General features: G+C 69.4%; 170 protein-coding genes, 3 tRNA genes and 2 pseudogenes. 102 read left to right on the top strand and 73 right to left on the bottom strand.

Translation table 11 applies throughout. The features are described from left to right. The first annotated feature begins 299 nt into the window (after positions 1-299). The 8 genes from E3O23_RS11325 to E3O23_RS11290 all read left to right on the top strand — a co-directional run bounded on the left by E3O23_RS11325 (position 300) and on the right by E3O23_RS11290 (position 9367). On the top strand, positions 300-2036 hold the full coding sequence (locus E3O23_RS11325; protein ID WP_134491061.1) for an MDR family MFS transporter: 1737 nt from the start codon (positions 300-302) through the stop codon (positions 2034-2036). 41 nt (positions 2037-2077) lie between these two features. Further along, positions 2078-2788 carry an NAD(P)H-binding protein gene (locus tag E3O23_RS11320; protein WP_134491059.1) on the top strand — a complete coding sequence of 237 codons (711 nt, stop codon included), beginning with the start codon at positions 2078-2080 and terminating at the stop codon, positions 2786-2788. Positions 2789-2984: 196 nt separating this feature from the next. After that, positions 2985-4262: an ABC transporter substrate-binding protein gene (locus E3O23_RS11315; RefSeq protein ID WP_134491057.1), complete on the top strand. Its 1278-nt coding sequence runs from the start codon at positions 2985-2987 to the stop codon at positions 4260-4262. 126 nt (positions 4263-4388) lie between these two features. Further along, positions 4389-5363, top strand: a complete 975-nt coding sequence (locus E3O23_RS11310) for a carbohydrate ABC transporter permease (protein ID WP_134491055.1) — start codon at positions 4389-4391, stop codon at positions 5361-5363. Continuing rightward, on the top strand, positions 5360-6205 hold the full coding sequence (locus E3O23_RS11305) for a carbohydrate ABC transporter permease (protein ID WP_134491053.1): 846 nt from the start codon (positions 5360-5362) through the stop codon (positions 6203-6205). The genes E3O23_RS11310 and E3O23_RS11305 overlap by 4 nt, the downstream gene beginning before the upstream one ends. 38 nt (positions 6206-6243) lie before the next feature. Continuing rightward, positions 6244-7659: a GH1 family beta-glucosidase gene (locus E3O23_RS11300; protein ID WP_198415178.1), complete on the top strand. Its 1416-nt coding sequence runs from the start codon at positions 6244-6246 to the stop codon at positions 7657-7659. 55 nt (positions 7660-7714) lie between these two features. Then, complete coding sequence (locus tag E3O23_RS11295) at positions 7715-8740, top strand: LacI family DNA-binding transcriptional regulator (protein WP_134491049.1); 1026 nt, start codon at positions 7715-7717, stop codon at positions 8738-8740. A gap of 213 nt (positions 8741-8953) precedes the next feature. Then, complete coding sequence (locus E3O23_RS11290; protein ID WP_134491047.1) at positions 8954-9367, top strand: DUF7715 family protein; 414 nt, start codon at positions 8954-8956, stop codon at positions 9365-9367. A gap of 72 nt (positions 9368-9439) precedes the next feature. Here E3O23_RS11290 and E3O23_RS11285 read toward each other — a convergent pair whose 3' ends face one another. Both E3O23_RS11285 and E3O23_RS11280 read right to left on the bottom strand, forming a co-directional pair. After that, a complete protein-coding gene (locus E3O23_RS11285) occupies positions 9440-10366 on the bottom strand; it encodes an LLM class F420-dependent oxidoreductase (protein ID WP_134491045.1) in 927 nt (308 codons plus the stop codon). Then, positions 10363-11322 (bottom strand): DNA-methyltransferase, encoded by a 960-nt coding sequence (locus tag E3O23_RS11280; protein WP_134491043.1) that lies wholly within the window; start codon positions 11320-11322, stop codon positions 10363-10365. Before E3O23_RS11280 ends, E3O23_RS11285 begins: the two co-directional genes overlap by 4 nt. A 34-nt stretch (positions 11323-11356) precedes the next feature. Between E3O23_RS11280 and E3O23_RS11275 the strand changes: the two genes are divergently transcribed. Then, positions 11357-11671, top strand: a complete 315-nt coding sequence (locus E3O23_RS11275; RefSeq protein ID WP_241983444.1) for a GNAT family N-acetyltransferase — start codon at positions 11357-11359, stop codon at positions 11669-11671. A 38-nt stretch (positions 11672-11709) separates the two neighbouring features. On the opposite strand, the gene E3O23_RS11270 is transcribed toward E3O23_RS11275, so the two are convergent. The 4 genes from E3O23_RS11270 to E3O23_RS11255 form a co-directional block, all read right to left on the bottom strand. Then, entirely contained in the window at positions 11710-11982 is a 273-nt protein-coding gene (locus E3O23_RS11270; RefSeq protein ID WP_134491041.1) for a hypothetical protein, read from the bottom strand. A gap of 108 nt (positions 11983-12090) precedes the next feature. Next, positions 12091-12762, bottom strand: coding sequence for a VOC family protein (locus E3O23_RS11265; protein WP_134491039.1), 672 nt, complete (start codon positions 12760-12762; stop codon positions 12091-12093). 142 nt (positions 12763-12904) lie between these two features. Beyond that, positions 12905-13954, bottom strand: coding sequence for a lipoate-protein ligase LplAB (locus E3O23_RS11260; RefSeq protein ID WP_134491037.1), 1050 nt, complete (start codon positions 13952-13954; stop codon positions 12905-12907). Between the two features lie 9 nt (positions 13955-13963). Beyond that, positions 13964-14833, bottom strand: coding sequence for an alpha/beta fold hydrolase (locus E3O23_RS11255; RefSeq protein ID WP_134491035.1), 870 nt, complete (start codon positions 14831-14833; stop codon positions 13964-13966). 71 nt (positions 14834-14904) lie between these two features. Here E3O23_RS11255 and E3O23_RS11250 point away from each other — a divergent pair, with 71 nt between their 5' ends. Together E3O23_RS11250 and E3O23_RS11245 are read left to right on the top strand one after the other, a co-directional pair. Next, a complete protein-coding gene (locus E3O23_RS11250; protein WP_134491033.1) occupies positions 14905-15369 on the top strand; it encodes a MarR family winged helix-turn-helix transcriptional regulator in 465 nt (154 codons plus the stop codon). Between the two features lie 5 nt (positions 15370-15374). Then, complete coding sequence (locus E3O23_RS11245) at positions 15375-16688, top strand: MFS transporter (protein ID WP_198415177.1); 1314 nt, start codon at positions 15375-15377, stop codon at positions 16686-16688. 76 nt (positions 16689-16764) lie between these two features. Here the strand turns inward: E3O23_RS11245 and E3O23_RS11240 are convergent, their stop codons facing one another. Further along, on the bottom strand, positions 16765-17778 hold the full coding sequence (locus E3O23_RS11240) for a LacI family DNA-binding transcriptional regulator (protein ID WP_198415176.1): 1014 nt from the start codon (positions 17776-17778) through the stop codon (positions 16765-16767). Positions 17779-18004: 226 nt separating this feature from the next. Here E3O23_RS11240 and E3O23_RS11235 point away from each other — a divergent pair, with 226 nt between their 5' ends. From E3O23_RS11235 to E3O23_RS11170, 14 genes are all read left to right on the top strand, one after another. Continuing rightward, a complete protein-coding gene (locus E3O23_RS11235; RefSeq protein ID WP_134491029.1) occupies positions 18005-19543 on the top strand; it encodes a sugar ABC transporter ATP-binding protein in 1539 nt (512 codons plus the stop codon). Next, a complete protein-coding gene (locus tag E3O23_RS11230) occupies positions 19540-20586 on the top strand; it encodes an ABC transporter permease (protein WP_174776637.1) in 1047 nt (348 codons plus the stop codon). The genes E3O23_RS11235 and E3O23_RS11230 overlap by 4 nt, the downstream gene beginning before the upstream one ends. Further along, entirely contained in the window at positions 20579-21691 is a 1113-nt protein-coding gene (locus E3O23_RS11225; protein ID WP_134491025.1) for an ABC transporter permease, read from the top strand. The genes E3O23_RS11230 and E3O23_RS11225 overlap by 8 nt, the downstream gene beginning before the upstream one ends. Before the next feature lie 2 nt (positions 21692-21693). Next, positions 21694-22764 carry a rhamnose ABC transporter substrate-binding protein gene (gene rhaS / locus E3O23_RS11220; RefSeq protein ID WP_134491023.1) on the top strand — a complete coding sequence of 357 codons (1071 nt, stop codon included), beginning with the start codon at positions 21694-21696 and terminating at the stop codon, positions 22762-22764. A gap of 108 nt (positions 22765-22872) precedes the next feature. Beyond that, positions 22873-24333, top strand: a complete 1461-nt coding sequence (locus tag E3O23_RS11215) for an L-fucose/L-arabinose isomerase family protein (protein ID WP_134491021.1) — start codon at positions 22873-22875, stop codon at positions 24331-24333. Further along, entirely contained in the window at positions 24330-24719 is a 390-nt protein-coding gene (locus E3O23_RS11210; protein ID WP_134491019.1) for an L-rhamnose mutarotase, read from the top strand. The genes E3O23_RS11215 and E3O23_RS11210 overlap by 4 nt, the downstream gene beginning before the upstream one ends. A 7-nt stretch (positions 24720-24726) precedes the next feature. Continuing rightward, complete coding sequence (gene rhaI / locus E3O23_RS11205) at positions 24727-25893, top strand: L-rhamnose isomerase (RefSeq protein ID WP_134491094.1); 1167 nt, start codon at positions 24727-24729, stop codon at positions 25891-25893. A 2-nt stretch (positions 25894-25895) separates the two neighbouring features. Beyond that, positions 25896-27947: a bifunctional aldolase/short-chain dehydrogenase gene (locus E3O23_RS11200; RefSeq protein WP_174776639.1), complete on the top strand. Its 2052-nt coding sequence runs from the start codon at positions 25896-25898 to the stop codon at positions 27945-27947. A gap of 106 nt (positions 27948-28053) precedes the next feature. Further along, positions 28054-29517, top strand: coding sequence for a rhamnulokinase (locus E3O23_RS11195; protein WP_255453301.1), 1464 nt, complete (start codon positions 28054-28056; stop codon positions 29515-29517). A gap of 100 nt (positions 29518-29617) precedes the next feature. Beyond that, the gene (locus E3O23_RS11190; protein WP_134491015.1) at positions 29618-31600 is read left to right on the top strand and encodes an APC family permease; all 1983 of its coding nucleotides are present in this window, start codon (positions 29618-29620) and stop codon (positions 31598-31600) included. A gap of 118 nt (positions 31601-31718) precedes the next feature. Next, positions 31719-32288, top strand: coding sequence for a DJ-1/PfpI family protein (locus tag E3O23_RS11185; RefSeq protein ID WP_134491014.1), 570 nt, complete (start codon positions 31719-31721; stop codon positions 32286-32288). 70 nt (positions 32289-32358) lie between these two features. Beyond that, the gene (locus tag E3O23_RS11180; protein ID WP_134491012.1) at positions 32359-33288 is read left to right on the top strand and encodes a 2-hydroxyacid dehydrogenase; all 930 of its coding nucleotides are present in this window, start codon (positions 32359-32361) and stop codon (positions 33286-33288) included. 155 nt (positions 33289-33443) lie between these two features. Beyond that, complete coding sequence (locus E3O23_RS11175; protein WP_134491010.1) at positions 33444-34148, top strand: FadR/GntR family transcriptional regulator; 705 nt, start codon at positions 33444-33446, stop codon at positions 34146-34148. 27 nt (positions 34149-34175) lie between these two features. Next, entirely contained in the window at positions 34176-35441 is a 1266-nt protein-coding gene (locus tag E3O23_RS11170; protein ID WP_134491008.1) for an alpha-hydroxy acid oxidase, read from the top strand. Between the two features lie 26 nt (positions 35442-35467). On the opposite strand, the gene E3O23_RS11165 is transcribed toward E3O23_RS11170, so the two are convergent. From E3O23_RS11165 to ddaH (E3O23_RS11145), 5 genes are all read right to left on the bottom strand, one after another. Beyond that, positions 35468-36430, bottom strand: a complete 963-nt coding sequence (locus tag E3O23_RS11165) for an acetylxylan esterase (RefSeq protein ID WP_134491006.1) — start codon at positions 36428-36430, stop codon at positions 35468-35470. A 169-nt stretch (positions 36431-36599) separates the two neighbouring features. After that, complete coding sequence (locus E3O23_RS11160; RefSeq protein ID WP_134491004.1) at positions 36600-37496, bottom strand: LLM class flavin-dependent oxidoreductase; 897 nt, start codon at positions 37494-37496, stop codon at positions 36600-36602. Between the two features lie 157 nt (positions 37497-37653). Next, positions 37654-38910 (bottom strand): ornithine--oxo-acid transaminase, encoded by a 1257-nt coding sequence (rocD, locus tag E3O23_RS11155; protein WP_134491090.1) that lies wholly within the window; start codon positions 38908-38910, stop codon positions 37654-37656. Positions 38911-38921: 11 nt separating this feature from the next. After that, on the bottom strand, positions 38922-39767 hold the full coding sequence (gene ddaH / locus E3O23_RS11150; RefSeq protein WP_134491003.1) for a dimethylargininase: 846 nt from the start codon (positions 39765-39767) through the stop codon (positions 38922-38924). 224 nt (positions 39768-39991) lie between these two features. Further along, positions 39992-40876: a dimethylargininase gene (gene ddaH / locus E3O23_RS11145; protein WP_420897662.1), complete on the bottom strand. Its 885-nt coding sequence runs from the start codon at positions 40874-40876 to the stop codon at positions 39992-39994. Between the two features lie 123 nt (positions 40877-40999). Here ddaH (E3O23_RS11145) and E3O23_RS11140 point away from each other — a divergent pair, with 123 nt between their 5' ends. Beyond that, on the top strand, positions 41000-41437 hold the full coding sequence (locus E3O23_RS11140) for an Lrp/AsnC family transcriptional regulator (protein ID WP_092323241.1): 438 nt from the start codon (positions 41000-41002) through the stop codon (positions 41435-41437). 10 nt (positions 41438-41447) lie between these two features. Here the strand turns inward: E3O23_RS11140 and E3O23_RS11135 are convergent, their stop codons facing one another. Further along, entirely contained in the window at positions 41448-42221 is a 774-nt protein-coding gene (locus E3O23_RS11135; protein ID WP_134491001.1) for an ABC transporter permease, read from the bottom strand. A 118-nt stretch (positions 42222-42339) separates the two neighbouring features. Here E3O23_RS11135 and E3O23_RS11130 point away from each other — a divergent pair, with 118 nt between their 5' ends. Then, the gene (locus E3O23_RS11130) at positions 42340-42705 is read left to right on the top strand and encodes a GntR family transcriptional regulator (protein WP_338145307.1); all 366 of its coding nucleotides are present in this window, start codon (positions 42340-42342) and stop codon (positions 42703-42705) included. 20 nt (positions 42706-42725) lie between these two features. On the opposite strand, the gene E3O23_RS11125 is transcribed toward E3O23_RS11130, so the two are convergent. Then, positions 42726-46301: a proline dehydrogenase family protein gene (locus tag E3O23_RS11125; RefSeq protein WP_134491084.1), complete on the bottom strand. Its 3576-nt coding sequence runs from the start codon at positions 46299-46301 to the stop codon at positions 42726-42728. A gap of 141 nt (positions 46302-46442) precedes the next feature. Between E3O23_RS11125 and E3O23_RS11120 the strand changes: the two genes are divergently transcribed. The 3 genes from E3O23_RS11120 to E3O23_RS11110 all read left to right on the top strand — a co-directional run bounded on the left by E3O23_RS11120 (position 46443) and on the right by E3O23_RS11110 (position 49640). Further along, positions 46443-47375, top strand: coding sequence for a LysR substrate-binding domain-containing protein (locus tag E3O23_RS11120; RefSeq protein ID WP_134490999.1), 933 nt, complete (start codon positions 46443-46445; stop codon positions 47373-47375). 52 nt (positions 47376-47427) lie between these two features. Further along, positions 47428-49023 carry a phytoene desaturase family protein gene (locus E3O23_RS11115; RefSeq protein WP_134490997.1) on the top strand — a complete coding sequence of 532 codons (1596 nt, stop codon included), beginning with the start codon at positions 47428-47430 and terminating at the stop codon, positions 49021-49023. Between the two features lie 110 nt (positions 49024-49133). Next, entirely contained in the window at positions 49134-49640 is a 507-nt protein-coding gene (locus E3O23_RS11110; RefSeq protein ID WP_134490995.1) for an SRPBCC domain-containing protein, read from the top strand. A gap of 91 nt (positions 49641-49731) precedes the next feature. On the opposite strand, the gene E3O23_RS11105 is transcribed toward E3O23_RS11110, so the two are convergent. The 4 genes and pseudogenes from E3O23_RS11105 to E3O23_RS11090 all read right to left on the bottom strand — a co-directional run bounded on the left by E3O23_RS11105 (position 49732) and on the right by E3O23_RS11090 (position 53471). Then, on the bottom strand, positions 49732-50292 hold the full coding sequence (locus E3O23_RS11105) for an acyl-CoA thioesterase (RefSeq protein WP_134490993.1): 561 nt from the start codon (positions 50290-50292) through the stop codon (positions 49732-49734). Positions 50293-50459: 167 nt separating this feature from the next. Continuing rightward, positions 50460-51623, bottom strand: coding sequence for a bifunctional 2-methylcitrate synthase/citrate synthase (locus E3O23_RS11100; protein ID WP_134490991.1), 1164 nt, complete (start codon positions 51621-51623; stop codon positions 50460-50462). A 9-nt stretch (positions 51624-51632) separates the two neighbouring features. Beyond that, positions 51633-51921, bottom strand: a pseudogene (locus tag E3O23_RS11095) (methylisocitrate lyase); the annotation flags it as partial. A gap of 14 nt (positions 51922-51935) precedes the next feature. Continuing rightward, positions 51936-53471, bottom strand: coding sequence for an MmgE/PrpD family protein (locus tag E3O23_RS11090; RefSeq protein WP_134490989.1), 1536 nt, complete (start codon positions 53469-53471; stop codon positions 51936-51938). 72 nt (positions 53472-53543) lie between these two features. Here E3O23_RS11090 and E3O23_RS11085 point away from each other — a divergent pair, with 72 nt between their 5' ends. Continuing rightward, positions 53544-54182 (top strand): LysE family translocator, encoded by a 639-nt coding sequence (locus tag E3O23_RS11085; protein ID WP_134490987.1) that lies wholly within the window; start codon positions 53544-53546, stop codon positions 54180-54182. 39 nt (positions 54183-54221) lie between these two features. Here E3O23_RS11085 and E3O23_RS11080 read toward each other — a convergent pair whose 3' ends face one another. Both E3O23_RS11080 and E3O23_RS11075 read right to left on the bottom strand, forming a co-directional pair. After that, a complete protein-coding gene (locus E3O23_RS11080; RefSeq protein WP_241983443.1) occupies positions 54222-55229 on the bottom strand; it encodes an alpha/beta hydrolase in 1008 nt (335 codons plus the stop codon). Positions 55230-55304: 75 nt separating this feature from the next. Continuing rightward, a complete protein-coding gene (locus E3O23_RS11075) occupies positions 55305-55811 on the bottom strand; it encodes a YbhB/YbcL family Raf kinase inhibitor-like protein (RefSeq protein ID WP_134490986.1) in 507 nt (168 codons plus the stop codon). Positions 55812-55888: 77 nt separating this feature from the next. Between E3O23_RS11075 and trhO the strand changes: the two genes are divergently transcribed. From trhO to E3O23_RS11050, 5 genes are all read left to right on the top strand, one after another. Further along, positions 55889-56824, top strand: a complete 936-nt coding sequence (trhO, locus tag E3O23_RS11070; protein ID WP_134490984.1) for an oxygen-dependent tRNA uridine(34) hydroxylase TrhO — start codon at positions 55889-55891, stop codon at positions 56822-56824. 91 nt (positions 56825-56915) lie between these two features. Then, a complete protein-coding gene (locus E3O23_RS11065) occupies positions 56916-57731 on the top strand; it encodes an aminotransferase class V-fold PLP-dependent enzyme (RefSeq protein WP_241983442.1) in 816 nt (271 codons plus the stop codon). Between the two features lie 64 nt (positions 57732-57795). After that, positions 57796-58698 carry an ATP-binding cassette domain-containing protein gene (locus E3O23_RS11060; RefSeq protein ID WP_134490980.1) on the top strand — a complete coding sequence of 301 codons (903 nt, stop codon included), beginning with the start codon at positions 57796-57798 and terminating at the stop codon, positions 58696-58698. Next, on the top strand, positions 58695-59537 hold the full coding sequence (locus E3O23_RS11055; RefSeq protein ID WP_134490978.1) for an ABC transporter permease: 843 nt from the start codon (positions 58695-58697) through the stop codon (positions 59535-59537). The genes E3O23_RS11060 and E3O23_RS11055 overlap by 4 nt, the downstream gene beginning before the upstream one ends. Before the next feature lie 102 nt (positions 59538-59639). Beyond that, a complete protein-coding gene (locus E3O23_RS11050) occupies positions 59640-60029 on the top strand; it encodes a DUF1304 domain-containing protein (RefSeq protein ID WP_134490976.1) in 390 nt (129 codons plus the stop codon). 141 nt (positions 60030-60170) lie between these two features. Here E3O23_RS11050 and E3O23_RS11045 read toward each other — a convergent pair whose 3' ends face one another. The 12 genes from E3O23_RS11045 to hemE all read right to left on the bottom strand — a co-directional run bounded on the left by E3O23_RS11045 (position 60171) and on the right by hemE (position 70685). Then, entirely contained in the window at positions 60171-60515 is a 345-nt protein-coding gene (locus E3O23_RS11045) for a hypothetical protein (RefSeq protein ID WP_134490974.1), read from the bottom strand. 94 nt (positions 60516-60609) lie between these two features. After that, positions 60610-61947, bottom strand: a complete 1338-nt coding sequence (gene hemL, locus E3O23_RS11040; RefSeq protein WP_134490972.1) for a glutamate-1-semialdehyde 2,1-aminomutase — start codon at positions 61945-61947, stop codon at positions 60610-60612. Then, positions 61944-62930, bottom strand: coding sequence for a porphobilinogen synthase (gene hemB / locus E3O23_RS11035; protein WP_420897664.1), 987 nt, complete (start codon positions 62928-62930; stop codon positions 61944-61946). The genes hemL and hemB overlap by 4 nt, the downstream gene beginning before the upstream one ends. 129 nt (positions 62931-63059) lie before the next feature. Next, a complete protein-coding gene (locus tag E3O23_RS11030) occupies positions 63060-63854 on the bottom strand; it encodes a uroporphyrinogen-III synthase (protein WP_134490968.1) in 795 nt (264 codons plus the stop codon). Continuing rightward, on the bottom strand, positions 63851-64807 hold the full coding sequence (hemC, locus tag E3O23_RS11025; protein ID WP_134490966.1) for a hydroxymethylbilane synthase: 957 nt from the start codon (positions 64805-64807) through the stop codon (positions 63851-63853). The genes E3O23_RS11030 and hemC overlap by 4 nt, the downstream gene beginning before the upstream one ends. Beyond that, entirely contained in the window at positions 64804-65952 is a 1149-nt protein-coding gene (locus E3O23_RS11020; protein WP_174776636.1) for a ferrochelatase, read from the bottom strand. The genes hemC and E3O23_RS11020 overlap by 4 nt, the downstream gene beginning before the upstream one ends. Continuing rightward, a complete protein-coding gene (gene hemQ / locus E3O23_RS18275; protein ID WP_134490962.1) occupies positions 65952-66710 on the bottom strand; it encodes a hydrogen peroxide-dependent heme synthase in 759 nt (252 codons plus the stop codon). Before hemQ ends, E3O23_RS11020 begins: the two co-directional genes overlap by 1 nt. Positions 66711-66753: 43 nt before the next feature. Further along, complete coding sequence (locus tag E3O23_RS11010) at positions 66754-67035, bottom strand: DUF3618 domain-containing protein (RefSeq protein ID WP_241983441.1); 282 nt, start codon at positions 67033-67035, stop codon at positions 66754-66756. Then, positions 67025-67441, bottom strand: coding sequence for a phage holin family protein (locus tag E3O23_RS11005; protein ID WP_134490960.1), 417 nt, complete (start codon positions 67439-67441; stop codon positions 67025-67027). The genes E3O23_RS11010 and E3O23_RS11005 overlap by 11 nt, the downstream gene beginning before the upstream one ends. Positions 67442-67467: 26 nt before the next feature. Then, a complete protein-coding gene (locus E3O23_RS11000; RefSeq protein WP_174776635.1) occupies positions 67468-67935 on the bottom strand; it encodes a YtxH domain-containing protein in 468 nt (155 codons plus the stop codon). A 92-nt stretch (positions 67936-68027) separates the two neighbouring features. After that, entirely contained in the window at positions 68028-69497 is a 1470-nt protein-coding gene (gene hemG / locus E3O23_RS10995; RefSeq protein WP_241983440.1) for a protoporphyrinogen oxidase, read from the bottom strand. A 36-nt stretch (positions 69498-69533) separates the two neighbouring features. Continuing rightward, a complete protein-coding gene (hemE, locus tag E3O23_RS10990; RefSeq protein ID WP_134490956.1) occupies positions 69534-70685 on the bottom strand; it encodes a uroporphyrinogen decarboxylase in 1152 nt (383 codons plus the stop codon). 52 nt (positions 70686-70737) lie between these two features. Here hemE and E3O23_RS10985 point away from each other — a divergent pair, with 52 nt between their 5' ends. From E3O23_RS10985 to E3O23_RS10975, 3 genes are all read left to right on the top strand, one after another. Then, the gene (locus tag E3O23_RS10985) at positions 70738-72189 is read left to right on the top strand and encodes a glutamyl-tRNA reductase (protein ID WP_134490954.1); all 1452 of its coding nucleotides are present in this window, start codon (positions 70738-70740) and stop codon (positions 72187-72189) included. Then, the gene (locus E3O23_RS10980) at positions 72186-72782 is read left to right on the top strand and encodes a GNAT family N-acetyltransferase (RefSeq protein ID WP_134490952.1); all 597 of its coding nucleotides are present in this window, start codon (positions 72186-72188) and stop codon (positions 72780-72782) included. The genes E3O23_RS10985 and E3O23_RS10980 overlap by 4 nt, the downstream gene beginning before the upstream one ends. A gap of 115 nt (positions 72783-72897) precedes the next feature. Further along, positions 72898-73953 (top strand): zinc-dependent alcohol dehydrogenase family protein, encoded by a 1056-nt coding sequence (locus E3O23_RS10975; RefSeq protein ID WP_134490950.1) that lies wholly within the window; start codon positions 72898-72900, stop codon positions 73951-73953. A 140-nt stretch (positions 73954-74093) separates the two neighbouring features. Here the strand turns inward: E3O23_RS10975 and E3O23_RS10970 are convergent, their stop codons facing one another. Next, complete coding sequence (locus tag E3O23_RS10970; protein WP_134490948.1) at positions 74094-75479, bottom strand: glycine--tRNA ligase; 1386 nt, start codon at positions 75477-75479, stop codon at positions 74094-74096. A 131-nt stretch (positions 75480-75610) separates the two neighbouring features. Between E3O23_RS10970 and E3O23_RS10965 the strand changes: the two genes are divergently transcribed. The 4 genes from E3O23_RS10965 (at position 75611) to E3O23_RS10950 (ending at position 79894) form a co-directional block, all read left to right on the top strand. Continuing rightward, on the top strand, positions 75611-77911 hold the full coding sequence (locus E3O23_RS10965; protein WP_134490946.1) for a carbon starvation CstA family protein: 2301 nt from the start codon (positions 75611-75613) through the stop codon (positions 77909-77911). Beyond that, a complete protein-coding gene (locus E3O23_RS10960; RefSeq protein WP_134490944.1) occupies positions 77908-78138 on the top strand; it encodes a YbdD/YjiX family protein in 231 nt (76 codons plus the stop codon). Before E3O23_RS10965 ends, E3O23_RS10960 begins: the two co-directional genes overlap by 4 nt. Before the next feature lie 180 nt (positions 78139-78318). Further along, a complete protein-coding gene (locus E3O23_RS10955; protein WP_134490943.1) occupies positions 78319-78837 on the top strand; it encodes a pyridoxine/pyridoxamine 5'-phosphate oxidase in 519 nt (172 codons plus the stop codon). 25 nt (positions 78838-78862) lie between these two features. After that, positions 78863-79894, top strand: coding sequence for an NAD-dependent epimerase/dehydratase family protein (locus E3O23_RS10950; RefSeq protein WP_134490941.1), 1032 nt, complete (start codon positions 78863-78865; stop codon positions 79892-79894). A 30-nt stretch (positions 79895-79924) separates the two neighbouring features. On the opposite strand, the gene E3O23_RS10945 is transcribed toward E3O23_RS10950, so the two are convergent. The 6 genes from E3O23_RS10945 to E3O23_RS10920 form a co-directional block, all read right to left on the bottom strand. Continuing rightward, positions 79925-80266: a DUF5655 domain-containing protein gene (locus tag E3O23_RS10945; RefSeq protein WP_134490939.1), complete on the bottom strand. Its 342-nt coding sequence runs from the start codon at positions 80264-80266 to the stop codon at positions 79925-79927. 109 nt (positions 80267-80375) lie between these two features. Further along, positions 80376-81284: a serine hydrolase gene (locus E3O23_RS10940; protein ID WP_134490937.1), complete on the bottom strand. Its 909-nt coding sequence runs from the start codon at positions 81282-81284 to the stop codon at positions 80376-80378. Between the two features lie 102 nt (positions 81285-81386). Then, entirely contained in the window at positions 81387-83351 is a 1965-nt protein-coding gene (locus E3O23_RS10935) for a M13 family metallopeptidase (RefSeq protein ID WP_134490935.1), read from the bottom strand. Positions 83352-83489: 138 nt separating this feature from the next. Beyond that, positions 83490-85106 (bottom strand): ABC transporter permease, encoded by a 1617-nt coding sequence (locus E3O23_RS10930; RefSeq protein WP_134490933.1) that lies wholly within the window; start codon positions 85104-85106, stop codon positions 83490-83492. Next, complete coding sequence (locus E3O23_RS10925) at positions 85103-86080, bottom strand: ABC transporter ATP-binding protein (protein WP_134490931.1); 978 nt, start codon at positions 86078-86080, stop codon at positions 85103-85105. Before E3O23_RS10925 ends, E3O23_RS10930 begins: the two co-directional genes overlap by 4 nt. Positions 86081-86159: 79 nt before the next feature. Then, the gene (locus tag E3O23_RS10920; RefSeq protein WP_134490929.1) at positions 86160-87626 is read right to left on the bottom strand and encodes a DUF222 domain-containing protein; all 1467 of its coding nucleotides are present in this window, start codon (positions 87624-87626) and stop codon (positions 86160-86162) included. A gap of 123 nt (positions 87627-87749) precedes the next feature. Here E3O23_RS10920 and E3O23_RS10915 point away from each other — a divergent pair, with 123 nt between their 5' ends. After that, positions 87750-89087 (top strand): MATE family efflux transporter, encoded by a 1338-nt coding sequence (locus tag E3O23_RS10915; protein ID WP_255453303.1) that lies wholly within the window; start codon positions 87750-87752, stop codon positions 89085-89087. Between the two features lie 124 nt (positions 89088-89211). Here the strand turns inward: E3O23_RS10915 and E3O23_RS10910 are convergent, their stop codons facing one another. Then, entirely contained in the window at positions 89212-89895 is a 684-nt protein-coding gene (locus E3O23_RS10910) for an SDR family NAD(P)-dependent oxidoreductase (RefSeq protein WP_134490927.1), read from the bottom strand. Positions 89896-89910: 15 nt separating this feature from the next. On the opposite strand from E3O23_RS10910, the gene E3O23_RS10905 reads away from it, so the two are divergent. From E3O23_RS10905 to E3O23_RS10885, 5 genes are all read left to right on the top strand, one after another. After that, on the top strand, positions 89911-90375 hold the full coding sequence (locus tag E3O23_RS10905) for a GAP family protein (RefSeq protein WP_241983438.1): 465 nt from the start codon (positions 89911-89913) through the stop codon (positions 90373-90375). 116 nt (positions 90376-90491) lie between these two features. After that, entirely contained in the window at positions 90492-91781 is a 1290-nt protein-coding gene (locus E3O23_RS10900; RefSeq protein WP_241983437.1) for an MFS transporter, read from the top strand. Positions 91782-91800: 19 nt separating this feature from the next. Next, positions 91801-92496 (top strand): endonuclease NucS, encoded by a 696-nt coding sequence (gene nucS, locus E3O23_RS10895; RefSeq protein ID WP_134490925.1) that lies wholly within the window; start codon positions 91801-91803, stop codon positions 92494-92496. Between the two features lie 102 nt (positions 92497-92598). Beyond that, the gene (locus tag E3O23_RS10890) at positions 92599-93267 is read left to right on the top strand and encodes an HAD hydrolase-like protein (protein WP_241983436.1); all 669 of its coding nucleotides are present in this window, start codon (positions 92599-92601) and stop codon (positions 93265-93267) included. Positions 93268-93396: 129 nt separating this feature from the next. Continuing rightward, positions 93397-94068, top strand: coding sequence for a class I SAM-dependent methyltransferase (locus tag E3O23_RS10885; RefSeq protein WP_134490923.1), 672 nt, complete (start codon positions 93397-93399; stop codon positions 94066-94068). Between the two features lie 118 nt (positions 94069-94186). On the opposite strand, the gene E3O23_RS10880 is transcribed toward E3O23_RS10885, so the two are convergent. Together E3O23_RS10880 and E3O23_RS10875 are read right to left on the bottom strand one after the other, a co-directional pair. Then, positions 94187-96268 carry a hypothetical protein gene (locus E3O23_RS10880; RefSeq protein ID WP_134490921.1) on the bottom strand — a complete coding sequence of 694 codons (2082 nt, stop codon included), beginning with the start codon at positions 96266-96268 and terminating at the stop codon, positions 94187-94189. A 280-nt stretch (positions 96269-96548) separates the two neighbouring features. Continuing rightward, positions 96549-97286, bottom strand: coding sequence for a FadR/GntR family transcriptional regulator (locus tag E3O23_RS10875; RefSeq protein WP_134490919.1), 738 nt, complete (start codon positions 97284-97286; stop codon positions 96549-96551). Between the two features lie 218 nt (positions 97287-97504). Here E3O23_RS10875 and E3O23_RS10870 point away from each other — a divergent pair, with 218 nt between their 5' ends. From E3O23_RS10870 to E3O23_RS10860, 3 genes are all read left to right on the top strand, one after another. Beyond that, positions 97505-98902 carry a GntP family permease gene (locus tag E3O23_RS10870; protein ID WP_134490917.1) on the top strand — a complete coding sequence of 466 codons (1398 nt, stop codon included), beginning with the start codon at positions 97505-97507 and terminating at the stop codon, positions 98900-98902. A gap of 1 nt (position 98903) precedes the next feature. Next, positions 98904-99509 carry a gluconokinase gene (locus E3O23_RS10865; RefSeq protein ID WP_134490915.1) on the top strand — a complete coding sequence of 202 codons (606 nt, stop codon included), beginning with the start codon at positions 98904-98906 and terminating at the stop codon, positions 99507-99509. Positions 99510-99620: 111 nt separating this feature from the next. Beyond that, positions 99621-101246 carry a peptide chain release factor 3 gene (locus E3O23_RS10860; protein WP_134490913.1) on the top strand — a complete coding sequence of 542 codons (1626 nt, stop codon included), beginning with the start codon at positions 99621-99623 and terminating at the stop codon, positions 101244-101246. 147 nt (positions 101247-101393) lie between these two features. Here the strand turns inward: E3O23_RS10860 and E3O23_RS10855 are convergent, their stop codons facing one another. Both E3O23_RS10855 and E3O23_RS10850 read right to left on the bottom strand, forming a co-directional pair. After that, entirely contained in the window at positions 101394-103094 is a 1701-nt protein-coding gene (locus E3O23_RS10855; RefSeq protein ID WP_420897661.1) for a ribonuclease J, read from the bottom strand. A gap of 132 nt (positions 103095-103226) precedes the next feature. Then, complete coding sequence (locus E3O23_RS10850; protein ID WP_241983435.1) at positions 103227-103640, bottom strand: MerR family transcriptional regulator; 414 nt, start codon at positions 103638-103640, stop codon at positions 103227-103229. Between the two features lie 154 nt (positions 103641-103794). Here E3O23_RS10850 and E3O23_RS10845 point away from each other — a divergent pair, with 154 nt between their 5' ends. Next, on the top strand, positions 103795-105078 hold the full coding sequence (locus E3O23_RS10845) for an ATP-binding protein (protein ID WP_134490909.1): 1284 nt from the start codon (positions 103795-103797) through the stop codon (positions 105076-105078). A gap of 63 nt (positions 105079-105141) precedes the next feature. Next, complete coding sequence (locus tag E3O23_RS10840; protein ID WP_166790490.1) at positions 105142-107757, top strand: excinuclease ABC subunit UvrA; 2616 nt, start codon at positions 105142-105144, stop codon at positions 107755-107757. A 10-nt stretch (positions 107758-107767) separates the two neighbouring features. Here the strand turns inward: E3O23_RS10840 and E3O23_RS10835 are convergent, their stop codons facing one another. Together E3O23_RS10835 and E3O23_RS10830 are read right to left on the bottom strand one after the other, a co-directional pair. Beyond that, on the bottom strand, positions 107768-108490 hold the full coding sequence (locus E3O23_RS10835; protein WP_134490905.1) for a M23 family metallopeptidase: 723 nt from the start codon (positions 108488-108490) through the stop codon (positions 107768-107770). Positions 108491-108821: 331 nt separating this feature from the next. Beyond that, positions 108822-109769 carry an ornithine cyclodeaminase family protein gene (locus tag E3O23_RS10830; protein WP_134490903.1) on the bottom strand — a complete coding sequence of 316 codons (948 nt, stop codon included), beginning with the start codon at positions 109767-109769 and terminating at the stop codon, positions 108822-108824. Between the two features lie 106 nt (positions 109770-109875). Here E3O23_RS10830 and E3O23_RS10825 point away from each other — a divergent pair, with 106 nt between their 5' ends. From E3O23_RS10825 to E3O23_RS10815, 3 genes are all read left to right on the top strand, one after another. Further along, positions 109876-111585, top strand: a complete 1710-nt coding sequence (locus E3O23_RS10825) for a PAS domain-containing sensor histidine kinase (protein WP_198415175.1) — start codon at positions 109876-109878, stop codon at positions 111583-111585. After that, the gene (locus E3O23_RS10820) at positions 111576-112376 is read left to right on the top strand and encodes a response regulator (protein ID WP_134490899.1); all 801 of its coding nucleotides are present in this window, start codon (positions 111576-111578) and stop codon (positions 112374-112376) included. The genes E3O23_RS10825 and E3O23_RS10820 overlap by 10 nt, the downstream gene beginning before the upstream one ends. A 105-nt stretch (positions 112377-112481) precedes the next feature. Then, entirely contained in the window at positions 112482-113690 is a 1209-nt protein-coding gene (locus E3O23_RS10815) for an EAL domain-containing response regulator (protein ID WP_134491068.1), read from the top strand. On the opposite strand, the gene E3O23_RS10810 is transcribed toward E3O23_RS10815, so the two are convergent. After that, positions 113687-114013 (bottom strand): DUF7882 family protein, encoded by a 327-nt coding sequence (locus E3O23_RS10810; protein WP_134490897.1) that lies wholly within the window; start codon positions 114011-114013, stop codon positions 113687-113689. The two genes, E3O23_RS10815 and E3O23_RS10810, sit on opposite strands and share 4 nt — an antisense overlap. A 94-nt stretch (positions 114014-114107) precedes the next feature. Beyond that, positions 114108-114470 (bottom strand): hypothetical protein, encoded by a 363-nt coding sequence (locus E3O23_RS10805; protein WP_134490895.1) that lies wholly within the window; start codon positions 114468-114470, stop codon positions 114108-114110. Positions 114471-114612: 142 nt separating this feature from the next. Here E3O23_RS10805 and E3O23_RS10800 point away from each other — a divergent pair, with 142 nt between their 5' ends. Further along, a complete protein-coding gene (locus tag E3O23_RS10800; RefSeq protein ID WP_134490893.1) occupies positions 114613-114999 on the top strand; it encodes a hypothetical protein in 387 nt (128 codons plus the stop codon). Between the two features lie 6 nt (positions 115000-115005). On the opposite strand, the gene E3O23_RS10795 is transcribed toward E3O23_RS10800, so the two are convergent. Next, positions 115006-115578 (bottom strand): TetR/AcrR family transcriptional regulator, encoded by a 573-nt coding sequence (locus E3O23_RS10795; protein WP_134490891.1) that lies wholly within the window; start codon positions 115576-115578, stop codon positions 115006-115008. Positions 115579-115705: 127 nt separating this feature from the next. On the opposite strand from E3O23_RS10795, the gene E3O23_RS10790 reads away from it, so the two are divergent. The 5 genes from E3O23_RS10790 (at position 115706) to E3O23_RS10770 (ending at position 120277) form a co-directional block, all read left to right on the top strand. Further along, positions 115706-117352 (top strand): MFS transporter, encoded by a 1647-nt coding sequence (locus E3O23_RS10790; protein ID WP_338145306.1) that lies wholly within the window; start codon positions 115706-115708, stop codon positions 117350-117352. A gap of 151 nt (positions 117353-117503) precedes the next feature. Then, entirely contained in the window at positions 117504-118508 is a 1005-nt protein-coding gene (gene fgd / locus E3O23_RS10785; protein WP_241983434.1) for a glucose-6-phosphate dehydrogenase (coenzyme-F420), read from the top strand. A 16-nt stretch (positions 118509-118524) separates the two neighbouring features. Beyond that, a complete protein-coding gene (gene panD, locus E3O23_RS10780; protein WP_134491066.1) occupies positions 118525-118938 on the top strand; it encodes an aspartate 1-decarboxylase in 414 nt (137 codons plus the stop codon). Positions 118939-118943: 5 nt separating this feature from the next. After that, positions 118944-119870, top strand: a complete 927-nt coding sequence (locus tag E3O23_RS10775; protein WP_134490886.1) for a 5'-nucleotidase — start codon at positions 118944-118946, stop codon at positions 119868-119870. 80 nt (positions 119871-119950) lie between these two features. Next, the gene (locus E3O23_RS10770) at positions 119951-120277 is read left to right on the top strand and encodes a MerR family transcriptional regulator (protein WP_241983433.1); all 327 of its coding nucleotides are present in this window, start codon (positions 119951-119953) and stop codon (positions 120275-120277) included. 215 nt (positions 120278-120492) lie between these two features. Here the strand turns inward: E3O23_RS10770 and E3O23_RS10765 are convergent. Then, positions 120493-120576: transfer RNA gene (locus E3O23_RS10765), tRNA-Leu, on the bottom strand. Between the two features lie 446 nt (positions 120577-121022). On the opposite strand from E3O23_RS10765, the gene E3O23_RS10760 reads away from it, so the two are divergent. The 7 genes from E3O23_RS10760 to pknB are packed head-to-tail and all read left to right on the top strand — an operon-like array spanning position 121023 to position 129806. Next, entirely contained in the window at positions 121023-121730 is a 708-nt protein-coding gene (locus E3O23_RS10760; RefSeq protein ID WP_134490884.1) for an FhaA domain-containing protein, read from the top strand. Then, complete coding sequence (locus E3O23_RS10755) at positions 121727-122275, top strand: FHA domain-containing protein FhaB/FipA (RefSeq protein ID WP_134490882.1); 549 nt, start codon at positions 121727-121729, stop codon at positions 122273-122275. The genes E3O23_RS10760 and E3O23_RS10755 overlap by 4 nt, the downstream gene beginning before the upstream one ends. Positions 122276-122279: 4 nt before the next feature. Continuing rightward, positions 122280-123509 carry a Stp1/IreP family PP2C-type Ser/Thr phosphatase gene (locus E3O23_RS10750; RefSeq protein ID WP_134490880.1) on the top strand — a complete coding sequence of 410 codons (1230 nt, stop codon included), beginning with the start codon at positions 122280-122282 and terminating at the stop codon, positions 123507-123509. Next, a complete protein-coding gene (locus E3O23_RS10745) occupies positions 123493-124905 on the top strand; it encodes an FtsW/RodA/SpoVE family cell cycle protein (protein WP_134490878.1) in 1413 nt (470 codons plus the stop codon). The genes E3O23_RS10750 and E3O23_RS10745 overlap by 17 nt, the downstream gene beginning before the upstream one ends. Further along, positions 124905-126359, top strand: a complete 1455-nt coding sequence (locus E3O23_RS10740; RefSeq protein WP_134490876.1) for a peptidoglycan D,D-transpeptidase FtsI family protein — start codon at positions 124905-124907, stop codon at positions 126357-126359. Before E3O23_RS10745 ends, E3O23_RS10740 begins: the two co-directional genes overlap by 1 nt. After that, a complete protein-coding gene (locus E3O23_RS10735; protein WP_134490874.1) occupies positions 126356-128050 on the top strand; it encodes a serine/threonine-protein kinase in 1695 nt (564 codons plus the stop codon). Before E3O23_RS10740 ends, E3O23_RS10735 begins: the two co-directional genes overlap by 4 nt. A 58-nt stretch (positions 128051-128108) precedes the next feature. Continuing rightward, positions 128109-129806 (top strand): Stk1 family PASTA domain-containing Ser/Thr kinase, encoded by a 1698-nt coding sequence (pknB, locus tag E3O23_RS10730; RefSeq protein WP_134490872.1) that lies wholly within the window; start codon positions 128109-128111, stop codon positions 129804-129806. A 109-nt stretch (positions 129807-129915) separates the two neighbouring features. Here the strand turns inward: pknB and E3O23_RS10725 are convergent, their stop codons facing one another. Further along, positions 129916-130554: an anthranilate synthase component II gene (locus E3O23_RS10725; protein WP_134490870.1), complete on the bottom strand. Its 639-nt coding sequence runs from the start codon at positions 130552-130554 to the stop codon at positions 129916-129918. Between the two features lie 168 nt (positions 130555-130722). Between E3O23_RS10725 and E3O23_RS10720 the strand changes: the two genes are divergently transcribed. Next, positions 130723-130965: a cell division protein CrgA gene (locus tag E3O23_RS10720; protein ID WP_134490868.1), complete on the top strand. Its 243-nt coding sequence runs from the start codon at positions 130723-130725 to the stop codon at positions 130963-130965. An 82-nt stretch (positions 130966-131047) separates the two neighbouring features. On the opposite strand, the gene E3O23_RS10715 is transcribed toward E3O23_RS10720, so the two are convergent. Beyond that, positions 131048-131887 carry a rhomboid family intramembrane serine protease gene (locus E3O23_RS10715; protein ID WP_134490866.1) on the bottom strand — a complete coding sequence of 280 codons (840 nt, stop codon included), beginning with the start codon at positions 131885-131887 and terminating at the stop codon, positions 131048-131050. Positions 131888-131899: 12 nt separating this feature from the next. After that, entirely contained in the window at positions 131900-132439 is a 540-nt protein-coding gene (locus E3O23_RS10710) for a peptidylprolyl isomerase (RefSeq protein ID WP_134490864.1), read from the bottom strand. A gap of 122 nt (positions 132440-132561) precedes the next feature. Here E3O23_RS10710 and E3O23_RS10705 point away from each other — a divergent pair, with 122 nt between their 5' ends. Then, positions 132562-133086 carry a hypothetical protein gene (locus E3O23_RS10705; protein WP_134490862.1) on the top strand — a complete coding sequence of 175 codons (525 nt, stop codon included), beginning with the start codon at positions 132562-132564 and terminating at the stop codon, positions 133084-133086. 132 nt (positions 133087-133218) lie between these two features. On the opposite strand, the gene E3O23_RS10700 is transcribed toward E3O23_RS10705, so the two are convergent. From E3O23_RS10700 to dnaA, 10 genes are all read right to left on the bottom strand, one after another. Continuing rightward, positions 133219-133291: transfer RNA gene (locus E3O23_RS10700), tRNA-Ala, on the bottom strand. Between the two features lie 37 nt (positions 133292-133328). Further along, a tRNA-Ile gene (locus E3O23_RS10695) sits at positions 133329-133402 on the bottom strand. 96 nt (positions 133403-133498) lie between these two features. Then, positions 133499-133903, bottom strand: coding sequence for a DUF3566 domain-containing protein (locus tag E3O23_RS10690; RefSeq protein WP_134490860.1), 405 nt, complete (start codon positions 133901-133903; stop codon positions 133499-133501). Next, complete coding sequence (gene gyrA, locus E3O23_RS10685; RefSeq protein WP_241983448.1) at positions 133896-136406, bottom strand: DNA gyrase subunit A; 2511 nt, start codon at positions 136404-136406, stop codon at positions 133896-133898. The genes E3O23_RS10690 and gyrA overlap by 8 nt, the downstream gene beginning before the upstream one ends. A 67-nt stretch (positions 136407-136473) precedes the next feature. Further along, entirely contained in the window at positions 136474-138450 is a 1977-nt protein-coding gene (gene gyrB / locus E3O23_RS10680; protein WP_134490856.1) for a DNA topoisomerase (ATP-hydrolyzing) subunit B, read from the bottom strand. A gap of 122 nt (positions 138451-138572) precedes the next feature. Then, entirely contained in the window at positions 138573-139061 is a 489-nt protein-coding gene (locus E3O23_RS10675) for a DciA family protein (RefSeq protein ID WP_134490854.1), read from the bottom strand. An 8-nt stretch (positions 139062-139069) separates the two neighbouring features. Next, a complete protein-coding gene (gene recF, locus E3O23_RS10670) occupies positions 139070-140245 on the bottom strand; it encodes a DNA replication/repair protein RecF (RefSeq protein WP_134490852.1) in 1176 nt (391 codons plus the stop codon). Between the two features lie 6 nt (positions 140246-140251). Further along, positions 140252-141139 carry a phosphogluconate dehydrogenase (NAD(+)-dependent, decarboxylating) gene (gnd, locus tag E3O23_RS10665; RefSeq protein ID WP_134490850.1) on the bottom strand — a complete coding sequence of 296 codons (888 nt, stop codon included), beginning with the start codon at positions 141137-141139 and terminating at the stop codon, positions 140252-140254. A 29-nt stretch (positions 141140-141168) separates the two neighbouring features. Continuing rightward, complete coding sequence (gene dnaN / locus E3O23_RS10660) at positions 141169-142317, bottom strand: DNA polymerase III subunit beta (RefSeq protein WP_134490848.1); 1149 nt, start codon at positions 142315-142317, stop codon at positions 141169-141171. Between the two features lie 358 nt (positions 142318-142675). Continuing rightward, a complete protein-coding gene (gene dnaA / locus E3O23_RS10655; RefSeq protein WP_420897663.1) occupies positions 142676-144028 on the bottom strand; it encodes a chromosomal replication initiator protein DnaA in 1353 nt (450 codons plus the stop codon). A 547-nt stretch (positions 144029-144575) separates the two neighbouring features. On the opposite strand from dnaA, the gene rpmH reads away from it, so the two are divergent. From rpmH to E3O23_RS10615, 8 genes are all read left to right on the top strand, one after another. Continuing rightward, entirely contained in the window at positions 144576-144713 is a 138-nt protein-coding gene (rpmH, locus tag E3O23_RS10650) for a 50S ribosomal protein L34 (protein WP_010204566.1), read from the top strand. A 7-nt stretch (positions 144714-144720) separates the two neighbouring features. After that, positions 144721-145077 carry a ribonuclease P protein component gene (gene rnpA / locus E3O23_RS10645; RefSeq protein WP_134490844.1) on the top strand — a complete coding sequence of 119 codons (357 nt, stop codon included), beginning with the start codon at positions 144721-144723 and terminating at the stop codon, positions 145075-145077. Continuing rightward, positions 145074-145385 carry a membrane protein insertion efficiency factor YidD gene (gene yidD, locus E3O23_RS10640; protein WP_134490842.1) on the top strand — a complete coding sequence of 104 codons (312 nt, stop codon included), beginning with the start codon at positions 145074-145076 and terminating at the stop codon, positions 145383-145385. Before rnpA ends, yidD begins: the two co-directional genes overlap by 4 nt. An 8-nt stretch (positions 145386-145393) precedes the next feature. Continuing rightward, the gene (gene yidC, locus E3O23_RS10635; RefSeq protein ID WP_134490840.1) at positions 145394-146368 is read left to right on the top strand and encodes a membrane protein insertase YidC; all 975 of its coding nucleotides are present in this window, start codon (positions 145394-145396) and stop codon (positions 146366-146368) included. A gap of 13 nt (positions 146369-146381) precedes the next feature. After that, positions 146382-146963, top strand: coding sequence for a Jag family protein (locus tag E3O23_RS10630; protein WP_134490838.1), 582 nt, complete (start codon positions 146382-146384; stop codon positions 146961-146963). 14 nt (positions 146964-146977) lie between these two features. Further along, positions 146978-147607, top strand: a complete 630-nt coding sequence (gene rsmG, locus E3O23_RS10625) for a 16S rRNA (guanine(527)-N(7))-methyltransferase RsmG (RefSeq protein WP_134490836.1) — start codon at positions 146978-146980, stop codon at positions 147605-147607. 89 nt (positions 147608-147696) lie between these two features. Continuing rightward, entirely contained in the window at positions 147697-148626 is a 930-nt protein-coding gene (locus tag E3O23_RS10620) for a ParA family protein (RefSeq protein WP_134490834.1), read from the top strand. Beyond that, a complete protein-coding gene (locus E3O23_RS10615; RefSeq protein WP_166790489.1) occupies positions 148626-149603 on the top strand; it encodes a ParB/RepB/Spo0J family partition protein in 978 nt (325 codons plus the stop codon). The genes E3O23_RS10620 and E3O23_RS10615 overlap by 1 nt, the downstream gene beginning before the upstream one ends. A gap of 2353 nt (positions 149604-151956) precedes the next feature. Here the strand turns inward: E3O23_RS10615 and E3O23_RS10605 are convergent. The 6 genes from E3O23_RS10605 to E3O23_RS10580 all read right to left on the bottom strand — a co-directional run bounded on the left by E3O23_RS10605 (position 151957) and on the right by E3O23_RS10580 (position 159882). Further along, positions 151957-152913 (bottom strand): D-alanine--D-alanine ligase family protein, encoded by a 957-nt coding sequence (locus E3O23_RS10605; RefSeq protein WP_134490830.1) that lies wholly within the window; start codon positions 152911-152913, stop codon positions 151957-151959. Positions 152914-152952: 39 nt separating this feature from the next. After that, positions 152953-154272, bottom strand: a complete 1320-nt coding sequence (locus E3O23_RS10600) for an aminotransferase-like domain-containing protein (protein WP_134490828.1) — start codon at positions 154270-154272, stop codon at positions 152953-152955. Positions 154273-154423: 151 nt separating this feature from the next. Beyond that, entirely contained in the window at positions 154424-154747 is a 324-nt protein-coding gene (gene trxA, locus E3O23_RS10595; protein WP_134490826.1) for a thioredoxin, read from the bottom strand. 10 nt (positions 154748-154757) lie between these two features. After that, positions 154758-155732, bottom strand: a complete 975-nt coding sequence (trxB, locus tag E3O23_RS10590; RefSeq protein ID WP_134490824.1) for a thioredoxin-disulfide reductase — start codon at positions 155730-155732, stop codon at positions 154758-154760. A 159-nt stretch (positions 155733-155891) separates the two neighbouring features. Next, positions 155892-157523: a murein biosynthesis integral membrane protein MurJ gene (murJ, locus tag E3O23_RS10585; RefSeq protein WP_241983432.1), complete on the bottom strand. Its 1632-nt coding sequence runs from the start codon at positions 157521-157523 to the stop codon at positions 155892-155894. Beyond that, positions 157516-159882: a DUF6049 family protein gene (locus E3O23_RS10580; RefSeq protein WP_134490820.1), complete on the bottom strand. Its 2367-nt coding sequence runs from the start codon at positions 159880-159882 to the stop codon at positions 157516-157518. The genes murJ and E3O23_RS10580 overlap by 8 nt, the downstream gene beginning before the upstream one ends. Positions 159883-159964: 82 nt before the next feature. Here E3O23_RS10580 and E3O23_RS10575 point away from each other — a divergent pair, with 82 nt between their 5' ends. From E3O23_RS10575 to E3O23_RS10525, 11 genes and pseudogenes are all read left to right on the top strand, one after another. Then, positions 159965-161395 (top strand): CCA tRNA nucleotidyltransferase, encoded by a 1431-nt coding sequence (locus tag E3O23_RS10575; RefSeq protein ID WP_134490818.1) that lies wholly within the window; start codon positions 159965-159967, stop codon positions 161393-161395. After that, positions 161385-162281 (top strand): carbohydrate ABC transporter permease, encoded by an 897-nt coding sequence (locus E3O23_RS10570; protein WP_134490816.1) that lies wholly within the window; start codon positions 161385-161387, stop codon positions 162279-162281. Before E3O23_RS10575 ends, E3O23_RS10570 begins: the two co-directional genes overlap by 11 nt. A 6-nt stretch (positions 162282-162287) precedes the next feature. Beyond that, the gene (locus E3O23_RS10565) at positions 162288-163109 is read left to right on the top strand and encodes a carbohydrate ABC transporter permease (protein WP_134490814.1); all 822 of its coding nucleotides are present in this window, start codon (positions 162288-162290) and stop codon (positions 163107-163109) included. A gap of 46 nt (positions 163110-163155) precedes the next feature. Further along, positions 163156-164490 carry an ABC transporter substrate-binding protein gene (locus tag E3O23_RS10560; protein ID WP_134490812.1) on the top strand — a complete coding sequence of 445 codons (1335 nt, stop codon included), beginning with the start codon at positions 163156-163158 and terminating at the stop codon, positions 164488-164490. Positions 164491-164676: 186 nt separating this feature from the next. Continuing rightward, positions 164677-165675, top strand: a complete 999-nt coding sequence (locus E3O23_RS10555; RefSeq protein ID WP_134490810.1) for a hypothetical protein — start codon at positions 164677-164679, stop codon at positions 165673-165675. 296 nt (positions 165676-165971) lie between these two features. Then, positions 165972-166340, top strand: a pseudogene (gene rpsF, locus E3O23_RS18525) (30S ribosomal protein S6); the annotation flags it as partial. A gap of 231 nt (positions 166341-166571) precedes the next feature. Then, a complete protein-coding gene (locus E3O23_RS10545; protein WP_092322711.1) occupies positions 166572-167075 on the top strand; it encodes a single-stranded DNA-binding protein in 504 nt (167 codons plus the stop codon). Between the two features lie 53 nt (positions 167076-167128). Then, positions 167129-167392 (top strand): 30S ribosomal protein S18, encoded by a 264-nt coding sequence (gene rpsR / locus E3O23_RS10540; RefSeq protein WP_035835236.1) that lies wholly within the window; start codon positions 167129-167131, stop codon positions 167390-167392. 9 nt (positions 167393-167401) lie between these two features. Next, the gene (gene rplI / locus E3O23_RS10535; protein ID WP_134490806.1) at positions 167402-167851 is read left to right on the top strand and encodes a 50S ribosomal protein L9; all 450 of its coding nucleotides are present in this window, start codon (positions 167402-167404) and stop codon (positions 167849-167851) included. 463 nt (positions 167852-168314) lie between these two features. After that, a complete protein-coding gene (dnaB, locus tag E3O23_RS10530; RefSeq protein WP_134490804.1) occupies positions 168315-169700 on the top strand; it encodes a replicative DNA helicase in 1386 nt (461 codons plus the stop codon). 77 nt (positions 169701-169777) lie between these two features. Continuing rightward, positions 169778-171151 (top strand): flavin monoamine oxidase family protein, encoded by a 1374-nt coding sequence (locus tag E3O23_RS10525; RefSeq protein ID WP_134490802.1) that lies wholly within the window; start codon positions 169778-169780, stop codon positions 171149-171151. Here the strand turns inward: E3O23_RS10525 and E3O23_RS10520 are convergent. Continuing rightward, positions 171114-171791 (bottom strand): hypothetical protein, encoded by a 678-nt coding sequence (locus E3O23_RS10520; protein WP_134490800.1) that lies wholly within the window; start codon positions 171789-171791, stop codon positions 171114-171116. The two genes, E3O23_RS10525 and E3O23_RS10520, sit on opposite strands and share 38 nt — an antisense overlap. A gap of 139 nt (positions 171792-171930) precedes the next feature. On the opposite strand from E3O23_RS10520, the gene E3O23_RS10515 reads away from it, so the two are divergent. From E3O23_RS10515 to E3O23_RS10495, 5 genes are all read left to right on the top strand, one after another. Then, on the top strand, positions 171931-173076 hold the full coding sequence (locus E3O23_RS10515; protein WP_134490798.1) for a Re/Si-specific NAD(P)(+) transhydrogenase subunit alpha: 1146 nt from the start codon (positions 171931-171933) through the stop codon (positions 173074-173076). Next, positions 173076-173384, top strand: coding sequence for an NAD(P) transhydrogenase subunit alpha part 2 (locus E3O23_RS10510; protein ID WP_134490796.1), 309 nt, complete (start codon positions 173076-173078; stop codon positions 173382-173384). Before E3O23_RS10515 ends, E3O23_RS10510 begins: the two co-directional genes overlap by 1 nt. Continuing rightward, the gene (locus E3O23_RS10505) at positions 173381-174754 is read left to right on the top strand and encodes an NAD(P)(+) transhydrogenase (Re/Si-specific) subunit beta (protein WP_134490794.1); all 1374 of its coding nucleotides are present in this window, start codon (positions 173381-173383) and stop codon (positions 174752-174754) included. The genes E3O23_RS10510 and E3O23_RS10505 overlap by 4 nt, the downstream gene beginning before the upstream one ends. A gap of 175 nt (positions 174755-174929) precedes the next feature. Next, positions 174930-175562, top strand: a complete 633-nt coding sequence (locus tag E3O23_RS10500; RefSeq protein ID WP_241983431.1) for a DUF308 domain-containing protein — start codon at positions 174930-174932, stop codon at positions 175560-175562. Beyond that, positions 175559-175813 (top strand): hypothetical protein, encoded by a 255-nt coding sequence (locus tag E3O23_RS10495; protein WP_134490792.1) that lies wholly within the window; start codon positions 175559-175561, stop codon positions 175811-175813. The genes E3O23_RS10500 and E3O23_RS10495 overlap by 4 nt, the downstream gene beginning before the upstream one ends. A gap of 139 nt (positions 175814-175952) precedes the next feature. Here the strand turns inward: E3O23_RS10495 and purB are convergent, their stop codons facing one another. Together purB and E3O23_RS10485 are read right to left on the bottom strand one after the other, a co-directional pair. After that, the gene (gene purB / locus E3O23_RS10490) at positions 175953-177335 is read right to left on the bottom strand and encodes an adenylosuccinate lyase (RefSeq protein WP_134490790.1); all 1383 of its coding nucleotides are present in this window, start codon (positions 177333-177335) and stop codon (positions 175953-175955) included. After that, positions 177332-177859 (bottom strand): low molecular weight protein-tyrosine-phosphatase, encoded by a 528-nt coding sequence (locus tag E3O23_RS10485; RefSeq protein ID WP_134490788.1) that lies wholly within the window; start codon positions 177857-177859, stop codon positions 177332-177334. The genes purB and E3O23_RS10485 overlap by 4 nt, the downstream gene beginning before the upstream one ends. A 126-nt stretch (positions 177860-177985) precedes the next feature. Between E3O23_RS10485 and E3O23_RS10480 the strand changes: the two genes are divergently transcribed. Both E3O23_RS10480 and E3O23_RS18155 read left to right on the top strand, forming a co-directional pair. Then, the gene (locus tag E3O23_RS10480) at positions 177986-178285 is read left to right on the top strand and encodes a hypothetical protein (RefSeq protein ID WP_134490786.1); all 300 of its coding nucleotides are present in this window, start codon (positions 177986-177988) and stop codon (positions 178283-178285) included. After that, positions 178282-179862, top strand: coding sequence for a hypothetical protein (locus tag E3O23_RS18155; protein WP_166790488.1), 1581 nt, complete (start codon positions 178282-178284; stop codon positions 179860-179862). Before E3O23_RS10480 ends, E3O23_RS18155 begins: the two co-directional genes overlap by 4 nt. On the opposite strand, the gene E3O23_RS10470 is transcribed toward E3O23_RS18155, so the two are convergent. After that, positions 179846-180238 carry a phage holin family protein gene (locus tag E3O23_RS10470; RefSeq protein WP_134490784.1) on the bottom strand — a complete coding sequence of 131 codons (393 nt, stop codon included), beginning with the start codon at positions 180236-180238 and terminating at the stop codon, positions 179846-179848. The genes E3O23_RS18155 and E3O23_RS10470 overlap by 17 nt on opposite strands. 73 nt (positions 180239-180311) lie before the next feature. Between E3O23_RS10470 and E3O23_RS10465 the strand changes: the two genes are divergently transcribed. The 4 genes from E3O23_RS10465 to E3O23_RS10450 all read left to right on the top strand — a co-directional run. Next, positions 180312-181418, top strand: coding sequence for a histidinol-phosphate transaminase (locus tag E3O23_RS10465; RefSeq protein WP_134490782.1), 1107 nt, complete (start codon positions 180312-180314; stop codon positions 181416-181418). Between the two features lie 4 nt (positions 181419-181422). Further along, a complete protein-coding gene (locus E3O23_RS10460; RefSeq protein WP_241983430.1) occupies positions 181423-182553 on the top strand; it encodes a thiamine pyrophosphate-dependent dehydrogenase E1 component subunit alpha in 1131 nt (376 codons plus the stop codon). A 68-nt stretch (positions 182554-182621) separates the two neighbouring features. After that, positions 182622-183581, top strand: coding sequence for an alpha-ketoacid dehydrogenase subunit beta (locus E3O23_RS10455; protein WP_241983445.1), 960 nt, complete (start codon positions 182622-182624; stop codon positions 183579-183581). 29 nt (positions 183582-183610) lie between these two features. Next, positions 183611-183912: biotin/lipoyl-containing protein (locus tag E3O23_RS10450; RefSeq protein WP_338145305.1), on the top strand; the 302-nt coding region annotated here is incomplete at its 3' end.

The raw sequence follows: 183912 nt of genomic DNA, 5'->3' as shown, positions 1-183912 counted from the left end.
GGGCGGGGGCGTGCGGGCGGCGGGGCCGAATCCGGAGATGGCGCCGCCGACCAGGGCGGCCGCCGCCAGGGCGATCGCGGCAGGCACGAGCACGGCGGCGCGGCGGACGCGCCGTCGCCCTCCCGGGCTTCGGCCGGGCAGGCGATCTTCAGGCACGTGGTTGAGCCTACCCGCGGCCGTGGACCCGCAGCGGTCCCCCGGCCCTCCCGGGCATTGAACCGCGCTCCGGGATGCGTGTAACTTTGCACACGATGCAAACTCCCCCGACTCCCGCCGCTGCCGCGCCCGCAGCCCCGCCGATGAGCCACCGACAGATCCTCTTCGTGATCTTCGGGCTCATGGCGGGCATGTTCCTGTCCGCGCTCGACCAGACCATCGTCGGCACGTCGATGCGCACGATCGCCGACGACCTGGACGGGATGGCGCTGCAGGCCTGGGTGACCACCGCGTACCTGATCGTCTCCTGCATCAGCACGCCGATCTACGGGAAGCTGAGTGACATCTTCGGTCGCCGCCCGCTGTTCCTCATCGCCATCTCGATCTTCCTGATCGGTTCGCTGCTGGCCGGCATGGCGAACTCGATGTACGAACTGGCCATCTTCCGGGCCATCCAGGGCCTCGGCGCCGGCGGCCTGATGGCGCTTCCGCTCACGATCATGGGCGACATGCTCGCGCCGCGCGAACGCGCGAAGTACCAGGGCTACTTCCTGGCCGTGTTCGGCATCTCCAGCGTGATCGGGCCGCTCATCGGCGGCGTGCTCGCCGGAAGCGAGACGATCCTGGGGATCACCGGCTGGCGCTGGGTCTTCCTGATCAACATCCCGATCGGCCTGGTGGCCCTGGCCATCGTGCTGAGATTCCTGCACATCCCACACTTCACGCGGCCGGTCCGCATCGACTGGTGGGGGGCGGTCACCGTCATCCTCGCCGTGGCCCCGCTGCTGCTCGTCGCCGAACAGGGACGGATCTGGGGCTGGACCTCGCCCCTGGCGATCACCTGCTACGCCATCGGCGCGCTCGGCATCATTGGTTTCCTGCTGGCCGAACGGATGATGGGCGACGACGCGCTCATCCCACTGAAGCTCTTCCGCTCGCCGACCTTCTCGATGGCGACGGTGCTCGGCGTGCTCGTCGGCTTCGGCATGTTCGGCGCCATGATGACCGTGCCGCTCTACCTGCAGCTGGTCGACGGCGCCAACCCCACCGAGAGCGGCTTCCTCATGCTGCCGATGATCGGCGGGCTGATGATCTCCTCGATCGTCAGCGGGCAGCTGATCGCGCGCACCGGCCGGTACAAGATCTTCCCCACCATCGGCACCGCGTTCATGTCCGCCGGCTTCCTGGTCTTCACCTTCGCCACCGCCGACAAGCCTGTCTGGTTCATGATGGTCGGGATGCTGCTGGTGGGCCTCGGGCTCGGCCAGCTGATGCAGACCCTGACGATCGCCAGCCAGAACTCGGTCGGCCCGCGCGACATCGGCGTCGCAACCTCGGCGTCGACATTCTTCCGGCAGATCGGCGGGACGCTGGGCACCGCCGTGCTCTTCTCGGTGCTCTTCACCCGCATCCCGGACACCCTGCGCGCCGCCTTCAGCGACCCGGGCATCGCCGCGGGCGTCAAGGCGGCCGCGACCGACCCGGCCGTGCGCGCGGACCCGGCCAACGCCGGCATCCTGAACCTGCTGAAGGACCCCTCCTCGCTCGGCAGCGCGCTCGACGGGGACAGTTCCTTCCTCAACTCCGCCGACCCGCGGCTGGCCGAGCCGTTCCTCGTGGGGTTCAACAACGCGACCGTGACGGTGTTCTGGGTGAGCCTGGTCGTCGTGCTGATCGCGTTCGTGCTGAGCTTCTTCCTCCAGGCGCCGCCGTTGCGCACGTCGTCGCCACTGCAGGAGGCGGCCGACGAGCACGCGGCGCGACTGGCCGAGGACGTGGGCCGGCAGGCCCAGCGCGCGGCCGACACCATGGGCGCCATGGTCGAACCGGGCATCGACGTCGACGAGTTCGAACGCCCCGAACAGCGCCCCTCCCGCTGACCGGCGGGAATGAACGGCGGGCGCGCCGGGTTATCGCCCAGATGCGCATAGTCATTGCAGGTGGACACGGAAAGATCGCCAGGGAGCTGACCCGGATGCTGGCAGCGGACGGGAATGAGGTCGTCGGATTGATCCGGAGCGAGGCGCACGGCGCCGATCTCATGGTCGACGGCGCGACCCCGGTGGTGCTCGACCTCGAGCACGCCCCGGCCGCGGACGTGGCCCGGGCGCTGGCCGGCGCGGATGTCGCGGTGTTCGCCGCCGGGGCGGGCGCCGGCAGCGGAGACGCCCGGAAGGAGAGCGTCGACCTCGGCGCATCCGTGCTGCTGGCCGACGCGGCCGAGGCCGCGGGCGTGCCGCGTCTCATCCAGATCTCGTCGACCGGGGTCGACCAGGTGCGCGGCGGCGCGTCGCCGGACTCGGTGCCCGCCGACTTCGTCGCCTACCTCCGGGCCAAGCTCGCCGCCGAGGAGGACCTCATCGCCCGGCCGCTGGCCTGGACCATCGTTCGCCCGGGCGGCCTGATCGACGACGCCGCTACCGGGGCCGTGCGGCTCGAGCTCACCGGGCCGCGGCACACCGCAGCCGGACACACCGAAGCCGGACAGCCCGAGCAGCGCGGGACGGTCCCCCGCGCCGACGTCGCCGCCGTGCTTGCCGAGCTCATCCGCACCGGCGCCGGCAATCACCGGGTGCTGCACCTGATCTCCGGCACGGTGCCCGTGGCCGACGCCGTGGCGGCCCTGGGCTGACCCCGCCGGCACCCGCCCCGCGTGGGCCAACCGGGATTGTTGGAAAACTCGTGAGAGCGCTCTCTTGACAATAGGCGCGGGAGTCGCCTAACCTGACTCTCACGCTCGTGAGAGCGCTCTCACGGTTTCCCGAGGGCTCTTCGAGGATCACCCGCATCCCATCCCGCACCACACCCACGCACACAAAGGAGTGACCGTGAAGCGTTTCCCGCGCACCACAGTTGCCGCCGCCATCGCCGGCGCAGCATCCATCGCCCTCATCGCCACCGGCTGTTCGGCCGGCACCGACCCAGGCAAGACGTACGACGGAAAGGTCACCCTGACCGTCGCCACGTTCAACGAGTTCGGCTACGACGACCTCTTCGGCCAGTACGAGGACGCCAACCCGAACGTCACCATCAAGCACAAGAAGGCCGCAACCTCCAACGAGGCGCGCGACAACCTCACCACTCGCCTCGCGGCCGGCAGCGGACTCAGCGACATCGAGGCCATCGAAGTCGACTGGCTGCCCGAGCTGCTGCAGTACTCCGACCAGTTCGTCGACCTGGCCTCGGCCGACGTCGCCGGCCGCTGGCTGGACTGGAAGGAAAAGGCCGCAACGGATGCCGACGGTCGCCTGATCGGCTACGGCACCGACATCGGCCCGGAGAGCGTTTGCTACCGCTCCGACCTGTTCGCCGCAGCCGGGCTGCCCACCGACCGTGCCGAGGTCGCCAAGATGCTCGGCACCAGCTGGGAGAGCTACTACGCCGCCGGCGCGAAGTTCGACGCCGCCGGCACTGACGTGCCCTGGTTCGACTCGGCCGGAGCCACCTGGCAGGGCGTCGTCAACCAGATGCCGAACGCCTACGAGAAGGCGGACGGCACCATCATCGCCACCAAGAACCCGGAGGTGAAGGAGGCGTACACCAGCGTGCTCGAGGCCAGCGGCTCGCTCTCCGCTCACCTCTCGCAGTGGAGCGACGACTGGACCGCCAGCTTCCAGAACGACGGCTTCGCGACCATGCTCTGCCCGGGCTGGATGCTCGGCGTGATCTCCGGCAATGCAGAGGGAGTCACCGGCTGGGACGTCGCCGACACCTTCCCCGGCGGCGGCGGCAACTGGGGCGGCTCGTACCTGACAGTTCCCAACCAGTCGAAGCACCAGGAAGAGGCCCAGAAGCTGGCCGCCTGGCTCACCGCCCCGGAGCAGCAGCTCCAGGCGTTCGCGTCGAAGGGCACCTTCCCGAGCCAGCGCGCGGCGCTGGAAAGCGATGAGCTGCTGGGCGCGACGAACGAGTTCTTCAACAACGCGCCGACCGGGCAGATCCTGGCCAACCGCGCCGCTGCGGTCGAGGTGACCCCGTTCAAGGGTGCGCACTACTTCGCGATCAATGACGCGATGCAGCAGGCCCTCACCCGCGTCGAAGACGGCCTGATGACTCCCGACAAGTCGTGGGAGCAGTTTGTCGCCGACGTCAAGGCGCTCGGCTAGAACCGCCGCTTGCTGGTCGGGCCTGTCGGGTTTCCCGGCAGGCCCGACCACCGGGTCTGGACAGGCTCGACCACCGGGTCCCTCGCCAGGCTCGACCACCGCTGAAACAAGACTCAAGGACCGCTCATGACCGTCGCGATCAAGGCCGATGCCCGCAGCATCCGTCGCATTGCCATCAGCCACCGGCTCAGCCGCTGGGATGTGCGCCTTTCCCCCTACCTCTACATCTCGCCGTTCTTCGTGCTCTTCGGGCTCGTGGGCCTCTTCCCCCTGCTGTACACGGCCTGGGTCTCCGTGCACGACTGGAACCTGATCGGCGGCCAGGGTGACTTCGTCGGAGTCGATAACTACGTCACCGTGCTCAGCCAGCCGTACTTCTGGACCTCGCTGCGCAACACGTTCAGCATCTTCCTGCTCTCCAGCGTTCCCCAGGTGCTCCTCGCGATCGGCATCGCCGCCTTCCTCGACTACAACCTGCGGGCCAAAACCCTGTGGCGCATGGGCGTGCTGCTGCCCTATGTCGTTGCGCCCGTGGCCGTGGCCCTCATCTTCAGCAACATGTTCGGCGACCGGTTCGGGCTGATCAACGAGATCCTCGGCGGCCTCGGCATCGACCCGATCCGCTGGCACGTCGACATCATCCCCAGCCATCTCGCGATCGCCACGATGGTCAACTTCCGCTGGACCGGCTACAACGCGCTGATCTTCCTGGCCGCCATGCAGGCCGTCCCGCGCGACTACTACGAGGCGGCGATCATCGACGGTGCCAATCGGCTGCGCACCTTCTGGTCGATCACCATCCCGCTGCTGCGTCCCGTGATCATCTTCGTGATCATCACGTCCACTATCGGCGGGCTGCAGATCTTCGACGAGCCGCGGATGTTCGACACGGCCGGCCAGGGCGGCGCCAACCGCCAGTGGCAGACCCTCACCCTGTACATCTACGAGCTCGGCTGGGGCCAGCGCAACTTCGGCCGGGCATCGGCCGTGGCCTGGCTCCTCTTCCTGATCATCCTCGTGATCGCCGTGCTCAACTTCGTGATCACCCGCCGGATTGCCGGCTCCACTGAGCGGCGTATCCGCACGAAAGGCACCCGATGAGCAGGAAAAATCAGATCGGCGGCCACGACCGCCGGCCGGGACTCTGGGTCTACGGCATCCTGATCGCGGTGCTCCTGGGCTCGGCGTTCCCGATCTGGTGGTCGTTCCTGATCGGCAGCCAGGACGCCGCGGCGATCAACAAGAACGGCATGATGTGGGTCCCGGGGGGCAACTTCATTGCCAACGCGGCGACGGTGATCGACAGCATCCCGTTCTGGACGGCGTTGCTGAACAGCATCATCGTCTCGACCAGCGTGGCCATCAGCGTCGTCGCGTTTTCGACCCTCGCCGGCTACGCGTTCGCCAAGCTGAAGTTCCGCGGCCGCGAGGGCCTGCTCATCTTCGTGATCGCCACGATGGCCGTGCCGACCCAGCTGGGCATCGTGCCGCTGTTCATCGTGATGTCCCGCCTCGGCTGGACCGGCAGCCTCTGGGCCGTCATCGCGCCGGGCATGGTGACCGCTTTCGGCGTGTTCTGGATGACCCAATACCTGCGCGACGCGCTTCCCGACGAGCTGATCGAGGCCGTGCGCATGGACGGGGCGTCGATGATCCGAAGCTTCTGGCACGTCGGCCTGCCCGCCGCACGACCGGCCGCCGCGATGCTGGCCCTGTTCACCTTCATCGGCACCTGGACCAACTTCTTCTGGCCCTTCATCGTGCTCGACCCCGGCAACCCGACCCTCCCGGTGGCGCTGCAGCAGCTCCAGGCGGCGTTCTATGTCGACTACTCGCTCGTGCTCGCCGGCGTCGTGCTGTCGATCATCCCGCTGATCCTGGTGTTCGTCTTCCTCGGCAGGCAACTGGTTGCCGGAATCATGCAGGGCGCGGTCAAGGGATGACCGTGCGGGAACACTCGACAGTGACTAAGAATGAGGACATGACTACTACAGACGCCCGCGCCTTCCCGGCAGGATTCCTCTTCGGCGCGGCCACGGCCGCCTACCAGATCGAGGGCGCGACCCACGAGGACGGTCGCACCGATTCGATCTGGGACGCCTTCAGCCGCGTTCCGGGGGCCGTGATCAACGGCGAAAGCGGCGAGACCGCGTGCGATCACTACCACCGCTACCAGGGCGACGTGGCGCTGATGAAGGACCTGGGACTGCAGACCTACCGGTTCTCCACGTCGTGGTCGCGCGTGCAGCCCGACGGCGGCCCGGTCAACCCGAAGGGACTCGACTTCTACTCGCGCCTGGTCGACGAGCTGCTCGCCGCTGGCATCAAACCGTGGCTGACCCTTCACCACTGGGACCTGCCCCAGGCGCTCGAGGAGAAGGGCGGCTGGGCCGCCCGCGACACGTCGTTCCTCTTCCGCGACTACGCCCTGAACGTGCACGAGGCCCTCGGCGACCGCGTCGGCGTGTGGACGACGCTCAACGAGCCGTGGTGCTCGTCGTTCCTCAGCTACACGGCCGGCGTTCACGCGCCCGGCCGGCAGAGCAAGCCGGCCGGGCTCGCCGCCGGCCACCACCTCCTGCTCGGCCACGGCCTCGCCGTCGAGGCGCTGCGCGAACGCGACCCGAAGCTCGAGCTCGGCATCACGCTCAACCTGACCGTCGCCAAGCCGGTCGACCCGACCAGCCCCGGCGACCTCGATGCCGCCCGGCGCATCGACGGCCAGTTCAACCGGTTCTTCCTCGACCCGATCTTCCGCGGCGCCTACCCGGCCGACCTGCTCGCCGATGTCGCCGGGCTCGGCCTCGCCGAGGTCATCCGCGACGGGGACCTCGCCCGGATCAGCCAGCCGATCGACGCCCTGGGCGTGAATTACTACCACGGCGAGCTGGTCAGCGACCGGCCGGCGGAGCATCCGCTGCTCGCCCAGGCCCCGACCGGCCGGGCGACGAGTTCGCCCTTCCCCGCGGCCGACGGCGTGTTCAACCACCCGCAGGGGCTGCCGCTGACCGCGATGGAGTGGGAGGTGCAGCCGGACGGCCTGCGCGAGCTGCTGCTGCGCGTGGACCGTGAGTACACCCGGCCGGCCGGCACGAAGATCTACGTGACCGAGAACGGTGCCGCCTACGACGACACCGTCGACGCGGACGGGCGGGTGCGCGATGTCGAGCGCACCGAGTTCCTCCGGTCGCACCTGTCGGCCATCCTCGACGCCATCGATGAGGGCGTCCCGGTGCACGGCTACTTCTACTGGTCGCTGCTGGACAACTTCGAGTGGGCGTGGGGCTACGAGAAGCGTTTCGGGATCGTACGCGTCGACTACGAGACGCAGGAGCGGACCGTCAAGGACAGCGGACTGGCCTACGCGAAAATCATCCGGGACCGGGCGCTCTCCTGAGACCGGGGCCACCGGCAGGGGTCGGGCACCCGGTGTGCGCAAATAGACTGGCGCCATGACAACCGCAGTGCGCCAGGCGCGTCCGGCGCAGCCGACCCTGGAGATGGTGGCCGCGGAGGCCGGCGTCTCCCGGGCGACCGTGAGCCGGGTCGTGAACGGCTCGACCAGGGTGAGCCCGGAGATCGTCGCCGCCGTGAATGCTGCGATCGACCGGCTGCACTACGTGCCCAACCGGGCCGCCCGCTCGCTCGCCAACCGCCAGACCCAGGCCGTGGCCCTCGTCGTGCCCGAGGACATGACCCGGTTCTTCGGGGATCCCTACTTCGCGGCCGTCGTGCAGGGCATCACCCGCCGGCTGGAGGAAAGCGACTACACGCTCAACCTGCTCGTCGCCTCGAGCGACCCCCGGCACAAGACCATGCGCTACCTGCGGTCGGGCAGCGCCGACGGGGCCCTGATCGTGTCCCACCACACGGGCGACGAATTCGTGGCCGAACTCGAGTCGACCATGCCGGCCGTCTTCGGCGGGCGTCCGAGCGCCGCGGACACCACGGCCTATTTCGTCGACGTCGACAACGCGGCCGGCGCCGAGACGGGCACCCAGCACCTGTTGGACCTCGGCCGCCGCCGCATCGGCTCGATCACCGGGCCGGTCGACATGCCGGCCGGCATCGACCGGCTCGCCGGGTTCCTGCGCACGCTCGAACGCGCCGGCCTGGCCACGGATGCGATCGAGCACGCCGACTTCACGGCCGCCGGGGCCGCGGCGGCCACCCGACGGCTGCTCGAGCGCTGCCCCGACGTCGACGCCCTCTTCGTGGCGAGCGACCTCATGGCGACCGGGGTGCTCGACGTGCTGCGCGAGCAGGGACGGGCCGTGCCGCGGGACGTGGCGATCGTGGGATTCGACGACAGCCCGGCAGCGACATCCGCCGCCGTGCCGCTGACGACCGTGAGCCAGCCGTCCGAGGAGATGGGCTTCGCCATGGCCGACATGCTGCTGCGGCTGCTGAGCGGGGACACGGGCGTTCCGCACCGCACCATCATGCCGACGTACCTCGTGGTGCGCGACTCCGCGTAGGCCGGGCACCGGGCGCTGGCCCGTGGCGGGTCTCGACACCCTTCCTCCGGGAGCATGGCCGCGAAAACCGGACCGAAGGCCTGAAGCCGGCGAGTCCGTCCGGTCGTCGATGACGCGCCGACGATCCGTCCTGCTTTGGGTGCGAGGGCGCCGGGGAATGTCCGACGGTGGGGATAGAACAGTCGCATGATTCCCAACCAAGGAGGAAGCGACATGAACGTTCTCGTGGCGACTTCCCTGTCCCAGGGCACTCGAGAAGACGACTATCACTGGTGCGTCGAAGGTGAGTTGGTGACGATCCAGGAACCCTGCGACTGCGACAGCGTCCACCCGGAGTGCGGTTGCGGCTGCTCCCGTGGATTCGCCGGCCTGAGCTCCCGGCGCGCGACGACAACTGCGCGGATCGCTGAGATTCCCGGCTTCACGGTCGGCGACTACGTCGCTGCACTCGCATCCGGGCTCTCCGCCCAGGGCTGGGACCCCGCGGATGCCGAGGGGCTCGCGCGGGATCAACTGGCCCTCATCGCGGGATGGCCGACGGGTGCGATCCTCGAGCGGTCCTACGACAGGATCAGCATTCGGCGACGTCCATCGGCACCGGGCCCCGACGGGCTCGGCCACCGGTGATCGAGCTGGGGTCTCGACACGCTCGACCACCGACGGTCAAGCTCGACCACCGATTGGTGCGGCCAGTCGGGCTCAGTCGAGCTGGGGCACGACCTCGCGGGCGATGAAGTCCAGGTGGTCGAGGTCGGACAGGTCCATGATCTGCAGGTAGACGCACTCCACGCCGTCCGCGGCGAGGGCGCCCAGCCGGTCGACGATCTCGGAGGCGGTGCCGGCCACGCCGTGCTCGCGCAGTTCGGCCGGCTCGCGGCCGACCGCGGCGGCCCGGCGGCAGAACTCGGCCTCGTCCCGCCCCGCGACGGCGATCAGGGCCGCCGAGTAGACGAGCTCGTGCGGGTTGCGGCCGATGGCCTCACAGGCCGCGCGGACGCCGGCGAACTTGCCCGGGACATCCGCGAACTCGGGGAACGGCAGGTTGAACTCGGTGGCGAAGCGGGCGGCGAGGGCCGGGGTGCGCCTGGCCCCGCCGCCGCCGACGATCACCGGGACGCGCGCCTGCGCGGGCTTGGGCAAAGCGGGGGAATCGACGAGCGTGTAGTGCTCACCGGCGAAGCTGTAGCTCTCGCCGACCGGGGTCCCCCACAGGCCTGTGACGATCTCGAGCTGCTCCTCGAGCATGCCGAAACGCTTGCGCGGGAACGGGATGCCGTAGGCGAGGTGCTCCTTCTCGAACCAGCCGGTGCCGAGGCCGAGCTCGACCCGCCCGCCCGACATCTGGTCGACCTGGGCCACCTGGATCGCGAGGATCCCCGGCGGACGGTAGGTCACCGACGAGACCAGGGTGCCGAGGCGGATGCGCTTCGTCTCGCGGGCGAGGCCGGCCAGGGTAGTCCAGGCGTCGGTGGGGCCGGGGAGGCCCGAGGCGTGGTCGCCCATCGCGAGGTAGTGGTCGGAGCGGAAGAACGCGTCGAAGCCGAGCGACTCCGTGGCCTGCGCGACGGCGAGGATGTCGTCGTAGCTGCCGCCCTGCTGCGGTTCGGTGAAGATGCGCAGTCTCATCGTGTCGCCTCCGGGGTCGGGGCAAGCGCGGCGTCCGCGGCCGGGGCACGCTCTGCCCCCGGGGGCTCGACGAACTCGACGTCTGGCAGCGGCGCGAACCGGGTGCGCATGACCGCGATCGACTCGGGGTTCTGGTCCACGAGTACGAACCGCCGGCCGAGCGATGCCGCCACCGCGCCGGTGGTGCCGCTGCCGGCGAAGAAGTCGAGCACCCAGTCGCCCTCGCGGCTGGAGGCCTGGATCATCCGGCGCAGGATGCCGATCGGCTTCTGCGTGGGGTACCCGGTCTTCTCCTTGCCCGTGGGCGACACGATCGTGTGCCACCAGACATCCGTCGGCAGCTTGCCGCGGGCGACCTTCTCGGGCGTGACCAGTCCGGGCGCCATATACGGTTCGCGGTCGACCGTGGTCGAGTCGAAATAGTACCGGGCCGGGTTCTTCACGTAGACGAGGATCGTGTCGTGCTTGGTCGGCCAGCGGTTCTTCGACTTCGCGCCGTAGTCGTAGGCCCAGATCAGCTCGTTGAGGAAGCAGTCCCGGCCGAAAAGCGCGTCGAGCAGCACCTTGGCGTAGTGCGCCTCCCGGTAGTCCAGGTGCAGGTAGAGCGTGCCGTCGTCGGCGAGCAGGCGCCAGGCCTCGATCAGCCGCGGCTCCAGGAAGGCCCAGTAGTCCTCGAACTGGTCGTCGTAGCCGAGCAGGTCACCCTTGATCCGCTCGTACAGCTGGCCCTTGAAGCCGGTGATGGTGCCGGCCGCCCGAGCGCCCAGGGCCTCGCCGGCCGGCGTTGCCGCCAGCCGCACGGATGTCGTCGTGCGCCGGTTCTGCACGCGGCCCGTGTTGAACGGCGGGTCGAGGTAGATGAGCGTGAATGACTCGTCCGGCAGCCCGGGGAGCACCTCGAGGTTGTCGGCGTGGATGACGCGGCTGGGAGACGTCTGTGACCACGCGATAGGCATTCCCTCATTCTGCCAGTCGGCATAGTGTGTCGGGATGACTGCGGCAGCCACTGGACCACTGGAGACCGAGCTCCGGCACGAACCGGACCTTGCCCGCTACACGCTCTGGCAGGACGGCCGGACCGTCGGGCTGGCCGACTACCGGGTCACGCCCAGCGAGGTGCGCTTCATCCACACCGAGGTTGACCCGGCCCACCGCCGGCAGGGTATCGCCGGCCGGCTGATCGAATTCGCCCTCGACGATGTGCACGCCAGGACGGACCTGCGCGTCGTGGCGGAATGCTCATATGTCGAGAAGTGGATCGACGACCACGCGGAGTACCAGGACCTGCTGACCCGCGGGACCTGACCCGGCAGGCGGCTGGTCGGCCGGCTACTCCAACTCGGCTACTTCAACTCGATGGTGATGCGACCGTCGTAGACCTTGTCGGCGGCCGGATCCCCGGCGACAGGCGCGGGGGCCGGGAGGACGCTCTGGCGGTCCAGTTCGATGGCGGCCTCGTGCCGCGCGGGCGCGAAGATCTCGTCGCCGATGCCGAGGATGCTTCCGCCGCCGCCGGGGCGCTTGTTCTTGTTGGAGAGGTCGATCCAGCCGAGACGGTTGGCCAGGTATCCGAGCAGCACAAAGCCGGCCAGGCCGATCGGAAACCACCACGTCATTGCCCCAGTGTACCGAGAGGCCGGGTGAGGGCTCGCCGGGACGGCGGGACGGCATCCGGCCAGGGCGTGTCCCCCAACCTTCGTGCGCTCCCCGGCAGCGTGCGCTTGTCAGTCGTAGGTGTCGGTCCAGGACGCGATGTCCACGCCGTGGTTGTCGGGCGACGCGAGCGACCACCAGGCGGGAGCGTGCGAATCGTCGGCGAGTCTCCCCCCGGCGGCGAGTGCGGCATCCACCCGGGCCCGGGCCTGGTCGGCCGGTACGAAGACATCGAAGTGCGTCCGGCCTCTCGCCGGAGAGTCGCCGGTGATCGGGTTGAAGGCGAGCTGCGGCCCGCAGCGCAGCGGATCGACGGCATCCGTGTCGCCGAACGCCTCGTAACCCAGTGCGGCCGTGAAGAACGATCGTACGTCGGCCCGGGAGTGCTGGGCGACGTAGATGCCGATCGACTGCGCGAGCGATGGATCGGGCACCAGTAGCAGCTCGGCGGCTGCCCGGGACACGGCCGCCGCGAACTCCGCGGCGGCCGCGGGGATGCCATCCGGGCTGCGGTACGAGATGCGCACGACGACTCCCTCGGGACGCACGTCGACGTCGGGCAGAATGCCGAATCGCTCCGCGGCGGCGACGACCGGGGCGATGAGGTCTGCCGCGTGGGAGAGGGAGGTCGCGGTGAAGACGGCCTGCGGGCCTGTCCCTGTCACACGCCAGTCGGAGACGCCCCGCGCCCGGTGGAACTCGGCCGCGGAGATCCAGTCTGATCCGCTGGTTGACTCGCCCATGGGGAACTCCTTCGAGAGCTGTCAGGGTCCCAAGCCGCTGACGAGCGGGACCCGCGCGGACTCCACGGTACTCGGAGGTCGCGGGGCGCCACAAGGATCCACCAACGCGACGCTGAGATCACAACGTCAGTGGGAACAACACCTAGGGAACGCGGGCGATCCATTCGTCGGTGCCGAACTTGGTCACGACGAGTTCGGCCGCCTTGGCGTACTCCTCCTCGGTGATGTCACCGGAACGCGCACCGTAGAGCTCGATGAAGGTGTCCTTCATCCGTTCAATGATCTCGTCGCGGCCGAGGCCGGTCTGGCTGCGCAGCGGATCGACCCGCTTGGCCGCGCTGGTGATGCCCTTGTCGCTCAGCTTCTCCCGGCCGATGCGCAGCACCTGCACCATCTTCTCGCCGTCCATGTCGTAGCTCATGGTGACGTGGTGCAGCACGGCGCCGCTGCCGAGCCGCTTCTGCGCGGCCCCGCCGATCTTGCCCTTCGGGCTCGTGATGTCGTTGAGCGGCTGGTAGTAGGCGTCGATGCCGAGCGACTTGAGGGCTGTCAGCACCCAGTCGTCGAGGTAGGCGTAGGAGTCCGCGAAGGTCATCCCCTGGACCAGCTCGACAGGGGCGTAGATCGAGTAGGTGATGACCGACCCCGCCTCCATGAACATCGCGCCGCCGCCGGTGATCCGGCGCACGACGGTGAAGCCGTGCAGGGCCGCGTTGCCGGGATCGACCTCGTTCTTCAGCGACTGGAAGCTGCCGATCACCACGGCCGGCTCGTTCCACTCCCAGATGCGGAGCGTGGGCTTCCGGCGTCCTTCGCCCACCTCGATCGCAAGCACCTCGTCCAGCGCCATCTGCATCACCGGCGCAACGGGCTTGGAGTGGATGATCTGCCAGTCGTAGTCGCGCCAGGCGCTGGCCTGGGCGAGGGACCGGCGGATCGCGACCGCCACGGATTCCGGGGAGAAGCCGAGCAGCGTCGCGTGCGCGGGCAGGGCCCCCCGCACCGCCGAGGCGATCGTGGCGGCGTCGCTGCCGGCCGACAGGCCGTTCACCGCGGCGTTGATGTCCTCGAGGGCGTCGTCCGGGTCGAGGAAAAAGTCTCCGGCCAGCCGGAAGTCGGCGATCTTGTCGTCCACGACCTCGAGATCGACGACCACGAGCTTGCCGCCTGGAACCTTGTATTCACCGTGCATGGGGCAAGCCTAATCGCCCGGCCGCCCGGCATCCGTTTCCGGTGGGAAGTGCTCGCCGAGCCAGGCGACGAGGTCGGCGATGACCTCGTCCCGGTTGGTTTCGTTGAAGACCTCGTGCCGGGCGCCGGGATAGACGACCAGTCGGACGTCGAGCAGCCCCGAGCGCCGCGTATATGCCTTGACGAGCATGCGCGCGCTGCGTTCGCCGCCGACGGTGTCGTCGCCGCCCACCTGGATGAGCAGAGGGAGGTCCGCCGGCAGCCCGGGGGCCGGGCGGCCGAAGATCCGGGAGGCCTCGCGCAATCCGAAGAGCCGGGCCAGCGGGGTCGTGGTGGTGAGCGGGTCGGCGATGAAGGCGTCGGCCACCCCGGGGTCGCGGCTGAGCCACTCGACCCCCGTCGTGCCGAGATGCTTGTGCTTCCGGTTGAGGTCGCCGCCGTCGAGGTAGCCGGGCCAGCGATACGCGGTGCCGCTGAGCACGATCGCGTCGTAGTCGGCCGGGTACTGGTTGAGGATCATCTGCACCATGAAGGACCCCCAGCTGTGCCCGAGCAGCACCAGCGGCAGCCCCGGCTGCTCGGTGCGGATGATCCCGCTCAGCTGGTGCACGCCGGCGACGGCCGCGCGCATCCCACCCGGACCCAGCCGGCCGATCTTCGACAGGTCGCCGCCGTGCTGGCCTAGGCCGGTCTGGCCGTGGCCGCGGTGATCGTCCGCGTAGACCGTGTAGCCGGCGGCGTTGAGCGCCCGGGCGAGGTCGGCGTAGCGGCCGGCGTGCTCGCCCACCCCGTGCGCGAGCTGGACCACGGCCCGCGCGTTCGGCACGGGCCAGGCGTAGTAGGTGATCTCGACGCCGTAGGCATCCGTGAAGGTGGGCACGGTGTCATTCTGGCAGCAGACGGCATCACGCAGGAATACTTAGCAACGCTAATTGGTTATGCTCGACAATCATGGAATCTGCCACCCCTGCCCCCGCCCCGTCACCCGGCCGGCGCAGCAGCGTGGCCGAACTCAGCCACGACTTCCGGATCGCCAACGGCCGGCTGGCCCGGCGCCTCCGCCAGGAGAAGGCCGACAACGAGCTGAGCGGCGGCCAGTTCTCCGCCCTCGGCAGCCTCTTCCTCGACGGGCCGCTCACCCTCGGCGAGCTGAGCGATCTCGAACACGTCACACCGCCCTCGATGAACCGCACCGTCAACTGCCTCGTCGAGGCGGGACTCGTGCAGCGGGCCGGCGCCGATGACGACGGCCGCAAGGTCATGCTCAGCGCGACCGAGCAGGGCCAGGCCCTCATGCGCGAGACCCGGATGCGCCGGGACGCCTGGCTCGCCAAGCGGGTCAGTGGCCTCACCCCCGAACAACGCCGAGTGCTTGCCGAGGCGACGCTGATCATGCGGGGACTGGCCGACAGTTGAGCGCGATGTTCCGCTCGCTGAGCGGCGTGAATTACCGGATCTGGTTCGCCGGCGCCCTGGTGTCGAACATCGGCACCTGGATGCAGCGCACCGCGCAGGACTGGATCGTGCTCACCGAGCTGACCGATCACAACGCCACGGCGGTCGGCATCGTCATGGCGCTCCAGTTCGGGCCGCAACTGCTCCTGATGCCCTGGTCGGGCCTGATCGCCGACCGCTTCAACCGGCGCAGGCTGCTCATCGGCACCCAGACCCTGATGGGCATCCTCGCCCTCGGCCTCGGCATCATCACCGTGACCGGGGTCGTGGAGCTCTGGCACGTCTACCTCTTCGCCCTGGCCCTTGGGGTCGTCGCGGCGATCGACGCCCCGGCACGGCAGACGTTCGTCTCCGAGCTCGTCACCGACGACAACCTGTCGAACGCGGTCGCGCTGAACTCCGCGTCGTTCAACGGCGCCCGGCTGATCGGCCCGGCGGCCGCGGGCATCCTCACCGTCGCCGTGGGTGCCGGCTGGGTCTTCCTGATCAACGCCCTGACGTTCGCCGTGACCGTGGTCGCCATGCTGCTGCTGCGACAGGCCAACCTGCGCGCGCAACCGAAGGCGTCCCGGGCGCGAGGCCAGCTGGTCGCCGGCTTCCGCTATGTCTGGCTCCGGCCCGACATCGTGGTGGTCCTGATCACGGTGTTCCTGGTCGGCACGTTCGGCTTCAACTTCGCGATCTTCACCGCGACGATGGCGACCGTCGAATTCGGGATGGGCGCCGGGGAGTTCGGCCTGCTCAGCTCGATCATGGCCATCGGGTCGGTGGCCGGGGCGCTCCTGTCCGCGCGCCGCAGCCGGCCCAGGCTGCGGCTGGTGGTCATCGGCGCCGCGGCCTTCGGCATCGCCTGCGGGATCGCGGCCGTGATGCCCAACTACGCCACCTTCGCGATCGCGCTCGCCTTCATCGGGCTGTCGTCCCTCACCCTGATGACGACCGCGAATGCCTACGTGCAGACCACGACCGCGCCGGCCATGCGCGGCCGGGTGATGGCGCTCTACATGGCCATCTTCGCCGGGGGCACCCCGCTCGGCGCTCCCCTGGTCGGCTGGGTCGCCGACCAGTACGGCCCGCGCTGGGCGCTCGGGGTCGCCGCCCTGTCCGGGATCCTGGCCGCCGCCGCCGTGCTGTTCTGGATGGTCAAGTACCGCCGGCTGCGGGTGCGCTTCCGCCCCCGGAGCACGCCGCGACTGCTCGTGCGGCACGACGGGGACGGCCGCGACCGCGAGACCGCAACCCGCGAGATCGCCATCGTCGAGGCGACCTCCCCCCGCTAAGCCCCCAACATCCCGCGAAACCGCAGTTGTGCGCCTTAAAACGCGCTCAGAACGCGCACAACTGCGGTTTCGCGGTCTAGCGGGGCATGGTCGACGCGCGCACGACCAGTTCGGGCTGGAACACGATCTGCTCGTGCTCGAACCCCTCGCCGGCCGCGGCCTCGCGCAGCAGCAGGTCGACCGCGGTGTAGCCGATCAGGGCGCTGGGCTGCCGGATCGACGACAGCGGCACGACCGCCGCCGCGGCGAAGGCGATGTCGTCGTAGCCGATGAGCGCGATGTCACCGGGCACCCGCACGTCGCCGAACATGTTGAGCGCCTGGAGCACCCCCATCGCGAGCAGGTCGTTCGCCGCGAAGACCGCGTCCGGACGCTCGCTCTCCGGCCGGGCGAGAATGCGCTCCCCGGCCTCACGCCCCGCGAGCACGGTCAGGGATTCGGTCTCGATGACCTCGAGCGAGACGCCCGGATGCTCCGCCACGGCCTTCCGCGCTCCCTCCAGCCGGTCGGTCACCTGGCGGATGCCGGCCGGGCCGCCGACGAAGGCGAGGCGGACGCGCCCGATCGAGGCGAGGTGGTCGGCGGCGAGGTAGCCGCCGGCGACGTCGTCGACGGCGACGGAGGAGAAGCGGCGGTCTTCGGCCTGACGGTCGACGAGGACGGTGGGCGTTCCCCGCTCGCGCAGGCGCGTGAGCCGGTCGCCCAGGTCGCCGAGCGGCGAGATCAGCACGCCGTGAACGCGTTGCTCCTCGAACAGGTCGAGATAGGCGTTTTCACGGTCGATGGTCTCGTCGCTGTTGCCGAGGAGGATGGCGAGGCCCTCCTCGGCGGCGCGGTCCTCGGCCCCCCTGGCGACATCCGTGAAGAACGGGTTGGCCACGTCGAGAACGACGAGGCCGATGCTCCGGCTGCGGCCGGCGCGGAGCTGGCGGGCCGCGTCATTGCGGACGAAACCCAGGTGGGCGATCGCCGCCTGCACCCGGGCGACCGTGTCCGGAGAGACCTTTCCCGGGCGATTGAGCACATTGGACACCGTCCCGACCGAGACCCCGGCCTCGGCCGCGACCTCGCGCACACTGATCGATGACACCGGTCTCCCTCTCGCACACCGCCCCGTGCTCGCAGTTTATGTCAGCGACGAATGAAACGAATCATTCCCGGACGCCGCGGGTTTGTCTCGATTGCGTCTCGGCTGGCCGGGCCGCCGGGATTCGGTGTTGACGCGCTCGGCGCGCTCGTTGTATATTCGCAACACACAAACTTTGAAACGATTCATTCCCCCCAGTCTCATTCCCTCAACGTGGAGGCGGCAGCTCATGCACCCAGCCCCGGACCTGACAGGCGGCGCACTCGAACCTGCGCCGATCCTGTCCCTGCACGGCGCGGTCAAGGCCTTCGGTGCCGTTGTCGCCCTGGCCGAAGGCACGATCGAGATCCGGCCCGGCGAGATCCACGCCCTGGTGGGCGAGAACGGTGCCGGGAAGTCGACCCTCGTGAAGGTGCTGGCCGGGCTCTACCACCCCGACGCGGGTGACTTCCGGGTGGAGGGCGAGGCCGTCGCGTTCCGCAGCGTCGCCGACAGCAAGGCCGCCGGCATCTCCGTGATCTACCAGGAGCCCACGCTCTTCCCCGACCTGACCGTCGCGGAGAACATCTTCATCGGCCGCCAGCCCAAGGGCCGCCTGGGCCTCATCAGCCGCGCCACGATGCGCAAGCAGGCCCGGGCGCTCTTCGCGCAGCTCGGCGTGCGGATCGACCCCGACCGGGTCGCCGAGGGCCTGTCGATCGCCGACCAGCAGATCATCGAGATCGCGAAGGCCATCTCCCTCGACGCCAGGGTGCTGGTCATGGACGAACCGACCGCCGCGCTCTCCGGCGTCGAGGTCGAACGGCTCTTCCAGGTCGCGCGCGGCCTGCGGGAGAAGGGTGCGGGCATCCTCTTCATCTCACACCGTTTCGACGAGGTCTTCGCACTCTGCGACCGGATCACGGTCATGCGCGACGGCCGCTACATCGCGACCCACCAGACCAGCGCGGTCACCGTGCCGCAGATCGTGCGCGAAATGGTCGGTCGCGACATCGCCCAGCTCTTCCCGAAGGAGGTCGCCGCGATCGGCGCCCCGGTCCTGCAGGTGAAGGACCTCGGCCGAGCCGGCGTCTTCTCCGATATCAGCTTCGAGGTCCGGGCGGGCGAAATCGTCGCGCTGGCGGGCCTCGTCGGCGCCGGCCGCACCGAGGTGGCCCGCGCGGTCTTCGGCATCGACCCCTACGACCGCGGCAGCGTCGAGTTCCTCGGCAAGAAACTCAGGTCGCACAACCCGCAGGCCGCCATCGACGTCGGAATGGGCTTCGTGCCCGAGGATCGCCGCAAGCAGGGCCTCGTGATGGAGCTCTCCGTCGAACGCAACGCCGCACTCACGCTGCGCAACCGCCTCGCCCGCTTCGGGCTGATCAACGCCCGGGCCGAACGCCGCGTCGCGGCCGAGTGGACCAGCCGGCTGCAGGTGAAGACGGGCTCCCCCGAGTTCAAGGTCTCCACCCTCTCCGGCGGCAACCAGCAGAAGGTCGTGCTCGCGAAGTGGCTGGCCACCGAGCCGAAATTCCTCATCGTCGACGAGCCCACCCGCGGGATTGACGTGGGCACCAAGAGCGAGGTCCACCGGCTGCTGTCCGACCTCGCCGGCCGGGGAATCGCGATCCTGATGATCTCGAGCGAGCTGCCCGAGGTGCTCGGCATGGCCGATCGCGTGCTCGTGATGCACGAAGGCCGAATCACCGCTGAGCTCGACCGGGCGGATGCGACGCCCGAGTCGATCATGCACGCAGCGACCGCATCATTGGAGCGCACACCGTGACCACCACACCCACATCCACGCCGGCCGCCCCGGAACGCGAAGCCGGCGGAGGCGCACGCCTGCTGGGCTCCCTGCTCCGGCTCCGGGAAGTCCCGGTGACGCTCGCCCTGATCGTGCTCGTCGTCGTCACCTACCTGGCCAACCCCCTCTTCCTGGGCGCCCAGGGGGTCAAGGACCTGCTCCTGAACGCGACGATCGTCATCATCCTCGCCGTCGGGCAGGCGCTCGTGATCATCACGCGCAACGTCGACCTGTCGGTCGGCTCGATCCTCGGCCTCGTCGCCTTCAGCACCGGCACGCTGTTCGCCACCTTCCCCGGCATCCCGATCATCGTCGTCTTCCTCGCCGGAATGGCGCTCGGCGCCCTGCTCGGCGCGGTCAACGGCCTGCTCGTGACCGTCGCGAAGGTCCCCGCCCTCGTGATCACCCTCGGTACCCTGTACATCTACCGGGGCCTGAACAACGCCTGGGCCGGCGGCAAGCAGTACTTCGCCGGCGACCGACCGGATGCCTTCGGCTCGCTCTCGGTCGACACGGTTCTCGGCTTTCCGCTGATCACCCTGATCGCGATCGTCGTCGTCGTGGTGGTGGCCGTGTACATGGTCGGCACCCGGCCCGGCCGCGACCTCTACGCGATCGGCTCCGACCCCGCGGCCGCGGAACTGTTCGGCATCCCGGTCAGCCGCCGCGTGTTCCTGGCGTTCCTCACCAACGGCGTCCTGGCCGGCCTGGCCGGGGTGCTCTACGCCAGCCGCTTCAACTCGGTCGGCGCGACCACCGGATCCGGCCTCGAACTGGACGTCGTCGCCGCGGCCGTGGTCGGTGGCGTCGCCATCTTCGGAGGCAGCGGCTCCGTCGTGGGCGCGGCCATCGGGGCGGTCCTGCTCACCACCATCACCAGCGCCCTGACCGCCCTGCGGGTCGACAAGTTCTGGCAACAGGCGATCGTGGGCGCGCTCATCCTGGCGGCCATCATCATCGACCGCATCGCCGGCCTGCGTACGGCAAAGAAGCTCCGAGTAAGTGAGGCACGCGATGTCTAACACCGTCACCACCACCCCCGCCCTCGACACCAGCAAGACGCTGGCGGCAGAGCCCCGCGGCCGCACCGGCGCCGCCCGCCTGCTGCTCGGCCGGGACGCCGTGATGATCTACGCGCTCCTCGCCTTCGTGCTCTACGGGATGATCGCCATCCCGCGGTTCGCCTCACCGGTCACGGTCGGCTTCCTGCTCCTGGATGTCATCCCGGTGCTGCTGATCGCCCTGCCGATGACCCTCATCATCATCACGGGCGAGATCGACCTCTCGGTCGCGAGCATCGCGGGACTCACCAGCGCCCTGATGGGCGTGCTCTGGGCGGCCGGACTCGACATCGGCACCGTCCTGGCGATCAGCCTCCTGGCCGGTGTCGCCGCCGGCGCGTTCAACGGCTTCCTGGTGGCGGTGGTCGGGCTCCCCTCCCTCGCCGTGACGATCGGCACCCTGGCGCTCTTCCGCGGCCTCGCCCTTGTCGTCATCGGCGACAACGCCGTGGCCAACTTCCCGCCCGAGCTGACGGCGTTCTTCACCTCGAAGCTCGGCGGCACGGGCATCCCGACGGTGATGATCGGCGTCGTCCTCGTCGCCCTCTTCTTCGGCGTCCTGCTGCACTTCACCCCCTTCGGCCGCGGACTCTACGCCCTCGGCTTCAGCAAGGAGGCGGCGACGTTCGTCGGTATCAAGGTCGCCCGCGCCAAGTTCTGGCTCTACGTCGGGTCCGGATCCGTGTCCGCCCTCGCCGGAATCTACTGGACCCTGCGCTACTCGAGCGCCCGCAGCGACAACGCCAGCGGGCTCGAACTCACCGTGATCGCGGCGGTGCTGCTCGGCGGAGTCTCGATCTTCGGCGGCAAGGGATCCATCCCCGGCGTGATCGCGGGCGTCCTCCTGATCGGAACGATCAACTTCGCGCTTCGGCTCGGCCGGGTCTCCGACGTCGTGCTCATCATCGTGACCGGAACGCTGCTGATCGCATCCGTCGTCGCACCCAGCGTCTTCGAGGCGATCAAGCGATGGCAACACAATCGCCGGCTCCGACGCAGTCTTCCCCAGGTACCCGCCTCGGGAGAAACCAACGCCACCGCACCAGGCGTCCAGGAAAGGAAATGACAATGGAGTTCATCAGCAATCGCGCCCGGAAGGGCAGGGGCGCCAGGCGCGTCTCCGTCCTCGCCGCGGCGGCAACCGCCTTCGCCCTCGTCGCGACGGGCTGCGCAACCGGCAGCACGGGCGACAGCACCGACGGGGCCGCCGCCGACGGCGACCTCAGCATCACCTTCATCCCCAAACAGCTCAACAACCCGTACACCGACGTCGTTCTCGGCGGCGGAAAGGACGGTGCGAAGCAGGCCGGATTCGCGTCGACGCAGGTCGTCGGGCCGCTCGAGGCCAGCGCCTCCAGCCAGGTCTCCTTCATCAACGCGGAGACCCAGGCCGGGACGAACGTCATCGTGATCGCGGCGAACGACCCGGATGCCGTCGGGCCGGCCCTCCAGGAGGCGCGAGACGCTGGCGCCAAGATCGTCGCCTTCGACTCGGACACCAACCCCAAGTACCGGGACGTGTTCATCAGCCAGGTCGTGGCCAAGGATGTCGCCCTGATCCAGACCAAGCTGATCTCCGAGCAGATCGGCGGCAAGGGCGAGATCGCGATCCTGTCGGCCACCGCCAACGCGACCAACCAGAACGAGTGGATCAAGTTCATGGAGGAGGAGCTGGCCTCCAACCCGGACTACAAGGACATCAAGCTCGTCGCCAAGGTCTACGGCGACGATGATGACACGAAGTCGTTCCAGGAGGCCCAGGGCCTGCTCCAGGCCTACCCGAACCTCAAGGGCATCATCTCGCCCACGACCGTCGGTATCGCCGCGACCGCTCGCTACCTCTCCACCTCGGACTACAAGGGCAAGGTCATGCTGACCGGGCTCGGCCTGCCGAACGAAATGCGCCCGTTCGTCAAGGACGGCACCGTCACCGCGTTCGCTCTCTGGGACCCGGCACAGCTCGGCTACGTCGCCGCCTACGCCGGCAAGGCGCTCGTCGACGGCGACATCACCGGCAAGGAGGGTGACACCTTCACCGCCGGGGACATGGGTGAGCGCACCGTCGGCAAGGACGGCATCGTGATCGTCGGCCCGCCGACAACGTTCGACAAGAACAACATCGACGAGTACGACTTCTAACTCGCCGTGACCCCGGTGGTGGGGCGGATGTTCAGGCATCCGCCCCACCACCCCTTCCCCACCGCCTTTGCCCCACCGCTCCACGCCCCGGATCACCAGGAGACACCCATGACCGAGAGCCCCCGCCGCCCAGCCGGCGAACTGCTCGTGCCCAAGCGGCGCACACCGACCCGGATCGGGCTCGTCTCCGGCGGCCTTGGCGCGTACTGGCCGCAGTTCCCCGGCCTTCTCCCCCAACTGCGGGAATCCGCGCGTTACGTGACGGGCCGGTTCACCGAGCTGGGCGTCGATGTGGTCGACGTCGGTTTCATCTCCGACGCCCAGGAGGCCGGCGTCGCCGCCGAGAAGCTGCGGGTCGCCGATTGCGACCTGATCGTGGTCTTCCTCGCGACCTACCTGACCTCCTCGATGGTGCTGCCCATCGCCCGGAAGTCGAAGACACCGGTCCTGGTGATCGACCTCCAGCCGACCGAGGCGATGGACCACGCGAACTTCGACACCGGGCAGTGGCTCGCCTACTGCGGCCAGTGCCCCGTTCCGGAGGTCGCCAACGTGTTCCGGCGGGCCGGCATCCCGTTCCGCTCCGTCTCCGGCTACCTGCGCCAGGAGAGCGCGTGGGACCGGATCCGCCAGTGGGTGCACGCCGCGGGCGTTCGCGCGACGCTCCGCACCGCCCGGCACGGCCTGATGGGCCACCTCTACCCGGGGATGCTCGACGTCTCGACCGACCTGACCCGCGTCGAGGCCACCTTCGGATCGCACGTGGAGGTGCTCGAGTTCGACGACCTGCGCGAACGGGTGAACGAGGTGACGGATGCCCAGGTGGCCGACCGCATGGACCTCGCGCGGCAACTCTTCCGGCTCGACGAGTCCGTGAATGAGGACGACTTCGCGTGGGGCGCGAAGGTCTCCGTCGGGCTGGACCGGCTCGTCGAGGACTTCGACCTCGACTCGGTCGCTTACTACCACCGCGGCCTGGCCGGCGAGCAGCACGAGCGCCTCGGTGCCGGCATGATCCTCGGCGCGTCCATTCTCACCGCCCGCGGCATCCCGATGGCCGGCGAATACGAGCTGCGCACCTCCATCGCCATGCTGGCCGGCCACGCCATCGGCGCCGGCGGCTCGTTCACCGAGATCCAGGCGCTGAACTTCTTCGACGGTGTCGTGGAGATGGGCCATGACGGCCCCGCGCACCTCGCCGTCAGCGCGACCGACCCGCTGCTGCGGGGGCTCGGGGTCTACCACGGCAAGCGCGGCTGGGGGGTCTCGGTCGAGTTCGACGTGCGACCGGGACCGGTCACCACGTTCGGCGTCGGCCAGGACCCGGACGGCAGCTTCGTCTTCATCACCTCGGAGGGCGAGGTCACACCCGGCCCGCTCCTCGCGATCGGCAACACCACCTCCCGGGTGGACTTCGGCGGCGACCCGGGCGTCTGGGTCGACGAATGGAGCCAGACCGGCATCGGCCACCACTGGGCACTGTGCCTCGGCCACCGCGCCTCCGACCTCAAGGCGGCCGCGAACCTGCTCGGCATCGAGCACCGCCACGTGACCCTCGGGGGGCGATGAGCGTGCAACGTGTGTGCTTCCAGTTGCAGGTCAAGCCCGCCCGGATCGAGGAGTACGCCGGGCGCCATGCGGCGGTCTGGCCGGACATGCTGCGTGCGCTGAAGGAAACCGGCTGGAAAAACTACTCGCTCTTCCTGCGCGAGGACGGCCTGCTCATCGGGTACTTCGAGACGGAGTCCCTCGAGGCGGCCCGGCAGGGCATGGCGGCCACCGAGGTCAACGCCCGCTGGCAGGCCGAGATGGGCGAGTTCTTCGAAGACCTCGATGTCGGCCCCGACGAGGGATTCCTGCGGCTGCGCGAGGTCTTCAACCTCGAGGATCAGCTCGCCGCGCTTGACGAGATTGAAACGATTCATTTAGACTCAGACGACCCCACAGAGAAGTGACATGACGATGACGACATTCGAATCCATCAGCGACCAGCTCGAGGCACAAGCCATTGAGCTGCCGTCCTGGGCCTTCGGCAATTCGGGCACCCGGTTCAAGGTGTTCACGACGCCAGGCACCCCGCGCACCATCGAAGAGAAGATCTCCGACGCGGCCAGGGTCCACGAGCTCACCGGGCTTGCGCCATCCGTCGCCCTGCATATCCCCTGGGACAAGGTCGACGACTACGCCGCCCTCGGCCGCTACGCGGGCGACCTCGGGCTCTCCCTCGGCACCGTGAACTCGAACACGTTCCAGGACGACGCCTACAAGTTCGGCAGCCTCACCCACACCGACGCCGCGGTCAGGCAGAAGGCCATCGACCACCACTTCGAGTGCCTCGAGATCATGAACGAGACCGGCTCCAACGACCTGAAGATCTGGCTGGCCGACGGCACCAACTACCCCGGCCAGGGCGACATCCGCGGCCGCCAGGACCGCCTGGCCGACTCTCTCGCGGCGATCTACGGCCGCCTCGGCGACAACCAGCGCCTGGTGCTCGAGTACAAGTTCTTCGAGCCCGCTTTCTACCACACGGATGTCCCCGACTGGGGAACCTCGTACGCCCAGGTCGCCGCGCTCGGCGACCAGGCCCTCGTCTGCCTCGACACCGGCCACCACGCCCCGGGCACGAACATCGAGTTCATCGTCGCCCAGCTGCTGCGCCTCGGAAAGCTCGGCTCGTTCGACTTCAACTCGCGCTTCTACGCCGACGACGACCTCATCGTGGGCGCGGCCGACCCGTTCCAGCTCTTCCGCATCCTCTACGAGGTCATCCGCGGCGGCGGCTTCGGACCGGACTCGCCGGTCGCGTTCATGCTCGACCAGTGCCACAACGTCGAGGAGAAGATCCCCGGGCAGATCCGCTCGGTGCTGAACGTGCAGGAGATGACGACCCGAGCGCTGCTCGTCGACCGCGACGCCCTCACCGCGGCGCAGGACGCCGGCGACGTGCTCGGCGCCAACGGCATCCTGATGGACGCCTTCTACACGGATGTCCGCGCCGACCTGGCCGCCTGGCGCGAGTCCTGCGGGCTCCCGGCCGACCCGATGGCCGCGTTCGCGGCATCCGGTTACCAGCAGAAAATCGCCGACGAACGCGTCGGCGGCCGGCAGGCAGGATGGGGCGCATGACCATGACCAACACGACGGCAGCCGAACTGATCGCCCGGTCGAACCGGCTCGGCGCGAACCCGAAGAACACGAACTACGCCGGAGGCAACACCTCCGCCAAGGGAACCGAAATCGACCCCGTCACGGGCGAGAGCGTCGAACTGCTCTGGGTCAAGGGCTCCGGCGGCGACCTCGGCACGCTCACCGAGCAGGGGCTCGCCGTTCTCCGCCTCGACCGGGTGCGCTCGCTCGTCAACGTCTACCCGGGGCCGGACCGCGAGGACGAGATGGTCGCCGCGTTCGACTACACGCTGCACGGCAAGGGCGGGGCCGCGCCGTCGATCGACACGCCCATGCACGGGCTCGTCGACGCGGCCCACGTCGACCACCTGCACCCCGACTCCGGCATCGCGATCGCGACGTCCGCGGACGGCGACACCCTGACGGCGACGATCTTCGGCGACAAGGTCGCCTGGGTTCCGTGGCGCCGTCCCGGCTTCCAGCTGGGCCTGGACATCGCGGCGATCAAGGACGCGAACCCGCGGGCGATCGGCTGCATCCTCGGCGGGCACGGCATCACCGCCTGGGGGGACACCAGCGACGAGGCCGAGGCCAACTCGCTCTGGATCATCGACACGGCCGCCGCGTACATCGCCGCCAATTCGAAGGCCGAGCCGTTCGGCCGGCTGCTGGACGGTTTCGGCCCGCTCTCCGCGGAGGAGCGCCGGGCGAAGGCGGCCGCGCTCGCCCCGACGATCCGCGGGCTCGTGTCCACCGACGCCCCGAAGGTCGGACACTTCACGGATGCGCCGGAGGTGCTGGACTTCCTCTCCCGCGCCGAGCACCCGCGCCTGGCCGCCCTCGGCACCAGCTGCCCGGACCACTTCCTCCGCACCAAGGTCACGCCGCTGCTGCTCGACCTGCCGGCCGGAGCCTCGACGACGGATGCGATCGCTCGCCTGCAGGAGCTGCACGAGCAATACCGGGCCGACTACCAGGCGTATTACGACCGGAACGCGGTCTCGACGGGCTCGACCACCGAGTGGCCCGCGATCCGCGGCGCCGACCCGCTGATCGTGCTGGTCCCTGGCGTGGGCATGTTCAGCTACGGCGCCAACAAGCAGACCGCGCGGGTCGCCGGCGAGTTCTTCCTCAACGCCATCAACGTCATGCGCGGCGCCGAGGGGCTCTCCACCTACGCGCCGATCGACGAGGCCGAGAAGTTCAAGATCGAGTACTGGGCACTCGAGGAGGCCAAGCTGCAACGGATGCCGGCGCCCAAGCCGCTCGCCACCCGGGTCGCGCTCGTCACCGGGGCCGCCTCCGGCATCGGCAAGGCCATCGCCACGCGCCTCGCGGCGGAGGGCGCCTGCGTCGTCATCGCCGACCTCGACCTCGCCACGGCGCAGGCCGCGGCGGCCGGGATCGGCACCGAGGATGTCGCCATCGGCGTGCAGGCGAACGTGACCGACGAGGCGCAGGTGCAGGCATCCGTCGACGCCGCCGTGCTCGCCTTCGGCGGCCTCGACCTGGTCGTGAACAACGCCGGGCTGTCGCTGTCGAAGTCGCTGCTCGAGACCACGGTCGCCGACTGGGACCTGCAGCACAACGTGATGGCCAAGGGCTCGTTCCTGGTCTCCCGGGCAGCGGCCCGGGTGCTCATCGACCAGAAGCTCGGCGGCGACATCATCTACATCTCGAGCAAGAACTCGATCTTCGCCGGCCCGAACAACATCGCCTACTCCGCGACCAAGGCCGACCAGGCCCACCAGGTGCGCCTGCTCGCGGCCGAACTCGGCGAGCACGGCGTCAAGGTCAACGGCATCAACCCGGACGGCGTCGTACGCGGCTCGGGCATCTTCGCCGGCGGCTGGGGCGCCAAACGAGCCGCCGTCTACGGAGTGCCGGAGGAGGAACTCGGCAAGTACTACGCGCAGCGCACCCTGCTCAAGCGCGAGGTGCTGCCGGAGAACGTGGCCAACGCCGTGTTCGTGCTCTGCTCCAGCGACCTCAGCCACACCACCGGCCTGCACATCCCCGTCGACGCCGGCGTCGCCGCCGCCTTCCTGCGATGAGCGCCCGTTCGCGGCCCAACTGTGGCCCGTTCGGACAACTGTGGCCCGTGTGCCGGGCACAGTTGTCCGATGCGGCCACAGTTGTCGGCTGGGCGGGGGTGCACGCGTGGTGACCTCGGCCGGCACGGTCGCCGCGATCGACCTGGGAGCGTCCAGCGGGCGCGTGATGCTCGGCCACGTCGGGCACAACGAGCTGAGCATCCGCCCGGTCGCGCGCTTTCCCAACAACCCGGTGCGCACCATCGACGGGCTGCACTGGAACATCCTCGAGCTCTACCGGAACGTGCTCGGCGGCCTGCGCGCGGCGGTGCGGGAAGACCCCACCGTGGCCAGTGCCGCGGTCGATTCCTGGGCCGTCGACTATGCGTTGATGCGCGGCGAGCGGATGCTCGGCAACCCGTACCATTACCGGGACGAGCGCGCCGCGGCCGGGGTGGCCGCGACGCATGCCCTGGTCGGGCAGGACGAACTCTACTCCGGCAGCGGGCTGCAGTTCCTCCCCTTCAACACCCTCTACCAGCTGGCCGCCGACCGCCTGGCCGGCAGCCTCGCCGCGGCCGATTCCCTGCTGCTCATACCGGACCTGGTCAGCTTCTGGCTCACCGGCACGATGGTCGCTGAGCGCACGAATGCGTCGACGACGGGGCTGCTCCGGGTCCGGGCAGGCTCGACCACCGGGACAAGCGCGACCACCGCCGGGGGCGACTGGGATGACGCCCTGATCGCCCGGCTCGGCTTGCCCAAGGGGCTCTTCCCTTCCCTCATCGATGCCGGCGGGCGGATCGGGTCCCTGCTGCCCGGCGTCGCGGCCGAGATCGGAGCCGGACGCCGCTTCGACGTCGTGGCGGTAGGGTCGCACGACACGGCATCCGCCGTTGCCGCCGTGCCGATGGCCTCGGACACCGCCGCGTACATCTCCTCCGGGACCTGGTCGCTCGTCGGCGTCGAACTGGCCTCTCCCGTGCTCAGCGAGGCCAGCCGCGCGGCCAACTTCACCAATGAAGGCGGCGTCGACGGGCGCGTGCGGTACCTCCGAAACGTCATGGGGCTCTGGCTGCTCAGCGAATCGATGCGCGCCTGGGAGCAGGCCGGGGCCTCACCGAACCTGGCGGCGCTCCTCGCCGAGGCGGCGAGGGTGACCGGACCGGTCCCCGTCTTCGACGTCGACGATCCGGGTTTCCTCGCCCCGGGCGACATGCCGGCCCGCATCGCGGACCACTGCGCTCGGCACGGCCTGCGGCCGCCCGGCACGCCCGCCGAGCTGGTGCGCAGCATCGTGGAAAGCCTCGCCGCCGCCTATGCGCGCACCCTGGCGACGGCTGCCGAGCTCTCCGGCACACGGATCAGCGCCGTGCACATCGTCGGCGGCGGGTCACAGAACGAGCTGCTCTGCCAGCTCACCGCGGACCGCACCGGCCTGCCCGTGCTGGCGGGACCGGTCGAGGCGACGGCCATCGGCAACGTGCTAGTGCAGGCACGCAGCCAGGGCCTCGCGACCGGCAGCCTCGAGGGCCTGCGCGCCCTGGTCGCCCGGGCCTTCCCGCCGCGAAGGTACGAGCCGAGAACCTAGGCGGTCGCCTGGCCGCCAACACCGCTATTACTGCCCGCGGATGGGTCGACCAATGGGCGTGTTCCGCCTGACGGTGCGCAACCATTCGATTGGGGTCATCGTGAGTTCAGCAGCCGGACCGGTCATCCCGGAGAGCGTTCCCCGGCCGATACGCGCGCCGGAGCCGTCCGGCCGCCTCGGCCGCTGGATGATGCAGAATCGGGTGCAACCGGTCGGCCCGGAAAGCCCCGAGCACACGGCGACACACACTTGGTGGAAGGTGATGTGCCTCACCGGCGTGGACTACTTCTCGACCCTGTCGTACCTGCCCGGCATCGCTCTCCTCGCGGCCGGCGCCCTGTCGCCCCTCGCTACGCTGCTGATCGTGGCCCTCACCCTCCTCGGGATGCTGCCGATGTACCGTCGGGTCGCCCAGGAAAGCCCGCACGGCCAGGGTTCAGTGGCCATGCTGGAACGCCTGCTCCCGTTCTGGCGAGGCAAGTTCTTCGTGCTGGTCCTGCTCGGGTTCGTCGCCACGTCGTGGATCATCACCATCACCCTGTCGTCGGCGGATGCCACGGTGCACTTGCTCGAGAACCCCTATGCTCCCGCGTTCCTCGAGGGGCAAGCCGTCACACTCACGATCGTGCTGCTGCTCATCCTCGGCGGGGTCTTCCTGCTCGGGTTCACCGAGGCCGTCACGGTTGCCATCCCGCTGGTGGCGGTCTACCTGCTCCTCAACGCGATCGTCATCGGTGTCGGCATGTACGACGTGCTCACGGAACCCGGTGCCCTGGCCGGCTGGACGGATGCCCTGCTGGCACGCGGCGGCAGCTTCGGCGACCTCATCGGCCCGGCGATCATCGCGTTCCCGCTGCTGGTGCTGGGGCTGTCGGGGTTCGAAACCGGGGTGAGCATGATGCCGCTGATCTCCTCGAAGGGGAAGACGGCGGAGGAGCAGCTGGTCTCGCGCATCCGCAACACGCGCAAGCTCCTGACGGCGGCCGCCGTCATCATGAGCGTGTACCTCCTGCTGAGCAGCCTGGTCACAACAATCCTCATCCCGGCCGAGGCGTTCCAGGAGGGCGGCGACGCCAGCGGGCGCGCCCTCGCCCACCTCGCGCATGAGCGCATCGGGAACACATTCGGCACGGTCTATGACGTCAGCAGCATCCTCATCCTGTGGTTCGCCGGCGCATCCGCGATGGCCGGTCTGATCAACATCGTTCCCCGGTACCTCCCCGCCTACGGCATGGCGCCGGAGTGGAGCCGGGCCGTGCGGCCCGTCGTGCTCGTCTACACGGGCGTCAGCATCCTGATCACGATCGGGTTCAGCGCCGACGTCAACGCCCAGGCCGGCGCCTATGCCACCGGGATCCTGGTGATGATGGTCTCCGGCGCGGCCGCCGTGACTATTTCGGCTGCCCGGCGTCGGCAACGGCGATCCGTCCTGGGCTTCGGTGCGCTCACGCTCATTCTTGTTTACGCGCTGGCCGCGAACATCTTCGAGAAGCCGGACGGGATCACGATCTCGGCATTCTTCATCGCCGGAATCATCGTGGTCTCCCTGGTGTCCCGGGTGTCCCGGACGACGGAGCTCCGGGTTGAAAGCGTCGAGTTCGACGAGGCCGCCCGCCGTTTCGTCGCGGATTCCATCGCATTCGATGGCGCGCTCAACCTCGTGGCAAACAAGCGGGCCACGGGCGACCGGGCGGAGTACGCCGAGAAGGAAATTGAACAGCGGGGGATGAACCCGGTGCCGGGCGCCGCCGATATCCTTTTCCTGGAGATCGAGGTCATCGACCCCTCCGGATTCAGTGACGTCCTGCACGTCCGCGGCGAGGAGGTCGACGGGTATCGGATACTCCGGGCACAGAGCCCGGCGGCGCCGAACGCCATCGCGGCGATCCTGCTCGCCCTCCGGGACGCCACGGGGCTGCGGCCCCACGCCTACTTCGAGTGGTCGGAGGGCAACCCGCTCGGGCATCTCCTGCGCTATCTGCTGCTCGGCCAGGGCGACACCGCCCCGGTCGTGCGCGAGATCCTGCGGCAGAGCGAAGCGGATCCGGCGCGCCGGCCGGGGATCCACGTGGGCGGCGGCTGACCTATTCGAGCTGGGCCGAGATCTGCCAGGCGCCGCGGCGCACGGCCCGCTCGAGGTCGCAGGCACGGCGGGCATGGTGGAGGCACACACCCACGCCAGGGCTACAGAGAGGTATGACATGGCCAGGATCCTGATCCTCACCGGAGACGCCGCCGAAACACTCGAGGTCTTCTACCCGTACCAGCGCCTGCGCGAGGCGGGCTACGAGGTGCACATCGCCGCGCCGGAGAAGAAGAAGCTGCAGTTCGTCGTGCACGACTTCGTCGACGGCTTCGACACGTACACCGAGAAGCTCGGCCACACCTGGGACGCCGACATCGCCTTCAAGGACGTCAACCCGGCGGACTACGTCGCGATCGTCGTTCCCGGCGGCCGCGCCCCGGAGTACATCCGCAACGACGAGGATGCCAAGCGGATCGTGCGCTACTTCTTCGAGAAGAACGCCCCCGTCGCCGCGCTCTGCCACGGACCCCTGCTGCTCGCGGCCGCCGGCGTGCTGAAGGGCCGGACGACCTCGGCGTATCCCGCGCTCCAGGTCGACGTCGAGCTCGGCGGCGGCATTTTCGAGGGCGGCGCCGGCGTCGTCGACGGCAACCTCGTCTCCGGGCGCGCCTGGCCGGACCACCCGGAGTGGATGCGCGAGTTCATGAAGCTGCTCGAAACCGCGCAGGTTCCGGTCCCGGCCTGACCGAGGGCGGACCCGTCGCCTGCGGCGCCGGGTCACCGCGGCCGGCCCCGGTCGCCTCTAGGCTCGGAAGATGTCTTCTCCGCGATTGCGTGTCAGTGTGCCGGAAACGAAACTGCGGGAGGCCCTGGGTGACCTGCCCGACGGGGTCGAACTCCTCGACTGGGACCTCGCCGGCCCTCCGCCGGCCGCCGCCATCGACATCGTGGTGACGCCCTACATGGGCCGGTCGGCCGGCCTGGCGCGGCTGGCCGGCGTGACGACGCGTCTCGTGCAGAGCCAGTCGATCGGCTACGACGAGGTCGAGCGGGCGCTGCCGGCCGGGCATGTGTTCGCCAACGCCGCCACCGTGCACGAGACGTCGACCGCGGAACTCGCCCTGGCGCTCATCCTGGCCTCCCAGCGCGGCATCCCGGACTTCGTGCGCGCCGCCGCCGAGGGCCGCTGGGCGCCCGCCCAGCACGCGAGCCTGGCCGACCGCACGGTGCTGCTCGTCGGGTTCGGCGGCGTCGGCCGGGCGATCGAGGCCCGGCTGCTCCCGTTCGAGAGCACCGTCGTGCGAGTGGCGCGCACCGCCCGCAGCGACCAGCGCGGGCCCATCCACGGCTTCGAGTCTCTGCCGGAGCTGCTCCCCCAGGCCGACATCGTGGTCGTCGGCGTGCCGCTCGACCCGTCGACGAGGCACCTCGTCGACGACGGATTCCTCGGCCGGATGCGCGACGGGAGCCTGCTCGTGAACATCGCCCGCGGCCCGGTGGCCGACACCGATGCCCTGCTCGCGCACGCCGGCAGCGGGCGCCTCCGCCTCGCGCTGGACGTGACGGATCCGGAGCCGCTGCCGCCGGGGCATCCGCTCTTCGCCCTGCCGAACGTGCTCATCTCGCCGCACGTCGGGGGCGCCTCGACGGCGATGCTCCCGCGGATGGCCCGCCTGGTCCGCGACCAGATCGACCGGATGCTGCGCGGCGAGGCCCCCGCCAACGTCGTGCTGCGCACCGACTGATCACGGGTTGAGTCGCGGACAAAGGACCTTCAATCCCGCCACGAAGGTACTTTCTCCGCGACTCAGCCGGGGTGGGGCTCGACCCTGCCGCGTGGTCCGTGTAGTGTGGTCAGACCACACATCGTGAGGATCGCCCCAGGTCGAGGAGGACCGCCGTGCCCGCCGAAGACCGCCGCGCCTGGGAGAGCGTCCTCGCCCACATCGAGGCCGACCTGCTCGGCGGCCGCCTGCGCCCCGGCGACCGCCTGCCCGGCGAGCGCGCCCTGGCCGTCGAACTCGGCGTGGGCAGGTCCAGCGTGCGCGAGGCCATCCGCGTGCTCGAGGTGCTCGGACTGATCCGCACCGCGACCGGCTCCGGCCCGTCCGCCGGCGCGATCATCGTCGCCCTTCCCGGCGGCGGCATGTCGGCGCTGATGCGGCTGCAGGTCGCCGCGCAGGGCTTCCCCGTCGCCGACGTCGTGAAGACCCGCCTCGTGCTCGAGGCCTCGGTCGTGACCGAGCTGGCCGAGGCGACGGACCGCCCGGACCTCGCCGGGCCGGAGGAGCTCCTCGACGTGATGGAGGCCCGCGAGCTGACCGAGGCGGAGTTCCTCGCCCTCGACGCGCAGTTCCACCTCGCGCTGGCCGAGGCCTCCGGCAACCAGGTCGTCACCGCCATGATGGCCGGCCTCCGGACCGCGATCGAAGGCTACGCTCGCGCCGGCGTGCCCGCCCTCGTCTCGTGGCCGGCCACCTCCGCCCGCCTCATGCTCGAGCACCGCGGCATCCTCGCGACCATCACCGCCGCGGACGCGGAAGCCGCCAGGCGGGCCGTGCAGTCCCACATCTCCGGCTACTACGCCGAAACCCACCTCGCCTAACCCCGCCCCACAGGAAGAAGACACTCCATGGTTCAACGACGCATCCCGAAGATCAAAGACCTCGCCCCGCTGATGAAGTTCAAGACGCCGGAGCTGAACGCGAAGAAGCGCCGGCTGGAGAGCGCGCTGACCATCTACGACCTGCGCGACATCGCCAAGAGGCGCACCCCCCGGGCCGCGTTCGATTACACGGACGGCGCCGCGGAGGCCGAGCTTTCGCTGGGCCGGGCCCGCCAGGCCTTCGAGGACATCGAATTCAACCCGTCGATCCTGCGCGACGTGTCGACGGTGAACACCGGCTGGGACGTGCTCGGCGCGCCCGTCGCCCAGCCCTTCGGGATCGCCCCGACCGGCTTCACCCGGATGATGCAGACCGAGGGCGAGATCGCGGGCGCCCACGTGGCGGCGAGGGCCGGCATCCCGTTCTCGCTGTCGACGATGGGGACGACCTCGATCGAAGACGTCAAGGCCGCGAACCCCGACGGACGCAACTGGTTCCAGCTGTACATGTGGAAGGACCGCGAGCGCTCGATGGCGCTCGTCGACCGGGCGGCGAAGGCGGGCTTCGACACCCTCCTCGTGACCGTGGACGTGCCGGTGGCCGGGGCGCGCCTGCGCGACAAGCGCAACGGCTTCTCGATCCCGCCGGCGCTGACGGCCGGTACCGTGCTGAACGCCCTGCCCCGCCCGGAGTGGTGGATCAACTTCCTCACCACCGAACCGCTCGCCTTCGCCAGCCTGGACCGCTGGAGCGGAACGGTCGCCGACCTGCTCGACACCATGTTCGACCCGACCGTGACGTTCGAGGACCTCGCCTGGATCAAGGCGCAGTGGCCCGGCAAGATCGTGGTCAAGGGCGTGCAGACCGTCGCGGACGCGAAGCGGCTCGTCGACCTCGGCGTGGACGGCATCATCCTCTCCAACCACGGCGGACGCCAGCTCGACCGCGCCCCGATCCCGTTCCACCTGTTGCCGCAGGTGGTGCGCGAGGTCGGCCGGCACACCGAGGTCCACCTCGACACCGGGATCATGAGCGGAGCGGACATCGTGGCATCGGTCGCCCTCGGCGCCCGCTTCACGCTGATCGGCCGCGCGTACCTCTACGGCCTGATGGCCGGCGGCGAGGCCGGCGTCGACCGGGCGGTCGAGATCCTCTCCGAGCAGGTGTCGCGCACCATGCGCCTGCTCGGCGTGAACTCCCTCGAGGAGCTCGAGCCCGGGCACGTGACGCAGCTGACCCGGCTCAGCCGGATCGCGGCCGAGGCGCCCGCCCCGGCATCCGTGGTTCTCTAGGCGGCGTCGCCGGGGACGGTCCGAGGTCAGGCGAGGTGGGTGCGGAAGGCGCGCAGCGCGAGCGCGTCGTCTTCCCAGCTGCCGCCCTCGTGCCCGTTGTACGGCCAGACCGTGATCGTCTTCGGGCCGGCGTAGTTGTTGTACGCGCCGAAGATCGTCGACGGCGGGCAGATCGAGTCCATCAGGGCGGCGGTGATCGCCAGCGGCGCCGTGGCACGCCTGGCGAAGTTCACGCCGTCGAAGTAGGCGAGCGTGGCGTGCACCTGGTCCACCCGGTGGCGGTGCGTGGCGAGGTACTGCCCGACCTCCTTGTACGGCAGCTCGTCGGTGATCACGGATGCCCGCGGGAAGTCGCAGAGGAACGGCACCCGGGCGACGACCGCGGCGAGGTCGGGGACGAGGCCCGCCACGGCCAGCGCGATCCCGCCGCCCTGGCTGATCCCCACGACCCCGACGCGAGCGGAGTCGACCACGGCCAGCGACCGGGCGGCGGCGACGGCGCGCACGGCATCGGCGAACACCCGCCGGTAGTAGTAGGTCTCGCGCGACTCGACCCCGCGGGTGAGGAAACCGGGCACCTGCGGGCCGCTCCCCGACTCGTCGGCGGTGTCGCCGGTGCTGCCGCCCCAGCCCTGGCCGCGGGTGTCCATGTCGAAGTGCGCGAACCCGGCGGATGCCCAGAGCAGGTTCTCGAAGGCCTGGCCGCGGCCCCGGCCGTAGCCGTGGAACTGGACGATGGTCGGCAGCGGCCCCTCCGACCCGCGGGGGACCCGCAGCCACGCCTTGATCTGCTCTCCGCCAAAGCCGGGGAAGCTGACGTCGAAGACGTCGAGGGTGGCCAGGCCGGCGTCGACGGGCGTCGCGGTGACGACGAGCTCGTGCCGGCGGGTCTCGGCGAGGGTATCCGCCCAGAACGCGTCGAAATCCGCGGGGTCGTGCTGCGTGCTGCGGTAGGTGCGAAGCTCGGCTTCCGGCAGGTCGATGAACATGCCTGTCAGCCTAGAAGAATTGGCCCGGGCGGTCGATCGCCCCGTCATCCGCCGACGCGGGCGTTGGCCGCCCCAGAATCGCCGAATGTGCCCAGTGACGCCGGTGCAACGGGTCGACTCGGCAGATTCGGCGACTCTCGACGCCGAGGGCCCGGCGTCGGGGCCGGGATCAGCCGCGGGCGGCGGCCACGAGCTCGCGCACGGCCGGCGCCACCTCCTCGGCGAAGCGCTGGATGGTCGCGGCGTCGTCGGCCGCCAGGATGTACCCGCTCATCCCGTGCTCGAGGGTGAGCGACGCGAGGTCCTCGGCCCAGCGGCCGGGCGGCCCGTGCAGCAGGCCCTCCGCCGTCGGAGCGAACCTGCCGCCGAGGTTGAGCAGCCGCCGAACCGCACGCGGGTCCCTCCCCGCGCCGGCCGCGCCCTCATCGATCCGCGCATTCAGGGCGCCCAGCTCGGCCGGGCCGCCCGGCAGGAAGCCGAGGGAGGCGACCCAGCCGTCGGCGGCGCGTCCGGTGAGCCCGAGCATCCGGGGCTTGTAGGCGCCGAGCCAGATCCCGATGTCGTGGAGCGGCGCGGGGCCGCGCTTCGCCCCGTCGACGGAATACCAGTCGCCGCGCACGCGCACTCCGCCGGGCCGATCGCTTGCCCAGACCTCCCGGATGACCGTGATCGCTTCCTCGAGGGCGCTCACCGCCTGCCCCGGCGTGAGCCTGCGGCCGCCGTTCGCCGCGATCGCGTCCCAGAACGCCCCGGCGCCGAGCGACAGTTCGACCCGGCCTCCGCTGAGGAGGTCGAGGCTCGCCGCGCTCCTCGCGATCACCGTCGGCTGGCGGAGCGGCAGGTTCAGCACGTTCGGCGCCAGGCGCACCCGCTCGGTGCGGGCGGCGACCCAGGCCAGCAGGGTCCAGGCGTCGAGGAACCGCGGCTGGTAGGGATGGTCCTGGTACGTGACGAGGTCGAGGCCGCACCGCTCGGCCAGCCGGGCGAGCTCGACGACCTCGCCCGCCCGGGCCGCCAGCGGAGTGACGAACGTTCCGAACAGCAGGTCGTGGCCGTAGTCGGTCATGGGCGCCACTCCCTCCGCCACCTCATCGTGCTCCGACTGTGCCACGTTCGCCCGAATCGCACGCAAAACACCGCCGACCTTGCCCCGTCCGGTCGAGTTGCCCTGGTGCGCGGGGCAAACTCGACCGCAACGGTCAAGGTCGGCGCATGCGGTGCGGCTAGCCTGCGGCCGAGAACTCCTCGAGCGCGCCGGCCAACTGCCCGACCAGCCAGTCGATGTCTTCGGCCGAGACGACGAGGGGCGGCGCGAGACGGATGGTCGAGCCGTGCGTGTCCTTCGCCAGGACCCCGCGGGCCAGGAGCGCCTCGCTGACCGCACGCCCGGAAGCGAGCTCCGGGTCGATGTCGATGCCGGCCCAGAGGCCCGCGCCGCGCACAGCGAGGACGCCGTGTCCGATCAGCTTCGTCAGCCCGGCGTGCAGGTGCTCGCCGAGGTCGCGGGCGCGCTGCTGGTATTCGCCGGTCTCCAGCATCCTGACGACCGCGAGGCCGACGGCCGCCGCCAGCGGGTTCCCGCCGAAGGTCGAGCCGTGCTCGCCGGGCTTCAGCACGCCGAGGATGTCGCTGTCGCCGACGACCGCGGACACCGGGACGATGCCGCCGCCGAGGGCCTTGCCGAGCAGGTACAGGTCGGGCACGACGCCGACCAGGTCGCAGGCGAACGTCGAACCGGTGCGGCCGAGGCCGGACTGGATCTCGTCGGCGATGAACAGCACGTTGTTCCGGCTGGTGATCTCGCGGACGGTCGGCAGGTAGTCGGCCGGCGGCACGATGATGCCGGCCTCGCCCTGGATCGGCTCGATCAGCACGGCGACGGTGTTCGCGTCGATCATGGCCTCGAGGGCCTCCACGTCGCCGTAGGGAACGGTGCGGAAACCGGGCGTGAACGGGCCGAAGTCGGCCCTGGCCGACTCGTCATCCGAGAAGCTGATGATCGTGGTCGTGCGGCCGTGGAAGTTGCCGCCGGCGACGATGATGTTCGCCTGCAGGGGCGCGACGCCCTTCACCCGGTAGCCCCAGGCCCTGGCCACCTTGACGGCGGACTCCACCGCCTCGGCCCCGGTGTTCATCGGCAGGACCATGTCCTTGCCCGAGAGCTTCGCCAGCGCGGTGACGAACGGGCCGAGCTGGTCGTTGTGGAACGCGCGGCTGGTGAGCGTGATCCGTCCGAGCTGCGCGCGGGCGGCATCCAGCAGCACCGGGTTGGAGTGGCCGAAGTTCACGGCCGAGTAGGCGGCGAGGCAGTCGAGGTAGCGTCGGCCGTCGATGTCGGTCACCCAGGCACCCTCACCGGATGCCACGACAACGGGCAGCGGGTGATAGTTGTGGGCGGCGTGCTCGTTTTCGAGCGCGATGGCCTGGGCCTGGCGGGGCGTGGTGGTCAGGCTCGGCGCGGCGTGGGTGGTGTGGGTCATTGTTTCCTCGCTCATCGTCGGAGTTCCAGGGTGCAGCACTTGACGCCGCCGCCGCCGAGCAGGAGCTCGGACAGGTCGACCCCGATCGGGTTGTAGCCGCGGGCGCGCAGCTCGCGTTCGAAGTCTTTCGCCCGCGAGGCGATGACCACGTTGTAGCCGTCGGAGTAGGAGTTGAGGCCGAGGATGGCGGCGTCCGCTTCGGTCGCGATGATGGCATCCGGGTAGCGCTCGCGCAGGATCGCCAGGCTGGCCTCGTCGAAGGCGCTGGGCAGGTAGGCGATGTTGGTGTCGTCGAGCACGGCGATCGCGGTGTCGAGGTGGTAGAAGTTCGGGTTGACCAAAGTCAGCGTGATCACCGTGCGGCCATAGATCGCGGCGATCTCCTCGTGGCTGTTGGACGCGCTGCGGAAGCCGGTGCCGGCCAGGATGACGTCGCCGACGAGCAGGAAGTCGCCCTCGCCCTCGTTGACCTCGGCGGGCTCGCGCACGTCGAAGCCGTTGGCGCGGAACCAGTCCATGTACGCCGGGCCCTCCGGCTGGCGCTGCGGGTAGGTGAAGCGGGCGCCGTAGGCGATGTTGTCGATGACGAAGCCGCCGTTGGCCGCGTAGACCATGTCGGGCAGGCCGTCGATCGGGTCGATCAGGTGCACGTCGTAGCCGAGGCCGACGTAGGTGTCGTAGAGGGTCTGCCACTGGGCGACGGCGAGGGACGTGTCGGTCGGCAGGGCCGGGTCCATCCAGGGGTTGATCCGGTAGACGACGGTGAAGTAGTCCGGCTTGCACATCAGGACGGTGCGCTTGAGGGCCGTGCGCGCGGGTGCCTCCGGCGACGCGAGTTCTTCGAGGTTGGTCGACATGGGAACTCCTTGCTCTGCGCTCCGGCCCGGTACCGGGGTCGGAGCGTGGGGTGGATGGCGGACCAGGTCGCTCACGAGAGCCCGGCGCGATCGCTGCACGACCCCGCGCGGGACGCCGGTTCCAGTCTCACACAGCCGGAATCAATGTTTCGCGCTTATTCGCGCACGAAATCAGCGTGCTGTGCCGCCCGGACGCACGTTTCGAAGCGCCCGCGCGGCACGGCTCAGCGGCGGAGTTCCTGGGACACGCACTTCACGCCTCCGCCGCTTTTGAGGAGCTCGGACAGGTCGACCGGAACCGGGGTGTACCCGGCCCCGGCCAGCGCCGCGATGTAGTCGTGCGCGTCCTGGGCGACGACCACGTTGCGTCCGTCGGACACCGAGTTGAGCGCGAGGATCGCGGCCTCCTGCTCGGAGACGATGATCGAATCGGGGAAGCGTTGGGCGAGCAGGGCCTGTCCGGCCTCGTCGAAGGCGCTCGGCAGGTAGGCGATCCGGGCGGGCCCCCCGGTCGCCGCGGAGTCCAGCACGGTGAGGGCGACGTCGAGGTGGTAGAAGCGCTCGTCGACGAGGCGCAGGCTGAGCACCTCGCGGCCGAAGACGCGCGCGAGCTCGGTGTGGCTGTCCGCGGTTGAACGGAAGCCGTGGCCGGCCAGGATCACGCCGCCGGCGAAGGCGAAGTCGCCCTCGCCCTCATTGACGGATGCCGGCTCGTGCGTCTCGAAACCGTGCGCCGCGAACCAGGCGCGGAAGGAGTCCGCCTCCGGCCGGCGCTCCGGGTAGGCGAAGCTCGCCAGGTAGGCCCGGCCGTCGACGGTGAAACCGCCGTTGGCCGCGAAGACCATGTCGACCAGCCCCGGGACCGGCGCGAGGAACTCGACCTCGTGCCCGAGGCCGCGGTACACGTCGCGGAGCGCGTCCCACTGCCGCACGGCGAGGGCCGTGTCGGTCGGCTCGTCGGGGTGCATGAACGGGTTGATGGCGTAGCTGACGGTGAAGTATTCCGGGCGGCACATCAGGTAGCTGCGCCGGGTTGCCGTGCGCGTGGGCGCCGCCGCGGGCCGGGCGGCTGTCGTTGGCGGAATGGTGTGCAACAGCGTTCTCGCCAACGGATCTCCTTTGTCGTGGTGGCATCAGTTTTCCACGCAGCTATCCGGTGATTCCCGCAATCGGGCGCGGGATTGCTGCGTAATCTGTGAGGCCCGCGCAACGATTTCGCCTAGACTCGCGGGATGGACAACCTCGACCGCAGCATCCTCGATCTTCTTCGCCAGAATGCGCGCACGGGGTACGGCGACATCGGCTCCGTTGTCGGGTTGTCCGCCTCCGCGGTCAAGCGCCGGGTGGACCGGCTCGTGGCCGACGGGGTGATCCGCGGCTTCACGATCCAGGTCGATCCGGCCATCGACGGGATGAGCACGGAGGCCTACGTCGAGCTGTTCTGCCGCGGGACCGTGGCACCCGACGAGCTGCTCCGGATCCTCTCCGGCGTGCCGGAGGTCGTGGACGCCGGCACCGTCACGGGCAGCGCCGACGCGATGGTGCACATCCGCGCCCGCGACATTTCGGGGCTCGAGGCGGCGCTCGAGAAGGTGCGCCTGGCCCCGAACGTCGACCACACCCGCAGTTCGATCGTGCTCTCCCGCCTGATCCACCGCGCGGCCGAGTAGCCGGGCAGCGTCAGGCGGACGCCGGAACCGGCTTCGTCCGCACCGGTGCGAGCAGGTGCACCAGGGCGACCGCGGCGATCGACCCGGCGCACAGGATGCCGGCGAGTACCACGATCTGGAACCGCCCGGCCTCCAGCGGCGACGCCCCGCCGAAGATGGCGCCGACGAACGCGCCGGGCAGGGTGACCAGGCCCGTGGTGCGGGTCTGGTCCGTCGACGGGATGATGGCGAAGTGGATCGCCCGCCTGGCCGGCTCGCGGGTGGACTGTCGGGGCGTCGCGCCGAGGGCGAGCCAGCCCTCGACCTCGTCCCAGCGCTCGGCGACCGCCTCGGTGAAGCGCTTGCCCGCGAGGGTCGCGATGGACATGGCATTGCCGATGACGATGCCGCCGATGGCCAGCACGTACCGGGGCGAGAACTCGATCGCGCCGGTGACGAAGACGATGCCGAGCGTCACCGCGACGCCCAGGCCCATCGCGCCGGCGACCCAGGCCAGGTTCCGGCCGGTCCGGCCGATCCGCCCGGTGACCGTTGCGACCGCGGCGCCGAACATCACGACCAGGCCGACGCCGACCCAGAGCGGGTCGGCGATGATGCCGGTGAGGACCAGGCTGATGGCCGCCAGCTGCAGCGCACCGCGCAGCACCGCCGCCGCGGGCGCGAACGGCCGCGGTGTGCGGTAGCCCCGGAGCACGAGGGCGGTGACCGCCACGAGAAGCCCGATGCCGATGAAGCTGGGGAGCAGTCCCGCCAATTCGGCGGAGAGGTCGTCCGGCCAGGTCATGCCCCGAGACTACCGGCGGCCGCGGCCGTTGTGCCGGCGGCAGCCGTGAATCGGCAGCGGTTGCGCCGCGCACTCCGAGTTGCCACACTTGCGAGCAGCAGCCCAGAGAGAGCAACCCGTGCCACTGTCATTCCTCACGATCGACCCGACGTCGCCCACCCCGCCGTTCGAGCAACTGCGCGTGCAGCTCATCGACGCCGTGCGCAGCGGCGAGCTCGCCGCCGGCACCCGGCTGCCGCCGGTTCGAACCCTGGCCGCGGAGCTCGGCCTCGCGACGAACACGGTCGCCCGCACCTACCGCGCCCTCGAACGCGACGAGGTGATCGAAACGCGCGGCCGGAACGGGTCGTTCGTCGCCGCGACGGGTGACGCCACCCACCGCCAGGCGCAGCTCGCCGCCATCGCCTACGCCGACCGTGTCACCGGGCTCGGCGTCGACCCCGCGGAGGCGCTGGCGCTCGTGACGGCCGCCCTCGGGCGTTAGCGCGGCCGCGGCGATCGCGGTTAGATGACGCCGTCGGAGAGCGTGCTCGGGTTGCCGAAGCGGTGTGCGGTGATCGAGATCGCCTGCTCGCGGAGGAACGGCAGCAGTTCCACGCGCCCGGCCTGGGTCACCGGGTGGGCGTAGACGGCGATGTCGGGGCTGCCGCCGAGCGCCAGGGCGAGGGCGGATGCCTCCGCCACGGCTCCGCTGAGCCGGTCCCCGCCGATCAGGCGGACCCGGCTCGTGCTGATGCCGCCGGCGGCCGCGCGCTCCAGCCACTCCGCGTCGCTTTCGACCGTCACCGGGATCTCGCGGGCGTCGAGGACGACGCGCACGCCCGACGGCACGGGGACGGCACTGGAGACGACGAACGGTGAGTTCGACAGGACCGCGGCGCTGATCACGCGCAGCAGGTCCGACAGGGTGCCGCTGTCGGCGAGGCGCACGGTGACGGGCAGCGGCAGGTAGCGGAAGACATTGCGCTCGAGGACCAGGCCGGAGGCATCCTTCACGGTGTTGAACTCTTCGCGCCAGGCCAGGGCGTCGCTGAGCGCCGACCGGCGAAGCACGTCGAAGTCGGCGTAGTCGAGCACCGGCTGCGAGGCCTCGATCAGGTCGGTCACGCGCTCCTCGAGGCCGCGCAGGTGCAGCGTCGAGCTGTTCTTGCCGGGATCGGTGACCCAGCCGCCCAGCCCGAACAGGTAGTTCGGTCCGCCGGCCTTGGTGCCGGCGCCCACCGCGGAGCGCTTCCAGCCGCCGAACGGCTGGCGCTGCACGATTGCCCCGGTGATGCCGCGGTTCACGTAGAGGTTTCCGGCCTCGATGGTGTCGAGCCATTCGGCCAGTTCGTCGGCGTCGAGCGAGTGCAGTCCGGAGGTGAGGCCGTAATCGACCGCGTTCTGGAAGCGGATGGCCTCCTCCAGGTTCCGGGCGTGCATGACGCCGAGCACCGGGCCGAAGAACTCGGTGAGGTGGAAGTAGGAGCCGGGGACGACCCCGGTGCGGATGCCGGGCGTCCACAGCCGGCCGGAGTCATCCAGCTGCCTGGGCTCGACGAGCCACTTCTCCTCCGCGCCGAGGGTGGTGAGGGCGTGCAGGAGCTTGCCCTCGGCCGGCTCGACGATCGGGCCCATCTGGGTCACCGGGTCGGAGGGCATGCCCACGCGCAGCGAGGTCGCGGCATCCACCAGCTGGTTGATGAACCGCTCGCTCCGCGCCACAGAGCCGACGAGGATGACCAGGCTGGCGGCCGAGCACTTCTGGCCCGCGTGGCCGAACGCGCTCTTGATCACGTCGGCGGCGGCGAGGTCGAGGTCGGCCGACGGGGTGACGATGATGGCGTTCTTGCCGCTCGTCTCGGCGAGCAGCGGCAGGTCGCTGCGGAACGACCGGAACAGCTGCGCGGTCTCGTAGGCGCCGGTCAGGATGACCCGGTCGACGGCGGGGTGTGCGATGAGCTGCGTGCCGAGGGCGCGGTCGGCCAGGTCGACGAGCGCGAGGACGTCGCGCGGCACGCCGGCTTCCCAGAGCGCCTCGACCATGACGGCGCCGCTGCGCTGCGCGAGCCTGGCCGGCTTGATGATGACACCGGATCCCGCGGCGAGCGCGGACAGCACCCCGCCGGCCGAGATGGCGACCGGGAAGTTCCACGGCGGGGTGACCACGGTGAGCTTCGAGGGCACGAAGATGGCGCCCTGGACGCGGTCGAGGTCCTTGGCCCGCTCCGCGTAGTAGTGGGCGAAGTCGATCGCCTCGCTGACCTCCGGGTCGGCTTCCGCGATGGTCTTGCCGGTTTCGGCGGCCATCACCTCGATCAGGCGGTCGCGGTTCGCCTCGAGCGCGACACCGGCGCGGTGCAGGACCTCGGCCCGTTCGGCGCCGGTCTTCTGGCCCCAGGCGTCGCCGGCCAGGGCGACCGAGTCGATGATGCCGTCGAGCACGCCCGCGTCGTCGATCCGCGCGGCGGCGATGGTGTCGACACCGAGCCGGGATGCTTCGACCCTGGCCAGGATCCGGCGCCCCCAGGCGCGGTTGGCCGGCAGCGCCGGGTCGGTGTCGGCCGCGTTGTGGAAGCCGGACTGAAGGCCGGCCGAGCCGCGGGTGAGGCCGAGCACGGCCGCGGTCAGCTGCGCGTCGGGCTCCGCGCCGGGCTCGGCGGGCTCCGCGGCGGCAACCGCGGGGACGGCGGGCTCGAGCGGGACGGCCGCCGAGCGGTCCTGGGTGCGGTTCGGCCCGGGGACGACGGCGTCCAGCGCCTGGAGGGAGGCCAGGAATCGCTCCTTCTCGCGCGCGAACAGGGCCGGGGTGCTGGTCAGCTCGAACACGGCCGACATGAAGTTGTCCTGGCTCGCGTTCTCTTCGAGGCGGCGGATCAGGTAGCTGATGGCCACGTCGAACTCGGCCGGGTTGACCACGGGCGTGTAGAGCAGCAGGCGGCCGACGTCCTTCTTGACCGCTTCGGCCTGGCTGGTCGCCATGCCGAGCAGCATCTCGAACTCGATCCTGTCCTGCACACCGCGGCGGGTGGAGAGGATGTGGGCGTACGCGAGGTCGAACAGGTTGTGGCCGGCGACGCCGATCTTCACGGCATCCGTGTTCTCGGGCGTCAGAGCCCAGTTGAGCACGCGCTTGTAGTTCGTGTCGGTGTCCTGCTTGGTCGGCAGCGTCGCGACGGGCCAGTCGTGCACGACAGCGTCGACGTGTTCCATCGCCAGGTTGGCGCCCTTGACGACGCGCACCTTGATCGGCGCCCCGCCGGCGGCGCGGCGGGCCTTCGCCCACTCGGTGAGCCCCTGCAGCGCGCCGAGCGCGTCGGGCAGATAGGCCTGGAGCACGATGCCGGCCTCGAGGGTGAGCAGCTGCGGCTGGTCGAGGATGCGCTCGAAGACCGCGATGGTGAGGTCGAGGTCGCGGTACTCCTCCATGTCCAGGTTGATGAACTTGGGGGTGGGCGACACGGTGGCCAGCTCGTACAGCGGGGTGAGGCGTTCGACGACGCGTTCGACGGCCTCGTCGAATGACCACATCGACAGCTGGCTGGCGATCGAGGACACCTTGATCGAGACGTAGTCGACGTCGGGACGCTCGAGCAGCGTGCGGGTGCCCTCGAGCCGGCGCAGTGCCTCCTTCTCGCCGAGCACGGACTCCCCGAGCAGGTTGATGTTGAGGCGGTTGCCGGACTCCGTGAGGTGCGCGATTGCCGGGCCGAGCTTCTCGGGGGTCGCGTCGATGACGAGGTGGCCCACCATCTCGCGCAGCACCCTGCGGGCGGCGGGGACGACGACCCAGGGCAGCACCGGGCCGAGGATGCCGCCGACGCCGATCGCTCCGCGCATGTACCAGGGCAGGAAGGCGGGGGCCTTCTTCGCCACCCGCTGCAGGCTGTAGCCGGCGACCATCTTGTCCTCGGGGCGCATCACACCGTCGACGAACCCAACGGTGAAATCGAGCCCGTTGGGGTCCTTCAGCACCCCGGCGAGGCGCTCGGCGGACACGTCCGCGGGGATCGTGGCGCTCTCGGCAAGCCACTTCTGCACGAGCGCGACAACCTCGACGCTGAGGTCCTTCTCGACATTCGGGATGAGGGGGTTGGTCATGGTCACGACGTTAGTCTTTCGTTTCGTTATGCCGCACAGAAGAGGTATCCAGTCTCAGTGTGCGGCCCAAAGTCAATAGGCAAAAGCGAATCTTTATGCAGCCTATTCGTTAGTATTACTGATGAATACGGAGGTGGTCCCGTGCTGGATGTCCGGAGGCTCCGCTTGCTGCGCGAGCTGAAGATCCGCGGCACCCTCGCCGGGGTCGCCGAGGCCCTCGCCTACAGCCCGTCGGCGGTGTCGCAGCAGCTCGCCCTGCTCGAGAAGGAGGCCGGCGCGAAGCTCCTGCAGAAGGTCGGCCGCCGGGTGCAGCTGACGCCGCAGGCCGAGATCCTGGTCGAGCACACGACGCACCTGCTCGAGCGCCTCGAGCTGGCCGAGGCCGACATGACCGCGTCGCTGACCACGGTCTCCGGCACCGTGCGGGTGGCCGTGTTCCAGTCGGCCGCGCACGCCGTCATCCCGCAGGCCCTCACGCTCCTCGCCGACGAGTTCCCGGAGCTGCGGGTGGAGATCACCGAGCGCGAGCCGGAGCTGGGCCTGTTCGAGGTGTCGGCCCGCGATTTCGACCTCGTCATCGCCGAGCAGTACCCCGGCCACACGAGGGCGCACTGGCCCGACCTCGACCGGGTGAACCTGGCCTCGGATGCCCTCCGGCTCGCCGTGCCACGCCGCCGCACCGGGCGGGCCTCGGCGCCGACCCTCCGGGACGCGGCCGCGCTGCCGTGGGTGATGGAACCGGAGGGCACGGCCTCCCGCCAGTGGGCGACGCAACTGTGCCGCTCGGCCGGCTTCGAGCCCGACGTGCGGTTCGAGACGGCCGACCTGGTCGCGCACATCCGGCTGATCGAATCCGGTAACGCCGTGGGCATCCTGCCCGACCTCGTCTGGGCCGGCGGCAAACCCTCGGTGCGCCTGCGCGAGTTGCCGGGGAGGCCGCACCGCACGGTCTTCACGGCCGCCCGGCGCTCGAGCGCCAGCCGGCCCGGCGTGCTCGCCGTGCGCGACGCGCTGGCCCGCGCCGTCGACTTCCCCCGCGAAACCGCAGTTGTGCGCTTTATTCCGACGTTTTAGCGCGCACAACTGCGGTTTCGCGGGGGTGGGGAGCACGGTTTAGGCTCGAGCCATGATCGAACCCACACACGATGTCGTGATTGTCGGAGGCGGGCACAACGGCCTGACCGCCGCCGCCTACCTGGCCCTGGCCGGCAAGTCCGTGCTGCTGCTCGAGCGCGATGATCACCTGGGCGGGGCGGCCATCTCGGCCGAGGCCTTCGCCGGGATCGATGCCCGCCTCTCCCGCTACTCCTACCTGGTCAGCCTGCTGCCGGAGCGCATCATCAGCGAACTCGGCCTCTCGATCGGGCTCGCCCGGCGCCGCTACTCGTCGTACACCCCCGACCCGTCCGACACGACCGGCGGCCTGCTCGTGGACCGCGGCGATGACGCCGCCACCCGCGCCTCCTTCGACCGGGTCGGCGCGGCCGGGGACTTCGACGCCTGGAACGCGTTCTACCGGGGCACCGAGCACGTCGCGCAGGCCCTCTTCCCGACCGTGTGCGAGCCGCTGCCGACCCGCTCGGAGGCGCGGCGCCTCGTCGGCGACGACGCGCTCTGGGACGCCCTGATCGAGCAGCCCCTCGGCCGGGTGATCACCGACCGCTTCGGCAGCGACCTCGTGCGCGGCGTCGTCGCCACGGACGGCCTGATCGGCATCTTCACGGCGCTGGATGACGCATCCCTCGACGCCAACCGCTGCTTCCTCTACCACGTGATCGGCAACGAAACCGGCGACTGGGACGTGCCGACCGGCGGCATGGGCGCCGTCTCCGGCGAGCTCGAGAAGGCCGCCCGCGCGGCCGGGGCCCGGATCGAAACCGGCGCGCGCGCGACCTCGGTCACGCCGGGCGGCGAGGTGCGCTACGAACAGGACGGCCGGGACATCGTCGTCGCCGGCCGGTACGTGCTGGCCAATGTCGCGCCCTGGGTGCTCCAGGGCCTGCTCGCGGATGCGACCGGCGCCGGCACGGCATCCGGCGCCGCTTCCGGCCGGGCCGTCGCCAAGCCGGAGGGCGCCCAGGTCAAGGTGAACCTCTTGCTCACGCGGCTGCCGAAGCTCCGCGACGCGACCGTCTCGCCCGAGGCCGCGTTCGGCGGAACGTTCCACATCAACGAGACCTACGACCAGCTCGAGCTGGCCTACGAGCAGGCGGCCGGCGGCGACATCCCCGACCTGCTGCCCTGCGAGATCTACTGCCACTCGCTCACCGACCCGAGCATCCTGGCGCCGGACCTCGTCGCCGCGGGCGTGCAGACGCTCACCGTGTTCGGCCTGCACGCCCCCAGCCGCTGGCTGACCGAGGAGAACAACGACGCCCTGCGCGAGCGGCTCCAGTCCGCCGTGCTGGCCTCGCTCAACTCGGTCCTCGCCGAGCCGATCGAGTCGCTGCTGCTCACGGATGCCGCGGGCAACCCCTGCGTGGAGACGAAGACCGCGCTGGACCTCGAGCACGCGCTGAACATGCCCGGTGGGAACATCTTCCACGGCCCGCTCGACTGGCCCTTCCTGGAGGACGACGCCCCCCGGGGCACCCCGGCCGAGCGCTGGGGCGTGGCGACGGAGCATCCGCGCATCCTGGTCTGCGGGGCCGGCGCCCGGCGCGGCGGCGGCGTCAGCGGGATCGGCGGGCACAACGCGGCCATGGCCGTCCTCGAGGGCTGAGGCGGGCCGGCCCTTTGACATCCGGGGCCCGCGGGCCGGGCCTCTGGCATCCGGAAGGCGGAAGGCATAGCCTCATAACAGGTACCCGATCACTCACCGCGGAGGTCGCCATGTCAGCAAAACCCACCGGTCGCCTCGCCCACCGCAAGGACGGGCTCTACCTGATGCTCGACCGGCTGTTCTCCGCGCCGGCCGTCGACGTCTGGGCCAGCCTCACCCGGCCCGACGAACTCGAAACCTGGATCGGCACGTACACCGGCTCACCGCGCACCGGCGCCGTCAAGTTCCGGATGACCGCCGAAGACGACGCCGAGTGGGAGTTCGTGAGCATCCTCGAGTGCACTCCCCCGTACCGCTTCGAGGGCGACTTCGGCGAGGGCGAAAACGAATGGCGTGCCCTGGTGCACCTGAGCGAGGCCGACGGGATGACGACCCTGACCTTCGGCCAGCGCCTGAACAGTGCCGCCGAGGCGGCCACGGTCGGCCCAGGCTGGGACTACTACCTCGACCGTCTGGTGGCGGCCCGCACCGGTCAGGCCCTGCCCGAGCGCGAGCACTACATCCCGGCCCACGCGAAGTACTACAAGGAACTCGTGGTTCCGAGAAAGTCGGCCTGACTCCCCGGCAACCGCGGTTGAGTTGCGGACAAAGTACCTTCATCTCGCCCGGGAAGGTACTTTGTCCGCACCTCAACCATCAGGCGCGGCGCTAGGGCCAGACGCTGGGCGCGGCCGCGCGGGTGGGCGGCATCGCCACGTCCGCGCTCCAGTCCAGCAGCCACTGCGGGACCGCGTTCGCGGGCGGGGCGCCGACCGCCGCGACCAGCTCGTCGATCCCCACGACGCCGCCGGTGCGCTTGAGGAAGCGGCCCCGGATGTAGCCCTGCGCGTAGATCTCGGGCGTCCCGTCGGCATCCGGGCGCACGAAGCGCTGCTCGAGGTAGACGGCCTTCGCGTCGTAGCCGAGGATGCGCGACTCCACCGTGAACTTCTGCCCGAGCGTCAGCGACTTCCGGAAGCTCATCGTCTCGGACACGACGACCGGATACCAGCCGCGCGCGACGAAGATCGCCCAGATGCCCGTGCGGTGCAGCATGTCGAAGCGCGCGATGTCCATGATCGACAGGTACACGCCGTTGTTCATGTGCCCGAGGATGTCCTGGTCGGTCGGCAGCGTGATGAACCGGGTACGGGCGACGTCGTAGTGGCCGAGGCGTCGGCCGAAGCGCGAGCGGACGGAGTGCAGGAGGGTGCGCAGCAGCATATGCATCCTCGCAGGCTAGCGGGACGCGCCGGATGCCCCCGCCCCGGTTGTGCGAGCCCCACAAGCATCCCGCCCGGCGCGAGGCCTCCCGTGCACGACGCCGACAGTCCAGGGGCCACGACCCGTGGCCCGACGGTCGACGGCCCACCGGGCCGTCGACTCCGGCGTGCTCGTTACGCGGGAACCTCGCGCTGCTCGACGCCGTTGTAGACCGACAGCGGACGGATGAGCGCGTTCGCGGCGCGCTGCTCCATGATGTGCGCGGTCCAGCCCACGATGCGGCTGGCGACGAAGAGCGGGGTAAAGGTCTCGGTGTCGAAACCCATCACGTGGTACGCCGGGCCGGTCGGGTAGTCGAGGTTGGGCTTGATGTCCTTACGCTTTGCCATGGCCTCCTCGAGCGCCGTGTACAGCTCGAGCAGGTCGCGGCGGTCGTAGTGCTCGAGCATCGCCTCCATGGCGCGGCGCATGGTCGGCACCCGGGAGTCGCCGTTCTTGTAGACGCGGTGCCCGAAGCCCATGATCTTGCTCTTGTTCGCGAGGGCGCGTTCGAGCCAGTCGTCGACCTTGTCGGCCGTGCCGATCTCGCCGAAGGTGTGCATGACGGCCTCGTTCGCACCGCCGTGCAGGGAGCCCTTGAGGGCGCCGATCGCGCCGGTCACCGCGGAATACAGGTCGGACAGGGTGGAGGTGATGACCCGGGCGGTGAACGTCGAGGCGTTGAAGGAGTGCTCGGCGTAGAGGATCATCGACACGTCGAAGGCCTCGACGACGACGAGTTCCTGCACCTCGCCGTGGGTCATGTGCAGGAAGTTGGCCGAGTAGCCGAGGTCGTCCCGGGGTTCGACGAGGTCGAGCCCGTGGCGGCGGCGCTGGTCGTAGGCGACGATGGCGGGCAGCTGCGCGAACAGCCGGATCGCCTTGGCCAGGTCGGCCTCCGGCGAGGAATCGTTCGCCTGGGGGTCGCGGGCGCCGATGACGCTGACGGCCGTGCGGACGACATCCATCGGGTGCGCCGTCATCGGCAGTTCGTCGATGACACGGTGCACGGCCGGGTCGAGGTGACGCAGGGACCGTTCGAGTTCCTCGAACTCGGCCAGCTGCGACTCGGTCGGGAGCTCGCCGTGCCAGAGCAGGTAGGCGACCTCTTCGAAGCTGCGGCGGTCCGCCAGTTCCTGCACCGGGTAGCCGCGGTAGAGCAGGGAGTTCGTGTCGGAGTTGACCTGCGAGATCGCGGTGTAGTCGACCGGCACCCCGGCCAGCCCCTTGTAGATCACGGGCGTGGCCGCCTGGGCGCCGACAAGCGTCGGGGCCACGGCCTGCTGTGTTTCGGTCATGTTGGTCCCCTAGCGCTTGATCTGGAAGTTGAAGCCGTTGGTGTCGAACCGGTTATAGGACTCGTAGTCGAGAAGTTCGTAGAGATCGGCGCGGTGCCGCATCTCGCCGAGCACGGGTTCCAGGGTGCCCTGGCCGATCAGCACGTCAAGCCCGCGGACGGCTGATCCCATCCCCAGGCGCAACAGCGAAACCGGCCAGATCACCATGTTAATACCGATGTCCGCGAGCTGGTCCACCGTGAACAGTTCGCTCTTTGCCGAACTCGGTCATGTTCGCCAGGATCGGCACGTCGACGGCGGCGTGGAGCATGGTTAGAAGAAGCCCTTCGGCATCGGCGCGGTCGCGAGCAGCCCGGGCCTGGCGACGATGGTCAGCTGGCCGATGTCGTGGGCGGACAGCTCGGGCAGGCGCTGGGCCAGGTCGAGGAAACGGTCGATCTCGTCGGCCTCGAGCACGTCGGCGGCGAGGGTGCGGAACTTGTTCACGTACTCGTCGCGGCCGAACGGACGGGCGCCCAGCGGATGCGCATCCGCCACGGCGATCTCGTCGCTGATGACCTCGCCGGTGCTGAGGGTGATCACGACCCGGCCGCCGAAGGCCTTCTCCGCCACGTCGAGGGAGTGGTACCGGCGGGTCCACTCGGGGTCTTCGACCGTGCTGACGCGGTGCCAGAGGGCGAGCGTGTCCGCGCGGCCGGCGCGTTCCGGCGAGTAGGAGTCGACGTGGTGCCAGCTGCCGTCCTGCAGGGCGACGGTGAAGATGTACGGGATCGAGTGGTCGAGCGTCTCCCGGCTGGCCGTCGGGTCGTACTTCTGCGGGTCGTTCGCGCCGGAGCCGATCACGAAGTGGGTGTGGTGGCTGGTGTGGATGACCACGGAGGCGATGGCGCCGGGGCTGAGGATCTCCGGGTGCTGGTTGTGCAGCTTGCGGGCCAGGTCGATCCAGGCCTGGGCCTGGTACTCCGCCGAGTGCTCCTTCGTGTAGCTGTCGAGGATGGCGCGCTTGGCCTCGCCGCGCTCGGGCAGCGGAACCTGGTAGCCGGCGGTCGGCCCGTCGAGCAGCCAGGCGATCACGCCGTCCTCGCCCTCGTAGATCGGGGTGGGGCTGGTCTCGCCGCGCATGGCGCGGTCGACGGCCTCGACCGCCATCTTGCCGGCGAAGGCCGGGGCGTGCGCCTTCCAGCTGGAGATCTCGCCCTTCCGCGACTGGCGGGTGGCGGTGGTCGTGTGCAGCGCCTGGCCGACGGCCTGGAAGATCGTCTCGGCGTCGAGGCCGAGGAGCGAACCGATGCCGGCGGCCGCGGACGGGCCGAGGTGGGCGACATGGTCGATCTTGTGCTCGTGCAGGCTGATCGCCTTGACCAGGTCGATCTGGATCTCGTAGCCCGTGGCGATCCCGCGGACGAGGTCGAGTCCGCTCAGCCCCCGCAACGTGGCAAGGTGCTGGGCCGCGGCGGTGATCGGCGGGATGTTGTCGCCCGGGTGCGAGTACTCGGCCGCGAGGAAGGTGTCGTGGTAGTCGAGCTCGCGCACGGCCACGCCGTTGGCCCAGGCCGCCCACTCCGGGGAGACCCGGATGGCGGCATCCGGGCCGAAGACGTTGGCGCCGTCGCCGCCGGTGGAACGCGGGTGGGAGAGCGCCTGGGACCGTGCGGAGACGACCGGGCGGCGGGTGAGCGACGCGGCGGCCACCGACGCGTTGTCGATCACCCGGTTGATCACCATCTCGGCGACCTCCGGGGTCACCTCCACCGGGTCGGTCGCGACCTCGGCGATCTTCCAGGCGAGCTGGTCGCGGCGGGCCAGGTTCTCGTCGCTTCTGTGGACGCGCACATCATGGAGCTTCACAGGGAAAATCTACCGGCTGCGGCTGGGAGTTGCTGAAGCGTCCGGCGGCGGCACCTGGATTACCATCGGAACATGGTCCCCCTGCCCAACCTGCTGACGTTCATCCTGGCGTCGATCGCGCTGATCGCGCTGCCGGGCCCGACCGTGCTCTTCGTCATCGGCCGCTCGCTCGCCCTCGGCCGGGTGGGCGGCTTCCTCAGCGTGCTCGGGAACGCGATCGGCATGGCCCCGGTGATCGCGGCGGTCGCACTCGGGCTGGGCGCGCTCGTCACGAACTCGATCGTGCTGTTCACGATCATCAAGTTCGTGGGGGCGGGGTACATCGTCTTCCTCGGCATCCAGGCGATCCGGCACCGGCGCGCGGCCGCCACCGACATCGGCGTGAGCCTGCGGGCCAAGTCCCGCTGGCGCCTGGTCAGCGAGGGGTTCGTCGTTGGGCTGAGCAACCCCAAGTCGATCGTCTTCTTCGTGGCGGTGCTGCCGCAGTTCGTCGACTACCGGGCGGGCGCGGTGCCGCTGCAGATGGCCACGCTCGGCCTGGTCTTCCTCGTGCTGGCCCTGCTCGGCGACAGCGTCTGGGCCCTCGCCGCCGGGTCGGCACGGGACTGGTTCGCCCGCTCGCCCAGGCGGATGGAGCAGCTCGCGGCGGGCGGCGGCGTCATGATGATCGGCCTCGGCGGCGTGCTGGCAGCCACGGGCGCCAAGGCGTAACCGACGCCACGCGCGGGCGGCGGCACCGGCCGCCCCGCATCAGACCGCGGCGGCGGCCGTCACGGGCAGGGCGGCGACCTTGCGCACGAACGCCCCCAGCTGGCGGTAGACCTCCTGCGACTCGGGATGCTTGGCATCCTGCTGCCAGGTGTGGTGGGTGTTGGCCCGCTTGCGGTCGTAGATCAGCGTGTCGACCTGGATCGACCGGCGGCGGAGGGCCGCGATGAAGTTGAGGTTCGCCCGGTAGAAGTAGTCGCGTTCCGAGGTGGTCACGAACACCGGCGGGAAGCCGCTGTCGAGCCATTCGATCGGCGACATGAACCGAGCGGCGGCGCGCAGGGCGAGGCCGCGGCCGCGCTCGGGCAGCAGCATCTTGAGAAAGTTCAGGCTCAGCACGAAGCCGCGTTCGAACATCACCGAGATGTCGGCGATGCTGCAGTGCTGCACGAGGCCGCGGAGATTCTCCGGGGCGACGTGCGGCTCGATCCCGTAGTAGGCGGCCAGTTCCGGCTCGTTGACGGATGCCGCCAGGAGCGCGGCGATGTGCCCGCCGGCGGAGTCGCCGCCGAGAACGATCCTTGTCGGGTCGCCGCCGAAGTCGGTGATGTTCTGCGCCACCCAGTCGAGGACCGAGTTGCCGTCCTCGAGCATGTGCTTGAGCTGGAAGCGCGTGGCCATCCGGTAGTTCGCGTTGACGACGATCATGCCGTCCGCGGCCTGGCTGGCGGCGTACTTGGTGAGCGGCGCCTTGTCGCCGGAGGTCCAGCCTCCGCCGTGGAAGTAGATGTAGACGGGGAGGGGACGTTCCGCGTCGTGCGGCACCATGACGTCGAGGCGGTGCTCGCGAATGCCGTCGCCGTCGTAGTCGATGTCGAAGGTGTAGTCGACGCTGTCGATCGGTTCCTCGTTGAACTTGTGCAGTTCGCCGGGGAGGATGCGGTGCATGATCGCCCGCCACATCCAGACCGGGACGCGGCTCAGCGCCGTTTCCTTGTGGCGCTTGGGCTTGACGGGGGCAACGGGGGTGCGAGGGACGGCGACGGTCATGCGGCGGAGCTGTGGGTCTGGATCACGGATTCACTGTAAAGGTCGCATCCGTGAACAAGCTGAGAGCACCTCAGGTTAGGCTGCTCCCCCGTGCACGCCGATCGCCTCGAGCACCGCGTGCGCGAGCGTGTGCGTTGGCAGGGCCGCCGCCAGGTCGGCCGGCGTCGCGTCCGGGTCGAGGCCCAGGTCGGCGACGTCGACGGCGTGCACGGCGAAACGGTAGCGGTGCGGTCCGGTGCCTGCGGGCGGCCCGGCGCCGAAGAACGCCCGCTGCCCGGCGTCGTTGGGCAGCGTGACCGCCCCGCCCGGCAGCCGACCGCCCGCGGCGCCGGCGTCGGCGCCCAGCGCCGTGACGGCTGCCGGCAGGTTCGCCACGGCCCAGTGCCAGAATCCAGGAGGGGCGGCATCCGGGTCGAAGACGGTCACGGCGAAGCTCTTCGTGCCCGGCGGGAAGCCCGACCAGGACAGCTGGGGCGACACGTTGGCGCCCCCGGCCCGGTGGTTGTACTGGGCGGCGCCGAGCGGGCCGTGGGGCGCCAGGTCCGTACTCGACAGGGTGAACGGCGGGTCTGTCGTGGTCATGCGGGCAGCCTAAGCCCGAGTCGCCGATCCGCGAAGGGCACGCCGGGTTCGCAGGCGGCGGCGCGTAAAATGGCCTGGTGGCCATCCCGAAAATTCTTTTGTACTACGTTTTCACCCCGCTGGCCGACCCCGAAGCCGTTCGCCTCTGGCAGCGCGACCTCTGCGAGTCGCTCGGCATCCGCGGCCGCATCCTGATCTCCCACGACGGGCTCAACGGCACCGTGGGCGGCGACCTCAAGGCCCTCAAGCGCTACGTGCGGAAGACCCGCGACTACCCGGCCTTCAAGCAGATCGACTTCAAGTGGAGCGAGGGCACGGCGCTGGACGCCGACGGGCGGAGCCTCGACTTCCCCCGCCTGGTCGTCAAGGTGCGCGACGAGATCGTCAGCTTCGGGGCTCCGGGCGAGCTGACGGTGGACGCCGGCGGCGTGGTCGGCGGCGGCAGGAAGCTCGCCCCGGCCGAACTGCACCGGTTGGTCGCCGAACGCGGCGATGACGTGGTCTTCTTCGACGGGCGCAACGCCTTCGAGGCCGAGATCGGCCGGTTCGCCGGCGCGGTGGTTCCGGATGTCTCCAACACGCGCGAGTTCGTAGCCGAACTCGACAGCGGCAAGTACGACCACCTCAAGGGCAAACCCGTCGTGACCTACTGCACCGGCGGCATCCGTTGCGAGGTGCTCAGCGGGCTGATGGCCTCGCGCGGCTTCGGCGAGGTCTACCAGCTGGAGGGCGGCATCGTGCGGTACGGCGAAGCGTTCGGCGACGACGGACTCTGGAACGGCTCGCTCTACGTGTTCGACCAGAGGATGTCGGTCGACTTCAGCGACCACACGAGCGTGATCGGCCACTGCGCGGTCTGCGGCGAGCCGACGAAGAACATGCTCAACTGCCGCGACCTCTCCTGCCGGGAGCAGCTCGTCGTCTGCCCGGGCTGCGTCGCCGAGGCCGCGCCGGCCTGCGCCGCGCACGCTGCCAGCCCGGCGGCTCCCGCATCAGCCCCCTCCCGCGGTTGAGCTGCGGAGAAAGTACCTTCGTTTTCGTCGGGAAGGTACTTTGTCCGCACCTCAACGGGCGGGGCGAGGTCCTGGGCGGGCGGGGGCGCTCGTGCGCTGGGTGGACTTCGAGCCGGAAACCGGGGAGCTTCCGGCCGCCGCGGTGGCGGCGGCGCTCACCCAGCGCACGCGCCTGGTCGCCGTCACCGCCGCCTCCAACCTGATCGGCACGCGGCCGCCGATCGCGGAGATCGCCGCGGTCGTGCACGCGGCGGGGGCGCTGCTCTACGTGGACGGCGTTCATTTCACGGCGCACGCCTCGGTAGACCTGGGCGCCCTCGGCGCGGACTTCTTCGTCTGCTCGCCGTACAAGTTCCTCGGCCCGCACTGCGGCGTCCTCGCCGCGGCGCCGGGGCTGCTGGAGAGCATCCACCCCGACAAGCTGCTGCCGTCGAGCAACCAGGTGCCCGAGCGGTTCGAGCTGGGAACGTTGCCCTACGAGCTGATGGCCGGCGCGACAGCCGCCGTCGACTTCCTGGCCGGGCGGGGCGCCGGACCGACGGGCGCGGGGACCCGGCGCGAGCGACTCGTCGCGTCGTCCATAGCCCTGGAGGAATATGAGGACGGGCTGCGGGCCGAGCTGGAACGAGGGCTCGCCGCACTGCCCGGCGCGACCGTGCACTCGCGGGCAGCCGACCGCACGCCGACCCTGCTCGTCACCTTCGCCGACCGGGCAGCCGCGGACGCGTCGCGGTTCCTCGGCGGCCGCGGCATCCTCGCTCCCGCCGGATCGTTCTACGCCCTCGAGGCCTCCCGCCACCTCGGTCTCCGCGACGCCGGGGGCCTGCGGATCGGGCTCGCCCCGTACAACACGGCCGGCGAGGTGTCCCGGCTGCTCGACTCCCTCGGGGAGTTCACGCGCGCCTAGCCACGCCTTCCCGGTGATTGCGGGCATCCGGCCCTAATCTGGGAGGCAGCGGAGGAGGACCCGGATGCCAGTCGGTGCTGTGATCGAGTTCAGCAACATTACGAAGACGTTCGGGCCCGTCAAGGCCGTGGACGATCTGTCGTTCAGCGTGCAGCCGGGGCGGGTCACGGGCTTCCTCGGCCCCAACGGGGCGGGCAAGACCACGAGCCTCCGCATCCTGCTCGGTCTGGTCGCCGCCACGCACGGCACGGCGACCTTCGGCGGCATCCGTTACCGCGACCTGCCGAAGCCCCTGGAGACGGTGGGCGCCGCGCTCGAGGCGGCCAGCTTCCACCCGGGACGCACCGCGCGGAACCACCTCGGCGTCTACGCGATCGCCGCGGGCCTCCCCGCGGCGCGGGTGATGGCCGTCCTGGAGAAGGTCGGCCTCGCCGAGTTCGCCGACCGCCGCGTGGGCGGATTCTCCCTCGGCATGCGCCAGCGCCTCGGGCTCGCGTTCACCCTGCTCGGCGATCCCGGCGTGCTCGTGCTCGACGAACCGATCAACGGCCTCGACCCGGAGGGCATCAAGTGGATCCGCGGCTTCCTCCGCGACATGGCCGCCGAGGGGCGCACGGTCCTGGTCAGCTCGCACCTGCTCTCCGAGGTGCAGCAGAGCGTCGACGATGTCATCATCATCGCCAGGGGCTCGCTCGTGCACCGGGGGCCGCTGTCCAGCCTGGACGAGCACGCCACGCCGCACATCGTCGTCGACGCGCCGGACCGGGACGCCCTCGCGGCCGCGCTCCGCGCCGCGGACGTGCCGTTCACGATCGGGCGCAGCGGCCTGGTCGCCGCCTCGGGCGACCCGGCCCTGATCGGCCACATCGCGTTCTCGGCCGGGGTCGAGCTCAGCGCGCTTCACCGGCAGAAGTCGGGGCTCGAAGAGTCCTTCCTCGCCCTCGTCAACGGAGCGGACTCGCAATGACCACCTTCATCCGGACCGTCGCGTCCGAATTCGCCAAGCTGCTCAGCACGCGCATGTGGTGGATCCTCGCGCTCGTGCTCTTCGGCTACATCGGCCTGCTCGCCGGCGGCCTCGCGGCGTTGTTCGCCGGCATCCAGAGCGGCGCCATCGACCCGAGCGCCGGCGGTGCCGGCGGCCAGGGAGCCCCGCCGCTCGGCAGCATCCCGCCGCTGATCTACAGCTTCGCCTCCTCGGTCGGTTACGTGTTCCCCGTGCTGCTCGGCGCCCTCGCCACGACCGGCGAGTTCCGCCACCAGACGCTCACGCCCACCTTCCTCGCCACACCGCGCCGTGCGGGCGTGCTCGGCGCGAAGACCCTGACGCTGTTCGTGGTCGGCGTTGGCCTGGGCGTGGTCGCGCTGCTGGCATCCGTCGGCATCGGCGCCCTGGTGATGGGCGCCTTCGGGGTCGACACCCTGCTCGGCGACGGCGAAACCTGGACCCTGATCGGGCGCACCCTGCTCACCATGGGGCTGTGGGCGATCATCGGCGTCGGGCTCGGCGCCCTCGTGCCCAGCCAGGTCGCCTCGATCGTGATCGTGCTCGCGTTCACCCAGTTCGTCGAGCCCCTGCTGCGGCTCGCCTCGTCGTTCCTCGACTGGACCGCGCAGATCGCCCAGTTCCTGCCCGGGGCCGCCTCCGACGCCCTCGTCGGCGCCAGCATCTTCACCGGGATGGGCCAGGCCGGCCTGTCGGCCGTCGCCCTCGAGTGGTGGCAGGGAGGGCTGGTTCTCCTGGCCTACGCGGCCGCGGCCACCATCGGCGGGTACTTCGTCAGCTGGAACCGGGACGTCACCTAGGCGGTTGCGAGCACTGAGTTGCGGACAAACCACCTTCGTTTCGCTGGGGAAGGTACTTTGTCCGCAGCTCAACCGCGGGCGCGACGGGATTAGGCTGCCGTCATGGTCATCGCCGCCGCAGTCTTCGTCGCCCTCGCCGCCGCGTTACACGTCTTCATCTTCGTGATGGAGAGCATCTGGTGGACCCGCCCGGCGATCTGGCGCCGCTTCGGCCTCACCAGCCAGGCCGACGCGAACACCACCCGGCCCCTCGCGTACAACCAGGGCTTCTACAACCTGTTCCTCGGCGTTGGCGCGGCGCTCGGCCTGTTCCTGTACTTCACCGACCAGACGGATGCCGGGGCCGCCCTCGTGCTCTTCTGCACCGGTTCGATGGTGCTCGCGGCGATCGCGCTGCTGAGCACGGGCGGAGGGTACCTGCGGGCCGCGGCGATCCAGGGCACGCTGCCGCTCGTCGGCTTCGGGTTGTTCCTGCTGGGCTCGGTCGCGTAGGGGGGGTCAGCCATCGCCGAACTGTGAGTTCGGCACCTTCGTGGGCGCGCGAACGTGCGCAACTCACGGTTCGGCGCACGCAGGCTCGACCATCGGGGGCTCGGCCGCGGGACGCGGGGCGGGCGGCGGGGGTGGGCGGGGCTAGAGCTTGAGCGAGGCGATCAGGTCGACGGCGTGGCCGGTGGAGAGCACGACGCGGGCGAATTCCTCGTCCACGAGGTCGATCACGACGGCCTGGCGCTTGCCCTTGATCGCGAGGAAGTCCTTGCCGCCGTGGAACTTCCACGTGCCGACCGCGAGGACGAGGGGCACCTCCACCCCCGGGGCACGGATTCCGCGGATCCAGATCCACGGGTCATCCGTGATCGCTACCGAGCGGATGTTGTCCCGTTGCACGACGATGTCGTCGCGCCGGAGGGCGAGCGTCCTCTCCGCCGGGGTCAGGTGGATCTCCAGCCGGTCAGGATGCACGCGCAGGGAAGCCATGCCCCCCAGTCTGCCCGGTCGCCGGACGTTTCCGCGTGTGGAAAGCTCACAAAGCCGTAACGCCCGACCAGGGCGGGGCTCGCCGCCCGCGTCGTCAGGCCGCCGGGCGCGCCGCGGCCGCGGCCTTCGCTGCGGCGGGGAGCGCGTCGAGAATTCGCCCGACGGCCGTGTCGTCGTGCGCGGCCGAGACGAACCAGGCCTCGAACACCGACGGCGGCAGCGAAACGCCGGAGTCCAGCATCGAGTGGAAGAAGGGGGCGTAGCGGAACGCCTCCTGGCGTTGCACCTCGGCGTAGGTGCGCGGCGCCGTTCTCACCGCCTCCGCCCCGAAGACGAAGCTGAAGAGGTTGCCGGCCCGCTGCACGCGGTGGGCGACGCCCTCGGCCGCGAAGGCCGCCGAGACGGCGTCGGAGAGGGTCGCGGAGACCGCGTCGAGCCGCGCATACACGGCCGCGTCGGCCGCTTTGAGGGTCGCGATCCCGGCGGCAACGGCCACCGGGTTCCCGGACAGGGTGCCCGCCTGGTAGACCGGGCCGGCCGGGGCGAGGTGGTCCATCACGTCGCCGCGCCCGCCGAGGGCCGCGACCGGCAGCCCGCCGCCGATGACCTTGCCGTAGGTGAACAGGTCGGGGGCGTAGCGATCCTCCGCGTCGGAAGCGAGGCCCGCGTTCTCGAGGCCCCAGTACCCGGCCGGGCCGACCCGGAAGCCGGTCAGCACCTCGTCGAGGATGAGCAGCGCGCCCTGCCCGTGCACGAGCGCGGCCAGTTCGGCGTTGAAGCCGGGGTCGGGGGCGACGACACCCATGTTCGCGGCGGCGGCCTCGGTGATCACCGCGGCGATCCGGTCGGGGTGCTTGGCGAAGGCGGCGCGCACGGCGCCGATGTCGTTGTAGGGCAGCACGAGGGTCTGCGCGGCGGTGGCCGCCGTCACACCGGCGGAGCCGGGCAGGGCGAGGGTGGCCAGGCCCGAGCCGGCCTCGGCCAGCAGCCCGTCGGAGTGGCCGTGGTAGTGGCCGGCGAACTTGATCAGCAGGTCGCGATTGGTGAAGCCCCGGGCCAGGCGGATTGCGGTCATCGTGGCTTCGGTCCCGGTGGAGACCAGACGCAGCTTCTCGACCGCGCTGACGCGGCCCTTGACCAGCTCGGCGAGCTCCGTTTCGGCCGGGGTGGAGGCGCCGAAGGAGAGGCCGAGCGCCGCGGCATCCTGCACCGCCTTGACGACGTCCGGATGCGCGTGGCCAAGGATCGCCGGACCCCACGAGCAGACGAGGTCGACGTAGTCGCGCCCGTCGGAGTCGGTGACGTACGGCCCGGAGGCCTTGACCAGGAAGAGCGGGGTGCCGCCGACGGAGCGGAAGGCGCGCACGGGCGAGTTGACGCCACCGGGGATGGAGCGCTGGGCGCGGGCGAACAGCTCGTCGTTGTGGGTCATCGGGCGTCTCTCTCGTTGAGCCAGGTCGCCAGTTCGACGGCCCAGTAGGTGAGCACGGCGTCCGCGCCGGCCCGTCGGATGCTGAGGATCGACTCTGCGACCGCGCGCTTGCGGTCGATCCAGCCGTTGGCCGCGGCGGCCTCGATCATGGCGTATTCGCCGGAGACCTGGTACGCCCACACGGGAACGCTGCTCATCGCGGCGACGTCGGCGAGCACGTCGAGGTAGCTGCCGGCGGGCTTGACCATGACGATGTCGGCGCCCTCATCGATGTCGAGCTGCGCCTCGCGCACGCCCTCGCGGCGGTTGGCCGGGTCGAGCTGGTAGCTGCGGCGGTCGCCCTCGAGCGTGGACTCGACGGCGTCGCGGAAGGGGCCGTAGAAGGCTGACGCGTACTTGGCCGAGTAGGCGAGCACCACGGTGTCGACGAAGCCGGACCGGTCCAGGGCGTCGCGGACCGCGGCGACCTGGCCGTCCATCATGCCGCTCAGGCCGAGAAGCTTCGAGCCGGAGGCGGCCTGGACGAGGGCCATCTCGCGGTAGCGCTCGAGGGTGGTGTCGTTGTCGACGCTGCCATCGACGGAGAGCACCCCGCAGTGGCCGTGGTCGGTGAATTCGTCGAGGCACAGGTCGGTCTGCACGACGAGCGCGTCGCCGACCTCGGCAACCAGGGCGCGGGTGCCGACATTGAGGATGCCGTCGGGGTCGGTCGCCCCCGAGCCGATCGCGTCGCGCTTCTCGGGCACGCCGAACAGCATGACTCCGCCGATGCCGGCGGCCGCGGCATCCGCTGCCGCGCGCCGGGCGCTGTCGATGCTGTGCTGCACGACTCCGGGCATCGACCGGATTGGCAGCGGCTCGGTTGTGCCCTCCCGGATGAACATCGGGAGCACGAGGTCGGCGGGGTGGAGTCGGGTTTCGCTGGCCAGGCGACGCAGTGCGGGGGTGGAGCGCAGGCGTCGCGGGCGAATGACGGGAGTGATCACCCCTCAACCCTACGTCGCCCCATCCGCCGAACTGTGAGTTTGGCACCTTCGCGGGCGCCGGGAAGGTGCCAAACTCACAGTTCGGCGAGGTGGGCTTGGGGGCGGCGCGGGGCGGGGCGGGCGGGGTTAGTGGGAGAGGGCGGCCTGGACGAGCGCCTCGATGAGGGACTCGGTGCTGCGCTCCCGGGCGACGACGTCGACCCGGAGGCCCACCGCCGCGGCATCCTTCGCGGTGCGCGGGCCGATGCAGGCGACCAGGGTTGCCTCCGGGACCGGGCCGAGCTGCTCCTGGACCTGCTGGGCCACGCTTCCGGATGTCACGAGCAGCGCCCGCACCCGGCCGGCCGCCACATCCTCCCGGACGCGTTCATCGACCGGCACCCCGATCGTGCGGTAGGCCACCACCGATTCGACGTCGTGGCCGACGCGGCGGAGCCCCTCGCTGAGCAGCGGCTTGGCGATTTCGGAGCGCAGGGTGAGCACGCGCAGCGGGATGACGCCGTTGGTGGCCGCCTCCCACTCCTCGAGCAGGCCGCGGGCCGAGTTGTCCTCGGACGGGACGATGTCCACCCGGTAGCCGGCGGCGACGAGCGCGGCAGCCGTCGTCTCGCCGACGGCCGCGATCCTCGTGCCGGCGGCGACGACCGCACGGTGGGAGGTGAGCACGTCGACCGTCGTGGCGCTCGTGACGGTCATCCAGTCGAAGCCGCCGGCGGCGAGCCGGGCCAGGGCCGCGTCGAGGGCCGGCGCGTCGTCGGTCGGGGCGAAGTTGATCATCGGCGCGACGATCGGCTGGGCGCCCTGGGCGCGCAGCTTGGCCGCGACCTGGTCGCCCCACGGGCCGCCCCGGGGGACGAGGACTCGCCAGCCCACGAGGGGCTTGGTCTCGATCGGCCGGGTCGGGTGGTGGCTGGTGGTCATGAGGTCACCTTCAGCGGAGCGAAGTCGGCCGCGCCGCCGGCCAGCAGTTCGCGCGCGGCCCGTTCGGCCACGTCTTCCGCGGCCTCGACGAGGTGCCGGGCAGAGTGGGACTCCGGGGTCGCCGCGTGGGAACTGGTGACCTTGCGGGTGCCGTCGGGGCTGTAGACGGTGGCGGTGAGGAAGAGCAGCCCGTCGTCGACCACGGCCGTCGCGCCGATCGGCGCGGCGCAGCCGGCCTCGAGGTGGGCGAGCACGAGCCGTTCGGCGGTCGTCGTTGCCTGGGTCCCGCCGTGGTTGATCGCGGCGAGGGCTTCGGCGAGCCGGCGGTCGGCCTGGTCCTGCCGGACCTCGATGGCGAGCGCACCCTGGCCGGGGGCGGTCGGCCACGCCGACAGTTCGAGGAGCTCGGGGGCGAGCGCGTCGAGGCGGCCCAGCCGGCCGAGGCCCGCGGCGGCGAGCACGACGGCGTCGAGGTCACCCTGGGCGACCCGGGCAAGCCGGGTGTCGACGTTGCCGCGGATGTCCACGACCTCGAGGTCGGGCCGTAGCGAGCGAAGCTGCGCGGCGCGGCGCGGCGAGCCGGTGCCGACCCTGGCGCCCTCCGGCAGGGTGGCGAGGGTGAGGCCGTCGCGGGCGCAGAGCGCGTCACGGGCATCCGCGCGTTTCGGCGTCGCGCCGATGACGAGGCCCGGGTGCGCGCCGGTGGGCAGGTCCTTCAGCGAGTGCACGATGAGGTCGCAGTCGCCGGCGAGCAGCGACTCCCGGAGGGCGCTGGCGAACACGCCGGTGCCCCCAAGGCTGGACAGGGACTCGCGGCTGGTGTCACCATGCGTGGTGATCGGGATGATCTCCACCGGGACCCCGGCCAGGGCCCCGATCCGGTTGGCGACCGCGGTGGTCTGGGCGAGGGCGAGGGCGCTGCCGCGCGTTCCGACGCGGATCACGGCGCTCACGGTGCCATCCCCGCGACGGCGGGCTTGAAGCCGAGCCGCACGTTCTCGCAGCAGCCCGGGCGGCACACGTCGTACCACGGGCCCAGCTCGGTCAGCGCGGGGCGCTCGGCCTCCGGGGTGTCGTTCAGCCGCTCGAGCACGAGGTCGACCAGCCCGCTGACGAAGGCGGGGTCGACGCCGGGCGTGGGCACGCGCACCGAAAACAGCCCGTGTTCCGCGGCGGACTCGGTGGCCTCGTTGTCGAGGTCCCACATGACCTCCATGTGGTCGCTGACGAAACCGAGCGGCACGATGACCACGGCACGGATGCCCCGGGCCGGCAGCAGGGCGATGGCGTCGTTGATGTCGGGCTCGAGCCACGGCATGCTCGGCGGGCCGCTGCGGGACTGGTAGACGAGTTGCCAGGGGGTCTCGACAGGCCCGGTCGCCGGTGCAGGCCCGGTCGCCGAGGCGGGCGTCGGCGCCGCGGTGCCGGCCATGATGGCGTGCGCGACGGCCAGGTGCTGTGCCGCGTAGGCGCCACCCTCGCCGAAGCCGCGCTCGGCCGGACCGCTCCTGGCGGCATCCGTCATCGGGATCGAGTGGGTGGAGAACAGCACCTCCACCTCGGTGACGAGGTTGATGCCGGGGACGGCCGCCGCGACATCCGCGAGGCCCTTGCGGACGCCCGTGATGAACGGAGTGACGAATCCGGGGTGGTCGAAGAACTGGCGCACCTTGTCGATCTGCACCTTGCCCTCGAGCCCGGTCGCGGACAGCGCCTCCGCGAAGTCCTCGCGGTACTGGCGGCAGCCGGAGTAGGAGCTGTAGGCGCTGGTGGCGATCGCCAGCAGGCGGCTGTGGCCGTTGGCGTGCGCCTCGGCGATCACGTCGCGCAGGTACGGGTCCCAGTTGCGGTTGCCCCAGAGCACCGGCAGGTCGACCCCGCGGCGCGCGAACTCGGCCTCGAGCGCGGCCTTGAGCACGCGGTTCTGGTTGTTGATCGGGCTGATCCCGCCGAAGTGCCGGTAGTGCTTTGCCACCTCTTCGAGGCGTTCCTCGGGGATGCCGCGGCCACGGGTGACATTGCGCAGGAACGGGATGACGTCGTCCTGGCCCTCCGGCCCGCCGAACCCGGCGAGCAAAATGGCGTCGTAAGCGGTCACTACTGCAGCACCTCGACGAGTTCGGCGGTGGTGATCCGGCGGCCGGTGTAGAACGGGACTTCCTCGCGGACGTGACGGCGCGCCTCGGTGTTGCGCAGCTCCCGCATCAGGTCGACCAGCTCGGTCAGCTCGTCGGACTCGATCGGCAGCAGCCACTCGTAGTCACCGAGCGCGAAGGCGGACACGGTGTTGGCGATCGCGCCGCGGAAGGCCGCGCCCTTGCGGCCGTGGTCGGCGAGCATCTTGCTGCGCTCGGCCTCCGGCAGGAGGTACCACTCGTAGCTGCGCACGAACGGGTAGACGGTCATCCAGCCCTTGGGCTCGACGCCGCGCAGGAAACCGGGCACGTGGCTCTTGTTGAACTCGGCGTCGCGGTGCACGCCCATGGCATTCCAGGTGGGAAGCAGGCTCTTGAGCAGACGGGTGCGACGCAGTTCCCGGTGCGCCCACTGCAGGGTCTCGGCCTCGGGCGCGTGTGTCCAGATCATCACGTCGGCGTCGGCGCGCAGGCCGGACACGTCGTAGAAGCCGCGCACGGTCACGCCCTCGGCCTCGACCAGCGCGATCACGTCGTCGAGCTCGTTCACGGCATGCGGAACATCGCGGCCGTCGAGGTCGTCAGGGTTGCCCGGATCCTTCCGCAGCACCGCGAACAGGGTGAACCCCTGCGGCGAAGCCTCGGGGGCGTCGCTCTCGGTGTGGGTGGGGGTGGCGGGCTGGGTCGTGTCTACTGCCTCTCCGGCAGCCGGGTGAGTCATAACTACTAGTCTCTACCGCTTTGCGGCCAGAGCCAAAAGCAGGTCAGCGCTGGAGCACCCGCCTGGCCCCGAGCCAGACCACCGTTCCGGCCACGGCGGCGGCGACAGCGGCAATGCCGAGCAGCGCCGCCGGGTTGTCGTCGCCCAATTTGCGGAGGCGCTCGGTCAGCTCCTGCCGGGCGTGGTGCAGCCGCTTGGGAACGTTGGCCTTGTACTCGAGCGCGTCCAGCGTCGACGCCAGCTCGACGCGAGCACGCGCGGCCTCGGCGCGCAACTCGGTCATGCCGCGGGCCGGGGCCGGGATGGTCTTCGGCTCAGTGCTCATAGTCGCCAAGTCCCTTCAGTGCGTCAACGTCGGCTCGGATGCTCGCGGTCACGCCCTCCGGATTGCTCGCGGTGCCCGCCTTGACCCGGTTCACGCCGATCAGGACAAGGATCGCGGCGACCAGCAGGAGGGCAACGAAGACGATCAGGGCGGCCAGCCAGAGGGGCAGGACGAGGGCGAGGGCGATCACCGCGAGCGCGACCAGCAGGCCGGTCGCGAAGAACGCGAAGACGCCCGCCACGGCGAAGAGCCCGACGCCGATGCCGACGTTTTTGGCCTTGCCGGCCATCTCGGCCTTGAAGGCCGCGAGTTCCGCCTTGACCAGGTTGCTGACCTGGCCGGGCAGCTCCCCGATCAGGGTGAACACTGACTGCTTCGTCTTCGGGTTGAATCCACTGGTGTTCATGGAACTCCCTCCCTCGCCTGCGGCGGCTAGTTGGCGGTCGGTTCGGACGAGTCGGTAGCGGCCGCTGCCGGCTTCGCAGCCGACTCGGCCGGCTTGGCGGTCGACTTCGCCGGGCGGGACTTGGCGCTCGTTGTGGCGCTGCCCTTGGCAACCTTGACCGCGGCGGCGGTGCGGGCCGCGGAGGCCGACTCGGCCGGGGCCGGCCTGGCGGACGTGTCCTGGACCTTGGTCTGGACCTTGCCCTGGACCTTGTCCTGGACCTTGCCCTGGACGGACGCGAACGCCTTCTTGCCGGCTTCGAACAGCACGGCCGGCACATCGCCGACGGCCTCGAGGGCGAAATCGCGCACCTCGGTGACCCGACGCTGGACCGGCGGCGCGTTCCACAGCTCCTTCGCCGACGCGGTGATCTGCTCGTAGCGCTTGCGCCCAGCGCGCGCGCCCAGCACGTATCCGACCAGTCCACCGGTGATGAACAGAAGCTTTCCCCGCATTGTCACTCCATTCGTCGACTTGCACGTGTGCACCAGCGTATCCCGCTTGTCCAGCCCGGCGAGCGTGGCGTGCGAAGGAGATCAATGCCCGGTCAGAGGCCGAGCGCGGCGTGCCGGACGCGGGTCGACGCGGCGAGGGCATCCGGGATGACGGAGGCCAGGCCCGTTCCGGCCAGCCAGGCGCCGGTGATGTCGATCCCCGGGATCGCGTCGAGCGTCTCGCGAACCCGGCGCACGCGGTCGGCGGCGCCGATCGTCGCGGGCGAGAGGGTGTCACCCCAGAGGGTTCGGGCGAACCCCCGCACGGCTCCGGGATCCAGGTCGACGCCGAGGAGCGCCGAGGCGTCGCGCAGGGCGAGGGCCTGGAAGTCGTCGTCGGACAGCCGGGCGACGGGGCTGTCCTGCCCGGCCCGGCCGTAGGACAGCCGCAGCACGTGCCGTCCGGGGCCGGCGGCCTCGGCGACCCAGGCCCACTTCGCGCTCACGTGGGTCAGCGCCTTCGCCGTGACGCCGGGGGTGCCGACCGCGACGAGCACGCCCGTGCCGCGCGGGTGCGCATCGAGGGCCGGCGCGTCGATGACGATCGTGGCGAGTTCGACGGCCGTCGCCTCCGGCCAGTCCAGCGAGGCGAGCGCCGCGGCTTCCGGCGTCACCCCGGCCAGCAGGCGGAGGGCCTGTGCGCCCGGGGTCGCGATGATCACGAAGCGGCCTTCCATCGTCGATCCGGGCTCGGCGGTTCCGGGCTCGGCGGCCACGGTCACTCGCCAGCTCGGCTCCTGGTCGCTGCCGGTGCGTTCGAGCGCGGTGACCGGCGAACCGGTCAGCACCTCCACGCCGTAGAGGTCGAGGTCGGCGCGCAGCGCGTCGACGAGCCGTGACATCCCGCCGCGAAGCCCGCCGATGGCAGAGCCGGCCGGCGCCGCGGAGCGCATGGCGGTCACGGCCCCGGAGAGCGAGCCGGTGGTGGTGAGCGCCGCGTTCAGGCCGGGGGCGACCACGTCGATCTCGAGGTCCGCGGCGGATGCCGAATAGACCCCGCCCGCCACGGGCTCGACGAGCCGTTCGAGCACCCGGCGGCCCATCCGTTTCCGCACGAGGTCGCCGAGGCTGTGCTCGCGGCCGATCTTCAGCACGGGCATGAGCCGGTCGAGATAGGCGCGCCAGGCGCCGCCCCAGCCGATCACGCGGCGCACGTCGTCGGCCAGCGGGGAGCCCGGAATGCCGAGCACGCCGGCCTGGGGCAGCGGCACGCTCACCGACGCCGCGGCAGACCCGGTAGCCGACCCGATCGCGGGCAGGTGGAGCCACGCGCCCGCGGGGTTCGGCGCGATGACCTCGCCGGCCAGGCCCAGCCCGTCGATGAACTCGGCCACCGTGTTCCGCCGCACGGCGAAGCTTTCGGCACCGCTGTCGAGGGTCAGGCCGGCGAGCTCGTGGGCGGCGACGGCGCCGCCAGGGGCATCCGCGGCTTCGAGCACGGTGACGCGGAGCCCGACGTGCGCGGCGGCCCGGGCAGCGACCAGTCCGGCCACTCCCCCGCCGATGACCAGGACGTCCCTCATGCCGGTGCCTTCCGCGTCAGTCATGTCGGGCGGGCGTTACGCCGCGCCGTGCTCGTGCACGAAGTCGACGATCCGGGTCAGCACGTCCGGGTCGGTTTCCGGCGGGACGCCGTGGCCGAGGTTGAGCACGTGCGCGGGCGCCAGTCGGCCGCGCTCGAGCACGTCGAGCACGTGCGCCTCGAGCACCGGCCACGGCGCGGCGAGGAGGGCGGGGTCGATGTTGCCCTGGATCGGCACGACGCCGCCGAGCCGGCGGTTGGCCTCGTCGAGCGGGATCCGGTAGTCGACGCCGACGACGTCAGCGCCGATCGTGTGCATCTCCTTGAGCAGCTCGCCGGTGCCCACCCCGAAGTGCACGACGGGAACGTTGCGCCGGATCTCGGTCGGGTCGGCGGCCTCGTCCTCGGTGCGTTCGAGGTAGGTGAGGTCGCGAACGTGCGAGATCGCCAGGGCGGAGGCCGGGGCGACGTAGCGGGCGTAGTCCTCGAGGGAGAGCGCGCCGGCCCAGGAGTCGAACAACTGCGCGGCGCTGGCGCCGGCGAGCACCTGGGCACGGAGGAACCGGCCGGTCACCTCGGCCGTCCAGGCCATTAGTGCCGCCCAGGCCTCGGGGTCGGCGTGCATGAGCGTCCGGGCGTGGATGTGGTCCTTCGACGGTCCGCCCTCGACGAGGTACGCGGCGAGGGTGAAGGGCGCCCCGGCGAATCCGATCAGCGGGGTGTCGCCGAGCCGGGCGACCGTGCGGGCGACCGCCTCGGAGATCGGCGCGAGGGCGTCGTCGAGGATGGCCGGGTCGAGGGCGGTGAGGGCCGCGACATCCTTCGCGGTGCGCGTCGCCGTGCCGAGGACCGGGCCCTTGCCGGCCACGATCTCGACGTCGACGCCGACGAGCTTGAGCGGCACGACGATGTCGCTGAAGAAGATGCCCGCGTCGACGCCGTGCCGGCGCACCGGCTGCAGCGTGATTTCGCTGGCCAGCTCCGGGTCGAGGCAGACGTCCAGCATCCGGGTGCCGACGCGGAGTTCGCGGTATTCGGGCAGCGAACGGCCCGCCTGGCGCATGAACCAGACCGGGGTCACGTCGGGCCGGGTGCCCTGGTAGGCGCGGATGAGGCGGGAGCCGGCGGTCAGGCCGGAGGCGAGGGGGTGCTGCGCGTCGAGGTTCACACCCGCAATTCTGTCAAACATCCATCAACGTCACGATTCGGGGCGTTCGGCGGCGCGACGTAGAATCGAGGATGTGCTGATTTGTCTGTCCGCGAGTCACAAGAACTCCAGCTTCGATGTGCTGGAGAAATTGTCCGTCGGCGCCAGCGCCTCCGCGGACCGGATGCTCGAGCGCCACACCGCCCTCAGTGGCGCCGTTATCGTCGCCACCTGCAACCGCTTCGAGGCATACCTCGACCTCGATGAGCCGTTCGGCGTCTCGCCGCTGCCGGCGGTTTCCGCCGCCATCGAGGCGATCAGCGCCAGCACCGGCGTCGCCGCGGACACCCTGCGCGACACCCTCGACCTCGTGCACGGCAACGGGGTCGCCGAGCACCTGTTCGCCGTGACGAGCGGCCTCGAATCCGTCGTCGTCGGCGAGGGGGAGATCGCCGGCCAGGTGCGTCGCGCCCTCGAACAGGCCCGTGCGCACGGCACCACCAGCGGCGAGCTGGAGCGGCTGTTCCAGCGCGCCTCGCAGACCTCGCGCGGGGTCAAGAACCGCACCGGCATCGGCGCGGCCGGGCGCTCGCTCGTGCGCCTCGCCCTCGAACTGGCCGAAAGCCGCGTGAGCGACTGGGCCGAGACCCGGGTGCTCCTGGTCGGAACCGGCCGCTACGCCGGCGCCTCGCTGGCCGCCCTGCGCGATCTCGGGGCCGAGAACGTGCGGGTCTACTCGCCGTCCGGCCGCGCCGACAAGTTCGCCAGGTCGCACGACATCGAGGCGGTCCCCGAACTCGGCTTCGCCCGCGAGGCCGCCGGGTCCGATCTCATCCTCACCTGCACGACCGTCGGCCACCACGTGATCGACGCAGCCCTCCTCGCGGCTGGCCGCGCGCTCGTCGCCGAACAGCGGATCGTGCCGGACGGCGTCACGCTCCTCGCCGGCCCGGCGGATGCCGCGGCTGTTGCGGCTGTTGCGGCTGTTGACGTTGCGGGCGCGCTTGCTCCGGCTGCCGCCGCCGAGCCGGCCGAACCGCTCGAGGCGCCGCGCCAGCTCATCATCGACCTCGGGCTGCCCCGCAACGTCGACCCTGACGTCAGCCTCGTGCCCGGCGTCGAACTCCTCGACCTCGAGACCATCCGCATCCACGCCCCGCTCGAGGAGTTGAACTCGACCAGCGAGGCGCGGCAGCTCGTGACCAAGGCGGCGCGGAAGTTCACGGCCGTGACCGAGGAGCAGAGCCTCGCGCCGGCCGTCGTGGCCCTGCGCAGCTACGTCTTCGACCTGCTCGACGCCGAAATCGAGCGGGCCCGCGGCCGCGGCGACGCGAGCGAGCAGACCGAGGCGGCGCTGCGGCACCTCGCCGGAGTGCTGCTGCACACGCCGATGGTGCGTTCGCGTTCGCTCGCCCGCGCCGGGGAGCAGGAGTCGTTCCTGGCCGGCCTCGACGCGCTCTTCGGCATCCAGGTCTCCCTGCCGGCCGCGGGCACGGCGCAGGCGGCCCCCGACGCCGCGCGCGACTCCGGCACCGCGGCCTCGTGACCCGGCCCGTCGGCCTAACTCTCCCGGTCGACGCGCGTCCGATCCGCACCGACCGCTTGCTGCTGCGACCGCTGACCGAGGCCGACGCGGACGACGTCTACTCGTACCAGTCCCTGCCCGAGGCGGTGCGGTACCTGCCGTGGCCGCTGCGCGACCGGGAGGAATCCCGCGAGCACACCCTGAAACGGGCCGGTTTCACTCGGCTGGCCGCCGACAAGGACGCGATCATCCTCGCGGCGGAGCTGCTCGGCCCGGACGGGGAGCCGGGCCCGGTGATCGGGGACCTGAGCATTTTCCTGCAGAGCGCAGTGAACGCGCAGGTGTCGATCGGCTGGGTGTTCCATCCGGTTCGGCACGGCCGGGGATACGCCACCGAGGCGGCCAGGGCGGTGCTGGAGTTCGCCTTCACTGACGTGGGCGCCCACCGGGTCTTCGCCGAGGTCGACCCCCGGAACATGGCATCCGTGGCCCTCTGCCTGCGCCTGGGCATGCGGCTCGAGGCGCTTTTCCTCGAGAACGAGATCTTCAAGGGCGAGTGGAGCGACCTCTCCGTGTACGCGATCCTCGAGCGCGAGTGGGGCGCCGGGCGCTAGCCGCGCCTGCCTGTCGGCGAGACTCCCCTTTTCTGCCGAGAGTACCCGTTGCACCGGCGACCCTCGGCAGAAACGGCGATTGTCGGCACGGCGGAACCTCTGCGAGGCTGGGCGGATGCGAGCGGTCTATTTCGAAGAGTTCGGCGCCCTGCCCGAGGTGCGCGAGCTGCCGGACCCCGTGGCGAGCGCGGCGGGCGTCGTCGTGCGGGTCGAGGCGACGGGCGTCTGCCGGAGCGACTGGCACGGCTGGATGGGTCACGACCCCGACATCCGTCTGCCGCATGTGCCCGGGCACGAACTGGTCGGGGTGATCGACTCGGTCGGCCCCGACGTTCGCCGCTTCGCGGTGGGCCAGAGGGTGACCGTGCCGTTCGTCTGCGCCTGCGGCGCGTGCCCGGAGTGCGCGGGCGGCAACGGCCAGGTCTGCCGCAACCAGACCCAGCCGGGGTTCACCCACTGGGGCTCGCACGCCGAACTGGTCGCGCTGCACAACGCCGACGTCAACCTGATCGCCCTGCCCGACAACCTCGACGCGGGCGCCGCCGCCCTGCTCGGCTGCCGGTTCGCGACCTCCTACCGCGGACTGGTTCACCAGGCGCGGCTGGTCGCCGGCGAAACCCTGGTGGTGCTGGGCTGCGGCGGGGTGGGGCTCTCCGCCGTCATGATCGGTCGGGCGCTGGGCGCCCGGGTGGTCGCTGTCGACATCAGCGACGCCGCCCTCGAAGCCGCGGCACGGGTCGGCGCCGAACACACGGTCAACTCCGCCGGGCTGGCCGAGTCCGAGGTGCTGGCGCGGATCCGCGAGTTCGCCCCGGATGGTGCGGAGGTCACGCTCGAGGCGCTCGGCCGGGAGAGCACCGTGGCCGTGGCCATCCGCTCGCTGGCCATCCGCGGGCGGCACGTGCAGATCGGGCTCCTGCCGGAGGACCCCAAGGTTCCGCTCGGCGTGGTCATCGCGCGGGAACTGACCGTGCTCGGCAGCCACGGGATGCCCGCCCACGACTACTCCGAGCTGCTCGCGCTGGTCACCTCCGGCCGGCTGCGCCCGCAGGACCTGATCAGCCACCGGATCACCCTCGAGGATGCTCCCGCCGCCCTCGCCGCGATGTCCGCGCCGGCGCCGGCCGCGGGCGTCACTCTCATCGAGGTTGCCCGCCCCGCCCGTTCGTAACTCCTCCAGTTCGCAACCGTCGCCCGGTCGCGCCGCGCAATCACGCGGAAGCGCAACGTCCCCGGCGCGAACTGGAGGAGTTATGCGCACCGCGCGCGGGGCATCCGCCCGCCGTTGCGCCGTCGAGGGTCGAGCGGGTGTCAGGCGCCGCGGAGGCGCTCGGCGAGGTAGGCGTCGAGCTTGTCGAGCGGGATGCGCTCCTGGGCCATGGTGTCGCGGTCACGTACGGTGACGGCCTGGTCGTCGAGCGAGTCGAAGTCGACCGTGACGCAGTACGGCGTGCCAATCTCGTCCTGGCGGCGGTAGCGCCGCCCGATCGCGCCGGCGTCGTCGAAGTCCACGTTCCAGGACTCGCGCAGCCGCGCCGCGAGCGCCTTGGCCATCGGCGACAGGGCCTCGTTGCGCGACAGCGGCAGCACGGCCACCTTGACCGGCGCCAGGCGCGGGTCGAGCTTGAGCACGGTGCGCTTGTCGACGCCGCCCTTCGCATTGGGCACTTCCTCCTCGTGGTAGGCGTCCACGAGGAACGCCATCAGCGAGCGCGTCAGCCCGGCGGCCGGCTCGATCACGTAGGGAACCCAGCGCTCGTTCTTCGTCTGGTCGAAGTACGAGAGGTCCTTGCCGGATGCGGCCGCGTGCGTCTTCAGGTCGAAGTCGGTGCGGTTCGCCACGCCCTCGAGCTCGCCGAACTCGCTGCCGCTGAAACCGAAACGGTACTCGATGTCGACGGTGCGCTTGGAGTAGTGCGAGAGCTTGTCCTGGGGGTGTTCGAAGAGGCGCAGGTTCTCCGGGTTGATGCCGAGGCCGGTGTACCAGGCCATCCGCGCGTCGATCCAGTACTGGTGCCATTCCTCATCCGTGCCGGGCTCGACGAAGAATTCCATCTCCATCTGCTCGAACTCGCGGGTGCGGAAGATGAAGTTTCCCGGGGTGATCTCGTTGCGGAAGCTCTTGCCGGTCTGGCCGATGCCGAACGGCGGCTTCATCCGCGACGCCTGCAGCACGTTGGCGAAGTTCACGAAGATGCCCTGCGCGGTCTCCGGGCGCAGGTAGTGCAGGCCCGACTCGTCGTCGACCGGGCCGAGGTAGGTCTTGAGCAGGCCGGAGAAGGCGCGCGGCTCGGTCCAGGCGTTGCGGTTCCCGCAGTTCGGGCAGGGGATACCGTCGAGCCCGCCCTCCGCGGCGCGGCCCTTACGCTCCTCGAACTCTTCCTCGAGGTGGTCGGCGCGGAAGCGCTTGTGGCAGCTGGTGCACTCGACCAGCGGGTCGCTGAAGACCTCGACGTGGCCGGAGGCCTCCCAGACCTGCTTGGGCAGGATGACGGATGAATCGAGCCCGACGACATCCTCGCGGCCGGTGACCATCGTGCGCCACCACTGCCTCTTGATGTTCTCCTTGAGCTCCACGCCGAGCGGCCCGTAGTCCCAGGCGGACCGTGACCCGCCGTAGATTTCACCGGCCTGGAAGACGAACCCGCGGTGGCGGGCGAGGGCGATGACGGAATCGAGACGGGAGAGTGCGGCCACGGTGGCTCCAATGGTCGAGGGGGAGGAAGAGGGAACGCCCCATTTTAGGCGCTCGACCGGCGCCACATTCCCCTGCTGCTAGCGTTGGCGAGGAAGTCCGCCGCCAGCCGCGGGTTCTCGAGGGAGAGAAAATGAGCACGACATCCGGCAGCCAGAAGGATGCCACCGGGGATTCCACGGGCCTGGACCTGATTCCGGATCGACTGCCCGTGGCCGTGGCCGAGGAGGTCCTCGAGGCCGAGCGCCGCAACTGGACTCCGGCGAAAATCGCGCTCTGGGCAGGGATTTCCCTGGTCGGCGCGGTGAGCTGGGTCATGCTGGCGGTGGTTCGCGGCGAGACCGTCAACGCCGCCTGGTTCGTCTTCGCTGCCGTCGCCACCTACCTGATCGCCTACCGGTTCTACTCCCGGTTCATCGAGAAGCACCTGCTGCGGCCCGACGACCGCCGGGCGACTCCGGCCGAGTACAAGGCCGACGGCAAGGACTACGCCGTCACCGACCGCCGGGTGCTCTTCGGGCACCACTTCGCCGCCATCGCCGGCGCCGGCCCACTCGTCGGCCCGGTCCTGGCCGCCCAGATGGGCTACCTGCCCGGCACGATCTGGATCATCGTCGGCGTCATCCTCGCCGGTGCGGTCCAGGACTACCTGATCCTGTTCTTCTCGATGCGCCGCGGCGGCCGCTCGCTCGGCCAGATGGCCAGGGACGAGCTCGGCGTCATCGGCGGCACCGCCGCCCTCGTCGCGACCCTCGTGATCATGGTCATCATCGTGGCTATCCTCGCCCTCGTCGTCGTCAACGCGCTGGCGGAGAGCCCGTGGGGCGTCTTCTCGGTCTCGATGACCATCCCGATCGCCCTGCTGATGGGCGTCTACCTGCGCTTCTTCCGGCCGGGCAAGGTGACCGAGGTCTCGATCATCGGCTTCGTGCTGCTGATCGCCGCCATCATCGGCGGCGGGATGATCGCCGGCACCGAGTGGGGCGCCGCGTTCTTCCACCTCGACAAGGTCACGATCGCGTGGGGCATCATCATCTACGGCTTCATCGCCGCGATCCTGCCGGTCTGGCTGTTGCTCGCCCCACGGGACTACCTCTCCACCTTCATGAAGATCGGCACGATCCTCATGCTCGCCGTCGCGATCGTGATCGTGCGGCCGGAAATCACCGTCCCCGCGGTCAGCGAGTTCGCGGCGACCGGCGGCCCCGTGGTCAGCGGCTCGCTCTTCCCGTTCCTCTTCGTCACGATCGCCTGCGGCGCGCTGTCCGGATTCCACGCGCTGATCGCCTCGGGCACCACGCCCAAGCTCGTCCAGAAGGAGCGCCAGACGCGGTTCATCGGCTACGGCGGCATGCTGATGGAGTCCTTCGTCGCGATCATGGCGCTCGTCGCCGCGCTGTCGATCGACCGCGGGATCTACTTCGCCATGAACTCCCCCGTCGCCCTCACCGGCGGCACCGTCGAGGGCGCGGTCGCCTTCGTCAACAGCCTCGGCCTGACCGGGGTCAACCTGACCCCCGACATGCTCACGCAGACCGCGCAGAACGTCGGCGAGGAATCCATCGTCTCCCGCACCGGCGGAGCGCCGACGCTCTCCGTCGGGCTCGCCCACATCATGCAACAGGTGGCCGGCGGCACCGGGATGATGGCGTTCTGGTACCACTTCGCCATCATGTTCGAGGCGCTGTTCATCCTCACCGCCGTCGACGCCGGCACCCGGGTCGCCCGGTTCATGCTGCAGGACAGCCTGGGCAACTTCTTCCCGAAGTTCAAGGACACCTCGTGGCGCACGGGCGCCTGGCTCGCCACGGCGGTCATGGTCGGGGCGTGGGGCGCGGTGCTACTGATGGGCGTGACCGACCCGCTCGGCGGGATCAACACGCTCTTCCCGCTCTTCGGCATCGCCAACCAGCTGCTGGCCGCGATCGCGCTGGCGGTCTGCATGGCCATCGTCGCCAAGCGCGGCAACTTCCGCTACCTGTGGATCGTGGCCCTGCCGCTCGCGTTCGCGGCCGTCGTGACCATCTACGCGTCCTTCCTGAAGATCTTCTCGACCGTGCCGGCGGTGGGCTACTTCGCGCAGAACAGGGCGTTCTCTGAGGCCCTCGCGGCCGGGGAAACCAGCTTCGGCGCCGCGCCGACGGTGCAGGCGATGGAGGCCGTCGTGCGCAACACGATGGTGCAGGGGCTGCTCTCGATCCTCTTCGTCACCCTGGCCATCATCGTCATCGTCACCGCGATCGTCGCCACCTGGAAGGCATACCGCTCGGGCTCGAACACGACCGACGAGGATGCGGCCGTGCAGTCCCGGATCTTCGGCCCGGCCGCGTTCGTGCCGACCAGGGCCGAGAAGGAGCTCGAGGTCCAGTGGGACGCCCAGGCCGCGGAGCTGAAGGCGGCACTCCCGCCCAAGCCCGCCCGGTCCGGCCGATGAGGGCCGTCCTCGCCGCGGTGCGCAGCGGCGCCAGGGGAATCGCCTGGTTCGTCCGCGGCGTACTCGGCGAGGACGCCTACGACAAGTACGTCGCGCACCACGCGGCGACCCACGGCGGAGCGGAGGCCGGAGCCTGCGGCATCGGCGAGCCCGTGATGACCGAGCGCGAGTTCTGGCGCGACCAGACCGACCGGCAGCAGAAGAACCCGCAGAACCGCTGCTGCTGAGGTCGTCCCCGCCGTGCGCGGCCGGGAGGCCGGGAGGCCGGCTCAGGAGAATCCGTGATCTGGCCGACTGCCGCCGCTGGAGGACGGGGCGCGCGTTTGCCCGGTCCCGGTTTCTCCTGAGTTAGCCGCGGGCGAGTGCGGCCAGGCCGTGACGCCCGAACCGGGCAATAGGCTCGGGGCATGAGCGAGTCCTTCCGCCGCATGCTGCGCGCCCTGCCGGATTTCCCCGAGGGACTTCCCGCCTTCGACCCGGCGACGGCGCCGGCCGACCCGGCCGACCTGTTCACGCGATGGCTGGACGAGGCCCTGGCTGCCGGCGTGCGGCAGCCGCACGCCTTCAGCCTGGCCACCGCGGGCGCCGACGGAACCCTGTCCTCCCGGATGCTCATCCTGAAGAACATCGACGAGCACGGCTGGCACTTCGCCACGGCGACCACCTCGCGGAAGGGCCGGGAACTGGCCGTCAACCCGCGGGCCGCGATGAACTTCTACTGGTCGGAGCTCGGCCGGCAGGTGCGCGTGAGCGGGACCGTGGCCCTGCTGTCGGCGGAGGCATCCGCCGCCGACTGGGCCGATCGACCCGCGGCCGACGAGTCGGCCAACCCGAGCTGGCAGCTGTATGCCCTGCGGCCGGCGGAGATCGAGTTCTGGCAGGCCTCCGCCGACCGGAACCATATCCGGCACCGCTACAGCCTCTGACCGCTATAGCCCTTATGGTGGCCGGATGGCGAAGACGGCACTCATCATCGGCGGCACCGGGCAGATCGGCCTGGCGGCCGCGTCCCGGCTGGCTTCGGCGGGCTGGGCGGTGACCGTCGCCCACCGCGGGCAGCACACGCCCGCGCTGCCGGCGGATGCCCGGAGCATCCGGTTCGACCGCGCCGACACGGCCGCGCTGCACGCCGCCGCCCGCGGCCACGACCTCGTGCTCGACACGGTCGCCTACGACACCGTGCACGCCGACCAGCTTGCCGGGCTGGCCGGCCACGTCGGCTCGCTCGTCGTGATCTCCACCGGCTCGGTCTACCTCGGCCGGAACGGCTCCTACCTCGACGTGGCGACGGACGAGGTCTTCCCGGACTTCCCGGTGCCGCTGACCGAGGCCGACCCGGCCGTCGACAACGCCGAGCAGACCTACTCGCCGCTGAAGGCCGCGATGGAGCGCCGTCTCCTGGCCGCCGCCGACCTGCCGGTGAGCATCCTCCGGCCGGGCGCGATCCACGGGCCGAACAGCCCGGCCCTGCGCGAGTGGTTCTTCATCAAACGGGTGCTCGACGGCCGGCGCCGGGCGGTGCTCGCCTACGACGGCGCCAGCCGGTTCGGCACCTCGGCCACCGCGAACATCGCCGAGCTCGTTTTCCGGTGCGCCGAGCGGCCGGGTCGACGCGTGCTCAATGCCGTCGACGACGAGGCGCTCACCGTGGCCGGGATCGGCCGGGCGGTGTTCGATGCGATGGGGCATGAGGCCGAGATCCTCACGTTCACCGGGCCGCCCCTGGGCGAGCTCGGGTCGAGCCCCTGGGGCATCCCGAACCCGATCGTGCTCAGCATGGCCGCCGCCCGCGAGCAGCTCGGCTACGCGCCGGCCGTGAGCTACGCCGAGGGCCTGGCCGACGACATCCGCTGGGTGACGGATGCCGTCGCTTCGGCCGAGCGCCGCGGCGGGTCCTGGCAGCAGCTCTTCCCGTCCATCGTGAATCGCTACGGCGCAAACGGTTGGTTCCCCTACGCCGCCGAGGACTCGTTCGCCGGCTGAATCAGCCGGCTGAACGAACCGGCTGGGCCGCTATTCGGTCAGCGCGTACGCCGTGCGCAGCCAGCCGGCGAGCTCGGCGTCGACCTCGGCCGTCGTGCGGATCACGATCTCGTTGAGCCAGCGATTGCGGGAGACCTGCTCCGACTTGCGGATGCGCTCGCTCACGATCGGTTCGGACGTCACGAGGTTCAGCAGTACGGCGCCCGACCGCGGATGGATGCCGAGGAACGCGCGGCCGTTCGTCACGTGCAGGGAGCCCTGCTTCTCCTCGATCTCGTGGCCGCCGAGCTGGGCCAGGGCACCCTGGAGGATCTCGAAGATCTCGCGGGCCGCGTCATCCGCCTGGATTCGTTCGATCGCCGTCGCTGCCATGCCCCCATGATCCACCTCACCCCCGCGAAAACGCAGTTGTGCGCGCTAAAACGCCCTCAGAAGGCGCACAACTGCGGTTTCGCGGGAGGTGGCGGGAGGCGCGAGAGGGTCAGTGCACGTATTCGAGGAGGTCGAGGCCGATCGCCCGCATGCCGTCGAGCACGGATAGCCGGGAGGAGAGCTTCGTGTCGGCGAACGACATCGACACCGCGTAGGTCACGCCGGCCCGCGGGCCGCGGAGGATGCCGGCCTCGCTGCGGACGCCGGCATCCGTGCCCGTCTTGTTGACGAGCAGGATGCCGTGGTCGCCGTCCCGGTGCGCGAGCGGGTCGAGCCCGAACGCGCTGGCCACCATCGACAGGTCGGTGTTCAGCGAGAGCCAGCCGATGACGCGTTCGCTGGCCTCGGCGTCGACGATCTCGCCGCGGGCGAGCGCGGTGAGCAGCCAGGTGAGTTCCTTCGCGCTGCCGACCGAGAGCTGCGGGGCATCGTCCGGGCCACGCTGGTCGCGGACGAGGTCGAGCAGGGCCGTGCGGGAGAGGCCGAGCTGCTCGGTGCGTGCGCGCACCGCGTCGAGCCCGACGGCGCGGATGAGCACGTTCGTGGCCAGGTTGTCGCTCGCGGCGCCGACCAGGGCGGCGAGGTCGGCGACCGGCAGCGAGGGCGCCTGCAGGTGCTGCCAGATGCCGGGGCCGCTCACCGCGTCGGCGGCGGTGCGGTCGAGGATCGTGTAGACGCCGAAGTCGGCGTCCCGGAGGCGCGCGGCCACCTCGATCAGGAGGAGGATCTTGCCGATGCCCGCCGTCGGCATTTCGACGTGGTCGTCGACCGAGAAGAGCACCCGGCCGGTCGTCAGGTCGGTCGCGCGGGCGGACACCTGCACGCCGTCCATCGCCAGCTCGCCGAGGGCCTGGAAGCCGCGGCCGAAGTTCTCGTGCGTCTCCGGGCCCTTGTGCTTGCCCTTGCGCTCGGCGGAATGCCTGGAGCGTCGCTCTGCATCCTGGGTCGGCTTGGACAATTCGCGCGCGGCTTTCTCTCGGTGCGGGTAAGAATACCCCGCGATTACCCTACGTCACAGCCGGGCGGCCGGCCTCACCAGGTCGTGACGCCAGCCCGGGCCTCACCAGATCGTGACGCGCTTCCCGGGGTCGAGCCAGAGGGCATCCGTTTCGGTGACCCCGAAGGTCGTGTAGAACTCGTCGATGTTGCTGACGATCTGGTTGCAGCGGAACTCGTTGGGCGAGTGCGGGTCGATCGCCAGCAGGCGGATGACTTCCTCGTCGCGACCCTTCATCTGCCAGGCCTGCGCCCAGGAGAGGAAGAAGCGCTCGGCGCCGGTCATGCCGTCGATCACCGGCGGCTCCTGGCCGTCCAGCGACAGGAGGTAGGCCTTCCAGGCGATCGACAGGCCGCCGAGGTCGCCGATGTTCTCGCCGATGGTGAGCGCGCCGTTGACGTGGTGCTCGGGGACCTGCTTCGGGGCGAGGGCGTTGAACTGCTCGATCAGCGACTTGGTGCGCTCCTGGAACGCGGCCTTGTCCTGCTCGGTCCACCAGTCGATCAGCAGCCCGTCGCCGTCGTACTTCGACCCCTGGTCGTCGAAGCCATGGCCGATCTCGTGCCCGATGACCGCGCCGATTGCCCCGTAGTTGGCGGCGGAATCGCGGGCCTCGTCGAAGAACGGGAACTGCAGGATGGCGGCCGGGAAGACGATCTCGTTGAAACCCGGGTTGTAGTACGCGTTGATCGTCTGCGGCGTCATGAACCACTCGTCGCGGTCGAGCGGGTTGCCGATCTTGCCGAGCTCCCGGTGGAACTCGAACTCGCTCGCCGCACGGACGTTCGCGATGAGGTCGCCGGCGTCGATCGACAGGGTCGAATAGTCGCGCCACTTCACCGGGTAGCCGATCTTGGGCGTGAACTTGTCGAGCTTCTCCAGGGCGCGGGTGCGGGTCTCGTCGGTCATCCACTCGAGGCCGGTGATGCTCTGCCGGTAGGCCTCGACGAGGTGGCCGACGAGCACGTCCATGCCGGCCTTGGCGCTGGGCTTGAAGTGCCGCTGCACGTAGATGCGGCCGACCGCCTCGCCGAGCGCGCCCTCGACGAGCGAGACGCCGCGCTTCCAGCGGTCGCGGATCTGCGGGGTGCCGCTGAGCGTGTGGCCGTAGAACTCGAAGTTGGCGGCGACGAAATCGCTTGAGAGGTACGCGGCGCTCGAACGGATGACCTGCCAGCGCAGCCAGTCCCGCCAGGCGTCGAGCCTGTCCTCGGTCAGCATCTCGGCGAGCCCGGTCACGAAGCTCGGCTGGCGAACGACGAGCTCCGCGAAGGCGGCCTCGGGGGCGTCGAGCCCTTCCAGCCAGAGGTGGAGGTCGGCCCCCGCGGCGAGCGCGGACACCTGCCCCCAGGTCTTGAGGTTGTAGGCCAGCTCGCTGTCCCGGGACTTCACGTTGTCCCAGTGGTGACGGGCGAGTTCGGTCTCGAGGTCGAAGACGCGCTGCGCGCGGGCCCCGGCGTCGGAGAAGCCGGCGAGGCCGAACATCCGTGCCTGGAAGGCCCGGTAGGCGTCGCGGACGGAGGCGAACTTCTCGTCTCGGTAGTAGGACTCGTCCGGCAGGCCGATGCCGCCCTGCTCGAGGAAGACGAGGTAGCGCTCGGGGTTGCCCGGGTCGTTGTCGACGTAAAGCGCGAAGGCACCGGCGACACCCTTGCGCTCGAGCCGGCCGAGCGTGCCGAGCAGGCCCGGGACGGAGGTGACGGCGTCGACCGTGGCGAGGTCGGCCGCGAGTGGCGTCGCGCCCAGCTTCTCCACGCGCTCCTCGTCGAGGAAGCTCGCGTACAAGTCACCGAACTTGCGTTCCTCGGTGCCCGCCGGGGCGGTCTGGGCCTCGAGGATGATCGCGCGCACGGCCTTCTCGGACTCCTCGGCGAGGAGGTAGAACGACCCCCACCGGGCCTTGTCGGCCGGGATCTCGGTGCGGGCGATCCATTTTCCGTTCACGTGTCGGAAGAGATCGTCCTGCGGGCGAACGCCCGGGTCGAGTTCTGAAGTGTCGATGCCGGATGCGGTCCCCTGGTCAGTCATGCGCACCAGCCTATTCCGTCCTCCCTTCGCCGAACTGTGAGTTCGGCACCTTCGCGGGCCCCGGGAAGGTGCCAAACTCACAGTTCGGCGGGATGGGCGAGTGGGCGGGCGGCGGGGGGACTAGGGGACGAGCGAGGGTCAGAGGGCCAGGTCGCGGCGCCGGATGGCGGCGAGGGCGAGGGCGGCCAGGAGCAGGGCGAGGGCGAGCATCCACCAGGCCCCGGTCCAGTCGACGTCGGCGGTGCCGATGGCGGGGGTGTGGGTGAACGGCGAGAGGGTGCGCAGCCAGTCGGGCATCCCGAAGAGCTCGCCGAACTGGCCGATGAAGACCGAGACGAGGAGAACGCCCCAGCTGAGCCCGATGGCGAGCCGGGGAACGACCGCGAAGAGCAGCGCCGCGATGGCGAGGATGAGCACGGCCGCCGGGAGCTGGGCGAGCCCGGAGTCGACGGCGCTGGCGACCCGGTCGCCCGTGCCGGCCGAGCGGGTGAGCCCGACGGCCGCGCCCGCCGTGGCCGCCGCGAGCACGCTCGCGATTGCGACGACACCGACGACGAGGTAGTCGAACATCCAGCGGATGCGCCGGAGCGGCAGCGCGAGGAGCGCCTCGGCCGAGCCGTTGGCCTCCTCCTGGCGCATCCGGATGATCGCCTGGGTGCCCGCCGCCGCGGCGATCACTCCGACCAGGCCGAAGATCGCCGCCGTGAACAGGTCGATGATCGACCCTCGGCCGCCGGCGAGGTCGGCCAGCGCGGCGCCGATCTGCGAGTTGGACCGGACCAGTTCCACCACGGTTTCGCCGAGGGTGCCCGCCAGCACACCGAAGACCAGGCCCGCGAGCGCCCAGCCGACGACCGCCGAGCGCTGCAGCCGCCAGGCCAGGCCGAGCGAGCCGCCGAGGGTGCGCCCGGCGTGCTCGGGGCCTGCCCGTTCGCCGAAGACGCTCGCGCCCAGGTCGCGACTGGACGCCAGCGCCACCACCACGGCCAGGAGCACGGCGGCCAGGGCCAGGTCGAGCAGCAGCGGCGCCGGACTGATGGTGGTGAACGCGTGCGTTTGCTGGCCCCAGCCGATCGGGGACAGCCAGCTGGGCCAGGCGCTGGTCATGCTCAGCCCGTCGGCGGACGGTGTGCCGCCCGCGTCGCCGGCAGCCCGGAGCGCATAGGCAACGCCGATGACCGCCGCGGCCAGGCCGTTCGCGCCGCGCGAGGTGCGCATCAGCCGGCCAGCCAGGAGCCCCACGCCGAGGAAGGCGATGCCGGTGCCGGCGATCGCGGCACCGGTCGTGAACGAGCCGGAACCGTCCAGGCCGGCGGCCAGGAAGCCCAGCCAGACCGCCACCCCCGCGGCCAGGCTCGCGCCGACGCCGTGCAGGGCCGTCGCCAGCAGGGGGACGAGCCGGCCCGCCGGGGTCGCGGCGATCAGTTCCGCGCGTCCCGATTCCTCCTCGGCGCGCGAGTGCCGCACGGCGAGGAACGTGCTCATGAAGGCAACGAGCGTCGCCAGGAAGGCGAAGATCAGGAAGAAGACGAGGGCGTCGACCTCGGCCCCCTGCGGCTCACCGCGGAAAATCAGGATGGTCGGGGAGCCGGAGGCGATGCGCACGAGCGACTCGCGTTCGGCGACCGTGCCGAAGCTCGCGGCGACCGCGGCCGGGGCAACCGCGGCGAGCGCCGCGAACGCGGCGAACCAGATCGGCAGTTGAACCCGGTCTCGGCGCAGGCGCAGGCGCAGGATCGGACCCAGCGTGCTCACCGGCGGGGTCCGGCCGGGTCATCCTCGCGGTAGTGCCGCAGGAACAGGCTCTCGAGCGACGGCGGCGCGATGGTCAGGCCCTGCACGCGCAACTGGGCCAGCACGGCAAGCACCTCGGGCAGCGCGTCGCTGTCGGCGGTGAAGCTCACCCGGCCGACGCCGCCGGCCCCGTTGGCCGCCCCGCCGCCCTCTCCCCCCGCGCCGGCGACGAGGTCGTGGGCGGCCGGGATGCGCGCGGCCAGCCCGGCGAGATCGGCCTCGGCCAGGCCCTCGCTCGCGAAGCCGACCTCGGTGCGGGTCAGGTGGCGAAGCTGGGTCAGCGTGCCGGTCTCGACCGTCCGGCCGGCGCGGATGATGCTCACCCGGTCGCAGAGATGCTCGACCTCGGAGAGGATGTGGCTGGAGAGCAGCACGGTCGCGCCGTTGTTGGTCGCCGCCTGGAGCTCGCGGCGGAAGACGGCATCCATCAGCGGGTCCAGTCCCGACGTCGGCTCGTCGAGGATGAAGAGGTCGGTCGGGGCGGCCAGCGCCGCGATGAGCGCGACCTTCTGCCGGTTGCCCTTCGAATAGGTGCGGCCCTTGCGCGTCGGGTCCAGCTGGAAGGCCTCGACGAGGTGCTTGCGGCGGGCGTGGTAGCCGGCGGCATCCTTCGTTCCGCCGCGCAGCCGGCAGAGCAGGTCGATCGCCTCGCCGCCGGTGAGGTTGGGCCACAGGCTCACGTCGCCCGGGACGTAGGCGATCCGACGGTGCAGGGCGACGGCATCCGTCCACGGGTCGCGTCCGAAGACCGTGGCCGTGCCGCCGTCGGACCGCATCAGCCCGAGGAGCACCCGGATCGTCGTGGACTTTCCCGCCCCGTTCGGGCCGAGGAAGCCGTGCACCTCGCCCGCCGCGACGGAGAGGTCGAGACCGTTGAGGGCGTCCACCCGGCCGAATCGCTTCCGCAAGCCGCGGGTTTCTATGACGGCGTTCATGTGCCCAAACTACGCCCGCTCGTTGTCGCTCACTGGTTCGTGGTCCAGCCTGTCGGAAGCTCGAGCCTGTCGAAGAAGCTCAGCCGTCCCGGCCCGATTCGGCCGGCTGTGCCGGCTCAAGCTGTGCCGGCTCCGGCAAGGGCGGGCGCTTGCTCGGCAACGGCACGAGCGTCTGCGCCGAATCGACGGATGCCGGCGGCCGCAGCCAGTACTCCGCCCCGATCCGGATGATCTCCCAGTGCTGGTTGTGCAGCAGCAGGTGGTGCGGATGGCACAGGAGCACCCCGTCGGCGATATCCGTGTACCCGTTGTCCCGCAGCCACTCGTCGAGGTGGTGAGCTTCGGTCCAGGCGGGCGGCCTGTCGCAGCCGGGCCAGAGGCATCCACCGTCGCGCACCGCCATTCCCGCCCGTTGTTTCTCGGTGAAGAGGCGTTCGTCTCGACCGACGTTGACACACTGGCCGTCGTCGTCGAACTTGATCCCGCGGGTGCCGGTATCGCAGAGCCAGCGTTCAATGGTCTCGGCTGAGACGGGGACGGGGTTGCCCTCGAGCTGCCCATGCCCTGTCTGCCCTGCCTGCCTACTCAGGGTCTTCTCCGCCACGATCACTCGCACCGAGGGCCGGCGGCCGCCGAAGACGTGGCCCTGGTCGGCTTCTCCGGCGATCTTGAGCAGCTGAACCAGGGCGTCCGCCGCGATCTGCTCGGTGGTGCGCGGGTCGTCCCGGATCCGCTTCGCCCAGGCAGCCTGCTCCTTGTCGACAAAGCGCACCCCGCCGCGGCGCGGACTGGTGATCGAGTCAAAGGTGGAGAGCACGAACTCCCCGTCCTCCGGGGCGAACAACCCGTTCAGGCGCACCTTGCCGTCGCGCAGCCGGTAGACGCGCAGGAAGCGGTCGTCGTGGGCCTGCTTCTCGCGGGCCGCGATGCCGGCCTGGTCGAGCTCGTCGCGCATTCGCCTGGCCCGCTTGAACACCTCGTCGGCGTTCAGTGCCGAGGCTTCTGCGAGCAGGCGGTCGAGGGCCTGGGCGAGTTTCTCCGCGGTGACCGCTGTGTCGATCTCGCCCAGGCCCGTGCGGATCGATTCGGCGGCGTCCACGGAGAGGGTTCCCGAGATGACCGCACGGGCGATCGGCGCCTGCCACGGCAGCTTCGCGACGAACTCCGCCACATCACCGGACGGTGGCTCCAGCGCACCGGCAACGAGCCGCTCCGCCGCTTCGGTGTCGGCCATCATCGTGCCGACCGCGACGAGCTTGTGGGCGTCGCCCCTGGACGAGCCCGTCCAGTTCTGGATCAGCGCCTCCGGGCTCAGGAAGCCCTGCTGCGCGGCAAGGCCCGAGTGGCCCAGTTCGGGCCTCGAGCGGCGGGCGATCGTGGCAGCCATCCATGCGGCGTAGGCGTCAAGGAGGCGGCGGGCATCGGCGATGCGCTTCTGCCCGGCCAGGGCCTCCGCGTCGGGGAGGGCTGCCAGGTCGGCGCTCGATGACCCCAGTACCGCGACGGCATCCGCCGCCTGCCTGAGGTCGTCCGCGAGGTTTGACATGCCCCGATTCTAGCGCGATTAGAACATGAATACGAGGATTCATCAACACTGTGGAAAGAAGATTTAGTAGTTTTATTCGAGTGCTCCGGCGGGCCACCTGCCCGCTGACCTAGAGTCGTGAGCATCACTATCACCCTGTTCCACCGCCAGCCAGTGGACCGCGAGATCCTCCGCCTCGCCGTCCCCGCCGTCGGCGCGCTCATCGCCGAACCGCTGTTCCTGCTCGCCGACGCCGCCATGGTGGGGCACCTCGGCACGATCCCCCTGGCCGGCCTCGGCCTGGCCAGCGCGGTGCTGCAGACGATCATCGGCCTGATGGTCTTCCTCGCCTACAGCACGACCCCGGCCGTCGCCCGGTGGCTCGGCGCGGGCGACCGCCGCCGGGCGGTCTCCGTCGGCATCGACGGGCTCTGGCTCGCCCTCGGCCTCGGTGCCCTGCTCGCGCTGGTCGGCTGGTTCGCCACGCCGCTGCTGGTCGGGGCGTTCGGCGCCGAGCCGGACGTCGCCGCGGCGGCCGTGACCTACCTCGGCATCTCGATGTTCGGCATCCCCGCGATGCTGCTCGTGTTCGCCGCCACCGGGCTGCTCCGCGGGCTGCAGGACACGCGCACCCCGCTCTGGGTGGCCGGCATCGGCTTCGCCGCGAACATCGTGCTCAACCTGCTCTTCATCTACGGCCTCGGCCTCGGGATCGCCGGGTCGGCCATCGGCACGGTCGTCGCCCAGTGGGGCATGGTGGCCGTGTACCTCGCCGTCATCGTGCGGCAGGCCAGGCGGGACGGCGCGCGCCTCCGCCCGCACCGGGCCGGGATGCTGCTGGGCGCGGCATCCGGCGGCTGGCTGTTCCTGCGCACCGTGAGCCTGCGCGCGGCGATGCTGCTCGCCGTCTTCGTGGCCGCTCGGCTCGGCTCCCCGGACCTCGCGGCCTTCCAGATCGCCATGACGCTGTTCGCGACGCTCGCCTTCGCCCTCGACGCCCTCGCGATCGCGGCCCAGGCACTCGTCGGGCGGGGCCTCGGCGCCGGCGACCTGGCCGGCGTGCGCGCGGTCCTCCGCCGCTGCCTCGAGTGGGGAGTCCTCGCCGGGGCGGTGCTGGGGATGCTCGTGATCGCGTTGTCCGGCATCCTCGGCGGACTCTTCACCGGGGCGACCGAGGTCACCGACCTGCTGCCCCCGGCGCTCATCGTGCTCGGGGCATCCGTGCCGCTCGGCGGGGTCGTGTTCGTGCTCGACGGCGTGCTCATCGGCGCCGGGGACGCGCGCTACCTCGCCCTGACCGGCCTGGCGAACCTCGCCGCGTTCGTGCCGCTCGCCGTCGCAGTGCTGCTCTGGGCTCCCGCCGGGGCAACGGGCCTCGCGCTGCTGATGGCCGCGTTCGCGTTCGGTTACCTCGGCGCCCGCGCGGTCACGCTCGGCCTCCGCGCACGCACCGCCCGCTGGATGGTCGTCGGCGCCCGCTGAGCTCGGGCCGGCGCAGTCGCGGCGGACGGGAGCCGAGAGTGGCCGTATCGGACGACTGTGGCCGGTGCGCCGGGAACAGTCGTCCGCTCGGGGAACAGTTGCCCGGGCCGCCGGCGGTGGGGGCTCAGCCGAAGGGCCGGCCATCGTCGACGACGAGGGCCTGGCCGGTGATTCGGGCGCTGCCGGGGCCGGCCAGGAAGAGCGCGGCGCCGACGATGTCGTCCGGCTCGCCGGCGCCCGGCACGACCGCGTTGACGGTGACTCCTCGTCCCCTGAGCTCCTCGGCGAGCGCCCTGGCCAGGGCGATCACCCCGCCCTCGGATGCCGCGGAGTGCACCGCCCGCGCGGAGCCGCCGGCCACCGCGGCGCACAGGATGACCACCTTCCCGCCCGGGGGCAGGAACCGCGAGCAGGCCCGGGTCACCAGCCACGGGCCCTTGAGATTGACCGCCATGAGCCGGTCCCACTCGTCGACGTCGACCTCGGTGAACGGGGCGCTGTCCGCGCCGGCGTCGCTCGCCGCGTTGATGACGACGTCGATCCGGCCGCCGCCGCCTCGCTCGCCGCTGAAGTCGGCCGCGGTCAGGGCCAGCGCCCTGGCCGAATTGAGGACCGTGACGTCGACGCCGACCGCGAGGGCCGTACCGCCGTCGGCTTCGATCAGGGCGACCGTTTCCCGGGCTCCGGCGACGTCACGGTCTGCGGCGACCACCCGGTCTCCCCGGGCCGCGAGGCCCAGGGCCAGGGCGCGGCCGGCACGCCCGGCGGCACCGGTCACCAGCGCCGTTCTCGCCTGTCCGTCGGCCATCTGATCCTCCTCGGCGTGGTCCACCAACCCTGGGAACCATCTAACGCCCGGATGGGCGCCGGGTTGCTCTTCCTCGCCGTGCGCCAGTGGCGGAGCCGCCCGAGGCCCGGTGAGCCGGCGAAGCTTCCCCACTGGATGGGCGCGATCGACCGCATGACCGTCGGGCGCGGCCTCCTCCTCGGATTCCTGCTCGCGGCGGTCAACCCGAAGAACCTGCTCCTCGGCGCCGCCGCGGGAGTGTCCATCGGCGCGAGCGGCCGGGGTCCGGGGAGCAGCTTCGTCGTGACCATCGTCTTCCTTGCGATCGCCGCCGCCAGCGTGGCCGTCCCGGTCCTCGCCTACCTGATCGCCGCCTCCCTCATGGCGGGACCGCTCCGGGGCCTGCGCGGCTGGCTCGAACAGAACAATGGCACGGTCATGAGCGTGCTGCTCCTCGTCATCGGAGTCGTCGTCATCGGCAAGGGCCTCGGCAACTTCTGACCGGCAGCCGGCCTGTTCCGGCTGCCCACGCACATCCGTTTGCCACGTCGGTTAGTTTGGTCAGGTCGATTCGTTCGAATCGGTTCCCCTGTATCTCCCAGCCCTCAGGACCATCCGTGACCCAGCCCGCCAACGCAGCAGGACCCTACGCATCCGGCCCCAACGCGCCAGGCCCGGCGACCCCCGACCGAGCGGACCGGCACGCCCTGCTCGCCTGGCGCAACGCCGTCTTCGCCCTGTTCTTCGTCAGCGGCCTGGCCCTGGCCACCTGGTTCTCCCGGGTCCCCGCCATCCGCGACGGCCTCCAGCTCGACACCGCCCAGGTCGGCCTCATCATCTTCGGGCTGTCGGGCGGCTCCGTTCTCGGCCTGCTCAGCGCGGCCTGGCTGCTCGCCCGCCTCGGCGCGCGCCGGGCGATGCTGCTGGGCATGATCGTCGCATCCGCCGGGATGGTCGCGGTCGGCGCCGGCTCCAGCCTGCTGCCCTCCGCGGCATTCGTGTTCGCCGGCCTGGCCCTCGTCGGGATCGGCCTGGGGGCGGTCGACGTCATCATGAACGTCGAGGGCGCGGCGGCCGAGCGGGCGATCGGCAAGACCCTGATGCCGCTGATGCACGCCTGCTTCAGCCTCGGCACGGTCGTCGGCGCCCTGCTCGGCAGCGCCGCCTACGTGCTCGACCTGTCCGTCTTCTGGCACCTGGCGCCGATCGCGCTCGTCGTGCTCGGCACCGCGATCATCGCCGTGCGGTCGGTCCCCCTGCTGCCGGAGCTGGGCGACGACGCGGCCCTGTCGCACGTGGCCGAGGCGCCGGGGCCGTGGCGAGCCCGCCTGCGCGGCAGCCTCGCGGTCTGGAAGGACTCGAAGGTGCTCCTGATCGGGGTCATCGTCCTCGGCATGACGTTCGCGGAGGGTTCGGCCAACGACTGGCTGGCGATCGCCGCCGTCGACGGGCACGGCTTCAGCAACGCGGCCGGCGCGATCGTCTTCGGCGTGTTCGTGGCGGCGATGACGGTCGGCCGGGTGCTCGGGGGGCCGGTGCTCGACCGGTTCGGGCGCGTCCCGGTGCTCCGCGCCAGCTCGGCGCTGGGCATCGTCGGCCTGCTCGTGTTCATCCTGGCGCCGGGCACCGCGCTCGTCTACGCCGGTGCGGTCCTGTGGGGGCTCGGCGCCTCCCTCGGCTTCCCGGTGGGCATGTCGGCCGCCGCCGACGATGCGAAGAACGCCGCGGCCCGGGTGAGCGCCGTGGCCATGATCGGCTATTTCGCGTTCCTCGTCGGCCCGCCGGCGCTCGGCCTGCTGGGCGAGGCCATCGGCATCCTGAACGCGCTGTTCGTGATCATCGCGCTGATGGTGCTGGCCGGGCTCGCGGCGCCGGCCGCCCGAGAGGCGAACCGCCCCTCCGCCTAGCTTCGATTAGGCTCGACGGGTGCGCCTAGTCATAGCCAAATGTTCCGTGGATTACGCCGGGAGACTCAGCGCGCACCTGCCGCTGGCCACCCGCCTGCTCATGCTCAAATCGGACGGCAGTGTCCTCATCCACTCCGACGGCGGCTCCTACAAGCCGCTCAACTGGATGAGCCCGCCGTGCAGCCTGGCCGAATCGGCGCCCGATGAGTACCAGACGGATGCCGGCGTCACCGCCCTCTGGACGGTCAGCCACGGCAAGACCGACGACCAGTTGATCGTCAGCATCCACGAGGTGCTGCACGACTCGGCCCACGAGCTCGGCATCGACCCCGGCCTGATCAAGGACGGCGTCGAAGCGCACCTGCAGAAGCTGCTGGCCGAACACATACACCTGCTCGGCGACGGCCACACCCTCGTGCGCCGCGAGTACATGACCGCCATCGGGCCGGTCGACATCCTGGCCAGGGATGCCGCGGGCGGCTCGGTCGCGGTCGAGCTCAAGCGGCGCGGCGACATCGACGGCGTGGAGCAGCTCACCCGCTACCTCGAGCTGATGAACCGCGACCCGCACCTGGCCCCCGTGGCCGGGGTCTTCGCCGCCCAGGAGATCAAGCCGCAGGCCCGGATGCTCGCCGAGGACCGCGGAATCCGCTGCCTTCTGCTCGATTACGATGCCATGCGCGGGCTCGACGACACCCAGTCTCGCCTGTTTTAAAGTCCCGTTCACTTTGAGTTTCGGTCGCGCAAGTGGCCCCAGAACGGGTTGTTCCGGAGTCGGGTGGCCAAATCCCCATTCACTCACGCCTAGGATTGACGCGTGAATCCGACATTGACGCGCACCTGGAGCGCCATCCTCTTTGACCTCGACGGAACGATCACCGATTCCGCCCCGGCCATCACCAACTCCCTCGCCCGCACGTTCGCCGTGCTGGGCCGCCCCGTCCCCTCCGACGCCGAACTCCTCGCCTACGTGGGTCCGCCCATGCTCGCCGCCTTCCGCGAGTACGCCGGCATGACCCCGGACGAGGCGACAGAGGCCCTCGCCGTCTACCGCGCGGACTACCAGGGCGAGTCGTCCCTGGACACCGCCGTGTACCCCGGCGTCGCCGGCCTGCTCGAGCGGATCTACGCCATGGGCATCCCGCTCGCCCTGGCAACAAGCAAGCCGGAGCACAGCGCGATCGAGATCCTCGAGCACTTCGGCCTCGCCAAGTACTTCACCGCCATCGTCGGGGCATCCGACAGCGAGACCCGCAGTGCCAAGGCCGACATCGTCGCCGAGGCCCTGCGCCGGCTCGAGGTGGCGGGCGCCAGCATCACCGCGCCGGTCATGGTCGGCGACCGCAGCTACGACGCCGAGGGTGCCGCCGCGAACGGCGTGCCCACGATCATGGTCGAGTGGGGCTACGGCTCGCCGGCCGAGGCCGCCGAAGCCACCGCCACCGTGTACTCCGTCGACCAGCTCGCCAAACTGCTGCTGGGCTAGCCAACCCCTCTGGCGCCGACCGCCTCAGTTGCGGAGAAAGTACCTTCGTTTCCAAACTGAGGGTACTTTTTCCGCATCTCAACCGGCGCGGTCGCGCGGGGACGAGGATGCTGGGACGAAAGGGACACCATGGCCGCGAACACCTGGGACGCGAGCGCGTGGGACGCGCGCTACCGCGAGGCGCAGGGCGGGGCCGAGACCCGGCTCTGGTCCGCGTTGCCGCCCGCGATCGTCATCGACACGGTGCCCGCCTGGACGCCGGGCCGGGCGCTCGACCTCGCCACCGGCGACGGCCGCACGGCGATCTGGCTGGCGACGCAGGGCTGGAACGTGACCGGCGTGGACTTCTCCGCCGAGGCGATCGACCTGGCCCGGAAGCACGCCGACGACGCCGGCGCCGCGGTGAGCTGGCTGGTCGCGGATGCCGTCAGCTGGTCCCCCGAGGAACGCTTCGACCTCGTCACGATCATGTACCTGCAGCTGCCAGAGGCCGAGCTCCGGCACGTACTCGCCCGGGCCGCCGGCTGGGTCGCCCCCGGCGGGCACCTGCTCGTCGTCGGCCACGACCGGTTGAACATCGGCACAGGGGCGCCCGGGCCGGGCAACCCCGACATCCTGTACACCCCGGAGATCCTGCGCTCCTCGGTCGGCACCCTGGACGTACTGCGCTGCGAGACGGTCGGCCGCGACCTCGCCACGGATCCCGAGGGGCCCGATGACGCGCACGCGCACGCGCACGGCGCGGATGCCCCTGCCCGCATCGCCCTCGACACGGTCCTCATCGCCGCGGCCCAGCCCTGAGCCCCAGCCATAGCCCCAACCCCAGCCCCAACCCGCCGATTGAGATGCGGACAAAGTACCTTCCGCGCGCCCGGGAAGGTACTTTGTCCGCAACTCAACGCCGCCAGTTACCAGCTCCCTACTTCCGCACGAGCGTCGCCACGGTGAAGCCGCCGGCGGCAATCGTCACGCGTCCGGCGCTGGTGAGCGTGTCGCCCCGGGTCGGGACGAGCCGGCCACTGGAGTCGTAGGCCCGCTGCACGAGCTTGTAGCCCTTCGGCACCACGACCGTGCGCACGCTGGACACGGTTGCCGCGCTCACGTAGAGGGTCGAGTCCCCGGCCGACCCGGTGACGGACACGGTCGAGACCAGCGGCTGGATCAGCAGCGCGTCGAGCGCTGCGTCGCCGTCGCTCGTTCCAACGACGCTCGTGGCGCCGGCCGACAGGGTGCGGGCCAGCGAGAACGGGAACAGCTTGCCCGGGGCATCCGTGATGCCCTGCTCACCCGCGCCGCCGTTGGGCGTGCTGCCCAGGGCGGTCGTGCCGGCGGCCCAGCGCGTGGCCCCGGCCGGCGTCACGGCCTGGTTGACGATCGGGTAGACATTCCGGGCCTGGTCGGCGGCGGGCACGGGGATGCTCACGGAGCCGCCGGCGCCGAGCGCCACGTACGCGCCCTTCGACCAGTTGGCCTCGCCCGTCCAGGCGGACGGGGGCGTCACGACGGATCCGGCGCCGCTGACGGCCCCGGATTCGGCCTCGACCACGCTCAGTCCCTTCGTCGCGACGGTCTCATCGATGCCGAGCGCCTTCGCCTTCAGCGCGGGGTTCGCGTCCAGCACGAGCATCGAGAGCAGCGCGTGGATGGTCGATTCGGCGCCGGAGTTGTGGTTCACCCGGCCGTCGTATTCGATCCCGTCGACCGTGGTTCCGCTGGTCGGGTCGTACGCCGGGGCGCCGCTGCGGTTCGCACCGAAGTACCAGCCGGCCGTGATCGCCGCCACGTCGAGGAGCCCGGGTGCCTTCGCGGCCTTCGCGGTCGCCACCAGTCCCTGCAGCCTCGAGTCCACGCCGTAGGCGATCTGCGCCTCGCCCGGGGTGGGCGTCCAGGCGTTGTCCGGTCCCCCGGCGGCGAGCAGCTGCGGGGTGAACTGGGCGGCATCCTTGATGGCGGCGGTGAGCAGGTCGCCCCGGCCGAGCACGTCGGCGGCCGTGGCGACGGCGGCCGGGGCCATCCCGCCCCAGGCGTGCCAGAGCGTCTGCGACTTGTTCCACGGCAGCATCGCGCCGTACGGCCACTGGTTCACGGAGCCGGACGACATCCCGGCAACGCCCTCGGCCAGCCGGGTGAGCGCGGTAGCGGCGAGGTTGTCGCCGGGGGCGACCCTGGCGTACGCGGAGAGCCCGAGCACGGCCTCGGCGGAGGCGTCGGCGCCGCCGGCGATGAGCCACGCCGGAACCTGCACGCCGTCGGCCACGTCGAAGGTGCCGTACTTGCCGAGCGACTGCCGGTTCAGCGAGTCGAGGGACAGGTGCAGGCGGTCCTGGAGGAAGGCGGCGAAGTCAGGATCGGCGTCCTTGAAGGCCGCATAGCCCTCGCCGAGCGCCCAGACGGTGCGTGCCACCCAGTACGACTCCGCGGAGTCGCTCGGGTCCGGCAGCTCCTTCGGCGTGGCGCTCGGGGTCAGCGTGCCGTCCGCCTGCTGCCAGAGGATGACGTTTCCCGCGTTGGGGCCCGACGCGGTCTGCAGGTAGGTGAGCGAACGCAGGGTCTCGAAGGCGTGCTCACGACTGCCGGCGTCGCCGGTCTGCTGCCAGTGGCGCAGGTAGACCACGGCCGTGCGGGCGATGTCGTCCGCGTTGTAGGCGCCCTGGCTCCAGTAGCCGGTCGCGGGGTCGAGCGATCCGCCGCCGACGCGGCCGTAGCTGCCGTCGGGCTTCTTGTCGGCATAGGTCCACGGGGCCTGCGCGGTCGGCTTGCTGTCGAGCTGGTAGGTGGTGTGGCCCGGGACCTCGGCCAGCGGCACCGTGTCGAGCAGGAAGTTCAGGTGGTCCAGGTTGGCCAGCGGGGGCGCCGAGTGGGCGGCGGCGGGAACAACGGATGCCACCGGTGCGGCGAGCGCGGCGGTGGCCGTTCCAGCTCCCAGCAGCAGCATCGACACCGCGGCGACGAGCGCCACCGGCCTCGTCAGTGATCGTGAGCGAACATCTTTGTACGTCATTTGTCTCTCCTGGTTCGGGCATCATTGCCGGCTTCCGCGCGGGCAAATCATTCGGACCCGCGTCCCTGATCCGGTTCAGCCCCCTCAACTAAACCGGTTAAGAGAAACGATGTCAAGGAATCCCGGCGCGTCGGATCGGGCGGCGCGGGAGGCCCCGGCAGCGCTCTGAGCCCCGCCGGACCCGCGGCCCGTCAGCCGCTCAGTTGCGGACAAAGCACCTTCCGCGGGCCGGCGAGGGTACTTTCTCCGCGGCTCAACCGGGAAGGGCGGGGGTGCTGGATTACTGGGCGCGAGTGCCGGACTGCTGGCCGAATTCGCCGAGGGTGGCCTCGATCGTCGCGTAGGCCCAGCGGTACGCGGCGTCCTCGTCCCCGGCGGCGAGCGCCTGGGCGAGCTCGTTGTGCCGGTGCGCCGACGCCGGCGTGTACTCGGTGATCGTGAAGCGCCTCTCCTCGACGCGGGTGCGCAGCAGGGCCTCCACGGTCGCGGCGAAGTGGCCGATCACGGCGTTGCCCGATCCGGTCAGGATCAGCGCGTGGAAGTCGATGTCGGCCTCGAGGAAGGCGCGCCCGTCGCGGGCGAGGTCGGCCCCGACCATCGCCTCGGCCGCCTTCACGACGGCTGCCCGCTGCCCGGCCGTCATCATCCGCGCGCTCAGCCGGGCGGCGACCGGTTCGATGCCGAGGCGCAGTTCGAGCAGCTCGCGCATCTGGGTGAAGTACTCCGCGCCGCGGCCGCGCCACACGATGATGTGCGGGTTCATCAGGTCCCACGAGTCCCGGGGCAGCACCTGCGTGCCGAGGCGCTGGCGCGGTTCGACCATGCCGAGCGACTGGAGCACCCGGAGGGCCTCACGGATGACCGACCGCGAGACGGCGAAGGTCTCGCTGATCCGGTCGAGGTTGAGGATGTCACCGGCCGCGTAGCGCCCGTCGACGAAGTCCTGGCCCAGGGAGTTCACGACCCGGGCATGGAGGCCGCGCTCGCGCCAGGGTTCTCCGCCCGCACCACGGCTCATCCGGCTTCGCTCCCTGCGCGTGCGTGACGCGCGACGCTCGTGTCGAGGTTGACGGCTTCGCCCTCGTCGTGTGACACTCTATAAATCTGATTTATCGGATTTATCAAAAACGCGTGCCGCACCTCCACTATGCCCGACTCGGGGCGGGAGCGGGTGCGGCGCGTGCTTCACCTGACAATGAGGTCGCAGCGACGCGGGCCCAGAATGGATATTCCAGCATGAATTTCGCCCTTGCCGCTCCGCCGGTGGCTCCCATCGAACCGGCCGGCAGTGACCTGCAGCTCATCCTCGCCGCGATCATCGGCGTCGCCGTCATCATCGTGCTCATCACCTGGCTCAAGGTGCACCCGTTCCTCGCCCTCGCGATCGGCGCGATCGGCGTCGGCGTCGGCGCGGGACTCGCCCCCAACGCGGCCGTCACCAGCTTCGGCGCCGGATTCGGCGCGACCATGGCGGGCGTCGGCATCCTCGTCGGCTTCGGCGCCATGTTCGGCAAGCTGCTGGCCGACTCCGGCGGAGCCGACCGCATCGTCGACTCCCTGGTGAGCCGCTCCAGCACCCGCACCCTCCCGTGGACGATGGCCCTGATCGGCGGGCTGATCGGCCTGCCGATGTTCTTCGAGGTCGGCCTCGTGCTGCTCATCCCGGTGATCATCCTCGTCGCCCGCCGCAGCGGGGTGTCGCTCATCCGCATCGCCATCCCGGCCCTCGCCGGCCTCTCGGTCATGCACGGCCTCGTGCCGCCGCACCCCGGCCCGCTCGTCGCCGTGACCACCCTCGGCGCGAACCTCGGCCTGACCCTGGCGATCGGCGTGCTCATCGCGATCCCGACCGTGATCGTCGCGGGCCCGCTGTTCAGCAAGCTCGCCGCCCGCTGGGTCACCCTTCCCGTTCCGGAGATGTTCGTCACGCCCGAAGACCAGGGCGTCGACGTCACCACGATCAAGCGCCCGAGCACCCTCGTCGCGGTCACCGGCATCCTGCTCCCCGTCGTCCTCATGCTCGCCAAGTCGATCTCGAATGCGCTCAGCCCCGGGTCCACGGAACCGCTGAACGCCACGCTCGACTTCCTCGGCACCCCGATGATCGCGCTCGGCCTGGCCGTCATCTACGCGATGATCGCCTTCGGTCGCGGCGGCGGAATGGACCGCAACGCCGTCTCGAAGTCGCTGGCCGACTCCCTGCCGCCGATCGCGGGCATCCTGCTCATCGTGGGCGCCGGCGGCGGGTTCAAGCAGGTCCTGATCGACACCGGGATCGGCACAGTGATCGCGGATGCCGTCAACGGCAGCAGCGTCTCCGTCCTGGTGCTGGCCTGGATCGTCGCGGCCCTCGTCCGCGTGGCCACCGGCTCCGCCACGGTCGCGACCGTGACCGCCGCCGGCATCCTCGCGCCAGTGGCCGCGAACCTCGGCGCCACGGATGTCTCCCTCATGGTGCTGGCCATCGGTGCGGGCTCCCTGTTCCTCTCGCACGTGAACGACGCCGGATTCTGGCTGGTCAAGGAGTACCTCGGCACCACCGTCGGCCAGAACCTCAAGACCTGGACCGTGATGGAGTGCGTCATCTCGGTCACCGGGCTGGCCGGCGTCCTCCTCCTGAACATCGTGATCTAGCATGATCGAGGAACAGCAGCCGGTGCTCGTGATCATGGGCGTGTCCGGGTCGGGCAAGTCGACGGTGGCCGGCATCCTCGCCGGCCAGCTCGGCTGGGACCTCGAGGAAGGCGACGACCTCCACCCGGCCGAGAACGTGGCCAAAATGGCGGCGGGGCATCCGCTCACCGACGAGGATCGCGCCCCGTGGCTCGACACCATCTCGTCCTGGATCATCGAGCACACCATGGCCGGGGTGCCGGGCATCATCACCTGCTCGGCGCTCAAGCGCCGTTACCGCGACGTGCTGCGCGAGAAAAACGTGATCTTCGTGCACCTGGCCGGGTCGAAGGATCTGATCGGCCGCCGGCTCGCCACCCGGATGGATCACTACATGCCGCCGTCGCTGCTCGACTCGCAGGTGGCGACCCTCGAGCCGCCCGGGGCGGACGAGCGGGCGATCACGATCGAGGCCGGTCGTGCCCCGGCCGAGGAGGCCGCGGAAATCGTGCGGCTGCTCGGCCTCACGCCGCGCGCCGGCTCGTCGACCCTCGGCGCGCCGGACCCGGGCAAGTCATCGGTGGCCCGCGGGGGTTCCGCCCTGGGTGGCCCGGAGCCCGCTCCCTGAGCACGGCACGCGCGTCCAGACCTCGTCGTCGAGGGGCCGGCCGGGCATCAGAACCTACCCTCACGTTAGGGTAGAGTGGTAGGTCTGGAATCATCCGCGGAAGGAGAATCCATGACCTCGCTCACTGACGTCTCCAACCCACCGGTCCAGCAGAACCCCCAGGTGCAGGCCGAAGCCACCCGTCGCCGCACCTTCGCGGTGATCTCGCACCCCGACGCCGGCAAGTCCACGCTCACCGAGGCCCTGCTCCTGCACGCGCGCGCGATCACCAGCGCCGGCGCGACGCACGGCAAGGCCGGCCGACGCGGCACCGTGTCGGACTGGATGGCCATGGAACAGGCCCGAGGCATCTCGATCACCTCGGCGGCGATCCAGTTCGAATACCGCGACAGCGTGATCAACCTGGTCGACACCCCCGGCCACGCCGACTTCTCCGAGGACACCTTCCGCGTGCTCTCCGCCGTCGACGCCGCGGTCATGCTCGTCGACGCGAGCAAGGGCCTCGAGGTGCAGACCATGAAGCTGTTCGCGGTCTGCAAGCAGCGCGGCATCCCTGTGATCACCGTGATCAACAAGTGGGACCGGCCCGGCTCCGCCGCGCTCGACCTGATGGACGAGATCCGCACCCGCACCGGCCTCGTGCCCACCCCGCTGACCTGGCCGGTCGGCATTGCCGGCGACTTCCGCGGCGTGATCGAGCGCGACACCGACGAGTTCATCCGGTTCACCCGCACCGCCGGCGGCGCGACCACCGCGGACTCCGAACGGATCAGCGCCGACGTGGCGGCCACCGAAGAGGGTGACGCCTGGATCGCCGCCGCCGAGGAATCCGAGCTGCTGGCCGAAGAAGACCAGAACCACGACCAGGCCCGGTTCCTGGCCGGCGAAACCACGCCGGTCCTATTCTCCGCGGCCGTCCTCAACTTCGGCGTGCAGCACATCCTCGACACACTCGTCGACTTCGCCCCGGCCGCCGAGGCCCGGGAAGACGCCGTCGGCGGCCGCCGGGCGGTGAGCTCGGAGTTCTCCGGCTTCGTCTTCAAGGTGCAGTCGGGCATGAACAGCTCGCACCGCGACTACGTCGCCTTCGTGCGGGTCTGCTCCGGCCAGTTCCGGCGCGGCATGATCGTCACCCACGCCGCCTCCGGCCGGCCGTTCGCGACGAAGTACGCGCAGCACCTGTTCGGCAAGGAGCGCGAGGTGGCCGACGAGGCCTGGCCCGGCGACATCGTCGGCCTGGTCAACGCCTCAGCACTGCGGGTCGGCGACACGATCTTCGAGGGCGACGCCGTCGCCTTCCCGGCGCTGCCGATCTTCGCCCCTGAGCACTTCCGGGTCGTGCGCCCCGCGGACACGAGCAAGCACAAGCAGTTCCGTCGCGGCATCGACCAGCTCGACCACGAGGGCGTCATCCAGGTCATGCGCTCAGAGCTCCGCGGCGACCAGGCCCCGGTGCTCGGCGCCGTCGGCCCGATGCAGTTCGAGGTCGTCGAAGAACGGATGACCCACGACTTCGGTGCGGCCATCCGGATGGAGGCGCTGCCCTACCAGCTCGCCCGGCGCACCGACAAGGAGAGCGCCCTCATCCTCGGGCACGACCGGCAGGTCGAGGTGCTGATGCGCACCGACGGCACGCTGCTCGCCCTCTTCAGCACGCCCTGGCGCCTCCGCAACACGGAGCGGGACCACCCGGAGATCCTCCTGGAAGACCTCGCCGCCGGCGCCCCGGCCCCCTAACCCCCTCCGCCTCGCCACCCTTCGCCGAACTGTGAGTTTGGCACCTTCGCCGGCCCCGGGAAGGTGCCAAACTCACAGTTCGGCGGATGGGTTAAACGAGAAAAACGGCGGGGCCCCGTGGGGCCCCGCCGTTTTCTTGTCGCGGACTTAGGCGTCGACGACGATCGAGGTGATGACGGGGTGGCGGCGGTACTTGCGCTGCATCCACCGGGTCACGCTGTCGGTGAAGATGTGCTCGAGCGCCGGGCCATCGACGAGCTTGATCTTGTTGGCGACCCGCATCGCGTCGTCGATCGCCTTGGTCGCACCGCGAACCCACTCGGCGTCGTGCACGAAACCGCGGGAGATGAACTCCACCGGCTCGGCCAGCAGGCCGGTCTTCGTGTTCAGGATGCCGAGGATGGTGATCGCGCCCTCTTCGGCGAGCTTCACCCGGTGCGCCATGGCCTCCTGCGAGACCTTCTGCGCGTCCTCGCCGCCGACGGTCATGCCGTCGACGAACACGAGCTCGACCGGCACGCGGCCGGTGATCCGGGCCTTGCCGTCGATGAGGTCGACGACGACGCCGTCCTCCACGATCAGCACGCGGTCGGCGTCGACGCCGGTGCGGATGGCGAGATCCGCGTTGGCCTTGAGGTGGCGCCACTCACCGTGCACCGGCATGACGTTCGTCGGCTTGACGAGGTTGTAGCAGTAGACGAGTTCGCCGGCGCTGGCGTGTCCGGAGACGTGCACGCGGGCGTTGCCCTTGTGCACGACGTTGGCGCCCCAGCGGGTCAGCCCGTTGATCACGCGGTAGATCGCGTTCTCGTTGCCCGGGATCAGAGAGCTGGCCAGGAGCACCGTGTCGCCCTCGCCGATCTTGATCACGTGCTCGCGGTTGGCCATCCGCGACAGCGCGGCCATGGGCTCGCCCTGCGATCCGGTGCAGATGAGCACGACCTTGTCGTCCTTCATCCGTTCGAGCGCCTTCATGTCGACGATGAGGCCCTTGGGGATGTTGAGGAAGCCCAGGTCGCCGGCGATGCCCATGTTGCGCACCATGGAGCGGCCGACGAACGCGACCTTGCGGTTGTGCCGCACGGCGGCGTCGATGACCTGCTGGATGCGATGCACGTGGCTGGCGAAGCTGGAGACGATGATGCGGCGCGGCGCGGTGCGGAACACGGCGTCGATCGCCGGGCGAATCTCCTCCTCGGTGACCGTGAACCCGGGCACCTCGGCATTGGTCGAGTCGGTGAGGAAGAGGTCGACGCCCTCTTCACCGAGCCGGGCGAAGCCGGGGAGGTCGGTCAGGCGCTTGTCGAGCGGGAACTGGTCCATCTTGAAGTCGCCGGTGTGCAGCACGAGGCCGGCCTCGGTGCGGATCGCGATCGCGAGCCCGTCGGGGATGGAGTGGTTGACGGCCAGGAACTCGAGGTCGAACGGGCCGGCGCTGCGGCGCTGGCCTTCCTCGACCTGCACCAGGCGCGGCGTGATGCGGTGCTCCTGCAGCTTGGCGCTGAGGAAGGCGAGGGTGAGCTCCGAGCCGATGACGGGGATGTCGGACCGCTCGCGCAGCAGGTACGGGACGCCGCCGATGTGGTCTTCGTGGCCGTGGGTGAGCACGATCGCTTCGATGTCCTGGAGCCGGTCCCTGATGGCCGAGAAGTCGGGCAGGATCACGTTGATGCCCGGCTGGTTCTCCTCGGGGAAGAGCACGCCGCAGTCGACGATGAGGAGCTTGCCCTTGTGTTCGAACACGGTCATGTTGCGACCGATCTCGCCCAGGCCGCCGAGCGCGATGACGCGGAGGCCGCGCTTCGGCAGGGGCGGCGGGGTGGACAGGTCGAGTTCGTGGTTACTCATGGAGCTCATTTCGTGAGGGTGAGACTGCGCGTCTGCGCCGGTCTCGATAGTCGGTGCCCGCGGGAGCGGGCGATCCGTCGTGCATGTCTGGGGCGACCCGGTCGGCCTGCGCGCGCCGGGTCGGGGTGGTGGTTATTGGTGACGCAAAAGTTCGAGGAACTCGTCGGCCATGTGGAGCTGCTCCTGGAGCTTCTCCCGCCGAGAGACGGCCTGCCCGATGAATTCTTCCAGTTCCAGGCGGACATCGGTGGCACCAGGACCGGCGGCGCCGTTTTGCAGGGTGCCGATCACCCGCAGCAGCTCGATCATCTCGTCGAGGGTGAAGCCGAGCGGCTTCATCCGGCGGATGAGGTTCAGCCTGGAGAGGTCGTCCTGGGAGTACAGGCGGAAGCCGCCGTGGGTGCGACCGGATGCCTTGAGCAGACCGATCTCGTCGTAGTGGCGGATGGTGCGCAGCGACAGTCCGGTCTTCTCGGCGAGTTCGCCGATGTGCATCGTCATTGTCACCGAGCCCGTGGGCGCGTCCGGCGCCGTGTTTCCCGTCATTCCGCACCCCCTCTTCCCTGCTGACTTACACACTACCCTAACGTTAGGGTAGTGTTCGGCCCGCCCCGGGCTCGGGCGCCGACCACGAGCGACATCTCCCGGACGCCTCCGGCCCGGTTGCCCTAGATTTGTTCCCCTAGGCAAGGGAGCACTCATGACGAGCTGGCGGATCCGGGACTTCCACGCGGACGACCTCGACGGCATCCTGACCCTCTGGGAGGAGATCAAGGCCGGGACGGCGGAGCCGGTGTACGGGCTCTCCGAGGTGCTCGCGTCCTGCCAGAAGGACCACGCGGTGGTCGCGGTGCACGGCGACCAGGTCGTCGGCGCGGCCGTCGGTCGCGCCGCGCACGCCCAGGGCTGGATCGTCTTCCTGGCCACCGCCGAAGCGTGGCAGAGCCAGGGCATCGGCACGGCCCTCCTGGCCGCGCTCGAACGACGGATGGCGCCGGCCGGCCTGGCGAAGCTGTCCGCGCTCATGCCCGAATCGCCCACCCGGGTCGACGCGTTCCTCAACCGGGGCTTCGAGGTCAAGAAGAACCTCCGCTACTTCGAGCGCCACATCCCGGTGCAGCGGGAGGAGCTGAAGGCGCTCAGCGAACTGGGCGGGCGCGTGCTGCCGCGGGACCTCTGGGCCGGTGTGGGCGGGATGGCGCGGGAGAAGGAGCTGCTCGAGCGGCGCCTGGTCATGCCGCTGGCCAAACCCGACATGGCCGAACAGTACGGCGTCGTGCCGCCGAAGGCCGTGGTCCTCTTCGGCCCTCCCGGCACCGGCAAGACGACCTTCGCCAAGGCGATCGCCTCACGGCTGGAATGGCCCTTCGTCGAGGTGTTCCCGTCCCGGCTCGCCGCCGATCCCCGGGGCCTGGCCGGCGCGCTCCGGGAGACGTTCATCAAGATCTCCGAGCTCGAACACGTGGTCGTCTTCATCGACGAGGTGGAGGAGATCGCGGCCCAGCGCGGCGGCGAACCGCCGTCGGCGCTCCAGGGCGTCACCAATGAGCTTCTCAAGATCATCCCCGCCTTCCGGGACCAGCCGAACCGGCTCCTCGTCTGCGCCACGAATTTCATCCGCGCCCTCGATTCGGCGTTCCTGCGGCACGGCCGGTTCGACTACGTCATCCCGATCGGCCTGCCGGACGAGGCCGCCCGCCAGGCCATCTGGGAGCGCTACCTGCCGCCAACGGTGGCCGCCGACGTCGACGTGGCCGCGCTCGTGGCCGCCAGCGACGGGTTCTCACCCGCCGACATCGAATACGCCGCCCGGCGGGCCTCCCAGGAGGCGCTCGAACAGGCGCTCTTCGGCGGCGAGGAGTCCCCGCCGGAGGGCCCGGGCACCGGGCACTACCTCTCGGCCATCGACGCCACCCGCACGACGGTCTCCGCCCAGGTCGCCGCCGAGTTCCTCGAGGACATCGAAAGGCTGGCCCGGCTCTGAGCCGGTCCCGCTCCGGCCGGGCCGATCGGCGGGCGTGCAGGGAGCTCGGCTAGAGTCGGTCGGATGCCTTCCCCACTCTCCGAGGCCGGGACCACCGGCCCGACCCAGGACGAACCGACCCAGGACGAACCGATCCAGGGCGGCGGATTCGTCCGGGTGCGCGGCGCCCGCGAGAACAACCTCCGCAACATCGACGTCGACGTGCCCCGCGACGCGATCGTCGCCTTCACCGGCGTCTCCGGATCGGGCAAGTCGTCCCTCGCGTTCGGCACGATCTTCGCCGAGGCACAGCGGCGCTTCTTCGAGTCCGTGGCCCCGTATGCCCGCCGGCTCATCCAGCAGGGGCACACCCCGCAGGTCGACGAGATCACCGGGCTGCCGCCGGCCGTCGCCCTGCAGCAACGCCGGGGCACGCCGAGTTCGCGCTCCACCGTCGGCACGCTGACCACCCTCTCCAACTCCCTGCGGATGCTGTATTCCCGCGCCGGCACATATCCCCCGGAGGCCGCCGGGCGCCTGGAATCCGACTCCTTCTCGCCCAACACCGCGATGGGCGCCTGCCCCCGGTGCCACGGCCTCGGCAGCGCGCACACCGTCAGCGAGTCCTCGCTCGTGCCCGATCCGAGCCTGAGCGTGCGCGACGGAGCCATCGCGGCCTGGCCCGGCGCCTGGCAGGGCAAGAACCTGCGCGACATCCTGATCGCCCTCGGCTACGACGTGGACACGGCCTGGCGCGACCTGCCCCGGGACGCGCGGGACTGGATCCTCTTCACCGACGAGCAGCCGGTCGTGCAGATCACCCCGCAGCGGGACCGGGTCGCCAAGCCGTACCAGGGCCGGTTCTGGAGCGCCAAGAGCTACGTCCTGCACACGCTGGCCGATTCGAAGAGCCAGACCATGCGGCAGCGCGTCCTCCGGTTCGTCGACACCGGGCCGTGCGGGCTCTGCGGGGGCAGCGGGCTGAAGCCCGAGGCCCTCGCGGTCACCTTCGCGGGGCGCACCATCGCCGAGGTGAACGCCCTGCCCCTCACCGCGCTGGCCGACGTCATCCGCCCCACGTCCGAGCTGACCCAGGCGTCCGCCGCCAGCAGTTCGGCGGCATCGGGCGAGCTGACCGAGGTCGCCGTGACGCTCACCCGCGACCTGCTGCGGCGGGTCGAGGTGCTGGTCGAGCTGGGGCTGGGCTACCTCAGCCTCGGCCGGGCCACCCCCACGCTGTCGCCGGGCGAGATGCAGCGCCTGCGCATCGCCACCCAGCTGCGCTCCGGCCTGTTCGGCGTGATCTACGTGCTGGATGAGCCGTCGGCCGGCCTGCACCCCGCCGACGCCGAGCCCCTCCTGGTCGTTTTCGAACAGCTGAGGCGCGCGGGCAACTCCGTCTTCGTCGTCGAGCACAACATGGACGTCGTGCGGCGGGCCGACTGGGTGGTCGACGTCGGCCCGCACGCGGGCGAGGGCGGCGGAGACGTGCTCTACAGCGGGCCGGCCGCGGGGCTGGCCGAGGTGCCCGCCTCGGTGACCCGCCGGTTCCTCTTCCCCGGGCAGTCGCCGGCGGCGGCGCCCCGCCCCCTCCGCGAGGCCCGCGGCTGGCTTCGCCTGCGCGGGATCAGCCGGCACAACCTCCAGGGCGTCGACGCCGACATCCCGCTCGGGGTGCTCACCGCCGTCACCGGCGTCTCCGGGTCGGGCAAGTCCACGCTGGTCAGCCAGGTGCTCGCCGACGCGGTCGGCAGCCGACTGCGTTCCGCCCCTGGCACGGATGCCCCGGAGCCGGGCTCGCTCGGGGGCTCGGACGAGGGCTCGGACGCGGACGCGGACTCGGACTCCGGCGACCGAACACGGGTCGATGAGGTCACCGGCCACGATGCCTTCGACCGGCTCGTGCGGGTCGACCAGAAGCCCATCGGGCGCACGCCGCGTTCCAACCTGGCCACCTACACGGGCCTGTTCGACGCCGTTCGGGCGGCCTTCGCCGCCACCGACGCCGCCCGCAGCCGCGGCTTCGGTGCCGGCCGGTTCTCCTTCAACGTCGCCGGCGGCCGGTGCGAAACCTGCCTGGGCGAGGGTTTCGTCGCCGTCGAGCTCCTCTTCCTCCCCGGAAGCTACGCGCCCTGCCCCGCCTGCCTGGGCTCGCGCTACAACGCCGAAACGCTCGAGGTGACCTACCAGGGCAAGACCATCGCCGACGTGCTCGGCCTGACCGTCACCGCCGCGGGCGCCTTCCTGGCGGAGGTGGCGCCGGCCGCGCGCAGCCTGGCCACCCTCAAGGAGGTCGGGCTCGGTTACCTCCGGCTGGGCCAGCCGGCCACCGAGCTCTCCGGAGGAGAGGCCCAGCGCATCAAGCTCGCCACCGAGCTGCAGCGGGCGTCCCGCGGGCACACGCTCTACCTGCTCGACGAGCCGACGACCGGACTGCACCCGGCGGATGTCGAGCTGCTGCTGGTCCAGCTGGGCCGGCTGGTAGACGCGGGCAACACCGTCGTGGTCGTGGAACACGAGATGGACGTCGTGGCCGCCGCGGACTGGGTCATCGACCTCGGCCCGGCCGGCGGGGACGCGGGCGGGCGCATCATCGCCGCCGGACCTCCCCTGGCCGTGGCGGGGCATCCGACCAGCAGGACCGCGCCCTACCTCGCCGCCCGGCTGGCCGCCGGTGCCGCCGGGGAACCGGTCGCCTGAGGCGCGCCGGTTAGGGCTGCCCGGCTCGCTGGACCAGCCAGGAATACGGGTCGGTGGGTGTGACGCCGTCGAGGAGGATCTCGAAGTGGAGGTGCGGGCCGGTGCTCTGGCCCGTGCTGCCCACCTTGCCGAGCACCTGGCCGACGGCGACGGACTGCCCCTGCCTGACGGTGAGGCTGCCCTCCTGCATGTGGCCGTACTGGCTGCTCACGAGCCGGCCGCCGACCCGGTGGTCGATGATGACGTGCACGCCGAGTCCGCCGTTGTCATAGGCGGTGGCCAGGCGCACCGTCCCCGCGGCGATGGCGTGGATCGGCGTGCCCGCGCCGGGGTTCATGTCGAGCCCCTTGTGGAAGGTGGAGCAGCCGGCGCAGGGCGCGACCCGGGGACCGTAGCCGCCCGCGATCGGGACCCGGCCGGGGAAGGGCCAGCGGATGGCCGCCCCGGAGGTGCCGAAGGTGCCGGCGGCCGCCGAGGCGGGCCTGGGCTTCGGCGGCGCCGCCCTGGCGGTGAACCCGTCGCGCACGATCGTGACCGTCGACGCGGAACTGACCGGCAGGGTCTGCACGCCCACGGGGGACGCGGCGGGCGGGGCAGTCGAGAGGGCGTCGAGCGCGTCGGGGTTCACGGCGTGGGCCGGCAGCGACACGCTCACGGTCAGGAGCGCGGTAAGCACCATGGCGGCGGCGCCGAATGCGCCCTGGCGCAGGGAGGCCGGGATCCCGCTACGCATAGGCGCCCAGGGTCGGGGCATAGATCGGCAGCAGATTTGTAGGCATGGCGTCATCTCTCGTGGTCGCGACAGGCGCGCGCGAGCGCGATCAGGTCAGGTGGCAGAGGACCCTCGCGCCGAGCAGCAGGCAGTTTCGACCGGCACTGGGGCCGGATAACTGCGCGAACTGGTGGGGAAGTGATCCTTCGATGCGACCGGCAAGTCTCCATGACGCCAGGCGCGTATTCGACGAGGCTACGTGCCGACCCTGAGAAAACGGTGATTCCGCCTCACTTTCGGTCGGCGCAGGCGGGCGGCGCCGAGGGGGCCGGTCACGTCGGGCCCGCTCCGGTCAGGCCTGGTCGGCGGCCGCGGCCTCGAACACGGCCGTCGCCACGGCCAGGTCTTCCCACGGCATCCCGGTGGTCTTGAACACGGCCGGGCGCCGCGCATCCGGGACCGTGCGGCCGAGAACGAGATCCGCCAGGGTGACCAGGCTGTCCGGCCCGTGGATGGCCCCGGACTCGAGGCCGTGGATGACCTCCCCGGCTTCCCGGAGGGCGCTGGCCCTCGATTCGACGCAGACCGTCCCGCGGCCAAGGAGCGCATCGTCCAGCTCCCGGTGCCCCGGCGTGTGCGAGCCCATGGCCACCACGGCCGCCGAGTCCGGCACGAGCGACCCGTCGAAGAGCGGCTCTGCGGCGGCGGTGCAGCAGAGGATGATGTCCGCCCGGGCAACCGCCCCGGCGTCGCCGACCCGGACCTCGAGGCCGAGCCCGCGAACGCGGGCGGCCAGCCGCTCCGCGTGCGCGGCCGTCCGTCCGACGATCTCGACGGCCGTCAGGTCGAAGAGGCCGGTGAAGGCTCGGATGTGCTCCCAGGCCTGGGCTCCGGTGCCGAAGACGACGAGGCGCTTCGGCCCCGGCGCGGCCAGGCGGCGAGCACCCAGCCCGGACACGGCGGCGGTGCGCAGGTTCGTCAGCGCCATGCCGTCGAGGATGGCAAGCGGCCTCTGGTCCCCGCCCCCGAACAGAGAATAAAGACCCTGGATCACCGGGCGTCCGGCGCCGGCATTCGCGGGGGTGATCGTGAGGAGCTTGCTCCCGACGTACTCGCCCAGGGTGGACGGCATCTGCAGCAGCTGCCCGGACGAGGTGTCCACCCGGGTGCGCGGGGCGTCCTGCTCGGGGTCGAACCCGGAGTTCAGCACGGACTCCAGCGCCCCGATTGCCGCCTCGGTCGTCAGCGCCTTCTCGATCGTGTCGCGGCCGAGGTAAACGGGGCCTTCGCTGGTATCCATGCTCAAGCTTCCCATCACGATTCGTGGTATAAAAAACTCGGTGGCAACTTTCCCCCCTTGCCCGCTCCGGGCCGGCTCTGAAGTCTGACTGTGGGCGGGAGGAAATGTGCCGAAAGTCGACTCCGGCCTGCGAGAACTGCGAGAGCTGCGACGCCAGAACGCGCTGCTCAAGACGGGCGCCCTGCAGGATGCGATCTTCAACAGTGCCAACTTCTCCAGCATCGCCACCGACGCCCACGGCGTCATCCAGATCTTCAACGTCGGCGCCGAACGAATGTTCGCCTACGCCGCGTCCGACGTCGTCAACCAGATCACTCCGGCCGACATCTCCGACCCCCAGGAGCTGATCGCCAGGGCCGGCGCCCTCAGCCTCGAACTCGACACACCGATCACCCCCGGATTCGAGGCCCTCGTCTTCAAGGCCTCCCGCGGCATCGAGGACATCTACGAACTCACCTACGTGCGCAAGGACGGCAGCCGCTTCCCCGCGATCGTCTCCGTCACCGCCCTGCGCGACGCCGCGGAAACCATCATCGGCTACCTGCTCATCGGCACCGACAACACCGCCCGGAGGCAGGTCGAGGCCGCGCAGGCGCTGCTCGACCAGAGGATACGCGACCAGCAGTTCTACACTCGCTCGTTGATCGAATCCAATATCGATGCGCTGATGACGACAGACCCGCAGGGCATCATCACCGACGTCAACCAGCAGATGATTGCGCTCACCGGGCGCACCCGCGATGAACTGATCGGCGCGCCCTGCCGCACCGACCCGATTCGGGCCGATGCCGCGACCAAGCGCGTGCTCACCGAGAACAAGGTCAGCAACTACGAGCTGACCGTGCGTGCCCTGAGCGGTGAAGAGACCGTGGTGTCCTACAACGCGGCAACCTTCCATGACCGCGAGCGCACGCTGCGGGGCGTGGTCGCCGCGGCGCGCGACGTGACCGAGCGCAAGACCTTCGAGCGCGCGCTTCAGGAAACCAACATCGAGCTTGAGCATGCCAGCCGGATGAAGTCCGAGTTCCTGGCGACCATGTCGCACGAGCTTCGCACGCCGCTGGACGCCATCATCGGCTTCTCCGAGGCGCTAAAGGACGGCCTGATCGGTGACGTGAGCGCCACCCAGTCGGAGTACATCGGCGATATCTTCACGAGCGGACAGCACCTGCTCTCCCTGATCAACGACATCCTCGACCTGTCGAAGGTTGAAGCCGGAATGATGGCGCTCGAACTGGAGCCGGTCGACGTGACCAGCCTGCTGCTCGGAAGCCTCTCGATCGTCAGGGAGAAGGCCGCCGCACACCGAATCCAGTTGGAGATCGACTCGCCGCCCGACCTCGGAGCCCCGCGGCTCGACCTGCGCAAGACCCGGCAGATCGTCTACAATCTGCTCGCGAATGCCGTCAAGTTCAGCGCAACCGGCGGTCGTGTGGTCGTGCGTGCGCGACGCGTCCCGCGCGACGTCGTCGGCACTCTCCCCGGGACCTGGCCAGTGCACGCGTTTCCCCTCGCCGACAATGGATCTGACGAGTTCCTGGAGATCAGCGTCGAGGACAGCGGCATCTCCGAACGGGACATGACGAGGCTCTTCCAGGCCTTCAACCAGATCGACAGCGGCCTCGCGCGCAAATTCGAGGGCACCGGCCTGGGGCTGGCCATGGTGAAACAGCTGGCGGAACTGCACGGGGGAACCGTTGCCGTGGCCAGCGCGGCGGGCGAAGGCGCTCGCTTCGCGGCCTGGTTGCCCCTGGACGCGCAGGATCGGCCGGTCGTCGCAGCGCCTCGCCCCGCCGAAGGGCCGCCATGGCCTTGATCCTGATCGTCGAGGACAATCTCGCGAACATGAAGCTCGCCACCCTGCTCCTGGTGCGCGCCGGGCACACTGTGCTGACGGCCGCCGATGCGGAAACCGGGCTGACCCTGGCGCGCGCGAATGGGCCCGACCTGGTCCTGATGGACGTGCAGCTCCCCGGGATGGACGGGCTTGCGGCGACCGTCCTGCTCAAGGGCGATCCGACCACCGCTGCCATCCCCATCATCGCGTTGACCGCGATGGCGATGCAGGCGGACCGGGAGAAGTCGCGCGTGGCCGGGTGCGACGCGTACATCACCAAGCCGCTGCGGTACAAGGAACTGTACGAGGTGATCGATTCCCTCCTGGCGCCGGGCCGGGCCGGGGCCGCCCCGGAGACGCCGTCCCCGGTCGTCCCGCCCGAGGCAGGCGAGATGCCGCACTTCGGTGCCGGGGAACCCGGCCCGGCCGTGGACGTGAGGATCCTCGAGGGCCTCGTCGGCGACGATCCGGTCGTCATCCGCGAGTTGTTCGGCGACTTTCGCACGAGCGCGATCGCGATCGCCGAGGAATTGGCCGCCGCATGCGAGAACGGGGAGCCGGCTCGCGCCGGGGAGCAGGCCCACAAGCTCAAGTCCTCCGCTCGTGCCGTCGGCGCCCTGGCCCTCGGCGAACTCTGCGCAGCCATGGAGACAGCAGGTCGGTCGCACAGCACCCATGAGCTGGCCACACTGCTGCCACTCTTCGAGCAGGAACTCGGCGCAGTGAACGCTTTCCTTGATTCCCTGCCGCCAGGCCACAGACTCCCCTGAAACCCGCACCGAGAAGTCCGTAGCAACAACCTCGTACCCAGCCCCCGTACCAGGACGCACGCAGGAAGAAAGTCGTACCAAGCGAACAAGAGCACCGACGTGAACATGACCAGAAGCACGATTCGCATCCTGATCCTCGATGATGAAACCTTCATCCACAAACTGCTGGCCCTCATGCTGGCGAAACTGGGCTTCACCGAGGTGACGGCCTGCGATAACGGCGTGGAGGCTCTCGGACTCATCGGCTCCCCGATGCCGCCGGATCTGATCCTGCTCGACCTGAACATGCCGGGAATGGACGGCATCGAGTTCGTCCGAAAGCTGGTCGAGCACGGCTACTCCGGCAGCGTCATCCTGGTCAGCGGCGAAGACGAACGCGTCATGATGTCGACGGAGCACCTGATCCAGGCGCACAGGATCACGGTTCTCGGCCAATTGAGCAAGCCGGTCTCCCTGTCCGGGCTGGCCGCGATGACCGACCGGTGGAGACCGTCCGAGGCTCCTCACGCGCCGAGGAAGATCTACGGCGCCGGCGAACTGGGCACCGCCATAGCCAACGGCGAACTGACGAACTACTACCAGCCCAAGGTCGACGTCGCCTCCGGCGACGTTGTCGGGGTTGAAACCCTCGTCCGCTGGCGGCATCCGGCGGACGGGCTCGTCTTGCCCGACCAGTTCATCGGGACCGCCGAGGACGACGGACTCATCGATGAGCTGACTCTGGTCGTGCTGACCGGCGCCCTGGCCCAGGCGACGGCCTGGCGCCAAGCCGGGCTGAATCTCCGCGTCGCGGTCAACCTCTCGATGGACAGTTTCTCGTCGGTCGCCTTCGCGGACTTCGTCGCCGGGGCTGTGGCGGCCGCGGGGGTGGTGCCGCAGGACATAATCCTGGAGGTGGCGGAGAGCCGACTGATGCTCGACCAGCGTGCGCCGCTGGAGGTCCTGACCCGGCTGAGGATGAAACGGTTCCGGCTCTCGATCGATGATTTCGGAACCGGGCACTCCTCGTTGAGCCAGCTCCGCGACTTCCCGTTCGACGAGCTCAAGATCGACCGTAGTTTCGTGCACGGCGCCTCGCGCGACAAGACCTTACGCGCGATCTACGCGACCAGCCTGGGCCTGGGCAAGCTTCTCGGCATGGAGGTCGTTGCCGAGGGGGTGGAGGATCGCGACGATTGGGACCTGGTGCGCGACACGGGATGCGCCCTGGCGCAGGGCTATTTCATTGCCCGACCGATGCCGGCCGCTGATCTCGCCGGGTGGATTCCGACCTGGCGCCAGCGCGTGCGCGAATTCGCGGACGACGTCTCCTAGGACTTGCGCGGAGCGCCCTCTGGCTCGGTCGGTTCGGGTGTGATCCGGAGCCCGGCGGGAGTGTTCGAGAGCCGCACGAGCTCCTCCAGCCAGGCGCGGTTGAGGCTAGGCTCCTTGCTGCCGAAGAACTCGAACTGCAGGGGAATGGCCGGGTGCAGCCAGATGGAGCTGTGGCCGCTTCCGGATGCCGCGGAGTTCTCCCAGGAGAAGGTGAAGCTCTCGCCCCGGCGGAGCTTGGCGACGATGACAACCTTGAGGTGCGCGAGGACGCGATCGTCGAAGTCGACGGTGATGGACGGCGTTCCGTAAATGAATTTACCCAACGGATTCCTCATCTCATTAGGTTCGGGTGAAGGGAAGGCCTCGACACGGTGCGGGTGCGATGTCGATTAGTCGGAGTCTCCCACGAAACCAGGGTCATTGTTCGTGGCTGAGGCCATTCTCGATGTTGGCCACCTCGCGGTTGAACGCGGCGGCATCCTTGTCGGCCTGCACGGACGGCCTGGACACGGCAACGATCCCGATCTGCGGCAGGTCGGGCACGGGAAAGAGCCTCTCCTCCTCGTCCGCGGACAGGAGCTCGACGTCCGACACGTCGAACTGCATGCCGGGGCCGAGCAGCAGGGTGTGGATGGTCGTGGTTCCGTCCTCCTCGAGCACCGGGACATCCACCGCCACGCTGCTGGAGTCACTGGCGACGTTCGTGGCGAACTCGAGCAGCGCATCGGTGACGGCGCTGCCGGTGACGATCGAACCGCCCGCGTAGGTTATGCGTTTCATGCTTAGACACTAGCCGCCGACCCGGGCCCCGGGGCGGGCAAAGCGGCCTATTATCTAGATCAGCCGATGGCTCCGCGTTGGCGGTCCGCCTTTCATGTTTGCCGGGCATCACCTGTCACGAACACGGAATGAGGTAGCAACAATGGACACACAAACCACGCTGTTGTGGGGTTTCGGGCTCATCGGAATCCTCGCGCTGGTCGGGGTGATCGTCGTCATCGCACGCCGGCGGAGCGAGCAGGCCCTGCGGGAAGAGCAGGAGCAGGACGCGGCCCGCGCCGCGGAGCTGCGCCTCAAGGCGCAGGACACCGAACTCGCCGCCCGGGAATCCGAGGCCCAGGCGAGCCGCGCCCGGGCGGACGCGGAGCAGGCGCAGGTCGAGGCCGAACGGCTCCGCCGGGAGGCCGCGCAACGCCAGGCGGACGCGGCCGACCTTCGCGTCAACTCGAGCGAACAGCACCAGGCCGCGGATTCCCTCGATCCGAACATCGGACGGAACGAGGACATTCCCCCGAACGATTCGGTCTGAGCGGGTCTAGCCGACTGCCGAGCGCACCAGCGCCAGTGTGCGCTCGGTGACCACGGCCAGGGGCGCCCCCGCTTCGATCGCGGCCATCGCCGCCTCGAGTGCGCCTCCGAGGAGCCGCGCGGTGATCTCGAGTTCGGGCACGGCGAGTTCCCGCAGCGCCTCGATGAAGGGCGCCGCCTGTTCGTGGTGCAACTCGGCGAGCCGGGCCAGGCAGTCCGGGGGAAGCTGCGCCGCGGCCAGCGCCGCGGCCGGGCGGTGCGCCCCCTCGGCCGCGAGGCCCAGGGTCACCCGTACGTATGCGTCGAGAGTCTCGCGCGGTCCGTTCGCCCGGGCCAGGGCCTCCCGGAGCGTCGCGTTGGCGCGCGGGAAGGCATCCTCGATCACGGCGGCGAGAATATCGGCGCCGGAGGTGAAGTACTGGTAGACGCTGGGCCGCGACAGTCCCGCCGCGGCGCCTACGGCCGCAGGCGTGACCGCGCTCACGCCACCGCTCACAAGCAACCCGCTCGCGGCCTGCAGGAGCGCGGAGCGCTGGCGAACGCGGTGCTCGGCGACGGTCGGGGCGGAGATCCTGGGCATGTCCGGCCTTTCCGCGCGATGACTGTTCCACGCCCAGTTTACGAGGCCGCGTGGCGAGGGTCTAGGATGCTGACATTACTGTCAGCAAATCGGCACCCGACCGATGAAGAAAAGAGAAGGATCGACCGTGACCGACGCGCTTGCCCGCCCAGCCGACGCCACACTGAATCCCAAGCGCTGGAAGGCCATGCCGATCATCGCACTGGCGGTGTCCATCATCATCATGGACGCGACGGTCGTCAATGTCGTGTTGCCCGTCCTGATCCGGGACATCTCGTTGACGGCAGCCGACGCCGAATGGGTCAACTCCGTCTACGCGCTGGTCTTCGCATCGCTGTTGATCACGGTCGGCCGGATCGGCGACATCTACGGCCGGCGACGGCTGCTCATCATCGGCATCGTGATCTTCGGCATCGCGAGCGTGCTGGCCGCCCTGTCGGACTCCGGCGCGACCCTGGTCGCGGCCCGACTCCTGCAGGGCGTCGGCGGGGCCATGATCCTGCCCGCGACCCTCTCGACCGTCAACGCACTCTTCACCGGGCGGGAGCGCGGAATCGCCTTCGCGATCTGGGGCTCGACGATCGGCGGCATGGCCGCCGTCGGTCCACTCGTGGGCGGCTGGCTGACCACCGATTTCAGCTGGCGCTGGGCCTTCCTGATCAACGTTCCGATCGCGATCGTCGTGCTGGTCGGCGCCCTCCTCTGGGTTCCGGAGACGAAAGACCCGCACGCCGCACGCGGCGCCGACGTGGCCGGCGTCCTCCTCTCCGTCTTCGGGTTGGGCGCGGTCGTCTTCGGACTGATCGAGGGCCAGCGCTACGGCTGGTGGACGACCACGGAACAGCTCACCCTCGGCGGCTTCCACTGGACCTGGGCGCTTTCTCCGGTGCCGGTCGCCTTCGCGCTCGGCGTGATCATGCTCTGGGCCTTCGTGCTCGTCGAGCGGGCCAGGGCACGCGCCGGCAAACCGGCCCTGCTCGACTTGACGCTGCTCGGCATCCGCAGCTTCCGCTACGGCAGCATCGCCGCCCTCGTCGTGGCCCTCGGCGAATTCGGGATGCTCTTCGCCCTGCCCTTGTTCCTGCAGGGCGCCCTCGGCTACACCGCGTTGGAGACAGGACTGCTCATCCTGGCCCTCGCAATCGGCACCTTCCTCATCTCCGGCGGTTCGGCCCAGCTCACCCGCCGGCTCGGCGGCCGAGGCACCGTGCGCGTCGGCCTGCTGCTCGAGGCCGTCGCCATCACCGGGCTCGGCCTGAGCATCGGCCTCACGCCGAGCGCGTGGCTCCTTGCGGCCTGGCTGTTCCTCTACGGGGTCGGCGTCGGGATGGCCACGGCCCAGCTCACGAGCGTGATCCTCGCCGACGTTCCGGTCAGCCAGAGCGGGCAGGCATCCGGCCTGCAGAGCACCTTCCGCCAGTTGGGGTCGGCGCTCGGCATCGCCGTGCTGGGCACTCTGCTCGTGTCGACGCTCGCCGTCTCGACGGCCGCCAATCTCGCGTCGGTGCCCGGCCTCTCCGAGGCCTCCCGAGACCAGGCCGTGTCGATCGTCAAGGGGTCGGCGGGCGCCGCAATTCCCGGGCTCGGGTCGCTGCCTGAAGGCCCGGCGATTCAGTCCGCGGCCGAGTCCGCCATGGTGACCGCCGCCCGGATCACGACGCTCAGCGCGGCCGGCATCATCCTCCTCGGCCTGCTCGCGACCATCGCGCTTCCACCGATGCGCCGCGAGGACGAGGCCGTACCGGCGGCCCGGGCGGCCACCGACGCCAGGTAGACACCTGGCCGGGGAAGGCCCGACGAGATCGGCGCGGTTACCGTGCAGGCGATCAGCACTGCAGAATGAGTGGAGCAGGATCGCTGTCGGTGCGCAACCGTGTGATTGACGGATGCTCCAGCTGCTCGAGCGGTATCGATCAGGAGGCACAGTGTTGAAACTGGGGTTGAAGGCGTCGGCGGAGCAATTCGGGCCGCGCGAACTGGTCGAGCTGGGAGTCCTGGCCGAAGAGCACGGGCTCGACAGCGTCACCGTCAGCGATCACTTCCAGCCCTGGCGCCACACGGGCGGGCACGCACCGTTCTCCATCGCCTGGATGACCGCGGTGGGCGAACGAACCAAGCGGGTGCAGATCGGCACCTCGGTGATGACCCCGACGTTCCGCTACAACCCGGCCGTGATCGCCCAGGCGTTCGCCACGATGGGCTGCCTCTACCCTGACCGGATCTTTCTCGGCGTCGGCACCGGCGAGGCGCTCAACGAGATCGCGACCGGCTTCAACGGCGAATGGCCCGAGTTCAAGGAGCGCTTCGCGCGCCTCCGCGAGGCCGTCGACCTCATGCGCGAGCTCTGGGTCGGCGACCGGGTCGACTTCGACGGCGAGTACTACAAGGCCAAGGGTGCGTCGATCTACGACGTCCCCGAGGGTGGCATCCCCGTCTATGTCGCCGCGGGCGGCCCGGTCGTCGCGCGCTATGCCGGGCGTGCGGGCGACGGATTCATCTGCACCTCGGGCAAGGGCATGGAGCTCTACACCGAGAAGCTCCTGCCCGCCGTCGCCGAGGGCGCCGACAAGGCCGGCCGCGACCTGGCCGACATCGACCGGATGATCGAGATCAAGATCTCCTACGACACCGATCACGATACCGCGCTGGAGAACACCCGGTTCTGGGCCCCGCTCTCGCTCACCGCCGAGCAGAAGCACTCGATCCAGGACCCGATCGAGATGGAAGCGGCCGCCGACGCGCTCCCCCTGGAGCAAGTGGCCAAACGCTGGATCGTCTCCTCCGATCCCGACGAGGCCGTCGCGCTGATCAAGCCCTACCTCGACGCCGGCCTCAACCACCTCGTCTTCCACGCCCCCGGCCACGACCAGAAACGCTTCCTCGGGCTCTTCGAGCGCGACCTGGCCCCGCGGCTTCGCGCGCTCGGCTGAGGACCACTTCATGGCAATGCAGCGCACAATGTTCAAATCCAAGATTCACCGCGCGACCGTGACGCACTCCGACCTGCACTATGTGGGATCGCTGACCGTGGACCTGGACCTCCTCGATGCCGCGGACCTCCTGCCGGGTGAGTTGGTGAGCATCGTGAACGTGAATAACGGGAACAGGTTCGAGACCTACCTGATTGCCGGGCAGCGCGGCAGCGGGGTTATTGGCGTGAACGGCGCGGCCGCGCGACTGGCCCACACCGGCGATCTCGTGATCATCATCTCCTATGCCCAGATGAGCACGGACGAAGCACGAGTCTTCGTGCCGTCCGTCGTCCACGTGGACGAGCGCAATCGCATCCTTCTGGTCGACTCGGACCCGGCCGGATCGCTCGTCGAGGGACTCCTGCCACCGCCGCTGGCCGCCCACTAATCCGGATGCCGCACGATCTGAGTGACCAACTCGTGATCGGAATCGCTTCGAGCGCGCTCTTCGACCTCGCGGAGTCCGACGCGGTGTTCCAAATCGAGGGCGAGGAGGCGTACCGACGCTTCCAGGAGGAGAACATCGCGGAACCCCTGCTGCCGGGCGTCGCCTTCCCCTTCATCAAGCGGCTCCTGGCCCTGAACGACCTGGCGGACGAGGGGGCGGCCCCGTATGTCGAGGTCATCGTGCTGTCGAAGAACGATCCGGATACCGGCCTGAGGGTCATGCGATCGATTGCCCACCATGACCTCCCGATCACCCGGGCGGTCTTCATGCAGGGCAGCTCGCCGCACAAATTCATGCCGGCGTTCAAAATGGCCCTCTTCCTCTCGGCGGATCACGCGGACGTCCGCAGGGCGGTCGAGCTTGGCCACCCGGCCGGCCAGGTTCTCGACGCCACCTGCTCGAGCGACGACAGCAACGATCTCCGCATCGCCTTCGACTTTGACGGCGTCCTGGCGGACGACGGCGCTGAGCGCGTCAACACGGAGAGCGGCCTCGCGGCGTTTCACGACCACGAGGTGGCTCACCTGTGGGAGCCGCTGTCCCGGGGCCTCCTCCGGGATCTCCTGGCCGGAATCAACCGGATCCAGAGGCGGGAAGATGAGCTGAAGCTCGCCAACCCGAGCTACCGCATGCGGGTGCATGTGTCACTGGTGACGGCACGCAGTGCTCCGGCGCACGAGCGCGCCATTCGGAGCCTGAAGGAGTGGGGCGTCACGGTCAACGACGCCTTCTTTCTCGGTGGCCTCGAGAAGGCGGATGTCCTGGCCATCCTGAAGCCTCACATCTTCTTTGATGATCAAACAAGCCATCTGGATGCCGCCTCCCGGGTCGTCCCCAGCGTCCACGTGCCCTTTGGTGTCACCAATCGGTAGCCTTGGAACCAGACGTCCACGTGAGGTTGGAGCGTCAGGAGCACAGCGATGAGGATCGGCGAGCTTGCGCGACGGGCGGGGTGAGCGTTCGCGCGCTTCGTTACTACGAAGAGAAGGGGCTGCTCGCCAGCGAGCGCACCTCGGGCGGTCAGCGGGAATACCGGGAGGACGCGGTCGGCCAGGTGGTGTTCTTCCAGCAGATGTACGCGGCCGGTTTGTCGAGCCGCCGGATCGCCGACCTTCTGCCGTGCATGGACACCGGGATGACCACCGAGGAGCAGCGCGAGATGCTCGTGAACGAACGAGCGCGGCTCGATGAACGAGTCGGAGCGCTGCAGACCGCCCGCGATCGGCTTGACGACGTGATCGCCGCGGCGTCCAGGACGGCCGTCGCCGTCGTGGCCTAACCCATCCGTCCCCGGACTTGAAGCTGACGTCAACGTCAGCTTCTCGTGTCGTTCCCGGTTCGCTCATTCGAGGGGCTCAGCCAGGCACGCGGCGGGCACTGCCTGCGGAAGGAACATCGCAGTCTGTAAACGAAAGGCCCCCGATTGCTCGGGGGCCTTTCTTGTCCGACTGGGTTTCGCAAATAGATTCAACCTATTTAGCAATCAACCCGCTGTGCGCGAGGGGGGACTTGAACCCCCACGTCCTTTCGAACACTGGCACCTGAAGCCAGCGCGTCTGCCAATTCCGCCACTCGCGCGAACTTAGAAATGCTAGCACTTTCAGATGCCTGTTTTCGCCATGAGGCCCGCTTGCACGGTTCGCCGGCCTCCGCCACCGCTCACCGGGGGCTTCCGACGCGCTACCCCGACATGCGACCCTGGGGCGCACAACTCCTCCAGAATCACCGGACAACTCCGAGGATCCGCGTGATTCCGCGGGGCCTGCCCGGCGGCGGCACCGAATTGGAGGAGTTGTGCGCGTGGGAGAACATCGGGCGCACTTCGGGGGTGTCCGGTGATGGCCGAACCCACCTCCGGCTCCCCCGGCAGGGCGACCGGGACGGCAGTGGCGACCGCGGCGAAATAGGCTGCGCAACGACCGCGCCCGTAAGATGACATTTCGTGCGCTCAACCGCCCTTCAGGCGAGTTAACACGTGAGCCAAGTAACATGCTCATAGCCAAACGGATCGGATCGGGAGACCTGTGGGCATACTGGACAACTTTGAAAAGGGCTTGGAGCGCGCCGTCAACGGCGCTTTCGCGAAGACCTTCAAGTCGGGCGTGCAGCCGGTGGAGATCACCTCGGCGCTTCGGCGCGAGCTCGACACCAAGGCCGCCGTCGTCTCGCGCGACCGCATCCTCGCGCCCAACCGCTTCACCGTGCGGCTGGCGCGCGCCGACTTCTCCCGGATGACCGGGATCGGCCCGACCCTCATCGACGAACTCACCCAGCTGGTCGAGCAGCACGCCCGCGAGCAGCGCTACCAGTTCGCCGGCGCCGTCGAGATCACCCTCGCCGAGGACTCCGGCCTCAGCGTCGGCATGGTGCAGATCGACTCCAGCAACCTCAAGGGCAACATCGCCTGGACGCCGGTGCTCGAGATCAACGGCAAGCGCCACCCGATCGTCAAGGCCCGCACCGTCATCGGCCGCGGCAGCGACGCCGACATCACCGTCGATGACAGCGGCACCTCGCGCCGCCACGTCGAGATCCTCTGGGACGGCTCCCGCGCCCAGGTGCACGACCTCGATTCCACCAACGGCTCGCAGCTCAACGGCGAGCCGGTCAAGAAGGCCGCCCTCGAGCCCGACTCGGTCGTCACGATCGGGCGCACCCGCATCGTCTTCCGCGTCGTCGCGCAGGCCGGCCCGGCCGGCAAGGCCGCCGGCTTCTGGGGGCCCAGCGCATGAGCGTCAGCGAACTCACCCTCCTCGTGCTGCGCCTGGGCTTCCTGCTCCTGCTCTGGCTCTTCATCTTCGGCATCGTCTACGCGCTCCGCAGCGACCTGTTCGGCCAGCGGGCGCGCAAGATGCAGCCGGATGCCGCGGCAGCGGCCCCCGCGCCGTCCCCGGTTTTCCCCGCCTCCGCGACCGCGCCCACCGAGGCCGTCTCCCGGCCCGTCGTGTCGCCCGACAGCGGCGGAACCGAGAAGGCGACCGCGCAGAGCGCGACCCGGCTCGTGATCACCTCCGGCCCGAAGGCGGGCACCGAGTTCCCGCTCGGCGGAGAGCCGATCACGATCGGGCGCTCCGGCGACTCCAGCCTCGTCATCCGTGACGACTACACCTCGACCCACCACGCCAGGCTGATGCTGTGGCATGACGACTGGATGATCCAGGACCTCGACTCGACCAACGGCACCTTCCTGGCCGGGAGCCGCATTGCGGTGCCCACCCCCGTTCCCCTGAACACCACGGTCAAGATTGGCGCAACCAGCTTCGAGCTTCGGCGGTAAGTCCATGGCGACAGTGAGTCACAGCGCAGCCGCGTCCCATGTTGGCAAGATCCGGTCCAACAACCAGGACTCCGGCTATGCCGGCCGCGCGCTGTTCATTGTCGCCGACGGGATGGGCGGCCACGCCGGCGGCGACGTCGCCTCCGCCATCGCCACGAAACGCGTCATCGAGGCGGACAAGCCCTACCAGTCCGCCGCGGAAGCGGAATTCGCCCTGCAGGCGGCGCTCATCGCGGCCAACTCACAGATCGCCGAGACGGTGTTCGAGCACGCCGAACTCACCGGGATGGGCACGACCGTCAGCGCGCTCGTCGTGCTCGACGACCAGGTCGCGATCGCCCACATCGGCGACTCCCGCATCTACCTGCTGCGGGACGGCGAACTGTCGCAGATCACGATCGACCACACCTTCGTGCAGCGCCTCGTCGACAGCGGCCGGATCACCGAGCAGGAGGCCATGGTGCATCCGCGTCGCTCGGTGCTCATGCGGGTGCTCGGCGACGTCGAGTCCGCGCCGGAGGTCGACACCTCCATCCTCGCCACCCGCACCGGCGACCGCTGGCTGCTCTGCTCCGACGGGCTGACCGGCGTCGTGTCCCACTCGTCGATCGGCGCCGCCCTGTCCAGCGGCGCGGATGCCCAGGCCGTCGCCGACCGGCTGGTCAAGGAAAGCCTCGACGGCGGCGCCCCCGACAACGTCACGATCGTCATCGTCGACATCGGGCCGGAGGACGAGCGCACCGACGCCCCGGTCGTGGTGGGCTCGGCGGCCGGGGCGCTCGCGTTCGGTGAGGAACCGGCCAGGGGCCGGGCGCTGCGTCTGCCCGCCCTGCGCCTGCACCCCGTGCGCGAGACCCACTTCGAACCGGACTCGCAGGATTACCTGTCCGAACTGATCGAGGAAGACGAACGGCGAGCACGCCGGCGCAAGATCACCTGGCTGACCGCGATCATCCTGCTTATCGTCGCGATCGGCGGTGCCGCCCTCCTCGGCTACCAGTGGACCCAGACCCGGTACTTCGTCGGCGTCGAGGGCAGCACCGTCGCCATCTACCGGGGCGTCAACCAGGACCTCGGCCCGATCCAGCTCTCCAGCGTCTACGAAGACACCAACCTCGAAATCTCCGAACTCCGGGTCTATGACCGGGAACAGGTCGAGGAAACCATCAGCGCATCCTCCCTCGAGGACGCGAAACTCATCGTCGAACGGCTCCAAAATGCCAGCAACAAGTAACCCGGCGGCCCCGGCGGACACGTCCGCGCGGCGGTCGCAACCGCGGACGGGCGCATTCAAGCGCCTGCACCTCCCGCAGAAGCTGCGCAACCTCGAACTCTTCCTGCTGATCATCGCCTGCGCGATCAACGGGGCCGCGGTGGTGCTCGTGCAGCTCGGCGCGCTCGGCCGGATCGACACCTCGCTCGTGCTGTTCGGCGCCGGGCTGTCCGTCCTCGTCTTCGCGCTGCACATCGTGCTGCGCATCGTCGCGACCCAGGCCGACCCGTTCATTCTCCCGATCGTCACCCTGCTCAACGGCATCGGGATCGCGATGATCTACCGCATCGACGTGGCCAACCACCAGAGCGGCATCGACAGCGCCTCGGTGCGGCAGACCATCTGGAGTGCGCTGGCGATCGCCTGCGCGATCGCCGTGCTGCTGGTCATCCGCAACCACCGCGTGCTCTTCCGGTACACCTACATCGCCGGGTTCGCCGCCGTGGTCCTGCTCCTGCTACCCCTCGTTCCCGGCCTCGGCCGGGAGGTCAGCGGCGCCCGCGTCTGGATCGGCATCGGCTCGTTCGCCACCTTCCAGCCGGGTGAAATCGCCAAGATCGCCCTCGCGATCTTCTTCGCCGGCTACCTCGTGCGCAACCGGGACAGCCTGTCCATGGTCGGCAAGCGGTTCCTCGGCATGCACTTCCCCCGCCTGCGCGACCTCGGCCCGATCCTCGTGGTCTGGGCCCTGTCGATGTCGGTCATCATCTTCCAGCACGACCTCGGCACCGCGCTGCTCTACTTCGGCCTCTTCCTCGTCATGCTCTACCTCGCCACCGCGCGGCTCAGCTGGGTCATCCTCGGCCTGGCCCTGTTCATCGGCGGCGCGGTCATCGCCAGCCAGACCCTCAGCTACGTCAACGGCCGCTTCACCAACTGGCTCGACGCGATGAACCCGGATGTCTACGCCGCGCCCGGCGGCAGCTACCAGCTGGTGCAGGGCCTGTTCGGGCTCGCCAAGGGCGGCCTGATCGGCACCGGCCTCGGCCAGGGTCGACCCGACATCACCCCGGTTCCGCAGAGCGACTACATCATCGCCAGCCTCGGCGAAGAGCTCGGCCTCGCCGGCCTGTTCGCGATCCTCGCCCTGTACCTGCTCTTCGTCGCCCGCGGTTTCCGCATCGGCTTCGCCGGCCAGGACGACTTCGGCAAGCTGCTCGGCGTGGGCCTCGCCTTCGTCGTCGCCCTGCAGTGCTTCATCGTCATCGGCGGTGTCACCCGCATCATCCCGCTCACCGGCCTGACCACCCCGTTCCTGGCCGCCGGCGGGTCCTCCCTCGTCGCCAACTGGATCATCGCGGCGCTCCTGCTCCGCCTGTCCGACACGGTGCGCAACCAACCCAGGCTGGTGGTCTGATGAATCGCGAACTCAAGCGCGTGAGCCTTGTTGTGCTGCTCATGTTCATCGCCCTGCTCACGTCGACCACGGTGGTGCAGGCCTTCCAGGCCGACAACCTCGCCGCGGACGCCCGCAACACCCGCACGCTCTACGACAGCTTCCAGGTTGAACGCGGCGCCATCCTCGTCGACGGCAAGCCCGTCGCCGAGTCGGTGCCGGTCGACGACGACTACAAATTCCTCCGCACCTACAGCAACGGTCCGCTGTACGCGCCGGTGACCGGGTTCATCCCGATCAACGGCTCGCCGACGGGCCTGGAGCACTCCCTCAACGCGGAACTCACCGGCACGTCCAACTCGCAGTTCTTCGACAAGCTCAGCTCGATCATCACCGGGCAGAAGCCCCGCGGCGCGGCCGTGGGCACCACGATCGACCCAGTGGCGCAGCAGGCCGCCTGGGACGCCCTCGGCGACCTGACCGGGGCGGTCGTCGTGACCGAACCGAAGACCGGCCGCATCCTCGCCATGGTCTCCAAGCCCGGCTACGACCCCAACACGCTCGCCGTGCACGACAACAAGCAGGTCACCGAGACCTACCAGGCGCTGCTCGACGACCCCAAGGATCCGCTGTTCAACCGGGCGATCGGCGGCGACCTCAACCCTCCGGGCTCCGTGTTCAAGCTCGTGGTGACGGCCGCCGCGCTCGAGTCCGGCAAGTACACCCCCGAAAGCACGTTCCCCAACCCCGCGGCGCTCACCCTGCCGGGCTCCACGGCCGTGGTCACGAACTCCAGCCGGGGCACCTGCGGCGGCGGCGCCACCGTCACCCTGGCCACGGCGCTGCGGCTTTCCTGCAACATCCCGTTTGCCGAACTGGGACTGCAGCTGGGCGACGAGGCGATTCGCCAGATGGCCGAGAAGTTCGGCTTCAACTCCACCCACGCGATCCCGATGTCTGTCGCCGAGAGCGTCTACCCCCGCAACCTGGACAAGGCGCAGACGGCCCTGTCCGCCTTCGGCCAGTACGACGTGCGCGCGACCCCGATGCAGATGGCGATCGTCTCGGCCACCATCGCCAACGGCGGCGTCGCGATGGCACCCAACCTCGTCGACGAGATCCTGGCCCCGAACCTGAGCCCGCTGGAGAGTTTCCAGGCGAAGGAGATGGCCACGGTTATCAGCCCCGAAACGGCCGCGACCATGACCCAAATGATGGTCAACGGAGTCAATGACGGCGCCGCGAGCAATGCAAGAATAGACGGGGTTGACGTGGCCGGAAAGACGGGAACCGCACAGAACGGCAAGGACCTGCCGTACACCCTGTGGTTCACTGGATTTGCACCCGCGGAAGACCCGCAGTTTGCCATCACTGTCCTGATCGAGGATGGCGGGGGGCTCGGCCAGGCAGGGTACGGCAATCTCCTTGCCGCACCGGTTGCACAAAAGGTACTAGAGGCGGTGTTGGAGAAATGAGACCCACAGCAGGGCTCACCTTCGGGGGACGATACGAGCTGCAGTCCAGGATCGCCATCGGCGGCATGGGCGAGGTGTGGCAGTCCACCGACCTCGTCATCGGCCGCACCGTGGCGATCAAAATCCTCAAGGACGAATACCTCGGCGACCCGGGCTTCCTCGAACGTTTCCGCGCCGAGGCCCGTCACGCCGCGCTGGTCAACCACGAGGGCATCGCCAACGTCTTCGACTACGGGGAAGAGGAAGGCAGCGCCTTCCTGGTCATGGAGCTCGTCCCCGGCGAGGCCCTCTCCACCATCCTCGAACGCGAGCATGTGCTGTCCACCGACAAGGTGCTCGACATCGTCGCCCAGACCGCGGCGGCGTTGCACGCCGCGCACGCCGCCGGGCTGGTGCACCGCGACATCAAGCCGGGCAACCTGCTGATCACCCCGGACGGCCGCGTCAAGATCACCGACTTCGGCATCGCCCGGATCGCCGACCAGGTTCCGCTCACCGCGACCGGCCAGGTCATGGGCACCGTGCAGTACCTCTCCCCGGAGCAGGCCAGCGGCAAGTCGGCCTCGCCGACCACCGACATCTACTCCCTCGGCATCGTCGCCTACGAAAGCCTCGCCGGCCGCCGCCCGTTCACGGGCGAGTCGCAGGTGGCCATCGCCATGGCCCAGATCAACGAGACCGCGCCCGACCTGCCGACCACCGTGTCCGAGCCGGTGCGCAACCTTGTCATTTCCTGCCTGGCCAAGAACCCCGCCGACCGGCCGGCCTCCGCCGCGCACCTGGCCCGCGCCGCGACGGCGCTGCGCCGGGGGGATGTCGCGGCCGCCGCGGCATCCGTGCCCGCCGTCATGGCCGGGATCACGCCGACCTCGGCGACCATGCTCATGCCCGGTGCCGGATCCGACCAGGCCACGACCGTGCTTCCGACGACGGGAGCGCCCGGAACCCGAGCGGAAGCCGCCGCCGCGGCGGCCGCGACGAAGAAGGAGAAGCGCAGCCCGTGGACGTGGCCGCTCATCGCCCTCATCGCGCTGCTGGCCATCGTGCTCACCGGAACGCTGATCGCCCTGTTCACGCAGGGCAATGACACCCCGCCGGCGACGCCCACGTCGACGTCGAGCAGCCCGAAGCCGACGCCGAGCAAGACGCCGACGCCCACGCCGACGCCCACGAGCACCGCCGTCAGCGTGCTGTCGAAGGACTTCGTCGGCCTGACCAGCGCCGAGGCACGCGACAAGCTCGTCGGCCTGGGCCTCGTCGCCGACATGGTTGCCGGGAACATCGCCGACGCCCCGGACAAGGTCGACCGGGTCTACGACGTCAACCCCACCGGGACGGTGCAGAAGGGCACGAAGATCACGGTCAAGTACTACGTCGCGGCCCCCTCGCCGGATGCGCCGACCACCGCGCCGACCGTTGCCCCGGCGACGGCCGTGGCCGGCACCGACGTGGTCGTGACCTGGACGGCCCAGTCCTGCCCCAGCGGCCAGACCCTGACCGGCTATGAGGTGCTCGTCGAAGGAACCGGCGCGACCTCACCGGCTCCGTCCGCGCCGGACGCCACCACGGCGACCATCACAACGGGTCCGGGTGCGGGCACGTTCACCGTGAAGTTCCGCTACCTCTGCGGTGGGTTCCCGTCCGAGTACTCCACGGCGTCGAACAAGGTGGACGTCACGGCCGCGCCGTAGCGCGTGCGCGGTGCGGGTAACATAGGCGGGATTGTGTTCGGGAGCTGGGAGTGCTGCATTGACTGAGGTTGGCCGTTTGCTCGCTGGACGCTACCGCGTAGGCGCGCTCATCGGCCGCGGCGGTATGGCGGATGTGCACGTCGGCACGGATTCGCGCCTCGGGCGCACCGTGGCGATCAAGCTCCTCAAGTCGACCCTGGCCACCGACCCCGCGTTCCGCACCCGCTTCCGGCAGGAGGCCCAGGCCGCCGCCCGGATGGCCCACCCCACCATCGTGCGCGTCTTCGACGCCGGGGAGGAGACGGTGACCGAGCCGGGCGGCCACGAGGCCCAGGTTCCGTTCATCGTCATGGAGCACGTGGACGGGCGCCTGCTCAAGGACATCATCCGCGAGGGCCCGGTCGAATCCGCCGAGGCCGTGCGCATCATCGAGGGCGTCCTCACGGCGCTCGAGTACTCGCACCGGGCCGGCGTGGTGCACCGCGACATCAAGCCAGGCAACATCATGATCACCAGGACCGGCCAGGTCAAGGTGATGGACTTCGGCATTGCCCGGGCTATCTCCAGCTCGGCGACCACTGTCGCCCAGACCACGGCGATCCTCGGCACGGCCGCCTACTTCTCCCCGGAGCAGGCCAAGGGCGAATCGGTCGACGCCCGGACCGACCTGTACTCCACCGGCGTCGTCCTGTTCGAGATGCTCACCGGACGACCGCCGTTCCATGGCGACACCCCCGTCGCCGTCGCGTACCAGCACGTCAGCGAGATCCCGGTCAAGCCGAGCTCGGTCAACCCGAAGGTCTCGCCGGCCCTCGACGCCGTCGTGCTGCGCGCGCTGGCCAAGGACCGTTTCGCCCGGTACCAGAGCGCCGTCGAGTTCCGCACGGATGTCGAAACCGCCGCCGCCGGGCACGTCCCGGTCCACCGGCCGCTCGACGAGACGGCCGCCGGCCTGTTCGGCCCGGCGCCGGTCGTCGCCTCCAGCTCGGAGCTGGCCCTCAAGCAGCTCGCCGAGGACCAGACGATGGTGCGCACCCAGCGCCGCCCGCCGGTCAGCTGGATCTGGGCCGGAATCGTCGCCGTGATCGTCATCGTGATCTCGGTGATGTTCTGGGTGTTCAGCCTCACGCCCAGCGCCGACATCCCGGACAGCTCGCGCAAGGTGCCCGCCCTGGCCGGGCAGGACTACGACGCGGCGCAGAACACGCTGCTCGACCTGGATCTGGCCGCCACGAAGGCCGAGGAGGCCAGCGCCACCGTTCCGAAGGACGAGGTCATTCGCACCGACCCGCCCGCCGGCACAATCGTCCAGCCGGCCGAGGTGATCAAGGTCTACGTATCGACGGGCGCCCAGCCAGTCGAGATCCCGGATGTCACCAACCAGGCCGTCGAGGCCGCGGAAGCCGCCATCAAGGCGGCCGGGCTCGAATCAGGCTCGGTCACCAAGGAGAATTCGCCGACGGTGGCCGCCGGCATCGTGCTGAACACCGACCCCGAAGCCGAGAGCACGGTCCAGGCCGGCTCCACGGTCAACTATGTCGTCTCCAGCGGACTCGTGACGCTCATGGACCTCACCGGCCAGTCGCTCAGCGCGGCGAGCGACCTGCTCACCTCACAGGACCTTCAGCTGGTGCCCGTCCCGACGCCGGACAAGACCTGCGCCCAGGAGGATGGCTCCCCGGTCATCAAGCAGTCCCTGGCCGCCGGTGACGTGCCCCAGAAGTCCGAGGTCGCGCTCACCTACTGCGCCGGCTAAACTCCCGCGAAACCGCAGTTGTGCGCGTTAAACCTGCTGTTTAGCGCGCACAACTGCGGTTTCGCGGGATGTGCGGGGCGGGGGAGAGGCGCGGAGGCGCGCGGAGGGGTCAGCTGAGCTTGACGAGCGGGGTGAGGCCCTTGGCGGTCTCGCGGGCCTCAGGCAGGCCGGCGAGGGCCAGCCAGTTGCCGATCATCCGGTAGCCACCCTCGGTCAGCACGGACTCGGGGTGGAACTGCACGCCGAAGATCGGCGCCGACTCGTGCCGCAGTCCCATGATCACGCCGCCCTGCGTGCGCGAGGTGACGATGAGCTCGGGCGGCACCGTCGAATCGACCACGGCGAGCGAGTGGTACCGGGTCGCCGTGAACGGCTGCGGAACTCCCTCGTAGAAGTCGCTGTCATCGTGCGTGATCAGCGACGTCTTGCCGTGCATGAGCTCGTCGGCATTGGTCACCGTGGCCCCGAAGGCCTCAGCGATCGCCTGGTGGCCCAGGCAGACCCCGAGCAGGGGCGTGCCGGACGCGAACGCGGCCTCGACAATCGGGATGGAGACGCCCGCGTTGGACGGCTTCCCGGGCCCGGGCGAGACGAGCACGCCGTCGAAGTGGGAGAGCCGCTCGGCCGCCTCCGACGCGTCGAACGCGTCGTTTCGCAGCACCTCTGTCTCCGCGCCGAGCTCCATCAGGTACCCGTTGAGGGTGTAAACGAAACTGTCGTAGTTGTCGAGGACAAGAATGCGGGTCATCAGCCGCCCACCGTCGCTTCCTGGTTGTTGATGACCGCCTCCGCCACGGCGGGCAGGGCGGCAGGCTCTGCCGATTCGGTCATGATGCAATTCTAATCGGGCCCCCGCCGCGCATTCCCCGAACGGCGGAGCTGGGCCCGCCCAGCCGGTGACGATAGAATCTCAGGCATGGCTCGCACAAACCCCCGCACCAAGCCCGCACGCGACGTGGTTACCCGCTCCGAAGACGCCCCGAACCCGGTCTGGTTCAAGCCGGTCATGTTCGGCTTCATGCTCCTCGGCCTCGCCTGGATCATCGTCTTCTACGTGAGCCAGGGCGGATTCCCGGTGCCGGCGCTCGGCTCGTGGAACATCCTGGTCGGCTTCGGGATCGCCTTCATCGGCTTCCTGATGACCACTCGCTGGCGCTGACTGTCCCCATTTTTGCGGACCAATTACACCGGTGTAATTATCCCCATGTGGAAAGTCCTGTGGATAACTTTTCCGCGGGCCTCTAGGCCAGTAGTTTCACGCAGCTGAGGGCGATCAGGACCGCGGCGAAGAGCACGACCAGCGCGATCTGCAGTTTTGCCTGGGAGCGCTGCCGGGTCTGCACGAAGATCAGTCCCAGGATCGCGCCGCCGACCAGGCCGCCGAGGTGCGCCTGCCAGGCGATGTTGACCCCCGGCAGGAACCCGATGACGAAGTTGATGCCCAGGAGCACCAGCAGTTGCGTGGTGTTGCCGCCGAGGCGGCGCTGGATGACGAGCATGGCGCCCACCAGCCCGAAGATGGCCCCGGATGCCCCCACGACGCCGACGCGCGGGTCGGCGAGGAACAGCACCCCCAGGGACCCGGCCAGCCCGCCGAGCAGGTAGAGCACGAGGAAGCGCCAGCGTCCGAGCATCGCCTCCAGCTGCGGGCCGAAGATCCACAGCATGTACATGTTCAGCAGGACATGGAAGATGAAGCCGGTCGAGTGCAGGAAGACGCTGGTGAGCATCCGCCAGGGCTCGAAGAAGCCCGGGTAGGAGAAGATCCCGGCGTAGAAGAACCGGTCGGTGAGGCCCAGGCCCGGAATGAGCTGCAGCACGAAGACGAAGAGCGTGACGCCGATCAGGCTGTACATGACGACCGGGGCACCGCTGCCCGTCAGCCGGGTCAACACGGCCGGCTTCGTGCGCGGGGCGTTGCGGCGCTGCTCCTTCATGCACTCGGGGCAGACCACGCCCACGGCGGCCTGGGTCTGGCACTCGGGGCAGATCGTGCGCCCGCAGCGCTGGCAGAGGATGAAACTCTGCCTGCCCGGATGCCGGTAGCAGTAGTTCGCGGCGGGTCCGGGCAGGTCGGTCATCTGGGGTGGTGCCTAGACCTGTTCGACGGTGACGCTCTCGATGAGAACATCGGAGAGCGGGCGGTCGCGGCCATCGGTGGGGACCGTGGCCAGCTTCTCGACGATGGCGCGGGAATCGGCGTCCTCGACGGCGCCGAAGATGGTGTGCTTGCCCTGCAGCCAGGTGGTCGGAACGACGGTGATGAAGAACTGCGAACCGTTGGTGCCGCGGCCGCCCTGGATGCCCGCGTTCGCCATGGCGAGCACGTAGGGCTGGGTGAAGTCGAGCTCCGGGTTGATTTCATCGTCGAACTGGTAACCGGGTCCACCGGTGCCCTGGCCCAGCGGGTCGCCGGCCTGGATCATGAAGTCCTTGATAATGCGGTGGAAGACGGTGCCGTCATAGAGAGGGGTCTTCGAGGTCTGGCCGGTGGCCGGGTGCTTCCATTCGATCTCGCCGGTGGCGAGGCCGACGAAGTTCTTGACCGTCTTCGGCGCGTGATTGCCGTAGAGGTTAACCTTGATCGGTCCGAGGGTCGTGTTCAGGGTGGCGACTGCGGTGTGCTTAGACATAACGGCAATTCTTGCACAGCACTATAAGCGTCTCCTGACGCGGATCCGATACCCAGAGCGCTCCCAGCCGATTCAGTGGCAAGATGGGTGTGTTCGCCACACGACATCGATGGAGGGTCCAGATGAGCCTGTCACGCAAGCGCCGCAAGGAACTTGACCGGCTGCGCAAGAGCGCAGACGAACTGTGGAACCACCAGCAAGAGGTTCTCGACCGCGCGAATGAGATCGCACGCGAGGCCGCACGCCAGGCGGGGAGCCTGACTCGCGAGGAAGTCGTCCCCCGCGTGCGCGAGGGATACGAACACTACCTGCGCCCCGGGGTTCACGCCGGCCAGGAAGTAGCGGAAGGCGTTCGCCGCCGCCTGGTCGAGGACGTGCTGCCCGGCATCGGCACCGCCATCGGCACGGTCATGTCGGTCGGGGACGTGGCGAAGGATGCCCGGGTGCGCGCCGCGATGAACCGGATCCGCTTCCAGAAGCCCGTGGTCGCCCCGAAGCAGGGCCTGGGCGCCGGCACGTACATTGCCATCGGCGTCGGCCTGGCCGCCGCAGCCGGCGTCGCGTACGCCGTCTGGCAGACGTTCCGTGCCGACGACGAGCTCTGGGTTGCCGCGGACGAGCCCGAACGGGTGCCGAACGAGGACTAACCCTCCGAAGCTTGACCAGGGCCCGTATCTTCCGGATACGGGCCCTGGTTCGTTAACCGCCCGATTCGCCGGTTCCCGGTTAATAGAGGAAAGCCCCGCCCCGGAAATACGGGGGCGGGGCTTTCTATCTTGTGGAGCCACGGGGAATCGAACCCCGGACCTCCTGCTTGCAAAGCAGGCGCTCTACCAATTGAGCTATGGCCCCGCGAATCTGAGGTGACTAGTCACCTTGAGGACGCACGTGGGGATACCGGGATTTGAACCTGGGACCTCTTCATTATCAGTGAAGCGCTCTAACCAACTGAGCTATATCCCCCTATTGGGCAGATTTGAGACTACCGGAACCAGCCGGTTTCTCCCAATCGAGAGGGGAGAAATCCGACTGGTTCCACGTGAAACTGTGTTTCTGGAACTAGTTGTTCGTGAAACCGACGAGCAGGCCGCCGGTCATCTTGACGCTGAGGTTGTACAGCAGGGCGAAAATGGCCCCCAGGGCCGTGGTGACGACCGTGTTGAGCACGGCCACGACAGTGGCGAAGCCCATGACGTTCCCGAGCGAGAGGATGCTCGCCAGGTCGGACGAGTCGCCGGCGATCGAGGTGTACAGGTCGTCGACCGTGTCGAAGATCATGGTCTGGTTGAGGACCGTGAAGATCAGGAACGTGGCGACGATCGTGACAATGGCCAGGCAGACCGCGACGAGGAACGACAGCTTCACGCTCGACCAGAAGTCGATGTACACCAGCTTGAGGCGCACCTGCTTCGTGGACGTCCTGCGGGTGGACTTCTTGGCAAGCTTCTCTGCGACGCTACTCATCTACTGACTCTGCTTTCTCCGAGTCGCTCTCCGGGGCGGCGTCAACCAGTTCGGCCACCAGATTGCGTTCGGTGTTCTTTGCTATGGCAATGATCCTGTCCTGCTCCGCAAATTTCGCGAAGACCACGCCCATCGTGTCGCGTCCCTTGGCGGGGACTTCAGCGACGTCAGAGCGTACCACCTTGCCGCTGGCGAGGACCACGAGCACCTCGTCGCCCTCGTCGACGATCAGGGCGCCCACCAGGTCGCCCCGGTCCTCGTTGAGCTTGGCCACCTTGATGCCGAGCCCGCCGCGGTTCTGCAGGCGGTACTGGTCCGCCGCGGTGCGCTTGGCGTAGCCGCCCTCCGTCACCACGAAGACGTAGCCGTCATCCGAGACGACGGATGCGTCGAGCAGCTTGTCCTCGCCGCGGAAGTGCATGCCGATCACGCCGGAGGTGCTGCGGCCCATCGGGCGAAGCGCCTCGTCCGTCGCGGTGAACCGGATGGACATGCCCTTGCGGGACACGAGCAGCAGGTCGGAGTCCTCGTCGACCAGCAGCGCGGACACGAGCTCGTCGCCCTCGCGCAGCTTGATCGCGATGATGCCGCCGGTGCGGTTGGTGTCGTACTCGCTGAGGGCGGTCTTCTTGATCAGGCCGTCTCGCGTGGCCAGGGTGAGGTACTGCGCCACCCCGTAGTCGCGGATGTCGAGGATCTGCGCGATCTCCTCGCCCGGCTGCAGCGCCAGCAGGTTGGCGACGTGCTGGCCCTTCGCGTCGCGGCCGGATTCGACGGCCTCGTACGCCTTGGCGCGGTAGACCCGGCCGGTGTTGGTGAAGAACAGCAGCCAGTGGTGCGTCGTGGTGACGAAGAAGTGCTCCACGACGTCATCAGCGCGGAGCTGGGCGCCCTTGACACCCTTGCCGCCGCGGTGCTGGTTGCGGTAGTTGTCGCTGCGCGTGCGCTTGATGTAGCCGCCGCGGGTGACGGTGACCACCATCTCCTCTTCGGGGATGAGGTCCTCGATCGACATGTCGCCGTCGAAGCCGAACATGATCTCGGTGCGCCGGTCGTCGCCGAACTTGGCGGTGATCTCACCGAGTTCCTCGCTGATGATCGTGCGCTGGCGCTCCGGGCTGGCCAGGATCGACTTGAACTCGGCGATCTGCAGCTCGAGTTCGGCGGCCTGGTCGATGATCTTCTGTCGTTCCAGGGCGGCCAGGCGACGCAGCTGCATGGTGAGGATCGCGTCGGCCTGGAGCTTGTCGACCTCGAGCAGGGCCATCAGTCCTTCGCGGGCGTCGTCGACGGTCGCCGAGCGGCGGATCAGCGCGATGACCTCGTCGAGGGCGTCGAGGGCCTTGAGGTAGCCGCGCAGGATGTGCGCGTCGGCCTCGGCCTTGTTCAGGCGGAACTGGGTGCGCCGAACGATGACCTCGATCTGGTGCGCTACCCAGGCGGTGATGAAGCCGTCCAGGGCGAGCGTGCGCGGGATGCCGTCGACGATGGCGAGCATGTTCGCGCCGAAGTTGTCCTGCAGCTGGGTGTGCTTGTACAGGTTGTTCAGCACGACCTTCGCGACCGCGTCGCGCTTGAGCACGATGACGAGGCGCTGGCCGGTGCGGCCGGAGGTCTCGTCACGGATGTCGGCGATGCCGGTGATCTTGGCATCCTTGACGAGGTCCGCGATCTTGATCGCGAGGTTGTCCGGGTTCACCTGGTAGGGCAGCTCGGTGATGACCAGGCAGGTGCGACCCTGGAGTTCCTCGATGTTGACCACGGCGCGCATCGTGATCGATCCGCGGCCGGTGCGGTAGGCATCCTGGATGCCCTTGATGCCGAGGATCTGGGCGCCGGTGGGGAAGTCGGGGCCCTTGATCCGCTGGATCAGGGCCTCGAGCAGCTCCTCGCGGGTTGCCTCGGGGTGCTCGAGGTACCAGAGGGCGCCGGATGCCACCTCGCGCAGGTTGTGCGGCGGGATGTTCGTGGCCATGCCGACCGCGATGCCGACCGAGCCGTTGACCAGCAGGTTCGGGAAGCGGGCGGGGAGCACGGTCGGCTCGAGCGTGCGGCCGTCGTAGTTGTCCTGGAAGTCGACGGTGTCTTCGTCGATGTCCCGCACCATCTCGAGGGCGAGCGGGGCCATCTTCGTTTCGGTGTACCGGGGGGCGGCGGCGCCGTCGTTTCCGGGGGAGCCGAAGTTGCCCTGGCCGAGGGCCAGCGGGTAGCGCAGGCTCCACGGCTGGACGAGGCGAACGAGGGCGTCGTAGATCGAGGAGTCGCCGTGCGGGTGGAACTGGCCCATCACGTCGCCGACCACGCGGGCGCACTTCGAGAACGCCTTGTCGGGGCGGTAGCCGCCGTCGAACATCGCGTAGATCACGCGGCGGTGCACCGGCTTCATGCCGTCGCGCACGTCGGGCAGGGCGCGCCCGACGATGACGCTCATCGCGTAGTCGAGGTAGGACCGCTGCATTTCCAGCTGCAGGTCGACCTGGTCGATCTTGCCGTGCTGGATCAGGTACTTGGCCGCGGCCGCGGCGTCCGCGGCCTCGACCGTGTTCTCACCGGGGGTGTCGGGGGTGTCGTTAGATGTCAAGGAAACGCACGTCCTTCGCGTTCTTTTGGATGAAGTTGCGGCGGGACTCGACGTCCTCGCCCATCAGGGTGGAGAAGATCTCATCGGCGGCGGCCGCGTCATCGAGAGTGACCTGCAGCAGCGTGCGGGACTCGGGAGCCATGGTGGTTTCCCACAGTTCCTTGTAGTCCATCTCGCCGAGACCCTTGTAGCGCTGGATGCCGTTGTCCTTGGGGATGCGCTTGCCGGCGGCGGCGCCGTCGGCAAGCAGGGCGTCCCGCTCGCGGTCGGAGTACACGTACTCGTGCGCGGAGTTGGCCCACTTGAGGCGGTACAGCGGCGGCTGGGCGAGATAGACGTAGCCGAGGTCGATCAGCGGACGCATATACCGGAACAGCAATGTAAGCAGCAGGGTCGTGATGTGCTGGCCGTCGACGTCGGCGTCGGCCATCAAAACGATCTTGTGGTACCGCACCTTATCCGGGTTGAATTCCTCGCCGATGCCGGCGCCGAACGCCGTGATCATCGCCTGGACCTCGTTGTTGCCGAGGGCCCGGTCGAGGCGCGCCTTTTCGACGTTGAGGATCTTGCCGCGGAGCGGGAGGATCGCCTGGGTCTCCGGGTTGCGTCCCTGCACGGCGGACCCGCCGGCCGAGTCACCCTCGACGATGAAGATCTCGGAGAGCGAGGGGTCCTTGCTCTGGCAGTCCTTCAGCTTGCCGGGCATGCCGCCGCCCTCGAGCAGGCCCTTGCGGCGGGCCGTTTCACGGGCCTTGCGCGCGGCCATCCGGGCGTTCGAGGCCTGGAGGGCCTTGCGAATGATCTCGCGCGCCGGGTTCGGGTTGCGGTTGAACCAGTCGGACAGCTGGTCGCCGGCGACGCGCTGCACGAAGGCCTTGGCCTCGGTGTTGCCCAGCTTGGTCTTCGTCTGGCCTTCGAACTGCGGTTCGGCGAGTTTGATCGACACGACCGCGGTCAGGCCCTCGCGCACGTCGTCGCCGGTGAGGTTGTCATCCTTTTCCTTGAGGATGCCCTTCTCCCTGGCGTACTTGTTCACCAGCGTGGTGAGCGCGGCCCGGAAACCCTCTTCGTGGGTGCCGCCCTCGTGGGTGTTGATGGTGTTCGCGTAGGTGTGCACGCTTTCGGTGTACGCGGTGGTCCACTGCATCGCCACCTCGAGCGCGATCTTGCGCTCTTTGTCTTCGAACTCGAAGGAGATGATCTCGTCGTTGACGAGGTCGGCCTTCTTGGCCCGGTTCAGGTAGGCGACGTAGTCGACGAGGCCCTGCTCGTACATGAAGGTATTGGTGACGGCGTTGCCCTCGTCGTCGGCGTGCTCCGGCCGCTCGTCGGCGAGCGTGAGGCGCAGTCCCTTGTTGAGGAAGGCCATCTGCTGGAACCGTGCGCGGAGCGTCTCGTAGTCGAACTCGATGGTCTCGAACGTTTCGGCGCTCGGCCAGAAGGTGATGGTGGTGCCGGTCTCGTCGGACGCCTCGCCCTTTTCCAGGGGAGCGTTGGGCACGCCGTTGGCGAAGCTCTGGCGCCAGACGTGTCCCTGTCGGCGCACCTCGACCTCGAGGCGGGACGACAGCGCGTTCACGACCGAGCTTCCGACTCCGTGCAGCCCGCCGGAGACGGAGTAGCCGCCGCCGCCGAACTTTCCGCCGGCGTGGAGGACCGTGAGCACGACCTCGACGGTCGAGCGGCCTTCAGCCTTGTGGATGTCGACCGGGATGCCGCGGCCGTTGTCCTCGACCCGAACGGCGCCGTCGGCGAGAATGCGGATGCCGATGGTGTCGCAGTAGCCGGCGAGGGCCTCGTCGACGGAGTTGTCGACGATCTCGTAGACCAGGTGGTGCAGCCCGCGGGGACCCGTCGAACCGATGTACATTCCGGGTCGTTTGCGTACGGCTTCAAGTCCTTCGAGAACCTGGATATCGTCTGCGCCGTATTCGTGCGCCGGCTCTGTCTTTGGTTCAACTGACATCTGAAATTGGGCTCCTGACCGTCGCACGGGCGACCATTCAGTCTACCAAACGGGGCGAGTCGTCCCGGCCACATACGGGCATCTGGCGCGCTTTATTTGCGAGGGTGACCGAATTTGGCCGGTTACCCGTAGGTATCGCGTGGACCCCGCCCTGGAATTGATCTGGGGCCCTTTTTCCAGGAGGGGGCGTTGGGTCCCTGGAAACGGATCGACGCGATGCCGGCATCCGGATATTTCACGGCGATGTGATTCATGATCTCGACGCGCATCATCCGCAGCTGCGTTGACCACGCGGTCGACTCGCAGTGCACGGTCAAAATGCCCTCGTCGATTCCGGCCGGGGTGGAGTGTTTCGCGGTCTCTTCCCCGGCCAGTTCGATCCAGGAGGCGAGGAGCTCGGACTGGGCCAGGGGGGAGTTCCAGCCGAGTTGCATGGTGAGCGAGCTGATCGCGTCGCCGAGCCCGCGGGGGTCTCGGCCGACCCCGAACGGCACGCTGGAACCGGCCTCGTCCCTGGTCCGGCGCTTGCTCCTTGATCGTTTGGCATTCGGATCGCCGAAGACGTCCTTGAAACGGAGGTAGACGCGGCCCGCTTCGCTCTGCTCAGCCATGGACGTGCTCAGCCATCGACGACCGCCCCCGCTCGAATGTGGACGGTGTGTGCCGCGAGGGCCTCCGGGACATCCTCGAATACGGCGGCCGTGATGATCACCTGTTCGAAGCCGGCAACGGCATCGGCCAGGCGCCGTCGCCGGGACTGGTCGAGTTCGGCGAACACGTCGTCGAGGATCAGGACGGGGTCACCGCTCGTGGAATCGCGCCGCAGCAGCTCGGCCGAGGCGAGCTTGAGGGCCAGGGCGAACGACCACGATTCCCCGTGGCTGGCGTACCCCTTCGCCGGCAGGGCATTGAGCATGAAGACGAGGTCGTCCCGGTGCGGACCGGCCAGGGTCAACCCGCGATCGAGTTCCTTCGGGCGCAGGTTCGCCAGCGCCGCCCGAAACAGCTCCCGGGTACCGGTGGTCGAGCCTGCCCCGGTGGTCGAGCCTATCGAGACCCGCGTCGCCGCCGTCTCGACCACCGAATCCTCATCCGCACCGAGGATGCTCAGCGTGGCAATCAACGCCGGCCCGTGGTCTTCGCCGGCAACCGACTGATACGCCGCCCGCAGCGGTTCACCGAGCAGGCGAACGAGTTCGGCGCGCTCGTCGATGATCTCCGAGCCCAGCTCGACCAGCCGGTCGTCCCAAATGTCCAGGGTGCCGAGCTGGTTCCCACGAACGCCGGATGCCCGCGCCGACTTCAACAGCGTGTTGCGCTGCTTCAGCACCCGCTCGTAGTCTGCGAGCACGCCGGAGATACGCGGCGTGCGCAGCACCAGAAGCTGGTCGAGGAACCTCCGCCTTCCGGACGGGTCGCCTCGAACCAGGGCAAGGTCCTCCGGTGCGAACAGGACGCTCGAGAAATACCGCGGAAGTTCCCGGGTCTTGATCACCGACCGGTTCACCTGCGCCCGGTTCAGCCCCGACCTGTTGATCTGCACCTCGGTGAGGATGTCCCGGCCGTTGTATTCGAGCCGCGCGCGAATGATCGCCGCGTCCTGGCCGGCACGAATCATCGCCGCGGTGGTCGATACCCGGTGCGACCCGAGCGTGCTGAGGAAGCCGAGCGCCTCGATCAGGTTCGTCTTGCCCTGGCCGTTGCGTCCCACGATCAGATTCGGTCCCGGCAGGAACGGCACATCGACCTGCGCATAGTTGCGGAAGTCGGTGAGTGACAGGTGTGTGACCCTCACGCCGGGTCAGTCTGCCTTCTTCACGGCGTGGCCGCCGAACTGGTTGCGCAGCGCGGCGACGGCCTTCATGGCGGGGGAGTCGTCCTGGCGGGACACGAAACGAGCGAAAATCGATGCGCTGATCGTTGGCACAGGGACCCCGTTGGCAATCGCTTCCTCGATCGTCCACCGGCCTTCGCCGGAATCCTCGACGTAGCCCTCGATGTCGGACAGGTCGGGATCTTCCTTGAGGGCGCGAACGAGCAGCTCCAGCATCCAGGACCGAACGACCGTTCCGCGCTGCCAGGCGGTGAAGATGGCCGGGACGTCCTGGATCAGGTCGTCGCGCTTTTCCAGGAGTTCGTATCCCTCGGCGTAGGCCTGCATGAGGGCATATTCGATGCCGTTGTGCACCATCTTCGCGTAGTGGCCCGCCCCGACGGCTCCGGCGTGAACGAAGCCTTCTTCGCGCGGTCCCTCCGGACGCAGGGCGTCGAAAATGGGCATCGCCCGCTCGACCTGGTCGGCCGCACCGCCGACCATCAGGCCGTAGCCGTTCTTCAGGCCCCAGATTCCGCCCGACACACCGGCGTCGAGATAGTGCACGCCGGTCCTTTCGAGCAGTTCCGCGTGGCGGAAGTCGTCGGTGAAGCGTGAATTGCCGCCGTCGATGACGAGATCGCCTTCGGCCAGCAGCCCGGAGAGTTCCTCAACCACCGAATCGGTGATCGCGCCGGCCGGAACCATGATCCAGACGATCCGGGGAACCGGAAGTGCCTGGATGAGGTCGGCCGTGGATGCCACGTCGGTTACGTCGGGATTGCGGTCGTACCCCGTGACCTCAAGGCCGGCTTCGCGCATCCGGCTGCGCATGTTCGCGCCCATCTTGCCGAGGCCGATGATGCCAATGTGCATGGAAAATCCTTTGACGAGAACGCGGGGCCTTAGCGCAGGAGGAGGTTGGGCTGCAGCAGGTACTTGTAGCTGTCGGCTCCCGGCTGGTCGCGCGAATTCTGGCTGGTGATGAGAACCGGGCCGGGCTTGTTCGGGTTCTCGGTCTTCGTGAACGAGATCCGCACGAACTCGGAGTGAACAGCGCCGAGGCCGTCCAGCAGGAACTGCGGCTTCAGTGAGACGACGGTCTCCGTGCCGGAGAGGATCGCATCGATCTTCTCGGAGGCCTGGGCCTGCTCGGAACCGATCGCCTCGAGGGTCAGGCCGTCGGCGGCGAAGGTGAAGCGCAGGGCCGCTTCGCGCTCGAGGACGAGCTGCACGCGCCGGGTCGCCTCGATCAGTTCGGCGGTGTTGATCACCGCGTAGTTGTCAACGGTCTCGGGGAACAAGCGCCGGACGGGCGGGAAATTGCCCTTGATCAGCAAGGACGTCACGGTCTTCTTCTCCGCCGTGAAGGCGATGAGTTCGCGGTCATCCGTGCTGGTGATGGCCACCGAGATGGTGCCGCTGTGGCCGAACGTCTTGCCGACCTCCTGCAGGGTGCGGGCCGGGACCAGCGCGGTGATCGTGCCCTGGCCTTCGTTTGAGCCGCGGTCCCAGTCGATTTCACGCACGGCGACGCGGTAGCGGTCCGTGGCCACCAGGCTCAGGCTGTTCTCGGTTATTTCGAGTTGGACCCCCGTGATCACGGGGGTGACATCGTCACGGGAGGCGGCGACGGCGACCTGGCCGACGGCCATGGCGAATTCTTCGGCGGGAACGAGGCCGGACTGGGCGCCAACCTGAGGAATGCTGGGATATTCCTCGACCGGCATGGACAGGAGCGTGAAGTTCGCCGAGCCGCAGCTGACCGAAATGCGCGACTCATTGGTCGAGAACCGAACCGGGGCGTTGGGCATCCGGCTGGCGATCTCGGCCAGCAGCCGGCCGGAGACGAGAACCTTGCCGGTTTCTTCGACATCGGCGGCGATTTCGGTCTGGGCCGAGACTTCGTAGTCGAACGACGAGAGGATCAGCCCGGTCTCGGTCGCTTCAATCAGCACGCCACTGAGGATCGGCAGGGTGGTGCGCTGGGGGAGAAGCTTGACCGCAAACGATACAGCTTCGCTGAAAACGTCCCGGTTGGCCTGGAATCTCACGAAGTTACTCCTGTCGAAGGCGGTGGGTGGCTCAATGCTAGTCGTGTTCCGCAGCGAGCCGGTGACCAGCGCCGCTGGGCAGTAAAGGTTGTCGGATGGAGAGATATAAGAATTCTTGTTAATGGTCTTAACCGCTGTGGAAACTGTGGATAACTCTGTGGATACAGCCTGATCGTTGGGAACTACACGTTTGTAAGTTGTTAGCGGTCTGTGGGATTAAATGACAAGAAGTTGGGAGCCCCCGGAAGCCATGACAAGAGTTTTCACAGGCGGCCGTCGAGTTTCAACAGATTGAGCCCTGTTGTTCAGCGAGTTTCCACAGGAGTTTCCACAGGTGGAAACTAGAAGTATTTGTCAGTTACTTGTAGCGATGGTTCTGTTTGATGCGGTTCGTGAGCTCGGTGACCTGGTTGTAGATCGACCGGCGCTCCTTCATGAGCTCACTGATCTTCTTGTTCGCGTACATCACCGTGGTGTGGTCGCGGTTGCCGAACAGCTGGCCGATCTTGGGCAGGGAGAGGTTGGTCAGCTCCCGGCACAGGTACATGGCGATCTGCCTGGCCGTCGCCACGGCCTGGGACCGGGAGGAGCCGTAGAGGTCGTCAACGGTCAGCTTGAAGTAGTCGGCCGTGTTGGTGATGATGTCGACCGGGGCGATCACATTGTCCTCGTCGAGGGTGATCAGGTCCTTGAGCACCGTCTGCACGAGGTCCATGTCGACCGGGGTGCGGTTCAGGCTCGCGAAGGCCGTGACGCGAATGAGTGTTCCTTCGAGCTCGCGGATGTTCGAGGAGACCTTGGAGGCCATGAACTCGAGAATGTCGTCGGGGACCTGGAGCTTCTCGCTCTGGGCCTTCTTGCGCAGGATGGCGATGCGGGTCTCGAGGTCGGGAGCCTGGACATCCGTGATCAGGCCCCACTCGAAGCGCGACCTCATCCGGTCTTCGAAACCGGTCAGGTGCTTGGGCGGCAGATCGCTGGTGATGACGACCTGCTTGTTGTGGTCGTGCAGGGTGTTGAAGGTGTGGAAGAAGGCTTCCTGCGTCTCCGCCTTGCCTTGCAGGAACTGGATGTCATCGATCATCAGGATGTCGATGTTGCGGTACCGCGACTGGAAGGCAGACCCGCGGTTGTTGGCGATCGAGTTGATGAAGTCGTTCGTGAATTCCTCTGAACTGACATAACGAACGCGGATGCCCGGGTACAGGCTCATCGCGTAGTGACCGATGGCGTGCAGGAGGTGGGTCTTCCCCAGTCCACTCGAGCCGTAGATGAACAGGGGGTTGTAGGCCTTCGCGGGAGCCTCCGCGACCGCGACCGCGGCGGCATGGGCGAACCGGTTGGACTGGCCGATCACGAAGTTGTCGAAGCTGTACTTCGAATTGAGCCGGGTGTCGTGCGGCCGCTCGGGTGAGGTGGTCTCGAAGACCGACAGCGGTGCCGCCGGCGTTTCGACACTCGCTCGCGAGGCTGGCTCGTTTTGCTGCTGGTGTTGCTGGGGCCGCAACGATTCCTGCTCGAGTTCGGGATTCACCACGACGTAGAAACTGGAGACCGCGCTGGCTTCGTCGAGCTGGCCCATCGCCATCAGCAGCGGAACGCGCATGCGCTGGTTGAGCATGCTTGCCGTGAATTCGTTGGGCACCTCAAGGTAGAAGGTGCCGGCGGCGATTCCCTTGGGTTCGACCAGGGTAAGAAAGCCATAGAGCATTGGAGTGATGCTGTCGTCGGACTCCAGGGTGGTCAGCACCGACCGCCAGGTGTCCGTTATCGGCTGTTCTCCGTCTGCCATGGTTTCCTAATCTCTGAAAATTCCGCTCGGGCCGGAAGCCGCTGGGTTGGTGCTGGGTTGGTGCTGGGTTGGTGCTGGGTTGGTGCTGGGTTGGTGCTGGGTCGCACTTGTGCTTCGGACATCGCTCTGGACATCGATTTAATCGCCGAACAAAGCATCCACAAAGTTATCCACTGCCTGTGTGTAAATCCGGCCGAACTCACAGGTTTCCTGCCCGAACCTGTGGATAACTTGTCCTCACGGTAGTCAATCGCCAAGAGTCAGTCCAAATTAGCTGTGATCTTGCCGCGTGTCACTCCGAGGATTACCGGGATTCTTATGCAGAATCGGTCGTTTGGGCCTGCTGGGTTTGACCAAAACAGGGCGAGGCCGTAGTTTTAGTAGGTTGACCCCAGCCCGAGGGCTAGCTATTTTTTTTCCCGGCCATTGTCCTGGCCTGCGGATACCAACACGTGGAGATTGAGCAATGAGCAAGAGAACGTTCCAGCCGAACAACCGTCGTCGCGCGAAGGTGCACGGCTTCCGTTTGCGTATGCGCACCCGCGCCGGCCGCGCAATCCTCGGTGCCCGCCGTCGCAAGGGTCGCACCGAACTCTCCGCTTAAGCCTCCGATGCTCGCCGGGGCCAATCGCATCACGAGCGGGAGCGACTACAAAGCCGTTGTTCGACGGGGATTGCGCTTTGTCGCACCCCATACGGTCACGTACGTTCGCAAGAGCCGTGAGGATGCCCCGGCGCGTTTTGGTTTCATCGTCGCAAAGAATGTGGGTGGCGCAGTGAGCCGCAATCGCGTTCGTCGACGGCTGAAGGCGGCCGGCTACGAGATCCTGGCCTCGGTCCGACCGGGAACGGATGTCGTGGTGCGCGCTTTGCCCTCGGCGCTGGATGCAAGCTGGCCGGTTCTCCGGGCCGAACTCTCAGAGGCGCTCATCAAGGGCGGCGCCCGGCAGATGGTTGACCAGACGTGAACAGGGTGGTTGCGACTGTCCTGCTGTTTCCCCGCAATGTGGGGGTTCTCCTGCTTCGCGTGTATCGCGCGGTGATTTCGCCCCTCTACGGGGACGTCTGCCGGTACTATCCCTCGTGCTCGGCCTACGCCCTGACCGCGGTTCAGGAACACGGCCTCGTCATTGGATCGGGCCTGGCCGCCAGGCGCCTCGCCCGGTGTCATCCGTGGGCCGCCGGCGGAGTGGATGATGTCCCGCTCAAGCGCACACGTCGCTATCGCGTGACATCCTTTGGATTTGTAGTCGCACCAAGCCATGGAAAGGGCTGACCCGAAGTATGGACCTCCTAGGAATCATCCTCTGGCCACTGAAGTGGGCGGTGGAGCTTCTTCTTGTCGCCTTCCACTGGCTGTTTTCGAACATGGGCCTCGGCTACGACGATGGCATCACCTGGGTTCTCTCCATCGTGGGCCTCGTGCTCGTGGTGCGAGCCGCCCTGATCCCGATCTTCGTCAGGCAGATCAAGAGCCAGCGCAAGATGCTCGAGGTTGCGCCCCAGCTGAAGAAGATCCAGGACAAGTACAAGGGCAAGAAGGACCAATTCTCCCGCGAGGCCATGTCCCGCGAGACGATGGAGCTGTACAAGCGCACCGGCACCAATCCGCTGAGCTCCTGCCTGCCGCTGCTGCTGCAGATGCCCATCTTCTTCGCCCTGTTCTCGGTGCTCAACGATGCGCAGCACGGCAAGGCCGGCGTCGGCCCGCTCGACGCGGCACGGGCGGAGAGCTTCGGCCAGGCGTCGCTGTTCGGTGTGGCGCCGCTGCACGACTCGTTTGCCACCCAGTGGACCCACATGGTCGCCGGCGAGCCGTACATCCTCGCTGTGATGATCATCGCCGCCACCATGGTGGTGCTGATGACGGCTTCCCAGTTCATCACCCAGCTGCAGATCGTCTCGAAGAACATGTCGCCGGAGACCAAGGCGAGCCCGATGTTCAAGCAGCAGCGGATCATGTTGTACCTGCTCCCCCTGGTCTTCGCCTTCTCGGGTGTCGCCTTCCCCCTCGGCGTCATGTTCTACTGGCTCACCTCCAACATTTGGACGATGGTCCAGCAGTTCATCGTGATCCGCAACATGCCCACCCCCGGCAGCGAGGCCGCCAAGGCTCGCGAGGAGCGCCTCGCCCGCAAGGGCAAGCTCGTCGCGAATGACGGCGACATCATCGTGGTCGAGGAACCGAAGAAGCCCGCGCAGCGCCAGCAGCCGGTCGGCAAGAACCGTTCAAAAAAGCAAACCGGCCCGAAGAAGTAGACGAGAGACCGACGTGACTGACGTGACTGAAACCGACTCGACCGTGCCCGCCGACGCTGCAGAAGCCACCGCGCCCGAGGCGACCGTGGGCCCCGAGGCCGAGGGCAGCGCTGCCAACGGTGAAGACTCCCCCACCGTCGACCAGCTCGAGCGGGAAGGCGACATCGCCGCGGATTACATCGAGGAATTCCTGGATATCTGCGACCTCGACGGTGACATCGACATCGATGCCCGAAACGGCCGGGCCTATGTGTCGGTCAACGCCGCCGAAGGAGACACGCTGCGCGTGCTGTCGAAGCCGGACACCGTCAACGCGCTCCAGGAACTCACCCGACTGGCCGTTCAGAACAAGACGGGTTCGTTCTCGCGCCTGATCCTGGACATCGGCGGATCCCGCGAGGCGCGCCAGGCCGAACTCTCGGCCCTGGTCGGTCGCGCGATCGAGCGGATCGAGGCCGGCGCCGCCGATGCCGCCCTTCCGCCGATGTCGTCGTACGAGCGCAAGCTCGTGCACGACCTCGTCTCCGAGCGCGGCTTCGTGTCCGAGTCCAATGGCGAAGGCCGCGACCGCCACACGGTCATCTCGCGCGCCTAACAGCACGTGACACGATGACGGAGCAGCTCGAGGTCGAACCTGCCGCCGCGGCGGGCCTCTTCGGCGACAGAATCGACGTTGCGCGCGCCTTTGCTCACAATTTAGCTGATCAGGGCGAAATTCGTGGCTTGATCGGGCCGCTGGAGCTCCCTCGTTTGTGGAGCCGGCACATTCTCAACTGCGCGATTGTGGCGCCCCTGTTGCGTCCCGGCGTGGTCGGCGACGTGGGATCGGGTGCCGGCCTTCCGGGCCTGGTCCTCGCCATCGCGCGTCCGGACGTTTCGTTCGTGCTGATCGAGCCTATGGAGCGCCGGGTGGCCTGGCTGAACGACCAGGTGGGCGCGCTCGGCCTCGAGAACACGACGGTGCTGAGGGCGCGCGCCGAGGATGTCCGGCTCGAGCGGCCGCTGGACCAAGTCACCGCCCGGGCGGTCAGTGCCTTCCGGACCCTCATCCCGCTGACCGCTCCCCTGCTTCGGCCGGGCGGCGAAATGGTGCTCATGAAGGGCGCCGGCGCGCAGGGCGAAATCGACGCGGCCGCCAAGGCGATCCGCAAGTACAGACTGAGCAATGTTGAAGTGATTACGCTCGGAGAGGGCGTGCTGCAAGAGGTCACGAGGGTCATTAGGGCTACAGTTGATTAGTCCCGGGTACCGTCGCTCGCTCGTGGGTGAGAGACAGACCGAGGTTCACTTTCGGGTGGCTCATCGACCGTCGAACGTAAAGGTTTCACGTGAAACATCCTGGTGAAGACCAGCAAGTCAGCAGCCCAGCGGGATTCGACACGCCGCTTGCCCATGAGATCTCCGACCTGACCCGTCGACGCCAGGCGATCGCCTCCGAGAGGCTCCCCCGGCCCGAAAAGACGCGGGTCCTGACCGTGTCGAACCAGAAGGGCGGGGTCGGGAAGACGACCACGGCCGTCAATCTCGCCGCAGCACTGGCCCGCATGGGCGCCCGCGTCCTCGTGATCGACCTCGACCCGCAGGGGAACGCATCCACCGCCCTCGGAGTCGAACACCGTGCCGAAACGCCGAGCGTTTACGACGTCATCATCAACGACATGCCGCTCGCGGATGTCGTCCAGAAGAGCCCGGAATTCGGCGCGTTGTTCTGTGTACCGGCGACAATTCACCTGGCTGGAGCGGAAATCGAGCTCGTGTCGCTGGTCGCCCGTGAGCAGCGGCTGCGCCGCGCACTTGACCTTCACCTGCGCGAAATGACCGAGCCGTACCACTACGTTTTCATCGACTGTCCCCCGTCGCTGGGCCTGCTCACGATCAATGCTTTCGTGGCCGCCAGGGAGGTTTTGATCCCGATCCAGTGCGAGTACTACGCGCTCGAGGGCCTCAGTCAGCTGCTCAAGAATATCGAGCTGATCGAGAAGCACCTCAATCCGGAACTCGCGGTCTCGACGATCCTGCTCACGATGTACGACAGCCGCACCAACCTGGCCAACCAGGTGGCCCAGGATGTCCGCGACCACTTCCCCGACCAGGTGCTCGAGACCCTCATTCCGCGTTCCGTGCGCGTTTCTGAGGCTCCGAGCTACGGCCAGAGTGTCATCAGTTACGACCTGAATTCCGCAGGATCGCTCTCCTACCTCGAAGCAGCGGCAGAAATCGCCCGGCGGGGCGCCCCAGAAACAGGAGCACAGCAATAATGGCGAAACGGACTGGCCTCGGCCGCGGCATTGGCGCATTGATTCCCGTCCAGGACCCGGCTCGGCTGTCGCGCCCGGTGGACGTGTTCTTCCCCTACGCGGAAGGACAGGATCCGGACAAGGCCCCGGCCGAGGCGATCGTCGATGACCTGGAGGATCTCCTCCCCGTGCCCGGTGCCCGCCTGGCACACCTCGATCCGGCCGACATCGTTCCGAACGCGGTGCAGCCCCGCACCGTGTTCGACGAGAGCGACCTCTCGGAACTGATCCACAGCATCCGCGAAGTCGGCGTGCTGCAGCCGATCGTCGTGCGTCCGCTGCTGGAGCAGCCTGGCAAGTATGAATTGGTCATGGGAGAGCGTCGCCTGCGTGCGAGCAAGGCGATTGGACTGTCGACCATCCCGGCCGTGGTTCGCGAGACCGCGGATGTCGACATGCTTCGCGATGCCCTGCTCGAGAACCTGCACCGCGCCCAGCTCAATCCGCTGGAAGAGGCGTCGGCGTACCAGCAGCTGCTGGCCGATTTCGGCATCACCCAGGACGAGCTCGCGACGCGGATTGGTCGGTCGCGGCCGCAAATCACCAATACCCTGCGTCTGCTGAAGCTCCCGGAACCGGTTCAGCTCCGGGTGGCAGCCGGGGTACTCAGCGCCGGCCACGCGCGGGCGATCCTGTCGGTGGGGGACTACCAGGGGATGCTCCGGCTCGCCGACAAGATCGTCAACGAGGATCTTTCGGTTCGCGCGGCCGAGGCCGCAGCGTCGGCTGTGCCGAAGGCGCCATCGACGCGCCCAGCACCCGGGAAACGTCAGGGTCACCTCGACGAGATCGCCGACCGCCTCGGCGACCGCCTCGACACGCGGGTGAAGATCAACCTCGGAGCAAGAAAAGGCCAGATCACAGTGGATTTTGCTACGATCGGTGACCTCAATCGTATCCTTGTCGTCCTGGGCGAGCCGGGCTTCGGCGCCAACTAGCTTTCGACCCGCAGGATCGTTCCTGACGGCGCGAAAACTGCCGAATCGACCGCGTTCGAGCGCCCGTTGGTCGAGCGCACGGTCGGCAGTCGCACTTGCTGGGACCGGAATCTGCCCCTCGCGCGTGGCCGTGTCAATGCGCGAGTCGCTCGGCAAGCCACGGTGATATGGCCGGACTGGGGGTGTCTCCGAGTTCGGTGGCGCGGGCAGGATGCGCGGGCCGCACGCCGCTACGCGGGCGTTGCGCCACCCGCGCAGCGGCGTATCGCCCGCGTAGCTCAAAATCACCGGCGCGCTAGCCATTGGGAGGCACGCCCTTGGCCGGCCGACATTCCGCGCCCCATGTTTCACGTGAAACATGCTGCCTCCTGCTGCCTCCTGCTGCCTCCTGCTGCCTGCCGGATGCTGGGATAAGGAGATGCCGGCGGCGAGAGGCGATTCGCGCCCTGTGTCATTTCCCGGCCCGAGGCAGGAGAAGCGAGCGAACCCGGTCGCATGGCGCTTCGCCTTCGGACGCCACTGGTGGGGGAGGGTGTGTTTCACGTGAAATACTGCCACACCTGACGAGGTCTCGGTTGCCCCGTCGCCCGACGGCCGCCGGCAGTCAGGGTCGGCGGCCACAACAGAAGGAAGCAGAGCCAGGCATTAGCCCGGGGGTCGGGACACATGGCATGCGGCGACACGTGCTCGATTTCGAGGGCGTTTCCCTACGACCATGAGTGCCGTTCGGCAAGTTTCACGTGAAACATGGCCCACAGAAGCCGATTCCGTGCGTGCAAGACGCGGCTTCGAATTTGCGTGCATCGCGCGCTCGGCTGTGTAAGAACTAGTCGTCAGCTGTCCCCTGTGACGGCCGTCCTGCGGGCCGCTTGCACTTGCAGGTGCCTGCTCCGGAGCCGACTTTAGACCCCAGCACGCTGGCCTTCGCCGAATTGCGTCCATTAGCAGCGATACGTGCCCGGATTGGCCGGATTTCCTCCCTTGTGGCGACCTGGGCCGGCAGTCGAGAACAGCAGCGTGGAATTCCGGATGGCCGAGGAATGTCTGCGCCGTCAACTCGGTCCAGGACCGCGGGGTTTCACGTGAAACATCGCCCGCTGCCCGCTGCCCGCTGTCCGCTGTCCGGTGTCCGCTGCCCGGTGTCCGCTGCCCGGTGCCCGGCGCCCGCTCCCCGGTGCCCGGTGCCCGCTCCCCGCTGCCCGCTGCACGGACCTCGCTCCCCGCTGCCCGCCGCGGGGCTAGCCCCAGGTGGGCAAGGGGTGATCCCCGTGGCGAACTCAGGAGATTCGTGCGCATTCCACCTCGTCTGGCACTGTTCGGCCTGAATCGGGTCGGTTCTCCTGAGTTGACCACTTGCGGTCGGCGCTCCCTCGCCGGCTCCGGTTCGGGGGAGGGCCACTGAAGTGGAACCGCCAGGTTTCACGTGAAACATGACCCGACTCGTGACCGGGAGCCGCCGGTGAGTTCCGCGCGTGGTCAACTCAGGAGATCCGGGGCAGGCACGCCGATGTAGTGCGGATTCCCACCGGTGTATCCGGAATCTCCGAAATTGCCGCTCGCGGGTCGATTTCTTGGTAGGACGCGTCCGCGTGGTCGTTGCGTGGAGCCGCAGTCGTGTTTCGCGTGAATTCATGCGACAGCCTGCGGCGCCGGTGAGGGTCGCCGGTGAGGGACGCCGCCGGTGAAGGACGCCGGTGAACGGCGTCGGTGAACGGCGCCAGTAGAGGGCGCCAGTGAAGAGTGATAGCCAGTCATCGGCACCGCCGGTCGGGACCGGTTGAGGATGACTTGCGGAGGAGAGGGAGGGGGCAACTCAGGAGATCAGGCACAGGAGGCGGCCCTGGCGCGCCGATTCGGCCAGTGCCGCCGGACTCTGCTGAGTTCGCCGCACACCAGCTCGGCCCGGGGCCGACGGGTGGGTGGGTCGGCAGGCTCGGAGGCGCTGGCGGACTCCGGCTCGACTGCAGGCACGCCGACCCAGGCAGGCTCGGTCGCGCCGCGCCGCGCGTGCATCGATCCGGATCCATGGGATTTGGCGTGACGTCAGAAAATTGCGCTTGATCAGGTATTTTATTGGACATGACATCACCTGCTCGCCGTCGACTGGCCGCGTTTCACGTGAAACATCCCGGATCGCGCCGGCATCGCGGGCGGACCGCGAGTTCAGCGCGCGCAGAACGTGGGCTGAAGTCCCGGCGAACGCAGCGGGCCGGCCGGGCCAACGCCCGAGCGTTTCACGTGAAACATCGCAAGCCGCCAGGGCCCCGCCGTGGCCGAGACGACCTGCGCGGGAGCGGGGGAGGGGAGCCTTGAGGAGTCCAGCACTACGGAGGCTCAGGACACCCCTGCGAACTCAGGCCCCGGCGAGGGCCGCACGGGCGAGCGCGTCGTATACCGCGCCCAGGGACTCGCCGGATGCCTCGATCGCCTGCGGGACGAGGGAGGTCTCGGTGAGGCCGGGCAGCGCATTCGCCTCGAGGAACCACGGCGTCCCCGCGGCATCGACGATGAGGTCGATCCGGGAGAGGTGGCGCAGCCCAAGGAGGGAGTGGATGGCCACTGCGGTCTCCTCGACCACCGCGGTCACCTCCGGCGCCATGCGCGCGGGGGCGTAGAACAGGGTCTCGCCGGCGTTGTAGCGAGCCTCGAAGCTGTACACGCCGCTGACCGGAACGATTTCGACCGCCGGGAGCGCGGTCGGGCCGTCGCCCTTGTCGACGACGGTCACCGCGACCTCGGTCCCGGTGATTCGTGCCTCGACGAGGGCCACATCGGCGTAGGCGTAGGCGTCGACCATGGCGCGCGGCAGGCCGGCGGGCGCTGTGACGATCGTCACGCCCTGCGCGGACCCGCCCTGCGCGGGCTTGACCACCAGCGGGGAGGGGAGCGCGGCCAGGAGCCGTTCCAGCACGCTCGTCGCGCCGAGGTCGCGGAAGGTCTCCTTGGATAGGGCGATGGATGCCGGCGTCGCGTAGCCGGCGCGACGCACGAGCTCCTTGGCCGTGGGCTTCGACCAGGCCAGGGCGGCCGCTTCTCCGCGCGAACCGATGTGGGGGATCCCGGTGGTCGCGATCAGGGCGAGGAGCGCCCCGTCCTCGCCGGTCGCGCCGTGCAGCGTCGGCCAGATGACATCCGGGTTGTGACCGATGAGCTCGGAGAGCAGCCCGGCGTGCGGGTCGATCACGGTGACCTTGTGGCCCAGCCCAGCCAGGGCGTCCGCCAGGCGGCGCCCCGAACGAAGCGAGACCTCACGCTCGTGCGAGATCCCGCCAGCGAGCACAACGATGTCGAGGGCTGCGAATTTTGTCATGATCGTGAGGTTTCCTTGCTCTAGCTGGGACGGACGAGATCAGGAGGCGTCGGGCGGCGGGGAGCCGAAGCGCGAGTCGGCGCTCGGCGCGTGCAGCGAGCCGGTACCGGCGAAGGTGTCCAGGAGGTCCAGTTCGTCCCTGATGACCGTGGCCAGCCGTCGCACACCGATCCGAATATGCTCGGGGGTCGGGTAGCAGAATGACAGCCGCATGTTCTGGCGCCCGTCGCCATTGCCGAAGAAGGCCGTCCCCGGCGTGTACGCGACGAGCTCGGTGACCGCCCGAGGCAGCATCGCCTTGGAATCGAGCTCATCCGGGAGGGTGACCCAGACATAGAAGCCGCCATTGGGGTTCGTCCAGGTCAGTTCCGGCAGGTATTCCTCCAGCGCGCCGACGAGGGCGTTCTTGCGCTCGTGGTAAACGCCGCGGAACGTGTTGATCTGTCCCTTCCAGTCGGCGGTGGACAGGTATTCGGAGATGACCGACTGGGTGAACGAACTGGGCGAGAGCACGGCGGCCTCGTTGGCCAGCACGAGCTTCTCCCGGATGGCGTGCGGGGCAAGCGCCCAGCCCACGCGGAAGCCCGGGGCCAGGGTCTTCGAGAAGGTGCCGAGGTACACGACGCCGTCCTCTTCGACGGAGCGCATGGCATCCGGCGCCGGTTGATCGAAGTACAACAATCCGTACGGGTTGTCCTCCAGCACGAGGATGTCGTTCTGCCGCGCGATCTGGAGGATTTCGAGCCGCCGCTCCCAGCTCAGGGTGACGCCGGCCGGGTTGTGGAAGCTCGGGATCGTGTACAGGAACTTGATCCTCTTGCCCGCGGACTTGAGCCGGGCGATATGCTCGCGAAGCGCTTCCGGGATGAGGCCGTTCTTGTCCATCGGGACGTGCTCGACCTCGGCCTGGTACGACTTGAAGATCACGAGGGCCGTGACATAGCTCGGTCCCTCGGAGAGAACGACGTCGCCGGGGTCGAGGAACAGCTTGCTGACCAGTTCCAGGGCGTGCTGCGATCCGGTCGTAACGACGACATCATCGGCGTTGGCACGGATGCCTTCCAGCGCCATCACGTCGAGGATCTGCTCGCGGAGCAGGGGGATACCCTGACCGGAGCCGTACTGGAGCGCGACGGCACCCCGCTCGCGCATGACACGCTCCATGGCGTCGATGACAAGGTCCTGCGGCAGGGCCGCCACATAGGGCATCCCGCCGGCCAACGAGACGACCTCGGGGCGGGAGGCCACGGCGAACAGGGCGCGCACCTCGGAAGCGCGCAAGCCGGCGGCTCGGTCCGCGTAGTGGTGGTACCACGGGTCGAGATTGTTTCCGGCCTGGGAGGAGCCCTGTTCTGTCACGTCACGTCCGATCTGGTGTGCTCTTCATCGTATGGGGTGTTCTCCGGCCCCTTCGAAATGTGTCCAGTGCGGGACCCGCCGGGAGCACAAGAAAAGACCCGCCCGGCGTGAGCCGGACGGGTCTGTCGTTCCTCAGGAACTGGCCGGTCGGCTACGCGAGGTAGGCGGCCAGGTCGGCTTCGAGGGCGGGCTTGGGCTTGGCGCCGATGACGGTCTTGACGACCTCGCCCTTCTGGAACACCTTCATCGCGGGGATGGAGGTGATCTGGTACTTCGCGGCCAGGCCAGGGTGGTCGTCGACGTTCAGCTTGACGATGTCGAGCTTGTCGGCGTGCTCATGCGCGATCTGGTCCAGGATCGGGCTGACGGCGCGACAGGGGCCACACCACTCGGCCCAGAAGTCCACCAGAACGGTCTTCTCGTTGTTGATGACTTCCTGGTCGAAGGTTGCCTCGGTGACGGCACGTGCAGTCATGTCATTCTCCTTAGTTGGTAACGCTTGCAAGTTCGGTTTCGCTGGCCTTCGCCAGCAGATCCTGGGGAAGTGTGGAGAGGTAGTGCTCGGCGTCCAGGGCCGAGACACAACCGGATGCCGCGGCGGTGACGGCCTGGCGGTAGGTCGGGTCGACAACGTCGCCCGCCGCGAACACCCCGGCCTGGCTGGTCTTCGAGGACCGGCCGCCGACGGAGATGGTGCCGTCGGGGGTGAGGTCCAGCTGGCCGTGCACGAGGTGGGTCCGCGGGTCGTTGCCGATCGCGACGAACAGCCCGCCCAGCTCGAGGGTGCTCTCGACGCCGGTCACGGTGTCGCGCAGCTGGACGCCTTCGACGGCATCCGCGCCCAGGATGCCCGCGACCTCGGAGTTCCAGATGAACTCGATCTTGTCGTTGGCGAAGGCGCGCTCCTGCATGATCTTGGAGGCTCGGAGGGTGTCCTTGCGGTGAATGACATAAACCTTGCTGGCGAAACGGGTGAGGAAGGTCGCCTCCTCCATCGCGGAGTCCCCGCCGCCGACAACGGCGATGGTCTTGCCCTTGAAGAAGAAGCCGTCGCAGGTGGCGCACCAGGAGACGCCGTGGCCGGACAGGCGCTCTTCGTCGCTCAGGCCGAGCTTGCGGTACGCCGAGCCGGTGGCGACGATCACGGCAAGCGCCTCGTGCGTCTCGCCGGAGCCCAGGGTGACGGTCTTGATCGGGCCGGTGAGGTCAACCGCCGAGACGTCGTCGTAGACGACCTCGGTGCCGAAGCGTTCGGCCTGCTCCTGCATCTTGGTCATCAGGTCGGGGCCCTGCACTCCCTCGGGGAAACCGGGGAAGTTCTCCACGTCCGTGGTGTTCATCAGCTCACCGCCGGCCTCGACCGAGCTGGCGATCAGCAGCGGCTGAAGGTTCGCCCTGGCGGCGTAGATCGCTGCCGTGTAACCGGCGGGGCCGGAGCCGATGATGATGATCTGGCGCACGCGGGCACACTCCTTGAATTCTGGGGAAAAGCGGGTAGAAGCGATCGGGATTGTCGCTCACTGCCCGGTACAACACATCCTAATCGGATGCTATTCCGCGCCCTCCCACCGGGAGGCTGGCGTACAGGATGTTCGGAGCGGGCCAGCCGTCGGTTTGGTCTAACGGCGGAGGCGGGCGCGCAGCGGGTCGACGACGGCCCGGAGCTCGGCGCTGCGCATGAGCAGCAGCATCCCGAAGTAGGCCGCCGACATGACCACTCCGATGAGGATCATCGACAGGATCGCCGGAAGCCGGCCGGAGACGGCGAAGCCGCCTTCCCTGGCGCCGCCGAGCAGCCAGAGCAGGGCGAGCCCGAGCGCGAGCGGAAGCAGCACGGCGACGAGGTACCTGGCCAGGCTGCCCAGGATGCGGCGTCCGTCTATCCCGCCCAGGCGACGGTGCAGCAGCACGGCCGCGAGCACGGTCTGGGCGATGCCGGACAGCGTCACGACGAGGGCGATGCCGACCGCGATCCACTCCTTCGGCAGCAGCGTGCAGCCGAGCACCCCGGCCACGATGAGCACGACCTGGAACAGGGTGAAGAAGAACGGCGTGCGGGTGTCGCCCAGGGCATAGAACGTGCGCTGGAGCACGAACAGGATGCAGAAGGCAACGAGGCCGAGGATGAAGGCAACGATGACGTTGCCGATGCCCTGCACTTGCTCGAACGGGCGGACGAACACGGCCGCGAAAGGATAGGCGCAGACGGCGATCACGGCCGACGCGAGCACGATCATCAGGGTCGTTCCGCGGATGGCGGAGGAGGCATCCGTGCGCACCAGGTCGAACATGCCTCGCGAGGCATGTTCGCTCATCCGGGTGAAGTAGGCCGTGGCAACCGAGACGGTGATCACCGAATGCGGGAGCATGAAGATGAGCCAGGCGGTGGCGAGCACGAAGACGGATGCCTTGCCGGTGGCCACGAGGGCGACCTGCGTCTCGACGATCCCGGCGGCCGTGCTCAGGATCAGCATTCCGAAGGTCCAGCCGGCCATCTTGCCCGCCGTTCCGAGGCCGACGCCGCGGAAGTGGAAGTCCGGACGGTAGCGCAGGCCGGTTCGCCGCCAGAAGTAGAACAGCACGACCGCCTGCGCCGCGACACCGAGGGTGGCGCTGCCCGCGAGGACGGCGATCATCGCGGGGGTGAAGGCCCCGGCGGATCGCTGGCCGTTAGGGTCGGCGCCGAAGAGCAGGCCGAAAACGACGAGGCCCGCGATCGCGACGATGTTGTTGAGCACCGGGACCCAGGTGGAGGGACCGAACGACTTGCGGGCGTTCAGCACCTCGCCCAGCAGCGTGTACAGCCCGTAGAAGAAGATCTGGGGGAGGCACCAATAGGCGAACGCGATGGCGAGGCCGAGTTGGTCGCCCTTCAGGGGGAGCCCGATGAACCCCGTGATGGCCGGGGCCAGCAGGGTGGCCACAATCGTCGTCGCACCGAGGATCAGCAGGGCCAGGGTCAGCAACTTGTTGATGTAGGCGGCGCCGCCGTCGGCGTTCAGGCTCGCGCGGACGATCTGCGGCACGAGCACCGCGGTGAGGATGCCGCCCGCGACGATGACGTAGACGGTGTTGGGCAGCTGGTTCGCCAGGGCGAAGGCGTCGGCGCCGTTGCCGATGGCGCCGATCATCCCGGCCAGAACAATCAGTTTCACGAAGCCCAGGATCCGGGAAACGATCGTGCCGGAGGCGAGCAGGGCACTCGCCCGGCCGATTCCGCCGGTGTCGGCGGCCTTGGCGGAGCTAACCACGCGGATCCGTGGCGGGTGTTCTGACGTCATCGCTTCCCGTCCCCGTTCCTGACCCCGGGCCTGACCCCGGACCTGACTCTGACCCTGCCTCGGTGGCCGCAGTGGCGCCGACAGCGGTATCGGCCTCGGCCTCGGACTCCCCAGCCCCGGACTCCCCGGACTCCTCGGCCTCCAATGCCGCGCGTTCCCGGCGGCGGCGCAGGATGTTCCGCCAGACGCCGAAGCCGAAGAAGAGCACGACGATGACGGCGAAGATCAGGGCGCCGAGGCCCTCCCAGTCGGCGTGCACGCTCACGGCGATCTCCGTCGGCCGGTCGATCCGGGTCCCGTCCGGGGTGTACAGCGAGACGCGGAGGGTCACATCACCGTTTCCCACCGCGGCGGTGACCGGCACCTTGACGGTTCGCGCGGAATCCGCGTCGATGGTTGCCTCGACGTCATTGCCCACCACCAGGCGTCCGTTGGAGGGTACGACCTGCACACTGACCGTCACGGCCTGGCCGAGGGAATTGCTCAGCGTGACCGGAATGTCCACCTTGCTGCCCACGACGTTGACCGGACCCTTGGTCGTGACGGTGACCGACCGCAGGAGGTCGGCGGAGGCGACGAAGCTCGCGTCGGTCGCCTCCCGCCAGGCGGCGGGATCGTCGGCCCAGGCCGTGCCGAGCAGCGCCAGGAGTTCGAGCCGGTGTGCGCCCGTGACGCGCACGGGGTCCTCGAGGGCCGTCGAAAACGCACCGACCTCGGCCTCGCGTCGGAGGAGCCGGCGGGCCAGGTCGACCCGGGCGTCGGTTTCGGCCTGCGGCTCGAAGGCCACGCCCACGGCCTGGGGGGCGGAGCGGGCCTCCCTCAGTGTGGCGGGGGTCTGCCAGGGGAGCGCCGAGAGCGAGTCGAGCGTCTGGACGAGCCGGTCGGGGTTCGCCTGCCGGCCCCGGTCGAAGGTCGCCAGCAGGGTGCGCGCCGTGCCCGGTCGTTCCGCCGACACCACGGCCAGCTGGGAGGACGCCTCCGCCACTGCCCCGCGCCAGGCGTCTTCGGTGGTTGCGCGCGCGGCGTCCCGCAACGCCCGCGAGATGGCGTCGTCGGTGGCCAGGCCGCGCCCGCTGCCGAGGGAGAGGACGGTGTTCGGGGTGGGCTCATCCGTGGCATCCGTGGATTGGGTGACGTTGCTGCCGCTGAGGATCGTCGTGGTGAGGCCGCTGGCGGCGAACACGTCGAGGTCGCCCTTGGCGACGACTCCGGCGGCGGGCCAGCCGATATCCGTCATCGTGTAGTCCCAGTCGAGCAGCCCCGCGCTCGTCGGCGGCGTCAGCTCGCCCGGCGTCGGCGACGGCGAGGGGGTGGCCGACTCGCCAGGGGTCGGTGGGGCGGTGCCGGCTGTCGGCTCCGGTGTCGGCGGGGCCTCGGTGAAGAGTTCCGGGTCGATCAGCCACTCGAACGAGATCGGGGCGAGCGCCGTTTTCGAACCGGCCTGGGCCTGCAGGGCGATGTCCGCGTCTGCATAGCCGAGAGGGAATATATCGTTGGTGGCCTCCGCGAGGCGCGAAAGCCAGACGGTTGCGCCCGGAGGCGCCGAGCTGCCCAGGATGCGGATCGAGGCGATGATCATCGGATCGATCGCGATCGCAACCGGGCGGTCGATCACGCCGTCGAGCTGGCGGGTGAGCAGGCCGGACGGTTGGGTGTACGCCTCCAGCTCCTCGGCCGGGATCAGGCCCGCGGATGACGCGGGGGTCGTGATCGGCATCGCGACGGCCAGTTTCACCGGGGTGACGGGTTCGCCGGAATACCAGACGAACGTGCCGCGGCCCTGCGCAAGGACATCCCCGTCACCGGTCAGGGTCGCCGCCATTCCGCGGGCGCCCCACGCATTGGCGGCGCCGAGGCCGATGGAGGGTGCCGGCACGCTGAGCTTGTAGATTGCCGTGCCGCCGGGCTGGATGGCCGCCGTCGTCGGCTGGCTCAGCATCAGGTCGCCCGGAGCACCGAGCTTCTCGGGCCGGAGCCAGTTGCCGAGAGCCGTCCGCGAGGTGAGGGCGCGCGTGGCCAGGTAGAGCTTGATCGTGCCGACCGGAACCGTGTCCGCCGTGCCGTTGGTGATGCGCACGGTGACCGGCAGCGGCTGGCCCGGGCGCAGGACCGGCGCGCCGGTCGGCGACACGTCGACGCTGACCGCGTCCGGTGCGGGAGTGGCGGCGTGGGCCGGAGAGGCCGCGGGGAACGTGCCGCCGAAGAGGCCGGTCAGGGAGAGGAGGAGGGTGACGATCAGCACCGAAAGCGGCATCCGCAGTCGGGAGGCCGGGCTGCGCACGATCATCCGGTGCACAGGCCGACGCGCGCGACTAGTCTCGGCCTCCATGTAGGCGATTCTACGGCGTGCTCGCCGGGAGAAGCCTGCGACGGGCAGCCAGCCGCGCCGTCCAGCAACTAACATGGGGGACATGCAGAGCGTCGCGGCAGCCCTCGCGCGGCTGGGCGAACTGGCTGCCTCCCCCACGGTATCCCGCCTGGCGAACGCATTCGCCGCGGCGGGACACGAGCTTGCCCTCGTCGGCGGACCGGTGCGCGACGCCTTCCTCGACCGGGCGACCAACGACCTCGACTTCACGACGGATGCCTCGCCGGACCAGATCCTGAAGATCGTGAAGCCCATCGCCGACGCCCATTGGGACATCGGCCGGGCGTTCGGCACCATCGGCGCGAAGGTCGGCGACGACACGGTCGAGATCACGACCTATCGGGCCGACAGCTACGACGGACAAACGCGCCGGCCGGACGTGGTCTTCGGTGCGAGCCTCGAAGACGACCTGATCCGCCGTGATTTCACGGTGAACGCGCTGGCGCTGCGCCTGCCGGAGGTGAAGCTCGTCGACCCGGCCGGAGGAATCGACGACATGCTCGCCGGGATCCTGCGCACCCCCGCCGCGCCCGAGGTGTCCTTCGGCGACGACCCGCTGCGCATGATGCGGGCCGCCCGGTTCAGCGCCCAGCTGGGATTCGCCCTCGACCCGGGCACCCAGGCGGCGATGACGGCGATGGCCGACAGCATCCGGATCATCTCGGCCGAACGTGTCTGCGAGGAGCTGTCGAAGCTGCTCAAGTCCGACCGTCCGCGCGCCGGGATCGAACTGCTGGTGGAATCCGGACTGGCCGAGATCGTCCTGCCCGAGATCCCGGCCCTCCGGCTCGAGATCGACGAGCACCACCATCACAAGGATGTCTACCAGCACACCCTGACCGTGCTCGACCAGGCCATCGACTACGAACGCTCGCGCGGCAACCTCCCCGTGCCCGACCTGGTCGTGCGCCTGGCCGCCCTGCTGCACGACATCGGCAAGCCGGCCACGCGCCGGCTGGAGCCGGGCGGAGTGGTCAGTTTCTACCACCACGACGTCGTCGGCTCGAAGCTCGCCAGGAAGCGCCTGCGCGCCCTGCGCTTCGACAACGAGACGATCAACGCCGTCGGGCGCCTGGTCGAGCTGCACCTGCGTTTCTTCGGCTATACCGAGGGCGCCTGGACCGACTCGGCCGTGCGCCGCTATGTGCGCGACGCGGGAGACCAGCTCGAGCGCCTGCACATCCTGACCCGAGCCGACGTGACCACCCGCAACCGTCGCAAGGCCGACCGCCTCGGCTTCGCCTACGACGACCTCGAGCAGCGGATCAGTGAGCTGGCCGAGCAGGAGGAGATGGCGGCGGTCCGGCCCGACCTCGACGGCGAACAGATCATGGCCATCCTCGGTGTGACGCCCGGACGCGAGGTGGGCGAGGCGTACCGGTACCTGCTCGAGCAGCGCCTCGACGACGGGCCGCTCGGCGAGGAAGAGGCCACCGCGCGGTTGCAGGCCTGGTGGGCGGGGCGTGGCCAGTAGCAGCGTCGCCCGCCGCGGTGCGCTTCGGCGCCGCAACGCCATCACCGGGTACTCCCTGCTCGCGCCGAGCCTGTTCGGCGTCGCCTGCTTCCTCCTCCTTCCGGTGCTCATCGTCGTGTGGCTCAGCTTCCAGAGCTGGGACCTGATCGGACCGGTCTCCTTCGTCGGCCTCGACAACTACCGGTCGGTGCTGACCGACGGCGTGTTCGGAAACTCGCTCCTGGTCACGCTGGTCTTCGTGGCGCTGGTCGTACCGATCCAGACCGCCATCGGCCTGTGGGCCGCCACCCTCCTGACCCGCGGACTGCCGGGCTCAGCCTGGTTCCGCACCATCTACGTGCTCCCCTGGATCGCCGCCCCGCTCGCCCTCGGCGTCGTCTGGAAATGGATCCTCGCGCCGACCGACGGGGCGCTGAACGCGCTCATCGGGCAACGGGTCGAGTGGCTGAGCGACCCCTCGCTCGCGCTGCCGGCGGTGGCCGCCGTGGTGATCTGGACCAACGTCGGCTACGTGACCCTCTTCTTCATGGCCGGACTGCTGAACATCCCGGACCAGGTGCTCGAGGCGGCCAGGATCGACGGCGCCGGCGGGCTGGCGCTGTTCTGGCAGATCAAGCTGCCGTTGCTCAGGCCGACCATGTTCTTCGTGCTGGTGACGACCGTCATCTCGGCCTTCCAGGTCTTCGACCAGGTGTACGCGCTGACCCAGGGCGGGCCGGCCCGCACGACGGATGTCGTGGCCGCGCGGATCTACTACGAGGCCTTCGGCGCGTTCGACCTGGGCCGCGCCGCGGTGATGGCCGTCGTCCTGCTCGTCATCCTCGTCACAATCACGCTCGCCCAGCAGCTCTACTTCCGGCGGAGGGTCACCTATGAGCTGGAGTGAGTGCTGATGCGCCGGGCGCGGCCGGCCGCCGTCTACCTCGTGCTGCTGGCCGGTGCCGTATTCACCCTCGGGCCGTTCCTGCTGAGCATCCTGACCGCCTTCAAGTCGCGGGAGCAGTTCGCCCGGGAGTCGACGCTCGCCTGGCCCGATCCGCTCACGCCGGGCAACATCGTGGCCCTACTCACCGGTCCCGCGGAGTTCGGCCGGGCCATCCTGGTCACCCTGCTCGCGGCCACGCTCATCCTGATCGGCCAGCTGATCTCGTCGATCCTGGCCGCCTACGCGTTCGCGCGCGTCGACTTCCCCGGCCGCAACGCGCTGTTCTGGGTTTACCTGTCGACGCTGATGATTCCGCCGGTGGTGCTCGTCGTGCCGCTCTACCTGATGATGACCGAGGCCGGGCTGCGCAACAGCTTCTGGAGCCTCGTGCTGCCGTTCGCGTTCGCGTCGCCGTACGCGATCTTCCTGCTCCGCGAGTATTTCCGCGGCATCCCGCAGGAGCTCATCGACGCGGCCCGGCTCGACGGGGCGAGCACCCTCGACGTGCTGGTCGAAATCGTCGTGCCGCTGTCCAGGCCGATCATCGCCACCCTGACGCTGATCACGATCGTGAGCCACTGGAACAGTTTCATGTGGCCGCTCGTGGTCACCAGCGGCAGCGAATGGCGCGTTGTCACGGTCGCGACGGCATCCCTGCAAAGCCAGTTCAACGGCAACTGGACACTCGTGATGGCGGCGACGACGCTGGCCCTCGTGCCACTGCTCGTACTCTTCCTCGTCTTCCAGCGGCAGTTCGTGCGTTCAATCACCTTCTCCGGGTTCAAGTAATCTGAGGGGATTCCCGGCCGTTCGCCGGAGCGCACCAGAGGAAACTATGCCCAAGCGTTCTACAGTCCTTGCCGCGGGTGCCGCGGCCGTCGTTCTCGTCATTGCCGGGGTCGTCACCGCGTTGACCGTGTCGGGCCAGGGTCCGGCCGACCAGACCACGGTGACCGTGCGGCTCTGGGATGACCAGGTCGCCAAGGCCTACAAGGCATCCTTCGCCGAGTTCGAGAAGGACAACCCCGACGTCAACGTCGAGCTGAGCGTCATCCCCTGGGCGGACTACTGGGAGAAGCTGCGCACGGATGTCGCCGGCGACAGCGTCGACGACATCTTCTGGGTCGACGGCGGCAACTACCCGGTCTACGCGGACGCGGGGGCGCTGCTCGACATCGACAAGACGCTGGGAGCGGATGCCTCCGCCAAGTGGGCGCCGGCCGTCGTCGACCAGTACACCCGCGACGGGGTGCTCTGGGGCGTGCCGCAGCTGGCCGACCCCGGCATCGCCGTGTACTACAACGCCGAGCTGCTGGCGGATGCCGGCCTCACCGCGGCGGACCTCGACGACCTCCGCTGGGACCCGACCGGCGCGGATGACACGCTCCTGCCCGTCCTGAAGAAACTGACCAGGGACAGCGGCGGGAAGACGGCCGACAGCGCCGGTTTCGACGGGACGAGCCTGGCCCAGTACGGCTACAACTCGGCCTACGACGTGCAGGCGATGCTGCTGAACTACCTGGCCTCGAACGAAGCGGACTTCCAGGACGGCGAGGAATACGCCTTCGCGTCGCCGAAGGGCGTCGAGGCCTTCCAGTACATGGTCGACCTGATCAACAAGCACCACGTGTCGCCGTCGGCCGCGGACACGAACACGAACGGCGACTTCAGCCGCGACCAGTTCCTGCAGGGCAAGATGGCGCTGTTCCAGAGCGGGGTCTACAACCTCGCCAACGTCAACGAGGGCGCGGACTTCGACTGGGGCGTCGCGCGCCTCCCCGCCGGGCCGGGCGGCGCGATCAGCGGCGTCGACGGCATCGTCGCGGCCGGCAGCGCGGCATCCGAGCACCCCGCCGAAGTGAAGCGCGTGCTGGCCTGGCTGGGCAGCGCGAAGGGGTCGAGCTTCATCGGCGCCAGCGGGTCGGCCTCGCCGGCCGTGCTGGCCGCGCAGAAGGACTACTCGGACTTCTGGGCGTCGCTGGACGTCGACATCAGCCCGTTCTATGACGTTCTGGAGAACGGCACGGCCCCGGCACCGAAGGGATCCGGCTGGCCCGCCGCCGACAACGCCATGCGGCCGCTGCTCCAGGAGGTCTTCCTCGGGCGCACCCCCGTGGCCGAGGGCGTGCGCGCGGCCCAGGACGCGGCGAACGCCGCCGTAACGAAGTAGCCCGCCGCCCCTCCCGCCGAGAGTCGCCCTTCCTTCCGAGAGTCGCCGTTCCAACGGCGATTCTGGGCAGGAACGGCGACTCTCGCTGAATGTTCAACCTCCTCCACAGTCGGCGGTCGGACGGCGTTGTCCGCAGAGGTGGCCCGCGCACCACGCCGCGAGCCACCTCGGCCCGAGCATGGTGGCATGACCGCAGACCCAACACCTGACCCGCTGGCCGGCTGGCGGCCGCTGCGCCTCACCCGGGACCTCGCCAGAGTCGGCGCGGACGGGCGCCGCCTTCAGCGGTCGGTCGCCTCCGGTGAGTCGGTGCGTCTCCGCCGCGGCGTCGTTGTTGACGCGGGAAACTGGGCCGATGTGGCCGACGATGCCAGGTACCTGCTGCGCGTCCGTGCGGTTGCGGCCACTCGCAAATCGGCGCCGGTGTTCTCACACCAGTCGGCAGCGGTCATCTGGGGGCTGCCCATCATTGGCCGGTGGCCCGATCCCGTGCACCTCATGGCCGCCGGACGCGCAGGAGTGCACTCTAAGAACGGCGTGATCTGGCACCACGATCGCCTCCGCGACGACGACGTCGTCGAGATCGACGGGATGCTTGTGACGAGTCTCATTCGCACCCTCGTCGACCTCGCCTGCACGACATCGTTCCTCTCGGCCGTCGCGACCCTGGACCGTGGCACGGGCCGCACGCTGGTCACGGCGGCGGGCCGGCCGGTCGAAGGAATCAGCCGCGAGGAAGTGCTCGAGCGCCTGGCCAGTGAGGGTCCGAGGCGGGGTGCCCGAACGGCGTTGAAGGCTGTGCTGTTCAGCGACAATCGCTCGGGATCCCCCGGGGAGTCCCTGAGTCGCGGCCAGATCCACCTCTGCGGATTCCCCGCGCCGGAGCTCCAGGTGGTTTTCATCGCCGCCGCGGGCCAGAAGGACATAGTCGACTTTCGCTGGAGGCAGAGGCAGGAATCGCGCACTCTCAGCCTCGTGGGGGAGTTTGACGGACTAGTGAAATACACCCGCAGCCAGTTCACTGCGGGCAAGTCGATCGAGCAGGTCGTCTGGGCCGAGAAGATCCGGGAAGACCGTCTTCGAGCCCAGGGCAACGGGATGGCGCGATGGACCTGGGACGTCGCGCTTCACGCCGACCGACTGCGCGCGCTGCTTATCGGTGCGGGATTGCGTCCCGAGCGATGAGCGCCCGCTCCTGCGAATCTGCGGATGTGCAGCCGAGAGTCGCCGAATGCGCCGAGAATCGCCGAATGCGCCGAGAATCGCCGGTGCAGTGGCGACTCTCGGCAGAATCGGCGACTCTCGTCGGGCGGGCCGGCCGGGAGAACGGAAAGGCGGGCGTGGTGGCGGAGGGCCGCCGCTTCCGGTAGTCTGGGCAGGTTGTCTGTGCGCCGGATTCCCGGCCTCCGCGTTCAACACATGCACAACCCTCCTGTTGCAGAGATTCTGCAGCCGTTTAGTCCGAAGGAGGTGGGTTAGTCATGCATCAGTACGAACTTATGGTAATCCTCGATCCCGAGATCGATGAGCGCACCGTAGCTCCCAGCCTTGACAAGTTCCTCAACGTTGTTCGCAACGATGGTGGAACCATTGACAAGGTTGATGTCTGGGGTCGTCGTCGTCTCGCATACGAGATCAACAAGAAGAGCGAAGGCATCTACGCCGTCGTCGACTTCACCGCGAACGCATCCGCGACGGCCGAGCTCGACCGTCAGCTGAAGCTTTCCGAAGCCGTCATGCGCACCAAGGTGCTCCGCGCCGAAGAGGGCATCGCCCAGGTCGTCGTCGCCACCAAGCTGGCCGCAGAGAAGGCAGCCCGCAAGGCTGCCAACCCGAAGGTCATCGCTGCCAAGGCTGAAGCCGCGGCTGCTGCCCCGGCCGCCAAGGTTGCCGCTGCGGTCAAGCCCGCTGCTGCTGCCAAGGCCGACTCGACCGAGGCTCCGGCCAAGGCCGAGGCGCCCGCCAAGGCTGCTCCGGTAAAGACCGAGGCTCCGGCCAAGGTCGAAGCCGAAGCCAAGGTTCCCGCGGCAAAGCCGGCAGCTGCCAAGGCAGACGCCGACAAGGCAAGCGACAAGTAGCCCGTGGCCGGCGAGACCGTAATCACCGTGGTGGGCAACCTCACCAGCGATCCGGAACTGCGTTACACGCAGAACGGGCTGGCGGTTGCCAACTTCACCATCGCATCCACTCCGCGCAATTTCGATCGCGCGGCCAACGAGTGGAAAGATGGCGACGCATTGTTCCTGCGCGCGAGCGTTTGGCGTGAATTCGCCGAGCACGTCGCCGGATCATTGACCAAGGGTTCCCGTGTCATCGCTACCGGGCGTCTCAAGCAGCGTTCGTATGAGACGAAGGAAGGTGAGAAGCGCACGAGCATGGAGCTCGAGATCGACGAAATTGGTCCTTCGCTGCGCTACGCAACCGCCTCGCTCACCCGCGCGCAGTCTTCTTCTCGCGGCGGCGCACCCGCCTCGAGTGGCGGCGACGAGCCCTGGGCAGCCAGCGCTCCCGCCGCACCGGCAGCAGCTTCAGGCGGAGACGTCTGGAACAGCCCGGGGAACTTCAGTGACGAGACCCCCTTCTAAGCCCAGCCTCACGGTTGTTGGCTGAATCACACTTTTTAGAAAGTTAGGAAATCATGGCTGGAAAGTCGAGCGGCGACCGCCGCAAGCCGCTTCGCGGAGCTAAGGGTGGCAAGAACGCCGCTCCCGCGAAGTCGATCCGGGTTGGTGTCATCGATTACAAAGATGTCCCCACTCTCCGGAAGTTCATCTCCGAGCGCGGAAAGATCCGTGCCCGCCGCATCACCGGCGTCTCCGTCCAGGAGCAGCGCCTCATCGCCCGTGCCGTCAAGAACGCCCGCGAAATGGCCTTGCTGCCCTACGCAGGCTCAGGCAGGTAAGGAGCCCTCATGTCAAAATTGATTCTGACGCACGAGGTCTCCGGACTCGGCGCACCCGGCGACGTCGTTGAAGTTAAGAACGGCTTCGCCCGCAACTATCTCGTTCCCCAGGGCTTCGCTGTTGCGTGGACCCGCGGTGGCGAGAAGCAGATCAACCAGATCAAGGCAGCCCGCGTAGCCCGCGAGCACGCCACCCTGGAAGAGGCGCAGGCCCTCAAGGCTGCCCTCGAGAACACCAAGGTCAAGCTCGTCGTCACGGCCGGCCAGGGCGGACGCCTCTTCGGCTCCGTCAAGACCACCGATGTCGCCGACGCAGTCGCGGCTGCGGGTCTCGGTGCGATCGACAAGCGCAAGATCGAGCTCAGCCCGATCAAGATGACCGGTGAGCACACGGCGACCGTTCGTCTCCGCGACGAGCTCAGCGCCACCATCACCCTCCTGGTGGTCGCCGCTAAGTAAGCGACGATCTCCGCGGTGTAGCGGCGGGTCCCTTCGGGGGTTCGTCGCTACACCTGTTTAAGGTCGGCCGCTAGCCCTTGATAGCGCCTTCGGCCCGCCCAGTCCGGGGGTGATTTCGCCCGTCGCCTACCGGCGTTTATACACAGGAGGCGCCAGTTCCGGCAACGTTCAAGGGGCACTTTAGACAAGTATTTACACACAGCTGTGAATTGTTTTTATAGCTGGTCAGAAGGATTTTTCGTCGAAATGCTCTTAAGTTATCCCCAGCTCAGTCCACAGGTTGTGCACAACGCCACCGGCGTTTCGCGCAGTTTCCCCACAGGTTTATCCACAGGGGCGTTTGGTCCGGTGGTAGGCGCTCCCTAGTGTGGGCAAGCGGCATCTCACGGAGCGTGCGCGCGTCGGGCCGCGACTGTCAGCGGGTCCTGATAGACCGGTAACAAATATACAAAGGAGGCGCGGAGTGTCGATCGCTCACCTGGGTCTGGCCGACCAGCGCACCGCGGATTCACGTGGTGCCACCGAATACCGTGAGCGCACCCCGCCGCACGACCTCCTCGCCGAACAGAGCGCCCTCGGCGGGATGATGCTGAGCAAGGATGCCGTCGCCGACGTCGTGGAGACGGTCCGCTCGACGGACTTCTACATCCCCAAGCACGAGATCATCTTCGACGCGATCCTCTCGCTCTACTCGCACGGCGAACCGACCGATGTCATCACCGTCACCGACGAGCTCACCAAGATCGGCGAACTCTCCCGGGCCGGTGGCGTCGAATACCTGCACACGCTTACCAGCCTCGTTCCCACCGCGGCCAACGCCGGGTTCTACTCGACGATCGTCGCCGAGCGGGCGCTGCTGCGTCGCCTCGTCGAGGCCGGCACCCGCATCGCCCAGATGGGCTACTCCGGCGAGGGCGAAGTGCTCGACCTGGTCAACACCGCGCAGGCCGAGATCTACTCCGTCACGGGCGGCACCCAGACCGAGGACTACGTTCCCCTCACCGACGCGGTCACCGCCGCGATCGACGAGATCGAGGCCGCCAAGCTCAAAGACGGCCAGATGAGCGGCGTCCCCACCGGGTTCGCCGACCTCGATGAACTCACCAACGGGTTCCACGGCGGGCAGCTGATCATCGTCGCGGCCCGTCCGGCCCTCGGCAAGTCGACGCTGGCGCTCGACTTCGCCCGGTCCGCCTCGATCCACCACGACATGCCCAGCATCTTCTTCTCCCTCGAAATGGGACGCAGCGAGATCGCGATGCGCCTGCTCGCCGCCGAGGCATCCGTGCCGCTGCAGAGCATGCGCAAGGGAACCGTCGACGCCCGCGACTGGACGACGATCGCACAGACCCGCGGCCGCATCAATGACGCCCCGCTCTACATCGACGACAGCCCCAACATGACCCTCGTCGAGATCCGCGCCAAGTGCCGTCGGCTCAAGCAGCGCGTCGGGCTCAAGATGGTCATCATCGACTACCTGCAGCTGATGACCTCCGGCAAGCGCGTCGAGTCCCGCCAGCAGGAAGTCAGTGAGTTCTCCCGAGCGCTCAAGCTGCTCGCCAAGGAACTCCAGGTTCCCGTCATCGCGCTCTCGCAGCTGAACCGTGGTCCGGAGCAGCGCGCCGACAAGATGCCCGCCATCTCCGACCTCCGCGAGTCCGGCTCCCTCGAGCAGGATGCCGACATGGTCATCCTGCTGCACCGCGAGAGCGCCTACGAAAAAGACAACCCGCGCGCCGGCGAGGCCGACCTCATCGTGGCCAAGCACCGTAACGGCCCCACGCGCACCGTCACGGTCGCGTTCCACGGGCACTACTCGCGCTTCGCGGACATGGTTCCCGGGGCGTAGCCCGCCGTTGTCGCGCGCCGATCGGCGGTACCGTGCTGACCGGTTGTACTGTGCTGACCAACAGTGCGGGAGGAACCATGGCCACGATCGAGCGTGATGTCGTCATCATCGGCGCCGGGGCATCCGGCCTCACGGCGGCGACCGAGCTCCGCAAGGCGGGCCTCAGCGTTGCCGTGCTCGAGGCCAGGAACCGGGTCGGCGGCCGGCTCTGGACCGACATCATCGAGGGCGCGATGCTCGAGATCGGCGGCCAGTGGGTCTCCCCCGACCAGGATGCGCTGAAGAGCACCCTGGCCGAGCTCGGCCTGGAAACCTACCCGCGCCACCGCACCGGCGACAACGTCTACATCAAGGCCGCCGGCGAGGTCAGCCGCTTCCAGGGCGAGATTTTCCCGGTATCGGCGACCACGGAGCACGAACTGGTCAGCCTGATCGACAAGCTGGATGCCCTCGTCGCCGAGATCGACCCCGACCGCCCCTGGGCGCACCCGCGCGCGGCCGAACTCGACGAGATCTCCTTCAGCCGCTGGCTCGAGACGCAGACGGATGACCGCGAGGCGCACGACAACATCAGCATGTTCATCGCCGGGGCCATGCTGACCAAGCCGGCGCACGCCTTCTCCGCGCTGCAGGCCCTGCTCATGGCCGCCAGCGCCGGCTCCTTCAGCAACCTCGTCGACGCGGACTACATCCTCGACGAGAGGGTGGTCGGCGGCCTGCAACAGGTCCCCCTGCTCCTCGCCGAACGCCTCGGCGACGACGTGCACCTCGGCCGGCCGGTGCGCACCCTTCGCTGGAACGACGCCGGCGTCGGCGCCGTCACCGACGAACTCCAGGTGCACGCCCGCCGGGCCATCCTCGCCGTCCCACCCGTCCTGATCAGCCGGATCTCTTTCGAACCGGCGCTGCCTCGTCGCCAGCAGCAGCTGCACCAACACCTGTCGATGGGTTTCGTGATCAAGGTCCACGCCGTCTACGAGACGCCGTTCTGGCGCGCGGATGGACTCTCCGGCACCGCCTTCAGCCCGTACGAGCTGGTGCACGAGGCCTACGACAACACCAACTTCGACGACGAGCGCGGCACCCTCGTCGGCTTCGTCGCCGACGAGGAGGCCGACGCGGTCTTCGCCCTCTCGGCGGAGGAGCGCCGGCTCCGGATCCTCACCTCGCTCGCGCGCTACTACGGGCCGCGGGCGCTCGAGCCCGTCGTCTACTACGAAAGCGACTGGGGCTCAGAGGAATGGACGCGCGGCGCCTACGCGGCCAGCTTCGACATGGGCGGTCTGGCCCGCTACGGCGCGGAGCTGCGCAGCCCCGTCGGCCCGATCTCCTTCTCCTGCAGCGACATCGCGGGCAAGGGCTACCAGCACGTCGACGGCGCCATCCGGGTGGGGCGCGAAACGGCGGCGGCGATCATCGCCGCCGAACGCCCGGCCGCCCCAGCGGGGTGACCGACAGGTTGTGCTCCGCCAGCGCGCGCTGCAGCCGGGCCTTCGTCAGGTTCGTCCGCACGATCCACTGGGCGTCCGGCGACGGGTTCGCCGCCAGCGCCGTGAACGGGCCGATTCCCCGAGCCGGGTTCGCCCCGATGGCGACGCTCCAGCAGTAACCCAGCGCCTGCCGCAGCGTCTTGTGAGCGGCCGACGACGGCGTCCGCTCGTCCCCGAGCACCCACTCGGTCGCGCGCTCGCAGGCCCGGAGGGCGAGCTCCTGCGCCTCCGGTGAGCCCAGCAGCCACGGCTCACAGACGGCCGCGATCGCCGCACGCAGCACCAGCGGATCGCTCGAGCGCGACCAGGCCTCGATGATCGTGTCCAGCAGGCCGGGGTCCGCATCTCCGACCGACTGGAACGCCCGGGCCACGGCTTCGCGGATACGCCAGCGCGAATCGGGGGCCGCGGCCTCGAGGGCGCCGAGCGCGAACGCGCGCCGGGCGGGGTCGAGAACGAGCCGGCCGAGCCCCTGCGTGCCGCAGAAGGCGAGGTATTCGTCCGGGTCCGACGAAAACGCCGTGATGACATCCGGGGATGCCTGTGCCGCGAACGCGCTCGCCGGCGGGTTCAGGGCGCGCCTGCCCACCGCCCCTGACATTTGTCGCAATGATCAATTAGATGTTTCGGCCGTCCTAAAGCTAGGTTGAGAAAATCAGTGCAGCACTGCGGCGCACGCGTTCGGATCCGTCCAGGGTCCCGGCTCCCCGCGGCGTAGCGCCAGGAATAAGGAGTCGTGCGTGAAGGTAGGCATAGGGCGAGAGCTGCGCGAGGGCGAGCGCCGGGTCGCGGCAACGCCGGAGACGGCGGGCCAGCTGGTCGCGTTGGGAGTCGAGGTGCTGGTCGAGGCCGGAGCCGGGACGGAATCGGGCTACTCCGACGGCGCCTACGCGGATGCCGGCGCCAGTGTCGTGCCGCACCTGGCCGTCGGCGAACTCGACGTCCTCTGCCATGTGCGCCCGCTCACACCCGCACAGGCCTCCTCGCTCCGATCCGGCACGATCACGATCGGCCTCGCCTCGCCGGCGGCCGAGCTGGAGACGGTTTCCGCCCTCGCCGCGGCCGGCGTGACGGCCTTCGCGCTCGAGCTCGTGCCCCGGATCTCCCGGGCCCAGTCGATGGACGCCCTCACCTCCCAGGCGCTCGTGGCCGGCTACCGGATCGTCCTCGAGGCGGCCATCCGGTTCCCTCGTTTCTTCCCGCTCTACATGACCGCCGCCGGCACGATCCCGCCGGCGCGCGTGCTCGTGCTCGGCGCCGGGGTGGCCGGACTGCAGGCCATCGGCACCGCGAAGCGTCTCGGCGCCCGCGTCTCCGCGTACGACGTCCGTCCGGCATCCGCCGACGAGGTGACCTCGATGGGCGGGACGTTCGTCCACCTGGACCTCGACGCCGTGGAGGGGACCGGCGGCTACGCCCGCGAACTCAGCGAAGACCGCGCCGTCCGGCAGCGCGAGCTGCTGGCGCCGCACGTCGCCGCCGCGGATGTGCTGATCACGACCGCTGCCATCCCCGGGCGACCGGCGCCGCTGCTCGTCACGAGCGACATGGTCGCGGGCATGCGGGCCGGATCCATCGTCGTGGACCTGGCCGCGGAATCCGGCGGAAACGTCGAGGGTGTCGTCGCCGGCCGGGATGTCCCGGTGCCCACGACGGCCGGTGACGGGGTGGTGACCCTCGTCGGAATGAAGGACGCGGCATCCGCCATGCCCGCCGACGCGTCGCGGCTCTACGCGAAGAACGTCGCCAACCTGCTTGCCCTGATGACCGCCGACGGCATCGTCGCCCCTGATTTCGCTGATGAGGTCCTCGCCGGGGCCTGCCTGACCCACGACGGGAAGGTCACGCACGCACCGACCGCCGCCGCCCTCGAAGGAGCAAACTGATGGACCCGATCACCCTCCTGACCGTGGTCGTGCTGGCCGTCTTCGTCGGCTTCGAGGTCGTCTCGAAGGTGTCGAGCACGCTGCACACCCCGCTGATGTCGGGCGCCAACGCGATCCACGGCATCATCCTGATCGGCGCCATCATCGTCGCCGGACAGACGACCGAGACCGGCCTGCTCGTGGTCGCGCTGATCGCCGTCGTCCTCGCAACCGCGAACCTCGTGGGTGGCTTCGTCGTGACCGACCGGATGCTGGGAATGTTCCGCGGCCGAAAGCCCGCGACCGACGCCGGGGAAGGCACCAAATGAGCCTGCTCGCTCCCGAGTGGACCGCGATCCTCTACCTGATCGCGGCCGTCTGCTTCATCCTCGCGCTCAAGGGACTCAACTCCCCGCGCACCGCCCGCCGCGGCAACCTGATCGGAGCGGCCGGTGCACTGCTGGCGGTCGTGACGGTGTTCCTGTCGTCGCGGCTCGAGAACATCCCGCTCATCCTCGTGGCGATCGCGGTCGGCTCGGCCATCGCGGCGCCGATCGCGCGGCGCGTGCAGATGACGCAGATGCCGCAACTGGTGGCGCTGTTCAACGGGGTCGGCGGCGGTGCCGCGGCGCTCGTCGCCGTGCTGGAACTCGGCCACAGCCTGGACGCATGGGTGCGGGTGGCCGTGGTCTTCACGATGCTCATCGGCGCGGTCTCGTTCTCCGGTTCGGCCGTGACGGTGGCCAAGCTGCAGGAACTGATCACCACGCGCCCGGTCATCTTCCCGGGCATGCGCTGGGTGATGACGGCGGTGCTCCTGGCCTCGATCGTGGCCGGCGGGTTTGTCGTCGCCACCGGCTCGGCCGGCTGGGCCATCGCCCTGCTGCTGCTCGGCCTCGCCGCCGGGCTCCTGCTCGTGCTGCCGGTCGGCGGGGCCGACGTCCCCATCGTCATCTCGCTGCTGAACGCGTTCACGGGGCTCGCGGTCGCGGCATCCGGAATCGTGCTGGGCAACCTGCTCCTCGTGGTCGCCGGCACCCTCGTCGGCGCGAGCGGTACCATCCTGACCCGCGCGATGGCGTCCGCGATGGGCCGCGGAGTGAGCGGGATCATGTTCGGTGCGTTCCGCGGCGGATCGACCGCCGGGTCGACCGCGCAGAGCGACCGGCCGGTCCGCTCGTCGGGGCCGGAGGACGTCGCCGTGCTCCTCGCCTACGCCCAGCGCGTCGTGATCGTGCCCGGGTACGGCCTCGCCGTCGCCCAGGGCCAGCACACCATCGCCGAACTCGCCACAACCCTCGCCGCCCGCGGCGTCGAGGTCGACTTCGCCATCCACCCGGTGGCCGGTCGGATGCCGGGCCACATGAACGTGCTGCTCGCGGAGGCCAACGTGCCCTACGAGTCGCTCAAGGAGATGGCGGAGGTCAACCCGGAATTCAAGCACGCGGATGTCGCCCTCGTCGTCGGTGCCAACGACGTCGTCAACCCGGCGGCCAAGTCGTCACCCGGCTCGCCCATCTACGGGATGCCGATCCTCGAGGTCGGGCAGGCGCGCCAGGTGATCTTCCTGAAGCGCTCCATGCGCCCCGGCTTCGCCGGGATCGAGAACGAGCTGCTCTACGACCCGAAGACCTCGCTGCTCTTCGGCGACGCGAAGGACTCACTGACCAAGGTGCTGGGGGCCGTCAACGCACTCTGACGCGCGGCCGTGGGCGCGCGGGCTCTGGCGCGCGACCGTGGCACGTGAGGGCCCTGACGCGCGGCCCTCCACCGCAACGCACTCTGCGCCCTCCTCCCGCGCCCCTCGCTCCGGGGCTCGCACCGCCCGCGCGTAGACTGGGCTGGTACGAGATTCCGTAACGAAAGAGGTTCGCGTGGCGAAAGCCCAGGCAGCTGCCACCGTGGGTGCGCGGCTGGGTGACCGGCCCGGCGCACGGTACTGGACGGTTCCCGTCCTGCGTGCGGTCCTGGCCCTGGTCCCGGCCGCCGTCATCACCTTCACGCCCGATCACGCCGCCCGATTCGGACTCCTGGTCTTCGGCGCGTTCGCCCTGCTGAGCGGCCTGCTCCTCGTCGGCCTGGGCCGGCGCACGCTGGCCGACCCGAGGGAACGCACGCTGTTCGCCGTGCAGGGCGCCGTCGGCGTCCTCGCCGGGGCGCTCGCCCTCGCCCTGAACGGCGGAGGGCTCGGCTTCTTCCTCTACCTCGTCAGCGTCTGGGCCGCCGTGACCGGCTTCACCGAGCTGTACAGCGGCGTCCGCGTGCGCGGGCGGTCGGCATCCGCCCGGGACTGGATGCTCGTCGGCGGCCTGACCGCCGCCCTCGCCCTCGCCTTCCTGCTCCTGCCGCCCAATGCCGTCGTCGCCGTCGGGCTCTTCGGCGCCTACCTCGTCATCCTGGGCGTGTACCTCGTCATTGCCGGCCTCTCCCTGAAGTGGGCGCCGAGCGACGAGCCGGCCCCGGCATCCGCCCCGGCATCCGCCACCAATGATTCGGACCCCTCGTGACCCAGAACACCCCGCACCAGCCCAGCCGATCCGAGAGGCTGAGGCCGGCCGAACTCGTCGGATTCTCCGGCGTGCTGGCCCTGGTCGTCGGACTCGTCGTGCTCATGGCCACGCGCCAGGTCGTGCTGTCCGTGATCTCCCTGGGCATCACGTTCATCGTCGTGCTCATCGCGGTCGCCATGTTCACGCTGAACATGAAGCCGAACGACGCCGAGAAGTCCGACCTCGACGAACAAAACCACGGCGCCTGACCGCGCGCCTCGTCACCCGCGCGCCCCATTTCGGCCACGCCACATTCGCCGAACCGTGAGTTTGGCACCTTAACCCGGCGTGGGAAGGTGCCAAACTCACGGTTCGGCGAAGAGGGGCGGGGGCGATCCGGGCGCGGGGTTAGCGCAGGTGGTCGATGAGCGGGTCGGCCAGGCCGACGTAGCCGGCCGGGGTGAGGGCCAGCAGGCGCTGCCTGGCGGCGTCGCCGATCTCGAGGGCCGAGACGAATGCGGCCAGGTCGGCCTGCCCGATGCGCTTGCCGCGGGTCAGCTCCTTGAGCAGCGCGTAGGGGTCCTCGATCGTGGAGCGCCCGGCCGTGACCTCGGCGCGGATGACGGTCTGGATCGCCTCGCCGAGGATCTCCCAGTTCGCATCGAGGTCGGCCGCGAGCAGCACCCGGTCGATGTCGATCTCGCCGAGGCCCCGCACGATGTTGTCGAGCGCGAGCAGGGAGTGGCCGAACCCCACGCCGATGTTGCGCTGCGTGGTCGAGTCGGTCAGGTCGCGCTGCAGGCGTGAGGTGACGAGGGTGGCCGAGAGCGAGTCGAGGATGGCGCTCGAGAGCTCCAGGTTGGCCTCGGCGTTCTCGAACCGGATCGGGTTGATCTTGTGCGGCATGGTCGACGAACCGGTCGCCCCGGCCTGGGGGATCTGGCGGAAGTAGCCGATCGAGATGTAGCTCCAGATGTCGGTGGCCAGGTTGTGCAGCACCCGGTTGGCGTGCGAGACCTTCGCGTAGAGCTCGGCCTGCCAATCGTGGGACTCGATCTGCGTTGTCAGCGGGTTCCAGGTGAGGCCGAGGCCCTCGACGAACTCACGCGAGATGGCCGGCCAGTCGACGGACGGCTCTGCCGCGACGTGGGCGGCGAACGTGCCGGTGGCGCCGCTGAACTTGCCGAGGTAGTCGTTGGCTTCGACCTGGCCGGCGATCCGCTCCAGGCGGTAAACGAAGACGGCGATTTCCTTGCCCATGGTCGTCGGTGTCGCCGGCTGGCCGTGGGTGCGGGCGAGCATGGCGTCGGCCCGGTACTCCTCGGCCCGGCCGCGCAGGGCACCGATCACGGCACGAAGCTTGGGCAGCCAGACGTCGCGCACGGCCTCCCGCACGGTCAGCGCGTAGGCGAGGTTGTTGATGTCCTCGCTGGTGGCCGCGAAGTGGGTCAGTTCGCTGATCTGCTCGAGGCCGAGGGACGCCAGGCGGCGGCGCACGAGGTACTCGACGGCCTTGACATCATGCCGGGTGGTGGCCTCGAGCACGGCGAGCTCGTCGATTTCGGCCTGGCCGAAGGAGGTGACGATCCGGCGCAGGGCGGCCTTCTGCTCCGCGTCAAGCGGGGCGGAACCAAACAGTTTGTGGTCCGTCAGCGTGATCAGCCATTCGACCTCGACCTGCACGCGTGCGCGGTTGAGTCCCGCCTCTGACAGGTACTCGCCCAGTTCGGTGACGGCGGCACGGTAGCGGCCGTCGAGCGGGCTGAGGACCTGGGGGGGTAGTGGACTCATCGGACTCCCTGTCTGATTGCGGGTGCGAGCTGCTTGAAGAGCGCCTGGTTCGCACTATCAATCATGCCTAAAACCGAGTCAAACAAAGCATCGTCGGAGTAATACGGGTCGGGAACGTCCTGCAGGACCGCCTGGTCGGGGTCGAAACTGAGCAGCAGGCGGACCTTGCTGCGGTCATGATCGGTGCCGGCCCAGTTGCGCAGGATGCGCTCCTGCGACCGGTCGAGGACGACGACGAGGTCCAGGTCGGTGAACCAGGCCGGGTCGAACTGGCGCGCGCGGTGGTGGCTGCCGTCGTAGCCGCGCTTGGCCAGGGCGGTGATCGTGCGGCCGTCGGCCTGCTCGCCCACATGCCAGTCGCCGGTGCCCGCGGAGCTCGTGGTGATCAGCCGGCTCAACCCGGAGCGCGTGATCAGGTCGCGCAACATCACCTCCGCCATCGGGGAGCGGCAGATGTTGCCGGTGCACACGAAAATTATGCGGAAGGGTGTCGCCTCATCGGGGTTGAGGGCGGCGAAACTCATCCCCCCATTGTGGCCCCCGTTTCCCGTCCTGCACACCCGCCCATTTCCTGAACAGTGAACGAACATCGGCGCGTCCGGGCGAGGCGCCGCAGGCGCTGGCACCCTCGAATCGATCGAGGAGGTGCCGTGCAGGGACTGCCGCCCGCTGGCCTGTTCGGCGACCCGACGGACGCCGAACGGCGCGCCGAGCGCCTTTCGGCCCTGCGCGAGCAACGGATGCTGCTGCACGGCCTCCGGGACGAGGTCGGCCTGGCCTCGGCCGCGGTGGCGGCGGCCGACCTCGGCGACTCGTGGCAGTCGGCGGCGCACCGGGACTACGCCGCACGCCTCGGCGACCTGGCCGGCGACCTCTGCCGGGCCGGCCGGCAGCTCGACGACGCCCTCGACGCCGTGCACACCGCTATCTCGAGGCTCACGGCCGGATGACCGGGCCGGCCGGCAGCGGAAGAAACGGACGCGACGACCCGGGCGCGCTCGTGCTCTCCGGCGGCGGCACCACGATGGTCGCCACCGACGCGCTGCTCGCGCAGGCGGCGCGGCTGGCGCTCCTGCACGCCGACGCGACGGACTGGCGGGCGCGACTCGAACGCATCCGCACGCTGGAGGACAAGCCGGCGCCGATGTGGTCGGCCGGCGAGCCCGGCCTGATGGTCTTCGCGGCCCGGCAGAGCATCGACGCGATCGAAACCCGGAGCGGGGAACTGGCCGAATCGCTCGTGGCGGCCGCGGAGGCGTACGGGCAGGCAGAGCGGACCGCAGAGATGCTCGCCCGCTTCGCGGGAGCCTGGGTGGGGCACACCCTGGGACGCCTGGCTCCGTTGATCCTCGCCGCCGCGATCCCGGCCGCCACGGCCGGCACGGTGGCCTGGCTGCTTGCCGGCCTGCTGCCGCACGACGGCCGGCACGACGACGAACGCGGCGACGAACGCGGCGGCGAACGCGGCGGCGAACGCGGCGGCGAACACGGCGACGAACACGGCGACGAACACGGCGACGAACACGACGGCGAACACGGCGGCGAACACGGCGACGAACGCCGCGACGAACGCGGCGCCCTCCGTCCGGACCCCCGCTTACTCACGAACCCGGCCGTGGTGGCGCTGGTGCGGCTGCTGGTGTCCTCGGTCGATGACGCCGCGGCCGGCGCCCTCGGCCTGCCCTTCCCGGTGTCCGCCGCGCTCGGCGACGAGGGGGCCGCGCTGCTCGGGGTGACGACCTCGGCCGCCGGCACGCTCGCCGTGGCGCGCTCGATCGGGATGCTCCGGGAGACGCCGGTCACGGTGGCCCGTGTCGGCCGGCCGCGGCCGGCCGCACCGCCGGCCGGGTTCGCGGACCTCGCCGCCCGGATCCCCGCGGTCTCCCGGGGCGGCCCGCAGGTGCGCATCGAGCGCTACGGCGGCGCCGAAGACGCCGCCTGGCTGGTCTATATCGGGGGCACCGCCGAGTGGAGCCCGGTCTCGGCCGGCGAACCGTGGGACATGACCTCCAACATCACCGCCGTCGCCGAGCAGGGTGCCGGCTCGTACCGGGCCGTCGTCCAGGCGATGCGCGAGGCCGGCATCCGCCCCACCGACGCGGTGATCCCGGTCGGCCATTCCCAGGGTGGCCTCGTCGCGGCGCAGCTGGCCGCGGCCGGGGAGTTCCACACCGTCGCGGTGGCCACCTTCGGCGCGCCGGTCGCCCAGGTTCCGGTGCCGCCCGGGCTGCCCACGGTCGCGGTCGAGCACGCCGAGGACCTTGTGCCCGCGTTCGGCGGATCCGCCGGCGATGCGCCCGCGCGCCTCACCGTGCGCCGGGAGCTGTACGCCGACGCGGCGGTGCCGGCCTCGCCGCTTCCGGCTCACGGGCTGGTCAACTACCGGGAGACGGCCCGCCTGGTGGACGCCTCGCCGGCTCCGGCGCTGGTCGATCTCCGCTCGCTCCTCGCGGCGACCGTGGGCACGGCACCGGGCGTTGCCACGCGCTGGCGGGGCTCCCGATCGGGCGCTATCGCCTCGAAGTGAGCGGACGCGTGAGCAGCCCGAGCAGCCAGCTGATGATGCCCAGCACGAGCGCGCCCAGCACGCCGGACCAGAGGTCGTCGACGACGAGGCCGAAGCCCATCAGGCTGGAGATCCAGGCGGCGAGCATCAGGAGCAGGCCGTTCACGACGAGCGCGAGCAGGCCGAGGGTGAGGATGTACAGCGGCAGCGCGATGATGTGCACGACCGTGCCGATGAACGTGTTGACCAGGCCGAAGATCAGGGCGACGAGCAGGAAGGTGACGAAGACGGCCGTCGAGTCGTCCGCGTACGGCACCACGTGCACGCCGGTGACGACCAGGGTTGTCAGCCACAGCGCGACGGCGTTGACGATCAGCTTGATCAGGAATCTGCCCATGGCTCCACTATGGCACCGGACCGGGGCATCGCGCATGCGGTCAGGTGAATATGCCGCGGCGTAGACTCGCCGAGTGAGCCCCTCTGACCTGCCATCAGTCCGTCTGCGTCCCGAGATCGTTGCCCTGCCTGCCTACCGCCAGGGCAAACCGGCCGACGCGGCGGCGTTCAAGCTCTCGAGCAATGAGAACCCGTTCGACCCGCTGCCCAGCGTCATCGAGGCGGTCAACGCCGCCACCGCGTTCAACCGCTACCCGGATGCCTCCGCCCTCGCGCTCCGGGAACGGCTCGCCGCCAGGTTCGGTGTCAGCTCCGACGAGGTGCACGTGGGCTCCGGGTCGGTGGCCCTGCTGGCCCAGCTGATCCTCGCCGCGGCCGGACCCGGCGATGAGGTGCTGTACTCCTGGCGCTCGTTCGAGGCCTACCCCGGCCTGGTCACGGTCAGCGGCGCGACCAGCGTGCAGGTGCCGAACCGCGCCAACCACGGGCACGACCTGCCCGAAATGGCCGCCGCCATCAACGACCGCACCCGCGTCGTCATCGTCTGCAGCCCGAACAACCCGACCGGGACGATCGTCACGGCCGAGGAATTCGACGCGTTCATGGCCGTCGTCCCGAAGGATCTCCTGGTCATTCTCGACGAGGCATACGCCGAGTTCGTGACCGCCCCGGACGCGGTCAAGGGCCCACCGCTGCTCGCCCGGTACCCCAACCTGGTCGTGCTGCGCACCTTCTCCAAGGCCTACGGGCTCGCCGGGCTCCGGGTCGGCTACGCCCTCGGCCCCGTCCCGATCCTGGACGCCGCCCGCTCCACGGCGATCCCGCTGTCCGTGACCGGGCCGGCCGGCGCCGCTGCGATCGCCTCCCTCGACGTCGAACGCGAGCTGCTCGCCCGGGTCGAGGTCATCGCCGAGCGACGCGACGCGGCCTGGCAGGCGCTCACCAGCCAGGGCTGGAACATTCCGAACCCCCAGGGCAACTTCCTCTGGCTGCCCACCGGCGAGCAGACGACCGAGGTCGCCGACCGGCTCTTCGCCGCCGGACTCGTCGTGCGCGCCTTCCAGCCGGACGGCATCCGGGTGTCGATCGGCGAGGGAGAGGCTGTGGAGAAACTCCTACGGATCGCGGCTGACATTGTTGGAGATCTACCGGCGGGCAACCCGGCACGCCGGTTAGGTTAGAACCGTGCCAGCCACCCCCAATGACGCACTCCCGACCGTGCAGCTGCTCTCCACGGAGGGTGTGTTTCGGCCGAACGACGCCGCGGCCGAGTTCCTGCCCTACCTCGATCGACTGACCGAGGACGACTACCGCCGGTTCTACCGCGACATGGTCGTCGTGCGGAAGTTCGACACCGAGGCGGCCAACCTGCAGCGCCAGGGCCAGCTCGCCCTCTGGGTGCCCAGCCACGGACAGGAGGCGGCCCAGGTCGGCTCCGCCTACGCCACACGATCGCAGGACCACGTCTTCCCGTCGTACCGCGAGCATGTCGTCGGCATGATCCGGGGGCTCGACCTCGTCGACATCCTCCGGATGCTGCGCGGCGTCACGCTCGGCGGCTGGAACCCGGAAGACCACGGCAACTTCCACCTCTACACCCTGGTGCTCGCCTCGCAGACCCTGCACGCCACCGGCTACGCGATGGGCATGCAGCTGGACGGCTCGACCGCCACCGGCAACCCGGAGACCGACCAGGCGGTCATCGTCTACTACGGCGACGGCGCATCCTCGCAGGGCGACGCCAACGAGGCCCTCGTCTTCGCCGCCAGCTACCAGACCCCGCAGGTCTTCTTCCTGCAGAACAACCACTGGGCGATTTCGGTCCCGGTCTCCCGCCAGTCACGCTCGCCGCTCTACCTGCGGGCGGGCGGCTTCGGCATGCCGGGAACCCAGGTCGACGGCAACGACGTACTCGCCAGCTACGCGGTGACCGCGAAGTCGATGGATGACGCGCGCGCCGGTCGCGGCCCGGCCCTGATCGAGGCGCTGACCTACCGCGTCGGCGCCCACACCACGGCCGACGACCCGACGAAGTACCGGGACCCGGAGGAACTGGCCCACTGGGTCGCCCGCGACCCGATCGTGCGATTCCGCACCTACCTGCAGGGACTCGGCGTGGAGCAGGAATTCCTCGACTCCGTGGATGAGGAAGCCGCCGACTACGCCTCCGATGTGCGCCGCCGGGCGCTGGAGATCCGCGCGCCGGAACGCTCGGTCATCTTCGACAACGTGTACGCCGAGCCCCACCCGCTGATCGCCGAGCAGAAGACCTGGCTCGAACGCTACGAGGCATCCTTCGAAGGTGGCCAGGCATGAACGGCGAGGCCGTGACCCCGGGCTCGACCGCGAGCGCCGGCGCCGCCGCGGCATCCGCGAACCTGCCCATGACGAAGGCCCTGAACGCCGGGCTCCGGCAGGCCATGCTGGCCGACCCGAAGGTCCTGCTGATGGGCGAGGACATCGGCCCGCTCGGCGGCGTCTTCCGCGTGACCGAGGGACTCTTCGCCGAGTTCGGTGACAAGCGCGTCCTGGACACCCCGCTGGCCGAATCCGGGATCATCGGCACGGCGATCGGCCTGGCGATGCGCGGCTTCCGCCCGGTCTGCGAGATCCAGTTCGACGGCTTCGTCTTCCCCGGCTTCGACCAGATCACCAGCCAGCTGGCGCGCATGCGCAACCGCCACGAAGGCGGGCTGATCATGCCCGTCGTCATCCGCATCCCCTACGGCGGCCACATCGGCTCGATCGAGCACCACCAGGAAAGCCCGGAGGCGTACTTCGCGCACACGCCGGGTCTCCGCGTGGTCAGCCCGTCGAACCCGCACGACGCCTACTGGATGATGCAGGAGGCCATCGCCTCCGACGACCCGGTGATCTTCTTCGAACCGAAAAGCCGGTACTGGCCCAAGGGCGAGGTGCACTTCGGTGAGAGCGGCGCCCCGCTGCACGCCAGCCGCGTCGTGCGCACCGGGACGGATGTCACGGTGGTCGGCCACGGCGCCATGGTCAGCGTGCTGCTCCAGGCCGCCGACATCGCCCAGGCGGAGGGCATCAGCATCGAGGTCGTCGACCTCCGCTCGCTCTCGCCGATCGACTACGGACCGATCCTCGCCTCCGTGGAGAAGACCGGCCACCTGGTCGTCGCCCAGGAGGCGCACGGCAACGTCAGCGTCGGCTCCGAAATCGCCGCGACCGTCGCCGAGAAGGCGTTTTACACGCTCGAGGCCCCCGTGCTGCGGGTCTCGTCCTTCGACACCCCGTTCCCGCCGGCGGCCGTGGAGACCCACTTCCTGCCGAGCCCCGACCGCGTCCTCGAGGCCATCGACCGCGCCCTCGCCTACTGACCCATGATTCGTCTCAAGGAAGGCACAGCATGACCGTGTCGAAGTTCACCCTCCCGGATGTCGGCGAAGGGCTCACCGAAGCCGAGATCGTCGAGTGGAAGGTGGCTCCCGGCGACACGGTGACCATCAACCAGGTCCTCGTCGAGATCGAGACCGCCAAGTCGCTCGTCGAGTTGCCGTCCCCGTTCGTCGGCGTCGTCGGCGAGATCCTGGTCCCGGCCGGGAGCACGGTGGACGTCGGGACGGCGATCATCACGATCCACTCGGACCAGGCCGCGGACGCCGCCGCCGTGCCGGCCGCCGCGCCCGTGCCGGCCGCCGCGCCCGTGCC

It is taken from the genome of Cryobacterium tagatosivorans (assembly GCF_004402215.1).
GTDB lineage: Bacteria > Actinomycetota > Actinomycetes > Actinomycetales > Microbacteriaceae > Cryobacterium > Cryobacterium tagatosivorans.
Note: the sequence above shows the minus strand (reverse complement) of the source record. Positions and strands in the feature narration are given on the sequence as shown.

Bases quoted from the DNA above. Each gene is read 5' to 3' on its own strand.
- E3O23_RS10575 (WP_134490818.1), top strand. From the start codon at position 159,965: ATGCAGAGCGTCGCGGCAGCCCTCGCGCGGCTGGGCGAACTGGCTGCC.
- gyrB (WP_134490856.1), bottom strand. From the start codon at position 138,450: ATGTCAGTTGAACCAAAGACAGAGCCGGCGCACGAATACGGCGCAGAC.
- hemQ (WP_134490962.1), bottom strand. From the start codon at position 66,710: ATGACTCACCCGGCTGCCGGAGAGGCAGTAGACACGACCCAGCCCGCC.
- E3O23_RS10505 (WP_134490794.1), top strand. From the start codon at position 173,381: ATGAGCCTGCTCGCTCCCGAGTGGACCGCGATCCTCTACCTGATCGCG.
- E3O23_RS10860 (WP_134490913.1), top strand. From the start codon at position 99,621: ATGACCTCGCTCACTGACGTCTCCAACCCACCGGTCCAGCAGAACCCC.
- E3O23_RS10975 (WP_134490950.1), top strand. From the start codon at position 72,898: ATGCGAGCGGTCTATTTCGAAGAGTTCGGCGCCCTGCCCGAGGTGCGC.
- E3O23_RS10850 (WP_241983435.1), bottom strand. From the start codon at position 103,640: ATGACGGGAAACACGGCGCCGGACGCGCCCACGGGCTCGGTGACAATG.
- E3O23_RS10920 (WP_134490929.1), bottom strand. From the start codon at position 87,626: ATGTCAAACCTCGCGGACGACCTCAGGCAGGCGGCGGATGCCGTCGCG.
- E3O23_RS10675 (WP_134490854.1), bottom strand. From the start codon at position 139,061: ATGGCTGAGCAGAGCGAAGCGGGCCGCGTCTACCTCCGTTTCAAGGAC.
- rhaS (WP_134491023.1), top strand. From the start codon at position 21,694: ATGGAGTTCATCAGCAATCGCGCCCGGAAGGGCAGGGGCGCCAGGCGC.
- E3O23_RS10960 (WP_134490944.1), top strand. From the start codon at position 77,908: ATGAGGGCCGTCCTCGCCGCGGTGCGCAGCGGCGCCAGGGGAATCGCC.
- E3O23_RS10710 (WP_134490864.1), bottom strand. From the start codon at position 132,439: ATGTCTAAGCACACCGCAGTCGCCACCCTGAACACGACCCTCGGACCG.
- E3O23_RS11320 (WP_134491059.1), top strand. From the start codon at position 2,078: ATGCGCATAGTCATTGCAGGTGGACACGGAAAGATCGCCAGGGAGCTG.
- E3O23_RS11045 (WP_134490974.1), bottom strand. From the start codon at position 60,515: ATGGCTTCCCTGCGCGTGCATCCTGACCGGCTGGAGATCCACCTGACC.
- E3O23_RS11010 (WP_241983441.1), bottom strand. From the start codon at position 67,035: ATGAGCACTGAGCCGAAGACCATCCCGGCCCCGGCCCGCGGCATGACC.
- hemG (WP_241983440.1), bottom strand. From the start codon at position 69,497: ATGAGGGACGTCCTGGTCATCGGCGGGGGAGTGGCCGGACTGGTCGCT.
- E3O23_RS10820 (WP_134490899.1), top strand. From the start codon at position 111,576: ATGGCCTTGATCCTGATCGTCGAGGACAATCTCGCGAACATGAAGCTC.
- E3O23_RS11210 (WP_134491019.1), top strand. From the start codon at position 24,330: ATGAGCGTGCAACGTGTGTGCTTCCAGTTGCAGGTCAAGCCCGCCCGG.
- E3O23_RS11250 (WP_134491033.1), top strand. From the start codon at position 14,905: ATGGAATCTGCCACCCCTGCCCCCGCCCCGTCACCCGGCCGGCGCAGC.
- rocD (WP_134491090.1), bottom strand. From the start codon at position 38,910: ATGACCCACACCACCCACGCCGCGCCGAGCCTGACCACCACGCCCCGC.
- rhaI (WP_134491094.1), top strand. From the start codon at position 24,727: ATGACGACATTCGAATCCATCAGCGACCAGCTCGAGGCACAAGCCATT.
- E3O23_RS11285 (WP_134491045.1), bottom strand. From the start codon at position 10,366: ATGAGACTGCGCATCTTCACCGAACCGCAGCAGGGCGGCAGCTACGAC.
- E3O23_RS10835 (WP_134490905.1), bottom strand. From the start codon at position 108,490: ATGCGTAGCGGGATCCCGGCCTCCCTGCGCCAGGGCGCATTCGGCGCC.
- E3O23_RS10690 (WP_134490860.1), bottom strand. From the start codon at position 133,903: ATGAGTAGCGTCGCAGAGAAGCTTGCCAAGAAGTCCACCCGCAGGACG.
- E3O23_RS10925 (WP_134490931.1), bottom strand. From the start codon at position 86,080: ATGAACGCCGTCATAGAAACCCGCGGCTTGCGGAAGCGATTCGGCCGG.
- E3O23_RS10615 (WP_166790489.1), top strand. From the start codon at position 148,626: ATGGCGAAACGGACTGGCCTCGGCCGCGGCATTGGCGCATTGATTCCC.
- E3O23_RS11270 (WP_134491041.1), bottom strand. From the start codon at position 11,982: ATGACGTGGTGGTTTCCGATCGGCCTGGCCGGCTTTGTGCTGCTCGGA.
- E3O23_RS10870 (WP_134490917.1), top strand. From the start codon at position 97,505: ATGAATTTCGCCCTTGCCGCTCCGCCGGTGGCTCCCATCGAACCGGCC.
- E3O23_RS11290 (WP_134491047.1), top strand. From the start codon at position 8,954: ATGAACGTTCTCGTGGCGACTTCCCTGTCCCAGGGCACTCGAGAAGAC.
- E3O23_RS10885 (WP_134490923.1), top strand. From the start codon at position 93,397: ATGGCCGCGAACACCTGGGACGCGAGCGCGTGGGACGCGCGCTACCGC.
- rsmG (WP_134490836.1), top strand. From the start codon at position 146,978: ATGACGGAGCAGCTCGAGGTCGAACCTGCCGCCGCGGCGGGCCTCTTC.
- E3O23_RS10775 (WP_134490886.1), top strand. From the start codon at position 118,944: ATGCCGCACGATCTGAGTGACCAACTCGTGATCGGAATCGCTTCGAGC.
- rpmH (WP_010204566.1), top strand. From the start codon at position 144,576: ATGAGCAAGAGAACGTTCCAGCCGAACAACCGTCGTCGCGCGAAGGTG.
- E3O23_RS11225 (WP_134491025.1), top strand. From the start codon at position 20,579: ATGTCTAACACCGTCACCACCACCCCCGCCCTCGACACCAGCAAGACG.
- E3O23_RS10705 (WP_134490862.1), top strand. From the start codon at position 132,562: ATGAGCCTGTCACGCAAGCGCCGCAAGGAACTTGACCGGCTGCGCAAG.
- E3O23_RS10830 (WP_134490903.1), bottom strand. From the start codon at position 109,769: ATGGATACCAGCGAAGGCCCCGTTTACCTCGGCCGCGACACGATCGAG.
- E3O23_RS10950 (WP_134490941.1), top strand. From the start codon at position 78,863: ATGGCGAAGACGGCACTCATCATCGGCGGCACCGGGCAGATCGGCCTG.
- E3O23_RS10560 (WP_134490812.1), top strand. From the start codon at position 163,156: ATGCCCAAGCGTTCTACAGTCCTTGCCGCGGGTGCCGCGGCCGTCGTT.
- E3O23_RS11085 (WP_134490987.1), top strand. From the start codon at position 53,544: ATGGTCCCCCTGCCCAACCTGCTGACGTTCATCCTGGCGTCGATCGCG.
- E3O23_RS11100 (WP_134490991.1), bottom strand. From the start codon at position 51,623: ATGACCGAAACACAGCAGGCCGTGGCCCCGACGCTTGTCGGCGCCCAG.
- dnaA (WP_420897663.1), bottom strand. From the start codon at position 144,028: ATGCTCTATGGCTTTCTTACCCTGGTCGAACCCAAGGGAATCGCCGCC.
- E3O23_RS10605 (WP_134490830.1), bottom strand. From the start codon at position 152,913: ATGACAAAATTCGCAGCCCTCGACATCGTTGTGCTCGCTGGCGGGATC.
- E3O23_RS10750 (WP_134490880.1), top strand. From the start codon at position 122,280: ATGGCGACAGTGAGTCACAGCGCAGCCGCGTCCCATGTTGGCAAGATC.
- E3O23_RS10755 (WP_134490882.1), top strand. From the start codon at position 121,727: ATGAGCGTCAGCGAACTCACCCTCCTCGTGCTGCGCCTGGGCTTCCTG.
- E3O23_RS10865 (WP_134490915.1), top strand. From the start codon at position 98,904: ATGATCGAGGAACAGCAGCCGGTGCTCGTGATCATGGGCGTGTCCGGG.
- E3O23_RS10580 (WP_134490820.1), bottom strand. From the start codon at position 159,882: ATGGAGGCCGAGACTAGTCGCGCGCGTCGGCCTGTGCACCGGATGATC.
- ddaH (WP_134491003.1), bottom strand. From the start codon at position 39,767: ATGTCGACCAACCTCGAAGAACTCGCGTCGCCGGAGGCACCCGCGCGC.
- E3O23_RS10565 (WP_134490814.1), top strand. From the start codon at position 162,288: ATGCGCCGGGCGCGGCCGGCCGCCGTCTACCTCGTGCTGCTGGCCGGT.
- E3O23_RS10720 (WP_134490868.1), top strand. From the start codon at position 130,723: ATGGCTCGCACAAACCCCCGCACCAAGCCCGCACGCGACGTGGTTACC.
- E3O23_RS11275 (WP_241983444.1), top strand. From the start codon at position 11,357: ATGACTGCGGCAGCCACTGGACCACTGGAGACCGAGCTCCGGCACGAA.
- E3O23_RS10855 (WP_420897661.1), bottom strand. From the start codon at position 103,094: ATGAGTAACCACGAACTCGACCTGTCCACCCCGCCGCCCCTGCCGAAG.
- E3O23_RS11160 (WP_134491004.1), bottom strand. From the start codon at position 37,496: ATGACCGACTACGGCCACGACCTGCTGTTCGGAACGTTCGTCACTCCG.
- E3O23_RS10740 (WP_134490876.1), top strand. From the start codon at position 124,905: ATGAATCGCGAACTCAAGCGCGTGAGCCTTGTTGTGCTGCTCATGTTC.
- E3O23_RS10520 (WP_134490800.1), bottom strand. From the start codon at position 171,791: ATGTCAGGGGCGGTGGGCAGGCGCGCCCTGAACCCGCCGGCGAGCGCG.
- hemE (WP_134490956.1), bottom strand. From the start codon at position 70,685: ATGTTTGACAGAATTGCGGGTGTGAACCTCGACGCGCAGCACCCCCTC.
- yidC (WP_134490840.1), top strand. From the start codon at position 145,394: ATGGACCTCCTAGGAATCATCCTCTGGCCACTGAAGTGGGCGGTGGAG.
- E3O23_RS11235 (WP_134491029.1), top strand. From the start codon at position 18,005: ATGCACCCAGCCCCGGACCTGACAGGCGGCGCACTCGAACCTGCGCCG.
- E3O23_RS11055 (WP_134490978.1), top strand. From the start codon at position 58,695: ATGACCACCTTCATCCGGACCGTCGCGTCCGAATTCGCCAAGCTGCTC.
- E3O23_RS10510 (WP_134490796.1), top strand. From the start codon at position 173,076: ATGGACCCGATCACCCTCCTGACCGTGGTCGTGCTGGCCGTCTTCGTC.
- E3O23_RS11115 (WP_134490997.1), top strand. From the start codon at position 47,428: ATGATCGAACCCACACACGATGTCGTGATTGTCGGAGGCGGGCACAAC.
- E3O23_RS10555 (WP_134490810.1), top strand. From the start codon at position 164,677: ATGACCGCAGACCCAACACCTGACCCGCTGGCCGGCTGGCGGCCGCTG.
- E3O23_RS11245 (WP_198415177.1), top strand. From the start codon at position 15,375: ATGTTCCGCTCGCTGAGCGGCGTGAATTACCGGATCTGGTTCGCCGGC.
- E3O23_RS10725 (WP_134490870.1), bottom strand. From the start codon at position 130,554: ATGACCCGCATTCTTGTCCTCGACAACTACGACAGTTTCGTTTACACC.
- purB (WP_134490790.1), bottom strand. From the start codon at position 177,335: ATGAGTCCACTACCCCCCCAGGTCCTCAGCCCGCTCGACGGCCGCTAC.
- rplI (WP_134490806.1), top strand. From the start codon at position 167,402: ATGTCAAAATTGATTCTGACGCACGAGGTCTCCGGACTCGGCGCACCC.
- E3O23_RS10715 (WP_134490866.1), bottom strand. From the start codon at position 131,887: ATGACCGACCTGCCCGGACCCGCCGCGAACTACTGCTACCGGCATCCG.
- E3O23_RS11125 (WP_134491084.1), bottom strand. From the start codon at position 46,301: ATGACCAACCCCCTCATCCCGAATGTCGAGAAGGACCTCAGCGTCGAG.
- E3O23_RS11300 (WP_198415178.1), top strand. From the start codon at position 6,244: ATGACTACTACAGACGCCCGCGCCTTCCCGGCAGGATTCCTCTTCGGC.
- E3O23_RS10795 (WP_134490891.1), bottom strand. From the start codon at position 115,578: ATGCCCAGGATCTCCGCCCCGACCGTCGCCGAGCACCGCGTTCGCCAG.
- E3O23_RS11280 (WP_134491043.1), bottom strand. From the start codon at position 11,322: ATGCCTATCGCGTGGTCACAGACGTCTCCCAGCCGCGTCATCCACGCC.
- E3O23_RS11305 (WP_134491053.1), top strand. From the start codon at position 5,360: ATGAGCAGGAAAAATCAGATCGGCGGCCACGACCGCCGGCCGGGACTC.
- E3O23_RS10800 (WP_134490893.1), top strand. From the start codon at position 114,613: ATGGACACACAAACCACGCTGTTGTGGGGTTTCGGGCTCATCGGAATC.
- E3O23_RS11310 (WP_134491055.1), top strand. From the start codon at position 4,389: ATGACCGTCGCGATCAAGGCCGATGCCCGCAGCATCCGTCGCATTGCC.
- panD (WP_134491066.1), top strand. From the start codon at position 118,525: ATGCAGCGCACAATGTTCAAATCCAAGATTCACCGCGCGACCGTGACG.
- E3O23_RS10840 (WP_166790490.1), top strand. From the start codon at position 105,142: ATGCCTTCCCCACTCTCCGAGGCCGGGACCACCGGCCCGACCCAGGAC.
- E3O23_RS10880 (WP_134490921.1), bottom strand. From the start codon at position 96,268: ATGACGTACAAAGATGTTCGCTCACGATCACTGACGAGGCCGGTGGCG.
- E3O23_RS11000 (WP_174776635.1), bottom strand. From the start codon at position 67,935: ATGCGGGGAAAGCTTCTGTTCATCACCGGTGGACTGGTCGGATACGTG.
- E3O23_RS11140 (WP_092323241.1), top strand. From the start codon at position 41,000: ATGGACAACCTCGACCGCAGCATCCTCGATCTTCTTCGCCAGAATGCG.
- E3O23_RS11080 (WP_241983443.1), bottom strand. From the start codon at position 55,229: ATGACCGTCGCCGTCCCTCGCACCCCCGTTGCCCCCGTCAAGCCCAAG.
- E3O23_RS10485 (WP_134490788.1), bottom strand. From the start codon at position 177,859: ATGAGTTTCGCCGCCCTCAACCCCGATGAGGCGACACCCTTCCGCATA.
- E3O23_RS10735 (WP_134490874.1), top strand. From the start codon at position 126,356: ATGAGACCCACAGCAGGGCTCACCTTCGGGGGACGATACGAGCTGCAG.
- E3O23_RS11260 (WP_134491037.1), bottom strand. From the start codon at position 13,954: ATGCACGGTGAATACAAGGTTCCAGGCGGCAAGCTCGTGGTCGTCGAT.
- rnpA (WP_134490844.1), top strand. From the start codon at position 144,721: ATGCTCGCCGGGGCCAATCGCATCACGAGCGGGAGCGACTACAAAGCC.
- E3O23_RS10470 (WP_134490784.1), bottom strand. From the start codon at position 180,238: ATGGGCAGATTCCTGATCAAGCTGATCGTCAACGCCGTCGCGCTGTGG.
- E3O23_RS11265 (WP_134491039.1), bottom strand. From the start codon at position 12,762: ATGGGCGAGTCAACCAGCGGATCAGACTGGATCTCCGCGGCCGAGTTC.
- E3O23_RS10805 (WP_134490895.1), bottom strand. From the start codon at position 114,470: ATGAAACGCATAACCTACGCGGGCGGTTCGATCGTCACCGGCAGCGCC.
- E3O23_RS10845 (WP_134490909.1), top strand. From the start codon at position 103,795: ATGACGAGCTGGCGGATCCGGGACTTCCACGCGGACGACCTCGACGGC.
- E3O23_RS11200 (WP_174776639.1), top strand. From the start codon at position 25,896: ATGACCAACACGACGGCAGCCGAACTGATCGCCCGGTCGAACCGGCTC.
- E3O23_RS11325 (WP_134491061.1), top strand. From the start codon at position 300: ATGAGCCACCGACAGATCCTCTTCGTGATCTTCGGGCTCATGGCGGGC.
- E3O23_RS10965 (WP_134490946.1), top strand. From the start codon at position 75,611: ATGAGCACGACATCCGGCAGCCAGAAGGATGCCACCGGGGATTCCACG.
- E3O23_RS10525 (WP_134490802.1), top strand. From the start codon at position 169,778: ATGGCCACGATCGAGCGTGATGTCGTCATCATCGGCGCCGGGGCATCC.
- E3O23_RS10745 (WP_134490878.1), top strand. From the start codon at position 123,493: ATGCCAGCAACAAGTAACCCGGCGGCCCCGGCGGACACGTCCGCGCGG.
- E3O23_RS11185 (WP_134491014.1), top strand. From the start codon at position 31,719: ATGGCCAGGATCCTGATCCTCACCGGAGACGCCGCCGAAACACTCGAG.
- E3O23_RS11135 (WP_134491001.1), bottom strand. From the start codon at position 42,221: ATGACCTGGCCGGACGACCTCTCCGCCGAATTGGCGGGACTGCTCCCC.
- E3O23_RS11110 (WP_134490995.1), top strand. From the start codon at position 49,134: ATGTCAGCAAAACCCACCGGTCGCCTCGCCCACCGCAAGGACGGGCTC.
- E3O23_RS11105 (WP_134490993.1), bottom strand. From the start codon at position 50,292: ATGCATATGCTGCTGCGCACCCTCCTGCACTCCGTCCGCTCGCGCTTC.
- rpsR (WP_035835236.1), top strand. From the start codon at position 167,129: ATGGCTGGAAAGTCGAGCGGCGACCGCCGCAAGCCGCTTCGCGGAGCT.
- gnd (WP_134490850.1), bottom strand. From the start codon at position 141,139: ATGCACATTGGCATCATCGGCCTCGGCAAGATGGGCGCGAACATGCGC.
- E3O23_RS10910 (WP_134490927.1), bottom strand. From the start codon at position 89,895: ATGGCCGACGGACAGGCGAGAACGGCGCTGGTGACCGGTGCCGCCGGG.
- E3O23_RS11180 (WP_134491012.1), top strand. From the start codon at position 32,359: ATGTCTTCTCCGCGATTGCGTGTCAGTGTGCCGGAAACGAAACTGCGG.
- E3O23_RS10875 (WP_134490919.1), bottom strand. From the start codon at position 97,286: ATGAGCCGTGGTGCGGGCGGAGAACCCTGGCGCGAGCGCGGCCTCCAT.
- E3O23_RS11075 (WP_134490986.1), bottom strand. From the start codon at position 55,811: ATGACCACGACAGACCCGCCGTTCACCCTGTCGAGTACGGACCTGGCG.
- E3O23_RS11165 (WP_134491006.1), bottom strand. From the start codon at position 36,430: ATGTTCATCGACCTGCCGGAAGCCGAGCTTCGCACCTACCGCAGCACG.
- E3O23_RS11005 (WP_134490960.1), bottom strand. From the start codon at position 67,441: ATGAACACCAGTGGATTCAACCCGAAGACGAAGCAGTCAGTGTTCACC.
- hemL (WP_134490972.1), bottom strand. From the start codon at position 61,947: ATGACCCACAACGACGAGCTGTTCGCCCGCGCCCAGCGCTCCATCCCC.
- E3O23_RS10455 (WP_241983445.1), top strand. From the start codon at position 182,622: ATGACGAAGGCCCTGAACGCCGGGCTCCGGCAGGCCATGCTGGCCGAC.
- E3O23_RS10955 (WP_134490943.1), top strand. From the start codon at position 78,319: ATGAGCGAGTCCTTCCGCCGCATGCTGCGCGCCCTGCCGGATTTCCCC.
- trxA (WP_134490826.1), bottom strand. From the start codon at position 154,747: ATGACTGCACGTGCCGTCACCGAGGCAACCTTCGACCAGGAAGTCATC.
- E3O23_RS10935 (WP_134490935.1), bottom strand. From the start codon at position 83,351: ATGACTGACCAGGGGACCGCATCCGGCATCGACACTTCAGAACTCGAC.
- E3O23_RS11060 (WP_134490980.1), top strand. From the start codon at position 57,796: ATGCCAGTCGGTGCTGTGATCGAGTTCAGCAACATTACGAAGACGTTC.
- E3O23_RS10945 (WP_134490939.1), bottom strand. From the start codon at position 80,266: ATGGCAGCGACGGCGATCGAACGAATCCAGGCGGATGACGCGGCCCGC.
- E3O23_RS11050 (WP_134490976.1), top strand. From the start codon at position 59,640: ATGGTCATCGCCGCCGCAGTCTTCGTCGCCCTCGCCGCCGCGTTACAC.
- E3O23_RS11030 (WP_134490968.1), bottom strand. From the start codon at position 63,854: ATGACCACCAGCCACCACCCGACCCGGCCGATCGAGACCAAGCCCCTC.
- E3O23_RS10815 (WP_134491068.1), top strand. From the start codon at position 112,482: ATGACCAGAAGCACGATTCGCATCCTGATCCTCGATGATGAAACCTTC.
- E3O23_RS11295 (WP_134491049.1), top strand. From the start codon at position 7,715: ATGACAACCGCAGTGCGCCAGGCGCGTCCGGCGCAGCCGACCCTGGAG.
- E3O23_RS11170 (WP_134491008.1), top strand. From the start codon at position 34,176: ATGGTTCAACGACGCATCCCGAAGATCAAAGACCTCGCCCCGCTGATG.
- E3O23_RS11215 (WP_134491021.1), top strand. From the start codon at position 22,873: ATGACCGAGAGCCCCCGCCGCCCAGCCGGCGAACTGCTCGTGCCCAAG.
- E3O23_RS18155 (WP_166790488.1), top strand. From the start codon at position 178,282: ATGACCGGGCCGGCCGGCAGCGGAAGAAACGGACGCGACGACCCGGGC.